The organism is Rickettsiales bacterium (assembly GCA_041396965.1).
GTDB lineage: Bacteria > Pseudomonadota > Alphaproteobacteria > Rickettsiales > SXRF01 > SXRF01.
On the sequence record JAWKXN010000001.1, the window covers coordinates 749,592 to 980,277 of the forward strand.

245 protein-coding genes, 4 tRNA genes, 1 other RNA gene and 1 pseudogene (2 of these 251 only partly in view) are annotated in these 230,686 nt (G+C 38.6%); 129 read left to right on the plus strand and 122 right to left on the minus strand.

Annotated elements, in window-relative coordinates:
* On the minus strand, positions 1-580 hold the 5' portion of the coding sequence (locus R3D71_03765; GenBank protein MEZ5690764.1) for an efflux RND transporter periplasmic adaptor subunit. It extends 575 nt beyond the left edge of the window; only the first 580 of its 1,155 coding nucleotides appear in the window; the start codon lies at positions 578-580; its stop codon lies off the left edge, out of view.
* 151 nt (positions 581-731) lie between these two features.
* Positions 732-806 (minus strand) — tRNA-Met (locus R3D71_03770).
* Between the two features lie 173 nt (positions 807-979).
* Between R3D71_03770 and R3D71_03775 the strand changes: the two genes are divergently transcribed.
* From R3D71_03775 to R3D71_03785, 3 genes are all read left to right on the plus strand, one after another.
* Positions 980-1,864: a carbon-nitrogen hydrolase gene (locus R3D71_03775; protein ID MEZ5690765.1), complete on the plus strand. Its 885-nt coding sequence runs from the start codon at positions 980-982 to the stop codon at positions 1,862-1,864.
* Between the two features lie 159 nt (positions 1,865-2,023).
* Entirely contained in the window at positions 2,024-2,983 is a 960-nt protein-coding gene (ispH, locus tag R3D71_03780) for a 4-hydroxy-3-methylbut-2-enyl diphosphate reductase (GenBank protein MEZ5690766.1), read from the plus strand.
* 411 nt (positions 2,984-3,394) lie between these two features.
* Entirely contained in the window at positions 3,395-3,535 is a 141-nt protein-coding gene (locus tag R3D71_03785) for a hypothetical protein (GenBank protein ID MEZ5690767.1), read from the plus strand.
* A 14-nt stretch (positions 3,536-3,549) separates the two neighbouring features.
* Here the strand turns inward: R3D71_03785 and pnp are convergent, their stop codons facing one another.
* The 11 genes from pnp to scpA form a co-directional block, all read right to left on the minus strand.
* Complete coding sequence (gene pnp, locus R3D71_03790) at positions 3,550-5,691, minus strand: polyribonucleotide nucleotidyltransferase (GenBank protein ID MEZ5690768.1); 2,142 nt, start codon at positions 5,689-5,691, stop codon at positions 3,550-3,552.
* Between the two features lie 62 nt (positions 5,692-5,753).
* Positions 5,754-6,023 carry a 30S ribosomal protein S15 gene (rpsO, locus tag R3D71_03795; protein ID MEZ5690769.1) on the minus strand — a complete coding sequence of 90 codons (270 nt, stop codon included), beginning with the start codon at positions 6,021-6,023 and terminating at the stop codon, positions 5,754-5,756.
* Between the two features lie 23 nt (positions 6,024-6,046).
* Positions 6,047-6,961 carry a tRNA pseudouridine(55) synthase TruB gene (truB, locus tag R3D71_03800; protein ID MEZ5690770.1) on the minus strand — a complete coding sequence of 305 codons (915 nt, stop codon included), beginning with the start codon at positions 6,959-6,961 and terminating at the stop codon, positions 6,047-6,049.
* Positions 6,951-7,382, minus strand: coding sequence for a 30S ribosome-binding factor RbfA (rbfA, locus tag R3D71_03805; protein ID MEZ5690771.1), 432 nt, complete (start codon positions 7,380-7,382; stop codon positions 6,951-6,953). The genes truB and rbfA overlap by 11 nt, the downstream gene beginning before the upstream one ends.
* 64 nt (positions 7,383-7,446) lie before the next feature.
* Complete coding sequence (gene infB, locus R3D71_03810) at positions 7,447-9,987, minus strand: translation initiation factor IF-2 (GenBank protein MEZ5690772.1); 2,541 nt, start codon at positions 9,985-9,987, stop codon at positions 7,447-7,449.
* 138 nt (positions 9,988-10,125) lie between these two features.
* Complete coding sequence (gene nusA / locus R3D71_03815; GenBank protein MEZ5690773.1) at positions 10,126-11,643, minus strand: transcription termination factor NusA; 1,518 nt, start codon at positions 11,641-11,643, stop codon at positions 10,126-10,128.
* A gap of 19 nt (positions 11,644-11,662) precedes the next feature.
* Complete coding sequence (rimP, locus tag R3D71_03820) at positions 11,663-12,247, minus strand: ribosome maturation factor RimP (protein ID MEZ5690774.1); 585 nt, start codon at positions 12,245-12,247, stop codon at positions 11,663-11,665.
* Between the two features lie 111 nt (positions 12,248-12,358).
* On the minus strand, positions 12,359-12,625 hold the full coding sequence (locus tag R3D71_03825; GenBank protein MEZ5690775.1) for a hypothetical protein: 267 nt from the start codon (positions 12,623-12,625) through the stop codon (positions 12,359-12,361).
* Between the two features lie 188 nt (positions 12,626-12,813).
* Complete coding sequence (locus R3D71_03830; GenBank protein MEZ5690776.1) at positions 12,814-13,209, minus strand: hypothetical protein; 396 nt, start codon at positions 13,207-13,209, stop codon at positions 12,814-12,816.
* An 85-nt stretch (positions 13,210-13,294) separates the two neighbouring features.
* Positions 13,295-13,591, minus strand: coding sequence for a DUF1905 domain-containing protein (locus R3D71_03835; GenBank protein MEZ5690777.1), 297 nt, complete (start codon positions 13,589-13,591; stop codon positions 13,295-13,297).
* Positions 13,588-15,744 (minus strand): methylmalonyl-CoA mutase, encoded by a 2,157-nt coding sequence (scpA, locus tag R3D71_03840; GenBank protein MEZ5690778.1) that lies wholly within the window; start codon positions 15,742-15,744, stop codon positions 13,588-13,590. Before scpA ends, R3D71_03835 begins: the two co-directional genes overlap by 4 nt.
* A 142-nt stretch (positions 15,745-15,886) precedes the next feature.
* Between scpA and R3D71_03845 the strand changes: the two genes are divergently transcribed.
* The 3 genes from R3D71_03845 (at position 15,887) to R3D71_03855 (ending at position 18,844) form a co-directional block, all read left to right on the plus strand.
* Entirely contained in the window at positions 15,887-16,732 is an 846-nt protein-coding gene (locus tag R3D71_03845) for a type II secretion system protein (protein ID MEZ5690779.1), read from the plus strand.
* A 102-nt stretch (positions 16,733-16,834) separates the two neighbouring features.
* On the plus strand, positions 16,835-17,902 hold the full coding sequence (locus R3D71_03850) for a glycosyl hydrolase 108 family protein (GenBank protein MEZ5690780.1): 1,068 nt from the start codon (positions 16,835-16,837) through the stop codon (positions 17,900-17,902).
* A 108-nt stretch (positions 17,903-18,010) separates the two neighbouring features.
* Positions 18,011-18,844, plus strand: coding sequence for a hypothetical protein (locus tag R3D71_03855; protein MEZ5690781.1), 834 nt, complete (start codon positions 18,011-18,013; stop codon positions 18,842-18,844).
* A gap of 126 nt (positions 18,845-18,970) precedes the next feature.
* On the opposite strand, the gene R3D71_03860 is transcribed toward R3D71_03855, so the two are convergent.
* The 5 genes from R3D71_03860 to guaB all read right to left on the minus strand — a co-directional run bounded on the left by R3D71_03860 (position 18,971) and on the right by guaB (position 23,800).
* Positions 18,971-19,756: a hypothetical protein gene (locus R3D71_03860; GenBank protein ID MEZ5690782.1), complete on the minus strand. Its 786-nt coding sequence runs from the start codon at positions 19,754-19,756 to the stop codon at positions 18,971-18,973.
* A 1-nt stretch (position 19,757) separates the two neighbouring features.
* The gene (locus R3D71_03865) at positions 19,758-21,077 is read right to left on the minus strand and encodes an RsmB/NOP family class I SAM-dependent RNA methyltransferase (protein ID MEZ5690783.1); all 1,320 of its coding nucleotides are present in this window, start codon (positions 21,075-21,077) and stop codon (positions 19,758-19,760) included.
* A gap of 33 nt (positions 21,078-21,110) precedes the next feature.
* Positions 21,111-21,533, minus strand: coding sequence for a hypothetical protein (locus tag R3D71_03870; protein MEZ5690784.1), 423 nt, complete (start codon positions 21,531-21,533; stop codon positions 21,111-21,113).
* 66 nt (positions 21,534-21,599) lie between these two features.
* Entirely contained in the window at positions 21,600-22,277 is a 678-nt protein-coding gene (locus R3D71_03875) for a TIGR02281 family clan AA aspartic protease (GenBank protein MEZ5690785.1), read from the minus strand.
* A 53-nt stretch (positions 22,278-22,330) separates the two neighbouring features.
* Complete coding sequence (gene guaB, locus R3D71_03880) at positions 22,331-23,800, minus strand: IMP dehydrogenase (GenBank protein MEZ5690786.1); 1,470 nt, start codon at positions 23,798-23,800, stop codon at positions 22,331-22,333.
* Between the two features lie 429 nt (positions 23,801-24,229).
* Here guaB and R3D71_03885 point away from each other — a divergent pair, with 429 nt between their 5' ends.
* A complete protein-coding gene (locus R3D71_03885) occupies positions 24,230-25,558 on the plus strand; it encodes a type III PLP-dependent enzyme (protein ID MEZ5690787.1) in 1,329 nt (442 codons plus the stop codon).
* Positions 25,559-25,575: 17 nt separating this feature from the next.
* Positions 25,576-26,079 carry a hypothetical protein gene (locus R3D71_03890; GenBank protein MEZ5690788.1) on the plus strand — a complete coding sequence of 168 codons (504 nt, stop codon included), beginning with the start codon at positions 25,576-25,578 and terminating at the stop codon, positions 26,077-26,079.
* Between the two features lie 11 nt (positions 26,080-26,090).
* Here R3D71_03890 and kdpC read toward each other — a convergent pair whose 3' ends face one another.
* The 9 genes from kdpC to R3D71_03935 all read right to left on the minus strand — a co-directional run bounded on the left by kdpC (position 26,091) and on the right by R3D71_03935 (position 35,032).
* A complete protein-coding gene (gene kdpC / locus R3D71_03895) occupies positions 26,091-26,672 on the minus strand; it encodes a potassium-transporting ATPase subunit KdpC (protein ID MEZ5690789.1) in 582 nt (193 codons plus the stop codon).
* On the minus strand, positions 26,672-28,735 hold the full coding sequence (gene kdpB, locus R3D71_03900; protein MEZ5690790.1) for a potassium-transporting ATPase subunit KdpB: 2,064 nt from the start codon (positions 28,733-28,735) through the stop codon (positions 26,672-26,674). Before kdpB ends, kdpC begins: the two co-directional genes overlap by 1 nt.
* Positions 28,736-30,475 carry a potassium-transporting ATPase subunit KdpA gene (gene kdpA, locus R3D71_03905; GenBank protein MEZ5690791.1) on the minus strand — a complete coding sequence of 580 codons (1,740 nt, stop codon included), beginning with the start codon at positions 30,473-30,475 and terminating at the stop codon, positions 28,736-28,738.
* A gap of 296 nt (positions 30,476-30,771) precedes the next feature.
* The gene (locus R3D71_03910) at positions 30,772-31,200 is read right to left on the minus strand and encodes a dihydroneopterin aldolase (GenBank protein MEZ5690792.1); all 429 of its coding nucleotides are present in this window, start codon (positions 31,198-31,200) and stop codon (positions 30,772-30,774) included.
* The gene (locus R3D71_03915; GenBank protein ID MEZ5690793.1) at positions 31,187-31,936 is read right to left on the minus strand and encodes an SDR family oxidoreductase; all 750 of its coding nucleotides are present in this window, start codon (positions 31,934-31,936) and stop codon (positions 31,187-31,189) included. Before R3D71_03915 ends, R3D71_03910 begins: the two co-directional genes overlap by 14 nt.
* A complete protein-coding gene (pyrE, locus tag R3D71_03920; protein MEZ5690794.1) occupies positions 31,933-32,556 on the minus strand; it encodes an orotate phosphoribosyltransferase in 624 nt (207 codons plus the stop codon). The genes R3D71_03915 and pyrE overlap by 4 nt, the downstream gene beginning before the upstream one ends.
* A 9-nt stretch (positions 32,557-32,565) precedes the next feature.
* Positions 32,566-32,994: a globin gene (locus tag R3D71_03925; GenBank protein ID MEZ5690795.1), complete on the minus strand. Its 429-nt coding sequence runs from the start codon at positions 32,992-32,994 to the stop codon at positions 32,566-32,568.
* Between the two features lie 49 nt (positions 32,995-33,043).
* Entirely contained in the window at positions 33,044-33,754 is a 711-nt protein-coding gene (gene parA, locus R3D71_03930; GenBank protein MEZ5690796.1) for a ParA family partition ATPase, read from the minus strand.
* Between the two features lie 144 nt (positions 33,755-33,898).
* Positions 33,899-35,032: a hypothetical protein gene (locus tag R3D71_03935; GenBank protein MEZ5690797.1), complete on the minus strand. Its 1,134-nt coding sequence runs from the start codon at positions 35,030-35,032 to the stop codon at positions 33,899-33,901.
* 49 nt (positions 35,033-35,081) lie between these two features.
* Here R3D71_03935 and R3D71_03940 point away from each other — a divergent pair, with 49 nt between their 5' ends.
* Positions 35,082-36,008 (plus strand): L-threonylcarbamoyladenylate synthase, encoded by a 927-nt coding sequence (locus R3D71_03940; GenBank protein MEZ5690798.1) that lies wholly within the window; start codon positions 35,082-35,084, stop codon positions 36,006-36,008.
* Positions 36,009-36,085: 77 nt separating this feature from the next.
* Here R3D71_03940 and R3D71_03945 read toward each other — a convergent pair whose 3' ends face one another.
* The 4 genes from R3D71_03945 to R3D71_03960 all read right to left on the minus strand — a co-directional run bounded on the left by R3D71_03945 (position 36,086) and on the right by R3D71_03960 (position 39,104).
* A complete protein-coding gene (locus tag R3D71_03945) occupies positions 36,086-37,078 on the minus strand; it encodes an integrase core domain-containing protein (protein ID MEZ5690799.1) in 993 nt (330 codons plus the stop codon).
* A gap of 122 nt (positions 37,079-37,200) precedes the next feature.
* Positions 37,201-37,809: a TetR/AcrR family transcriptional regulator gene (locus R3D71_03950; protein MEZ5690800.1), complete on the minus strand. Its 609-nt coding sequence runs from the start codon at positions 37,807-37,809 to the stop codon at positions 37,201-37,203.
* Between the two features lie 156 nt (positions 37,810-37,965).
* Positions 37,966-38,511, minus strand: a complete 546-nt coding sequence (locus R3D71_03955) for a hypothetical protein (protein ID MEZ5690801.1) — start codon at positions 38,509-38,511, stop codon at positions 37,966-37,968.
* Positions 38,511-39,104, minus strand: coding sequence for a TetR-like C-terminal domain-containing protein (locus tag R3D71_03960; GenBank protein ID MEZ5690802.1), 594 nt, complete (start codon positions 39,102-39,104; stop codon positions 38,511-38,513). The genes R3D71_03955 and R3D71_03960 overlap by 1 nt, the downstream gene beginning before the upstream one ends.
* Before the next feature lie 117 nt (positions 39,105-39,221).
* On the opposite strand from R3D71_03960, the gene R3D71_03965 reads away from it, so the two are divergent.
* The 8 genes from R3D71_03965 to R3D71_04000 all read left to right on the plus strand — a co-directional run bounded on the left by R3D71_03965 (position 39,222) and on the right by R3D71_04000 (position 45,140).
* The gene (locus tag R3D71_03965; GenBank protein MEZ5690803.1) at positions 39,222-40,460 is read left to right on the plus strand and encodes a DUF2157 domain-containing protein; all 1,239 of its coding nucleotides are present in this window, start codon (positions 39,222-39,224) and stop codon (positions 40,458-40,460) included.
* Between the two features lie 38 nt (positions 40,461-40,498).
* Entirely contained in the window at positions 40,499-41,068 is a 570-nt protein-coding gene (locus tag R3D71_03970) for a GDYXXLXY domain-containing protein (protein MEZ5690804.1), read from the plus strand.
* 86 nt (positions 41,069-41,154) lie between these two features.
* Positions 41,155-41,700 (plus strand): NAD(P)H-dependent oxidoreductase, encoded by a 546-nt coding sequence (locus R3D71_03975; GenBank protein MEZ5690805.1) that lies wholly within the window; start codon positions 41,155-41,157, stop codon positions 41,698-41,700.
* 26 nt (positions 41,701-41,726) lie between these two features.
* Positions 41,727-42,545, plus strand: coding sequence for a M48 family metallopeptidase (locus R3D71_03980; GenBank protein ID MEZ5690806.1), 819 nt, complete (start codon positions 41,727-41,729; stop codon positions 42,543-42,545).
* 172 nt (positions 42,546-42,717) lie between these two features.
* Complete coding sequence (locus tag R3D71_03985; protein MEZ5690807.1) at positions 42,718-43,518, plus strand: succinate dehydrogenase iron-sulfur subunit; 801 nt, start codon at positions 42,718-42,720, stop codon at positions 43,516-43,518.
* A 9-nt stretch (positions 43,519-43,527) separates the two neighbouring features.
* Positions 43,528-44,508, plus strand: coding sequence for a homoserine kinase (locus R3D71_03990; protein ID MEZ5690808.1), 981 nt, complete (start codon positions 43,528-43,530; stop codon positions 44,506-44,508).
* 27 nt (positions 44,509-44,535) lie between these two features.
* On the plus strand, positions 44,536-44,967 hold the full coding sequence (rnhA, locus tag R3D71_03995) for a ribonuclease HI (protein MEZ5690809.1): 432 nt from the start codon (positions 44,536-44,538) through the stop codon (positions 44,965-44,967).
* 35 nt (positions 44,968-45,002) lie between these two features.
* Entirely contained in the window at positions 45,003-45,140 is a 138-nt protein-coding gene (locus tag R3D71_04000; GenBank protein ID MEZ5690810.1) for a hypothetical protein, read from the plus strand.
* Positions 45,141-45,259: 119 nt separating this feature from the next.
* Here the strand turns inward: R3D71_04000 and R3D71_04005 are convergent, their stop codons facing one another.
* From R3D71_04005 to R3D71_04025, 5 genes are all read right to left on the minus strand, one after another.
* Positions 45,260-45,418, minus strand: a complete 159-nt coding sequence (locus R3D71_04005; GenBank protein MEZ5690811.1) for a hypothetical protein — start codon at positions 45,416-45,418, stop codon at positions 45,260-45,262.
* Between the two features lie 32 nt (positions 45,419-45,450).
* Entirely contained in the window at positions 45,451-45,723 is a 273-nt protein-coding gene (locus tag R3D71_04010) for a hypothetical protein (protein MEZ5690812.1), read from the minus strand.
* Between the two features lie 130 nt (positions 45,724-45,853).
* On the minus strand, positions 45,854-47,242 hold the full coding sequence (gene terL, locus R3D71_04015) for a phage terminase large subunit (protein MEZ5690813.1): 1,389 nt from the start codon (positions 47,240-47,242) through the stop codon (positions 45,854-45,856).
* Between the two features lie 4 nt (positions 47,243-47,246).
* Positions 47,247-47,636: a hypothetical protein gene (locus tag R3D71_04020; GenBank protein ID MEZ5690814.1), complete on the minus strand. Its 390-nt coding sequence runs from the start codon at positions 47,634-47,636 to the stop codon at positions 47,247-47,249.
* Between the two features lie 102 nt (positions 47,637-47,738).
* The gene (locus tag R3D71_04025) at positions 47,739-48,704 is read right to left on the minus strand and encodes a lysylphosphatidylglycerol synthase transmembrane domain-containing protein (GenBank protein ID MEZ5690815.1); all 966 of its coding nucleotides are present in this window, start codon (positions 48,702-48,704) and stop codon (positions 47,739-47,741) included.
* Positions 48,705-49,246: 542 nt separating this feature from the next.
* Here R3D71_04025 and rpsA point away from each other — a divergent pair.
* The 7 genes from rpsA to trpA all read left to right on the plus strand — a co-directional run bounded on the left by rpsA (position 49,247) and on the right by trpA (position 55,490).
* A complete protein-coding gene (rpsA, locus tag R3D71_04030; GenBank protein MEZ5690816.1) occupies positions 49,247-50,977 on the plus strand; it encodes a 30S ribosomal protein S1 in 1,731 nt (576 codons plus the stop codon).
* A gap of 159 nt (positions 50,978-51,136) precedes the next feature.
* Positions 51,137-52,051 (plus strand): signal peptide peptidase SppA, encoded by a 915-nt coding sequence (sppA, locus tag R3D71_04035; GenBank protein ID MEZ5690817.1) that lies wholly within the window; start codon positions 51,137-51,139, stop codon positions 52,049-52,051.
* A 43-nt stretch (positions 52,052-52,094) separates the two neighbouring features.
* Positions 52,095-52,391, plus strand: coding sequence for an integration host factor subunit beta (locus R3D71_04040; GenBank protein MEZ5690818.1), 297 nt, complete (start codon positions 52,095-52,097; stop codon positions 52,389-52,391).
* A gap of 93 nt (positions 52,392-52,484) precedes the next feature.
* Positions 52,485-52,799: a LapA family protein gene (locus R3D71_04045; GenBank protein MEZ5690819.1), complete on the plus strand. Its 315-nt coding sequence runs from the start codon at positions 52,485-52,487 to the stop codon at positions 52,797-52,799.
* Positions 52,800-52,805: 6 nt separating this feature from the next.
* Positions 52,806-53,468 (plus strand): phosphoribosylanthranilate isomerase, encoded by a 663-nt coding sequence (locus R3D71_04050; GenBank protein ID MEZ5690820.1) that lies wholly within the window; start codon positions 52,806-52,808, stop codon positions 53,466-53,468.
* On the plus strand, positions 53,458-54,690 hold the full coding sequence (gene trpB / locus R3D71_04055; protein MEZ5690821.1) for a tryptophan synthase subunit beta: 1,233 nt from the start codon (positions 53,458-53,460) through the stop codon (positions 54,688-54,690). Before R3D71_04050 ends, trpB begins: the two co-directional genes overlap by 11 nt.
* A complete protein-coding gene (gene trpA, locus R3D71_04060; GenBank protein MEZ5690822.1) occupies positions 54,687-55,490 on the plus strand; it encodes a tryptophan synthase subunit alpha in 804 nt (267 codons plus the stop codon). The genes trpB and trpA overlap by 4 nt, the downstream gene beginning before the upstream one ends.
* A gap of 117 nt (positions 55,491-55,607) precedes the next feature.
* Here the strand turns inward: trpA and R3D71_04065 are convergent, their stop codons facing one another.
* Positions 55,608-56,051, minus strand: coding sequence for a hypothetical protein (locus R3D71_04065; protein ID MEZ5690823.1), 444 nt, complete (start codon positions 56,049-56,051; stop codon positions 55,608-55,610).
* A gap of 395 nt (positions 56,052-56,446) precedes the next feature.
* Here R3D71_04065 and R3D71_04070 point away from each other — a divergent pair, with 395 nt between their 5' ends.
* Entirely contained in the window at positions 56,447-57,109 is a 663-nt protein-coding gene (locus R3D71_04070; GenBank protein MEZ5690824.1) for a transglutaminase-like cysteine peptidase, read from the plus strand.
* A 39-nt stretch (positions 57,110-57,148) separates the two neighbouring features.
* Positions 57,149-59,356: an HD domain-containing phosphohydrolase gene (locus R3D71_04075; protein ID MEZ5690825.1), complete on the plus strand. Its 2,208-nt coding sequence runs from the start codon at positions 57,149-57,151 to the stop codon at positions 59,354-59,356.
* Positions 59,357-59,451: 95 nt separating this feature from the next.
* On the opposite strand, the gene R3D71_04080 is transcribed toward R3D71_04075, so the two are convergent.
* Complete coding sequence (locus tag R3D71_04080; protein ID MEZ5690826.1) at positions 59,452-60,069, minus strand: phasin family protein; 618 nt, start codon at positions 60,067-60,069, stop codon at positions 59,452-59,454.
* A 383-nt stretch (positions 60,070-60,452) separates the two neighbouring features.
* Here R3D71_04080 and R3D71_04085 point away from each other — a divergent pair, with 383 nt between their 5' ends.
* Positions 60,453-61,448, plus strand: a complete 996-nt coding sequence (locus tag R3D71_04085) for a D-alanyl-D-alanine carboxypeptidase family protein (GenBank protein ID MEZ5690827.1) — start codon at positions 60,453-60,455, stop codon at positions 61,446-61,448.
* A gap of 638 nt (positions 61,449-62,086) precedes the next feature.
* The gene (locus R3D71_04090) at positions 62,087-62,317 is read left to right on the plus strand and encodes a BrnA antitoxin family protein (GenBank protein MEZ5690828.1); all 231 of its coding nucleotides are present in this window, start codon (positions 62,087-62,089) and stop codon (positions 62,315-62,317) included.
* 103 nt (positions 62,318-62,420) lie between these two features.
* Here the strand turns inward: R3D71_04090 and R3D71_04095 are convergent, their stop codons facing one another.
* The 7 genes from R3D71_04095 to R3D71_04125 all read right to left on the minus strand — a co-directional run bounded on the left by R3D71_04095 (position 62,421) and on the right by R3D71_04125 (position 67,076).
* Positions 62,421-62,663, minus strand: coding sequence for a hypothetical protein (locus R3D71_04095; protein ID MEZ5690829.1), 243 nt, complete (start codon positions 62,661-62,663; stop codon positions 62,421-62,423).
* A 39-nt stretch (positions 62,664-62,702) separates the two neighbouring features.
* Positions 62,703-63,167, minus strand: a complete 465-nt coding sequence (locus R3D71_04100; protein MEZ5690830.1) for a hypothetical protein — start codon at positions 63,165-63,167, stop codon at positions 62,703-62,705.
* A gap of 412 nt (positions 63,168-63,579) precedes the next feature.
* Positions 63,580-63,870: a hypothetical protein gene (locus R3D71_04105; GenBank protein ID MEZ5690831.1), complete on the minus strand. Its 291-nt coding sequence runs from the start codon at positions 63,868-63,870 to the stop codon at positions 63,580-63,582.
* A gap of 42 nt (positions 63,871-63,912) precedes the next feature.
* A complete protein-coding gene (flgH, locus tag R3D71_04110; protein MEZ5690832.1) occupies positions 63,913-64,662 on the minus strand; it encodes a flagellar basal body L-ring protein FlgH in 750 nt (249 codons plus the stop codon).
* An 11-nt stretch (positions 64,663-64,673) separates the two neighbouring features.
* Positions 64,674-65,492: a flagellar basal body P-ring formation chaperone FlgA gene (gene flgA, locus R3D71_04115; protein ID MEZ5690833.1), complete on the minus strand. Its 819-nt coding sequence runs from the start codon at positions 65,490-65,492 to the stop codon at positions 64,674-64,676.
* 14 nt (positions 65,493-65,506) lie between these two features.
* The gene (gene flgG, locus R3D71_04120; protein ID MEZ5690834.1) at positions 65,507-66,292 is read right to left on the minus strand and encodes a flagellar basal-body rod protein FlgG; all 786 of its coding nucleotides are present in this window, start codon (positions 66,290-66,292) and stop codon (positions 65,507-65,509) included.
* A gap of 52 nt (positions 66,293-66,344) precedes the next feature.
* The gene (locus R3D71_04125) at positions 66,345-67,076 is read right to left on the minus strand and encodes a flagellar hook-basal body complex protein (GenBank protein ID MEZ5690835.1); all 732 of its coding nucleotides are present in this window, start codon (positions 67,074-67,076) and stop codon (positions 66,345-66,347) included.
* A gap of 201 nt (positions 67,077-67,277) precedes the next feature.
* Between R3D71_04125 and dapB the strand changes: the two genes are divergently transcribed.
* On the plus strand, positions 67,278-68,045 hold the full coding sequence (gene dapB, locus R3D71_04130; protein MEZ5690836.1) for a 4-hydroxy-tetrahydrodipicolinate reductase: 768 nt from the start codon (positions 67,278-67,280) through the stop codon (positions 68,043-68,045).
* A 356-nt stretch (positions 68,046-68,401) separates the two neighbouring features.
* On the opposite strand, the gene R3D71_04135 is transcribed toward dapB, so the two are convergent.
* Together R3D71_04135 and R3D71_04140 are read right to left on the minus strand one after the other, a co-directional pair.
* Positions 68,402-68,857, minus strand: a complete 456-nt coding sequence (locus R3D71_04135) for a hypothetical protein (protein ID MEZ5690837.1) — start codon at positions 68,855-68,857, stop codon at positions 68,402-68,404.
* A gap of 160 nt (positions 68,858-69,017) precedes the next feature.
* Entirely contained in the window at positions 69,018-69,734 is a 717-nt protein-coding gene (locus R3D71_04140) for a response regulator transcription factor (GenBank protein MEZ5690838.1), read from the minus strand.
* Positions 69,735-70,022: 288 nt separating this feature from the next.
* Here R3D71_04140 and fliI point away from each other — a divergent pair, with 288 nt between their 5' ends.
* Genes fliI through R3D71_04155 form a run of 3 tightly spaced genes read left to right on the plus strand, consistent with a single transcriptional unit; the run spans position 70,023 to position 72,193 of the window.
* Entirely contained in the window at positions 70,023-71,369 is a 1,347-nt protein-coding gene (gene fliI, locus R3D71_04145; protein MEZ5690839.1) for a flagellar protein export ATPase FliI, read from the plus strand.
* Between the two features lie 24 nt (positions 71,370-71,393).
* Positions 71,394-71,822, plus strand: coding sequence for a flagellar FliJ family protein (locus tag R3D71_04150; GenBank protein ID MEZ5690840.1), 429 nt, complete (start codon positions 71,394-71,396; stop codon positions 71,820-71,822).
* The gene (locus R3D71_04155; GenBank protein ID MEZ5690841.1) at positions 71,819-72,193 is read left to right on the plus strand and encodes a hypothetical protein; all 375 of its coding nucleotides are present in this window, start codon (positions 71,819-71,821) and stop codon (positions 72,191-72,193) included. The genes R3D71_04150 and R3D71_04155 overlap by 4 nt, the downstream gene beginning before the upstream one ends.
* Before the next feature lie 5 nt (positions 72,194-72,198).
* Here R3D71_04155 and rodA read toward each other — a convergent pair whose 3' ends face one another.
* The 3 genes from rodA to R3D71_04170 are packed head-to-tail and all read right to left on the minus strand — an operon-like array spanning position 72,199 to position 76,440.
* Positions 72,199-73,332: a rod shape-determining protein RodA gene (gene rodA / locus R3D71_04160; protein MEZ5690842.1), complete on the minus strand. Its 1,134-nt coding sequence runs from the start codon at positions 73,330-73,332 to the stop codon at positions 72,199-72,201.
* Positions 73,333-73,392: 60 nt separating this feature from the next.
* On the minus strand, positions 73,393-74,127 hold the full coding sequence (locus tag R3D71_04165) for a hypothetical protein (protein ID MEZ5690843.1): 735 nt from the start codon (positions 74,125-74,127) through the stop codon (positions 73,393-73,395).
* Between the two features lie 36 nt (positions 74,128-74,163).
* Entirely contained in the window at positions 74,164-76,440 is a 2,277-nt protein-coding gene (locus tag R3D71_04170; protein MEZ5690844.1) for an NADP-dependent malic enzyme, read from the minus strand.
* A 394-nt stretch (positions 76,441-76,834) separates the two neighbouring features.
* On the opposite strand from R3D71_04170, the gene R3D71_04175 reads away from it, so the two are divergent.
* The 6 genes from R3D71_04175 (at position 76,835) to R3D71_04200 (ending at position 87,836) form a co-directional block, all read left to right on the plus strand.
* Positions 76,835-76,909, plus strand: a tRNA-Asn gene (locus R3D71_04175).
* Between the two features lie 241 nt (positions 76,910-77,150).
* Positions 77,151-77,555 carry a hypothetical protein gene (locus R3D71_04180; GenBank protein MEZ5690845.1) on the plus strand — a complete coding sequence of 135 codons (405 nt, stop codon included), beginning with the start codon at positions 77,151-77,153 and terminating at the stop codon, positions 77,553-77,555.
* A 25-nt stretch (positions 77,556-77,580) separates the two neighbouring features.
* Positions 77,581-78,486 carry a hypothetical protein gene (locus R3D71_04185; GenBank protein ID MEZ5690846.1) on the plus strand — a complete coding sequence of 302 codons (906 nt, stop codon included), beginning with the start codon at positions 77,581-77,583 and terminating at the stop codon, positions 78,484-78,486.
* Between the two features lie 82 nt (positions 78,487-78,568).
* The gene (locus R3D71_04190; protein MEZ5690847.1) at positions 78,569-79,462 is read left to right on the plus strand and encodes a hypothetical protein; all 894 of its coding nucleotides are present in this window, start codon (positions 78,569-78,571) and stop codon (positions 79,460-79,462) included.
* On the plus strand, positions 79,459-86,847 hold the full coding sequence (locus R3D71_04195) for a tandem-95 repeat protein (GenBank protein ID MEZ5690848.1): 7,389 nt from the start codon (positions 79,459-79,461) through the stop codon (positions 86,845-86,847). The genes R3D71_04190 and R3D71_04195 overlap by 4 nt, the downstream gene beginning before the upstream one ends.
* A 98-nt stretch (positions 86,848-86,945) precedes the next feature.
* Positions 86,946-87,836, plus strand: coding sequence for a hypothetical protein (locus tag R3D71_04200; GenBank protein MEZ5690849.1), 891 nt, complete (start codon positions 86,946-86,948; stop codon positions 87,834-87,836).
* Between the two features lie 135 nt (positions 87,837-87,971).
* Here R3D71_04200 and R3D71_04205 read toward each other — a convergent pair whose 3' ends face one another.
* The 4 genes from R3D71_04205 to R3D71_04220 form a co-directional block, all read right to left on the minus strand.
* Positions 87,972-88,688, minus strand: coding sequence for a copper resistance protein B (locus R3D71_04205; protein MEZ5690850.1), 717 nt, complete (start codon positions 88,686-88,688; stop codon positions 87,972-87,974).
* Positions 88,678-90,339: a multicopper oxidase domain-containing protein gene (locus tag R3D71_04210; GenBank protein MEZ5690851.1), complete on the minus strand. Its 1,662-nt coding sequence runs from the start codon at positions 90,337-90,339 to the stop codon at positions 88,678-88,680. The genes R3D71_04205 and R3D71_04210 overlap by 11 nt, the downstream gene beginning before the upstream one ends.
* 78 nt (positions 90,340-90,417) lie before the next feature.
* Entirely contained in the window at positions 90,418-90,726 is a 309-nt protein-coding gene (locus R3D71_04215) for a hypothetical protein (GenBank protein MEZ5690852.1), read from the minus strand.
* 83 nt (positions 90,727-90,809) lie between these two features.
* Positions 90,810-91,229: a hypothetical protein gene (locus R3D71_04220; GenBank protein MEZ5690853.1), complete on the minus strand. Its 420-nt coding sequence runs from the start codon at positions 91,227-91,229 to the stop codon at positions 90,810-90,812.
* 304 nt (positions 91,230-91,533) lie between these two features.
* Between R3D71_04220 and R3D71_04225 the strand changes: the two genes are divergently transcribed.
* The 5 genes from R3D71_04225 to R3D71_04245 all read left to right on the plus strand — a co-directional run bounded on the left by R3D71_04225 (position 91,534) and on the right by R3D71_04245 (position 96,341).
* Entirely contained in the window at positions 91,534-93,126 is a 1,593-nt protein-coding gene (locus tag R3D71_04225; protein ID MEZ5690854.1) for a hypothetical protein, read from the plus strand.
* 86 nt (positions 93,127-93,212) lie between these two features.
* On the plus strand, positions 93,213-94,610 hold the full coding sequence (locus R3D71_04230) for an NAD(P)(+) transhydrogenase (Re/Si-specific) subunit beta (protein ID MEZ5690855.1): 1,398 nt from the start codon (positions 93,213-93,215) through the stop codon (positions 94,608-94,610).
* Between the two features lie 31 nt (positions 94,611-94,641).
* Positions 94,642-94,887, plus strand: a complete 246-nt coding sequence (xseB, locus tag R3D71_04235; GenBank protein ID MEZ5690856.1) for an exodeoxyribonuclease VII small subunit — start codon at positions 94,642-94,644, stop codon at positions 94,885-94,887.
* 16 nt (positions 94,888-94,903) lie between these two features.
* Entirely contained in the window at positions 94,904-95,869 is a 966-nt protein-coding gene (locus R3D71_04240; GenBank protein ID MEZ5690857.1) for a polyprenyl synthetase family protein, read from the plus strand.
* Positions 95,870-95,903: 34 nt separating this feature from the next.
* A complete protein-coding gene (locus R3D71_04245; protein MEZ5690858.1) occupies positions 95,904-96,341 on the plus strand; it encodes a hypothetical protein in 438 nt (145 codons plus the stop codon).
* Here the strand turns inward: R3D71_04245 and tyrS are convergent.
* On the minus strand, positions 96,324-97,736 hold the full coding sequence (gene tyrS / locus R3D71_04250) for a tyrosine--tRNA ligase (protein ID MEZ5690859.1): 1,413 nt from the start codon (positions 97,734-97,736) through the stop codon (positions 96,324-96,326). The two genes, R3D71_04245 and tyrS, sit on opposite strands and share 18 nt — an antisense overlap.
* A gap of 145 nt (positions 97,737-97,881) precedes the next feature.
* On the opposite strand from tyrS, the gene R3D71_04255 reads away from it, so the two are divergent.
* A complete protein-coding gene (locus R3D71_04255; protein ID MEZ5690860.1) occupies positions 97,882-98,979 on the plus strand; it encodes an anhydro-N-acetylmuramic acid kinase in 1,098 nt (365 codons plus the stop codon).
* 462 nt (positions 98,980-99,441) lie between these two features.
* Here R3D71_04255 and hemA read toward each other — a convergent pair whose 3' ends face one another.
* Positions 99,442-100,683: a 5-aminolevulinate synthase gene (gene hemA / locus R3D71_04260; GenBank protein ID MEZ5690861.1), complete on the minus strand. Its 1,242-nt coding sequence runs from the start codon at positions 100,681-100,683 to the stop codon at positions 99,442-99,444.
* Positions 100,684-100,703: 20 nt separating this feature from the next.
* The gene (locus R3D71_04265) at positions 100,704-101,759 is read right to left on the minus strand and encodes a COX15/CtaA family protein (GenBank protein MEZ5690862.1); all 1,056 of its coding nucleotides are present in this window, start codon (positions 101,757-101,759) and stop codon (positions 100,704-100,706) included.
* A 158-nt stretch (positions 101,760-101,917) separates the two neighbouring features.
* Here R3D71_04265 and R3D71_04270 point away from each other — a divergent pair, with 158 nt between their 5' ends.
* Entirely contained in the window at positions 101,918-103,282 is a 1,365-nt protein-coding gene (locus tag R3D71_04270; protein MEZ5690863.1) for a hypothetical protein, read from the plus strand.
* A 20-nt stretch (positions 103,283-103,302) separates the two neighbouring features.
* Here the strand turns inward: R3D71_04270 and R3D71_04275 are convergent, their stop codons facing one another.
* From R3D71_04275 to R3D71_04285, 3 genes are all read right to left on the minus strand, one after another.
* Complete coding sequence (locus tag R3D71_04275) at positions 103,303-103,842, minus strand: flagellar basal body-associated FliL family protein (protein ID MEZ5690864.1); 540 nt, start codon at positions 103,840-103,842, stop codon at positions 103,303-103,305.
* Positions 103,843-103,966: 124 nt separating this feature from the next.
* Positions 103,967-104,821 carry an enoyl-ACP reductase FabI gene (gene fabI, locus R3D71_04280; GenBank protein MEZ5690865.1) on the minus strand — a complete coding sequence of 285 codons (855 nt, stop codon included), beginning with the start codon at positions 104,819-104,821 and terminating at the stop codon, positions 103,967-103,969.
* Positions 104,822-104,839: 18 nt separating this feature from the next.
* Positions 104,840-105,358, minus strand: a complete 519-nt coding sequence (locus R3D71_04285) for an RT0821/Lpp0805 family surface protein (GenBank protein MEZ5690866.1) — start codon at positions 105,356-105,358, stop codon at positions 104,840-104,842.
* 307 nt (positions 105,359-105,665) lie between these two features.
* On the opposite strand from R3D71_04285, the gene R3D71_04290 reads away from it, so the two are divergent.
* From R3D71_04290 to R3D71_04315, 6 genes are all read left to right on the plus strand, one after another.
* The gene (locus tag R3D71_04290) at positions 105,666-106,142 is read left to right on the plus strand and encodes a hypothetical protein (GenBank protein MEZ5690867.1); all 477 of its coding nucleotides are present in this window, start codon (positions 105,666-105,668) and stop codon (positions 106,140-106,142) included.
* Between the two features lie 265 nt (positions 106,143-106,407).
* Positions 106,408-107,541, plus strand: coding sequence for a flagellar motor switch protein FliM (fliM, locus tag R3D71_04295; protein MEZ5690868.1), 1,134 nt, complete (start codon positions 106,408-106,410; stop codon positions 107,539-107,541).
* Positions 107,538-108,209, plus strand: a complete 672-nt coding sequence (locus R3D71_04300; GenBank protein ID MEZ5690869.1) for a DUF6468 domain-containing protein — start codon at positions 107,538-107,540, stop codon at positions 108,207-108,209. Before fliM ends, R3D71_04300 begins: the two co-directional genes overlap by 4 nt.
* A gap of 3 nt (positions 108,210-108,212) precedes the next feature.
* Entirely contained in the window at positions 108,213-108,962 is a 750-nt protein-coding gene (locus R3D71_04305) for a hypothetical protein (GenBank protein ID MEZ5690870.1), read from the plus strand.
* 96 nt (positions 108,963-109,058) lie between these two features.
* Positions 109,059-110,462: a phosphomannomutase/phosphoglucomutase gene (locus R3D71_04310; protein ID MEZ5690871.1), complete on the plus strand. Its 1,404-nt coding sequence runs from the start codon at positions 109,059-109,061 to the stop codon at positions 110,460-110,462.
* A gap of 80 nt (positions 110,463-110,542) precedes the next feature.
* Entirely contained in the window at positions 110,543-111,238 is a 696-nt protein-coding gene (locus tag R3D71_04315; protein MEZ5690872.1) for an aspartate/glutamate racemase family protein, read from the plus strand.
* A gap of 158 nt (positions 111,239-111,396) precedes the next feature.
* On the opposite strand, the gene R3D71_04320 is transcribed toward R3D71_04315, so the two are convergent.
* From R3D71_04320 to R3D71_04335, 4 genes are all read right to left on the minus strand, one after another.
* Positions 111,397-111,687 carry a type II toxin-antitoxin system RelE/ParE family toxin gene (locus R3D71_04320; protein MEZ5690873.1) on the minus strand — a complete coding sequence of 97 codons (291 nt, stop codon included), beginning with the start codon at positions 111,685-111,687 and terminating at the stop codon, positions 111,397-111,399.
* On the minus strand, positions 111,680-111,946 hold the full coding sequence (locus R3D71_04325) for a type II toxin-antitoxin system ParD family antitoxin (GenBank protein ID MEZ5690874.1): 267 nt from the start codon (positions 111,944-111,946) through the stop codon (positions 111,680-111,682). The genes R3D71_04320 and R3D71_04325 overlap by 8 nt, the downstream gene beginning before the upstream one ends.
* A 271-nt stretch (positions 111,947-112,217) precedes the next feature.
* Positions 112,218-113,471: a DEAD/DEAH box helicase gene (locus tag R3D71_04330; protein ID MEZ5690875.1), complete on the minus strand. Its 1,254-nt coding sequence runs from the start codon at positions 113,469-113,471 to the stop codon at positions 112,218-112,220.
* A gap of 98 nt (positions 113,472-113,569) precedes the next feature.
* The gene (locus R3D71_04335; GenBank protein ID MEZ5690876.1) at positions 113,570-113,788 is read right to left on the minus strand and encodes a cold-shock protein; all 219 of its coding nucleotides are present in this window, start codon (positions 113,786-113,788) and stop codon (positions 113,570-113,572) included.
* A 338-nt stretch (positions 113,789-114,126) separates the two neighbouring features.
* Between R3D71_04335 and cobB the strand changes: the two genes are divergently transcribed.
* Positions 114,127-114,861, plus strand: coding sequence for a Sir2 family NAD+-dependent deacetylase (gene cobB, locus R3D71_04340; protein MEZ5690877.1), 735 nt, complete (start codon positions 114,127-114,129; stop codon positions 114,859-114,861).
* On the opposite strand, the gene R3D71_04345 is transcribed toward cobB, so the two are convergent.
* Positions 114,858-115,595 carry a Crp/Fnr family transcriptional regulator gene (locus R3D71_04345; GenBank protein MEZ5690878.1) on the minus strand — a complete coding sequence of 246 codons (738 nt, stop codon included), beginning with the start codon at positions 115,593-115,595 and terminating at the stop codon, positions 114,858-114,860. The genes cobB and R3D71_04345 overlap by 4 nt on opposite strands.
* A 105-nt stretch (positions 115,596-115,700) precedes the next feature.
* Between R3D71_04345 and R3D71_04350 the strand changes: the two genes are divergently transcribed.
* The 9 genes from R3D71_04350 to ccoS all read left to right on the plus strand — a co-directional run bounded on the left by R3D71_04350 (position 115,701) and on the right by ccoS (position 123,816).
* Entirely contained in the window at positions 115,701-116,387 is a 687-nt protein-coding gene (locus R3D71_04350; protein MEZ5690879.1) for a sulfite exporter TauE/SafE family protein, read from the plus strand.
* Positions 116,388-116,449: 62 nt separating this feature from the next.
* Positions 116,450-117,898, plus strand: coding sequence for a cytochrome-c oxidase, cbb3-type subunit I (ccoN, locus tag R3D71_04355; GenBank protein MEZ5690880.1), 1,449 nt, complete (start codon positions 116,450-116,452; stop codon positions 117,896-117,898).
* Entirely contained in the window at positions 117,895-118,722 is an 828-nt protein-coding gene (gene ccoO, locus R3D71_04360; protein MEZ5690881.1) for a cytochrome-c oxidase, cbb3-type subunit II, read from the plus strand. The genes ccoN and ccoO overlap by 4 nt, the downstream gene beginning before the upstream one ends.
* Positions 118,722-118,889 (plus strand): cbb3-type cytochrome c oxidase subunit 3, encoded by a 168-nt coding sequence (locus R3D71_04365; GenBank protein ID MEZ5690882.1) that lies wholly within the window; start codon positions 118,722-118,724, stop codon positions 118,887-118,889. The genes ccoO and R3D71_04365 overlap by 1 nt, the downstream gene beginning before the upstream one ends.
* Positions 118,876-119,787: a cytochrome-c oxidase, cbb3-type subunit III gene (gene ccoP / locus R3D71_04370; GenBank protein MEZ5690883.1), complete on the plus strand. Its 912-nt coding sequence runs from the start codon at positions 118,876-118,878 to the stop codon at positions 119,785-119,787. Before R3D71_04365 ends, ccoP begins: the two co-directional genes overlap by 14 nt.
* Positions 119,788-119,876: 89 nt before the next feature.
* Positions 119,877-121,298, plus strand: a complete 1,422-nt coding sequence (ccoG, locus tag R3D71_04375; GenBank protein ID MEZ5690884.1) for a cytochrome c oxidase accessory protein CcoG — start codon at positions 119,877-119,879, stop codon at positions 121,296-121,298.
* Positions 121,288-121,548: a FixH family protein gene (locus R3D71_04380; protein MEZ5690885.1), complete on the plus strand. Its 261-nt coding sequence runs from the start codon at positions 121,288-121,290 to the stop codon at positions 121,546-121,548. The genes ccoG and R3D71_04380 overlap by 11 nt, the downstream gene beginning before the upstream one ends.
* Positions 121,505-123,667, plus strand: coding sequence for a heavy metal translocating P-type ATPase (locus R3D71_04385; GenBank protein MEZ5690886.1), 2,163 nt, complete (start codon positions 121,505-121,507; stop codon positions 123,665-123,667). The genes R3D71_04380 and R3D71_04385 overlap by 44 nt, the downstream gene beginning before the upstream one ends.
* Entirely contained in the window at positions 123,667-123,816 is a 150-nt protein-coding gene (gene ccoS, locus R3D71_04390; GenBank protein MEZ5690887.1) for a cbb3-type cytochrome oxidase assembly protein CcoS, read from the plus strand. Before R3D71_04385 ends, ccoS begins: the two co-directional genes overlap by 1 nt.
* Before the next feature lie 176 nt (positions 123,817-123,992).
* On the opposite strand, the gene R3D71_04395 is transcribed toward ccoS, so the two are convergent.
* The 3 genes from R3D71_04395 to R3D71_04405 form a co-directional block, all read right to left on the minus strand.
* Positions 123,993-124,193, minus strand: coding sequence for a hypothetical protein (locus tag R3D71_04395; protein ID MEZ5690888.1), 201 nt, complete (start codon positions 124,191-124,193; stop codon positions 123,993-123,995).
* A 244-nt stretch (positions 124,194-124,437) separates the two neighbouring features.
* A complete protein-coding gene (locus R3D71_04400) occupies positions 124,438-124,620 on the minus strand; it encodes a hypothetical protein (protein MEZ5690889.1) in 183 nt (60 codons plus the stop codon).
* Positions 124,621-124,788: 168 nt separating this feature from the next.
* The gene (locus R3D71_04405; protein MEZ5690890.1) at positions 124,789-125,490 is read right to left on the minus strand and encodes an alpha/beta hydrolase; all 702 of its coding nucleotides are present in this window, start codon (positions 125,488-125,490) and stop codon (positions 124,789-124,791) included.
* 258 nt (positions 125,491-125,748) lie between these two features.
* Here R3D71_04405 and cysE point away from each other — a divergent pair, with 258 nt between their 5' ends.
* Genes cysE through R3D71_04420 form a run of 3 tightly spaced genes read left to right on the plus strand, consistent with a single transcriptional unit; the run spans position 125,749 to position 128,017 of the window.
* A complete protein-coding gene (cysE, locus tag R3D71_04410; GenBank protein ID MEZ5690891.1) occupies positions 125,749-126,486 on the plus strand; it encodes a serine O-acetyltransferase in 738 nt (245 codons plus the stop codon).
* Positions 126,483-126,905: an Rrf2 family transcriptional regulator gene (locus R3D71_04415; protein ID MEZ5690892.1), complete on the plus strand. Its 423-nt coding sequence runs from the start codon at positions 126,483-126,485 to the stop codon at positions 126,903-126,905. The genes cysE and R3D71_04415 overlap by 4 nt, the downstream gene beginning before the upstream one ends.
* A 20-nt stretch (positions 126,906-126,925) precedes the next feature.
* Positions 126,926-128,017 carry a cysteine desulfurase family protein gene (locus R3D71_04420; protein ID MEZ5690893.1) on the plus strand — a complete coding sequence of 364 codons (1,092 nt, stop codon included), beginning with the start codon at positions 126,926-126,928 and terminating at the stop codon, positions 128,015-128,017.
* 6 nt (positions 128,018-128,023) lie between these two features.
* Here the strand turns inward: R3D71_04420 and R3D71_04425 are convergent, their stop codons facing one another.
* Positions 128,024-128,575 carry a rhodanese family protein gene (locus R3D71_04425; protein MEZ5690894.1) on the minus strand — a complete coding sequence of 184 codons (552 nt, stop codon included), beginning with the start codon at positions 128,573-128,575 and terminating at the stop codon, positions 128,024-128,026.
* 50 nt (positions 128,576-128,625) lie between these two features.
* Positions 128,626-129,765 carry a glycosyltransferase family 4 protein gene (locus tag R3D71_04430; GenBank protein MEZ5690895.1) on the minus strand — a complete coding sequence of 380 codons (1,140 nt, stop codon included), beginning with the start codon at positions 129,763-129,765 and terminating at the stop codon, positions 128,626-128,628.
* Between the two features lie 96 nt (positions 129,766-129,861).
* On the opposite strand from R3D71_04430, the gene R3D71_04435 reads away from it, so the two are divergent.
* From R3D71_04435 to R3D71_04450, 4 genes are all read left to right on the plus strand, one after another.
* Positions 129,862-130,602, plus strand: coding sequence for an alpha/beta hydrolase (locus R3D71_04435; GenBank protein ID MEZ5690896.1), 741 nt, complete (start codon positions 129,862-129,864; stop codon positions 130,600-130,602).
* A gap of 77 nt (positions 130,603-130,679) precedes the next feature.
* Complete coding sequence (locus R3D71_04440; protein MEZ5690897.1) at positions 130,680-130,940, plus strand: hypothetical protein; 261 nt, start codon at positions 130,680-130,682, stop codon at positions 130,938-130,940.
* 108 nt (positions 130,941-131,048) lie between these two features.
* Complete coding sequence (locus R3D71_04445; GenBank protein MEZ5690898.1) at positions 131,049-131,939, plus strand: hypothetical protein; 891 nt, start codon at positions 131,049-131,051, stop codon at positions 131,937-131,939.
* Positions 131,940-131,961: 22 nt separating this feature from the next.
* Positions 131,962-132,192, plus strand: coding sequence for a hypothetical protein (locus R3D71_04450; protein ID MEZ5690899.1), 231 nt, complete (start codon positions 131,962-131,964; stop codon positions 132,190-132,192).
* Between the two features lie 15 nt (positions 132,193-132,207).
* On the opposite strand, the gene fabI (R3D71_04455) is transcribed toward R3D71_04450, so the two are convergent.
* From fabI (R3D71_04455) to R3D71_04520, 14 genes are all read right to left on the minus strand, one after another.
* Positions 132,208-132,984: an enoyl-ACP reductase FabI gene (fabI, locus tag R3D71_04455; GenBank protein ID MEZ5690900.1), complete on the minus strand. Its 777-nt coding sequence runs from the start codon at positions 132,982-132,984 to the stop codon at positions 132,208-132,210.
* Positions 132,985-133,004: 20 nt separating this feature from the next.
* Positions 133,005-133,130: a type B 50S ribosomal protein L36 gene (gene ykgO, locus R3D71_04460; GenBank protein MEZ5690901.1), complete on the minus strand. Its 126-nt coding sequence runs from the start codon at positions 133,128-133,130 to the stop codon at positions 133,005-133,007.
* Positions 133,131-133,199: 69 nt separating this feature from the next.
* Positions 133,200-135,071 carry a glycosyltransferase family 2 protein gene (locus R3D71_04465; GenBank protein ID MEZ5690902.1) on the minus strand — a complete coding sequence of 624 codons (1,872 nt, stop codon included), beginning with the start codon at positions 135,069-135,071 and terminating at the stop codon, positions 133,200-133,202.
* A gap of 75 nt (positions 135,072-135,146) precedes the next feature.
* Positions 135,147-135,950 carry a hypothetical protein gene (locus tag R3D71_04470; protein MEZ5690903.1) on the minus strand — a complete coding sequence of 268 codons (804 nt, stop codon included), beginning with the start codon at positions 135,948-135,950 and terminating at the stop codon, positions 135,147-135,149.
* 39 nt (positions 135,951-135,989) lie between these two features.
* A complete protein-coding gene (locus R3D71_04475) occupies positions 135,990-136,478 on the minus strand; it encodes a hypothetical protein (protein ID MEZ5690904.1) in 489 nt (162 codons plus the stop codon).
* Positions 136,479-136,490: 12 nt separating this feature from the next.
* A complete protein-coding gene (locus tag R3D71_04480) occupies positions 136,491-136,979 on the minus strand; it encodes a hypothetical protein (GenBank protein ID MEZ5690905.1) in 489 nt (162 codons plus the stop codon).
* Between the two features lie 39 nt (positions 136,980-137,018).
* On the minus strand, positions 137,019-137,267 hold the full coding sequence (locus R3D71_04485) for a F0F1 ATP synthase subunit C (GenBank protein ID MEZ5690906.1): 249 nt from the start codon (positions 137,265-137,267) through the stop codon (positions 137,019-137,021).
* 40 nt (positions 137,268-137,307) lie between these two features.
* Positions 137,308-138,054, minus strand: a complete 747-nt coding sequence (locus R3D71_04490) for a F0F1 ATP synthase subunit A (GenBank protein ID MEZ5690907.1) — start codon at positions 138,052-138,054, stop codon at positions 137,308-137,310.
* Positions 138,038-138,397, minus strand: coding sequence for an AtpZ/AtpI family protein (locus tag R3D71_04495; protein ID MEZ5690908.1), 360 nt, complete (start codon positions 138,395-138,397; stop codon positions 138,038-138,040). The genes R3D71_04490 and R3D71_04495 overlap by 17 nt, the downstream gene beginning before the upstream one ends.
* Positions 138,398-138,473: 76 nt before the next feature.
* Positions 138,474-139,190, minus strand: coding sequence for a thioredoxin domain-containing protein (locus R3D71_04500; GenBank protein MEZ5690909.1), 717 nt, complete (start codon positions 139,188-139,190; stop codon positions 138,474-138,476).
* Positions 139,191-139,552: 362 nt separating this feature from the next.
* Positions 139,553-140,080, minus strand: a complete 528-nt coding sequence (locus tag R3D71_04505) for a DUF721 domain-containing protein (GenBank protein MEZ5690910.1) — start codon at positions 140,078-140,080, stop codon at positions 139,553-139,555.
* Positions 140,061-140,693, minus strand: a complete 633-nt coding sequence (locus tag R3D71_04510) for a ribonuclease HII (protein ID MEZ5690911.1) — start codon at positions 140,691-140,693, stop codon at positions 140,061-140,063. The genes R3D71_04505 and R3D71_04510 overlap by 20 nt, the downstream gene beginning before the upstream one ends.
* 76 nt (positions 140,694-140,769) lie before the next feature.
* Positions 140,770-142,443 carry a transglycosylase SLT domain-containing protein gene (locus R3D71_04515; protein ID MEZ5690912.1) on the minus strand — a complete coding sequence of 558 codons (1,674 nt, stop codon included), beginning with the start codon at positions 142,441-142,443 and terminating at the stop codon, positions 140,770-140,772.
* A gap of 98 nt (positions 142,444-142,541) precedes the next feature.
* Positions 142,542-143,369: a uracil-DNA glycosylase gene (locus R3D71_04520; protein MEZ5690913.1), complete on the minus strand. Its 828-nt coding sequence runs from the start codon at positions 143,367-143,369 to the stop codon at positions 142,542-142,544.
* A 215-nt stretch (positions 143,370-143,584) separates the two neighbouring features.
* Between R3D71_04520 and R3D71_04525 the strand changes: the two genes are divergently transcribed.
* On the plus strand, positions 143,585-145,213 hold the full coding sequence (locus R3D71_04525; protein MEZ5690914.1) for an electron transfer flavoprotein-ubiquinone oxidoreductase: 1,629 nt from the start codon (positions 143,585-143,587) through the stop codon (positions 145,211-145,213).
* Between the two features lie 76 nt (positions 145,214-145,289).
* Here R3D71_04525 and R3D71_04530 read toward each other — a convergent pair whose 3' ends face one another.
* The 9 genes from R3D71_04530 to R3D71_04570 form a co-directional block, all read right to left on the minus strand.
* Complete coding sequence (locus tag R3D71_04530; GenBank protein MEZ5690915.1) at positions 145,290-145,598, minus strand: hypothetical protein; 309 nt, start codon at positions 145,596-145,598, stop codon at positions 145,290-145,292.
* Positions 145,599-145,749: 151 nt separating this feature from the next.
* Positions 145,750-146,601: an ATP-binding protein gene (locus tag R3D71_04535; GenBank protein ID MEZ5690916.1), complete on the minus strand. Its 852-nt coding sequence runs from the start codon at positions 146,599-146,601 to the stop codon at positions 145,750-145,752.
* 11 nt (positions 146,602-146,612) lie between these two features.
* The gene (locus R3D71_04540; GenBank protein ID MEZ5690917.1) at positions 146,613-147,161 is read right to left on the minus strand and encodes a universal stress protein; all 549 of its coding nucleotides are present in this window, start codon (positions 147,159-147,161) and stop codon (positions 146,613-146,615) included.
* A gap of 27 nt (positions 147,162-147,188) precedes the next feature.
* A complete protein-coding gene (locus R3D71_04545) occupies positions 147,189-147,965 on the minus strand; it encodes a TIGR02186 family protein (GenBank protein MEZ5690918.1) in 777 nt (258 codons plus the stop codon).
* Positions 147,958-148,866: a sulfite exporter TauE/SafE family protein gene (locus tag R3D71_04550; protein ID MEZ5690919.1), complete on the minus strand. Its 909-nt coding sequence runs from the start codon at positions 148,864-148,866 to the stop codon at positions 147,958-147,960. The genes R3D71_04545 and R3D71_04550 overlap by 8 nt, the downstream gene beginning before the upstream one ends.
* A gap of 9 nt (positions 148,867-148,875) precedes the next feature.
* On the minus strand, positions 148,876-149,382 hold the full coding sequence (locus tag R3D71_04555) for a hypothetical protein (GenBank protein MEZ5690920.1): 507 nt from the start codon (positions 149,380-149,382) through the stop codon (positions 148,876-148,878).
* Between the two features lie 168 nt (positions 149,383-149,550).
* Positions 149,551-150,534 (minus strand): glycosyltransferase family 2 protein, encoded by a 984-nt coding sequence (locus R3D71_04560; protein ID MEZ5690921.1) that lies wholly within the window; start codon positions 150,532-150,534, stop codon positions 149,551-149,553.
* A gap of 35 nt (positions 150,535-150,569) precedes the next feature.
* A complete protein-coding gene (locus R3D71_04565) occupies positions 150,570-151,295 on the minus strand; it encodes a hypothetical protein (protein ID MEZ5690922.1) in 726 nt (241 codons plus the stop codon).
* Complete coding sequence (locus R3D71_04570; GenBank protein MEZ5690923.1) at positions 151,295-151,786, minus strand: DUF192 domain-containing protein; 492 nt, start codon at positions 151,784-151,786, stop codon at positions 151,295-151,297. The genes R3D71_04565 and R3D71_04570 overlap by 1 nt, the downstream gene beginning before the upstream one ends.
* Before the next feature lie 158 nt (positions 151,787-151,944).
* Here R3D71_04570 and R3D71_04575 point away from each other — a divergent pair, with 158 nt between their 5' ends.
* Positions 151,945-152,634, plus strand: coding sequence for a hypothetical protein (locus R3D71_04575; protein ID MEZ5690924.1), 690 nt, complete (start codon positions 151,945-151,947; stop codon positions 152,632-152,634).
* 71 nt (positions 152,635-152,705) lie between these two features.
* On the opposite strand, the gene R3D71_04580 is transcribed toward R3D71_04575, so the two are convergent.
* A complete protein-coding gene (locus tag R3D71_04580) occupies positions 152,706-153,464 on the minus strand; it encodes an SDR family oxidoreductase (GenBank protein ID MEZ5690925.1) in 759 nt (252 codons plus the stop codon).
* Between the two features lie 105 nt (positions 153,465-153,569).
* Here R3D71_04580 and R3D71_04585 point away from each other — a divergent pair, with 105 nt between their 5' ends.
* The 14 genes from R3D71_04585 (at position 153,570) to R3D71_04650 (ending at position 163,886) form a co-directional block, all read left to right on the plus strand.
* Entirely contained in the window at positions 153,570-154,280 is a 711-nt protein-coding gene (locus tag R3D71_04585; GenBank protein ID MEZ5690926.1) for a heme ABC transporter permease, read from the plus strand.
* 128 nt (positions 154,281-154,408) lie between these two features.
* Positions 154,409-154,741: a ferredoxin family protein gene (locus R3D71_04590; protein ID MEZ5690927.1), complete on the plus strand. Its 333-nt coding sequence runs from the start codon at positions 154,409-154,411 to the stop codon at positions 154,739-154,741.
* A 399-nt stretch (positions 154,742-155,140) separates the two neighbouring features.
* On the plus strand, positions 155,141-155,722 hold the full coding sequence (locus R3D71_04595) for a CarD family transcriptional regulator (GenBank protein ID MEZ5690928.1): 582 nt from the start codon (positions 155,141-155,143) through the stop codon (positions 155,720-155,722).
* A 303-nt stretch (positions 155,723-156,025) separates the two neighbouring features.
* On the plus strand, positions 156,026-157,105 hold the full coding sequence (aroC, locus tag R3D71_04600) for a chorismate synthase (protein MEZ5690929.1): 1,080 nt from the start codon (positions 156,026-156,028) through the stop codon (positions 157,103-157,105).
* 161 nt (positions 157,106-157,266) lie between these two features.
* Positions 157,267-157,731, plus strand: coding sequence for a LemA family protein (locus R3D71_04605; GenBank protein MEZ5690930.1), 465 nt, complete (start codon positions 157,267-157,269; stop codon positions 157,729-157,731).
* Positions 157,732-157,745: 14 nt separating this feature from the next.
* Positions 157,746-158,144, plus strand: a complete 399-nt coding sequence (locus tag R3D71_04610) for a hypothetical protein (protein ID MEZ5690931.1) — start codon at positions 157,746-157,748, stop codon at positions 158,142-158,144.
* Between the two features lie 119 nt (positions 158,145-158,263).
* Entirely contained in the window at positions 158,264-158,866 is a 603-nt protein-coding gene (locus R3D71_04615) for a DUF3137 domain-containing protein (protein ID MEZ5690932.1), read from the plus strand.
* Positions 158,867-158,949: 83 nt separating this feature from the next.
* Complete coding sequence (ccmD, locus tag R3D71_04620) at positions 158,950-159,126, plus strand: heme exporter protein CcmD (protein MEZ5690933.1); 177 nt, start codon at positions 158,950-158,952, stop codon at positions 159,124-159,126.
* Positions 159,127-159,138: 12 nt separating this feature from the next.
* Positions 159,139-159,600, plus strand: coding sequence for a cytochrome c maturation protein CcmE (gene ccmE / locus R3D71_04625; protein ID MEZ5690934.1), 462 nt, complete (start codon positions 159,139-159,141; stop codon positions 159,598-159,600).
* A 38-nt stretch (positions 159,601-159,638) separates the two neighbouring features.
* Entirely contained in the window at positions 159,639-161,489 is a 1,851-nt protein-coding gene (locus tag R3D71_04630) for a heme lyase CcmF/NrfE family subunit (GenBank protein ID MEZ5690935.1), read from the plus strand.
* Positions 161,490-161,595: 106 nt separating this feature from the next.
* A complete protein-coding gene (locus R3D71_04635) occupies positions 161,596-162,204 on the plus strand; it encodes a hypothetical protein (GenBank protein MEZ5690936.1) in 609 nt (202 codons plus the stop codon).
* A gap of 20 nt (positions 162,205-162,224) precedes the next feature.
* Positions 162,225-162,755, plus strand: a complete 531-nt coding sequence (locus R3D71_04640; protein ID MEZ5690937.1) for a hypothetical protein — start codon at positions 162,225-162,227, stop codon at positions 162,753-162,755.
* A 5-nt stretch (positions 162,756-162,760) separates the two neighbouring features.
* Positions 162,761-163,186 (plus strand): cytochrome c-type biogenesis protein, encoded by a 426-nt coding sequence (locus R3D71_04645; GenBank protein ID MEZ5690938.1) that lies wholly within the window; start codon positions 162,761-162,763, stop codon positions 163,184-163,186.
* A 115-nt stretch (positions 163,187-163,301) separates the two neighbouring features.
* Entirely contained in the window at positions 163,302-163,886 is a 585-nt protein-coding gene (locus tag R3D71_04650; protein MEZ5690939.1) for a hypothetical protein, read from the plus strand.
* Positions 163,887-163,906: 20 nt separating this feature from the next.
* Here R3D71_04650 and R3D71_04655 read toward each other — a convergent pair whose 3' ends face one another.
* From R3D71_04655 to R3D71_04665, 3 genes are all read right to left on the minus strand, one after another.
* Positions 163,907-165,193: an SPOR domain-containing protein gene (locus tag R3D71_04655; GenBank protein ID MEZ5690940.1), complete on the minus strand. Its 1,287-nt coding sequence runs from the start codon at positions 165,191-165,193 to the stop codon at positions 163,907-163,909.
* Between the two features lie 151 nt (positions 165,194-165,344).
* Positions 165,345-165,419, minus strand: a tRNA-Cys gene (locus R3D71_04660).
* A gap of 100 nt (positions 165,420-165,519) precedes the next feature.
* Entirely contained in the window at positions 165,520-167,136 is a 1,617-nt protein-coding gene (locus tag R3D71_04665; protein MEZ5690941.1) for an ABC-F family ATP-binding cassette domain-containing protein, read from the minus strand.
* Positions 167,137-167,325: 189 nt separating this feature from the next.
* Here R3D71_04665 and R3D71_04670 point away from each other — a divergent pair, with 189 nt between their 5' ends.
* Entirely contained in the window at positions 167,326-167,784 is a 459-nt protein-coding gene (locus R3D71_04670; protein ID MEZ5690942.1) for a MarR family transcriptional regulator, read from the plus strand.
* Positions 167,785-167,809: 25 nt separating this feature from the next.
* Here the strand turns inward: R3D71_04670 and R3D71_04675 are convergent, their stop codons facing one another.
* Both R3D71_04675 and R3D71_04680 read right to left on the minus strand, forming a co-directional pair.
* Positions 167,810-168,421 (minus strand): trimeric intracellular cation channel family protein, encoded by a 612-nt coding sequence (locus R3D71_04675; GenBank protein ID MEZ5690943.1) that lies wholly within the window; start codon positions 168,419-168,421, stop codon positions 167,810-167,812.
* Positions 168,422-168,509: 88 nt separating this feature from the next.
* A tRNA-Leu gene (locus R3D71_04680) sits at positions 168,510-168,594 on the minus strand.
* Between the two features lie 319 nt (positions 168,595-168,913).
* On the opposite strand from R3D71_04680, the gene lon reads away from it, so the two are divergent.
* From lon to R3D71_04695, 3 genes are all read left to right on the plus strand, one after another.
* Positions 168,914-171,328 (plus strand): endopeptidase La, encoded by a 2,415-nt coding sequence (gene lon / locus R3D71_04685; GenBank protein ID MEZ5690944.1) that lies wholly within the window; start codon positions 168,914-168,916, stop codon positions 171,326-171,328.
* Positions 171,329-171,591: 263 nt separating this feature from the next.
* A complete protein-coding gene (locus R3D71_04690; GenBank protein ID MEZ5690945.1) occupies positions 171,592-172,725 on the plus strand; it encodes a hypothetical protein in 1,134 nt (377 codons plus the stop codon).
* 35 nt (positions 172,726-172,760) lie between these two features.
* Positions 172,761-174,251, plus strand: a complete 1,491-nt coding sequence (locus tag R3D71_04695) for an FAD-dependent oxidoreductase (protein ID MEZ5690946.1) — start codon at positions 172,761-172,763, stop codon at positions 174,249-174,251.
* Positions 174,252-174,333: 82 nt separating this feature from the next.
* Here R3D71_04695 and R3D71_04700 read toward each other — a convergent pair whose 3' ends face one another.
* Both R3D71_04700 and sdhA read right to left on the minus strand, forming a co-directional pair.
* On the minus strand, positions 174,334-174,750 hold the full coding sequence (locus tag R3D71_04700; GenBank protein ID MEZ5690947.1) for a hemerythrin domain-containing protein: 417 nt from the start codon (positions 174,748-174,750) through the stop codon (positions 174,334-174,336).
* 136 nt (positions 174,751-174,886) lie between these two features.
* Entirely contained in the window at positions 174,887-176,677 is a 1,791-nt protein-coding gene (gene sdhA / locus R3D71_04705; protein MEZ5690948.1) for a succinate dehydrogenase flavoprotein subunit, read from the minus strand.
* Between the two features lie 218 nt (positions 176,678-176,895).
* Between sdhA and R3D71_04710 the strand changes: the two genes are divergently transcribed.
* The 14 genes from R3D71_04710 to R3D71_04775 all read left to right on the plus strand — a co-directional run bounded on the left by R3D71_04710 (position 176,896) and on the right by R3D71_04775 (position 187,925).
* Positions 176,896-178,107, plus strand: coding sequence for an IscS subfamily cysteine desulfurase (locus R3D71_04710; GenBank protein MEZ5690949.1), 1,212 nt, complete (start codon positions 176,896-176,898; stop codon positions 178,105-178,107).
* A gap of 93 nt (positions 178,108-178,200) precedes the next feature.
* The gene (gene iscU, locus R3D71_04715; protein ID MEZ5690950.1) at positions 178,201-178,602 is read left to right on the plus strand and encodes a Fe-S cluster assembly scaffold IscU; all 402 of its coding nucleotides are present in this window, start codon (positions 178,201-178,203) and stop codon (positions 178,600-178,602) included.
* A complete protein-coding gene (locus R3D71_04720; protein ID MEZ5690951.1) occupies positions 178,586-178,990 on the plus strand; it encodes a hypothetical protein in 405 nt (134 codons plus the stop codon). The genes iscU and R3D71_04720 overlap by 17 nt, the downstream gene beginning before the upstream one ends.
* A 10-nt stretch (positions 178,991-179,000) precedes the next feature.
* Positions 179,001-179,336 carry an iron-sulfur cluster assembly accessory protein gene (locus R3D71_04725; protein MEZ5690952.1) on the plus strand — a complete coding sequence of 112 codons (336 nt, stop codon included), beginning with the start codon at positions 179,001-179,003 and terminating at the stop codon, positions 179,334-179,336.
* A 78-nt stretch (positions 179,337-179,414) separates the two neighbouring features.
* Positions 179,415-179,864, plus strand: a complete 450-nt coding sequence (gene hscB, locus R3D71_04730) for a Fe-S protein assembly co-chaperone HscB (GenBank protein MEZ5690953.1) — start codon at positions 179,415-179,417, stop codon at positions 179,862-179,864.
* Positions 179,861-180,352, plus strand: a complete 492-nt coding sequence (locus tag R3D71_04735; GenBank protein MEZ5690954.1) for a hypothetical protein — start codon at positions 179,861-179,863, stop codon at positions 180,350-180,352. The genes hscB and R3D71_04735 overlap by 4 nt, the downstream gene beginning before the upstream one ends.
* Positions 180,349-182,196: a Fe-S protein assembly chaperone HscA gene (gene hscA, locus R3D71_04740; GenBank protein ID MEZ5690955.1), complete on the plus strand. Its 1,848-nt coding sequence runs from the start codon at positions 180,349-180,351 to the stop codon at positions 182,194-182,196. Before R3D71_04735 ends, hscA begins: the two co-directional genes overlap by 4 nt.
* A 63-nt stretch (positions 182,197-182,259) precedes the next feature.
* Positions 182,260-182,550: a nucleotidyltransferase family protein gene (locus R3D71_04745; GenBank protein MEZ5690956.1), complete on the plus strand. Its 291-nt coding sequence runs from the start codon at positions 182,260-182,262 to the stop codon at positions 182,548-182,550.
* 2 nt (positions 182,551-182,552) lie between these two features.
* A complete protein-coding gene (locus R3D71_04750) occupies positions 182,553-182,906 on the plus strand; it encodes a HepT-like ribonuclease domain-containing protein (GenBank protein ID MEZ5690957.1) in 354 nt (117 codons plus the stop codon).
* Positions 182,907-182,943: 37 nt separating this feature from the next.
* Positions 182,944-183,276, plus strand: coding sequence for a ferredoxin family 2Fe-2S iron-sulfur cluster binding protein (locus tag R3D71_04755; protein ID MEZ5690958.1), 333 nt, complete (start codon positions 182,944-182,946; stop codon positions 183,274-183,276).
* A gap of 104 nt (positions 183,277-183,380) precedes the next feature.
* Positions 183,381-184,793, plus strand: a complete 1,413-nt coding sequence (locus tag R3D71_04760) for a hypothetical protein (protein ID MEZ5690959.1) — start codon at positions 183,381-183,383, stop codon at positions 184,791-184,793.
* Between the two features lie 75 nt (positions 184,794-184,868).
* Positions 184,869-186,641 (plus strand): M3 family oligoendopeptidase, encoded by a 1,773-nt coding sequence (locus R3D71_04765; GenBank protein ID MEZ5690960.1) that lies wholly within the window; start codon positions 184,869-184,871, stop codon positions 186,639-186,641.
* 4 nt (positions 186,642-186,645) lie between these two features.
* Positions 186,646-186,885, plus strand: coding sequence for a CDGSH iron-sulfur domain-containing protein (locus R3D71_04770; protein MEZ5690961.1), 240 nt, complete (start codon positions 186,646-186,648; stop codon positions 186,883-186,885).
* A gap of 134 nt (positions 186,886-187,019) precedes the next feature.
* Complete coding sequence (locus R3D71_04775) at positions 187,020-187,925, plus strand: hypothetical protein (protein MEZ5690962.1); 906 nt, start codon at positions 187,020-187,022, stop codon at positions 187,923-187,925.
* A 45-nt stretch (positions 187,926-187,970) separates the two neighbouring features.
* Here R3D71_04775 and R3D71_04780 read toward each other — a convergent pair whose 3' ends face one another.
* From R3D71_04780 to R3D71_04805, 6 genes are all read right to left on the minus strand, one after another.
* Positions 187,971-188,861, minus strand: a complete 891-nt coding sequence (locus tag R3D71_04780; GenBank protein ID MEZ5690963.1) for a hypothetical protein — start codon at positions 188,859-188,861, stop codon at positions 187,971-187,973.
* Positions 188,862-188,999: 138 nt separating this feature from the next.
* Entirely contained in the window at positions 189,000-190,538 is a 1,539-nt protein-coding gene (locus R3D71_04785; GenBank protein MEZ5690964.1) for a 2-isopropylmalate synthase, read from the minus strand.
* Positions 190,539-190,551: 13 nt separating this feature from the next.
* Positions 190,552-191,034 carry a GNAT family N-acetyltransferase gene (locus R3D71_04790; protein MEZ5690965.1) on the minus strand — a complete coding sequence of 161 codons (483 nt, stop codon included), beginning with the start codon at positions 191,032-191,034 and terminating at the stop codon, positions 190,552-190,554.
* Between the two features lie 30 nt (positions 191,035-191,064).
* On the minus strand, positions 191,065-191,790 hold the full coding sequence (locus R3D71_04795) for a hypothetical protein (protein ID MEZ5690966.1): 726 nt from the start codon (positions 191,788-191,790) through the stop codon (positions 191,065-191,067).
* Between the two features lie 22 nt (positions 191,791-191,812).
* Entirely contained in the window at positions 191,813-192,580 is a 768-nt protein-coding gene (locus tag R3D71_04800; GenBank protein ID MEZ5690967.1) for a M48 family metalloprotease, read from the minus strand.
* Between the two features lie 97 nt (positions 192,581-192,677).
* The gene (locus tag R3D71_04805; GenBank protein MEZ5690968.1) at positions 192,678-193,877 is read right to left on the minus strand and encodes an aminotransferase class I/II-fold pyridoxal phosphate-dependent enzyme; all 1,200 of its coding nucleotides are present in this window, start codon (positions 193,875-193,877) and stop codon (positions 192,678-192,680) included.
* A gap of 218 nt (positions 193,878-194,095) precedes the next feature.
* On the opposite strand from R3D71_04805, the gene R3D71_04810 reads away from it, so the two are divergent.
* From R3D71_04810 to uvrC, 5 genes are all read left to right on the plus strand, one after another.
* The gene (locus R3D71_04810; GenBank protein MEZ5690969.1) at positions 194,096-194,773 is read left to right on the plus strand and encodes a 7-carboxy-7-deazaguanine synthase QueE; all 678 of its coding nucleotides are present in this window, start codon (positions 194,096-194,098) and stop codon (positions 194,771-194,773) included.
* Between the two features lie 39 nt (positions 194,774-194,812).
* Positions 194,813-195,514, plus strand: a complete 702-nt coding sequence (queC, locus tag R3D71_04815; protein ID MEZ5690970.1) for a 7-cyano-7-deazaguanine synthase QueC — start codon at positions 194,813-194,815, stop codon at positions 195,512-195,514.
* Positions 195,515-195,631: 117 nt separating this feature from the next.
* A complete protein-coding gene (locus R3D71_04820; GenBank protein MEZ5690971.1) occupies positions 195,632-195,883 on the plus strand; it encodes a type II toxin-antitoxin system ParD family antitoxin in 252 nt (83 codons plus the stop codon).
* Positions 195,876-196,172: a type II toxin-antitoxin system RelE/ParE family toxin gene (locus R3D71_04825; GenBank protein MEZ5690972.1), complete on the plus strand. Its 297-nt coding sequence runs from the start codon at positions 195,876-195,878 to the stop codon at positions 196,170-196,172. The genes R3D71_04820 and R3D71_04825 overlap by 8 nt, the downstream gene beginning before the upstream one ends.
* A 348-nt stretch (positions 196,173-196,520) precedes the next feature.
* Positions 196,521-198,383, plus strand: coding sequence for an excinuclease ABC subunit UvrC (uvrC, locus tag R3D71_04830; protein MEZ5690973.1), 1,863 nt, complete (start codon positions 196,521-196,523; stop codon positions 198,381-198,383).
* Positions 198,384-198,452: 69 nt separating this feature from the next.
* On the opposite strand, the gene proC is transcribed toward uvrC, so the two are convergent.
* The 3 genes from proC to R3D71_04845 form a co-directional block, all read right to left on the minus strand.
* Positions 198,453-199,280 carry a pyrroline-5-carboxylate reductase gene (gene proC / locus R3D71_04835; protein MEZ5690974.1) on the minus strand — a complete coding sequence of 276 codons (828 nt, stop codon included), beginning with the start codon at positions 199,278-199,280 and terminating at the stop codon, positions 198,453-198,455.
* A 9-nt stretch (positions 199,281-199,289) separates the two neighbouring features.
* Positions 199,290-199,790, minus strand: coding sequence for a YbjN domain-containing protein (locus tag R3D71_04840; GenBank protein ID MEZ5690975.1), 501 nt, complete (start codon positions 199,788-199,790; stop codon positions 199,290-199,292).
* 186 nt (positions 199,791-199,976) lie between these two features.
* The gene (locus R3D71_04845; protein MEZ5690976.1) at positions 199,977-200,252 is read right to left on the minus strand and encodes an accessory factor UbiK family protein; all 276 of its coding nucleotides are present in this window, start codon (positions 200,250-200,252) and stop codon (positions 199,977-199,979) included.
* A gap of 127 nt (positions 200,253-200,379) precedes the next feature.
* Between R3D71_04845 and rfaD the strand changes: the two genes are divergently transcribed.
* From rfaD to ssb, 10 genes are all read left to right on the plus strand, one after another.
* Positions 200,380-201,372: an ADP-glyceromanno-heptose 6-epimerase gene (rfaD, locus tag R3D71_04850; GenBank protein ID MEZ5690977.1), complete on the plus strand. Its 993-nt coding sequence runs from the start codon at positions 200,380-200,382 to the stop codon at positions 201,370-201,372.
* Positions 201,373-201,475: 103 nt separating this feature from the next.
* The gene (gene tatA, locus R3D71_04855) at positions 201,476-201,655 is read left to right on the plus strand and encodes a twin-arginine translocase TatA/TatE family subunit (protein ID MEZ5690978.1); all 180 of its coding nucleotides are present in this window, start codon (positions 201,476-201,478) and stop codon (positions 201,653-201,655) included.
* Positions 201,656-201,702: 47 nt separating this feature from the next.
* Positions 201,703-202,032: a hypothetical protein gene (locus R3D71_04860; GenBank protein MEZ5690979.1), complete on the plus strand. Its 330-nt coding sequence runs from the start codon at positions 201,703-201,705 to the stop codon at positions 202,030-202,032.
* Entirely contained in the window at positions 202,013-202,780 is a 768-nt protein-coding gene (gene tatC, locus R3D71_04865) for a twin-arginine translocase subunit TatC (protein MEZ5690980.1), read from the plus strand. Before R3D71_04860 ends, tatC begins: the two co-directional genes overlap by 20 nt.
* A gap of 52 nt (positions 202,781-202,832) precedes the next feature.
* The gene (locus R3D71_04870; GenBank protein ID MEZ5690981.1) at positions 202,833-203,078 is read left to right on the plus strand and encodes a ParD-like family protein; all 246 of its coding nucleotides are present in this window, start codon (positions 202,833-202,835) and stop codon (positions 203,076-203,078) included.
* Positions 203,053-203,331: a type II toxin-antitoxin system RelE/ParE family toxin gene (locus R3D71_04875; protein MEZ5690982.1), complete on the plus strand. Its 279-nt coding sequence runs from the start codon at positions 203,053-203,055 to the stop codon at positions 203,329-203,331. Before R3D71_04870 ends, R3D71_04875 begins: the two co-directional genes overlap by 26 nt.
* A gap of 62 nt (positions 203,332-203,393) precedes the next feature.
* The gene (serS, locus tag R3D71_04880) at positions 203,394-204,662 is read left to right on the plus strand and encodes a serine--tRNA ligase (protein MEZ5690983.1); all 1,269 of its coding nucleotides are present in this window, start codon (positions 203,394-203,396) and stop codon (positions 204,660-204,662) included.
* A 34-nt stretch (positions 204,663-204,696) separates the two neighbouring features.
* Positions 204,697-205,056, plus strand: a complete 360-nt coding sequence (locus R3D71_04885; GenBank protein MEZ5690984.1) for a four helix bundle protein — start codon at positions 204,697-204,699, stop codon at positions 205,054-205,056.
* Entirely contained in the window at positions 205,056-205,871 is an 816-nt protein-coding gene (surE, locus tag R3D71_04890) for a 5'/3'-nucleotidase SurE (GenBank protein ID MEZ5690985.1), read from the plus strand. The genes R3D71_04885 and surE overlap by 1 nt, the downstream gene beginning before the upstream one ends.
* 234 nt (positions 205,872-206,105) lie before the next feature.
* Entirely contained in the window at positions 206,106-206,579 is a 474-nt protein-coding gene (gene ssb / locus R3D71_04895; protein ID MEZ5690986.1) for a single-stranded DNA-binding protein, read from the plus strand.
* 58 nt (positions 206,580-206,637) lie between these two features.
* Here ssb and R3D71_04900 read toward each other — a convergent pair whose 3' ends face one another.
* From R3D71_04900 to R3D71_04910, 3 genes are all read right to left on the minus strand, one after another.
* Complete coding sequence (locus R3D71_04900) at positions 206,638-207,105, minus strand: RNA pyrophosphohydrolase (GenBank protein MEZ5690987.1); 468 nt, start codon at positions 207,103-207,105, stop codon at positions 206,638-206,640.
* Positions 207,106-207,107: 2 nt separating this feature from the next.
* Positions 207,108-208,337, minus strand: coding sequence for a divergent polysaccharide deacetylase family protein (locus R3D71_04905; protein MEZ5690988.1), 1,230 nt, complete (start codon positions 208,335-208,337; stop codon positions 207,108-207,110).
* Positions 208,338-208,426: 89 nt separating this feature from the next.
* Positions 208,427-209,746 (minus strand): S41 family peptidase, encoded by a 1,320-nt coding sequence (locus tag R3D71_04910; protein ID MEZ5690989.1) that lies wholly within the window; start codon positions 209,744-209,746, stop codon positions 208,427-208,429.
* Positions 209,747-210,007: 261 nt separating this feature from the next.
* Between R3D71_04910 and recG the strand changes: the two genes are divergently transcribed.
* A complete protein-coding gene (gene recG / locus R3D71_04915) occupies positions 210,008-212,137 on the plus strand; it encodes an ATP-dependent DNA helicase RecG (protein MEZ5690990.1) in 2,130 nt (709 codons plus the stop codon).
* A gap of 81 nt (positions 212,138-212,218) precedes the next feature.
* Here recG and purQ read toward each other — a convergent pair whose 3' ends face one another.
* The 3 genes and pseudogenes from purQ to R3D71_04930 all read right to left on the minus strand — a co-directional run bounded on the left by purQ (position 212,219) and on the right by R3D71_04930 (position 214,032).
* Positions 212,219-212,899, minus strand: coding sequence for a phosphoribosylformylglycinamidine synthase subunit PurQ (purQ, locus tag R3D71_04920; protein MEZ5690991.1), 681 nt, complete (start codon positions 212,897-212,899; stop codon positions 212,219-212,221).
* A 27-nt stretch (positions 212,900-212,926) separates the two neighbouring features.
* Positions 212,927-213,169, minus strand: a complete 243-nt coding sequence (purS, locus tag R3D71_04925) for a phosphoribosylformylglycinamidine synthase subunit PurS (protein MEZ5690992.1) — start codon at positions 213,167-213,169, stop codon at positions 212,927-212,929.
* Between the two features lie 140 nt (positions 213,170-213,309).
* Positions 213,310-214,032 (minus strand): annotated as a pseudogene (locus R3D71_04930) (phosphoribosylaminoimidazolesuccinocarboxamide synthase).
* A 214-nt stretch (positions 214,033-214,246) separates the two neighbouring features.
* On the opposite strand from R3D71_04930, the gene R3D71_04935 reads away from it, so the two are divergent.
* The 7 genes from R3D71_04935 to rnpB all read left to right on the plus strand — a co-directional run bounded on the left by R3D71_04935 (position 214,247) and on the right by rnpB (position 217,699).
* Positions 214,247-214,573: a DUF1476 domain-containing protein gene (locus R3D71_04935; protein ID MEZ5690993.1), complete on the plus strand. Its 327-nt coding sequence runs from the start codon at positions 214,247-214,249 to the stop codon at positions 214,571-214,573.
* A 27-nt stretch (positions 214,574-214,600) separates the two neighbouring features.
* Positions 214,601-215,398, plus strand: coding sequence for a molecular chaperone DjiA (locus R3D71_04940; GenBank protein ID MEZ5690994.1), 798 nt, complete (start codon positions 214,601-214,603; stop codon positions 215,396-215,398).
* A 4-nt stretch (positions 215,399-215,402) separates the two neighbouring features.
* Positions 215,403-215,876 (plus strand): hypothetical protein, encoded by a 474-nt coding sequence (locus tag R3D71_04945; protein ID MEZ5690995.1) that lies wholly within the window; start codon positions 215,403-215,405, stop codon positions 215,874-215,876.
* Positions 215,877-215,898: 22 nt separating this feature from the next.
* Positions 215,899-216,228, plus strand: coding sequence for a hypothetical protein (locus tag R3D71_04950; GenBank protein ID MEZ5690996.1), 330 nt, complete (start codon positions 215,899-215,901; stop codon positions 216,226-216,228).
* Positions 216,228-216,896, plus strand: a complete 669-nt coding sequence (locus R3D71_04955) for an N-acetylmuramoyl-L-alanine amidase (GenBank protein MEZ5690997.1) — start codon at positions 216,228-216,230, stop codon at positions 216,894-216,896. Before R3D71_04950 ends, R3D71_04955 begins: the two co-directional genes overlap by 1 nt.
* A 4-nt stretch (positions 216,897-216,900) precedes the next feature.
* Complete coding sequence (locus R3D71_04960; GenBank protein ID MEZ5690998.1) at positions 216,901-217,290, plus strand: hypothetical protein; 390 nt, start codon at positions 216,901-216,903, stop codon at positions 217,288-217,290.
* Between the two features lie 40 nt (positions 217,291-217,330).
* Positions 217,331-217,699: RNase P RNA component class A (gene rnpB / locus R3D71_04965), an RNA gene on the plus strand.
* Between the two features lie 121 nt (positions 217,700-217,820).
* Here the strand turns inward: rnpB and R3D71_04970 are convergent.
* From R3D71_04970 to R3D71_04980, 3 genes are all read right to left on the minus strand, one after another.
* Positions 217,821-218,579, minus strand: a complete 759-nt coding sequence (locus R3D71_04970) for a DsbA family protein (protein MEZ5690999.1) — start codon at positions 218,577-218,579, stop codon at positions 217,821-217,823.
* 70 nt (positions 218,580-218,649) lie between these two features.
* Positions 218,650-220,008 (minus strand): M48 family metalloprotease, encoded by a 1,359-nt coding sequence (locus R3D71_04975; protein ID MEZ5691000.1) that lies wholly within the window; start codon positions 220,006-220,008, stop codon positions 218,650-218,652.
* 22 nt (positions 220,009-220,030) lie between these two features.
* A complete protein-coding gene (locus tag R3D71_04980; GenBank protein ID MEZ5691001.1) occupies positions 220,031-222,646 on the minus strand; it encodes an Rne/Rng family ribonuclease in 2,616 nt (871 codons plus the stop codon).
* A 590-nt stretch (positions 222,647-223,236) separates the two neighbouring features.
* On the opposite strand from R3D71_04980, the gene R3D71_04985 reads away from it, so the two are divergent.
* Both R3D71_04985 and R3D71_04990 read left to right on the plus strand, forming a co-directional pair.
* Positions 223,237-224,283 (plus strand): N-acetylmuramoyl-L-alanine amidase, encoded by a 1,047-nt coding sequence (locus R3D71_04985; protein MEZ5691002.1) that lies wholly within the window; start codon positions 223,237-223,239, stop codon positions 224,281-224,283.
* Positions 224,280-226,934, plus strand: coding sequence for a penicillin-binding protein 1A (locus tag R3D71_04990; GenBank protein MEZ5691003.1), 2,655 nt, complete (start codon positions 224,280-224,282; stop codon positions 226,932-226,934). The genes R3D71_04985 and R3D71_04990 overlap by 4 nt, the downstream gene beginning before the upstream one ends.
* 175 nt (positions 226,935-227,109) lie before the next feature.
* On the opposite strand, the gene R3D71_04995 is transcribed toward R3D71_04990, so the two are convergent.
* From R3D71_04995 to hemB, 3 genes are all read right to left on the minus strand, one after another.
* The gene (locus R3D71_04995) at positions 227,110-227,643 is read right to left on the minus strand and encodes a hypothetical protein (GenBank protein MEZ5691004.1); all 534 of its coding nucleotides are present in this window, start codon (positions 227,641-227,643) and stop codon (positions 227,110-227,112) included.
* Positions 227,644-227,713: 70 nt separating this feature from the next.
* Complete coding sequence (locus R3D71_05000; GenBank protein ID MEZ5691005.1) at positions 227,714-228,289, minus strand: UbiX family flavin prenyltransferase; 576 nt, start codon at positions 228,287-228,289, stop codon at positions 227,714-227,716.
* A complete protein-coding gene (hemB, locus tag R3D71_05005; protein ID MEZ5691006.1) occupies positions 228,286-229,278 on the minus strand; it encodes a porphobilinogen synthase in 993 nt (330 codons plus the stop codon). Before hemB ends, R3D71_05000 begins: the two co-directional genes overlap by 4 nt.
* A 282-nt stretch (positions 229,279-229,560) precedes the next feature.
* Between hemB and trpS the strand changes: the two genes are divergently transcribed.
* Positions 229,561-230,571, plus strand: coding sequence for a tryptophan--tRNA ligase (gene trpS / locus R3D71_05010; protein ID MEZ5691007.1), 1,011 nt, complete (start codon positions 229,561-229,563; stop codon positions 230,569-230,571).
* Positions 230,572-230,644: 73 nt separating this feature from the next.
* A protein-coding gene (locus R3D71_05015; protein MEZ5691008.1) for a hypothetical protein crosses the window boundary here: on the plus strand, positions 230,645-230,686 show its 5' end (the start). Its footprint extends 561 nt past the window's final position; only the first 42 of its 603 coding nucleotides appear in the window; it begins with the start codon at positions 230,645-230,647; the stop codon falls past the right edge of the window.

A 230,686-nucleotide genomic window follows, 5' to 3' on the forward strand; every position in this document is an offset into this window, starting at 1 on the left:
CAAGCAACGAAGGATTAGGAGTTGAGTTTACTATATTGCCTTCGGTAATTTCCGCTCTACTTATCCGACCGGATACGGGAGCGGTTATTTTACTATATTCAAGATCAAGACGGGCACGGATAACAGCTGCTTCAGATGTAAGAAAGCTATTTTTCCGTTGGTCATAATTGCTTTTCGATATATCTTTGCTTTTTAGTAAAGATTGCGCGCGTGCAAGCTCTGCTTTAGCTAAAGAAAACGCTGCCTCAGCGGATTTAAGATTAGCCTCAAAAGGGCGGGGGTCTATGGTAAATAACAGGTCGCCTTCTTTTACATCACTACCATCCTTAAAATGGACGGATTCTATCTCCCCAGACACTTGCGGGCGTATCTCAACATAATCAACTGACGCCAGCTTTCCTGAAAACTCATTCCATGGTCTTAGGTTGCGTTTTATAACACTGGCGACATCAACGGGAGTAGGTCCCATATTCTGTCCAGCCATCATATCGCCACCACTGGCGAAAAAACGACTATAAGCATAGTAGGAAGCTATAATAACAAATACTGCTATAACTATTTTTATTAAGGGACGGGACATGATATTACAGGCAATATATTTTTTATGACATGATGTTTATATAGTATTGAGAGTAACTCGTCATCTATAAAAAACGATTGTTATATATAAAAAACTAGTTGTTTAATAGATTGAAAATAAAGTGAAATAACTATAATTTATTTACAAATTATGGTGGCTCGGGGGTGATTTGAACACCCGACCAAGGGATTATGATTCCCCTGCTCTACCCCTGAGCTACCGAGCCACAATCAAAAACAGACTATTCTAACAATAAAGTAAGAAGATAGCAATTAAGTGCTACCGAGCAAAAAATCAAGCAAAAATTACGATTATGCTTTTATTAATTGTGTATAACCGCTAATTAATATAGTCAATTTTTAACCATATACAAATTATGTATAGTTTTTTGAGGTTTTTATGAATAAATCATTTAAGGTTTCTCTTATTCAGATGCGGTGCTCTTCTGACATTGATAAAAGCATGGATAAGGCGGAGCAAATGCTTAGACAGGCGGCGAGCGATGGAGCAAAGATTGCTTGCCTACCTGAGTTGTTTCTAAGTGATTATTTCTGTCAAAAATTAGATATAAGTAAATTTGACATAGCAGAGCCCATACCAGGTAAGACTAGTGAACGTCTTGGCAAGATCGCCAGAGAAACGAAAATGGTCATTGTTGGCTCTATTTTTGAGAAGGCGGCAGCCGGATTATATTATAATAGCGCTACGATAACAGATATTAATGGCAAACTGGCAGGAAAATACCGTAAATCACATATTCCGCACGATCCGCTGTTTGAAGAAAAATATTATTTTGCTCAGGGTGACACGGGTTTTAAGGCGCATGATACGGCATTATGTAGGGTAGGAACCTTAATCTGCTGGGATCAATGGTATCCAGAAGGGGCTAGGCTTACCGCTATGCAGGGAGCTGAGATATTATTTTACCCAACCGCCATTGGTTGGCATCCGGCGGAGAAAGAGGAATTTGGGAAATCACAGATTGAGGCATGGGAGACCATCCAACGTAGTCACGCTATAGCTAATGGCGTATTTGTCGCTTCGGTAAATCGTGTTGGTCATGAGGTAACTGTTGGTGATGGGCTTGAGTTTTTTGGACATTCCTTTATAGCCGATCCTTTTGGTAGGATTTTGGCTATGGGTAGTAATGATAAGGAAGAGATAGTGAGCGCGGATATAGATCTATCACTTATAGAGCAAACTCGTCGCAATTGGCCATTCTTTCGTGACCGGAGAATAGACCTTTATGGCGGAATTACCTCACGTTGGTTGAAAAATGGTTAAGGGTTTTTGCCGTAGAGTAAGCGATAAGCATGACCAGTAGGTCATGTCAGCCGTGAGCATGCTCCATGTGAAAATCAGTAGGTTTTCACGGGGGCAAAACAATTTTATTTTTATGGATAAAAATAAAATTAAACAGTTATAACTATAGAATTTTATTTTATGAGTAAAAAACTAAAAATAATTCTAGCTCGTCCTCGCGGTTTTTGCGCTGGGGTGGATCGAGCTATTGAGATAGTAGAAAGAGCATTAAAACTATATGGCGCTCCGGTATATGTGCGTCATGAAATAGTGCATAACCGCTGGGTGGTTGAGGATTTAAGAAGTAAAGGCGTGGTATTTGTAGACAAGGTAAGCGAGATACCAGATGGTGGCATTACGGTATTTTCCGCTCACGGTATTTCAGAGAGAGTAGAAAATTCAGCTATTTTAAGAGAGCTTCCGGTGATAGACGCTACCTGCCCGCTGGTTACGAAGGTACATAAAGAAGCTCAACGTTATGAAAATGAGGGTAGACAAATTATACTTATCGGACATGCCGGACATCCAGAAGTGGAGGGGACAAGCGGCAGAGTTCGTGGTGGCGTGCTTTTAGTACAGAATGTTGAGGATGTTAGAACTCTTGACGCGAAGAACCCTGAAAAACTCGCTTATGTTACTCAAACTACTCTTAGCGTTGATGATACTAAGGATATTATAGACGCTCTTAAACAGCGTTTTCCAAATATATCTGGTCCAGAACTGCGCGATATATGTTATGCTACCCAGAACCGTCAAAACGCAGTGAGGGAACTGGCTGGACAAGTAGATATGGTGTTGGTAGTTGGCTCGGCGAATAGTTCAAACTCTAATCGTTTGCGGGATTTAGCTGAGGAGATTGGCAAGAAAGCTTACCTTATTGATGACGCTAAAGATATAAATCCTGATTGGTTTTTACAGATAGATTCAGTTGGTATAACCGCTGGAGCTTCCGCTCCCGAGCATTTAGTAACAGGTGTAGTGGAAGCCATTTCAAAAATAAGACCATCTAAGGTTGGTGATCTATTGGGGATTACTGAAAACACCCGTTTCAAGTTGCCACCTGAAGTTACCGGAGAAGTAATGGTTAGGCGTAAGGCTTAGTGTAGGCATTAGGGAACAAGAAGTGCGACCAGTAGAAAACCACCCTATGCACTATGTCAATCGCATTTGGATACAATGTCACCCCGCACGTGGTTAGCGGGGTCTGGTGGGTTGCAGAGCAATCCAGTAAAAAGCTCTGCTTTTCACAACTGGGTGCCGTCATAAAGACGGCATGACAGTGTCACGTTCAGTGTCTGATACCCCCAAAATGCAATCGCCATGTCGTTAGGCTATGGGGAATAGTGTTTAGGAAACAAGAAACTGCCTCATGAGATTTTCAGCAGAAATCTCGGAGGTGAATATAGAAAATACCCCTCACCCTAACCCTCTCCCAGAGGGAGAGGGGATATTCGTAAAGATGAGGAACAAGAAACTCGGTCAGTAGACCGAGTGAGCCTTCAGCAATGCCTTATGGTATTTCCAGTAGGAAATACCGGAGGCGAATATAAAAAACTGCCAGCAGGTCGTGCCAGCCCTGCCTGTCCGCCTAAGCTCAAAGAGCGTAGGAGGAAGCTATGCTCCATGCGAGGGATAGCAGTCCAGCAGCGGTAGCAAAATATAATAAACTATGCTGGTTTTTTCTCTTTACCAGAGACTTGATCAGAAATATCCTCTCCGGTTTCTTGATCAACGACTCGCATAGACAAGCGTATCTTACCACGATTATCTATGTCTATGACCTTAACTTTAACGCTATCACCTTCTTTTACTATATCAGTAACTTTGCCAACTCTATAGTCAGCTAACTCACTTATATGAACTAGACCGTCTTTACTGCCAAAGAAGTTAACAAACGCGCCAAAATCGACGACCCGTACAACTTTTCCGCTATGAATTTGACCAACTTCCGGTTCAGCGACTATTGAGTAAACCCAGTCATAAGCTTTTTTACCAGATTCCTCGTTGGTAGCGGCTATACGAACTGTACCATCGTCATCAATATCAACTTTAGCGCCGGTTACCTCACATATCTCGCGGATAACCTTGCCGCCACTACCTATAACATCACGAATTTTATCTTTCGGTATGTTCATTGTGGTAATACGAGGAGCGGTACTTCCTACTGAATCTCTTGGAGCGGACAAGGCTTTTGCCATTTCACCAAGAATATGTTTCCTTCCACCGTGAGCCTGATTAAGAGCTACTTCCATAATCTCTTCGGTAATCCCGTCAATTTTTATATCCATCTGTAAAGCGGTGATACCTTTTTCAGTTCCAGCTACTTTGAAATCCATATCACCAAGATGATCCTCATCACCAAGAATATCAGATAGAACTATAAAACCTGATTTTTCTTTGATAAGCCCCATAGCGATACCAGCGACCGGACGTTTCATAGGAACTCCAGCGTCCATAAGCGATAGCGAGCTTCCACAAACGGTCGCCATTGACGAAGAACCGTTAGATTCAGTTATCTCAGACACGCAGCGCAGCGTATAAGGAAAATCTTCTTTTTCTGGAAGAACTGGACGAATCGCCCGCCACGCTAACTTACCATGACCTATCTCCCTGCGCCCCGGACTACCAATACGTCCAGCCTCACCAGTTGAGTAAGGCGGGAAATTATAATGCAGCATAAAACCTTCACGATATTCACCTTCCAGAGCGTCTATTATCTGCTCGTCCTGACTGGTACCTAGTGTCGCTACCACCAAAGCTTGCGTTTCACCACGAGTAAACAGGGCAGAGCCATGAGTAAGTGGCAGAGTACCAACTTCCGCGACTATCTGACGAATCTCATCTGGCGCGCGACCATCAATACGAGTTTTATTGTTAACATAGTCAGTACGAACAATCTCCTGCTCCAACTTTTTGAGTTGGTTCATTACGGTTTTCTCATCGTAAGATTCCTCACCACCTTCAGCGCAAAGAGAATCTTTTACAGATTTTCTTATCACGTCCAGCTTGCCGGCTCTTTCTTGTTTAGCGGTTATCTTATAGGCAGCGCGCAACTCACTCTCAGCTTTACCGCTTACCTTAGCGGCAAGATCCTCATCAGATTTTATTTGGAAATCCCAAGGCTCTTTAGCGGATTCTTCAGCGAGTGATATTATCAAATTTATAACATCCTGCATTTGCTTATGACCATAACTTACAGCGCCAAGCATCACTTCCTCCGAAAGTTCCTCAGCCTCTGATTCTACCATCAGAACAGAGCGACCAGTACCAGCGACAACAAGATCAAGTTCGCTATCAGCCAATTCATCATGAGTTGGGTTTAATACATAATCACCATCAATATAGCCAACACGACAGCCAGCGATAGGCCCCATGAACGGAACACCAGAAATGGTAAGAGCGGCTGAAGCGCCAATCATAGCCACTATATCAGGGTCATTTTGCAAATCATGAGATAGAAGAGTACATATTACCTGTGTCTCATTATAGAATCCATTAGGAAAAAGCGGGCGGATAGGGCGGTCAATCAATCTGGAGGTAAGAACCTCTTTTTCTGTCGGGCGACCTTCACGTTTGAAAAATCCACCTGGTATCTTCCCAGCGGCAAAAGCCTTCTCCTGATAATTAACGGTAAGTGGAAAGAAATCTACATCTGATTTTGGTGATTTGGCGGCGACCACCGTACATAACACAACAGTCTCGCCATATGTCGCCAATACAGCGCCATCAGCCTGACGAGCGATTTTACCGGTTTCAAGAGTTAGTGTACGATCACCCCACTGAATAGATTTCTTTACTACATTAAACATTATTTATATCTTCCTTTTCCTATTTATTCTTTTACCAACATTCTAGAAACACATTACCGAAACTACTTCCTGATACCAAGCTTGCCTATTATTGTACTGTAACTATCAAAATTTTTCTTTTTAAGATAGTCAAGCAGGCGACGACGGCGACCTACGAGAATAAGTAGACCCCTGCGCGAATGGTGATCTTTCTTATGAGTCATGAAATGCTCGGTAAGGTGGTTTATACGCGCGGTAAGTAGAGCGATTTGCACCTCAGCGGAACCTGTATCATTCTCCTTAACGGCGAATTCCTTAATTATATTATCTTTATTTATTGCTTCACTCGACATCGTAGCCACTCCTTATATCAAATTTATAAATTAAACACACGAACCGGTTTCATCACCCCTGCCTCATATTTACAGATAGCCACTGGAACACCATCATTCCTAGCGAATAAAATAGTGTTACCATCCGCCGATACTTCTCTTCCCATAAAAGACGGGACAGAAATACTTTGTCCATTCCGTAAAAATTCTGCCTGAGTAGAATTAACATCCCACGCCAAGATGTCGTCCAGCGCGGATTCCACAGGTCGCAAAAAATCAACAGAGCCTTTATGCACCATATCACCTAACTTTTCCAGTGAAATCGCATTGTTTTTATCAAATTTTCCAACTGAAATACGGCAAAGGTACGATACATAACCGTAACAGCCGATTATACGTCCTATATCCCTTGCTATAGAGCGTATATATGTCCCTTTGCCACATTCACATATAAATCTTGTGCTTTTATTATTATGTTCTTGTATATCAATATGATATATATTAACTATACGCTCCTTTAACTCTATGTCTTGCCCGTTTCGTAACAAATCACAGGCTCTTTTTCCATTAATTTTAATCGCTGAGTAATCAGGAGGGGTTTGCCTGATATTTCCGGTAAATCTTGGTAGTAATTCTGTAATATCACTTTTTTTAGGTCGTATATCCGATGATTTTACTACTTCACCTTCTGCGTCGTCAGTGGTTTTTTCCTCACCCCAATTAACCGTAAACTCATAAATTTTGTCGGCATCCATCATGTAATTTATAGTTTTAGTCGCCTCACCAAGAGCAAGCGGTAAAACGCCACAAGCAAGCGGATCTAAAGTTCCGGCGTGACCAATTTTTTTGGGATTTAGAATTTTTTTTACTTCTGCCACCGCTTTCGCTGAACTTATACCAACAGGTTTATCAATACTTATCCAGCCATTGAGGTTCTTCGTGTTTTTATTATTCCTCAAGCTTACCTAGCCCTTTATCAGAATCATGTTTCAGGTCTTTAGCCACATCAGGGTTTTTTAGCAGGTCATTTATTCTTTGCGCTTCCTCATAAGAGTTATCAAGAGCAAAATGAAGTTTTGGTATATAGCGCAATCTTAGGCGTTTTGATATTAAGTGACGGAATTTTGGTGATGATTCTTTTAACGCTAACAGCAACTCATCCTTACGCTCTCCGGCAAGTGGCATGACATATACAGTAGCGTTTTTTAAGTCAGGACTGACTCTGACTTCTGATACGGTAATAGAAGAATTAAGAAGTGTAGGGGAGTGAACCTCACCACGCATCAACAATTCCGCTATTATATGACGTATCTCTTCACCGACTCTGAGTTTACGTTGCCCACTACCCGATTTTTTTTTATCTGAAAATAAATTATGCATAATAATAGTGGCATTAGGCACTAGGCTATAAGCATTACAGCTAATGCGTAATATCCAGCCTCCTCTATATTGTCCGTGCGGTTTCTTCTATCTCAAAAGCCTCTATCTGATCATCAGCCCTTATGTCATCATAATTCTCAAACGCCATCCCGCACTCTAAGCCGCTTTTAACTTCTTTTACCTCATCCTTAAAGCGTTTGAGGGTTTTAAGGGCTCCTTCATGTATAACTACGTTATCACGTAACAATCTAACTTTAGCGCCACGCTTTATTATACCTTCAGTTACGATACAACCAGCCACCTTACCAATTTTACTAATGTTAAATACTTCACGGATCTGAGCATAGCCAAGAAAATTCTCTTTAAGTATCGGGGATAGCATACCAGAAAGCATGGCTTTTACATCATCCACCACATTATATATAATTGAGTAATAGCGTATGTTGATATTTTCTTTCGCGGCGAGTTCTTTGGCTTTAGGGGCGGCTCTCACGTTAAAAGCGATAATTAAAGCACCAGTGGACTTAGCTAATGTTATGTCGGATTCAGAAATACCCCCAACGGCGCTGTGTAAAACCCGAACCGCAACCTCATTATCAGAATATTTTGTTATTGAGGAGGCGATCGCCTCAACCGAGCCATGCACATCGGCTTTTATTATAACCGGTAATTCTTTAGCGCCAGTACCAGCGGCTTCCCCGAACAAATTATCTAAAGAGCGAGTTGATAGAGCTACATTTTTTTCTCTTATAGTACGTGTTCTATACTCAGAAATATCCCTCGCCACTTTCTCATTCTCAACTACCGAGAAAATATCACCAGCATCAGGAGCGGTGTTAAGCCCAAGTATTACAACTGGTGTTCCTGGTATCGCCTCTGATATAGGATTTCCTTTATCATCAAGCATATTACGGACTTTACCGTTAGCTATACCTGCCACTACCACATCACCCACTTTCAACGTACCTTTTTGGATAAGTATAGTAGCTACCACACCTTTACCTTGATCAAGTTTAGCCTCAACCACTATTCCGCTTGCCATCCGGTCTGGATTCGCCTTAAGCTCCAAAATCTCCGCTTGCAATAACAGAGCTTCTACTAACTTATCAAGATTCTGTCTGGTTTTCGCTGAAATCTCAACCACCATCACGTCACCACCAAACTCTTCAGCGATTAAGTTGTATTGCATCAATTCTTGCTTCACCCTAGCTGGATCCGCGCCAACCTTGTCAATTTTATTAATCGCGACGACAATAGGAACCTCAGCGGCCTTAGCGTGATTTATAGCTTCTTTGGTCTGTTCCATAATACCGTCATCAGCGGCAACAACTAATATTACAATATCCGTTATTTTAGCGCCACGAGCGCGCATAGCGGTAAACGCCTCATGACCTGGTGTATCAAGAAAAGTCACTTTCTGCCCATTTTCAACACTAACCTGATACGCGCCTATATGTTGAGTAATACCGCCAGCCTCTTTTGCCACCACGTCAGTCATACGTAACGCATCTAGCAATGAGGTTTTTCCATGATCAACATGTCCCATTATAGTAACTATTGGCGGACGTGGACGAAGATCTTTCGCGTCATCTCCCTCATCATCTTTTAGTATATTCTCAACATCACCTTCAGTAACACGCTTGAATTTATGACCAAACTCACCAACAACAAGCTCTGCCGTGTCAGCATCTATAGATTGCGAGGCGGTTGCCATTATACCAAGTTTCATCAATGATTTTATTACGTCAACAGTACGTTCAGCCATTCTATTAGCGAGTTCCGAGACATTTATAGTCTCAGGTATTACGACTTCGCGAATGACTTTTTCACTTTCCGTTGGTTTATTCATCGCCTTCTTTAGAGCTTTTTCACGAGCCCTTTTGATTGAGGCAAGCGAACGAACTCTTTGTTCCTCAATATTTGATAGAGCTTGATGGACAGTGATTTTACCCGATGACCTTCTGTCCTCACCGCCACGTAGCCTTAATTTCCCTGATTTTTCTTTTTTATTGCTCTCCTCACCGTCAGAAAAATCATGCGATGATTTACCGGAGAGCTTATGTGCGGAAGATGGCTGTTCCTTAGGCTTTTCATTTTCACTTTGCCTTGCCTTAATAGGAGTGACTATTCCCGAAGGAGCAGGTATTGTTATATCAGATCTACGTTTTGGTTTTTTCTCTACTTCGACCGGTTCATTAATCGTGTCGGTTTTTTCACCAGCTTCTTTATCGTTCTTTAGACCATCATCTTCATCTTTTGTCTTGGTAGGTTGTGGTTTATTTTTTTCATACTCTTGCCGTTCTTCCGCTAGTTTCAAAGCTTTTAAGCGGCTTTCACGCTCTTCAGGAGTAAGCTGTGACATAGGATCGTCAATATCAGCTGACGATAAAATTCCTTTGTTCTTTTTCACCTCAACCATCGGAGCGCCACGCTTACCTTGAGTAAAGGTACGGGTTTTACGAACCTCAACAGTAACCGTTTTGGAGCGCCCATGCGTAAAATTTTGCTTTACCTTGCCGCTTTCAACAGTCTTGGTAAGTTGCAGGCGATTAGGCTTGCCAACTTTGAGCGTATCTTTTTTTGCGTTATTATCACTATCCGACATATATATTTTTTGTTCTTAATATTTTATTTAGTTAATAACATCGCCGATAATACACAAGACAATCATAGAAGCAAAATAAATTTATACTTTAATGATTTAGCTAGTGACTACACAGCGTCGTCGCTACTCGTTTGACTTTTAATTATCCCAAGACTCTCTTGCTTCCATAATGAGTGCTCCAGCATCATCATGGCTAAGAGCGTCTTTTGGCATAATCTCTTGTAATTCATCAGTTGATAAATCAGCGAAATCATCAAGGGTTAAAACCTTGTTGTTTCCAAGATTCTCTAGCCATTCAGGATCAAATGATGACTTGTCATTTAGGAAATTAATCAACGAATCTTCAACTCCTATCTCTTTTAGCCTAGCTTCCCGTTTTTCTTGTTCAGAAGCTAGATAATCACGCGCGCGCTTATGCAATTCTTCTGAGACATTTTCATCAAATCCCTCAATAGCTATCAGATCTTCTATTGGTATGTAAGCCACTTCCTCAATAGAGGTAAATCCTTCAGCTACCAACAGATGAGCGATAACCTCCTCAACGTCTAGCGCTTCTACAAACAGAGCTGATAGTTTATTGAATTCTTCCGTGCTACGCTCTGACTCAGCCGCCTCTGTTAGTATGTCAATATTCCATCCAACCAGTTGTGAGGCAAGGCGGACATTCTGACCACGACTACCAATAGCCTTTGATAGTTGATCGTCTGGCACTACTACCTCAATACGTTCTTTCGCCTCATCAATCACAACTTTACTTACCTCAGCGGAAGAAAGAGCGTTTACCACAAAATTAGCCGGATCCGCTGACCATTCTATAATGTCTATTTTTTCTCCTTGTAGCTCACCAACAACCGCTTGCACGCGACTCCCACGAACACCAACACATGATAATACCGGATTAACACTTACATCACGTGATATAACAGCTAATTTAGCGCGTGAACCAGGGTCACGAGCGACCGCTTTTATAGTTATAATACCATCATATATTTCTGGAACTTCTTGCGCGAACAATTTAGCTAGGAACTCAGGATGAGTACGCGACAAGAATATCTGTGGACCAGATTTCTCACGTCTTACGTCCGCTATGTAAGCGCGGATACGGTCACCAGTTCTAAATATCTCACGTGGGATAAGATCATCACGGCGTATCACCGCTTCGGTGCGACCAAAATCAACCACTACATTGCCATATTCAACACGTTTCACGACACCGCTAGCGATTTCACCAACTCTGTCCTTGAATTCCTCGTATTGTTTTTCACGCTCAGCGTCACGAACCTTTTGTAATACAACTTGTTTAGCGGTTTGTGCCGCTACCCTACCGAAATCAATCGGTGGAAGCAGGTCTTTTATCTCATCACCTATTTCTAGGTCAGAGTTTATCTTTTTCGCTTGCTCAAGTGTAAGTTCGGTAATTTCATTTTCAACTTCCTCAACAACCGTACGCACCCGATACAGCAATATCTCACCACTTTTCTTATCAATTTCCGCGCGTATATTGTGCTCATGGCCATATTTACGGCGACCAGCGACTTGAACCGCTTGCTCCATAGCCTCAATAACCGCTTCTTTGGGCAAGCCTTTCTCGCGGGCGACCGCGTCAGCTATCTGTAGTAACTCACTGCTTCCATAAATAGGTTGATTAGCGCTCATTATATCATCCTTTCACAATTTATATTTGTACGTTATCTTGTTTCTCTTTTAGCTTTTTACTAGCTTTTCTTCCAGATTTTTTATCAATTTTCTTCTCACTATTTTGTTTGCTTAAATATTCCTCAACCAGCGCGTCAGTCATTACTAACTTGGCAAAACGTATATTATCGTGAGCTATCCTAGCGGTAATACCATCATCACACTCTAGCGATATAGCGTAACCATCATCATGTTTTTCTAACTCTTGTAGTATGCCACGAAAACGTTTGCGCCTTTCTATGGGCATAATAGTCTCTAGCTTTATCTCATAACCAGTAAATTTAGAATAATCATCCGGTTTAATCAGAGGTCTGTCAACTCCGGGTGAGCATACTTCCAAATTATAAGCGCCAGATAGCGGATCATCAACATCAAGCAAAGCCGATACCGTGTCGCTTATCTTAGCGCAGTCGTCAAATCCCATTATACTATCGTCCGCCTTTTCCGCCATGATAGTAAGCGTCTTACGGCGGGCGCTTTCAGTAAGCTTTATTTGTACCAAACTATAGCCAAGAGAATTGACTGAAGGCTCAATAATATCGGTTATGCGTGATATAATATCCACTTTATTTTACTCTAAAGATAGGGTAACAAAAAAGGCGGGCAAAAGCCCACCTCTCAAATTTTTTGCCATTATACATATCTATGCTGCTAAGGCAAGAGGTTTATTTATAAGTTAATTATTGTTAAACTTCTGGGCTATTTTATCAGTGATATATTTCTTTTCCGCGTAACTAATATTAAATTGTTCATAAAAAACAATTTCTTCAATCATGCTAATGAGTTTAGTTAAAAGAATATCTCGTTTCATACGTGAAATCATACCCAAATCAATTTGTTCAAGCAGAGTATTATAAATATGTTTTATAACACTGCTTTCTGTAGATATCTCATCGTTTTCCGTTTCCAGATTATTCTCGTTATCACGCACCGCCAATAGCATAAAATTTCTCCCTATATATTAAAATTAATTAACTAATTGGTTATGTAGCTATACATAAATTAACTATTTGTCAATAAATAAATCAATAATTTGGAGGAATCTGCTATTTATACGTTATTTCAACATCTTGACGTTATACGCAAGTGACTAGTATAATGAATAATAATTATATTTTGAGGTATAAAAAATTAACCTTTTTGCATGATATTTTCCTGAGAAAGTCCGCGTTCTTTTATTTTTTCTTGCATAGCTTTAACAACTTCCACAGCTTTTTCAGACGCTAAATTATGCATTTTTTGATGTTGTGACATGTCTTGGTTAATCGGTATTAAGTCATTGAGGTGCTGCTCCGCTTTGCTAATTAGCTCTTCGTCAGGAATTTTCTTAAACCTATCGTCAGTATTAGCTATTACTAAGGTAGCAAGTTCTTTTAATGGGTTATTATTGCTGTCGTTCATAGGAATAAGATTATCATTTTTAATGTTAGCAATAACTTCAGCTCCTGCTTTTAATACATCATCATACACTTGCTGATAATTAGGTTTTGTATCTCTATTTAATAATCTGTCTAATACCGTGTTCATAATTATACCTCAATAACCATGTCTTATTTTCAAGCAGTAGAGAATGATAAATGAAAATTAATAATAGTCAATAATTTTACGTTATCTACTCCATTATCTTTAGGGAAAATGATACAGCGTCTCCTTCAGCAAGTTTTTCTTTTTTGCGGATTAATGATTTTACGGGAAGCAAGTAAGAACCGGCTTTGTTGTCAGGGAATATAGAGGTTTTCCAAGTGGTTTCCCCTATTTTTACCTCAACCGGAAGCGAGCCAAACGGTATATTAATGTGTGAACAGAAAAATTTTATTTCCTCAGAAATCTCTTTCGGTAAAGTTATAAAGTACCAAGCGGCTTTACCTTTATATTTCCATAAGCTAGCGGTTATTTGGTATTTTTTCACTGTTTTCCAAGCAATTCCAGTAATTTCTCTGCCGCTAGTGGTATATTAGTACCAGGACCAAAAATAGCGGAAACTCCCGCCTGTTCCAGCACCGGATAATCCTGCGCCGGTATTACTCCACCACAAACTACTAAAATATCACCACGACCAGCTTCCTTTAGCGCCGCTATTAATTGCGGGACGAGGGTTTTATGACCAGCGGCGTGGCTGGAAACCCCAACGATATGCACGTCATTTTCCACCGCTTGTCTCGCGACTTCCTCTGGCGTGGCAAATAACGATCCAACATCGACATCAAAACCCATATCAGCAAAGGCGGTGGCGATTACTTTCGCGCCTCTGTCATGCCCATCTTGTCCCATCTTGGCGACTAATATACGTGGTCTGCGTCCTTCATTCTCAGCGAATTTGGACACTTTATCACGAATTGGTTTTAAGCTATCATCACTATCATACACCGCGCCATATACTCCTGATATTGTTTTAACGCTAGCGTTGTAACGCCCATAAATTTTCTCTAAAGACTCTGATATTTCACCAACGGTTGCTCTTGCCCTAGCCGCCTCTACCGCTAATTCTAGCAAGTTACCACTATTATCTTTTGCCGCTTTAGTAAGTTCCGCCAACGCTTTTTCGCAAGCCAACTTATCACGGTTTGCCCTTACGTTATTAATTCTCTCTATCTGTGATTTTCTTACCTTGCTATTATCAACATCCAAAATATCTATTGGGTCTTCCTTAGCTAATTGATACTTGTTTACACCAACTATAATATCTTCCGCCCGATCAATTCTTGCTTGCTTGCGTGCCGCTGATTCCTCAATTTTCTGCTTAGGGATTCCCGCTTCAATAGCTTTCGTCATCCCTCCTAGCTCATTTGCTTCCGCTATTAGCTCCTCAGCGTGTTTTACGAGGCTAGCGGTCAGCGACTCAATATAATAGCTACCACCAAGAGGGTCTACGGTTTTGGTAATTCCAGCCTCATGCTGTAATATAAGCTGAGTGTTGCGGGCGATACGCGCGGAAAAATCAGTGGGTAGGGCGATTGCCTCATCCAGAGCGTTAGTATGTAGTGACTGCGTGCCGCCAAGAGCCGCCGCCAATGCCTCAATAGTTGTACGTACAACATTATTATACGGGTCTTTTTCAGTAAGTGATACGCCGGAAGTCTGGCAATGGGTACGCAGTGCCGACGACATTGGTTTTTTCGGGTTATATTTCGCCATAGTTTTCGCCCAGAGTAGGCGAGCGGCACGGAGTTTGGCTATTTCCATAAAGAAATTCATGCCGATAGCAAAAAAGAACGATAGGCGAGGGGCAAAATCATCAACGTTAAGTCCCTTGCTAAGAGCGGCTTTTACGTACTCCTCACCATCAGCTATGGTATAGGCGAGTTCTTGAACCGCTGTCGCTCCCGCCTCATGCATATGATAACCGGAAATTGATATTGAGTTGAACTTTGGCATATTCTTCGCGGTATATTCTATAATATCAGCGACAATCCTCATACTCGGCTCTGGCGGGTAAATATAGGTATTACGCACCATAAATTCTTTTAGAATGTCATTTTGTATCGTACCGGAAAGCTGCTCTAACTTTACGCCCTGTTCTAAACCAGCTACTATGTAACTAGCTAGTATGGGAAGTACTGCTCCATTCATGGTCATTGACACGCTCATCTTATCAAGCGGTATACCATCAAACAATATCTTCATGTCCTCCACTGAGTCAATAGCGACTCCGGCCTTGCCAACATCACCGACTACTCTTGGATGATCCGAGTCATAACCTCTATGAGTTGCCAGATCAAAAGCGACTGAAAGCCCCTTTTGTCCGGCCGCCAAGTTTCGCTTGTAAAAGGCATTAGACTCCTCAGCGGTAGAAAAACCAGCATATTGCCGCACCGTCCATGGACGTACAGTATACATAGTAGCGCGAGGTCCCCGCGCGAAAGGAGCGAATCCCGCTATAGTGTTGGTGTCCTCTAAACCGTCTAAATCTTCCGCTGTATAGATGGGCTTTACTGTAAAACCTTCCGCTGTCTCCCAGTTCAGATTTTCCAGAGGAATGGCATTTCCCTCCTTATCAACTCCTAAATCTTTTTGCGCTAGCTTTTGCCAGTCAGAAATAGTTTTCTTAGGAAAATCCACCATAGTATTCTCTCCATCATTATGATGTTTTTTAGTGTGTAATCTAACTCTGCAATATGCTACATTAAGGGCAAAATAGCAAGGAATAAGCTTGTATGGGCAATATATTAACAATTGTTTAATTTAAGAGTCATACAATTGACACATGTTAGAATTTTCTAAGAAACAACAAAATAGGATAGTAGGCTTTTCACTGCTTGAGCTTTCAATCGTCTTGCTAATATTAGGCTTAATGATTGGTGGGATAATGTCTGTGCTAACGCAAGAAACAAGGCAGAGAAAACAAGATGATTTTACGCGGAAAATGACAGCGATAGAAGACGCTCTTGCCGCTTTCGTAAAGAAGAATAAGGCTCTACCATGTCCGGCGGACGCTACTTATCTCGTAACTAACCAGTATTTTGGTGTGGAAGGTGGAACTACCGGAGCTGGAAGTTGTGTAAACGGTGCTACTTACGATGGAAATGGTAACAGAACCGCTGATACCACACCGCCAACCGCTAATTTTATTAGCGGTAATGTAGTAGGGGGAGTAGTGCCTGTGCGCTCGCTCGGACTTGCTGATGAATATGCTTTTGACCCATGGGGCGGCAGATTTTCCTACCATGTTGACCGCCGTTTTACCGCGACTAACGCTTTTGATACCTACCAGCTAAATAACAGCACAGGTGGTATAACCGTAAATGATACCGCAGGTAATACCCGTTCGGCAAACGCTATAGCGGTAGTTATATCACACGGGGAAAATGGGCATGGAGCGTTCCAGCTAAGTGGTGTTCGTAAAACCGCCGGATCCACCAATAGCAATGAGCAAACAAACTGCCACTGCGACAGCTCAGCGACCGCCGCCGCTTACTCAACCACTTTCATAATGGGCAGAGCGACAACTACCGATAATACCGATTTAAGAGCCTCATTTGATGATATAACTAGATATTATACACGTGGCAGCTTTTTTACCAATAGCGATGTTGTTACGGAAAAATATTGATTTAACAATATGTTAATTGGGTTTTAGCTGAGATTTAACATTAAAAAATCAGTTTCACAAAATTGTAATACTATCAGCAAGTTAGCTGTGTTAGATTAGGGTATGAGTGTGAATAAAGAAAATGATGGTATGGAAAACGGAAATAACTTAGATATTTCCGGTATGTTGGCTCGTGTAAATGATTCTGAAAGAGGAAAAAATGTAAAATTTGCTTTTTCTAATCATGGTGCTGCTGACCCTGCAACATATAATGGTGTCACTATTGATACAATGCGGCAAAGTAATGATCCCGCATTCAGAAAAATAACTGAAGCACAAATGAAGGCAATGGGTGGGGTGGCATATTTTGCGCCTGTTTTTGAAAAAGAGCATGGGAGAGAAATTAACATTAAAAACGAGGAAGATCTCGCCGCGTATAATAGATGGAGTTTACAGAAAGCGGGGAAACATGGAGTTGAACCGTTGAAGATGGAAACGGTGAATACTCTTTCCGAAGAAAATATCAATAAATTCTTTGTAGAAAATTATTTTGATAAAGCAGGAATTAACGCTGTTAAAGACAATAGAGTACAGTATGTTTTATTTGATATGAGTATAAATTTTGGTGCCGGTTCTGAAAAAAGAAATAACGGTATGGCAGGAATATTGAAGAGAACACTGGACAAAGATTTTCCTGAAGCTACTGGAAATAATATTTTTGAAAGAGCAAATAATGTTGATGGAAGAGAGCTAATTAAAAGTCTAGCGGAAGAAAGACTCGCAACTTACGAACGTATTATTGAAAAAAACCCTCTCAAAGCAGAGTTTCGTAATGGTTGGCGTAACAGAACAAAAAATGTTACCGAGCAAGCGTTAAATGAAGAGTTTAATGTTGCGGATCTAGGGAGCGAGAATACTGTTTCAAGATATTCAAAAAGAAATAAAACTTATGGTGTTAGTGGTATTGCTGATGGTTCGTTTTTTGATGCTGATTCAAGTTTCTGGCAATCAATATTAGGTATAGTAAAAGATTTAATCGCAGCCATTACCAACTTGTTTTCTGACGATAAGAAAGTAACTATGGCAAGCGCCGATAGTGGCGGCAGAGAATTTAATACCGCTTCCATTACCCCACCACCATCTACTCCATCTGGTGGTAAGTCGGTAATTTCTAATCCAAGAATAGGGTGATTTGCTATTTTCTGTATTTATATCTTATTGATAGAAAATGATAAATTTCAGATACCATTTCATAAAAATGTAATATTTTCGCCGTTTTTTCTATGTTAGAATATAACAATGAGTATGTCACAATCAGAAATAAAACGCCGGAATATGGCGTTACTTGATGAGGTCGCTAATAAAGAGGGGCTTGATGAGGAGGGTCGTGTTTTTCTTGGTAGAATAATGGTGGTTGAAAGCGATGGAGATACATACGCTAGGCCACCTTTAAGAGCGGACGGTACCAGAGGAAGTAGGGCTGCAGGCATATTCCAGGTGGTTCCTGGAACGTGGAATGATTACGCGAAGCAATATAATGATATACAGTCAGTAACCCCAGAGAACATGGGGACTGCCAACGATCCACGCTACGATGTAAAACAACAGATTCTTTTTGGAGTTCGTTTTACCAGAGATAATGAAAGAGCTTTAACTTCAGCTATTGGTGGACATCCGCCAACCGCTGGACAATTATATCTTGCCCATTTTTTGGGGGCTGGTGGTGCCATAAAAGTTCTAAAAGCTAGTCCTGATACTAAGATAACTAACTTAATTTCCAAAGAGGCGATAGACGCTAACGGTCCATTTGTTGACACTAAAGGAAAGCGTCATAAGGGTGTTAGATTACATTATTCTGATGGAAAAGAAGTGTTATTCAAAGATTTTACTGCTACTGATATACAGGTATGGGCGAATAGAAAAATGGGACAACCGGATGGAAAATTTCAAAAGAGAAACGGGATTATGGACTGGCTTCCTGATGCTTTAGGAGATATGAAAATGTCGGACATAGCTCTCATAGCGGTTGGTATTCTGGCATTGCTCGGAGTGGTTTTTTCAGGTGATAGTAAATCAAATAATCTGCCAAATACGCCAAGAGGAAAAGGCGGTGGCAGAGGGTTGTTCGGTTAGTACAGTAGTTTGTAACTTCTATAATTAGAAACCACCATCAAAACTATCACCGAAAGAGTCGGTTTCGCGCCGAATAACAATTGTTAAAGCTTTTTCCAATGTAACTACTGAAAATAAAGTATTATGTTAAATAGTTCTACTTTTTGTTTTATTTGGGATTAGCGGTGTATTTTGTGCCACTTCTGTTGAATCATCGGATATTTCTATTGCTTTATCTATTATATCAGGGTTGGCGGATTTTTGCTTTTCTTCTAGTTCGTTTTGATAAGTGATTCCAGCTTTTATAGTTTCATCACTAATTTCTAGATTGCTTGTCAAATCTCTTAAATCACCTTCTGAGACTTTCATTCCATGCTTTCTAAGTTGTTCTATAGCGGCTTTTATCTCTGCATTATCTATTTTGCCATCACCTTTACCAACAAAGTTATTGTGAGGATCGCCACGATCAAAGAACTTATTGTTATCACTCACTCTTTTGTTCTCAATATTCCTATATTTTATTACTCCATCTATAATTATATTTTCTGCTTCACCAGTAGTTTCTACATTTGCTATTTCAAGAAGTTCTCTTAAAGATTTTTCTATTGATTTACGGTCTGTTTCATTGCCTTTATGGAGAGATTTCATTATATATGAGTCATCAGCAAGCAACTCAGCATGCTTATTGGAGAGAGTTCCTGTATCTTCTGGGTCAAATAATTTATTATAATAAATATGAGTCAAGGTCCCTATAGCCTTTGTAATGTTTTTTATATCAGCCTGTGAGCCATTATGCGCCACATCTTTTATTTTTTCTAATTCTTCTAATATTATTGACATACTAGCAATTGCGGTTCTAGGAAAAGATTTTATGGTCTTTTCATTCCAACCACCTTGCTCTTTTGTTTTTGGTATTATAATATTACCTACCATATCAGACTCTTTCCAATATCGCGGCGAAAAATCCATCAGTATTGTTTCTGTAAGGAGATACAATAAAATATGGAGTATCGCATAGCTGGTTAACTGCTATGTTATCCTTTAATGCCTCACTTGCGGGTAATAGTCTAAAACTGTTGTTATTATTCAAGAAATTTTCTATCTGATTCTCATTCTCATCCCTAAATAGTGAGCATGTAGCGTAAATCAACCTACCGCCTTCTTTGGTAAGTCTTGCCGAGCTTTGCAATATTGACTGCTGAATAGCTGTAACTTCATTCAAATCATTTTCATTAAATCGCCATTTAAGGTCGGGATTACGTCGCCACGTACCGCTGCCACTACATGGCGCGTCCACTAATACCCTATCCGCTGAGGATTTATGACGTTTTATAAATGAGTCATGCTCGGACGATATAACATGTGTTTGTACGTTATCAACACCCGCCCGTTTCAAGCGTGGTTTTATCTGGTCGAGACGTTTTTCTGATTTATCCCACGCCAGTATTCGCCCTTTATTATTCATCATAGCGGCAATCGCTAGAGTTTTACCGCCGGCACCAGCGCAAAAATCAATTACTTTCATCGCTGGTTTTGCTTCGGTAAGTAAAGCTAATATTTGTGAGCCTTCGTCCTGTACCTCAAAACAACCTTTTTTGAAATATTCTGAGGTGAAAATCGGCATACGTTTTTTAAGGCGGATGCCAAGTGGAGAAATCGGAGTTGCTTCACAGTCAAAACCTTCTTTCTGTAGCTTCGTAAGTAACTCATCACGACTTATTTTCAGGGTGTTCACGCGTAGGTCAGTTGGAGCTTGTTCATTCATGGTGAGCATCGCCGCTTCCAGATTTTCCGCGAATCTTTCTACAAGCTTGTCCTCAAGCCAAATGGGGTAATTAAGACGTATATTTTTAGGAATATCAGGTTCAGTGGGGCGTTTGATTTGGATAAGATTTTCAATAAAATCTTGTTCTTTGCCATTTAGCTTTGCTGGTGAGTATTTCTCCCCATCACACAGAGTGACAATATCCTTTAGGGTTTTATTATCTTTCAATATTAGTGTGACAATTACAAAAGAACGCCCCTCACATATCTGGTTGCCATTTTCCAGATACCATTCTATTTCCGCTTTATGACGGAGTGCCCAATATACAAGCTCGGCGATAAAACCTCTATCTTTTGAGCCAATGTAACGACGGGATTTGAAATATCTCTCTATAAGCTTATCAGCTGGAAAGCGTTTCTCTGTCTGCCAGCTATCAAGTATCTGGTCAAATAGTTCTATGGATGATTGTATTCGTGCGGATGGAGTCATTAGTCAGTATTATTTTCACATTGTGTATAGTGCTTATATATGCTTTCCTATAGTTAGATTCTTGAAATCTCTATTTGCTCTTATAGCATCCTTATGAAATTTATCCATCTCATCTGTGTTGTTTTCTAGCTCATTCATTTGCTTGATAGCGTTATTTATGTTCTGCGCGAAGCTTACCGGAGAACTGGCTGAGTTTATTTCTACCATTACATCTTTTGAGTTACTATTTAGGTTAGGATGAGATACTAAAATTGTTTTTTTCTGTGTAGATGAAATATGTTTTACCATAGCTATAAACTCATTAAGAGTATTTTTATCAGTCAAATCAGGAAAAGCCTGCTCAGTCTTGAAATTGCCGTCATTAATGTGGGCAAATATCTTATTGTTAGCAATATCATGTGACGCTGTATTATCAGTAACTTTTCGTACTGTACCAACTGACTGTGCTACCACCATAACATATATTCTCGCGCGCTAATTATTAATTATATTTAACATACAATAATGTAATGCTATATCAACTTATTTTTTATTCTTATTCTTGCCGATTATCATAATATCGCCATCAACCCGAAACCCACCTAACGCTTGTAGTGCGCTCATTCCAAGTAGAGAGCTATCCAAATCTCCTTTATTAACACTGGCAGGGAAATTATTCAGGGTAAAATCACCTAGCTGTAGACTGTCCAGCTTTACCGGCGCTCCCGTAGTTATACCGTTGGCTGTGCTATATATTTTGCTAAATGACAGAGAGGAGAGGGGTATGCCTACGCGTTCAGCGTCCCTACGGTTTAAGACGACATCACTAGCACCAGTATCAATCATGAAATTAACATACTTTCCATTCACTTTAGCGTTTATGTGGAAATGTCCATTTTGACTTAGTTTTATTACTACATTGCCGTCACCACTCAAAAGGGGTCTGGCGGGGATTAACTCTGTTCCTATCCGACTGTTAAGAAAAACATCACGATAACTATAGCCAATTACCAGCAGCATTATTATCGCAAGCCAAGCAACTGTGTATTTTACTGTCTGACTGAAAGAAAATCTATTCATTGAAACCGCGAAGGCAGATAACAAAACAACTAAATACACCAGATTCATTTGATTGTCTTCGTTAGAAAGCGCACCGGGAAATTGCGTAGCGAGAAATATAACAAATAGAGCTAGTAATATTATGGCTATTAAACGTTTCATTGTTGTCACTTTTTATATCTTTTAGACCATATAATTTATATGATTTATCTATACTAACCACCCACTCGATAATTCGGTGATTCACGGGTAATGGTGATGTCATGGGCGTGTGACTCACGAAGACCAGCGCCGGTAATACGAACAAACTCACAGTTTTTCTGCATTTGTGGTATAGTTTTATTGCCTGTATAACCCATAGCAGCTTTAAGACCACCAATAAGCTGATGTACAACTCCTGCTACAGATCCCTTAAATGGCACTCTTCCCTCAACCCCCTCAGGAACAAGTTTAAGCTTATCATTTATTTCCTGCTGAAAGTATCTGTCCGCTGATCCTCTTTCCATAGCTCCAACACTACCCATGCCACGATAGCTTTTATAAGACCTTCCTTGATAAAGTATCACCTCACCAGGGCTTTCTTGTGTTCCAGCGAGCAGGGAGCCAATCATAGCGCATCCAGCTCCGGCGGCTATCGCTTTGGCTAGGTCGCCTGAGAATTTTATTCCACCATCAGCTATTACTGGTATTTTATGTTTAGATGCTACCTTAACTGTATCAATTATCGCCGATAGTTGTGGCACACCAACACCGGCGACAATCCTAGTGGTACATATTGAACCAGGTCCAATCCCGACTTTTATAGCATCCGCTCCGGCTTTTATAAGTGCTTCCGCGCCTTCTCCGGTCGCTATATTACCGGCTATTATGTTGGTGTCTCTATATATCTCCTTAATAGTTTTTACCGATTCTATCACTCCTTTTGAATGCCCATGAGCGGTATCAACAATTATTATATCAGCGCCAGCCTCTATGAGTGTTTCCGCTCTTTTTATACCGTCCTTCCCAGTACCAGTAGCCGCCACCACCCGAAGCCTTCCATGCTCATCTTTGCAGGAATTAGGATAGGCACGGGCTTTTTCAATGTCTTTAACCGTAATAAGCCCAATGCAGCTATAATTGTTATCAACTACCAACAATTTTTCAATACGGTGTTTGTGCAACAGCAATTTCGCTTCATCATGGCTTATACCCTCATGAACTGTCACCAAATTATCCCGTGTCATTAGCTCATGAACCGGCTGCGTATTATTAACAGCAAAGCGTACGTCACGATTGGTAAGTATTCCAACTAGTTTTCCATTGCCATTTTCTACAACCGGAACACCAGATATATTATGCCGATTCATGAGGTTAAGAGCTTCTTTTAGGGTTGTGTCAGGGCTTATAGTAAGTGGATTTACCACCATTCCAGACTCAAATTTCTTTACGGTTTGGACTTCTGTCGCTTGCTCGGTTATGGACAGGTTTTTGTGTATACAGCCTATTCCACCTTGCTGCGCCATAGCGATTGCCAGCGCTGACTCGGTTACGGTATCCATAGCCGCCGAGATAAGAGGAATAGCTAGCTTTATGTCTCTTGTTATATTGGTGCTGGTATCAGCCTGAGAGGGAATAAAATCAGACGAGCTAGGTTTTAATAGTACATCGTCAAAAGTAAGAGCTTCTTTTATATTTATCGTCATTTACGCAAAACCTTATTTTATAGAGCTGAGTTTAGTTTTGCCACAAAGCAATATCTTGTTTTTTTACTGTTGTCAGTAGAAAAATGCATATTTGAGCGCGAACTTACCATTTTCTAAATTTATCGTATGGGAGACGAATTTACATCACTCCCACCACGTGGCGTAAAACCACCATTTTTGGCGGTGATTTTGATATTGGTTTATAATTATTGAGATTAGAAACTACATATACATAAAAAACTCTTACACTAATAAAGATTTTGCTTTATAATCACTCGGTTTTCAATTATATGGAAGCGTTTCGTTAACAACAAATAGGTGTTTTGTGATAAATTCTGTTAAAAAACAATATATTAAAAGGCGGTTTATCGGAGTTATGAACGGTGAGCCATAAATAGTTTAACCACAAATTATATGGTATTAAGTTAGATGAACAAAACCACTCGTGATTTTTTACTTCAAAGCATTAACATAAAAAATTCTGGTACCAGACTGTCCCGACGCACAAATAGCGTAATCCCTTATAGAAAATCCAGAACAGCAAATTCTCAAAATATATATAATTTACGGCAATCTCAGCCCTCTTACGACAATAATAGGGTGACGGAAAGCTATAGCTCAGCCTATGATATGGTGTGTGGTAAAAGACCATCAGTACCAGTCCATTGTGTTAGGCATGACGTAATAAGCAATATCAGTAGCTGGTTTGTTACGAATTTTCCCGGAGAGGTTATGTTCGCCGTGAAAACCAATCCTGATGTTAGTGTGCTGCGTACTATAAGAAAAGCTGGAATAAAAAATTTTGATGTGGCTTCTCTTGCTGAGATACAGACGGTGGCTGATAATATAGAAAATGCGAAGATGTATTTTATGCATCCGGTGAAGAGTCGTGAGGCGATTTTCGCGGCGTATTTTAATTATGGTATCCGTGATTTCTCACTTGATTGTCACGCTGAACTACAAAAAATACTAGAAGTTACCAATTACGCTGAGGATCTTAGCCTACATGTTCGCCTTTCTATAGCTAATGATAAAGCACTATTTAGTCTTGCCGGTAAATTTGGTGTGAATTTGGAAGAGGCGACCTCATTGATAGTGGCGGCACACAAAGCAAGCAAAAAATTGGGAATATGTTTTCACGTTGGTTCGCAATGTATGAATCCTGACGCGTATGAATACGCTATAAGACTGGTAAATGATTTGCTTATTCAAACGGAAGTTAAACTAGATATGTTGGATGTTGGAGGAGGTTTCCCTTCTATCTATCCTGAGATGACTCCGCCACCGCTTATTGATTATATGGCTATGATTGAAAATACTGTGAAGTCATATAGCAGACTTTCTAGTTGCAAGGTTTTGTGCGAACCGGGTAGAGCGTTAGTCGCTGAAAGTGGTTCGGTGGTAGTGCGTGTTGAGCTTAGAAAAGGCAATATGCTTTATATTAATGACGGCACTTATGGCAGCCTATTTGACGCTGGAACACCGGCTTTTAACTATCCGGTAAAAGCGATCCGTCCTGCTGGTAAGTTGTCTGGTGATCTAGAAGGATTTGGTTTTTATGGTCCGACCTGTGACAGTGTAGATGTTATGAAAGGACCTTTTTATCTGCCATCCGATATTAAAGAAGGTGATTGGATAGAGATAGGTCAGCTTGGCGCGTATTCCGCGACTATGCGTACTAACTTCAATGGTTTTTACAATCACGAGACGGTATGTCTTGAAGATAAGCCAATGCTTAGTATTTTCTCGGTTAATTGATTAAATATGAAGTGCTTATGAGTGATAATTGGGCTGATAAAATTTCTAAAAAATTGTTTATTGATGACGGAAGAGCGAAGAGAGACCTTACCATTCTGGCTGGGATGTTCTCAGTGGGTACAGAGTCACCAAAAAATAATGTTGAAATACAGTTCTCCAATATGAAAAATCTTATTTCAGTTATCAATGATAGGGATATTTTCAGGAGGTTACCTTTAGTTAATCCTGATGATATGAATTATTCACTTATTAACGAACAGTTAGAGGCAGCACCTAGTGCACTAAGAATCATAGCTGAGACAATAAACAAAGATTGGGATAAGCTACTAGATAACATAAAAAATAAAGCGGGTGAAGTAGGAGGAAAAGTCCCAGATTTTTTTCATAAAAGTGAGGATAAATCAAAATTGGTTAGTTTGCTTAACGGTCTAGCTGACGATATTGAAAATAGACCAAATAACTACAAAGTTGAACTTGGACTTATGCATAGTGATTTGAAGGATATTATGAGTCGGAAATAGGCTTGCTGAATTTACTTACCCGTTTCATCAAGTTTAAGATTTAGCTCTAGAACATTCACATAGGGAATTCCAAAGATTTTACTTTGAGTTGAGACGCTATCCATTATTATTTTTTGGATTTCATCTGGCTGTTTTCCTCTGGCTTTGGCTATACGTCCTATTTGATACTCAGCGGCCTGAAGGCTAATATTTGGATCAAGCCCGCTCGCCGAAGCGGTTACTAAGTCAACTGGAATTAAGGCTTTATTCATAGGATCCGCTTCTTTTAAGGTTTTTACCCTCTCGTTTATTTTTCCAATAAGCTTCATGTTGGCTGGACTTAAATTAGAGGCGGCGGAGGAAAGAGTATTATATGGTGGTGTGGTAGCTGAGGGACGTGACCAGAAATACTTATTTTCAGTAAATTCTTGCGCTAGTAGATATGAGCCTATTACCTTTCCGTCTTTTTCTATCAGACTACCATTCGTGCTATCATTAAATAGTATTTTAGCGACCAGAGTTATAAAAGCTGGATACACCACTCCAAGCAATATGGTAAGCACCAACAGCATACTAAGCGAAGAACGTATATTATCTTTTATATTATTTTTCATTATACCAGCCCAATCATGGTAAGAATAATATCAATTATTTTTATACCAGCAAATGGCATAAAAAGGCCACCAAGACCATATATTAGGAGATTATGGCGAAGAAGTTTAGCTGCATCCACCCGCTTATAACGTACACCTCTAAGCGATAGAGGAGTAAGTAGTATTATGATAATAGCGTTAAAAATAATAGCGGATAACACGGCAGATATTGGTGATGTAAGATGCATTATGTTAAGTATTTCTAGTTGTGGGTAAGTGCTTATAAAAGCTGCCGGTATGAGCGCCACATATTTAGCCACATCGTTAGCGATTGATAGCGTGGTAAGCGCTCCGCGTGTCATCAACAGTTGTTTTCCTATTTCAACAATTTCTATGAGTTTCGTTGGATCTGAATCAAGATCTATCATATTGGCCGCTTCTTTAGCGGATTGTGTGCCATTATTCATTACCACCGCCACATCAGATTGAGCGAGAGCCGGTGCGTCATTAGTGCCATCACCAACCATAGCTACCAACTCACCATTTGCTTGCATCCTGCGTATAAGCTGTAATTTTTGCTCAGGTGTTGTTTGCGCCATATAATCATCAACACCAGCTTCAGCGGCGATAGCGGCGGCGGTTAGTTTGTTATCACCGGTTATCATTATACTTTTAATGCCCATTTTTCTTAAATCAGCTAGACGGTTCTTTATATCTGGTTTTATTACGTCTTTAAGATGAACAACCCCTAACGCTTTGTCTTCATTAATAACAACTAAAGGAGTTCCGCCACGTCTTGCGATATTATCAACTTTATATCGTAAATCATCGGTTATTTTTTTATTATGCTTTTCAAGATATTTTTCTATGGAGTCCAAAGCGCCTTTTAATATATGGCGTTCACCTATTTTTATTCCGCTTATGCGAGTCTCTGCGCTAAAATCAATAAATTCACAGTTTTCTGCTAGGTCTTCTACCGTCTCACATTTTTCTCTGGAAAGAAAAAGAATACTCCTTCCTTCTGGCGTTTGGTCAGCGATTGATGATAAGTAAGCCGCTTTTGCCAGTTGTTCTATGGTTACTCCACTAGCCGGTAATAATTCTTCCGCTTGCCTGTTTCCAAAAGTTATAGTTCCAGTCTTATCAAGAAGTAGCCTTGTTACATCACCGGCGGCTTCTACCGCTCTTCCAGACGATGCTATTACGTTAGCTTTAAGTAACCTATTCATTCCTGATATGCCAACCGTAGAGAGCAGTCCGCCGATGGTGGTTGGAGCAAGGCATATAAGCAACGCTATCAAAACGGTAAGGCTTACTATCTGACCACTACCGCTTTGCTCAACACTATAAACTGAAAATGGTAATAATGTGGTTATGGTTATCAGGTAACTTATAGTAATAGCGGACAAGAAAACCGTAAGAGATATTTCATTTGGAGTTTTTTGACGTTTAGCACCTTCTACCAAGGATACCATCCTTTCTATAAAGCTTTCTCCAGAATTGGCGGTGATACGAACAACTATCCAATCAGACAAAACTCTAGTTCCTCCGGTTGCTGAACTGCAATCCCCACCCGCTTCACGAATAACTGGCGCGCTTTCTCCGGTTATGGCACTCTCATCAACTGACGCTATACCAAGAACTATATTACCATCACTTGGTATGGTGTCTCCAGCTTCTACAAATACCAAATCATCTTTTTGTAAACTGGAAGCGGATATTATTTCGTACTTGTTGTATGAATTTATATTTTTTATCTTTTTAGCTCTTACTTCTTTGCGTAGGGATCTTAAAGTCTCCGCCTGTGCTTTGCCTCTATATTCAGCGAGACTTTCCGCGAAATTTGAAAATATAATAGTAAGCCACAGCCAGACAGCGACCAATAATGTAAACCAATGAGGTTCTCCATTTATTTCCTCTCCAGTTATCAGATAGTTTACATATAAACCGGTAATTATTATCGCGCCAATGTAGACAACCAACATCACAGGATTTCTAAGTTGAGCGATTGGCGCTAATTTTATAAAGGCTTGCATAACAGAAGCTGTTATATTTTTCTTCCAATCTGTTTGGTGACTACTCATTTATTTCTGCAAGCTCCATTCATCAACATTATTTACAAGGCTATAATGTTCCGCTACGGGACCAAGAGCCACCGCTGGTACATAGGTAAGTATGCCGATTATTATTAGCACCGAAACCAGTAAAAAAATAAAAAGAGGGGTATGTGTAGGCAGAGTAGCTTCATTTTTTGGAGTTATATTTTTAGCGGAAAGTGAGCCGGCAAGCGCCATTATCGCTATCATAACCCAAAATCTACTGACGAACATTGAGATGCCAAGCATAACATTATAGAACGTGTTATCAGCGTTAATTCCGGCGAAGGCGCTACCGTTATTATTAGATGCTGAGGAAAAAGCGTATAATATTTCGCTAAGACTTTGAGCCGCGTCATTGAGTGTGGCTTGTGTCATATTTTCCATATACACAGCTATCGCTGACCCAAATAAGGTGAGCACTGCTGGTATCAATATAACAAGAGCGGCCATTTTTATGTCAAAAGCGTCTATTTTTTTTCCCATGTATTCAGGGTTTTTACCAATCATAAGACCGCCAATAAAAACCGTGATTATTACATACACGAAAATATTATAAACCCCACTACCAACTCCTCCAAAAATAGTTTCGCTAAACTGTATAAGTAACATGGGTACAAGACCAGAAAGTGGCAAAAACGAGTCATGCGCGGAATTTGCTGAACCGTTGGAGGCAGCGGCAGTAATGGATGCCCACAATACAGAGCTAGTAACACCAAAACGTAATTCTTTTCCCTCCATATTACCTTCTGAATCGTCAATTACGCTTTTGTCAAAAAGAGGATTTGACCCATGTTCATTAATTATTCCTATGGCAAGAAGAGGAATAAAAATAATGAACATCGCCATTATTAAAGACCATCCTTGTCTTCGGTCGTTAATCATGTAGCCAAAAGCGTAAATAAAAGCGCATGGCAGTAAAAATATAGTTATCACCTGTACAAAGTTACTAAGTGGAGTTGGATTCTCAAACGGATGAGCGGCATTTACCCCAAAAAAACCACCACCTCCGCTTCCAATAGTTTTTATAGCTACTTGTGACGCGACCATTCCCTGCGGAATCAAATAATTTGATTTGTCATTTAACTCACTACTATTTTCTAGCGGAGTATATCTGATATACTCACCAACATTCTGCATAGCTCCCTGTGAGGCAAGGAATACCGCTAATATTAAGGAAAATGGCAGTAATATATATATAGTTCCTCTTACTGTGTCTTTATAAAAATTCCCTAGATTATTTGTCTGTTTTCTTGCTATAGAACGGGCAAGAGCGGCAAAAACAGACATCCCCGAAGTAGTCGCCAAAAAATTATGTATGGTAAGCCCGAAGGCTTGTGAGAATATACTAAGAGTATGTTCTCCGCTATATGCTTGCCAATTACCATTAGTGATAAAACCAATAGAAACATTAAACGCGAGATCGTAAGGAACATCAGAGAAATTCTGGTAATTCAATGGCAGTAAGCTTTGATTAGTCAAAATAAAAAATAACGACAAAAAACAGAATAACGAAAATATTAACAAGGAAATTATATAATCAAGCCAGTCCATTTCTTTTTTAGAGTCTATTCTACATATCCTGTAAATTAATCTCTCAAAACCACCAAGAATCCTCTCTGTAAATATATTTCTACCGGTAAATACATTGCCAACATATACGCCCAGCGGCTTTATTGACAGTAGAATGACAGCAAAACATAAGGTTATATATATAATAGAATTCATGTTCTTATGTGGTATTTGCTATGGAAATAGCTCAGGTTTTAACATGGCGATTACCAAGTATGTAAACAATAAGCCAGATATAACACCAATTATTATATATAAAGACATACAGCTAATAATTTCTAAGATAGTGGCAAAGCCAGAGAAAACAACAGGTCATTGCGTATAGAATAATGAAAATAACTAAAAACGACATTACATTATAAAATCCGAGTTAATATTATATTACAATGATATCAAACATAATACCGGTAGCCAGAATATATAACTACAATATTTTTAGTCAAGCTATGTATTTATTGTTGATAATCAACGTGTAACTTCACGAAATCATCACGTGTCAAAACAGTCTCAACCTCTAAGGATTTCACATTTGAGAAAATATCCGGTTTATTGATGCCAATTTTTATATTGATTATTCTCTCATCACAGTTAAACGCGTAATCCATCAATTCAGTTACACAATGCTCCAATAAATATTTTTGTTCTTGGTTATCCCACTTATCATTTATGTATTTAACTATTTTCTCATAATCAAAACATTGGCTTATATCTTTTGGACGGTAAGGATATAAAGCGTCAATTTCTATATTTACTAGGATACGTTGTTTTTTCTTTTCATGCTCGTGTATGCCAATTTTTGTGAAAATTTCTAGGTCTTTTACATGTATTTTCCAGATGTGCTCTTTTTTGCTATCCTGTTTTGTATTATTAGCCGGTGACATGTTTTCCACCATCAATATTAATAATTTGTCCAGTTATGCTTGGTTGCGTAACAAGCCAGAATATGGCTTCAGCTATTTCTTCTTGCTGTGGCTGTATCTTTAGTGGTACTGACTTTCTGACTTTTTCCATATAGCCTTTATATTCTTTGCCAGAGGGCAGGATACTTCCTGGGCATATAGCATTTACCTTAATATCTTTCCCAAGAGATACTGCCGCCATTTTAGTAAACTCAGCGAGAGTTTTCTTGGAAAGCAGGTAAGCGAAGTGACTTACCTTATTGCCGGATATATCACTATCTATCATATTTATAACCGACATACCATCATGGGCGAAACTGGCGGCGAATTGCTGACTTAAAAAAAATGGTGCTTTGAAGTTAATATCAAATTGTCGGTCAAAAAATTTTTCATCAGTTCCTAAAAACTCACAACGCTCAAATACTGAGGCGTTATTCACCAGTATATAGCAATTAGGCATTTTCTTTTTTATATTTTTTACAAGAGATACTATATTTTTGTACTTTGAAAGATCCGCTTTGAATAGTTCGCAATTCACTCCAGTTTTTCTAATTTTATTTTGTAATTTTATAGCCTCACTTTTTGAGCTATTATAGTGGAGCGCTATATCAAAACCTTTATCGGCCATATAAAGAGCGATAGCCGCGCCTATACGCTTCGCTCCACCTGTTATTATAACAGCTTTTCTTTCGCTAATCTCTGGCTTTTTATTAATCATCCGGCTTTTTTCTTCAAGTCTCTGCTACCAGGTTTTACCGCCGGTATTTTTTTCATTTCCTCTGGTAGTTCATTTTCCCTATAGGTTGGAACATCAAGTTTAAGTAGAGATATAAGCGGTAATTTTAGCTCATCACTGTTACCAGAGCGACGGTCTATAAGACTTGCCACAGCTATCGGATTACCACCATATTCTTTTATACATTTAGCGGCTTCCATTGAAGATTTTCCAGTCGTCACCACATCTTCAACTATAAGTATATTCTGACCGTTAGTAAGTTCAAATCCACGCCTCAGCTCAAACTTTCCCTCAACTCGCTCACAGAACATACTATCCACCGCAAGTTGCTTTCCCACCTCATAACCAACTACGACACCGCCCATGGCGGGAGATACTATCGCGTCAATCTTGAGACTATTATCCTTTTCCCAACATCTAATTTTATTTGCTAATGACGAGCATAGCTTTTCGCCGCGCTTAGCGTCCATCATAACTCTAGCGCATTGCAGATAAGTAGGGCTGCGTAGACCTGAGGACAATATAAAATGACCACTAAGCATTGCTTTCGCGGCTTTTAGCTCATCTATAATCTCCGCTTCACCTATTATATTATCGTTCATCTATTCTTATTATTTGTTAATTGATATTTTTTCCAGCTTCTCCATGAAGGCTCTATGTTCTAATATGCCTTCCTTTATATGGTCAATGATTTTTTGTAGATGTCTTTCCCACACCGACCTCATATCTTCAGTGAACATTTCACCTAGCTCATCCTTAAGGGTGGCTATAGCCGCCCGTTTGAACGTTGGCATATATTCTATTTTTACATTTTTACCAGCGGAAAACAATCCAAGATTATTCAATGACTTTTTCATGTCACCTATATTTTCTATATTATTCAAAAAGATAGTAAAAGCCTCTTTGAACTTTGGCACATAACTTTCAAATGAACCTGAGAATATTGGTTTCATTTCTGGTGATATAGCTATCAATCGCCAATAAAAACGCTTTACGAAAGCCTCATCAATATGAAAACTCATCAAACTTTCTTTAATCATTAAAACTTCTGACCTGTTCATAACTATATACTGTCAAAATAAATAGTAATTATGCGTCAGCCAATTTTTTTGTTCTTTTAGATTTTGTAGTTTTCTCGCTTGTCTCTTCTTCGGCTAGTTCTATATCTTCTTCCGGCTCATCTATCAACATACTGATTTCTTTTACCAAAGACTTTATTTCCTTTGCCGCCTGACTTGAGGGATCAACCTCAGTTACACACCTGCCTTCTAGCAAAGCGGCGGCGAACATCACCCTATTGCCTAATCTTGTTTCCATCAATTCTGGCAATTCCTCAGCGATTTTTTGAACTATCTTTGAGTTGGCGGTAACACGATTTAATACCACCCGCATTGGTATTTTTTCATTTTTAGCAAGCTCAATGGTCGCTTTTGTCGCCCACAAATCAGTAGGGCTAGGCTGAACAGGAGTTATTATTAAATCAGCGTTGCGAATGGCGGTTCTGGCTTCAGTCTCGGTATGGGGAGGGCTATCTATTACTATGTAATTATATGAACGACGTAGCCTGTTTACCTCGCCACCAACCCGCCAACCGGATACTGATGAGAAGGTAAGCCCCGTATAGCCTTCGCCAAAACGTTCTTCACGGATTTTATGCCAATAAGAAAGACTTCCTTGTGGGTCAATATCAATAACCGCTACTCTGTTTCCCTTTTGGCTAAGAGCTACAGCGATATGCGCCGCCAGAGTGGTCTTTCCAGCTCCACCTTTTTGTTGAGCTACGGTTATTACTTTTGACATATTACATCTCCCATTACTGTTTATTTTTATTCGTAATCATTATTAACTATAACGGGATTAGAATATAACCTTATTTCGTTAAAATAACAACCATATTTGGTATAACGGTTATAATAAATACACTACATAGTATCGTATTTGTATTTACGCCATATTATGGGACGGGCTATTGTGACCTGTCAGGTTATGAGGCAGTGAGGTCGGTGGAGCGATAGCTATTTCATCAGTGTAGGGGAGTTTTATACTTGGTAAATCCAGATCTTTCTCCATTTGTTGTTTTATCTGGTGAATTTTGAAATCGGATTCACTTATTCCTAAAAATTCAGCCTTTGCCTTATCATTGTTCATTTTTACCATCCGATCCTGATCGGTGTAATAAACGTAATCAGGAAATTGGTTATGGATTTTGCTAAATGGTTTAGTAAGAAAACTTTCTCTAACAACCTCAAGCTTGTCACTTCTGGCTATGGCAATGGAAAGCCCGGGCATTCTTTCATTTAAGTCAAGTTCTTTGCTGAAATGTAATAAACCATAGAGAGTTACCTGAACATGTTTCTTTGGGTCAAAAACTTTATTAATATTTTCAGATATTCTCTCATCCACGACAGAAGTATTGAGTTGTTCATCACCATATACAGTATTGTAATATTTTTTAGAGGCTTGTGAAAATGTTTCGTGTTCTTTTTTTGATAGTGTTTTTGCAAAGTTTGAGTTGATTTCTTCTGCGTTATTAATAATATTCTCAATACTTTCAGTAAGCCCTTTGTTTTTTAATTCTGATTGTAAGAATTTGTTATACCTCTCTAGTAAATTGATTTCTTCAGTAGAGAGCTTAGAGCCTAACTCTTTTTCACGAGAGTCTGGATATAGAACATCCGTAGGGTTATCAGATTGCTCAAAACTATCATATAGTTTGTAATCAGCCATTTTTATCATAGCTACTTTTCTTGGTAAGTTTTTAGCGTATTCTGGTTTTATAGATAGCTCTATAGACTTACCCGTTTCTTTTTGCTTAGTCATAGCGTCTGATATTATTCTATCCTGCACGCTTTTATCAGCCGCTTCTATTACATAAAGTGGACTTCCATATTGTTTTATTAAATCATGCAGTGATTTATCAGCCGCGACTTGTGCGGGGTCAGCAATATGATGGTTCGTATCCCAAAAATGAATCCGCATTGGCTCACCGGCGGCTTTCTGCTTTTCTAGGTAATCCTCAATAACCGGTAAAATCGCTGGAAATTGTGGAGATTCAGTTTGTTTTGTTATCTCACTCATGGTATGACATTATTTTTTATTAAATTGCGTTAATTATATCTAAAATATTATGGAAAATCCAGAATTAATAGAAAAGGCCATAAATTATCTGAAAAGTGGGCAATTAGTGGCGTTTCCGACGGAAACCGTTTATGGTCTGGGTGGGAATGCCCTATCTGATACAGCGGTATCAGCTATTTACGCGGCAAAGGGCAGACCAAATTTTAACCCACTTATTGTCCATGTGGCTTCACCGGATGAGGCAAAAAAATATGTGGTATGGGACGAGCGGGCGGAATTGCTTGCCACTAAATTCTGGCCAGGTTCTATTACCTTTGTTCTACCACGCAAAGCTGATTGCGATTTATCATTATTAGTAAGCGCGGGAATGGACACGGTAGCGGTACGGATGCCAGCGCACCCAATCGCTTTATCATTACTTGAAAAGTCAGGTTTGCCGCTTGCCGCGCCTAGTGCCAATATCTCAGGGCGGATAAGTCCGACAATGGCGGAGCATGTGCGGCAGGAACTTGGAGACAAAATTGCTATGGTGCTCGATGGTGGCGATTGTGAAGTTGGAATTGAATCAACTATTATTGATTTAACCACCACACCGGCGACTATCTTGCGACATGGGAAAATTACCATTGATGAGTTAAGAAAATATATTGATATTGAGGAAGATAAATCAGGTAAAATAAAAGCGGCGGGAATGATGAAAAGTCATTACGCCCCTGATTCCATAGTCCGTCTAAACGCGAAAGAAGTTAGAGAAGGGGAGGCGTTACTCGCTTTTGGTAAACCCCTTTCAGGAGCTACCATAATAGAAAATTTAAGTGAAATAGAAAATCTACAAGAGGCAGCGGCGAACTTGTTTAGGATGCTGCGCTCGCTTGACTCTAAAACCCCAAAAGCTATTGCGGTAATGCCAATTCCTGAAATGGGTATTGGAGTCGCCATAAATGATCGTCTGCGCCGTGCGGCGGCTGTTAGATAGTGTCATCATGAGATATTTATTTTAATTGTCACCCCTGTAAAAGTCAAATAATTCGGTGTCAGATTTTGTAATCTGTTTCATGTTATATTTTTTCCAATAAGATGAGAAGGAGTTTTTCCATTTGCGGCGGAGTGAGGTCTTGCGTAGTTGTAGTAAGTCATATACTCGAACACTTCATTTTTGAGCTGGTCTAGCGAGTCGAATACCATTTCACGCAGCAAATCTTCTTCTATTGTTTTCCAGAATCTCTCTATTTTTCCGTTAGTTTGTGGTCTGTAAGGTTTAGTTCGGCGATGTTTTATTTTAAGTTCAAAAAGCAGACGCATAAAAGGATTTTTCTTAATAGTTGCTGGATCGTTACTACCACTGCCAAACTCTGAACCATTATCCGTTAGTATCTCAACAAAATCAAAACCAAACTCTTTCTTGAATAAATTAAGTAGCTTCATTGTAGAAAACATCACATTTAGCGATGTAACTTCAGGAATAACCTCACACCACGCTAGAGAAGTTTTATGGTCAATCAGCCCCACCAGATAATAACGTTTATTATCACCGGAAATCATGCCTTTGGGTAGGTAATGGCAATCTATATGCCCTAGCTCACCGGCTTTTTCTTTGATAATCTTGCGTTTTTCTTCCATCATTCTTGGCTGCAATCTGTTAAATCCATGTTTTTTGCTTATATTATAAATAGTGCTAGGACAAGGACGAGTTTCATGTTCAGAAATCTGTAAATCAGCATGTATCTCAAAACGATTCAAACCTTTTTGCCGTAAGCCTATAATCTGTTGTTCTATATGAGGTAAAATTCTCCTAGTTTTATATTTAGCACCGCGTTTTTGAGGCAATAATTCTAATTTAGAACCACTACTTTTGTAACGATTATAGTATTTTATGAAATTCTGACGGGTTAGATTATGAAATTTATAAAATTCACTGACAAAACAAAATCTTGTGTGTCGCTTTGCCTTAATTAATTCATATTCCGAACATAAAAACTCCATCCGCTTTATTGTGCTTGACTCAAGAACTCTGTCCTTGCCACTGCGTAATTCTTGTTTGCTCATGCGTTGCCTCATTTATAAAGTTTGACTCAATTAGTGACTTTACAAAATCTGACACCGAATTATTTGACTTTTACAGGGGTGACAGCAGGCATGGTGACATAATTATACCAAGAGCTGCTCGTTTAACCACTCGTTCTCATTCCCACTTTGCCAAGTTGGATTTTTTTATTAGGTAGACTTTCTATCCAATTGATAAGACGGCTTGCCTCATCAGCTAGTATTTGTGGGTTTTTGAAGGCTTTTGCCATTACCGCCGCTCCTTGTATCCCCGCCATTAATGATATAGCGTATTTTTGCGCGTTTTTCTCATGACCTAATTCTTCAAACTGTATCTCTGCCCAAACCACAAAATCAGCGAATACGGAAGCGGCGGCTTTCGCTATTGGTTCTTTTTCAATATCCGCATCATTTACAGCTTTTCCAATTGGACATCCATATTTAGTGTATTCATCACGCACATTATTGTAGTAGTTTACTACTTCTATAAGTCTCTCGCGTGGGTCAATAATATTTTCCGAAAGATATATATATAAACTAGTAAAATGGGTCTTGCGCTTTTCTATCGCGGCAAGAGCCAAGTCATCTTTAGTTTTGAAATAATAATAGACATTGCCTATCGGTATATCGGCGTGCTTCGCTATGTCAGCCAGAGATGTGGACATAAGGCCATTTTGATGAAAAAGTATCGCCGCTGATTCTATTAATCGTTCTTTCTTGCTTGGAGTGTTCATAGTTGATTTTATTTCCCATATTCCCGTTATTTGTTTTTTTACTTTTTATTTATTATTGCTAATCTAATGTTTTTTAATCGCTTTGCAAGTAACATTTACGAAGTAAAAACTGGTGCACGATATATGTACGTAAATTATTCATAATAGTGATATGGGCTAAAAATCCTCATCCTCATAGAAATACTCCGTTTCAGGATTTTTCTTTTTGTAGAGATTAAAAACTAGATCAAATGGTAGTGTGATAACCCACAATAGCAACAGGCTGATTATATTGGCGATAACCACTGACGCAATCACCATTAAAGTTGGGCTAAAATAAAGTGCTGCTGAAATAAATACAGAGATGATAACAACGTATGTATCTATATATAAAAATATCCCAATGCCCCCGTCAACCTTATCTTCAGTTAAATAAAATAAGCCAGCAATTATTTTCAAAAATAATAGAAAAACAAATATTGATCTTTTGCTTAACGATGACCAGAAGAAATCTAAAGACAACATAATAACAGCAAATATAGCTGCTCCAACCAATAACATAATCTGTTGTTCTATGGTTATTTTAGAGGCGTAAAAAAGCGAGCTTGTTAAAAACCCAATCTGTGCCGCATAGACCGAAGCGGCAAACCCTACAGAAATAATAATCTTTAGTAATATTATTATTGAGTTGTTTGTGTGTGTGGCGCTGCCTGTAATTTTCATTATTTCAGCCCATTTATATAGTTTTTTATGAGTGAATCAGTGAGTATCTCAATAGATTCCGCGCCGACAGTATCTAGTTTTCCAGTAAGCCCTAATTGGCAGATTCCATGTATCCCCGCCCATATAACCTTTGCGGCTCGTTCGCTGAGTTTTATATCATTATCTAGTAGTGGCAGTAAGGGAGCTTCAACAATTTCAAAAAGTTCTTTAATTTTATCTTCATACCAGTCTGGTAATGGTACGTCTTGCGGAAGATTAAACTCAAATAAGGCAGACCATAGATTATAATTATCTTCAGCGAATTCTATATATAAACGAGCTAATTTTTTAACAGCTTTTGCTCCTTTATCCTTCTTATTTATATGCTCTGATATAAATTCTCTCATATCATCAAGGGTTACGGCGTTGATGTGCAGTATATAATTATCATGCCCCTCAAATACATTATGTATGGTATTTACAGTATAGCCGATTTCTCTTGCCGCCGCTCGCGCGCTAAAATTAGAAAAACCGTCTTCAGACATTATTTTTTTGCCAGCCTGAATAGCCATTTCTATTATTTCTTCTTTGCTGTGATCACTTCTTCTTGCCATTATTTATTGCTTTTCCTTAATAAATTATACGGTGTTAAATTTTTATTGTACATTGTGTAATTATGTGCTATGTTCGTTAAATAATCAATAAAAATAACCTAACAAATGAGATGTATTATGGCTTCGTTTGAAAAAAAGATTGCTGGATTTCTTGATTCTGCTGTCAGTCGTAAAATAATTGACAGGCAGGTGGCTAATAATTTGCTTTCTTTTGCTAATAGTGAGGATTTTGAACATAAGGGCTGGTTTTCCCTAAGTCACGCTATGGGAATACTCGGGGCTTTGGCTTTGGCATTTGGTGTGATTCTTATAATTGCCACTAACTGGTGGATGTTTAGTGATATTGCTAAAATATCTGGTTTCATAACTCTTATGGGTAGTTGTCACTTTACCGGTTTATATCTGGCAAAAAATGGTTATGAAAAAGTAGCCGTAAGCCTACATTTGTTGGGTGCTGGGTTATTTATTGCTGGTATCGGGCTTATGGCGCAGATATTTAACCTGTCGTCACAAACAGGAGAATCATTCCTGATTTGGGCGGTAATGATTGCACCTCTTGCCGTTTTGTTACGTAGCGGTCTTGTCGCTCTTCTTTCTATTTTTGCTTTTTCATTATGGGGTGACACATATCTTGATTATCTGTTTTCTTATCGGGCGTTTCCGTCAATCATGGCGTTTAATGCCGCTATAGCTTTATCGTCGGCACTTGGTGGCGTGTTGCTTAAGAAAAAAGCTAGTGATATCGCACCGTATTTGCAAGCTGCCGGTATGATCGGTTTGGTTGGTTTTCTATATTTATTCGGGTTTTATCACAATTTTGGCTATAGTGATTTTAAGGTTGGAAGTGGTGCTTTAATAAGTTTTATCGCCATAATACCAGCCATTGTTATATTGGCTTATTTGTTTATTAGTGGTGGCAATAATACAAAAACCGATCGTTATTTCTTGCTTACGATGTTATGTGCATTTTTTACAATAACACTTGCGATTATTCTGCCAGTTATCGGAGTTAATAAGGATAGTTACATAAGATATATTTCTTTTGGCTGGACGCAGGAAAAATATACTCTTCCGCTTATAATAAGCGTATTCGCGTGGGTTTCATATTTTGTGTTTGCTTTCTGGGGTGTTATTCATGGCGCGCTATCCCATGACCGCTGGTTGCTTAATTCAAGCGTATTTTTGGTGGGGCTTGGTATTTTTACCAGATTCATAGATTTAATAGGCAATATGTTTGATACCGGAATTATGTTCATATTATGCGGAATCTTACTATTCGTTGTCGGATATAGATTAGAAAAATGGCGACGTAAACTTATTGAGCAGGCAAAAGAAAATATAGCACTTAGTGTGTAGCTCATTGTCAAAATCTAATATTAAAGAGGAGATAAAAAATGACGAGGACTCTGCGTACAAAATTGGTGATTGGGGTTGTTATTCTGCAAATGGTGTTTTTTGCAGGGTGGTATATGAGCGAAGCAGGAGCGTTTGATAAACCAGTCGCGACTATCATGGTAAAAACCGTTGCTTATGATCCTAGGGATTTGCTAAGCGGGCAATATATCCGTCTTAATTATGAGTTCACTAATGGAGGAGGCAGGTGGAATTCTGAACTTAAAAAAATGGTGAATCCTGATTGGGCAAAAAATGTAAAGGAGATACTAACGTATGACGCAAGAGTTGATACGGATAAGCAAAATATATGGGTGGTATTGCGTGAGGTTGATGGTTTTTATGAACCTAAAACGGCTTCATTTACAAAGCCAGAAAATCTTGCTGATGGTGAAGTAGTTATTATGGGGCATCCCGATAGATGGCGTATTATGTATGGAATAGAAAAATATTTTGTACCGGAAGGAACAAAAGAGCCAGACCGTAATGATACTACAGTGAGGCTTAAAATATATGAAAGCGGGAAAGTGCGTATTGATCAGGTTTTTGTAAAGGGAAAAGAATGGCCGTAGGAATAATTTGCTGACACATCATCACTCGTCTGACATAAATGGTAGCACTTGCATTTTTATAACCAATTTGAGAGTGAGAAATATTTATGACCAATATACTAATGTTCTCGGGAAGCGCGCGCCGTGAGTCATTTAATAAAAAACTTATTTCAGCCGCGGCGAAAATAGCGCGGGAAAAATCTATAAATGTTACGCTTATTGACCTAGCGGATTATCCAATGCCAATTTACGATGGTGATTTGGAGGAAGAGAAGGGGCAACCAGAAAACGCTAAAAAGCTTTATGAACTTATAAAAAATCATGATTATATACTTATCTCATCCCCCGAATATAATGGTTTGCCAACGCCACTACTCAAAAATGTTATAGATTGGGTCTCCAGAGTAGACGTAAAAGTTTATAGTGGAAAAATAGCCGCTATCATTGGCGCTTCACCCGGAGGGTTTGGTGGACTTAGAGCTCTTCCACATTTGCGCGCGTTACTTACAAACATCAATGTTGTAGTTATTCCACAACAATTAGCTGTTCCAAAAGCGCACGAGGCTTTTGATGCGGATGGTAACTTAAAAGACAAAAAACAAAAAGAAGCTTTGGAGAGCGTTATTAATAATCTTATTTCTATAAAAAGATAATTGGAGCATTGGCTTTGTATTACTCTATGAGATACATAAAAATTACCCAAATTATTCTCTCTATGTTTTTTCTCTGGCATCTTTCCGCTTGCCAATCTCCATCTACCTATTCTCCTGAACTTACCTCTGAGGAAATAAGAGCAGAAGAGATAGAACAGCAAAAAATGGTGGATGAAATAAGGGCAAGAGGTGGTTTGCCAAAATCATGGAAGAATCCAAAAAATATGCGTAGACAGTTTGAGCGTGTTGGCACTAAGATAGAAAAGGCCGGTGCGAAAATATGCAAAGAGCTTAATCTACAGCAAAATGGTTGCTACTATTATTTTAGGATGAGTCGTGGTGAGGAGATAAATTCACACGCTGATGGCAAAAATATAGTTATATATTCCGGTATGATGCGTTTTGTTGAAAATGATGATGAACTGGCGGTGGTGATGGCACATGAGTTTGTCCATAACCTGATGGGGCATGTAAGCGCACAGCAAAATAACGCTACTATCGGTCTAGTGCTCGGAACAGTACTTGACGCTGTCGCTAGCTATCAGGGTGTACCAACATTTGGTGAAATCTCAAGAGCCGGAGGTGATATAGGTGAGCTAAGTTATGGCGCTGATTTTGAACGAGAGGCTGATTATATCGGTATGTATGTAATGGCTGCCGCCGGTTATGATATAAACAAAGCGCCTTACTTCTGGCGGCGAATGTCTGTAGAGAATCCTGATGGTATTTATAATTCAACTACCCACCCGTCAAACGCTGAGAGATTTGTCGCTATGAGAAAAATAATAGACGAAATTAATCATAAACGTAGAAAACATTTACCTCTAATACCAGATTTTAGATAAATCAAATAAGGTCATCAATTCTCCAATTCATAATTATATTTATTCATTATTAATAAAAATATTGTACCAATATATATCTAATCAGCTATAAAGCTTGATTGATCTAATTAAAATATTATAGTCAAGATATTAAGTGAATTTATAGTCAGCAACAGATAATACAGGTTCTATTATGGTAGAGTTAAGACTTCCGGCTAATTCTAGAATAACAAAAGGCGAGTATCATAAAGCGGATTCAGGGACAAAAAGGGTCAAGAAATTTAACATATATCGCTGGAATCCTGAGGATACTGACGATAAGGGGAATCCAAAGAATCCACATATTGATACTTACGAGTTGGATATGGATAACTGCGCTCCGATGGTTCTGGACGCTCTGATAAAAATTAAAGATGAGGTTGACTCAACACTTACTTTCCGCCGTTCTTGTCGTGAGGGTATTTGTGGAAGCTGTGCGATGAATATAGATGGTACTAACACTCTTGCCTGTATTAAACCAATTGATGAGGTGAAGGGTGATGTGAATATTTATCCGTTACCACATATGGAAGTGGTTAAAGATCTAGTGCCAGATCTTACACATTTTTATGCTCAATATGAATCAATAAAGCCATGGCTTCAAACCAGCACGACGCAGCCATCTGGCAGTGAGCGTCTGCAATCACCAGATGATAGAGAGAAGCTCGATGGGCTTTATGAGTGCATTTTATGTGCCTGTTGCTCAACTTCTTGTCCGAGCTATTGGTGGAATTCTGACCGCTATCTTGGACCTGCTATTTTGCTGCATGCTTACCGCTGGATTATCGATAGTCGTGATGAGTTTACCGGCGAGCGTTTGGATGAGCTGGAAGATCCATTCAAGCTTTATCGCTGCCATACAATTATGAACTGTGCTAAAACTTGCCCTAAAGGGCTTAATCCAGCGAAGGCTATTGCCGAAATTAAAAAATTGCTGGTTGAACGAGTTGTTTGATCTTTAATTATGGCTGTTTATACTAAACTATCTGATATTGAGGTAAGAAACTTTATATCTTCCTATGAGGTGGGCGAGCTTGTTTCTTTCAAAGGTATAGCCGAAGGTGTTTCTAACACTAATTATTTTGTATCTGTAGATGGAAACGCTGGTAGAACGAATTATATACTTACTATATTTGAGGAAAATTTCCCCGCCGAGGATTTGCCATTTATTATGGAATTTACCGAATATTTGGCGGATAACCAAGTTCTTTGCCCACGACCTATCTATAATAAAAAATCGGAAATAATTACCTTAATAGCGGAAAAACCAGCGATATTAATAGAGTTCATGGTTGGTGGTGGCAGTACAAACATAACTACGCATCATATTGAGTTAGTCGGTAATTTGGTCGCCACACTCCACGTAAAATCTACCGGATTTAATAAAACAAGGAAGAACGCTCTCTCTCTTGCTGGTATGAAAGATATATTTTTTAAGTTCAGTAATCGGGCTGATGAGATATTTAACGGATTATCGGTAGATATTAAAAAAGAAATATCCTATCTGGAAAAAAAGTTACCACAAAATCTTCCCGCCGGAATAGTACATACCGACATTTTCCCAGATAATGTTTTCTTTATTGATGGTAATACAGAAAACCCTGAGCTTTCAGCTATTATTGATTTTTATTTTTCCTGCCATGATTTTTATATTTACGATCTTATGATAGTTATAAACGCATGGTGTTTTGATAACACCCATCGTATTTTGCCTAGCAGACTAAAGCTATTGCTGTCTTCTTATAATCAAGTGCGGAAGCTCACCGATGATGAAGAAAAAGCGATGCCAATAATGGGGCGGCTGGCGGCACTGCGTTTTTTAATTATGCGTTGTTATGATTATCTAAATCCGGTAGACAACGCTCTGGTCAACATAAAAGATCCTATGGATTATATGAAGAGGCTTTATTACTGGCGTGGCTATGATGAGAATATTCTAAAATAAAATAGTGAATTATAGAGCATGGGTTGTATGGCTAAAAAGCATGTGAAGATTTATACAGATGGAGCTTGTTCAGGAAATCCAGGTGCTGGTGGCTGGGGAGCTATATTGGTTTATGGTGATAAAGAAAAGGAAATTTCTGGTGGTGAGGATGATGCTACTAACAACCGTATGGAGCTTATGGCGGTAATTTCCGCTTTGGAGATTCTTAAAGAACCGTGCAAGGTTGATTTGTATAGTGATAGCACTTACGTGTTAAAAGGTATCAGCGAGTGGATGGAAAATTGGAAGGCAAGGGGATGGAAAACCGCCGACAAGAAACCGGTAAAAAATGTGGAATATTGGCAAAGGCTAGAAAAAGCAGTCGTCGCGCACGATATTAAGTGGCATTGGGTGAAGGGACATAATGGTCACGCTATGAACGAGCGGGCGGACACATTAGCGAGAAAAGCTATCTCATAGGAATTGAGGAAATGACGAATTGAGGAGCAAGAAGTATGACCAGCAGGTCGTACGAGCCTTCATCAATGCTCCATCCGTCTTTGCGCTTACGCGCTACGGCGAGACAAGTGCAAGGGACAGTAATCCCGCAGCGGGAGCAAAATAAAATCTCCAATAGGAAATACCGGAGGTGAAATATAAACAACTTTCAGCGGACAAAATGAGTATCATAAAAAAGAAGCCCGCTGGAATCCGGCGGGCTTAAGTTAGTCTCTAGTCACAGAAACTTATTTTTATTCATAATGGGTATAAATTATCTTCCTCTACCTATATTTGTGCCTTTAGCGTTAATTGATGTCGCCATACCAGCTATTCCTTCTTTAAGTGCTTCAGGTGATATTTGTTGAAAAACAGCCGACTCAACATTATTTCTTAAGTGTTTTTCTAAACTTTCTTCGCTTATCTGCTTCATGTTGTTTTCCCGTTGTGATATTTGCTATTTATTTAGTTATTAGACTCTTGTTCTTTTACGATGCCTTGCGCCATATTGAGAGCTATACCACGTATATGAGCCGGCTGTAATAATATCCCGTTCTCATCACGCACACCTTCAAACATTTTAAGTAGGAATGGACGGATTTTCTCCGCGACATTCATGATAATATTACCACGTGATTGAACCTCGCGCTTTATCACTTTTATCTCTGAGTTGGTGGATTGCGGCTGCTGATTGTTTGCCGCTCTGTCAACCCATGAATTTATAGCGTCGTTTGACATAATCTCCTCTTAGTTAAACCGTAAAAAATTAATTAATTAAGAAATTAATTGTGATAATAGGTTAATTTATTTAACAAAAAATTAAAAAGAATATACAATTTTATCTGACCATGTACTGCCATAAAAATGACTATAATTTTCTGATGGTTGGCTTCTCCCATATCCTCATTCTTTTCCAATCAAGATATTGGGTAAGAGCGTCTACTTGGTCATCATGCCTGCCTTTAGGGAAGGATAGCAGCTCGCTTTCAAAATCAGTAAGCCATGTCGCCCGATTTGGTAGAATAAGTTTTCCAGCCTCAATCATCGCTGAAATGGCGGCGAATCTAGTTATTTTATCTGATTTTGGTTTTATACCAATAACTGGCAGATGGCTTTCTCGCCCTATATCCTGCAATAGCTGCTGACCACTAGCTTTGTCTTCTAGCAAAATAGTGTTTGGTTGATGTTTTTCCGCTTGTTGGTAAAATAGACGTTTAAGGTCAGGATATTCAATACGCTTAACTATTGAGTCAGTTAAATAACTTCTGCCGTCTACCTCAATAAAAGTAAGACAAACACTGGCATCATTATGTTCTCCGCTTTTAATCGCCGTATCCCAGCTTTGCACTATGGACTCAATATTTTCTGGAATTTCATCATAGCGTAACAGCCAATCTTTTTTTACCATCTCACCTTCTTCTGGTTTCGGATTTTGTTGATATTGCGCCGCGAATGCTTGCGAGCCAAGCTCTATCCTTGCTCTTTCAATTAGACTAGCGTCCTCGCGTCCGTAATGTAGTAACTCACCTTCAGTAAATAGCTTCGTGACATTACCAAAATCATATTTTTTACTCCGCATACTTACCGCCGGTAGGCATAAATGTTCCCAACCGCCTTTTTCAAGTAAGTAACCGCTTAAATCATCACAGTGTAAACGCTGCATTACCAGAACTATAACCCCATTCTTTTTATCATTTAACCTTGTTGAGAAAGTGTGATCAAACCAATCATTAACTTTGCTCCTCCATATCCCGCTCATTGCTTTTGCTGGACTTATTGGATCATCAATTATCAGGAAGTTACCGCCTTCACCAATTACACTCGCTCCAACCGAACTAGCTAAACGAAAGCCTTTTCTTGTAGTCATAAAACGTTGTTTCTGGTTTTGGTCGCTGGCAAGAATTACTTTAGGAAACACACGTTTATACCAATCGCTAATAATAATGTTACGACAATCAATGGAATGTTTAACGCTTAGTGATGAGGCGTAACTAGCGGTTATAATTCTCTCGCTTGGATTATGACCAAGTATCCATGCTGGCCAAGCGACATTTACGCATATGGATTTTAGCGAGCGTGGCGGCATATTTATAATAAGCCGGCTTATTTGCGAATTTCTAGCGGCTTCTAGATATTCAGCGATTAGGTCAATATGCCAATTAGGTAAGAATCTCGCTGATGGATCGGCAGTAGTAAGGCTCTTGCCAATAAAAGTAGAAAAGCTGTTGGAGAGTAAATCATCATACCATTTTGGCATAGACTTACACTTTTTTTACGCTTTTTAGTTTGCGTACAAAAGCCTCAACTAGAGCTATATCATTTTCTGAAAGCTTATTTGAGATATTGTCCTGTGAGTCTTTAGCGGTCATATTGCCGGTATTGTTTCCAGCCTCGTTGGAGCTTATCTGGTTGAGCTCAACCAACAAATTGGCAAGAGTTACTAGCGTCGCGGCTAGTGACGTTTTACTTCCAAATAGTAAATTATGTTTTTTCTCATGAGATTCTATTTTTTCGCTATTTTCACCTTTGAGATATTCAATAGCTTGTTCAATAACATTTAATAGTTTGAGTGTTATCTTTTTAATGTAATCAATGTCATTAATATCTACAGATTTTACGCTATTTTCTTTTTTGGTATTTCTCTTTGCCATAATGATGACATTAGTGATTAAGGGAAAACACCGGAAGGGGAATATTTTGTATTAGCTTCCGAGATTTTTGTTAGAGAACTGTAGAATTGGAAAAATGAGGAATTAATTAATTTTTGTCTCATGATTGGATTTACGATTTACAATCCATAATATTCCAGCTGGCACACTAATTATTATCGCCATAAGACCAAGCTGTATAGAAAGAGCCAAAGCTGCTTCTTTTGGTACACCAATGAGAGATAGTGTAAATATCATCGCTACTTCCCTAAGTCCCCACCCACCTATGGAAATAGGGATTATCGCAATCAACAATACCCAAGGGATTAAAGTAAAGCAGGCGATAAGAGATATAGGTGTGCCAAAGCTTTCAGCTAGTAGATACGCGGAAAGACAAAATGTTATATGCGCTGATACAGCGTATAATATAGAACATATTGTCGTCTTTGGTTTTTTCATTACTAGGCGCAGGCTTTGCAAAATATGCTCAAGCCAATGCATTGATTTTATCAGAGGTATTTTTTTTACCACTTTTTCTAAATTAAACAAGCTCCATAATCCAATAATAATAAACAATAGAAAAATAGGAACTGGAATCCATGCGTTGATTTTTAGATAACTAGCAAAAATAGGCACAGTTAAAAATACCATAAGTACCAGAGCGAATAATGTTAGTAAGCGGTCAATCACTACCGAGCTGATAGCTGTTGTAAGTGGTATTCCATCAGATTTTACCAGCCATACCCTTACAACATCACCACCAACAGTGCCGGGTAAGCAACAGTTAAAAAATATACTTATATAATATGTTTTTAGTGATTTCAAAAAAGATAATGTATTTTTGCTGCTTTCAGATAGTGAGATTAGAAGTAATCGCCAGCGTAGAGCACCCAGAAATATCTGCATTGACAGTAAGAAAGCGACTTCCATAAGCACGTAGCGATCCTGTGCTTTTAACATTGTTCTTAACTCTTCCATATCAACAGTTTTGACCACAAACCAGAAGGCAAGCAGCATAAAGGCTATTTTAGCTAGCAATGACAGTTGTTTAGAATATTTGGCAAGAGACATAGGCATGGTTTATAGTCTGAGCTGGTACTATAATCAAACATGAATTCGTGTTTATTAAGTGTTTAGAGCTTAGGTGTTAGGGAACAAGAGGCACAGCCAGCAGGCTGTATGAGCCTTCAGCTATGCCTCATGGGATTTCCAGTAGGAAATACCGGAGGCGAATATAGAATATAAAAGAGGAATTAGAGGTTAGGCATTAAGGAACAAGAAGCATGACCAGAAGGTCATGCCAGCCCTGAGCTATGTCCCATGTGAAAATCAGTAGATTTTCACGGAGGCGAAATATAAATAATTTCCAACATACTGAGTTAGCCATAAGCCGTATCAAAAATTTCTTGCTTTTCCTGTATTTTTGCCCGATAATCGCTGGGTTTTTTTAATTGAACCAAAGGGTATTTGGCGCAACCCTTTGTATTTTTTGTTTTTTTATTAACAATGAAACGTGCGCCAACGTTTCGCGAATATTATGATGTATTATAACTGACGGTATCAGCTTAGGCTTTTGCCGCTTTTATAGTCAAAAATGGAAAGAATTAGCTGTTATGTCACAAGCCGCGAAAGCATATGAAAATGTAGAAATAGAAGATTTTGGTAAATTATTTGAAGAGTCACAAAACGAGGATGGTAAGAGCGAAGGCTCGGTAGTTAAAGGTACCGTAATAGGAATAGAAAAAGACCTAGCTATCATTGATGTTGGAATGAAATCAGAGGGTCGTGTGCCTCTTCGTGAATTCTCTGTTGGTGGCAACTCAGCGGAAATAGCGGTTGGTGATGAGGTAGATGTTTATCTGGAGAGAATAGAAAATAAAAATGGTGAGACTGTTCTTTCACGAGAGAAAGCTCTGCGTGAGGAAGCATGGGTCAAACTAGAAAAATGTTGCGCTAATTCTGAAAGAGTTGAGGGAACTATTTTTGGCAGAGTTAAAGGTGGTTTCACTGTTGATATTCAAGGAGCGATCGCGTTCTTACCAGGTAGTCAGGTTGATATTCGCCCGATTAGAGACATTACCCCACTTATGAATATATCGCAGCCTTTCCAAATCCTTAAAATGGATCGCAAACGTGGTAATATAGTAGTTTCAAGACGTGCCATACTTGAGGAATCACGTGTTGAGGCTCGCAATGATCTTCTAGAGAAAATAGAAGAAGGGCAGGTTCTTGACGGTATCGTTAAAAATATAACTGATTACGGAGCGTTCATTGATATGGGCGGAATAGATGGTCTTCTGCACGTCACCGATATATCATGGAAACGCATCAGCCATCCAACTGAAATACTATCTATTGGTCAAAATGTGAAAGTTATGGTTACTAAGTTTGACCAGAATACGAAGCGTGTATCGCTTGGTATGAAACAATTAGAAACTAATCCATGGCAAGATGCAGCTGAGAAATATACCGTTGGTACCAAGCTTACCGGTAAAATTACCAATATAACTGATTATGGTGCCTTTGTTGAGCTAGAGCCTGGTATAGAAGGTTTGGTTCACGTGTCTGAAATTTCATGGATTAAGAAAAACATCCACCCGTCTAAGCTAGTTTCCGTAAGTCAGGAAGTAGAAGTTGTGGTATTGGTGATAGATGTTTCTAAACACCGCATAAGTCTTGGTATGAAGCAATGTGAGGAAAATCCATGGGCTGTTTATGCCGAGAAAGTAAAGGTTGATGATGTTATAGAGGGTGAAATTCGTAACATAACCGATTTCGGTCTGTTTATAGCTTTGGAAGGCGATATTGACGGTCTTATACACCACTCTGACCTCAGCTGGACAGAATCAGGCGACGCTGTTATCAAAAATTATAAAAAAGGTGACGTTATAAAAGCTAAGATTCTTACTATAGATGTTGAAAAAGAACGTATTAGTCTTGGTGTTAAACAGCTTAGCGAAGCGCCTGAGAATATGACTAACTCTTCATCTGGCAAGATAAATAAGGGTGACATAGTTACTTGTACCGTAAGTGAGGTTAGTGATGATGGTATAACGGTCACACTAGGTGATGATAACACTATAGCGTCTTTCATTAAAAGATCAGATATAGCCCGCGAACGTCAAGATCAACGTCCAGAACGTTTCGCTGTTGGCGATAGGGTTGACGCTAAAGTTACTTCTGTTAGTGGTGGGAAAGTTAACATTTCTATCAAGGCTCTTGAGGTTGATGAGCATAAAAAGGCTATCAGTGAGTATGGTTCTGAAAATAGTGGAGCGTCGCTTGGTGATATATTAGGAGCCGCTCTTAACGCCGCTAATGAGGAGAAAAAAGATAGCGATTAGTAGCCAGTTACTCACTTAATTGTTATTTGATTTTATATAGTAGACCACTATAATTTATCCATAATTTATATTTTACTTGTATATGGTCAGCATTGATTTTATGCTGACCATATTGTTTTATAATTTGTAATTAATTTTTATATTTTCTGGAGATTAGTCATGAGTATTAAGGCGGATTCACTGATAGATCGTCTTTATCTTAAAAAGCAGGTAAATAAGTGGAAAGCTCTGGCTATTTTATTCGCGATAGTTACCGCTTTAGTAGCCGCGCGTAATGTTATAGTGCCTGATTCTAATAAAAAAGGTGGTGATTATATCGCTCGTCTTACTATTTCTGGTTTTGTTGGCGATGATCAAAGAGTTTATGACCTTATCTCAGACATCAAAAATGATAGAAAAGCAAAAGCGGTTATTGTTTGGCTTGATACACCGGGTGGCAGCGCTGTTGGAGGGGAGGAGATTTACACCCGCCTGCGTGAGCTCGCTAAGATTAAGCCAGTAGTAAGCGTAATGCGCTCAGTAAGTGCTTCAGCTGGTTATATGATAGCTCTTGGCGGAGATTACATACTGGCAAGACCGGGTACTATAACTGGGTCAATTGGGGTTGTAATAGAAACAGCGGAAATAACAGGGCTTATAGAAAAGCTTGGAATAAATCCTATTACTATCAAGTCATCACCACTTAAGGCCTCTCCATCTCCATTTGAGAAAGCGAATCCAGCGGCAGAAAAAGTGTTAAAAGATATGATTATGGATTTTTATAATCATTTTGTGGACATAACCACCGAAAGGCGTAAATTGCCCCGTAAAAAAGTGGTTTCTTTAGCCGATGGTAGAGTATATAGCGGCACCCAAGCTGTTGAAAATAAGCTGATTGACGCTATTGGTGGTGAAAAAGAAGCAGTGGAATGGTTAGCAAAAAATCGCAATGTTAACCCTAAATTAACTATTTCCGACGTGGAAATTGAGGAGGAGCACCCATTAATAGACCGTATTATCAATGGGGTAGTTGGTGATTTTTGGCAAAAAAGTAGAGTTAAGCTTGACGGATTACTCGCATTATGGCATCCTTAACTGAATTAATTGCTTTTAGTTCAATAGTTTCTTGGAGATGCCAATGACAAAATCAGAACTCATAATTCGTCTTTCTAAACGTTATCCTCATCTGTATCAGAGAGACATAGAGGCTCTTGTTGATACAATATTTGATAATATATCCGCTACTCTGGTAGAGGGAGGTCGTGTTGAGCTGCGTGGCTTTGGCGCTTTTTCAATACGCAAACGTGAATCGCGTAAAGCTCGTAATCCTAAAAACGGTAATGAGGTTAGCATAGGAGAACGCTACGCTATATATTTCCGTACCGGAAAAGAGCTACGTGAGCGTATCAATAAACCACCTGTAATGATAAGCTAGATAAACCAAATTTTTATTTATATTCCCGCTCTTGTCATAGTAAAAAAATAAGTTTAGACTAAATCATACTTTGATAGGTAAGAGAGGTGTGAAGTGGGATTTATAAAAACATTGTTATTTATTATAGTCAGTATTTTTTTGATAGCGTTTTGCGCTGTAAATAAAGAAATCGTCTCAATTAATCTTTTCCCGTTCCCATATTTAATAGAACTGCCGCTTTTTATTTTTTCTCTGTTATGTGTAATATTCGGCATAATTATGGGTAGTCTTGTCAGTAATATGGAGATAATGAAACTCAGAAATTCTCTAAGAAAAATCAAGAAGCGTTGTGTGATTCTGGAAAATGAGAATAAGTCAATGCGTAGTGAAAGTGAATATGCCAGCCTTGCCATTGAAAAGCAAAAATAAAAATAGATGAGCATTAAGGTAAAAATATGTGGTCTTAAAACCACTGATGACATTGAGGCGATAACACAGGAAGGAGCTGACTACGCTGGCTTTGTTTATCATCACAAATCACCACGTCACATAGAGCTACAAGAGGCGGCTAATCTAGTAAGTAAATTGCCTGATTATATAAAGGCAGTCATAGTAACGGTAAACCCAGATGATGATTTGTTGCGGAAAATATTAGCTATGAATCCTCTGCCTGATTTTATCCAACTACATGGTAATGAATCCGCTGATAGAATAACCAAAATAAAGTCCATATTGCCGGATGTAGGAGTAATAAAAGCAATATCAGTACGTGACAGCAACGATGTTAAACGTGCGAACGAATTTTATGAGTTAGTTGATTTTTTATTGTTTGACGCTAAACCAAAAGATAATAACTCTCTTGCTGGCGGCAATGGGATCAGCTTTGATTGGTCAGTAATGGATGACGATAGCGTAAGAGATAGTATAAAAATATCGTGGTTTTTGTCTGGTGGTCTCAATAAAGACAACGTAAGAGAGGCAATTTTACGGACAAAAGCGAAGATGATAGATTTATCCTCTGGTGTTGAGGAGAAAGCGGGTGTAAAAAGCGCTTCTATGATTAAAGAATTTATGGAAATAGTTAGAAATGAGTCTTGATAGCATTAAAGCTGAAAATAGCAAAAATTTGTATGATAAACCATCGGTTGATGGTCATTTCGGTATTTTTGGCGGAAAATATGTTGCTGAAACCTTGATGCCACTAATATTGGAGGTAGGAGAGGAATATAAAAGAGCAAAAAATGATGAGTCTTTTCATAGGGAAATAGAGTATTATTTGACTCACTATGTAGGACGACCTTCTCCTCTATATTTCGCTCCGCGCTTTACCGAACATTGTGGTGGAGCCAAAATATATTTTAAGCGTGATGAGCTTAATCATACCGGAGCCCATAAGATAAATAATTGTGTGGGGCAGATATTGCTCGCAAAACGCATGGGGAAGGGGCGTATAATAGCGGAAACAGGCGCAGGGCAGCATGGGGTAGCAACAGCCACCGTTTGTGCTCTATTCGGTCTTAAATGCGTAATTTACATGGGTGCTAAAGATATTGAGCGTCAGGCTCCGAATGTTTTTAGGATGAAACTGCTTGGCGCGGAGGTAATTCCAGTTAGTTCTGGTAGTAAAACCCTTAAGGACGCGATGAATGAGGCTCTGCGTGATTGGGTAACTAACGTAAGTGATACTTTTTACTTGATTGGAACTGCCGCCGGTCCTGCTCCCTATCCCGAAATGGTACGTGATTTTCAATCAGTTATTGGTAATGAAGCAAAAAAACAGCTATGGGAAGCTGAAGGTAAGCTGCCAGATAGCTTGATAGCCTCAATAGGTGGAGGCAGTAATGCTATCGGTCTGTTTTACCCGTTTATCAATGATGATTCAGTAAAAATGATCGGGGTAGAAGCCGCCGGACTTGGACTTGATTCCGGTAAGCACGCTGCTTCAATCGCTAGAGGCTCCGCCGGTGTGTTGCATGGAAGCCGGACTTACTTATTGCAAGATGACAATGGACAGATTTTAGACGCTCATTCAATTTCAGCCGGACTTGATTATCCCGGAATTGGCCCTGAACACTCATGGCTTTATGAAAGTGGTAGGGTGGAATATGTATCTATAACCGATGATGAGGCTTTAGAAGCTTTTCAGGTGGTGTCCAAGCTTGAAGGCATAATCCCCGCTCTTGAGCCGTCGCATGCTTTGGCGTATACCGCTAAAATAGCCCCTAAATTACCAAAAGAACACGTTATTATAGTCAATTTATGTGGCAGAGGTGACAAGGATATTTTTACCGTTGCCAAAGCTCTGGGAGTTGAGTTGTGAGCACAGAGCGTATTGAAAACACATTCAAAAAATTGAAGGAGCGGAAGCGCGCAGCTATTATCCCGTTTATTATGGGTTATGATCCTGACGCTAAAACATCAGCTCGTATACTCGCTGCCTTGCCAGAGGCGGGAGCTGATATAATAGAAATTGGAATGGCGTTTTCTGATCCGATGGCAGATGGAAAAACTATTGAAGAGGCTGGTATAAGAGCGCTAAAAGCTGGAGCTAGTGTCTCATCTATCATAGATATGGTAAGCGAATTCCGTGCTAATAATAACACAACTCCAATAATACTTATGGGATATTTTAACCCTATCTATAAATATGGAACGGAAAAATTTTGTAAAGACGCGGTTGGTGCCGGTGTTGATGGTGTTATTATAGTTGATCTTCCGCCGGAAGAGGAGGCGGAGATACGCCCTTATTTGGATTCAACAGGGTTACATTTAATTCGTCTTATCGCGCCAACTAGTGGTAATGATAGGATAAAAACGCTTTCTGCGTCCGCTGGTGGATTTATCTATTACATATCAATAACAGGGATCACTGGCACAAGCTCAGCAAATAGCAAAGAGCTTAAAACCAGAATAGAAAATTTGAAAGCTCACATAAAACTTCCGGTAGCAGTCGGATTTGGGATAAAAACAGCGGAACAGGTAAAAGAGGTGGCGGATTTCTCGGATGCTGTGGTAGTTGGCTCAGCACTAGTTGATAAAATAAATAAAGCTAGTGATGAGGATAAGGTAAATGTGGCAGTGAACTTTATTAAGGACCTATCATTTGGGTTAGGTAAATAGTCTAGGAAGAAGAGTGGTAGGTTAGGCCATCTGTCGTGCTTATCTAGGTGAGGATGGAATATAAAAAAGGAGGCCAAATTAAGCCTCCTTTTTTTATAAAGATAAACCTACTGTCTATTAAAGACGTATAGGTGTTACTTTTTTAGCAGCCATAGAACCTGCGGTTAGTCTAAGACTAGCTTTAGGTTTTGATCTTGAAGGCTTTTTAGCCGCTGATTTTTTAACCAATTTCGCAGCTGGCTTTTTAGCTGCTGTTTTCTTCTTAGCGGCTGGCTTTTTAGCGGCTACTTTTTTAACAGCCGGCTTTTTAGCTGCTGTTTTCTTCTTAGCGGCTGGCTTTTTAGCGGCTACTTTTTTAACAGCCGGCTTTTTAGCTGCTGTTTTCTTCTTAGCGGCTGGCTTTTTAGCAGCTACCTTTTTAACAGCCGGCTTTTTAGCTGCTGTTTTCTTCTTAGCGGCTGGCTTTTTAGCAGCTACCTTTTTAACAGCCGGCTTTTTAGCTGCCGTTTTCTTCTTAGCGGCTGGTTTCTTTTTAGCCGCGGTTTTTTTAGCAACGGTCATAACAAACTCCATTTCGTTATTACATGATATTCACTTACACCGCGCAAATGAATATGCCTTTATTAATAATTGTAAAATATAAATATTTTATTAACATGAAAACTAAGCCTGTATTTTTGTTAGTTAATTTTATGGTCGTTAATAATATGGCGTGTATATCTGGAGAACGCAATGTTACGGCTGTGAAACGAAGTGTGTTCTGTTGTAATTGGCTTTGAGGCTTGGTTGTAGAAAATAATTTATATATAAAATTTTATATTTATTTTATTTTTTTTGTATGTTTTTCCCATAAAAAATAGTTCCACTTTTTTGTTTTATCTGTTGTAAAAAAAACACATTTATTTGCGAATAAAATAGTTTGCAGTGATATAATATTAGTTATAAAAGATATTATCATGATTGGTAATCGCGAATTATTTCCATTTTTTTTTATAAAATTATTGATAGTGATGTTGATATATCCATCACTATCATATGGTAGTTATAGATCATATTTCAATATGAGAGAATCGGTGTTTAGTGACATTACCCCGTTTCCTAAATGGACTGGTATGATAGAGCGTTATTCAGCCCAACTTGAGATGCCAGATAGTAAATGTGGAACTGTTATTTATTACCCATGTACAGTAAAGGATTGGAAAAAGCTGATAGATAACCTACAGGGTGAATCACTCCATACCAAGCTAAAAAAAGTCAATGACTGGGCTAACAAATATCCTTATGTAATAGACCAAATAAACTGGGGAATTAATGATTATTGGGAAACTTTATATGAATTTATAGATATAAGTGGTGATTGTGAGGATTACGCGATAACGAAATATTATTCGCTGCGTGCTCTTGGAGTTCCAGCGAGCAGAATGCGTATAATGATTGTTCAGGATCTAAATCTTGGTGGTATTATTCACGCTGTTCTCGGAGTATATGATGACGATAATAAGTTAAATGTTTTGGATAATCAAATTAAGCAAGTTGTATCAGCGTTAAAGATTTATCATTACCGCCCAATATATGGTATAAACGAAAACAACTGGTGGACATATCAACCTAACATGTAAAATATAAAAAACGTTATTGTGTTATTTAAGGAGATAAAAATGAAAAACACCGTTTTGGAATCAGATGAATTTCTGGAAGATACCAAGTTTTATAATTCTCCATGGTTATATGGTATCGTCACCCTAGTCGTTTCCATTATAATTGGCGGGGTTTTCATGATATCATACTTTAATAATAAGGATTACGCCCGTGACCTACAAAGATGGAAAGAAAGATTAAATCTGGTAGCTGAAAGCAGGGCTAGTGAAATAAATAATTTTATAAATAATAACTTTTCTGAAATAAGAAGTTTAGCCGATAACCCATCTCTTGGAATTTACCTCACTGAACTTAGCGTTATAAAACAGGACGGTAAGAATGGGCATAACAACATAGAGCCATCACAGAAATCATATCTAAGAAATCTACTGCTTTTTACCGCGAAACGTACTGGATTTATTGGTGATAAAAATATTGATAATATACCAGCAAATGTTACGGCAGGCGGTAGTAGTGGTATTATGGTGCTTGACAAAAATAATAATATGATAGTTTCCACACCGTTAAAGGAATCCGTAAGGAATAATATCACGGACTATGCTGGTAAATATAATAAGGCTGAGGATGGATTCATTGATTTAGCGAAGAATAGCGATGGTATTCCATATATAGGATTTATATCTCCGGTATATTCTATTCAAGGTGAACGGAATGAGGAGTCTATTATTGGAAAAGTAGTAGCGATAAAGACCATAGACGCAAATCTATTCAACTTGTTAAAACAGCCGGGTTCTATAGAGAATACTCTAGAAATATTACTGGCAAGAGTGAAGCAAGATAAATTAGAATATATCTCTCCGCTGCGTGATGGTAGCGAGCTACTAGGTAATAATATTGATATTACAACAGATACCATAGATAGTTCCGCTGAAGCTTACCTAGTGAAGTCTGTAAACGACTTTTCTTCCGAACAAAAGGATTATAGAAATCAGGATGTTTTAGCGACTTCTAGATTTATAGATATAGCTGGAGCTGACTGGATATTGATAGTAAAAATAGATAAAAGTGAGGCTTTCGCTAAGAGTGGGGCGTATCGCAGCAGCTTGTCAGCTATTTTCTCTCTTGCTATCGCCATAGTTGTTATGCTGATTATTATCGTTTGGTGGTATTCATATTCACGTCATTCTGTGATAGCGTCAAAATATTTCAAAAAAGTAGCTATTAAAGCAAAAAATCAGGAAAAGCTTCTACGTTTGGTTACTGATAACCAACCGGAAACACTTTATATAGTTGATAATAACCAGACATACTGGTTTGCCAATAAGAAGTTGGTTGATAATTGTAGTATGTCACCTGAAAATATAGTCGGCAAAACAGTAACTGATATTCTTGGAAAAGCTCATAATCGGCATATCGCCAAAAATTGTGAGCAAGCTTTATCAGAAAATAAGACAATATATGATGTATATAAAGTGCCTTCTAAGCAATTTTCTACTAATACAAATAAGGACAGTGACAGCAATAATAGGGATATAATAATACGTTCTGGATATATACCGGTTCCTGAGATACCAGTCAGCACGCTTCCCGAAAACACTTCAGGAGTCTTAGTGGTTGAGCAAGATATAAGTGAAATCCACTACGAAAGAGAAAGAAGGGTATCAATACAAAAACAGCTTATTGAGACACTTTTAAGTTTGGTAGATAGTAGAGATCCTTTCTCCGCCAATCACTCATCTATGGTATCAACGCTTGCTGGCCGTATCGCTAAATATATGAATCTTGATAGCTTGATGGTAGAAACGACCGCTACCGCCGCTAGTTTGATGAATGTTGGAAAAATAATAGTTCCCAAAGACTTGCTTACTAAAAATGAAAAACTAAGTGATTCCGAACGGGAAGTAATCCGTAATTCTATGGATAATATATCTGTTATGTTAGAGAAAATATCTTTTGATGGACCAGTAGCGCAAACATTGAAGCAATGGCAAGAAAAATGGGATGGTACAGGTAGATACAAAATTAAAGGAGAGGATATTTTAATATCAGCGAGAATTATAGCGGTGACAAATGCTTTTATAGGTATGGTAAGCCCACGTTCATGGCGAGAGGCTCTTGATGTAGAAAAAGCAAGTGAGATATTGCTTGAACAGGCGAATAAGTCATTTGATAAAAAAGTCGTTATCGCTCTTATTCATTATATTGAAAATATGGATGGGCGTGATTGGTTGGAAAATATACTAAAAGAAAAGAAAGAGGTAGCGTAGAACGATACGATGGTGTGTATACGCACCCAAAAAAAATCGGGAATCATGATTGATTCCCGATTTTTAAGCTTATTACCTTATGAGGATATATATATTTAAGCGACTTCAGAAAAAGTTTTGCTTAATTGCTCACTTGCCTGAGACATACGCTCATTTATTGGCTCAAGAGCTTCAGAACTAAACTCAAAGAACATATTGCTAATTCTTCCAGACTGATTAAGCAGGCTGTCAAAAGAATTTTTGATAACTCTTGTTTGTAAATCAACCATATCATTTATGGTACGGCAAGCGAAAATATCTTTAGAAAGCTCTACATTCTCAGAGAATGATTTGCTCGCGTACTCAACTATCTCACCACTTACGTCTTTCGCTAAAGAAGCGGTAAGGTTTCCGCATTCTATCGCCGCCTCAACATTGTCACGAGAAATTGTCATCATTTCAGACAAAGACTTATTAATCGCGTCAGCTGATTTTGAGATTTGCTGAGCGCTCTCACGTCCCATCTCAAATGCTTTTTCTTGTACTTTCTGAGCTTCTGAAGCGCCATTTGACAGAAGATCTTTAACTGCCGAAGAGCTGATTCTTACGACATTTTCCGCTGAATCACGAGATGATTCCACAGCTTCTAAGGTGTTTTTAGCTGCTTTACTAGCTGTCGAGCCAGCCACTTTGCTAGCGGACTGCCCAGAAGACTTTTTAGCTTGTTGACTCATAATAATTCTCCATTAACCTATTGTAATTTATTAAATATTAAACGCCTGATATAAATCTTCCGACTAAGAACAATAAAACCAAGCATGACATTATGTCACACTATCATCGGAAAATTCTACTTTGATGCAATGCAACATTATCTGTTCAGAATATAGTTATATTATTATAACGTGTCAAGTGTAGTATATTATTTTACTATCAATCACTACATTTTGGGACAAACTTTAACCATATTTTTGTTTTTATATAATTATATCTACTACGAATCATGAGAGTATCCACGAAATATCAATTTCGTAGAGGTTCCTAAATTCTTTATTCACGAAATTAAATTTTGAACTTCACATTTTTATGTAAAAAATGTACCGTAAATATGTAAATCATGATAAGCAAAAGCGTTTTTATGAAGTTAGCTCTGCGTATACTAATTATAGCCACTATTTTTTTTCTACCGGTATCGGTGTCTACTCCGTTTTACGAGAATGATGCTTATGCTAAACGTAGTAGTTATAAGAAAAAAGCAAAGCCAAAATATCACCGTAAATTTTCCGCCTTAGTAGTAAACGCTAAAACTGGTCGTATTCTATACGAGAAAAATGCGGGTGGAACTCGTTACCCAGCCTCTCTTACTAAAATGATGACTTTGTATCTTACTTTTGACGCTCTTAAGAAAAAAAAGATAACAATGAGTACAAAGCTTAAAGTTTCTAAAAAAGCCGCCGCCCAACCACAAACTAATATATCACTTAAAAAAGGTGATACTATAACAGTGAGGGACGCGATAAAAAGCCTGATAGTGCGCTCAGCGAATGACTCATCGGTGGTACTCGCCGAAAAACTAGGTGGGACAACTTGGAAATTTTCGCTTATGATGACTAAGAAGGCGAGGGCTTTAGGTATGAAAAATACGGTATATCGTAATCCTAATGGTCTGCCTAATAATCAACAAATAACCACAGCTTATGACATGGCAAAGCTTGGCATCGCCTTAAAACGTGATTTCCCAGAATATTACCATTTGTTCAAGCTTACTTCTTTTAATTATGCTGGAGTGCATTATCGTGGACATAACGATGTAGTCAAAAAATATAAAGGAGCCGATGGTATTAAAACCGGATATATTAACGCTTCAGGTTTTAATTTGGTTAGTTCCGCAAGGCGTGGCAATCACAAGATTATTGGGGTTATAATGGGAGGGAGAACCGCTAAGTCACGTGATCAGGCGATGATGAAAATGCTTGATAAAGGATTTGATAAATTGCAAAGACAGCAAGCAAAGAGGCTGTCTGATAAGAAATCTAATAAGAAGAAACCTTCACTACGAACAGCCAATGATAATTATCCAAAAAAACCGGTATTGTCGGCTAGAGCGAATTGATTGGGCTATTATATATCTAAGACGTTTCTAATCAAAGAGAGCATGGTATTTCCCTAAACCCAACCATGGATAAGAAGGAATTCTGTATGATCAAAAAACCGCTCTCCCTAATATATAAGAAAGAGCTTGCGGGGTCTGGTGGATTGCGGAGCAATCCAGTGAAAAGCTCTGCTTTTCAAAACCGGATGCCGTCATAAAGACGGCATGACAGTGTCATGTCCAGTGCCTGATACCTAAATGCAATCGACATGGCGTTAGGCTATAGGGAATAGTGTTTAGGAAACAAGAAACTCGGTCAGCAGACCGAGTGAGTCTTCAGCAATGCCTCATGGGATTTCCAGTAGGAAATACCGGAGGCGAATATAGAAAACACCCCTCACCCTAACCCTCTCCCAGAGGGAGAGGGGATATTATATGATCAAAAAACCGCTCCCCCCTTGCGGGTGGAGCACGCGAAATCAAGTGACAGCGCAGATTGAGCGGAGGGGGGTAGAATAGCAGGCAGACATACACACCCCCCACCAAAAATTGAATCATTACTTTCTTCAATTTTTGACTCCCCCGCAAGGTGGGAGTAGAGTAATAGATCAGGAATATCTTAGCTATAGTTCTGGCTAACAGAAGAGAAAAGGATAGATATGAAAAGCAAATATAGAGGAACAAGGGAAGAAGATAATATTGATGAGTTAGGAGATGCTTTTTTTAAGAAAGCACGTCGTGTTGGTCGCCCCGTTAGCGAACACCCTAAGCAGCCGGTCAAAATTCGTCTTGATGAAGATGTCATTGAAGCCCTACGCGCGTCTGGTAAGGGGTGGCAGACCAGACTCAACGCTTTTCTAAGCGACGCGATAAAAGAAGGAAGATTGTAGTAATAAGCGACTCCCGCTTCCATTACTCCATTTGCTAAAATAGTTTCTTCAGAAGTGAATTGTTAATAAATATCAGCATCTACACTGGAGAAACAAGAAAACTCTATCTTGTTGGCTTATCGTTTTCTTGTTCTTGCTGTTGTTTAATATGTTGCGTAGACTGCTCGTTCGCCGGTGGTGACGAATTAGGTAATTCTCTATCACCGCTATACTTGACACCATGCGTATCCAGATGATTAGATATCCTCTCTATCATCAACTGCGCCTGTTCATTGATCTTTTCATTTAATCTTGATGAATCAAGTATACTATCCAAATTACCACTACTACTAACAGGCGCAGCCATATCTATTACCCCAACTTTATTACAGACTAAAAATATTAACTAACTAAACATCCCCATACCTGGACCACCAATATTCTGCTTCATACCAACATGTGGAGGAGCAAGATCGCCCAAGCTAACATGGCTAACACTAATGCCATTATCATGTGAAATACTGGAGGTTTTAACAGAGCTTGTATCTATGCCAGCAAATCTATGTTTCTCAGGACCAACAGATTTCTCTATCTTCTGTGAATGTCCATCATGTGACAGAGGTGTCGATTTGCTTGGACTCATGCCAACTGCGGCTCCAGCTTCACTCAATTTATTCCCACCCCCAAGCGGCAAAGCCTTAGCTTCCATTCCTCGCACAGCGGCGGTTGCTTTGTCAAGCCATCCTCCAATTGTGTTAGTTAAAAAATCACCAGCAGCCTGTGCACCCTGCTGAACCACCTCGCCAATCTTATCAAAAAGAGGTGTGGTAGAATCCATAAATTGTTTAATATTCTGATTTCCCCAATTCATTTGCCTAATTCCACACAATGCTATCTTTCAAAAAGAATAAACCAATACGCCTTCATCATACCCATCCTGTAATATAATTGCAAAATAAAAATGCGTCAGTTATGTGAAGCTTTTGTTACAGCGGTTTTGGGTTGGTGGTTTTTATCATTATTATTCTGGATTTATTTTTATAATATAACAAGTAATAATATGTTGTTTTTCAAGGATATATGAGGAGCAAGAAACTCGGTCAGCAGACTGAGTGAGCCTTCAGCCAGCGAAGCTGTATCCCATGTGAAAGACAGTAGTCTTTCACGGGGATGAAATATACAATAAACCCTCACCCTAACCCTCTCCCAGAGGGAGAGGGGATATTTGTAAAATGAGGAACAAGAAACTCGGTCAGCAGACCGAGTGAGCCTTCAGCAATGCCTCATGGGATTTCCAGTAGGAAATACCTGAGGTTAATATAGAAAATACCCCTCACCCTAACCCTCTCCCAGAGGGAGAGGGGATATTCGTAAAGATAAGGAACAAGAAGCACAGCCAGTAGGCTGTGCCAGCCCTGAGCTATGTCCCATGTGAAAATCAGTAGATTTTCACGAGGACGAAATATACAATAACCCCTCACCCTAACCCTCTCCCAGAGGGAGAGGGGATATTCATAAAGATGAGGAACAAGAAACACGACCAGCAGGTCGTGCCAGCCTTGAGCACGCCTCATGTGAAAGACAGTAGTCTTTCACGGAGGCAAAATAATACTACTCTAAAACGGCGCTAATATCTCAACTGCTTGATTGCCCCAGCGTGGCTGCTGCATATCGGTGATCTGTCCACGACCACCATAAGATATTCTTGACTCGGCGATTTGAGTAGAGTCAATAGTGTTATCTGATCCTATATCCTCTGGGCGCACAACACCCTTGATGGAAACCTCTCTTATCTCAAAATTTACCCTTACTTCCTGCTTGCCATCTATTACAAAATTACCATTAGGCAATACTTGTGTAATTAGCGCGGCGATTTGTGTCTCTATTTTTTCCTTACGTTTAATACTGCCAAGCCCTTTACTGTTGGTCGCACCGTTTATACTTAATAGCTTACTAACATCGGCTTTTCCTGGTATTAGGCTGAACAGTTTATTCTCAACACCAAATACATTAGGAGCGGCTAGACTGTCGCTGGTATCACGATCTCTTTCGGTCTCGTTATCCAACTCGGCTTTATCCTCAATTTTTATATTTACTCGTAATATATCACCAACTCTTGACGCTCTTTGGTCACGGAAAAACGCTCTCGCCCCTGGTTGCCACAGCGAATTAGCGTATTGCTTTTGGGGAGGAGCGACTTCCGGCATCGGCCAGCTCATCGGCTTATAGTCCGGCTTTATAGTAGGGTCTACTACCTCCGCCATCTTAGGAGGGTTTCCTATCCCATCAAGCTTGTCTAACGTGCTAGAGCATGAGGGAAGAATCGCCAACAAAGGAAGAATAAGAATTTTTCTGGAAACTATCATAATGTCATTCCTTAGTAATTGATATTGGCGCTGGTTTTTATAGATCTGCTAACAGCAAGAGGAGCTATTACATCAACGAGATTGGAGCTAACCACCACCGCGCGCATAGTTTTTTTGCTAGATGAGTTACGCACCTCTATAGTGTCGTTCTTCGCGCCTTCTGTTAAAGCTTCACCGGTTGCTATTATCTCCATATTAGCCGTTTTATAGCGTATATTTACCAGAGAGTTTTTGCTTATCAGGGCAGGGCGGGATATTTCATTTTTTCTTATTGGTCTTCCCGCTGATATGGAGCGGATAGGAGTTTTGCCAATAATATCCGCTATATCTGTTATACTATTACTGTTTATTCTTTTTTGTGGGAAAGATTTGAACTCAATATCGTATTTATTTATAAGTTGCCCGCCGCGTACGGATTTCTTCAGTACCGGCATTTTACTCATAATCATATAGCGACCAGCGATCGGCATCGCGCTATCTACGTCTTTATCACTTACTATAAACATATTCGCTTGCCAGCTTTTGTTATTTTGATCGTAACGTAAGCCTCTTATTTCAACATTTATTGGTTTGTTAGATGAATATAATGGAGTGTGTTTACGGTAATTCATAATGGCTTTTACCGACACACCAGAATAATCTCCTTCCTCAGATAGTGATTTGCTAAGGGAATCACCTATGGCTTTCTCCGCGTCTTGCCTAGTAATGTTGAATATATATGACTCTTTGGACGTGGAGGATTCCTCGTTAGCGGCAAAGGATAAATCCGGTAATATTAAGCAGCAAAAGCAAATAAGCGCTAAAATATAAGATGTATGGTTTTTTATCATATAGCTAATATTGATTATACGCTTTGATTAAGGTTTTGCAGCATCTCGTCCGACTTAGAGATTACTTTACTATTCATTTCATAAACACGTTGCGCGCGAATAAGATTGGTAAGTTCGGTTACAGCGTCAACATTAGAATTCTCTAGGTATCCTTGTAACATCGTGCCAAAGTCATCCTGACCTGGTGTTCCCGTAACCGGCGCGCCAGAAGCCGCTGTCTCTTTATACATATTACCACCAATCGCTTGAAGACCTGCCTCATTGATAAAATTAGCGGTCTGGAACTGACCAAGATTTTGCGGAGTTATCTGGTTAGGGATGACAGCGAATACCTCGCCAGATTCATTTATGCTAATCCCAGTGGCGTTATCAGGGATAGTTATAGCAGGCTCTACCTGATTACCATCAGCGGTTACGATAATTCCATTAGGGCTTAATTGCAGAGCACCGGCTCTGGTATAAGCGAGCTCACCATTAGGTAGTGTCACTTGCAGGAAACCTTTTCCTTGAATAGCTATGTCAAAAGTATTACCAGTATTTTGTAGCGTTCCCTGACTGGTATTTCTGTATACAGCTCCGGTTTTAACACCAAGACCAAGCTGAATACCTGTTGGTACGATCGTGCCGGAGTCAGCGGCGTTTACACCAACCCTTTTTTCATTTTGGTAAAGTAGATCCTGAAACTCAGGACGTTGTAATTTATAGGCGGTGGTATTAATATTAGCGAGATTTTGGGAGGTAACATCAACGTAAAGCTGTTGCGCTAGCATTCCGGTTGCTGCTATGTCTAAAGATCTCATTTTGCTCTCCTTTTATATATTTCTTATATGTTTCCTACAGGTAACTAATATTTTATTGTGACATTTGCGCCCAAGTGTTAGAAGTTTTCCTCTCCAAATCGTAAATTACTTCAATGAATTTCGCGGTGTTTGATACTGAGTTAGATACATCCATCATATGAGTAAGTTCTAATACAGGTTTCACATTAGCACCTGACAAAGCACCTTGCACAACACGCTGCTCACCTTCCAGTTCTGGCTCTATCTCGCTTTTGAACATAGCGCCAGCCAGACGCTCAAGAAGCTGTGGATTGTCAAATTTATAAACACCAATAGATACTAAGTCAGCGCCGTCTACCGATATATTCCCAGCCTCTCCAATAATTATCTCTTTAGCGTTTTCCGGCAACAAAATAGGTTGACCATTATCACTTAATACAGGATTACCATCAGGTGTTACTAATGTTCCAAACTCATCAATCTTAAAACTACCAGCTCTAGTATAACGAGTTCCAAGAGGGGTTTGCACAGCGAAAAAACCATCACTAGCTATGGCAACATCCAGTTTATTACCAGTCGCCTTTATCGCGCCATTTTCCATATTATGATAGGTAGCTATATCATTAGCAAATGCCATGTCATTTTGTACACGTTGGTTTATATCCTTAGTGAGATATGAGTTAAACAGCATATGCTCTGATAAATAACCGGTAGTATTAGCGTTAGCTATATTATTAGCGGTTGCCGACATATCACGGAATAAAGCTAATTGACGGGAAAGAGATATATAAATACTATTATCCATATTATTTTATCTATTCATGAATCGGTTGATAATATACGATGGTGATGAGTAAGCATGAATCATGCCAAACCATAAGATTATGTATAGTAAAGTGAACAAGAAGCATGACCAGTAGGTTATGCCAGCCTTGAGCATACTCCACGTGAAAATCAGCAGATTTTCACGGGAGTGAAATAATTATAGATACAGGAGATAGATATAATGAGTAAGCTTCTTACGGTAGCGATAGCCGGATGTAGTGGACGTATGGGACAGATGTTAGTTGCAGCAGCAAGAGAGCATCAGGAAGTGAAGTTAGTAGCTGGTAGTGTTCATACTATTTCTAATCAGCTAAATAATAATCTTTATGTAACATCTAATCCAGTTGTGCTTGCCGAGAAGGCGGACGCTATAATAGATTTTACCACTCCTGAATCAACAATTGCGCACGCACAGGCAGCAGCAAAACTTGGCAAGACCATTATAATCGGGACAACTGGGTTTAGCGACGAGCAACAGAAAAAAATAAATTCTTATGCTCGTGATACCCGTATTGTACAATCAGGTAATTTCAGTATGGGAGTTAATATTTTAGAGTCACTTGTGGAAAAAACCGCTACCATGCTTTCTGACCAGTACGATATTGAAATAAATGAAATGCATCATAAGCACAAAAAAGACGCCCCTTCCGGCACCGCTATTATGATGGGAAAAGCGGCGGCAAGAGGACGAGAGATAAATTTTGATGAGAAGAAAGTAATAGATAGGAATGGCACGCGCAAAAAAGGGGATATAGGGTTTTCCGTTTCTCGTGGCGGCGATGTTGTTGGAATACATAATGTGATGTTCGCTGGAGGAGGTGAACTTATCACTCTATCACATCAAGGTTTTTCTCGTAATATATACGCTACCGGCGCTATTGCCGCTGTGCTTTGGGCGAAAGGCAAAGCAAATGGTTTATATTCAATGCGAGATGTATTAGGGTTGTAAGCTTGAAGGAATTGAAAAACTGAGTAACAAGAAGCACAGCCAGCAGGCTGTGCCAGCCTTGAGCTACGCCTCATGGGATTTCCAGTAGGAAATACCGGAGGCGAATATAAAAAATACCCCTCACCCTAACCCTCTCCCAAAAGGAGAGGGGATATTCATAAAGGTGAGGAACAAGAAATACAGCCAGCAGGCTGTGTGAGCCTTTAGTGATACCCATCAGTCTTTGCGCTTGCGCTCTACGGCGAGACGAGTGTTAAAATCAGTAGATTTTTACGGGGATGAGATAAAAAATCCCTCTACTACGCTCGGGACGACATTGTAACGCATATGAGTGGAGGAATCTCTAGTAATTAGACTCAAGCCCTACTTATGTTTTGATTCGCTTGCTCTCTTTCATTCTTAATACGCTGAGCGTAAGTTCCTGAGTTTTTATCTGTTGGTACTTGCTGGTCTCTCTTAAAATCACTACCGCTAGCTTTAGACGCTACCTCAGTATTTACATTTTTTTCTGAATTTTTATCAGAAGAAGCTGTTTGTTCCGGTGTTTTTGCTTTATCACCACCGCCGAAAGCTGAAGCCAATCCGTCATATACCATCCCACCAAGTCCAAGAGAAACTACAAAACCTAGCCCAGCACCCCCTATAGCTTTAGATTTTACTCCAGCTTTTTTTATTGCCCCATACGCTGCGCCTAATGCACCACCAATAGCGGTTACTAAAGCAGTTCCAGCTACTTCTTTGCCTATCCACGCGCCAATTTTCTCAATAATTGATTTGTCATTTTTTTTGCTGGTTTCTTCTTTGTTTTCCATCAGATAATTCTTCTTAGTTCGTATGATAAAGCAAACAATGGAAGGATTATAACATACCTATCATCATTACGTTATTACAGTTTTATGACGTTTGTTTATCACAAAAAACCCGCTAACTACATGAATTAGCGGGTTTTCAATAATCAATAGAGATTCCTAATTAAGCCATCTCATTAGCCTCTACGGAAGATTCAGGCACTTGCTCTGGATCTTTTAGAACATAACCACGTCCCCATACGGTTTCAATATAGTTGTCACCACCGGCGGCGGTCGCTAACTTCTTACGAAGTTTGCAAACGAATACGTCAATGATTTTAAGTTCTGGTTCGTCAATCCCACCATAAAGATGATTTAGGAACATTTCTTTGGTAAGGGTAGTTCCTTTGCGTAGAGATAGCAACTCAAGTATACTATATTCTTTGCTAGTAAGATGTAACGGCTTACCATCAACCTCAATCGAACGTGTATCTAGGTTAACGGCTAGCTTGCCAGTACGAATAATAGATTCTGAGTGACCTTTAGAACGACGAACAATCGCCTGAATACGCGCAATAAGTTCATCTTTATTGAATGGCTTGGTAAGGTAGTCATCAGCCCCATAACCAAGACCCTTAATTTTCTGATCAGGACCAGAAAGACCGGAAAGTATCAGGATAGGGGTGGTAACACGAGCGGCACGGAAACGGCGCAATACTTCATAACCATCAATATCAGGCAACATAAGATCCAGAATTATAATATCATAATCATACAACTTGCCGATTTCCAGACCTTCCTCGCCAAGTTGAGTGGTGTCGCAAATAATACCTTCAGATGCCAGAGATAATTCAATCGCCTTGGCGGTTGAGGAATCATCTTCTACCAGTAATACACGCATTTGTGAGTCCCCCTAAAATTACATTAAAGAACATATATATTGTTAACTGTTAGTTAAGCATAAAAACTATATTATAACAATCTTTTATTCTATAATTTTTGATAAAAATTCTATAATATACCAGTTTGATTCAGGATTTTCACTGTATAAGACCGTAGCTTACTAAATTTTCCACGGTTGCCTTATTTTTATTAGGGAAATTCCTTTATTAAACGAGTATAGAAAAACGTAACCTTATCCTTGTAGGTGAATATTAATTTTATGTCAATCAGGAAAGATTAATAAATAATGTATCTTGGTGAATTAGAAAATATAAATGAAATTACGATAAAGGGCACTGTAACTGCTGTTTTAGGTATGTTGGTTGAGTGTTCTGGCATAGAAAGATTTTTAAGTATAGGCGCACGCTGTAGTATTATTAACACAGCGTCTATTGAGATAGGAAAAAAAAATATTCCCGCTGAAGTTGTGGGGTTCCGTGAGAATCGCGCCTTGCTTATGCCTTTTGGAACGACTCAAGGAATAGGACCAGGCGCGGAGGTGGTTTTAGAGCAGAACGCCAATGTTTGCCACCCTAGTGAGGCGTGGCTAGGTCGGGTTATAAACGCTATGGGCGAGCCGGTAGATGGCAAAGGCCCTCTGCCTAAAGGAAGTATATCATACCCATTAAAGGCAGAAGCTCCATCAGCTCATGACCGGCAGCGTGTTAGGGGTAAAATGAACATGGGGGTTAGAGCGCTAAATACTTTTCTTTCTTGCTGTCGCGGTCAGCGTATGGGGATTTTCGCCGGATCTGGTGTTGGAAAATCAATAATGATGTCTATGCTCGCGCGTAACTCGCAGGCTGATGTCAACGTGATAGGACTTATCGGTGAACGCTCCCGTGAGTTACAGGAGTTCATAGAAGATGATTTAGGAGAGGAGGGGCTTAAACGCTCGGTGATTATAGTCGCTACTTCCAGTGAGTATCCGTTGTTGCGCCGTCAGTCAGCTTATCTTACGATGTCGGTCGCTGAATATTTTCGTGATAGTGGCAAAGATGTTTTATGTTTGATGGATAGCGTTACCCGTTTCGCTATGGCGCAACGTGAGATAGGGCTTTCCGCTGGTGAACCGCCAACTAGCAAGGGCTATACACCAACCGTATTTTCTGAGCTTCCAAAACTATTGGAGCGGGCAGGTCCGGGTAAAAAAGGGCAGGGTAGCATAACTGGTTTATTTACGGTGTTGGTAGAAGGTGATGACACTAATGAGCCAATATCAGATACAGTACGTGGTATCCTAGACGGACATATAATATTAGATAGAGATATAGCGCAAAGAGGGCGTTTCCCAGCGATAAATATCCTAAAAAGTGTGTCACGTACTATGCCAGACTGTAATAGCCAGCAGGAAAACGCTTTAGTACAAGTCGCTCGCCGTCTGCTCTCGACTTATGATGATATGGCGGAAATGATAAGACTCGGAGCGTACCGGCAGGGAACAGATCAGGAAGTTGATCAGGCTATAAAATATTTTCCGGCTTTGGAGGATTTTCTCCGGCAGGCAAAGGATGAGAAAACTACACTGGAGGAAGGCTACGACCAGCTTGCTCAAATACTTGGAATATCAAATTGGCGTGGTGGTAAGGCGTAAAAGAATAGCGATAGATTTATATAAATGAAAAAATACAATACTCTCATAAGGCTGCATAAAAGAAAGCTAGATGCTTTAAGGCGGCAAGTTGGCGATTTGGAAGGGCAAAAAGCACAACTTCATAAATCTATAGACTCACTACGCGCTGAAATGAAAAAAGAAATGGAGCTTGCTGGCACTCAACCGGAAATGGCTAATTTTTTTGGTCAGTTCGCTGGACGCATAAAAGCCCGTCAGGACGAGATATATCAGGAAATAAAAGAGCTGGATAAAAAAATATTTGAACTGAATAACCAGATAATAGCGATATTTCAGGAAATGAAAAAATATGAGATAGCTAAAGAAAACGCTATAATGAAACAAAAAGAAAAGGAAAAAAGAAAAGAGACAATAGAGCTAGACGAAATAGCCGCCCAGCAATTTACTAGAAAAAATGGAGAGGATTTTTTATGAGAAAATATTTAACACTATCCTGCTTATTCTTAGTTTTGCTATCTGGAGTATCATTTGCTAAAACACCACCACTTGCTACGGAAATAGTAGGTGTCGGCTCTGTGTCGTATAACAAAAGTAATAACACCTTAGAATTAAAGGTTTCGCACAGTGCTGGATGCGGTACTTGGTGGGATTATAGTTATATTATTAAAGAGGTTGATGAACTGAGGAAAGAAGTCACATTAGAGGTTCTGCTTGAAACAGATAATATTTGTGAAGCTGCTGTACTTAAAAAAATAACAATGAAAATGCCTGATTTACCATTTAAACCTGTGAAATTGATTTTTTATAAAAAGAATCAGGAGAATATTACGGTATCAATTCCGTAATAAATTTACTTCCTAAAGCTACTTCTCTCTAAAGTATCATTGCGGTTGATATAAGCGTTTAGCAGTAGTCCTATAGCGCAAACGCTGGACACCATTATACTTCCGCCATAAGACATAAGAGGTAAGGGGAGACCAACAACCGGCAGCATACCCATTACCATAGCGCAATTTATCAGAACATGGATGAATAGCAGAGTTACTACCCCACCAGCGATCATCGCTCCAAATTGATTTTTACTCCGGATGCCAACCATAATCCCAGTGAACAACAAAACCATATATAGCGACAGTAAAACAATTCCTCCCGCGAACCCTAATTCTTCAGTAAGCATGGTAAAAATAAAGTCTGTGTGTTTTTCTGGCAAGAAATCAAGCTGGCTTTGCGTACCACGCATATAGCCTTTACCAAGCAAACCACCGGAGCCAATGGCGATCATTGATTGCAATATATTGTAACCAGCACCAAGCGGATCTTGTTGTGGATCAAGAAAAGTAAGAACCCTTTTTTTCTGATAACCATGCATAAAGTGCCAGATGACCGGCATAGACATTAATATTAAAGCTCCACTGCCGATAAAATATCGCAGCTGCATTCCAGCGAGGAAACACATAGTTATTCCAACAGTGCTAAGAACAATAGTTGTTCCAAGATTTGGTTGGCGTAAAATGAATACTGCTGGAACAGCGATTATAAGTAGTGGTATTATAAGAAATGGTATCCGTTTTATATCGTCATGATATATTTTATGGAAATAGCGTGCCAAAACCAATATAACCGCCAGTTTCATAAATTCTGATGGTTGTAAGTTCACACCACCAAATTTTATCCAGCGTTGCGCGCCCATTCCAATATGCCCAGCTATATCAACCACGATTAAAATAATAAGACAGCCAAAATAGGCAAGATAAGCGTAATCCAAAAATAAACGCATAGGAAGTATCGCTATTATTATCATCATAACAAAAGCGGCGCAGAAACGGGTAAGTTGTTGGGAAAAATAGATCGTGTCCTCACCGCCTCCAGCTGATAACATCATAGCAAGCCCCATGATGGCTATAGCCGTCATGACCAGAACGATAAACCAATTTATCTCTTTAAGTCTTAATAGTGTTGGTATTACTATGTTATTCTGTTCCATAAATTACACATATATAAGTGGTGGTTATTTATTTATGGATTCTAGCGTCACATTTTCTTATTAACAACCATATGATGTATGCTCAGCTACTTTCTTATAGTTTATTTTTCCATTCTTATTCCTAGACAAAAAAAGTGTTATCCTCTCCATATTATAATGATAGCTGGTATCAATCACCAAGTCAGGATAACCGTCATTGTTAATATCTCCAGACCAGATTAATTTAGGATAGTTATCATCAAGTAACATAACCTCAGATAATTTTATTTCCTTGTCATTAATTTTTAGAGTCAATTGGTAGCCATTATTTACGTCACGCCCATCATATGTTTTTGTATTAATATCATTTTTTTCAATTAACTCTATTGATGATTTATCGCCTTTAACAGTTAACCTATCACCGCCTTTAATAGGAGAGTTAACTGTATGATATGTCGGAATTCTGCCATCTTTTAGTTTTATACCTTTTACCATAAACAGAATATTATTGTACTTTGGAGATGAAGAGATATATTTGCCGGTCGGTGAGTCTCCTTCATTATCGGTAACTTCATCAAATATAGTTTTTACGGAGATTCTAACATTTTTAACTAATGTCTTGCCATCTTCTACAGTAAAAGCTGACCATTCCTCTCCGTCTTGTGCATCAATTACCTCAACACCATGATAGCTCTCTGCTTCTATTATAGAGATTTCATTATTTGTCTTAGCGTAAGACGGATTATTTATAGATTGTGCAGCTAGAAAATAAAAAAAGGCTACGCCGAGTAAAATATTACATCTTAACAGCGACATAGCCTTATTCCCTTTTTAATAGTTAGCCAACACTCATCATTTTTCTGTATCTTCAAATGCCTCAAGAGCCGCTATCGCGCACAGATTCAATATCTCTGAAAGACTCGCGTTCATCTGTACTATCTGCACGGGGCGCTCCATACCATTTAGAACCGGACCTATGGTAACACCATCACCAAGCTCCTGTAGCATTTGTGAAGCTATATGCGCCGAGTGTAAAGCAGGCATTACCAGAACATTCGCTGAATCGGACAGGCGGCTAAACGGATACAGCTCACGCATTTCTTTGTTCAAGGCGACGCTTGCTGACATTTCACCATCATACTCAAAATCAACATCCATACCGTCAAGAATTTTTACCGCCTCACGTATGCGCAGTGATTTCTCACGTATCGGATTACCAAAAGTAGAGAATGATAATAAAGCGACACGTGGCTTATGCCCCATTCTTTGCGCCTTGTGAGCTGTTCTAACAGCAATTTGCGCTAGTTGCTCAGGAGTTGGTAGTTCTTGCACTGTGGTATCAGCGAAGAATATAGTCTTGCCTTTGGCAACCACCAAAGAAATACCAAATAAGAACTCATTCTCTTTGCAATTTATCACACGGCTTATGTTTTCCAATGACATTGTGTAATTACGGGTAAGACCAGTGATTAAAGCGTCACCATGACCAAGCGCCAACATACATGAGGCGAAAATATCACGGTCATTTTTTACCATCCGTACAACATCACGATACAAATAACCAATACGTTGCAGTCGTGGATATAGATAATCTATATACTCATCAACATGTGAACTAATAGCGGCGTTAGCTATTTCTATATTTTTATAGTCAGGGATAGACATTTTTTCCATTAGCTCATGTATCTTTTCCACCCGACCAACTAATATAGGCTTGCCAAAACCATTATCACGCCATTGCACGGCCGCGCGAATGATTTTTTCTTCCTCACCTTCAGAAAATATTATCCTTTGCGGATTTTCTTTTACTTTATCAAATATACTTTGCATGGAGTTAGCGGTAGGGTCTCTTCTTGCCGCTAGTTCCTTTCTGTAAGCGACAAAATCCTCAATAGGCTTACGAGCGACACCGGTGCGTATGGCAGCCTGTGCGACCGCGACCGGAACAGTAGTCATGAGTCTTGGATCAAATGGAGCTGGAATTATGTAATCAGAACCGTATTCCATTTTTCGCCCAGAATAAGCGGCACTTACTTCTTCTGGCACTGTCTCGCGCGCCAAAGTGGCAATAGCCTCAGCAGCTGCTATTTTCATCTCTTCATTTATTTGAGAAGCCCGTACATCAAGTGCGCCACGGAAAATATAAGGAAATCCCATAACATTATTTACCTGATTAGGATAATCAGAGCGACCAGTGGCAATTATAGCGTCACTACGCACGCTACGGACATCCTCAGGAGTTATCTCAGGATCAGGATTAGCCATAGCGAATATAATAGGGTTTTTCGCCATGCTCGCTACCATCTCCTTGGATACGGCATTTTTAGAGGCAAGACCAAGAAATAGATCCGCTCCATCCATAGCGTCCGCTAAGGTACGTTTGTCCGTTTTTACCGCATGAGCCGATTTCCACTGGTTCATGCCTTCCTCACGCCCCTCATATATAACACCGGTTTTGTCAACCAATAGGGCGTTATCATGCTGAATACCCATGCTTTTGATAAGCTCAAGACATGCTATACCAGCCGAACCAGCGCCAAGAACCACGACTTTTATATCTTTTAAGTTGCGACCAGTAAGATGGGCGGCGTTTATAAGACCAGCGGCACAGATAATAGCGGTTCCATGCTGATCGTCATGGAATACCGGAATATCCATAGTCTCACGCAGGCGTTGCTCAATTATAAAACAAGCAGGAGCAGCTATATCCTCAAGGTTAATACCACCCCAAGTCGGAGATAAAAGCTTCACGCAGTTTACAAATTCATCAACGTCCTCAGTATTTACCTCAATATCCACACAGTCAATATCAGCGAAACGCTTAAATAATATAGCTTTACCTTCCATTACCGGTTTAGAGGCAAGCGCGCCAAGATTACCAAGACCAAGAACCGCCGTACCGTTAGATACAACAGCGACAAAGTTTCCACGAGCTGTGTAATCATAAGCGGTATTAGGATCTTTTTGGATTTCTAGGCAAGGAATAGCTACACCAGGAGAATATCCTAATGACAGATCACGCTGTGTCATTAATGGTTTTGTCGGTAAAATTGAGATCTTACCAGGCTTTCCCTCTGAGTGATAGGCTAGTGCCTCACTATCGGTTATCGGTTCTTTTTCATGTGCCATGTTTAATTAATCCTGCCTTAACTTTTACTTTGTTTAATCATAATCATATTGTAATTATCATATAACTCATTGAAATGGTAATTTAATATTTGTTTCACCTTTCCTCCTGCCGCAATATTCCGCATCGCAGCATTAAGTTAATGATATTGAAAGCGAACTTTGTAATTTGCATATAGCGATTAACATTGCAAGAACAAAGTGTAAAAAAGTAAGGTTGCTATTATCTGTTTTGTTATTATTATATTTTGAGTATCCACGAGATATTAAGTATATAAACGACAAAAATAAAAATATTTTATTGATAATTTTTTCTGGAATTAGCAAAATACATTTGCTATAAGAACCGCCTCCTAATAACGAAGCATGTTATTTTGAGTGTATGACTTTGGTATATTCCGCGATAGCTCAGCGGTAGAGCAATCGGCTGTTAACCGATCGGTCGCTGGTTCGAATCCAGCTCGCGGAGCCATCCTGTACATGAGGTGTTTTCAATGAACAAATTGAAGGGTCTACGTAAGGTATACTCTAGCTTTTCGCCTCTGAGCCTTAGGTTGGAAAAAACCATTAAAATTAGTTGTCTTTTTAGCGGAATAGGTGTCTTTTTGAATAATTCATGCAAACGGTTAAGCAGGCTAAGAATAATTTCTAAGGTCTTAGCGAATCAATAGTAGCCCAGTTTATATTATTTTGTGATTGCTGAGAGTTTCCGCATGGATCCGTTGGTGATTGACATGAATGGTGATGGGTTGAAGCTAGATTCCTTCCAAACTTCCGCCGCATTGTTTGACCTAAATGAAGATGGTACTTTAGAAAACACCGGTTGGACTAAACCTAACTCCGATGACAGTTTCTTAGTAATAGACAAGAATAACGACGGGCAGATTAATGATATTTCCGAGATGTTCGGTAATCAATCTATTTCTGGTTTCTCAGAATTAAAAACTTATGACTCCAACAACGACAACCTGATTAACTCACAAGACACTCAGTTCAACCTGCTCAAACTATGGAACGACGCTAACGCCAATGGCACGGTAGAGGCAGGAGAACTGACCATGCTAGCTGCAAATGATAATTGTATTGACTTAGAACAATTTCTTGTTAAGGTTGCTTAAAAAATATTAATGTTACGGGGGTGGCATGAGCATATCTATAAAGCAAAATATAAGATTCATTAAGATATGTACGATTCTAAGCATTTTCATAATGTTCGTGCTATCTTCTTTCGCTTATGGGAAAGAGCAGAAGGCAAAAAACTCTGAAGATTTAAGCTTTCATGGTCAATGCCCGAAGCTTCTGGCGATGGCGGATGATTTTGCGAAGGAGTGTTTAGAAAAGGCACGTAGCCGAGAGGGTATGACATATCCATATCCAAAAATGGGGGGAATACCATATAAAGTAACAGGATATGCTCCTTATTTTCGTGCTATTGATAATGGTTCAAATTTTGGATTAGGATGTAGTTTAGATACTAGGCGCAGGATTATGTTCTTAGGTATTTTTTACTCAACTAAGAGCGGTAATTTTGCCGTTGCTAACACACTACCAGTATTCAATTCCCTTGGAGCTGGTGGGGATGTAACATTACAAAAAACTGCTGATAAGAATGGCGAGCTTGTTAATTTTATAGCTGTTCGTCAGTTCCGAACCAACTTTATCAAGCCAGTAATGGGCGGTGGAGAAATGGCTATAAAAAATTGTGAAAACGAGCAATTAGCTGATGGCAGAATTCGTATGAATCATGTAGAAACGCCGCGCAAAATTGTAAAAAACATAGATGATAAGGGGCGCATCATGATTAGAAAATGTGATGGACATGAAGTTTTATGTGTAGCCGAATATCTACGTTTTTTCCCGAGTAACGACCAGCGAATAATTTATCAAGGTGATCATGATAGTTTTTTTATCACCTCTGGTGGCGACTTGCTGGTAAAGAAAAACTGGCTAGCAAGAAACTGCAAACAATATAAATCTAATCCTCGTAGTTTGTACGATCAAGTTTGTAATATTATACATTCACCCATCTCAAAAAAGGACAAAAAATGAGTAGCGCGCAATTTATTCCTGTTGTTCTTCCTAACGAGCCGATCGGCATTGTTAATAACAACTAATAATATAAGGAAATACAATGCAACCGAAAGAAAATAAATTTTTATTTAAGCCCTTTGTAGTACTTGTTATTTGCTGGGCTTTTATAAGCCCATCTTTTGTATATGCAAAAACCCCTGAAGATTTAAGCTTTCATGGTCAATGCCCGAAGCTTCTGGCGATGGCGGATGATTTCGCGAAGGAATGTTTGGAGAAGGCACGTCCGTTGAGTAGGGTTTTCCTTCCAACCCGTCAAAGAGAAAAACACGGAGCTTATTTTCGGGCGATTGACTCTGGTTCACGTTTTGGTCTTGGCTGCACCCTTGATCATGAAGGCAAACTCCGCTTCGTTGGGATTTATTATTCTACAAAAAGCAGTAATTTTAAGGAAGCCAACACATCTCCTTTCGCCTTTATAGATTTTTCTGGAAATGTTGGGCTAAAAATTAACGGTGAATTTGCTGTTTTAACCGCTGTCCGTAGATTCGTTACTGATTTTATTCCATCTCCTTATAAGCCGTTTGATCCGAAATCAGACCCAGATGCTGTGGTAGACCCTAATAGACTACCACCAGTTAAAAATTGTGAAAACGAGCAATCACCCGATGGCAGAATTCGTATGGTTAACGGAGGGGCATATAAAATCACAGAAAGCATAGATGATAAGGGGCGCATCATGATTAAACGATGTGATAGACATGAAGTTTTTTGCGTTGCCGAATATCTAAGTTTTTTCCCGAGCAATGACCGGCGGATAATTTATTCTGATGGATCTTCTGACATTTGGTTCATTAATGCTGGTGGCGACTTGCTGGTAAAGAAAAATTGGTTAGCTAATCATTGTACTCCTCTGCAAAGCATTAGCAGTCAAAGTTTATATCAGGAAGTTTGTAATCTTCCTTCTTTATCCATCTCAAAAAAGGACAAAAAATGAGTAGCGCGCAATTTATTCCTGTTGTTCTTCCTAACGAGCCAATTGGTGGAGGAATTGGTGGTCCATCAGTTCCTTTGCTTGGGCATGGAGGCTTTATTTTAGTGAATAACGCTGGCAAAGCCACATTTTATGAATATGGTCATTGGGATCCAAATGACCCTAACATCGTTGGTGTAATTACCACCAACACTACTGGTAATAACACCAATATGCGACAATTGACTATTACTGGAACCATGCAGTTTGACTCCTCTGGTAATATCATGGAATCTTCCTTAAAATCCGCCCTTGATCAGGTGTTTAATACCAGTGGGCTTTATACTACAGATCCCGGAATGGTAGCCGCCACACCTTTTGCTATTAGTGATACCCAATTTAATATCATAGATTCTACGCTGGTTAATTTCAAAAATGCGGTAAATGCCGGAAACAAGAATTACGATCTATTCGGCATTAACTGCATGAAATTCGTCTATGAGATGGCGGACGCAGGCTTGCTACAAATAAGCGATACCCAATTTTATGACAATCAGTATTTTGATAGCACATTAACTGTCCCATCTGTAGCTGCAAGGGCTATTATGTCATACGCTGGTGAAGGCTACCAGTATTTCAGCGACCTATCATGGTTAAGTGGTAATAGCTCCATTGATAAGGTCAGTAGTTTTAACAACCTTAATGCTAACCTTGATTTTGGCGCGCAGCTTCTAAAAGGATTGGGCGATAGCACTTGGTGGGGAGTTCAAGCTTTAGGTGAGAGTGGAGCTATACAACTTCCTTGGGAATTTATTATTTGGCTAGGCGCACAAACAAGCGAACTATCCAAAGCTATCCATGATACTGGTTTGACTGTCGGGGAGTATCTTAGTGATGTCGCTAGCATTATTGGTGAGCAGGTTGGATCATTAGAAACTTTACTTAAAAATACTGTAAGAGGTGTTCTATGGTACGCTCCTGATTCTATAGCGGATAGTATTTCTCAATCAATGTTAGAGTTCCTCGCCGCCATTGCGCAATCTTTGCTCATGGATCCACTTATTATAGATAAGAACGGGGATGGGGTTGCGCTGGACTCCTTCCAAACTTCCGCCGCCTTGTTTGATCTAAATGAAGATGGTACTTTAGAAAACACCGGTTGGACGCAGGCGAACTCGGACGATTCCTTCCTTGTTATAGATAAAAACTCTAACGGCAATATAGATGACATTTCCGAAATGTTCGGTAATCAATCTATTTCTGGTTTCTCAGAATTAAAAACTTATGACTCCAACAACGACAACCTGATTAACTCACAAGACACCCAGTTTAACCTGCTTAAATTATGGAACGATGCTAACGCCAATGGCATAGTGGATGCTGGTGAACTCACCACCCTTACAGAAAACAACATCACCGAGATCTCACTTAATAAATACTCCAAGCAAAAGATTATTGAAGGCAATCTGCAAACCGCTATCTCCACCGTCACCCTCGCTGATGGCAGCGCGAGAAACATCCACGAGCTGAACTTCGCTTTTGAGGGCAATACCATATTCTCTAACCCTGACGCTGGCCTGCCATCTGGCTTCCAGATTGCCATAGAGACTATCGTCCTGCCTTTCTCACGTGGTTATAATACTCTATATTCATGGCAGGCGGCGATGACGCTGGATACGCAGCTACTCGCTATGGCGCAGGATATAGCGGCGACACCGATTACGGACTTTCATTTGATTCATGATAAGTTTGAGGATTTCCTGTTCCGCTGGGCGGGGGTTGAGAATGTAACGGCGCAGGAAGTATATGCGGAAGTGGTTGGAGAGGTTTTTGATCCACGCAAGGTGGCGTTCTTGGAGAAGCTAACCGGTGGTGATTTTAACAATCCGGTGCCGGCGGCGATGGATATGGCGCGTCAGGCATGGGATATTATGTTTGACGGATTTTTAAGCCGCTTTCTGGTGCAGGCGAATCTGGCGGATATATTCCAAAATGAGCATTATGATTTTGCGACCGATAGTATCGTGTTTGCCGATAGTCTGGATGAGATTATAGCAAACGCTGAGGCGCTGGCTCCGTCTATGGACGCGAGTAGTTTCGCTACCTATATTTATTGGACACAGAATATCCTAAACCTTAACCATGACCAATTCACCGACCCTGATTTTGATAGTAAAGTCACAACGTTGATTGCCGATTTTATCGGAGTGGCAGATATTGAGAGCTTCTCTATTGATGGACGGCTTAATATTGGTGGCAGTGAGGTTGATATATTATATGGAACCGAGAAAAATGATCTGCTGCGTGGAGAGGCGAGCAATGATGAGCTTTACGGATTTGGCGGCGATGATTTCCTAGAGGGCGGCAAGGGTGATGATATTCTCAAAGGTGAGCTGGGTAATGATATATATCGCTTTAGCTTAGGTGACGGGCAGGATACGATTGATGATAGTGGCGGGGTTGATAAAATCCTGATGGGCAGCGGGATAAATGCCGCTGATATTGAATTCGCGCAGGTGGGTAGCGATTTGATTATTAATGTTGGGCAAGGTGGCGACCGGATAAGTATTAAGAGCTTCTATGATAATTCAGCAAATCGGGTGGATAGCATCGTGTTTGAGGATGGCTCTAGTTTTAATTTGCTTAATCTGGGGCTTATCGTTTATGGCGATGATTTAGCGAATCAGTTGGTTGGTAGCAGCAATAATGATGTGATGTATGGTCTGGCTGGCGATGATGATATTCGTGGCGGCGCTGGTGATGATGTTATAGAAGGTGGTTTGGGTAATGATTATCTTGTGAATTATTATCTATATTCATATATTTCTGATAATGATACTTACATATTTAATCTTGGCGATGGTCAGGACATTATCTATGATTATAAAGGTAATGATCAAATAGTATTCGGTGCTGGGATAACACAAAGTGATATTCAGCTAGTCTCGGATTATGCTAATAACCAATCACTTATAGTTAAGGTTGGTAGTGGCGGTGACCAGATAACTCTACCAGACTTTTTTTACAACTATAACAATGACCGGAAAATAGATACTCTAAGATTCGCTGATGGCAGCACCATCGCCTTAAATAACGGTATTACTTTGGATGGGACTAATGTCAGTGGTGAGACTCTTAAAGGCACCAGTTATAATGATGTTATTACGGGTAATATTGGCGATGATAATATAATTTCTGGTACTGGAGACGATATACTCACCGGTGGCTTGGGTAACGATACGTTAGATGGCAGTAATGGAAGTGACACTTACATATTTAATCTCGGTGATGGTCAGGACATTATCTATGATTATAGCGGAACCGATGAGATCGTGTTTGGCGCGGGGATAACGGGGAGCGATGTTCAGCTAGTCTCGGACTTTGCTAATAATTACTCGCTGATAGTTAAGGTTGGCAGTGGTGGTGATCAGATAACTCTACCAGACTTTTTTTACAGCTATAGCAATGACCGGAAAATAGAGACTCTAAGATTCGCTGATGGCAGTAGCATCGCCTTAAATAATGGTATTACTTTGGATGGTACCAACATAAATGGTGAGACACTTAAAGGCACTAGCAGTAATGATGTTATCACCGGCAATATTGGTGATGACGTTATAAGCACTGACTATGGCAACGACATACTCACCGGTGGTCTGGGTAACGATACGTTAGATGGCAGTAATGGAAGTGACACTTACATCTTCAATCTCGGTGATGGTCAGGATACCATAATAGAGAGTTGGTATGAGGCTGACGAGATAGTGTTTGGTGCTGGGATAAACCCAGAAGATGTTTTAATGGAAGCGTCTGGCAGTGATTTAGTGATAAAAATAGGTGCTGGAACTGATCAGATAACGATCCAGAATTTTTTCTATTATTCTGATACTAGAGGTAAGGTGGACTACCTAAAATTTGCTGATGGGACTATATTTAATATCACTCAATCAATTACCGTAAATGGTGGTACTGGTAATGATAAAATTATGGGTACTCCTTTTGTTGATGTTCTAAATGGTAATGGTGGTGATGATTATATATATGGCAGTGGTGATAATGATACGGTAAATGGTGGTAGCGGCAATGATATATTAAAAGGTGGTAACGGAGACGATGTTTATGAATTTTCTCTCGGTGATGGCAGTGATGCCATTTATGAACAAGGCGGTAATGATATATTAAAATTTTCTGCCGGAGTTATCGCTAACTCTATGACGTTATTACGTAACGGTACCGATCTAAAAATTATAGATTCTATTAATAGTGATGTAATTACCATTAACAAATTTTTTGTTTCTGGCGGAAATAGAGTAGAGTCGCTGCTATTCAGTGATGGAACGGAGTTTACGCTATCAGATATTTTATCTTCTGATGTAAGTGATACAGTATATTCAGTAGATGGGCATGCGATTGTAAAAGAAGATGTTATCACTAATATAAAACTTCTTAACCATAATGTTGGTTTATCTGATTATAATAACATTACGCTTTCTACAGCTCCAACTAATGGTAGCGCTTATATAGACGGAGATAATATAGTATATACGGCAAATGCCAACTATAACGGAACGGACTCTCTTGCTATATCATACATTGATACAAATGGAGCCGCTCAGACTAAAATTATAAACATAGATGTCGCGCCAGTTAACGACTCACCTTTGGCTATAGATCATAACGTCCAAACCAATGAGGATACACAGTTAGAGATAATGGCTCTGGGTGGAGCTAGTGATATTGATAATGATATAGTTTTTCTATCAACCGTTGGAAACCCAACTCACGGAAATGCCTCAATATCGGCGAACAAAATAATCTATACCCCGAATATTAATTTCTACGGTAGTGATTCGTTTAATTATACAATAGCTGACGGTAATGGTGGGTATGATACCAAGACAATAAATGTTGATGTCATATCAGTAAACGATTCTCCATTAGCCTATGCGGATATAGCATCTACGGATGAGGATAATCCAATATTAATAGATATACTTTCTAATGATAGCGATGTTGAGGATGGTTTTTTCCCTGCTCAAAATATATCTATATTTACAAATCCAACGCATGGTGTGGTCTCAATTGAAAGTGATGGAAAAATACTCTATACGCCTGATGAGGATTTTTATGGGCAGGATAGCTTTGAGTACAGGATAGTAGATTCTCAGGGAGCGATTTCTAATGCAGCAACAGTGAACATAAGTATAGCTCAGATAAATGACGCTCCGAAGATCATAGCGGGTAGCACCTTGAATTTTACAGAAGATCAGGCATCTGATTTTAATGTAAATGCTTATTTCTATGATCCAGATGGTGACAGTTTTACCATACAATCAATATCAGCGCAGAACGGTAACATAGGATTTAGCGGTGATATTATAAGTTATAATCCTAATAGCGATTATAATGGTAACGAGCAGATTACCATTAACTTAAAAGACTCTAATGGAGCTTCAGGAATCATAAATTTTAGCGCGCTGGTCGCTCCAATTAATGATGCTCCAATCGCTGTTTCTGATAATTTTGATGTGTTGGAGGATACAGTAACTAGGCTTCCGATATTAGATAATGATATAGATATTGATAGTGGGTTGTTCGCTAGCAGTATAATAAACCTCACCACCCCGCTTCATGGCTCAATAACGGTTGATAGTGGCGATGGCTCAATAATTTATACTCCTGACCTTGATTATTTTGGCGCTGATAGTTTTGAGTATACTCTCATAGATTCTGGTGGGTTAAGTTCCGCGTCAGCTTTAGTTAACATTAATGTAATAGATGTTATAGACTCTCTTAATCTAGTGGGCACATCTGGTATTGATAATCTAGTTGGCAACACAGGCAACGACACTTTATCTGGGTTAGGTGGCAATGACACTCTATATGGCGAAGGTGGTGATGACTGGCTTGATGGCGGTGCTGGTGGTGATTACATAGATGGTGGTGCTGGAGTTGACACTGTGTCTTATGCTTCGTCTACGGTTGTGGTTGATATCGATCTTAACCGCACTGGCTTGCAGGGCTGGGGTGCTGCTGGTGATACGATAGTTAATGTAGAGAATATTATCGGCTCAGACTTTAGCGATCGTCTGGCGGCGGCTGATTCTGGCAGTATCATTAATGGCGGTTTGGGTAATGACATTATCAATGGTAGGGACGGTAGTGATACTATTTACGGCGAGGCTGGCAATGATACCATATATGCTGGTGGTGGTGATGACATTATTGATGGCGGCGCTGGCGATGACACCATCTATAGTAATGGTGGCACTAACTTACTTATCGGTGGTGCTGGCGCTGATTACATGAATGGTTTTGGTGGAACCGCCACCGCTAGTTACGCTGATTCAACGACAGCGGTAAATATAAATCTTTACGATAACATTAATACCGGTGGTGACGCACAGGGTGATAGCCTTGTTGGCGTACCGAACATTATCGGCTCAGACTTTGATGACACTATTATCGGTGATGGCTTTGCTAACAGCCTGTATGGTGGCTTGGGAGATGACTTGCTTGCCGGTAGAGGCTTTGGTGGCAATCATATGGATGGTGGTGATGGTGTTGACACTGTATCTTACGCTGAATCATCACAAGTGGTAAGCATCAATCTTGATAGCACTGGCTCGCAAGGCTGGGGAGCCTCTGGTGATACTCTGGTTAGTATAGAAAACCTTATCGGCTCAGCTTATAATGATACTCTCGCCGCAAAAAGCAGCGGCAGTGTTATTCATGCTGGTTTGGGTAACGACACCATTAATGGCAGAGCTGGTAATGACACGATTTACGGTGAGGATGGTAATGATACTATCTACGCGGGAGCTGGCAACGATACTGTCTATGGTGGTGCTGGTGATGACCTTATCTACAGTCAAGCTGGCAATAATCTAATAGTTGGTGGCGCAGGAGCTGATACCATTAACGGCTTTACCGGAATAGCAACCAGCTCTTACGCTGGCTCAGCAGCGGTGAATGTAAATCTTGCCACTAACGTCAACACAGGCGGCGATGCGCAGGGTGACGTTCTGCAAGGTGTAACTAACATCATCGGCTCTGACTTTGCCGATAACCTCACCGGTGATTACAAAGATAATACTATAACCGGTGGCAGCGGTGTTGACACCCTAACCGGCGGCAGTGGCTTTGATATATTCAAGTATCTTACATCCACCGATTCCAGCATAGGCACCGGAAACCGTGATATAATCACCGACTTCAGCCACGCGCAAGGTGATCAGATAGATCTATCCGCCTTCACTGGTGACTTCATATTCATGGGAACAAATAACTTTACTGGCACAAATAACGAAGTTAACTACTCACAAGCTGGCGGCAACACAATAATCGCCATAGACTCCGACGCTAACGGACTCGCCGACTTCGAGATAGGCATAATTAAAAAAGTGTGATGCTAGAATCTGCATAATTGCTTTATAAAACAATGCGATATACTGTATTTTTAAAAAAGGATTATAAAAGTGTCTAAAAACGCTGTGTAAAATGCGGTTTGAGCAGCATAAAAAGCAATGGCAAATTGCGTGGTCGTAAACGGTATCGTTGCAACTTGTGCTTACATCAATGGGTTGATAAGCGCGGCAAAAAAACCGACTATAAGCGTTACTATTTAGACTGGCTGCACAAACGCCGAACACTAGCAGAAATTGCTAGCATTCTTGATATTTCCATCCCCAAGCTCACCAAGGAATTTGATGCTCTTGAGTGGGCAGAAGGATTAATTTTTCCTGCCTCAAAAGAAGCGATTAACCTGCTCATGGATGCGTCTTTCTTCGGCAGAGAATATGGCTATTTCTGTGCGCATGATGGCAGCAGAATCATTTATTACCAAGAGATCAAAACCGAATCAGTGAAGCATTTGCGTGAAGCTTTGCATGAGCTTGTGCAGGCAGGATATTGCTTCAAATCAGTGACCATTGATGGGCGCAAAGGGTTTTATGAAAACATCAGAAAAACACTTGGTGGAGTACCAATTCAAATGTGTATTTTCCATCAAAAAGCGATTGTAAGGCGATATACTGGAAATAATCCAAAGCTCCGTCCTGCAAAGGATTTGAAGGAGTTGATGGAAAAATTATGCAATACCGAACCAGAAGATTTTGTGGCTCAATTTTACGCTCTGGCAGAGCAGCACAAAGGATTCCTGAATGCCAAAAAGGGTGGAAGATTTACGCACGGAAGGACGCGTTCTGCATATAATTCCGTGCAAGAAAATCTGCACAGGCTATTTACATACAAGGAATTTCCAGAACAGAATATTCCGCCAACAACCAACCATCTAGAAGGCTTCTTCTCTCACCTCAAGGAAAGAATAAATATCCACCGTGGGTTGAAACTCCATAGAAAGAAAAAAGCTATAAAAGCTTTCCTCAATTCTTTCTAAAAAGCATCACACTTTTTTAATTATGCCTCGAGATACAACTCACAGGGTTGCATGCGATGGTGGCTGGCGATTTCCTGTTGTAAGGAGAAGATGTTCGTTATGAGTAACTTATAGCTACTAATAGCATAGATAACTCTAAAATAATAGTCTTACACCAATACTTGCGATCATATCAGACTTATTTTCCAGATGTTGCTTAGCTATTGACGCGGTTTTCGTGAATTTTCTCTCATAGCGTAAATCAACATATGGAGCGAATTTTCTACTAATTTCATAGCGTGTTTGTAGGCCTATCTCGGCACTAGAAAATCCTGCTCCAACTTCCTGTTTTGCTACTTCCTGAGCATAGATATTAGCTTCTACATATGGCTGTAAGATAAGACGTTGGGTTACCAGAAAATCGTTTTCTTGTCTTAGCCGGAAGCTAACATTACCATCGTTACTGATAAACATATGTGCTTCAGTCTCAAAGAAATATGGAGCAAGACCGTTAAACCCAGCCACCAGATAGTTAGTGGCTCTTAGTTTAGTATCATGACGGATGCCTATTTGCCCATCCCAGAAGTTAGAAATATTCCGGCTATACATTGCCCAAAATTCTGATTTCTCAGTTTTTCCATCTTTATTCTCACCTTCGGATTTAAGCCATAATTTATTGTAATCACCGCCAATCCAGCCATCAAAATCCCAACTTGCTACCATATCATGACGCGCCGCGCCTACATCTGTTTCCAAGCGAAACATATGAAATATCTGGTCGCCATGTCCTGTGTGTTTATCAGTATCAGCAAGCGCTGGTTTTGTATGAAGTAGCGTTAAAACTATAAATACATACATAATATTAGTGCGCATGGTGTTGTTCCTTATCTTTTCTAATAACATCTGAATTATGATTTATTTTTAGATTATTATCTATTGGAACGTCTTTTCCATCTAGCTTTGCCACCACGACCTTTCGCATCATTCCTGCCATCATATGATAGAGCAGGTGACAGTGAAATGCCCACTCACCAGCTTCGTCAGCGGTAAGCAATACCGAGTATGATTTGCCGGGTGGAACAATAACAGTATGTTTATTCGGTAACTTTCCGGCTGGCTGACCATTTTCAAGCTGAACAAACATGCCATGAAGATGCATAGGGTGCGCCATCATACTTTCATTGACAAATTTTAGCCGTACCCGTTCACCGTAACGTAGCTTTACTATATCCGCATTATTATATTTTTTACCATTCATTGTCCATATGTAACGCTCCATGTTGCCACCAAGACGTACCTCTATAGTTCTCTCTGGCGGTCGGATATCTTTTTGCGTGCCAAGATAGCGTAAGTCCTTATAATCAAGAGCTTTGTCTCCTGCCGGAGTTCCTGCTTTTGCCCAACCACTTTTCATATCCTCACGCATTTGCGTTATTTCGGCGTGACTCATTTTGCTATGATCCATACCAGATATATCATGCTCCATCCCCATATCCGCCATAGTAAGTGCTGAGCGCGGACGTTGCTTCGGTATATCTCCTTTCATACCCATGCTCGGGGCGAGGGTGGCAAGGGCGAAACCAGTGCGGTCAATTGGCTCGGCTACTATAGTATAAGCTTTATCCTCTTTAGGAATTACTATAACGTCATAAGTCTCAGCTACCCCAAAACGAAACTCATCAACAGGAACCGGTTCTACATTCTGCCCATCAGCGGATACTACTCGCATCTTTAACTCGGGGATTCTTACATCATAAAAAGACATGGCAGAGGCGTTGATAAAACGTAGCCTTATGCGCTCACCTTTCTTAAATAACCCAGTCCAGTTTTGCTCTGGGGTTTTGCCATTAATTAGGAAGCTATAACCGGTCACGTCTGATAAATCTGTTGGCAACATTCGCATTTGCCCCCACATTGTGGCATTGCGAAGTGTGCCAGAAAATCCACGTTTTTCAATATCACTAAAAAAATCCCCGATAGTACGGCGGTTATATTGATAATATTCTGAGGACATTTTGAGGTTACTTATTATTTGTTCAGGTGTTTCCGCTGATATGTCAGAAATTACCACTACATAATCACGGTCAGATGCTACAGGATCTTTTCCTTTCGGCTTAATTATAAAAGCTCCATATAATCCGTCCTGCTCTTGACCACCAGAGTGAGAGTGATACCAATAAGTACCATTTTGGCGGAGTCTGAAACTGTAAGTAAATGTCTCATTTGGTTTTATACCGCTAAAACCATTAAAACTTGGAACACCATCCATACTGCCATCCAGCAATAGTCCATGCCAGTGTAGCGATGTATCTTCATCAAGATGATTAGTTACCGTTATTATCGCTTCATCACCTTCGGTAAAATATAGGGTAGGAGCTGGTATAATATCATTTATAGCGATTTTTTTTACGTTCTCACCATTAATTTTTACCGTCTTATAATTTATATCAAGATGGTAGCTTTTCGCCAGCGCCGGTGAAATGGACAGAATTATGACATATAATGCGGTTATAAGTAGTTTCATGATTATTTCCTGATTAATTTTAGACGATTATAGTAACCAAAAAATATTCGGTGACTAATAACATTATAGAATAAATGTTCAGGAAATATGTTTAGGAGGCTGAAATATCGCCTTTGGACTATGCTCTACTATATAGAGAGCTTTGTTTGTACTAACTGTTAAATTCATCTTTCTATCAACAGATTGATTAGGTAACGATATATCCATATTCACACAGTTAATACAATCACAAACGGAGCAATCTGGTAGCTGCTTTTTGCCATGTTTGCTCGTTTTATTATGACACGCTCCACTTGCTTTCATGCCATCAGTTTGTGCTTTAATGGAGATATTATGCTGCTTACAGCAGGACATAGCAGAAACATTAGAAATACTTCCGAATATCATAAAAAAACATATAAAGAATATAGATATAATTCTCATGACGTAATTATACAGGTAAATTTTCAATATTCAACAATCCACATGCCTTATCTATTTCCAGAAAAGCTTTTTCTCTTAGGAGGAGGTACTTTTTGATGTTTTGATGCTATATAATTCTGAATTTGTATAGCTTTTTGTAAAATCTCGTCTGAGGAATTTGCGGAATATAGGGTTGACAGAGTGCCTTCATCTACTTTAATTATTGGGCGCATACTCAAGAAATTACTGTCTTCTAAATACGCGTCAATTTGTGCTTTAAGATTAGCGTTTGATATTCTATTTATTTTGTCAGACGCTTCCAGCGTTAGCTCAAGCCATATCTTTCTGTCCCGTATTATTACCTTGCCAACATCCTCTTTTTTTATGTCAAACCTTACCTTAGTCTTGCTATCACTAGCGTTTGCGACATTAGCAAAGGCTAAAAAAGTTAATATAAATAAAGAGTGTATTGTAAGTTTTTTTAACATAGCGAACCTGCTGTGGCTAAAATTTTTATAAAAACAAGTTTTTTCAGGCTGTTGAGTGCCTGATAATAGCATATTCCGGCGAATAAATACAGGTATTTATAGTAACAATTTATAATTTTAATTGTTTACATTAATGATTTTACTTAAAAAGTTGATTGTCATAGTTTCTTAACTTTAATATTATGTGCGGAATATGTTAATTTCATATATATTTCGCGAATATATTAATCAAACTTATCTGCTGTTTGGATTTGTTTAGATTTTTATAGGCTAGTTAATTTTACAGTACAGGGAAGAAGTTTTTATGCCAACAAATGCAACTAATAATGAAAAACAAAAACACATCGTAGTATTTGCAGCCAACGGAGGAATTGGCGCTGATGTTATTGGTCTGTTGTCTGATCAGGTAGAGCAGGGGAAGAATTATAAAATATCCATAGTAACCAGAAAAGGGGAGGAATATAACCAAGCACGGATACTAGAATTGATGGAAGGAGAAGTCAGTGAAGCGAAAAGAAATTTGTTTGATGCTTTGATGCATGATGGGCATACTAGTTTTGATAATAAAAACGACGGCGCACTAAGAGATATACTCAAAGACGCTGATATGGTTATTAGTCCGGGTGGCAAGCCACGCCCAAATCCACCACCTCCACGTTCCGCTCTTATTTACCCTAATTCTAAGGTGGTGGAGCCGATCGTGGACGCTATGGCGAGGTATGCTCCGAAGGATACCCCTTTACTGCTTGCTACTAATCCACTTGATAATATGGTGCAGCTCGCTAATGATCGTTTCAAGCAGAAATGGAAAGAGTTTGGTAAAGAGCAGCATGAAGGGGAACTTCCGGAGGTAAAAGCTATAGGAATGGCAGGAGCTCTTGATGAACGCAGGCTTAAAATATATACGGCGATCATACTTAGGAAAGTCTTAAAAGAGAATGGAGCTAAACCAGGTAATCTTGTTCTGCCTAGTGAGATAGACGGTAGAGTCTATGGTCAGCATGGTGAGAAAATGGCTGTGGATATAGAGTCAATAAAAATACAGGATAGAAAAACTGAAAAATGGGAATCTCTTGATAATTTTCTAGAAAAAAATGGAATTAAAGATAAAAAAGTTAATGTAAAAATAAAGGGTGAAGAGCAGAGCCTTTCTATTAAAGAAGCTATTGAGGCTGAGACAATTGATGGCGGCGCGAAAGTTATCAGAGGGCAGGGTAGATCTAGTCAGCGTAGCCCAGCTAAAAGAATAGTAGAGATGGTGAATGATTATTTCTCTGACGAAAAGAAAGTTATAACAGCTTCTGTGGTTAAAGATGGGATAGCTAGTGGGAATCCTGTTATCATGGGAGGTGGAAAACTAGAAATTGGTAATATGCCAAAACATATCACAGAGCAAAGTAAAATAGGTGAGAAAATCGTCGATGCCAGACAACAAATTAAAACTGATCATGAAACATATAACAAGGCATTAGCGGCTGAAAAAGTGCTTTTACCCATATTAAAAGATGTCGTGGTCATCACCGCGTCAGAAAGTAAAGAGGGTATGAATGTTACAATAAAAGCAAAAGATGACTCAAATTTGGCTATAGCAGCTAATAATGTGGAAGATGTTAGGAATGCTCTAGCTAGTATCATGGGAGCTGATTCTGATAATATAGATGTGGAAAATGTAACTACTAGCAAACCAAAAATCACTTTTAGTATGGATCCTAAAAATAAATTATCCCTTGATACTTTCGCTGAGGAGCTTGGTACAAGTGTTTCTCGTCCCAAAACTAAGGAAGGTTCTAGTGCTGGTAAAATGGATGAAGTGCCCACTCCATCACCTATAATAGTCAGTACTAATATCGCTGCCGCTCGTGCCAAGAGGGATGGCGCGCAAGGTAGAATAATGTAAGCGATTAAAAACTAAAAGCGCTTGCAACCGCGCGTAAAAATCTGTATCCATGTGGAAGTTTAACTTCTGGAGATTTTACTTGCTTTATGAATGACGCTTCTTATCTGTTTTATCTAGTAGCTTCTATATTATTTATCCTAGCGCTTAAAGGGCTTTCGTCTCCGGCGACAGCTCGCAGGGGTAACATATATGGCATCGCAGGTATGGTGCTTGCCATAGTCACCACCTTGTATATGCCTCAGATAACCAACTACTCTATGATAATAACTGGTATAATTATCGGTGGTGTAATCGGAACTATTATCGCTCGCCGTATCGCGATGACCGCTATGCCGCAGCTTGTAGCAGCTTTTCACTCTCTGGTTGGTCTTGCCGCTGTACTTATCGCTTTTTCAGCTCTTTGGTCACCAGAAAGCTATAATATAGGCAATAGTGGAGAGATTCCGGTTGGGAGTCTTTTTGAAATGAGTTTGGGTGCTGTTATCGGCGCGATAACTTTTACTGGCTCAATAATCGCCTTTGCTAAATTACAAGGATTAGTGTCAGGAAAGCCATTACGTTTTAGTGGTCAGAATATAGTAAATAGCTTGATAGCTATTTCTATAGTAATTCTAATATTCATGTTCTGCGCTAGCGCTAGTAAGTCACTATTTGTGATCATGGTATTGCTTTCTTTGGTAATAGGCGTTTTGTTGATTGTTCCAATCGGTGGCGCTGATATGCCGGTTGTGGTCTCTATGCTTAACTCATATTCGGGTTGGGCGGCCTCAGGAATTGGCTTTACTCTCGGTAATCCATTGCTGATAATTACTGGGGCGTTGGTTGGCGCTAGCGGTGCGATACTTTCCTATATTATGTGTAAAGCGATGAATCGTTCCATCATAAATGTAATATTTGGCGGGTTTGGCTCATCTAGTGAACAGTCGTTAGGTGGCGATGATGGGGAGGATAGAGCGGTAAAAAGCGGTAGCCCAGAGGATGCTTCATTCCTGCTTAAAAACGCTAACTCGGTTATTATAGTTCCGGGATATGGAATGGCGGTTGCTCAAGCGCAACATGTTTTAAGGGAAATGGCTGAAGCTTTAGAAAAAGATGGAATAAACGTAAGATACGCTATTCATCCGGTCGCTGGTCGTATGCCAGGTCATATGAATGTGTTACTAGCTGAGGCTAATGTTCCATATGACAGTGTTTTTGAGTTAGAGGAGATTAATAACGACTTCTCCACTACCGATGTTGTTTTGGTAATCGGCGCTAACGATGTTACCAATCCGGCGGCGAAAACCAATCCAGAGAGTCCGATTTATGGTATGCCGGTTCTTGATGTTGGAGCTGCTAAAACAGTGGTGTTTATCAAGCGCGGAATGGCAGCGGGATATTCCGGTATAGAAAATGAGTTATTCTATCAGGATAATACTATGATGTTATTCGGTGACGCTAAAAAAGTTGTGGAGTCGCTGCTTAAGTCATTAAAAGAGCTGTAGATAAGATAGATAATAAATTAAGAAAGTTAATATGAGCAAGGAAATGGTTAAAGGAAAAGAAGTGTCTTTTGAAGAAGCTCTTGGTGAACTCGAGGAAATAGTGCGTAAGCTGGAAGGTGGAAATAGTGACTTGGAGTCCTCAATAGCTGATTATGTGCGTGGTACTGAACTTAAGGAGTACTGCCAGAAGAAACTTGAGAGCGCTCGCCTTAAAGTTGAGAGCCTTATCCAAGATAAGAGTGGCACGACAATGGTAAAAGATTTTGATGATGTATAATAATTAAAGTGTGTATATGACTATCCAATTACCAAATAACTTGCAGGAAGCCGTTGATTATGTAGAGGAAGCTCTTACCTCACGCATGGAGGAACTGTTAAAGGTTCCAAGTAAAAAAAATAACACTGTTATATCTATTAACGCTAAGTCGCCAACTTCGCATGATTCTCATGATTTAGAAGAAGATACAATATTGGAAGCTATGCGCTACAGCGCTCTTGGTGGTGGTAAGCGCTTGCGTCCATTTCTTACAGTCTGTGCTGGTAATCTGTTTGGCGTAAGTCTTGATTCGGCTATAGAAACCGCTGCCGCTATTGAGTTTATCCATACTTATTCACTTATTCATGATGATTTGCCAGCGATGGATGATGATGATTTGCGTCGTGGAAAGCCAACATGTCATATAGTATTTGGTGAGGCGGCGGCTATTCTCGCTGGCGACGCTTTACTTACTCTTGCTTTTCAGGTTCTCGCTAATGGTAAAACTCATCCTGATCCGGCTGTACGCTGTGAGTTGATTTCCGCTCTCGCTATGGCATCTGGTGCTTGGGGAATGGTTGGTGGACAGATGATAGATCTGGAGTCTGAGAATAAAGATTTATCGATTGATGAGATTATTCGTTTGCAGCGTTTGAAAACTGGAGAGTTATTCGCGGTTTCTTGTGAGGCGGGTGCTATACTTGGCAAAGCTCCTAACAAGATGCGTAAATTAATGCGTGCTTATGCTCATGATATGGGGCTTGCCTTCCAGATTACTGATGATTTACTTGATGTTGAGGGAACCAGAACAGAGACCGGAAAGAATGTTCAAAAAGATAAAATAGCCGGAAAGGCGACTTTGGTTTCCAGTATGGGTATAGAAGAAGCTAGAGAACATGCTAATATATTAGTTAGTCAAGCTATCTCATATCTTGATGGTTTTAGTAAAAAGGCGAATAATCTGCGAGCTCTCGCTGAGTTTGTGGTAACTCGCAAAATGTGATTACTACAATTATTAAGGTTTAGAAAGGCTAGTAATGGAATATTACATAGATATTTTTATAGAGTCACTGCTTGCTTCTAGCATAGTACCGTTCCAGAATGACCCGACATTTGTCGCTATGTACTCATTTGCCGCTAGTTCTTTCGGCAGCTTTAATATGGAGCTTGCGACCACTGCCGCTCTAGTCGGTATTTCCATAGGAATGTTTTTTAATTTCATGGTAGGAAGGCTGTTGTTAAGGCTTTATAAAATTAGAGCTAATAAAAATGAACTACCTAAGGATAGGTATAATAAATACGCTCACCGTTTCACTCGCTATTTTTTAATCTTGTTACCATTTTCTTGGTTGCCGCTTTTGAATTTTTTGGTAGTTGCCGCTGGATTTTTTGGTGTAAAGGCGAGAGTCGCCTTGCCGCTAGTTGTTGGCGGAGAAATGGTGCGTTACGGTTATTATCTATTTAAGCTTTATTAATATATGTTTTTTCTTTCCAGAAGATAATTTAAGGCTCCCTTCATCACCAAAATGAGCCGGTGTGATAAGCTCATTCTCGTCGTCTATTTTCTGGTCATTAATTCTAGCACCACCACCTCTTATCAGCCTTTTTGCCTCGCCACCAGAGCTGGCGATACCTGATTGTCTTAGAAGTTCATAAGCGGCAACACCTTTGCCAAGCTCAGATGAGAGTAGTTTATACACCGGTATGTCATCTCCAACGATGCCTTGCTCAAACATTTTTTTGGCGGTTTCAGCGGCTTTCTTAGCGGATCTATCACCATGACATATTTTGGTAGCTTCGTTCGCTAGAATTTTTTTAGCCTCATTTATTTCCGAGCCTTTAAGCTTTTCTAATTTCTCAATCTCAGCTATTGGTAGCTCGGTAAACAGTCGTAAAAAGCGACCAACATCAGCATCTTCCGTGTTACGCCAATATTGCCAATAATCATAAGGAGTAAGCATATCACTATCCAGCCAGACAGCTCCACTTGCGGTTTTCCCCATCTTATCACCGGAACTATTGGTAAGAAGCGGTGTGGTTAACCCAAATAACTCCTTGTTGCTATCGCTATTCATGAACTCCATAAAAGCTTTATGGGTGTAATCTTTAGGGTCTTCCTTTGATGATTTAATCATTGGTTGAATTTCCAGAACCTTTAATACTCTATCATCAGAAGGCTCTAAGTTCATCGGCTGAAAACGACCAGCCGCCTGAATATGGTGGGCGAGATCTATTCCCATTATTATGTTGCCCCATTGGTCAGATCCGCCAATCTGTAGATTGCAGCCATAACGGTTGTTAAGCTCTATAAAATCATAAGCTTGTAAAATCATATAGTTGAATTCAAGGAAGCTTAAATTCTGCTCACGCTCAAGACGTAGCTTTACGCTATCTTGCGTAAGCATTCTGTTTACAGAAAAGAATTTTCCATAATCACGTAGAAAAGTTATATAGTTTAGCTTTTCCAGCCATTCAGCGTTATTGACAAAAACAGCGTCGGTCGCGCCATTTCCAGCTTTAATAAACTTTTCTAATAGCTTTTTGATTGATTCCAGATTTTTCGTGATACTGTCAGCGGAAAGCATCTTTCTTGCTTCATCTTTACCAGAAGGATCTCCAATTAGTGTAGTTCCGCCTCCAAGCAATATTATCGGTTTATGACCGGTTTTTTGTAGCCAGCGTAATATCATTATTTGTATTAGGCTACCAACATGCAAGCTGCTTGCCGTAGTATCAAAGCCAATATATGCCGATAAACGACCTTTTTTCATAGCGTTATCAAGACCGTCAACAGAGGTGCATTGATGGATAAAACCACGTTCCTTTAATATCTGTAGAAATTCTGAGGTGAATTTATGTTTTTTATTCATAATTTAATATTATTAGTTTATTAATTAACTGATTATTATGATTATATAATATATAGTTATATAGCAGATAAATATTAATAAATATAATAATTTTTTTCTATATTCATGATTTTTCTGAATATATAGGCGCATATCGGAGATTTTTATGGCTGCTGAGCGTAAATGGTCGCTTGGTTTGATGAGCGGAACGTCACTTGATGGGGTGGATGCCGCGCTTATCCGTACCGATGGCGAGCATGTCTTTGAATTTGGTGAAAGTATAACGATTAACTATAATGATCAAGAGCGCAAAGAGTTAAGAGAAGCCGTCTATGGTCGTGGTGATATATTGCTCGCTGAACATAAAATGACTATAAAACACGCTGATGTTGTAGCGAATTTGTTGAAAAAGACAGGGCTTAGCTATCGGGATATAGAAATTATCGGGTTTCATGGACAAACAGTTTCACATAGACCAGATGAGCATCTTACTTGGCAGATAGGTGATGGAGCGTTGCTTGCCGAGAAAACTCGTATAGATGTGGTCTCTGATTTTCGCAGAAGAGACGTAGCCGCCGGAGGGCAGGGCGCACCGTTAGTTCCTTTATACCATGCCGCTCTCGCCAGAAGAATGAATCTGCCGGTAGCTATATTAAATATTGGTGGCATGGCGAATGTGACATGGATAGGTCGCTCAGAAAATGCCGCTGATGAGCTGATGGCACTTGACATACTCGCTTTTGACACTGGGACAGGTAATGTTTTGCTTAATGAGTGGGCTTTTGAGAAAACAAGTCAGAATTGTGACTTAAATGGAGCATTAGCGTTTGCCGGTGAGGTAAGCCATAAAGTAGTAGAGTTAATGCTTAAAGATTGGTTTTTTGCTAAGCATCCTCCTAAATCTTTAGATCGTAATTATTTTACTTTTGAGGAAGTAATAAAACTTTCACCAGAAGACGGGGCGGCAACCTTAACCGAATTTACTACAGCTTCCATAGAGCTTGGCGCGAAATTTTTTCCCGCTCCGGCAAGACAGTGGTTTGTCGCTGGTGGTGGACGATTAAATCCAGCGATTATGGAATCACTACGCGAAAAGTTTAACAATGTTTATCCGGTTGAGTCTTTAGGCTGGAAAGGTGACGCGCTAGAGGCGCAAGCCTTCGCGTTTCTCGCTGTACGCTCGCTTAAAGGTCTGCCACTATCCCTACCTACAACCACAGGAGCTATTAGAGCGGTAACAGGCGGTACCTTGCACAGAGCTTAAGTTAGGCATAGGCGAACAGGCTGTGCGAGCCTTCAGCCATGCCTCATGAGATTTCCAGTAGAAAATACCCCTCACCATAACCCTCTCCCAAAGGGAGAGGGGATATTATATGATTAAAAAAACGCTCCCCCCTTGCGGGGGAGTACGCGAAATCAAGTGGAAACGCAGATTGAGCGGAGGGGGGTAGAATAGTAGACAGTCATATACACCCCCCACCAAAAATTGAATCATTACTTTCTTCAATTTTTGACTCCCCCGCAAGGAGGGAGTAGATTAATAACAATAGTTTAGGTATATCCTAGCTTTAGCTCAGGTTAGGGAACAAGAAGCACAGCCAGCAAGCTGTGCGAGCCTTGAGCCGCACCCCATGAGATTTCCAGTAGGAAATACCGGAGGCGAATATAGAAAATACCCATCACCCTAACCCTCTCCCAAAGGGAGAGGGGATATTCGTCAAGCAAACTACGCGGCTCTATCAAGTATCGTCATATCCGGTTTGATATTTAGACGTTCGAACACCCATGCCAAAGCTCTAGTAATCTCAAACATCATTTCATGGTTATGAGCTGGGGTCGGGGTTATCCTGAGACGCTCAGTACCTTTTGGCACGGTTGGATAATTTATAGGCTGAACATAAATATCGAATTGGTTAAGCAGCATATCAGAAGCCTGCTTACATAAAACCGGATCAGACACTAAAACCGGAAGTATGTGGCTTTGAGTAGGCATAACCGGAACACCAGCTTTTTCCAGCATATTTTTTAAGGTTAATACATTATATTGCTGCATTTTACGCTCATCATCATTCTCCATCAGATGACTAATGCTAGCATTAGCTCCAGCCGCGAGAGCCGGAGGCAAGGCGGTGGTAAATATAAACCCTGAGGCATAGGAACGCACTACGTCAATGGTTGTTCTATCGCTTGCTATATACCCTCCCATAACTCCGTAAGCTTTACCTAACGTTCCTTGAACAATGGAAATCCTGTCCATAAGTCCATCACGCTCAGCTACACCAGCGCCATGTTGACCATACATGCCAACAGCATGTACCTCATCAAGATAAGTAAGAGCATCATATTTATCGGCAAGGTCACATATCTCTTTAATAGGCGATATATCACCATCCATAGAGTATACCGACTCAAAAGCTATTATTTTTGGGCGTTCCGGCGCTACGGATTTAAGCAATTTCTCCAGATGCTCCACATCATTATGACGAAATATCTTTTTTTCCGCTCTGCTTGCCCTTATACCCTGTATCATGGAGGCATGGTTATAAGCGTCAGAAAATATAACACAGTCAGGAAGAATAGAGCATAATGTGGAAAGAGTCGCCTCATTAGTTACATAGCCAGAGGTCATGACAAGACCAGCCTCTTTTTGATGAAGTCGCGCTATGGTATTTTCAAGAGTAACGATAGCGTGATGAGTACCAGAAATATTACGAGTTCCACCAGCTCCCGCGCCATAACGACCTATGGCCTCACTCATCGCGGAAATTACTTTTGGATGTTGTCCCATTCCTAAATAATCATTACTACACCAGACAGTAACGGTTCTGCCTGTTATATGACTTTTTGCTTTCGGAAAAGAACCGGCTTTGCGTTCCAAATCATTAAATACGCGATACCTGCCTTCTTTTTTTACTTTGTTTAGACTGTTTAGTAGCAGTTTGTTATAATCTATCTTTTTATTAGTCATTTAACTAACTTGTATATGTTTCATTTGTAATTCAATAATTTATATATAAATAAGATTGAAACCATCCACAAAATCAGAGCATTTAACTGGTGGGCAAGCGCTATAAAAACAGGAACCCCATACAGCAAGGTAATCACACCAAGAAAAAATTGCGCCGTTATTACAAGTAGAATAAGTCCAAACTCATTATAAATCCCGCAAAGTCTAATATATTTTTTGTATAAATACCACCAAAATAACAGTATGACCACTATTAGGATAGCTAGATTCCGGTGTATAAACTGAACAAACGCCGCGTTTCCTAGTAATCCATTGTTATAAGATGCGCTACTATACAGCTCTGAGGGGAAAAATTCTCCATTCATATCAGGCCAAGTGTTATAAACTAGTCCAGCGTGCAGACCAGCGACAAAAGCGCCAAATATTATTTGGATAAATAATAAAATAAACCATATTTTATAGGATAATATAGCGAAAGGAGGAAAAACTGTTTTGTTGTTTTCAGCTTTTATAAATTTTTTTTCATATATTATGTCCAAAAACAGCCATTCTATTAGCATAAAAATTATAAACGCTACTGACAGATGGAGCGCAAGCCGGAAATGGCTAACATAAACATTATCTTGCAACCCACTTTTTACCATTATCCAACCAATACCACCCTGAAGACCACCAAGTAACAATATACCGAGCATTCTAAATAATAGTTTTTTAGATACTGATTTTCTTATAGTAAATAGTATCATCGGTATAAAAAATACTATCCCAATAGCTCTTCCCAGCAGTCTATGGAAAAACTCCGGCCAAAATATGGTTTTGAATTCCTCAAGCGACATATGCGTATTAATAGCTTTATATTGAGGGATATTTTGGTAGCCGGCAAATTCTTCTTCCCATTCTTGTTGATTCAGTGGTGGGATAACACCATGTATCAGCTTCCACTTGGTAATAGAAAGACCAGAACCTGAAAGGCGAGTATAACCACCAACCACAACCATACCGGCAACTAGCAACATGCACAGTAGTAACCATGCTATAATTTTTTTCTTATCACGACTCACAAGAGAAGAGGACATTACTCTATATATCTTATAATTATTTGAAATAAGGTGATTCAGATTTACGCGTGAACATATAAATTTATTGTAGAAAAAACCAGCATAATATTTTATCAATCACTATTTATCGCACTTGGTTTCGCACCGCTTAACTCATCTACTTTCAAGATATTATAATGACACAAAATACCTTATTCTCCATAGACAGAGCCCACTTGTCAAAATTTCCACGTAATTGGCTAATATTAGGTGTCATAGGAGTAGCCATAGCCGGATTATTTTCTCTGATTTTAGTTACAGCTCGTACACCAGGATTTTGTGGTGTTCCATTTTTTACAAAATTGTTCCGTGAGGCACTAGTAGTCCATGTGGATTTATCGGTGCTTTCATGGTTTCTCGCTATAGCTTGTATGTTTTGGAGCTTATCCATAAATCATATCTATAAAAATACTATATTACTTTCTTATATACAGAAAGCGGCGCAAATATGTTTCGCACTTTCCGTTATATTTATCTCACTTTCTCCTGTAAGTCAGCAGGGTGAAGGAGTGATGAGCAATTATATACCCGTCATCACTAACTATATATTTTTTCTAGGGTTGTCTTTTTTGTTATGCGGAGTGGTTTTTGCTGCTATCTCCATGTTTTTTAGCTATAATAATCAGCATTCGGTATTTTCACCTCCGATAAATTTTGCGGTGTTAAGCAGTGGGATAATAACTTTATTCTCTGTAGCGGCGTTTTTATGGTCATTTTATCTATTACCACCGGAAATTGATGGGCAACAATTTTATGAGATTGGTTTTTGGGGTGGTGGTCACGTTCTACAATTTACCCATACCCAAATTATGATGGTCTGCTGGTTGTGGCTTGCTATCACATTAAAGCCAAGTCTCTCGGTCTCATCAAAGCTTTTATATATAATATTTTCATTTGGATTAATTGCCGCTTTTATAACCCCAATTCCTTATTTGCTATTTGATGTTACCTCAATGGAGTATCGGGATTTCTTCACGGATTTAATGATATTTGTCGGTGGAATCGCCCCTATAATAATGCTTTTTATAATATTTCCAGTGTTTTTTAATATAAAGAAAGAGGATAAAAAGAAAAATCGCGCTATCTATTCATCGCTTATCATGTCGGTAATTCTTTTTGTCTATGGTGGAGTGCTTGGCAGCCTTATTCATGGGCAAAATATAGTTATACCAGCTCACTATCACGGCTCTATTGTTGGTATTACCTTAGCTTTTATGGGTGTTTCTTATCTGCTGCTTCCTTATTTCGGTTATCGTAAAGTTACAGAGTGGAAAATGACTTTCTGGCAACCAATCATTTATGGCGGTGGACAGCTATTGCACATTTCAGGACTAGCTTACTCAGGTGGCTATGGAAAATTACAGCGTAAAACGCCATGTGGAGCCTTGGAACTGACGCCAGACGTGAAAGTGGCCATGGGTATGATGGGCGGCGGTGGATTGCTAGCGATAATCGGTGGTCTATTATTTGTTATAGTAATAGTACGTGCCACTAGAAAATAACTATCTTAAAATATCCTAGTTTATTGGACAATAATTTCCTTAAATAACACATTATTTATTTCAATAGGAGCCAGCGCCTTATTCACTCTAAGTAATATTTCTTCTCTCAGTCTTTGAATACCAGCTGTTCCAGCCAAGTCACTAGCACGGAGTTCGCGCAAATATGTATTTATCACGTCAACTACACGTGGCAAATTTGACTCTATATAATTTATATCTTCTTCCTTCGGAACTTCAAGAATAATAGTGGTTTTCAAAAACTGCGAGGATTTTCTGGAGCTGTTTAGATTTACGATGAATTGTGGAACAGTGTAATAAACAGTCTTAACTACCGGATTTCCGTGCTCATCCAGCTCTACTACTTCATCATCATCACTGTGTCCAGAATCACCCGATAACATCATGAAAGCGCCACCACCGCCGCCAGCTAACAGTAATAAAACAACAAGTAATATTATTAGTTTTTTCTTTTTAGATTTTTTCTGAGGTTTTCCTTCACCATCTTCCTGTGTTTCTCCATCACCGGCGTCCTCAATTTTTTCTTCTTCGTCATCGACCATAATAATATCCTATTTCTCAGGTGCTTGATTATTCACCATGTAAGTTAATTATGTGTAAATTTCAAACGACAAAACAGTGTATATAATTAGTACATATACTCCAGCATTGATTCCATATGAATAACTAAACAGTAGTTATATCAGGAGCGTCCACTCTCTTCATGCCAACTATATGATAGCCGGAATCAACGTGCATAATCTCACCGGTCGTACCTCTCCCTAAGTCAGATAGAAGATAAAGAGCGGCTCCACCAACGTCATTTATGGTAGTGTTACGCCCTAGAGGGGAATTATATTCGTTCCATTTCAAAATATAACGGAAATCACCAATGCCAGAAGCCGCTAATGTTTTAACTGGACCAGCGGAAATGGCGTTTACCCTGATATTTTCGGTGCCAAGATCCATAGCGAGATAGCGTACACTAGCCTCAAGAGCGGCTTTTGCCACTCCCATCACATTATAATGAGGGACAACTTTTTCCGCTCCATAATAAGTGAGGGTAAGCATACTACCGCCATCCTTCATCAGCTTGCTTGCTCTTCTAGCAAGAGCGGTAAAAGAGTAGCAAGAGATATTCATACTCATTTGAAAATTCTCAAAAGAAGTATCAACATACTTTCCTTTAAGTTCATTTTTATCGGAAAAAGCTATAGCGTGAACAAGGAAATCTAGTTTCCCCCATTTACTCTCAATCTTAGAAAAAAGATCATCAATACTGTCGCTATCCGTAACGTCGCAAGGTATTATTACATCAGAACCAACGCTTTGCGCTAACGGACGCACTCTTTTCTCAAGAGCCTCACCTTGATAAGTAAAGCCAATTTCCGCTCCTTGAGCGTACAGATATTTCGTGATCCCCCAAGCTAGCGATTTGTCATTGGCGACCCCCATAACAAGACCACGCTTACCAGCCATCAGCGCGCCTTGCGGCACATCAACATACTCAGATTCTTTTACCATTTCCAATTCAGCTACCATAAAATCAGATTAATTTTATTACTCAACAATTTTCCATGAACCATCAGGCTCTCTACAAGCTGTTCCATAACCAGTTTGTCTTTTACCAGCTACGATAATAACCTGATTATACTCACGACAATATTGACCACTGGAATTTTGGTAGTAGTTAGAAGGTGTTATAGCCCCATGAGTTCCTGTCTCAGAGTTTTTCCAAGGCAGAGCCTGCCCACTTGGAGAGGTCTCAAGAGCTCTTTGTGAAGCCAGATTATAAGCGTGTATATCCGCTCTATCTAGTGATGAACCTACAGAGTTACCAATCGCCGCCCCAAGTAAAGTTCCAGCTATGGTAGCTGCGGTTTGACCAGCGCCACCACCAATATTGTGTCCTATAACACCGCCACCTATAGCACCTGCTAAAGTTCCAATATCCTGTTTATTTACGTTATTACCACCTTGTAGAACACCACGACTTCCGCCATAACCATTATTTTGGCACGCTGCGACAAGTGGAATTATACTTGCCACCACCGCTATTTTCAAGGTTAACCTATTCATAAATATAGCCTTTCTTGATAATTAATATTGTTGTAACCATCTATATTCTAATCAAAAACCATTACATATCAACGAATATCTATTTCACAAAATGACATTATTATCAACTACCAATAGGAATATAAATAATTACAGTTATGTAATATTTATTATAATATATTGTTTTGTGAATAAATTTTTATAATTTATGTAATAAAACAGTAATATTTAACTTATTGAATTAAGGGGAGTTGAGTGTAAAATATAGTCAGGTGTAATGGTAGGCTTAGATGAACTGGGTCTAATTTAGGGTTTTACAAAACGTACAATGGTTTCTTTTGGTATACATAATATTACGGATAAAATGACTCCGAGTGGTAGCTCTGTAAAGTCAGCGCGAGTTGTGGATGATGACATAACCATAGATGATGAGGCGCGCGCGGAAAGAGACAAGGTCTTACGTGGTCATAGAAAGAGCGCGCAGTTTTTTAGTATGGCAGAGCCAGTGTTATTTATGCTTGGTAGCGCCGCGTTACTTACCGCTGCAGCTATAGGATCCGCTTTTATTTCAGCCAAGCATCATCACAGAGCTACTTTTAATTCAGTTGAGGTCAATGCTCAGCATACAGCTAAATATATAGCTAAGGAAATGAAAAAAGAGGGTATAGAAGGGCAAGTGACAAATAAATCAAGCAATACACCAGAAAAAGAATATCAGAACAACCAAAGATCTGATGGTAAGCAATGGACTCAGATTGTGAAAAGCAAAGAGACGAATCCTGAATTATCAATGTCAAGGCATTAAACAAAACTCCAAGTTCTTATCGCTAATTTTTTCCTTTTGTTAATTTCTTCGTAATTAATGTCTTCTATATCTATGGTGATAATCAGGTAGACCATGAATTTTTTGCATGTAATTTGCTTATATAGTTGCTAGTGATTTTTCTAAAAAAGTTTAGTTGTTTAATTTATTATTATTTATGTTATTCATTATTTCATCGCGACTTATCTTGACATAGAATTTTAGTACGAAGATGGAAGCGAGCGTAACTAATTTTTAGAGATGTTTTATGGCTGATGATGAAGAAGACAAGGTAAATGATGAAGATGCCGCCGCTGAATGGGCGTCAATGCTTGAGCTTGAGGAGCAGAAAGCGAAAGATGGAGAGGGCGGAGAAGAGGAAAAAGCAGCCTCCGGAGAAGATTCAGAAGATGATGAGGAGATGGCGCGTGTCCTTAACCAAGATGAAATAGATAGTCTTCTTGGTTTTGAATCACACAAAGAAGGTGGGGTTTCGCGTAGTGATGGAATTTTCGCCATTTTAGACAAATCAATGACGGCGTATGAAAAGCTACCTATGATGGAGGTGGTTTTTGATCGTTTAGTACGCCAATTATCAACGTCATTGCGTAATTTTACATCGGAAAATGTTGATATCAATCTTGAGTCAATGACCAGCATAAAATTTGATGATTATCTCAATTCAATACCGCTACCGGCTCTTCTGGTGGTTTTTAGAGCGGTGGAGTGGGAAAATTTTGGAATAATAACTGTTGATAGCTCACAAATCTATTCAATGGTGGATATATTACTCGGTGGCAGAAAATCCGAAAGACCTGTGCGGATTGAGGGCAGACCTTATACTACTATAGAGCAAGATATTATAAAAAGAATGGTAGATGTTGTTCTCGCTGACATGAGCGCGGCGTTTGAGCCTTTATCTCCTGTTACTTTTCATTTTGATCGGCTGGAAAGTAATCCGCGTTTTGCCACCATCACCAGGCCAGGAAATCCAGCCTTACTAGTGAAATTTCACATTGATATGGCAGATGAACGTGGAGGAATGCTAGAGATATTGTTGCCACACTCTACGTTAGAACCTGTACGTGACTTGTTACTGCAAATGTTCATGGGAGAGAATTTTGGTAAGGATACAGTATGGGAAAAATATCTCGGTAAGGAAATACGTGGGACTAATGTTGAGATTGAGGCTATATTAAAAGAAAAAAATGTACCTATGATAGATGTAATGAGACTAAAAGTAGGTAGTACTATTTTATTAGACTGTAAGGTTGATGATGATGTGATACTTCGTTGTGGTAACATACCTATTACATCTGGAGCGTTGGGTAGAGTTGGTGAAAATATAGCTATTTCTCTAAACGAGCCGATTAAACAGAAAATAAAGGATGTGCAGTTATGACAGCGGGTCTGGTTGGCATAATTCTAAATCTTGCCATTATAGTTTTGTTACTTGCCACGATAAGCTATTGTTGGATACTTAATAAAAGAATAAGGATTCTTCAGGATGGTAAAAGTGAGCTGGCAAAGTTACTTAAACATTTTGATGAATCAACCACCAGAGCTTCCGATACTATAATTACCTTACAGTCAGCCAGCAAAAAGATAGGTGAGAATATGCAAAGCAGGATTGATAGGGCTGGTTATGTAATTGATGATCTTTCATTCATGGTTGAGAAAGGAAATAACATTATTGAGAAGATGGAAGCTAACTTAGCTGTTGATCGTGCTCGCGGCAATATAGTCCCTGAGCGCTTTAACAAAGAATATAACGATGAGGACAGTAAAGAGCGTAGAGATTATAAAAATCAAGATTTTTCTGATGAGTATGATGTTGCTGATGACGGTGATACAATTAGCAAGAAAGCCATTAAGATAATAGACAAAATATCAGCGAGAGATAAAACAGCGGCCTCTTTAGAAGCTGTGTTGGGCAGACGCTCAAACGAAAACAGAAGATCCTCTGATGAATCTGTAAAGAATAAAATTAAACGTAAAGCAAAAACCTCTTCTAGAACAAGAGCTGAGAAAGAGTTGTTAGATATGATAAGATCTGGGATAAAAGGGTAAGAAATGCCAAAGATATTTCGTATTCTGCCACTTACTATAATTGTAGCCGTAATGTTTCTTGGTCTTAAGACAGTTGATTTAATAAATGGAGTAAGACTATTCGCCATTTCTAGTGTGGAAGCGAAAGAAGAGGAAAAAGAGTCGCCTGTTTCCAATACTGATCCGTCAAAGGAATCAGATGGTAAAAATCAAGATGAGAAATCAAAAGAAGGTGACAAGGATAAAGAAGGTGGTGAGGAAAGCGCGGGTGATGAGAAAAAGAATCCAGCGGTTTCAAAGGAGGCTGGGACTACCATTGATAGTCGCTTTAGCAAAGTTGAGATAGAGCTTCTTGAAAGCCTTTCTGAACGTCGTAGAGAATTAGAAATTTGGGAAAAAAATATTCAGATAAAGGAATCAATGCTGGACGCTACCGAAAAACGTATTGAAAATAAAATCGCTCAGATTGAGGCGATGAAGAAGCAGGTAGCTATGTTGCTTGAGGAATATAACGTAAAGGAAGACGCTAAAATTAATAGTCTGATAAAAATTTATGAGAATATGAAACCAGCAGAAGCCGCTAGAATATTTGATGAGGTGGAAATGCCTATTTTGCTTTTGGTAATAGACGGTATGGCGGAAAAAAAGGCAGCTCCTATTTTAGCCGCGATGTCGCCAAAAAAAGCTAAACAACTTACGGTAGAGCTTGCTAATGAACGTAAGATTAATACCAAGATAACGTCTGGCATAGTATCAAAAATTGACAATAGATAGCTATGGCTATAAATATATCCGCCTATCTGGATAGATTTTGATAATCAGCGCGATGATAATAGCTATAAGTAATAATATAATCAGTATGGATGTATAATGAATAAAGTTCTAAAAAATAATGATAATCACATTTTCGCAAGCGGTATATTTCGTGAATATGATATTAGAGGAATTGTCGGCGAGACCTTATCAGCGGACGACGCTTATCATATAGCAAGAGCGTTTGCCGCGAAAGTGGTGAGTGTTTTTGGTAATGGTAAAAATAATATATGTGTCGGGCGTGATGGTAGGGTAAGCTCTAAACAGATGCACGACGCGGTATGTGCCGGTCTTACTGATAGTGGGGTTGATGTTATTGATATAGGACTTGTACCAACTCCTGCCCTATATTACGCCGCCCATACACAGAAATCTTCTGGCGGCATAATGATTACCGGTTCGCACAATCCACCGAGCCATAATGGCTTTAAGTTTGTTTTTAACAATCAAGCATTTTATGGCAAAGATATAGCTGAGCTTAGAACTATAGCTGAGTCAGGAGAATTGGTAGATGGAAGCGGCAGCGTTACCATTAATAACATAATGGATGAGTATATAGATACTCTTATTTCCGCTTATGACGGCTCTGATAATATGAAAGTGGCATGGGACTCTGGAAACGGCGCGACAGGTGAGGCGGTGTTAGAGCTTTGTAAAAAACTTCCAAGTGAGCATTTAACGCTAAACACAGAGATTGACGGAACATTTCCGGTACATCATCCAGACCCAACAGTACCGGAAAATCTTGAGCAGATTATAGCGGAGGTACGCTCTAAAAGCTTAGATGTTGGCATCGCTTTTGATGGCGATGGTGACCGTATCGGTGTCGTTGATGATGAGGGAGAGATAATCTGGGGCGATCAGTTGCTTATGATTTACGCTGAGGATTTGTTAAAAGAAAAACAAGGAGCGACTATAATAGCTGACGTAAAAGCAAGCGGGGCGTTGTTTGATGAGGTGGCAAGGCTTGGTGGTAATCCACTTATGTGGAAAACCGGTCATTCACTAATAAAATCAAAGATGAAGGAAACCGGCGCGCCTCTTGCTGGTGAGATGAGCGGGCATATATTTTTCGCCGACAAATATTATGGGTTTGATGACGCTTTATACGCCGCTGTCCGCCTGCTTGGTATATTATCCAGAAATAAGCGTAAGCTCTCGGATATTCGCAAATCGCTACCAAAAAGAATTAATACACCAGAAATACGTTTCGCTTGTGATGATAGCCGTAAATTTACCGTGATTGAGGAAGTGAAGAAAAGGCTGATACAGGAAGTAGCTGATTTTAGCGATGTTGATGGGGTAAGGGTAAATACTCCCGATGGCTGGTGGCTGCTTAGGGCTTCTAACACGCAAGCCATGCTGGTCGCCCGCTGTGAGGCGGAAGATGAGGATGGTCTTATAAGACTTCAGGATGAGCTAAAAGCCCAACTCGCCAAAAGCGATGTGGTGATGGGATAGTTTTGCCAAATAGGTCGTTTTGCAGTCTATAAGAAGATTCTAAGATAGATATAGAATTATTTAAGTAAAAGAGAGTCGCTGTGAAAACAATTGGTTTAATAGGTGGTATGAGTTGGGAGTCTACAGCGATTTACTACCGGCTTATTAATGAAGAAATCAAACTTAGACTTGGTGGGTTACATTCCGCACAACTTTTGTTGTGGTCATTTGATTTTGATGAAATTGCATCTCTACAAAGCGTTGGTGATTGGGATGGGGCGACGAAACGCATGGTGGAAGCAGCTATTAATCTTAAGAATGGTGGTGCTGAGACATTAGTTATATGTACCAATACCATGCATAAAATGGCTGCTGAAGTTGAAAGAAGTTCTGGATTGCCAGTGCTGCACATCGCTGATGCGACCGCTAGGGCAATAAAACTAAAACAAATTGATAAGGTTGGATTACTTGCAACAAATTTTACTATGGAGCAGGATTTTTATAAAGGACGTTTGAATGAATATCATAATATAAGCACAATAATTCCAGATAAGAATGGACGTGCCATAGTTCATAATGTTATTTACGATGAGCTTTGCAAAGGCATAACTAGGGACGCATCCAAAGAAAAGTTCTTAAATATTATCAAGCAGATCGTCAAAAATGGAGCGCAAGGAATTTTATTAGGTTGCACTGAGATTGGAATGTTAGTCAAACAAGAAGATGTAAGCGTGCCAGTTTTTGATACCACTATATTACATGCTAATTATGCTGTTCAGTTTGCGCTAAACGATTGATATGAGAAAACCATATTTATCATATTGGGAGGTCTTCAAGGAGTAGGTAAAACCACGTTAGCAAGAAAATTATCCATTCACTTTAATCTAGGCTCAATACCCTGTAGCTTGCTACGGGGAATACTTTATTTTTCCAGTTGTCTGCCACTTACAACTGCTTAAAGGATAGCGGCAATATCACGGAAACTGCTTAGCACACGTACAATAGAAATGGGTTTTGTGGTCGCATCATAGATGATAAGATAGGAATAGATGCTCCAGAACTGCACATTGCGTGAGGTTAAATCCTCGCGTGTATGACCTGTCATCGGATTTTCGGCAAGCAGATAGAAGGAGCGAGTAATTTCATTTTCTACTTTATCGGCGGTATCAGGATTATCTTGCGCAATGTAGAACCAGATCGTATCAAGATCGCCCCTGACTTCGTCGGCAACAATAAATTTAGCCATGCTGATCTCTGAATTTTTTGCGACGATTCTCTATATGTTCTTTCATTTCAACATCATTGATGACGTTACCTGCTTTAAGGGATGCTAATCCCTTGTCGATTTCAAGATTGAGCATATCAAGGCGCTTTTTCCTAACAGCGTCCTGCTCTTCCAGCAAGCGCAGCCCTTCGCGAACTACCTCGCTCGCAGAATGATAAAAACCGCTTTTTACTTTAGCATCAATATATTGTTCAAGCTCTGGTGTAAGAGAAACATTCATGACATTACCCCCGATTATGTCAGATTATAGCATTAATAACCAAAAATAACAAGGATGGACATTAAGGAAAACATCCAGTCTACCATGTAAATTATACTGCCTGAGAGATAGGTAACGGAATATACCATTGACAGGTGGTCAGAACGACAGGAATTACTTTGTTTCGGCTGAAGCCTCATAAAGTTACAACCGCTAAACTCAGACCGCGTTATAATTATCTTCGCTAAACTCTAGTCCCTAGCCCCTAGAATCTAGCACCTATAATATTAATCTAAGCGGCTTTTCTTTCCGGTTTTTTGCCAGAAGGACGACCAAATTTTTTACGGTTTCCTTTATACTTACCACCAAAAGAAGGTTTTCCGCCACCACCTGAGCGTCGCCTGTTCCTACTTCCTCTGCTATCTCTACCACCCGCTACTTTTTCCATCGGCGCGTTTGGGTTCATCAAGCGGTTTATCTCATTCCATTTAAGATAGTCATTTGGTGTTACCAGACATATCGCTTCACCTTCCGCGCCAGCGCGAGCGGTTCTGCCGATACGGTGAATATAATCCTCAGCGCATTGCGGCAGGTCATAATTTATCACATGCTCAATATGTGGAATGTCAAGACCACGCGCGGCAATATCAGTGGCAACTAAGATACGGTATTTTTTATTACGGAAATTAGCGATAACACGATCACGCCTGTTTTGCCTTAAATCACCATGAATAGCGTCAGCCTTATATCCTGCTTTAGAGAGTTTAACCGCCATTTTCTCAGCGCCATATTTAGTTTTTACGAATACAATTATGGAGCCATCCCGAGAATCAAGCTCTGATAAAAGTTTGCTGTGCTTATCGGCTTCCGCTACTTTTATCATATCATGCTTGATGTTAGCGGCGGTCGCGACTTCAGGATCTACCGCTATACGCAGTGGATTGTTAAGGTAAGCCTCGGCTATCTTTACAATGTTCTTCGGAAGAGTAGCCGAAAAAAGCATAGTCTGACGGGCTTTTGGCAAGAATTTCAAAATTTTCTCAATCTGAATAGTAAATCCCATATCAAGCATACGGTCAGTCTCATCGAGAACTAGGAACTCAGTATCGTGTAACATCAGACTGCCACGTTCCAGATGATCATTTATCCGTCCCGGTGTGCCAACTAGCAGGCGAGGGCGCATACGAAGCTGTTGAAATTGCTTTGGCATTGGCTCACCACCGATAAGCAAAGCGGTTTTTATTGTGCTACGCTTACCGAGCATAGCTTGTAATTGAGTCATAACTTGCGCCGCTAGCTCACGAGTTGGTGTCATCACTAGAGCGGTTCCGCGTGGGTTGTTAAGAAGCTTCGCGACGAGCGGTATACCAAACGCGCCGGTTTTTCCTGTTCCGGTCTGAGCGGAACCAAGAATGTCACGTCCATCAAGAGCCGCTGGAATAGCCTGCGCTTGTATCGGAGTTGGTTTAGTAAAGCTCATATTCTTTAAGGTATGCCTAAGTGATTCAGGCAATTCCAATGAATCAAAATTTTCTATATTTTCCATGTTTATTTTATCTTTCTACAGCAGGCGCAACTATCCGCTTCATAAAATAAAGAGGGAAAAACGCCTTGATTATAATTCTTTGAGTTCAGGTAACGCTATTAAGCGGCTTCGCTTTCAATAAGCTTAAGATTAGCAGCCGATGTTTTACCCTTATTGGTAGCAAGATCATAGCTAACCTTTTGTCCCTCATTTAGCTGATAAATACCAGCTTTTTCAACGGCGCTAATATGCACGAATATATCGCTTCTACCATCTTCAGGGGTTATGAATCCATATCCTTTGGTTGGATTAAACCATTTTACTGTTCCATTTGCCATGTTTGTATCTCCTTTGGCGTTAATATGTTTAAGAGTCGTCATCCAAGCTGTTACGTACTATGCGTAAAGATGGTCACTCTTAATTCAAACGCCTTTGATCAACATATATATAAAATATAAGGGAGATCGTTAAGTACCCCCGTTCTTGCAGAGGTAAGCCGCCTATCAGCAGCATCAAATGTTAAAGAGTAATAGAAAACTCAGGGGGACTTATATAGTAAATCACAGTCAGCCACAAGTCTTATTATTGGTTATTTGACTAATTATTTTGATTAATTAGTATAAACTTCACTCCTAAATTTTACAGAAAATTATTAATATATATAAAACAGTAAGTTATGAATAATAAAGCTATAGTTATATTAACAGGGGCGGGAATATCGGCGGAATCAGGTATTCCTACATTTCGGGCAAGTGATGGTCTATGGTGTAACCACAAGGTAGAGGATGTGGCTACTCCTGAGGGATTTGCTCGTAATCCAGATCTTGTACAACAATTTTACAATACTCGGCGCGCGCAGCTAAAGGAGGTAGAGCCAAATGCCGCTCATCAGGCTTTGGCGGAGTTGGCTAATAACTGGGAAGGACGGGTTTTTCTGGTTACTCAAAACGTGGATGATTTACACGAACGGGCACAGGGCAATAAAGATACAAAAAACGGCTATAAATTACTGCATATGCATGGAGAATTAAAAAAGGCGAGATGTCTTTTTAGCGACGAGGTATTTGCGTGGGAAGATGATTTAACGAATGATACTATATGTAGCTGTTGTGGTCGGCGTGGCAGTTTGCGCCCACATATTGTATGGTTTGGCGAGATGCCACTAGAAATGGATTTAATTTATCATATGTTAGATTCTTGTGATTTGTTTATAGCGATAGGAACTTCTGGCAATGTATATCCGGCTTCTGGTTTTGTCCACTATGTAAGGAGTATTGGTAATGCCCATACCGTAGAGCTTAACGCTGAACCATCGGCAGTTGAGTCTTTATTCCATGAGAAAATTTATGGGCAAGCTACGTACATTGTTCCTAAGTACGTGAATAAGATTTTAGCTGAAGGGATAATTTAATCATTATAAGAAAATTTGCCGGAGCATTGATTGCAGGTATAATCAATCAATTTTTGTAAATTTTCTATGTTGACAATAGTACCATTTATACTTGTTCCAGTTTTGTTTTCTAGCTTAACTATCGCGCGTGAGAAGGTTTCTGGCTTCATGCCAAGATTAGAAGCTATCAGTGATTTATCATATGGTAAATTAAAGGTTAGTAGAGGTGGCCGATGTTTTTTATGAAGATGTAGCAGAAAACAACCAATACGCTGTGATGCGTTCTGAGCGTTCAAATGCTCAATATGACGGTTTTGTTTACGGTTATATTCCGCCATTTGAGAGAGCATATTAAGGCTTATTTGCCGATCATTCGCCAGAACGTTTTTAAGTAAAATAGATGGTAACATTATAAGGTTTGTCTGTTCTACGGTTTGTGCGCTATAATCAAAACTGTCTTTATTTAGAACCGAATTTTCACCAAAAATACTACCGTCTGAAATTATGTTTACTATTACTTCCGTACCATCAACCGTCTCATGGAAAAGTTTTACCCAGCCGTTAATTATTAAATAAAACCATTCAGATTTATCACCATTTATAAATAATACCCTACCTTTTGGTTCCATTTTCAAGCGAGCGGCATCCGCAAAGTTCTTTATTACTTCTGGCGATACGTTTATGAATAAGGGAGATTTGTATAAATGTTCATAAATATCAATATGTTTTTTTTGATTTTTAGCAGAAAGATTCATAGTATGATATTAAATATATATTTGAAATATAAATTATACTGATGATAGTCGTTACACTTGACCAAAGTCAAGGGCATAAACCACTATTTGCGTAGATTGCGGCATATGGAAATATTTTTTGCGCAATGCTCATCTTTTTTTACTCAAGACTATCCACTCGTGTTGGCTGTGATATTAGCTGGTGTTATTGGTAGTTTTAGCTATTGTGGAGTGGTGTGTTCATCACTAATAGCAACGCAAATATTAAAATTAAAGGAAATGAAGAAATCACAAAATACCATAATATATTACCATGCTGGTAGAATAAGTGCTTATATTATAATAGGAGTGCTGGCGTTTTCTTTATCAAAATGGCTTTTTAATGGAAAATTAAATACATATATAAATATGGCAATAATGCTTGTCGGGGCGGCTTTTATTATGGGTGCTATCCTACCATGTGGAAAAAATAGTTGTTGTCATCAGCGAACAGGTTATTTACTTGATTACGCAATATCTTCAATTCCTGTACCATTCATTTTGTATATGAGCGGTCTGATAATCGGGTTTATACCATGCGCTATGGTTTACTCGCTATTACTACCTGTTTCATTGTTAGATAATGTTTATGAAGTAATTTTTACGATGTTTATATTCGGCATCTCCACTACACCAATTATTCAGATAGTGGCGAATTATATGTCACGTTTTGTTGATATATATCCTTCTATATCCGGACAAGCGAGGCGAGGTCTTATGGTAATAAATGGGGTTGTTTTATTTGGAGTCAGTCTAAATTTTTTGAAATTATGATTTAATTAATAATATGAAGCTATTTGATAGGTCATATATAAGTTTATATACTAGGAGTAACTATGCAGGATTCGTTAAAACCTGATTATAATGATTACGTGGTAAAGCTGTTTACCATAGCGACAATTTTTTGGGGAGTTGTTGGATTTGCTGTTGGTGTTTTTATTGCCTTTCAGATGGCTTTCCCGCAGTTAAATCTTGAGCCGTATTTTACCTTTGGTCGTTTACGTCCTCTGCATACCTCTGCGGTTATTTTTGCTTTTGCCGGTAACGCTCTTATCGGCACATCATATTTTGTATTACAGCGTACCTGCCGAACAGGTCTTTGGGGAGGTGGTCTAGCGTTATTTACCTTTTGGGGGTATCAGCTTTTTATATTAATGGCAGCTTTTGGTTATCTTGACGGAATTACTCAGGCAAAAGAATATGCTGAGCCAGAATGGTACGCTGATTTATGGCTTACCATAGTATGGGTGGTCTATTTGTTAGTATATATGATGACTTTGCGTCAGCGAAAAGAGCCGCATATTTATGTCGCTAACTGGTTCTACTTATCATTTATTATCACTATAGCGGTATTGCATCTTGGAAATAATGTAGCCGTTCCGGTTGAGATTACCGGCAGCAAATCATATATATATTGGTCTGGTGTACAGGACTCTCTGGTGCAGTGGTGGTATGGACACAATGCGGTTGGCTTCCTACTTACTTCTGGTTTTCTTGGTATGATGTATTATTTTGTACCAAAACGTGCTGAAAAACCTGTCTATTCTTACCGTCTTTCTATTGTTCATTTTTGGTCATTAATATTTATATACATATGGGCGGGACCTCACCATCTTCATTACACCGCTCTTCCCGAATGGGCACAGACGCTTGGTATGACCTTCTCGGTTATGTTGCTTGTCCCGAGTTGGGGAGGGATGATTAACGGAATGATGATACTTTCTGGGGCGTGGCATAAGCTGCGTGAGGATCCAGTGTTACGCTTCATGATTATCGCACTTTCATTTTATGGTATGGCGACTTTTGAGGGATCACTCCTATCTATTAAGGAAGTAAATAGCCTTAGTCATTATACTGAATGGACTATAGCCCATGTTCATTCCGGCGCGCTTGGCTGGGTTGCTTTCATCACTTTTGGCGCGTTATATTATTTGGTGCCAAAACTCTGGGGAAACCGTCTATACTCAATGCGTTTAGTCAATATGCATTTGTGGATAGCTACCACCGGTATTGTTCTTTATTTGGCTTCTATGTGGGTTGGCGGAATCATGCAGGGTATAATGTGGCGTGATTATAACGAAATGGGATTCCTCGAATATAGCTTTGTTGAGGCTGTAATGGCGTTGCACCCATTCTATTTAATACGAGCCATTGGCGGAGTGTTATTTTTGGTCGGAGCACTAATCATGAGCTATAATTTCTGGATGACTATTAAAGGAGAGCGCAGGTCTGAACCAGAATATAACAAAGTATTGAACGTTGGATGGAAAGGAGCATCCGCATGATAAAACATGATAAGATAGAAAAAAACTCCATGCTTATGCTGATACTGATAATCATAACAGTATCTATTGGTGGGCTTATTGAGATTGTACCTTTATTTCGTAAAGAGGTTTATATTGAGCCAGTAAGTGGTATGCGCCCATATACCCCTTTAGAGCTAGCCGGACAGGATATATATGTTAGGGAAGGTTGCTATAATTGTCATAGTCAACAAATACGCTCACTGCGTGATGAAGTGGAGCGTTATGGTAATTATTCACTAGCAGCAGAAAGTATGTATGACCATCCCGCGCAGTGGGGTTCAAAGCGCACTGGTCCTGATTTGGCAAGGGTTGGTGGTAAATATTCTGATGAATGGCAAGTTCAGCATTTATTGAGTCCGCGTTCACTTGTACCAGAGTCTATTATGCCTAACTATTCCCATTTGTTAAAAGACGGTGTGGATTTACGTAAAATAGGAAAACATCTGAAGGCTTTACGCGCTGTTGGTGTTCCGTATAGTGATGAGATGATAGAGAATTCTTATAATGACGCTATGGCACAAGTGCGTCCAGATAGCGCAAATGCCGAAGCTCTCCGCAAACGCTATGGAGATAAAGTAAATATTCGGGATTTTGATGGAAATCCACATTTTACCTCTGAAATGGATGCTTTAGTGGCTTACCTGCAAATGCTTGGAACATTGGTTGATTTTAAGGACTTTAAGCCAGAGTTACTGGATAAAGCAGAGAATATAACTGACAAAGCTAATAAGGATAATGTTGGCGAAGCAAATACGGAAGTGATCACAGAGAAAACTTCAAAAAAGATTGAGGAAGTTAAATAATGAAAGAGATGTTTGCTTCCGCTAACGCAGGTATAATAGGGTTGCTGTTCTTCTTTATATTATTTTCAGCGATTCTTGTATGGGCGTATTCGCCTAGCCGTAGGCAGGATATTGAAAAATTGAAAAACATACCATTTGATGATGAGGATGATAATGGCAGAGCATAAAGAAAAGAGCGGACGACAAGAAGTTGAAACTACCGGTCATGAATGGGATGGTATTAGAGAGTATAATAACCCATCACCACGTTGGTGGTTGTGGTGGTTTTATATAAGCATTATATGGTCTATCGGTTATTGGGTAGTGTATCCAGCTTGGCCAACCCTTTCTGGTGAAGGAGAAAAGGGAGGTACTAAAGGTGCTTTTGAATGGACTCAGCATAAGGATCTTAAAGAACAGCAAAAGGAAATTGAGGACCGCAGGGCTGGATATCTTAAGCGTTTCAGCAAAGCTAGCTTTAACGAAATAATAAATGATCCGGAGCTATATAATTTCGCTATTGCCGGAGGGAAAGCAGCATTTAAGGATAATTGCGCGACTTGTCATGGTACTGGTGGTGCTGGCGCTCCTAATTACCCAAATCTTAATGATGATGACTGGATATGGGGTGGCGACATGGCGAGTATATATCAAACTATAAAACATGGTATCCGCATGCATGATGATGGCAGGCAATCAGTGATGCCAGCGTTTGGCGATATGTTAAACGCTAAGGAGATAGACGCGGTAGCTGAGTATGTTGAAGGATTAAATAGTGGTAAAAGTAAGATACCGCCAGATAATATAAGTGCTAAGGAAATAGCCGCGCTCCCACTTGGTGAGCGTGTGTTTAGAGAAAATTGCGCCGCTTGTCATGGCAATAACGCGAGGGGAAGTCGTGAGGTTGGTGCGCCTAATCTGGCGGACGCTATTTGGCTTAAAAGTAAGGATGGTAGTAAAGCGGCGATTGTGAGCCAAATACGTCATCCTAAACACGGGATGATGCCAGCATGGGTAGATCGTCTTAATGAGGATACTATAAGAGAACTCACTATTTATGTGCATAGTCTTGGTGGTGGTGAGTAGGTGTAGTTAGTACCTAGTACCTAGTACTTTGTTTATACAAGCTGTTGATTACTAATTGTGTATGAAAATTATAATTGGGTTAGTTGAAAATGAGCGGTACTACCGAACAGATACAGTATTTCGCCAAAGAACCTAAAATCTATCCGAAGCGGGTTTGGGGACGTTATCGTATTATCAAATGGGTAGTAATGGTAATAACTCTATCTATTTATTACCTTACTCCATTTATCCGTTGGGACAGAGGACCTAACGCTCCGGATCAGGCTGTACTCATTGATATGAATAATCACCGAGCCTATTTTTTCTTTATAGAGATATGGCCACAAGAAGTATATTATCTTGCTGGTATTTTAATACTTGCCGCTGTTGGATTGTTTTTTATAACCTCTCTTGCTGGTCGGGTATGGTGTGGTTATCTGTGTTTCCAAACCGTGTGGACAGACCTTTTCGTCTGGGTTGAAAGGATAGTTCAAGGTGATAGGAACGCTCGCAAAAAATTAGATGAAAGCAAACTAACTTTCAAAAAAATATATCAAAAAGGGCTTACCCATATAATCTGGCTAATAATTAGTCTATTTACCGGCGGAGCTTGGGTACTTTATTTTAACGACGCGCCGACCTTACTTGAGAATATTTTTGAGCTTAGAATATCTTGGTCAGTGGGTGGTTGGATTATAGCCCTTACCTTTACCACTTACCTAATGGCTGGTTTCGCTCGTCAACAAGTATGTAAATATATGTGCCCTTACGCCCGTTTTCAATCAGCCATGTTTGATCGTGATACGTTGATTATTGGTTATGATACGAAACGCGGTGAAAAGCGTGGTAAACTAAAAGACAGAGAAGAAAATAAAGAGCAAGGTGATTGCATAGATTGTTCTCTGTGTGTTCAAGTGTGTCCAATGGGTATAGATATACGTGATGGTTTGCAATATGAATGTATAGCTTGCGGGTTATGTATAGATGCTTGTAATGGAGTTATGGATAAAGTCGGTTTGCCGCAAGGTCTTATCCGCTATGATACCACAACTAATCAAGAAGCTCGTGACGCTGGAGAACCGGTGGCTGGTATTTGGTCACATATTTTAAGACCACGTACCTTTTATTATACAGCGATTATCACAATTGTTGGTGGCATTATGCTTTATAGTTTACTTACCAGACTTCCGCTTGAACTCCATGTTTTGCATGATCGTAACCCGCTATTCGTAAAATTGTCCGATGGCTCAATCCGCAATGGTTATGATGTACGTATACTTAATAAAACTCATGATGATCAGAAATATAAACTTACGGTTTCCGGTATTGATAATCCCATAATACATTTGCAGGGAGCCGGAAAAATAGACCCTAATGATTTACCAGTTTTTGCTGATAGTGTTGGTCATTTCAGACTGTTTATAACAGCGCCAGCACAGGAACAAGAGAGGATAGATATAGAGTTTACCCTTGAGGAATTAGATTCAAAAATAACAGATAATCTGGAGAGTGTCTTTGTCAGTGCGAAATAACAATGAAACTAGCAGGATACCATTTCGTGACCGAATCATCCCATGGTATTTTGTTATGGTGTTCCTGTTGGTATTTGCTATAAATGGGGTGTTCGCTTACGTGGCTATTACCACTAATAAAGGTGTGGTGACAGATAACGCTTACGAGAAAGGTCTTGACTACAACCATATCGTTCAGGAAGTAAGGAAATTGAAGGCGCAAAGACATGAAGAGCCAAAACATTCAAAATCAGGAATCAGTAAGAAATAAAGATAGCGAAAATAACAGTAGCTATTTTCACATAGACGGTTTGCGTTGCGCTCGCTGTATTCACGCTATTGAATCGGCTTTGCAAAGTGAAGATGATGTTACCTACGCACGCGTAAATATGAGTACGAATAGGCTTTCTTTAAGCTGGCTTGGCGATGAAAATAAGCAAAAGCGTTTTATGAAGATAGTAGAGTCGCTTGGCTATAGCATTAAACCATTTGAGGAAACAACAGATAAAGACACAGAAGGTAGTTTTTTATTACGTTGTATGGCAGTTTCTGGTTTTGCTATGGGCAATATCATGCTGCTTTCCGTAGTTCTTTGGAGCAGTACCCAATCGGTTATGGGAATAGCTACTCGTGATTTAATGCACTGGATTTCCGCGCTTATCGCTCTACCTACGGTTATTTACGCTGGTCGTCCATTTTTTCGCTCAGCATTTGCCGTGCTTAGGCATGGTCACACTAATATGGATGTGCCGATTTCTTTAGCCCTTATACTCGCCTGCGCCATGAGTTTATTTGAGACAATAAATCACGGTGAGCATACCTATTTTGATTCAGCGGTGATGTTACTGTTTTTCCTGCTTATCGGGCGTTTCCTTGATGCGCGCGCTCGTGGTAAAGCTCGTGAGAACGCTAGCAGGTTACTTGCTCTTATGAAGGGTTACGCGACAGTAATTAAAGATGGCAAGCAAAACAGCGTTCCAATATCAGAGTTAAAATCTGGTATGGCGATTTTAGTAGCGGCAGGGGAAAAAGTGCCAACCGACGCTGAGGTAACAGAAGGAAATTCTGATATTGATACTAGTCTAGTTACTGGAGAGACTATACCAAGATCTATCAAAAAAGGTGATAAAATATATGGCGGTACAGTAAATCTCTTATCTCCAATAACTTGTATCGTACTTAAAGCGTCTGAGGATAGTGTGCTTGCCGACATTATCCGGCTGATGGAAAAAGCTGAGCAGGGCAGAGCGAAATATGTACGGCTTGCTGATAAAGCGGCAAGCCTTTATACGCCAGTTGTTCATTTTCTGGCATTGGCGGCATTTCTTTTCTGGTATTTTATCGCCGGTATTGCTTGGCAGAAAGCGTTGCTTATCGCTATAACCACTCTGATTATTACTTGTCCATGCGCTTTGGGGCTTGCTGTTCCGGTAGTACAGGTGCTTGCTACCGGTTGGTTAATGAAGCGTGGAGTTATGCTTAAAACAGGTGATGCTTTTGAGCGTATGTCACGCATAGATAGCGCGGTATTTGATAAGACTGGTACAATAACGCAAGGAAAAGCTGAACTTGTTGGTAATTACCCTGATGATGAGCTAGGGCTAGCGGCATCACTGGCTGCCCATAGCAAACATCCATATAGTAAAGCGATTAGTCGGGCTTATAGTGGTGATATTATATCTTTCGCTAAGGTAAAAGAAATTACCGCTATTGGTGTTGAGGCGGAGTATGAAGGCAAAAATATTCGTCTTGGTAAAGCTGATATTACAGATTCCGGTGAGGATAAAGACGCATTGCCAAAAATATATTTAAGTGAGAATGGAAAGATTATTACAACCTTTAACTTTCATGATGCTTTGCGTAGTGGTGCGCATAACGTTATGAGCGATTTCAAGAAAAACGGTATAACCACATATTTATTATCTGGAGATAGAAAACCAATAGTAGAGAAAATAGCTGGTGAGCTTGCTATTGATCACTATTATGGTGGGATTATGCCTGCTGATAAAACGGAGATAATAAAGCGTTTGCAAAAAGATGGACATAATGTACTTATGGTTGGTGACGGTCTTAATGACGCTCCATCCTTAGCGCAGGCGGATGTTTCCATTTCTCCCTCGAGCGCGGTTGATATAACCCAAAACACCGCTGATATAGTATTTCAAGGAGATAGCCTTATCTCGGTGGTTAATTCATGGAATATGGCAAAATACTCAACCATGCTGGTAAAGCAAAATTTCGTTTTGGCGGTTATATATAACTGTATCGCGATACCTATCGCCCTTATGGGATACGCGACTCCACTAATCGCGGCTATCGCTATGTCGCTATCATCACTTATTGTAATCGCTAATTCCTTTCGTATTAACTTAATGAAAGAAGAACAGTAATGTCAGTTCTTCTCTATCTTATTCCGCTCGCTCTTTTGCTTGGTGGCATTGGTCTTGCTGGATTTTTCTGGTCAGTTAAAAATAACCAGTATGAGGATTTAGATGGAGACGCGCATCGTATATTGATTGATGAGGATGAGGTTGATTGATTCATTCATTAATATTTTGAGAACTATAGTAACTCAAGTAAGTCTTACCACAAGTTACTATAACTTAAAAACCTTGTTCTATGCGAAAGTATTTTTATGTGCCTATAAAACACAAAACCGCCCTTCTTGCGGAAGGGCGGCTTTGGAATAGAACGTAATATTATTACGGTTCTATACTACTCGTGAGAACCTTCAGTGGCTTCTTCACCAGCTTCTTCAGAATCATCAGTTGCTTCATCAACATTTTTGATTTCTTCTTTGGCTACTTTAGCGATTTTGCTAGCGGCTTTATCAACTTTAGCTGAAACTTCACTTCCAGCAAGAGCAGGAGAAGAAATTAGACCGAAAATAACAAGAAGAGAAAGAAGTTTATTCATATAATGAATCCTTATGATTGTTATATTGATTGTTTACAATTATCCTCACTTGAGGATGTTATGATTACAGCATTTTTATGGTTACGGATTCATGTATCTATGATTACATTTTTGTAATGATGGTTATTTTTTGTAAATAAATATAGTCTTTTCACCTAATGTAATTATACATAAAAAACCGCCCTAAATTCATAAGGCGATTTGAGATAATAAGCGATATTTTAAGTATACTTTGAGCTAATCCTTAGAAGGCAGCTATGCTGCTAAACCCATCATCATATGAACCAGAGTCAATTATAGAAGAAGTCTCATAAGCCTGAGCGACTAGGCTAGAAGAATCTGAGCCAACAGGTGAACATGCTGGAAGGGAAGAAGCTATAAGTAAAGCGGCAACTATCTTGAGTATGGTATTTTTTTGTATTTTCATATCGCTATTCTCTCTATCATTTTATTATTGTTTCTACATCTTACCGTGATGTCTTGTATTATTTATAACAATAACAAAGCTAGAAAAGAATTGCCGTTTTTAGCTGGTATCTATGCAATAAGCGCATAGCAATATGTATGCTAACCTAGAACATTTTATATATATAACCTATTGATCTCTAGGTAATTGGCGGCGTTTACGGTCAGGACGAACTTTACGTTTCTGCTTAAAATCAGACATACGTCTTACAATATAGTCATTTACTATATTCCCCAGCTCGTCCTCTACGCCCCTATAGTAATGGTCAGCTCCCTCAATTATCTTATACTCAGCCTGATTTACGTGGCTAGAGGTAAGTCTTTCCGCGAACTTACTCACTATTTCCTCACTTACTATATCATCCTTACTTCCTTGTGTAATAATACCAGCGGCGGGACAAGGTGAAAGAAATGAGAAATCATATAGATTAACCGGTGGGGAAACACTTACAAAACCCTCAATTTCAGGGCGGCGCATAAGAAGCTGTAATGAAATCCATGCGCCAAAGGAAAACCCGCCTATCCAGCATGTTGGCGCGTCAGGATTCTGTGCTTGCAACCAGTCAAGAGCAGTAGCGGCATCGGTAAGCTCTCCAATCCCTTCATCATAGGTGCCTTGCGATTTACCTATCCCACGAAAATTAAACCGCAGCACAGAAAATCCGTTTTGCGCGAATATATGATATAGACGGTAAACTATTTTATTGTTCATAGTGCCGCCATATAGAGGGTGTGGATGCATTATAAGAGCCACCGGAGCGGTTTTGAACTCACTATGATGATAACGACCTTCTAGCCTTCCTTCTGAGCCATTAAATATAATTTCAGGCATTCTTTCCCCTTATTTCTGCGTTTTTTTAATTATAATCATTATTCAATTTCATGCTTGCTTCGCAGCACAAAGCCTTATCTTTCGGATGAGGTTCTCATACTCGTTTTGTATAAAAATTACCCAAAACGAGTATAGTTATAATTTTATTTGATTGTCGTTAGCTGATTTTTATATATAATTCAACTATATTGATGAATTTTGGAGTTTATTTTTACCATTCAAACGTTACTCTGAATGTTATATTGAAAGTGGCAACTAATGTTCAAGACAATTATTGACGATATTGACTCTATCAGAACAAGGGATCCAGCCGCGCGCTCACGACTTGAGGTTGTATTATGTTATCCTGGTATACATGCTATTGTTTTTTATAGATTATCCAATTTTTTATGGCAAAATAACCTAAAACTTGTTGGTCGTTTCATCTCGTATCTCGCTCGTTTTATTACTGGAATAGAGATACATCCGGCTGCGAAAATTGGAAAACGCCTATTTCTTGATCACGGTATGGGGATAGTGATAGGTGAAACCGCTACAATTGGCGATGATGTTACCATTTATCATGATGTAACTCTTGGTGGTACTTCTCTTCATACCGGACTTCGTCACCCACAAATAGGAAATGACGTTATTATCGGAGCTGGAGCGCAGATATTAGGACCGGTCAAAATCGGTAACCATGCCCGTGTTGGCTCAAATGCTGTAGTAGTAAAGGACGTAGAGGAGGGGACAACCGTAGTTGGTGTTCCGGCAAGGGTGGTAATGGAGTCTACGGACAAGGTCGTAGCGGAATCAGAGAAAAAAGAATCTAAGGAACAGGTGTTTGACGCTTATGGTGGCACAAAATGTGTTGAGGATAGTGTGGAATCGGATCCATTATTGCTTACACTTAAAAAACTACAGGATGATATGGAAAGCCTTAAGGGGCGTATCGGTGAGTTAGAAAGTGAAAACGCGGAGCTTATAAATAGCGCGAGAAAATGGGAAAATAAATGATACTAGGTACTAAAGCCCGTTATGGTGTTATGGCGATGGTTGACATAGCGACCCAAGATGAGAATACTCCAATATCTGTTAATGAGCTGTCTTCACGTCAGAATATAACAGCTCCCTATTTAGAACAGATATTTAGAAAATTAAAATCTGCTGGACTTGTAAAATCAGTACGTGGTCCGGGTGGCGGATATATGCTTACCAGAAAACCGACGGAGATTTATATTTCAGAGATTGTAGAAGCCGTTGATGAGTCAATAAGAATGACTAGATGTGATCCAAAAACTAAGGATGGATGTATCGCAGGTAAGGCTCGTTGTCAGACCCATAATTTATGGTATGGTCTGTCAGAGGTCATTCATGATTATCTGGCAAAACATTCCTTATCTGATGTTATCAATAAAAGTAATGATTTCCGCTAAGTAAGAAAAATTTTGTAGTTATGCCTGTATATCTTGATTATAACGCTACTTCTCCTATCTTTCCAAAAGCATTAGAAAAAATGCGGGAGATTTTACCACTAGCGACAAATGCCTCCGCTATACATAGTTTTGGTCGTGAAGCTAGAAAAATAATGGAAGACTCAAGGCGAGTATTAGCGGAATATATCAGCGTTTGGCCTAATGAGATTGTTTTTATGGCAAGCGGTACTGAGGCAAACACAACAGCCCTTAGAGCCTTTCCTGACAGAAAATTATTGGTTTCAGCGATAGAGCATAGCTCTATAATCAAAAATAATGATAATTTACGAGGAAGCTATATTCCTGTAACCAGAGAAGGTGTTATAGACATAACCACTCTTGATAATCTGTTATCACAGCAAACACAGCCAGTATTGGTATCAGTGATGCTTGCTAATAATGAAACCGGTATTATTCAACCAGTTAAAGAAATATCTGATATATGCAAAAAATACGATGCTTTGCTGCATTGTGACGCAGTACAAGCTATGGGTAAAATTCCAGTGGATTTTTCTCTACTTGGAGTTGATATGCTTACTATATCCGCTCATAAATGTGGTGGGGCGCTGGGAGCTGCCGCGTTAGTCGTGAAAAATGATTTGGTAATCAAGCCATTAATAATCGGTGGTGGACAGGAACTTTGGCGTAGAGCGGGAACTGAAAATATACCTGCTATAGCGTCTTTTGCTGCCGCCATAGAACAGTTTGATTTTAAGAGAGTTGAAGTTTTAGGTGGTTGGCTAAGAAATATGGAAGATTCTATAAAGAAAAATAATGGTATAATAATAGGAGAAGAGCAGCAAAGACTGTATAACACAAGTTGTATAATAATGCCGAAGGTAGAAAGTGAAGTTCAACTAATGGATTTTGACTTAAACGGTTACGCGGTAAGCGCTGGCTCCGCTTGCTCGTCCGGTCGTATAGGAGAGTCTCACGTGTTAAAAGCTATGTCTGTGCCAAATGAATTAGCGAAATGCGCTATAAGAGTAAGTATAGGCTGGAATAGTAAAGAAGAAGAGCTAAAAGACTTTACCAAAGTATGGATAAATTTAGCAAATAGGTTATCTTCGTAATCTATACTAAGATTTTGTCATACAACAGCTAGCCTTGCTTCCTTTATTCCATGGCATCTTCGTCATAATAATAGCAAGTCCACAAAAGCCTGTTGTTCCGGCAAGTATAAGCCCAGCCCCGAAAAATCCGGTTATTATAAGAAATAATGGGTTTAGCAAATAGCCAAGAATAGTAGTTAGTAACACTACACTCCCAATCGTAATCTGTACCTGCCTATCTAATGGAAGGAAGAATTTTTTTGACTTATTTACTGGAAGACCAGCCTCTTTCCATGATTCTATCCCACCTTCTAAATTATATATCTCAACATTAGGGTCCTCGCTAAGGATTTTCTCACATGCGGACTTTCCTCTTGAACCTCTTAAGCAATGTATAACCAGCTTTTTTTCTGAGCATTCTGGAATACTGCTTTTGCATATTCGCGACAATGGAACTAATACAGATTCACTTATATTCTCAGCTTCATTTTCCGCTGATTCTCTTACATCAACAAGTAAAGCTTCCTTGTTATCAAGCCATTTTTTTAAGGTATTAGCGTCTATGGTTTTTATTGTCATATTATTCTCCAACAAATAACTATAACCAAATTAGGTTTTTCTGAACATTATTATGGCAATCCTAATACTTCTTTGTAAACTCCAATAGTTTTCTCACACATATTATCTAAGGAGAATTGCCTAGCGTTTTCCATGGCGTCACGCTCAACTTGCTTTTGTAGATCTGACGACATATTCAGTACGTTATTTATCGCTTTTGACAGCGATTCAACATCATTTGGCTCAACCAAGAGTCCGGTTTCTTTATCTATCACCGTCTCTTGCGGACCACCATGTCTGGTCGCTATTACAGGTTTCCCCATAGCCTGCGCTTCTAGAACGACTCTTCCAAACGCCTCCGGTTCAATGGAGGTGGCGACCACCAGCTTTGATAGCATATAAGCTTCGGTTATATAATATGTATGATTCGCTATTCGTACATTGCCAGCAAGATCTGAGTCAAATATTAATTGCTCAATCTCCTCACGGTATTTTTCATGCCCTTTGTCATTACCAAGCAAAACAGCGAAGAAGTCACGGTGAGGTATCTGGGCTAGTGCCTTTATAAAAACCTCCTGACCTTTCCAACGAGCGAATCTACCAGGAAATAATATAAGCGGCAGATCCTCAGGTAATCGCCATTGGGTAGCTAGCTCTACCATTCTTTGTGGGGAATGTTGCTCATGATTAAATATTCTAAGGTCAACACCTCTATGGATTACTCTTATTTTATTAGCGTCAACCTCATAATTTTCTAGTATATGACTAGCGATAAAATTAGAAACGGCGATAACTTTCTCACCCCTTACCATTATACTATTATACTTTTTCTTCCACTTATTTTGGATGTTATAAGTGCCATGAAAGGTAGTAAGAAAATGACATCCGGTTTTTTCAGCGGCAAGCCATGCGCTCCATGCTGGCGCGCGTGAACGAGCGTGGATTATATCAACATCGTTTTTCTTTATGATGCTCGCAAGACGAATAGAGTTAAGCCACATTATAAAAGGGTTTTTACTTGCAAGAGGTAGTTCTATATGTTCAGCGCCGATTTTCTGCAATTGTTTTAACATTTTACCACCGGCGGAGGCAACCAACGCCTTTCCTCCAGCTTTTATTATCGCTTCGGCTATCTCAACAGTCCCTCGTTCAACCCCCCCGCTATTAAGTTCGGGCAATACTTGTAAAATAATAGGTTGTTTATAATTCATGTTTATGTAAGTTCTTATTTATAGTAATGGCTATTCAGCCTAGATATATATTATAGAACATATAAATAATACAAAAAATTATTATATAGAATCATTATGTCTCCGTCTTTTATTAAATTAGCGAATAATAGAAAAATAGCTTATCACCTAAGTGCTGGAAAAACACCGTGCGTAATGTTTTTTGGCGGGTTTAACTCTGATATGAATGGAACTAAAGTAACATCGCTAGAAACATTTTGTAAAGAACGTGAGCAAATGTTCATTCGCTTTGATTATAGCGGGCACGGTGAGTCTGATGGAAAATTCATGGATGGTACCATAGGTAGCTGGAAAGAAGACGCACTTAATATTATTGATTCTATAGCTCCTGACAACAATATATTCGTTGGCTCTAGCATGGGAGCTTGGATAGCTATGCTATGCGCTATAGAAAGAAAGGAAAAACTAGCGGCACTTATTGGTATTGCTAGCGCGCCGGATTTTACAGAGAATTTAATTTGGAAAAAATTAAATGAGGAACAGCGGGAAAGAATGGGTATATACGGAGTTTACTACGCTCCATCATGCTATGGTGAGGATCCGTATCCAATTACCATGAAGTTGATAGAGGAGGGAAGAAACCATCTTATCTTGGATAAAAAGATAGATATAGACGTGCCGGTACGCTTACTTCATGGCATGAAAGATAGTGACGTTCCTTTTGATACCTCCGCAAAGATAGCTCATGCCATAAACTCGGATGATATTAATATTACCCTAATAAAAGACGGTGATCACCGGCTTTCTCAACAAAAATATCTGGATATATTATTTGATAAGGTGGGTGAGTTTATATAGCTAAAATATTTGCGTATTTTAATATAGTCCGATATTATTCATTAATAATATTTTAATATTGAGTAAAAGGATACAAAATGTCGTATGCTAATAAATTAAAACCTCAAGCCAAAGCAAATTTTGAAGTAATTCAGAATAATGGCTCCACCACCGATAAACTTACTAGATTACATGATATTCTTTTATCGGGAGCGGTAATAGAGAATCATTCCCACGTAGAAGGTCGTGATCCTAATTTTCCAGAATACACCTTAGTGTTGAACAAGTCTGTTCCTTCTGGAAGTATCCAAGAAGTTTATGATCAAAATTCTACCAGTATTAACGATAGGCATAATTAAAAAAGTGTGATGCTAGAATCTGCATAATTGCTTTATAAAACAATGCGATATACTGTATTTTTAAAAAAGGATTATAAAAGTGTCTAAAAACGCTGTGTAAAATGCGGTTTGAGCAGCATAAAAAGCAATGGCAAATTGCGTGGTCGTAAACGGTATCGTTGCAACTTGTGCTTACATCAATGGGTTGATAAGCGCGGCAAAAAAACCGACTATAAGCGTTACTATTTAGACTGGCTGCACAAACGCCGAACACTAGCAGAAATTGCTAGCATTCTTGATATTTCCATCCCCAAGCTCACCAAGGAATTTGATGCTCTTGAGTGGGCAGAAGGATTAATTTTTCCTGCCTCAAAAGAAGCGATTAACCTGCTCATGGATGCGTCTTTCTTCGGCAGAGAATATGGCTATTTCTGTGCGCATGATGGCAGCAGAATCATTTATTACCAAGAGATCAAAACCGAATCAGTGAAGCATTTGCGTGAAGCTTTGCATGAGCTTGTGCAGGCAGGATATTGCTTCAAATCAGTGACCATTGATGGGCGCAAAGGGTTTTATGAAAACATCAGAAAAACACTTGGTGGAGTACCAATTCAAATGTGTATTTTCCATCAAAAAGCGATTGTAAGGCGATATACTGGAAATAATCCAAAGCTCCGTCCTGCAAAGGATTTGAAGGAGTTGATGGAAAAATTATGCAATACCGAACCAGAAGATTTTGTGGCTCAATTTTACGCTCTGGCAGAGCAGCACAAAGGATTCCTGAATGCCAAAAAGGGTGGAAGATTTACGCACGGAAGGACGCGTTCTGCATATAATTCCGTGCAAGAAAATCTGCACAGGCTATTTACATACAAGGAATTTCCAGAACAGAATATTCCGCCAACAACCAACCATCTAGAAGGCTTCTTCTCTCACCTCAAGGAAAGAATAAATATCCACCGTGGGTTGAAACTCCATAGAAAGAAAAAAGCTATAAAAGCTTTCCTCAATTCTTTCTAAAAAGCATCACACTTTTTTAATTATGCCTAACGATATAAATAGGAATATAGGTGTTGATTTGCAACCAAGCAAGGATAACGAGCCCAGAGATAGAATGGGCAATCGCAATCTTACTTACTCGGTATCAAGGGATAAGATTCAAAATTTGAAAGATTTAGGATTAGCAGAAGTTGTATATAGAAAAGTAGTTTCTTATAATGAAAGACTGAATGACATACAACAGGCTTCCGGCAAAGATCTAAGTGTAGTCTAATATAACCTAAAAAATCTAACCAATTATATTAAATCCACCATCTATATATATAGTTTGCCCGTTTATACTGTTCCCTACATCGTCAGAGGTTAGGTAGGCGACAGCCTTTCCTATTTGTTCTATAGTAACTAGTTGATGAGAGGGAGTTTTGGCAGCGGCAAGAGCTAGTAATTCCTCAAAATGTTTTATTCCGCCAGCGGCTCGTGTTTTTAGAGGGCCGGGTGAAATAGCGTTCACTCTTATGTTCTTTTCCCCAAGCTCCGACGCTAGGTAGCGGACGCTAGATTCAAGAGCCGCTTTTACCGGTCCCATAAGCCCATAATTTTGTACAACTTTCTCTGAGCCGTAATAACTCATGGTAAACAAACTACCACCCTCACTCATCAGCGGTTCAGCCAGTCTAGCCATACGGATGAACGAATGGCAGGAAATATCCATAGCGTTAAGGAATCCATCTTTACTAGAATCAGTGACTTTGCCATGTAAATCGTCCTTTGAAGCGAAGGCAATTGAGTGCAAAGCGGAGTGCAATATTCCCCATTTATTTTTTATTTCAGTGAATAAATATTCAAGACTACCTTCTTCATTTCCTGTTATAGTAACATCACAAGGCAGGAATATTGAGCAATTAAGATTTTTAAGGAGAGGTTCTACATAAGACTTAGCTTTATCACTCTGATAGGTAATGGCAAGTTCCGCTCCCATATCACTTAAAGCCTTAGCGCAGCCATAAGCTATAGAATGCTCATTAGCTATTCCGACAATCAGTATTTTCTTTCCTGAGAGCAGCATAAGCCTACACAATCAGCTTATTAGCCTTGACGAGCCTTAAAACGAGGATTTTTCTTATTTATGATATATACACGACCTTTGCGGCGGATAAGACGGCAATCCTTATCACGTTTTTTCGCCGACTTTAGAGAACTTAAAACTTTCATGACAATATTCCTTAATTTTCAATAGGCTGCCCTTATAGTTATTTTTATTAGTATAGTCAATAATATTTATCAGGTATGATTCATAGTTTTATAATCATTTGCTGGTGTTTTTAGCTGTTTTGACAATCCATGCGGTGTTTTCTCCCAAAAATAAGGTTTTACAATAAGTTGGTAAAGGGCTTTATAGCTAGCTATAGAGTGTAAAATTAGATAGAAAGGATAGAATAACGCCGCTATCTTATATTTAGCGGTTGATTCTTCCTTGAGTGAGACACAATAGCTTACCATAAACCAGTGGATTAGGAAGTTTGCTATAAGGTTTATTATAGATAGATTCACTAGCCATCCGCTATGTAGCAATGGTGATAATTTATGTAAATATTCAGGAAATATAATCCACGATAGAGCTATAACCCATAGCAGAGGAGCGGTAAGAAATATTAAGCTGGAAAGACCTATAAATATCTGGAAACCAATAAATCCAGTTAATCCAAGCTTCTTATATAGGGTAATTGGATTTCTCATATGCACCAACCAAGTCTGCATATAGCCTTTAATCCAGCGTGAGCGTTGTCTTATCCAAGAGGAAAGTTTAATTGGCGCTTCTTCTTCGGTATCTGAGTCAAGTAGCGAGGTTTTTAGTCCATATCCACTCAATCTAATGCCAAGATCCGCATCCTCAGTAACATTATAAGCATCCCAGTTGCCAAGATTTTTAAGAGCTTTCATGGAAATATGATTGCTCGTTCCTCCTAGAGGTATCGGAATTCCAGTTTCTTTTAGTCCATACAAAGTAACATCAAATAATATGCTATATTCCAAATTAAAGAAACAGGTAAGGAAATTATCATTATAATTATAGTAAGTAAGTCTCGCTTGTAGACATATAGTATCTTCAGGCAGTGAGGAAAAATAAGCCACAGACTTTTTAAGCTGTAGCTCATCAGGTTTATCTTCAGCGTCAAATATAGTTACGTAATCACCACGCGCGAAGTTCATTGCGTAATTACAAGCTTTTGGTTTGGTTCTCAGTGTATTTGCCGGAACGGTTATAATCTCAAAATTATATTTTGGTTTTAGAGAGATAGACTTATATATAGTCTCATAATCATCTTCCTCTAAGATAAGTTTTATATCCATTTTCTCAGGTGGATAGTCAATTAGCTCAATATTTTTTATTATCTTATTAACAGACTCCGCTTCTTTATACATAGGTACTAATAGCGTATAAACCGGAAGATTTTTTTCGTTAAGTCGCGCAAGCAGTTCTTGCCAGTTTGTTTTATCTTTTTTTCCAATGCCTTTTATAAAAATATATATACGAAACAGTAAATTAACCGCGAATATAATATTACATATAATCACGAACGTAATAATAGCCTGAACGGGAAAAATGATTACTATTCCCAGAAAAGATGCGGTTAAATATAAAAAAAATCCTCTAGCTTTTGTTGATAAAATTGAAAAAGCGCTTGCTCTTGGCTTTTTTCTCCATAGATCAAGACGGCTGTTTTCCTCTATTACTTTACCAAAAACTCGCTCTATGGTTTTTCTTATATCAACTGGTGAGGTGAAAGCTATCTCGGTGTCATTACCAAATTTGTTATAGATCCATTTTTTTGTCTCATCATTATATTCAGAGGTTACGACGGTTATTTCGCTCTCAGTTTTTCTATAGGGAATCAATCTAAATTTTATATACTCATCTATATCACTCTCAGATAGAAGTTTGTCATCAGGAGGTTCTTTTAATAGATTAATAAAAGCAAGCCCATGATAGTCAGCGAGGGATTTATATAGTTCAAGATAGCTCATTATACCTTCGGCAAGCACTATATCACCAATTCTGCTACCGGTTCTTTTTTGTATATCTATAACTCTTTCAAGCTGATTTTCTTGTATAAGCTTCCGCGCGAGTAAAACCTGTCCGATAAAATCCATTGCAAGTAACCTAAAATATAAAAACTGGCATCTTGTATAGCAATCTATATTTTAGCCCTTAGCCCCTAGTATCTATTAAAACACTTTATGGACAGCAAATATTACTCCGTCACCACCACCAGTATTTCTCCCACTTACATGGCTGAACGCGCCTAATTGCAGCGACATATTGTCTTTTACTTCATACATAGCTGATATCTGTAATTTGGTTAGGTCGTAATCATCACCTGATGAATTAGTAAACTGACTATTCTTGTTATCTGATAAGCGAAAACTATTAAACATTTGGGTAAGTATCATAGTTTTTTTATTTATTGAAAGACCTAGAGTGGAATAGAGATTTATTTGATCATTAGCTTCTCCCAACCTATGACGGTAATTAGCATCAATATTAACAAAGTGATTGAGCCCAGCATAGCCAAAACTATAACCTCCAGAAAGAGTGATGCCAGTATCAAAATCTCTGCTGCCTATAATAGGTTGGTTGGCTCTGTTCTCAGGTGAGTGGATTTTTATCATTGGTTCTACTGAAAATAACAGACCATCCTTTTCCCATATTTTTTTCCTGATAAAGAACTCGCTATCACCAATTCCCCAGTTGCTATTCCAATTACCAGATACAGAATTTTCTTGAGATACACGTTGCAAGAATAGGTTAGCCCCTATCGTCACATCATCATATAACCCATACTCAATATATGGATTAAATTCATATTTCCTGTAATCAGCAAGTGGTTGTATATTACCTGAATTATCAAAACGTCTATCGGTAAAATAATAGGAAAAATTGCTTACCAGTAAAATCTCACCACTTCTTCTTGTCCATGCTCCGGCGTAAACAATAGTAGAAAACGAACACAATACTATCGTAATAACCAAGAAAAATTTAGTTAATCTGGATTTTGTACACACCGTGTATCAGTGTATTTTCTTTTCAATATCAGAGACAATCATGTCAACTAGGCCATCACGTGATAGTTCCGTAGGGTTAGAGGCTATAACTATACGCGCCGAACCAAGAGCGATGTCTACGATACGGTTTTTAACCTCATCAATAGCTTGCTTTTCTTCCTGTTCAATTTTTTCAAGCGCGCTTTTCAGACGAGCGTCCAAATGCTCACGTAATTCCTTTTGAGCTTTATCGGTAGCCACCTCAGCATCTATACGGGCTTTAGCCAAAATCTCTTCCGCTTCTTTAGTAAAATCCTCTTGTTTCTGTTTATAAAGAGCAAGTGTTTCCTCAGCCTCTAGGCGCAGACGCTTCGCGTCTTCTAATTCTTTTTTTATTTTAGCGCTACGATCATCAAGAGCCTTAAATAATAACGAACTCACCTTTTTATATATCAATACAACAAACGCTATAAAAGCTAAACTTATCCAAAATAAAGGATTATGTGGATCAAACATTTCTATCATTCCTTAATTTATTGATGTTGCTTTCTCAAAAGCTGTTTTTAATTGGCTGTCACTAGGTGATTTGTTAGTAAGTTTTTTCACTATCAAAGATGAGAATTCCATAGCGTCAGGCGTAAGATTCTTTAGTAACTCCGTCTTCTTAGCGGAAATACTCGCCGCCGCCTTAGCTGATTGCGCCGCTATCTGTTCATCAAGAGATTTATTAGCTTCCTCAGCCCTTGTTTTACAAGAAAGTTGAGACTCAATAATCAGACTTCTTGCCGCTTGCTTTGATTTTTTTAGAGTTTCTTCATAAGAATCTCTGGCTTGCTGTGCCCGCTCTTTCATTTCCCGTGCCGCGTCTAGATCTGATTTCATAGTACCAATACGCTCATCTATCACCCCAAGCAGGCGAGGCAATATCATCTTTGATAGCAGCTGATAAAGCAGCGTAAAGGACACAAACAGCCAAAAAAGCTGTGATACAAACCATGTAGGATCTAACTGTGGCACGGGATTCTCCTATTATATACGTTAAATATAGTGCTTATACTATACAACGAATATAAGAACCATACCTACCACTAGAGCAAGTAGACCCATGAATTCCGCGAACGCCGCGCCGATAAAGGCAGGAGTCATTAGTTGGCTTTTAGCTGAAGGATTACGAGCTATACCTTCTAAAAGAGCTGCGAATATTTTACCAACCCCAAGAGCCGCGCCAAGAAAACCAAAAGCGGTAAGACCAACGCCTACAAATTTAAGACCTTCGGCAAGATGTTTGTATAATTCAGCTTCCATAATTTAATTCCTTTTTGTTAGTTATGGTTAAAAATTGATATTAATGTAAATGCAACGCGTCATTAAGATAAACGCAGGTTAAAACCGTAAATATATAAGCCTGTATAAAGGCGATCACTATCTCAAAACCTGTAAGAAACATCAGCAATGGGAACATGGTAGGTATGCCAATAGCCACACCGAATATCATTATAAGACCGGCGATAACTTTCATGGTAACGTGACCGGCCATCATATTGGCGGCAAGACGTATTGAAAGGCTTACCGGACGTGATAGGTAAGAGAAAAGTTCAATTATAAACAGTAAAGGAGCCATCCACATAGGAGTTCCCTCAGGCAAAAAGAAGTGCAGGAATTTTCCTATTCCATGCTTAAATATAGCAATCAGCGTAACCCCAACGAATATAAAAATCGCCAGCGCGAAAGTAACTATTATATGGCTGGTTACGGTAAATGAGCCCGGTATCATCCCTAGTAAGTTACAGAACAACACGAAGGTGAATATGGTAAAGACCATTGGAAAATATTTAAGACCCTCATGACCAGATGTTTCCTTTATCATATCCTTTACAAAGGAGATAAGTAATTCCCCGACATTTTGCATACGACCGGGAATCATAGCCGCCTTACGGGAAGCGGGAAGCAACAGCGTAGCAATCGCCGCTACTACTAAAAACATCCATAAAGCTGAATTGGTAAAACTAATATCATAACCTGCTACTTCAATAGGAAATAAAGATTTTATCTCAAACTGCGCTAAAGGGTTATGCTCATGTTGTTGACTCATTATTTTCTGTCGTCTCGTTCTTCTTTTGATTTTCTTCAGTTAACTGTCTATCAATTATCGCCGCGCTTCTTATCATATTCTTTACGCCTGCCGCAACACCAAAAAACAACAAAATAATCATCATTAAAGGCGTAGTGCCAAGCCAAATGTCAATAAAATATCCTAAACCAACCCCGATAATAACCCCAGCCGCTAAATCAGTAACCATCCGCATCGCTTGCGAAATATCTCTGCTTGGCGACGACCCGTTATCACTAGAATCATCAGAATTATCATTTTTGCTGAATTTATTAATTTTCGCTTGCAAATCATCAAGGGAAGGCAGGCGATCATCTTCTTTCATACAAAAACCAATATTAAAGACGGTGGCAATTTATGTACAGAGTATCCTTATGTCAAGAACAGAGTTAATATAAGGATTATTTTTTCTTCAGTGCGCTATCAATAACCGAGGATATGGCACTGATAGTTAAATCACCAGTATATGGCTTCCCAGCAATGAAAAGATACGGTGTATGAGGAACCGCTAACTCATCCATAGCTTTCTTTTTCTCTATTATAACAGCCTCTTCACGTTTTTTATCATTTACACAGTTAGCGAATTCTTCCTTATTAATTCCACCAAGAGCGGCGATTTTCTCAAGCCCAGGAAACCAACTTCCACCATCAAAAGCCCATTTGCTTTGCGAATCAAACAATACCTTATTAAATAAATAATATTTTTCCGAGCCTTGTTTTTCACCAACACACCCAACCAAGATAGCTCCTTTTAATGCCGGAAGATTTAGCGGATATTGGCGCAATATATACAGCATTTTACCAGTTTCTATATAGTTTTTCTTAAGTTCAGGCATTATTTGAGCATAAAAATGCGCGCAATGCGGACAGGAAAGAGAAGCATATTCTATCATAACCACGGGAGCGTCCTTGCTTCCCATCGTATAATCAGTAGGAAGAGGGGCGTTCTTTACCATTGAGTCATCAGTTATGACGTTGTTCTCACCACTCATAGCTGCACTAACATTTTTCGGAACATTGCTTATCTGTTCTTCGGCTTTTGCCATACTGTTTATTGATAACATCCCAGTGACTACGCTTATGGCCACAACTGAAAACGCAATAAATATCCTTTTCATCGCTATCCCTTTCTTATGTTTTAATTCTTAACTGCTTATGTATTAGGCTGCGTCCATATTAACTGCTATAACGTCACTTATGCAATGATTTTATAATCATTTTGGATAATTTTTATGTAAAGCTAGTATAAAATAGGAGCTAGGGACTAGAGATTAAGGGATTAGGGAACAAGAAGCACGACCAACAGGAAATACGGAGACAAAATATAAAAGAGGCATTAGACGTTAGGGAATGGAGTTTAGGAGACAAGAAACTCGGTAAGCCAGACCGAGTGAGCCATCAGCAATTTCCCATGTGAAAACCAGTAGATTTTTGCGGGGATAAAAAAACTATGTAATGTTTTTATTCATAAGTAGCGTGATTAGCCATGTATTAGGCTCTTAGCCATGTTATTCAGCGCATTGCGTAATTCACTATCTTCTATATTATTTATTTGATTTATGCAGGTATCATCAATTTGTGGTTTTCTATAACTTGTTTTTTTCTGAATTAGTTCGTTTTTTTCTGGTGTATAGCTGTAGGTAATTAATATTCTTGTGATAGCTTTATAACCAAAATAGGTAGCAAGCCTTTCTATTATAATCGGTTGAGCATGTTGTAGTTCAGTGGAAAAACCATTCTCCGTCGCTATATATAGAGTTCCATTGCTACGTCCGCTTGCCGGAAAAGATAATCTCTGTGGGATACAATGCTTAGATAGTGATTTCCCAACTATTACCTGCCAGTTCTCAATTATTTTTGAACCAGCAAGACCATGTTTTCTAAATGTTTTTCTAGTAAGAGGCTCAATACATACAGCCAATTTTTTTGGAAGATTATGAATAGTTTTGTAATTTTTATTATTCATCGCTCTATTATCATTATAAGGTTTAGGCAGTCTCTTCCGCATTATTACCTATAAACTTAGCGATAGGCTTATAGCTTTTGCGGTGATAATCAGTTATACCATAACGCTCTATAGCCGCCATATGCTTTTTTGTACCGTATCCAGCGTTGCTTTCCCAGCCATATTCAGGGTGAACTATAGAAAGCTCTTTCATAATCCTGTCTCTTGTTACTTTGGCGATGATACTGGCGGCGGCGATTGAAAGGCTTTTGCTATCACCGTTAATAACAGTTTTGGTAGGGTAGGGTAGGACAGGTGACTTATTACCATCAATAAGCACTAAGTTTATATTATCATTAAATTTGTTGGAAAGTTCTAAAACAGCTCGTGACATGGCTAGTTTAGTCGCTTCTAATATATTAAGAGAATCTATTTCTTTAGCGTCCGCCATGCCAACACCACTATATGAAGTGTTTAATATATGGTCGTATAGCTCTTCTCTTTTTGCTGCTTTCAATTTTTTGGAGTCATTAATTCCCGCTGGAATATTCTTTCTATCAAGTATAACAGCCGCTGCTACCACAACGCCAGCCCAAGAGCCTCTGCCAGCTTCATCAACCCCAGCGACAACACCACCGGATGATTCCATCTCAATAGATAAATCTGGCAAATACATTATATTTAGACTTCTGCTTGGTTGTTAGATAATTTATACTCGCTTTGCATAAAAATTATCTAAAATGATTATAATCCTAGCCATTATTAGCGGTTTGCTCAGATTTAGCAATATATAGTTCGGATGGAAGGTATTTTGGCCACTGATTATTCAGTAAAGCGGTTATGGTGCTATCATTTTGCTCAGAAAGCTCAGAATATATCCAGTAATTTGTCATTACCTTCATAACATAATATCGTGTTTCCCAGTAGGGAATATTTTCTATGAATAATAATGGGTCATCATTATAGTCAGTTTTTTCTTTCCATTTTTTTAGATTGCCAATACCAGCGTTATAGGAAGCGAGCATATATATAAGATTATTATCAACTATTTTGGTCTCAAGTAGTCTTTCTATATAACGCTCACCAAGAGTTATATTAACTATCGGATCCTTAAAATTTTTCTTACCATTTGTTGATGTTGAATTAGAGTAATACATTTTACTCGCTGTTTTTGGCATTAGCTGCATGAGTCCCATAGCGCCCGCCGGACTTTCCGCTGAGACGCGGAAACCAGATTCTTGATGCATTAAAGCGTAAACAAGATATGGGTTAATATTAAAGCCATTTTCTGGTTGCCATTTAGGAATAGGATATTTAAGTAAATCAAGTTTACGGTTGTCACGCTCCATATATTTCGCCATCGCAATTTGCGCTGATGGTAGTTTTAGGTATTTAGCTAGTGATAATAAACCCCATCTTTCTTCATTGCTCACGTTAAAGAATAGCGCGCGTATTTGCTTTTCAGCTCTTTCATTAAGGTCTGATTTAGCAAGAGCTATTATTCTCATTACCTCAGGATTAGCTAGTAGGTCTTTTACGTTAACTTTTACCCCGTAAATTGGCTCTCTATTAAGGTCAAGTTTTCTGCCCAATTTTTTATTGGCGAGTATACCGTAAAAATTACGAGAATTACTAGCGGCTCTTCGCAAGAAAACATCAGCTTCTTGCTTATTTCCCGCTACTATATTACTGCGATATGCCCAAAAATTAACCGCTGAATATTGCCATTTTGAAAGTTTTTTATTCTTTTTATCTTTATTTTTTTCGGTGATATTCGCTATTTTCTTGAAAGTAACGGCTGATTTACTCTTTTTGTTGTTCTTCCACTCATTAATAGCGTTTTTCCACAGTCTAGCTATTTCCTTATTGGCAAAACGTACATTCGTTGAGTTAGCGTCACCATATCCTTTAAGATGTCTGGATTCTTTTATTTTTGGTAAATCTCCAGCCCTATCAGGATATTTCCTTTTAATCAAATTAGCTATACGCTTAGCATAATAATTATCAGGATAGTTTTTTATCCATAAATCAAGTTCTGCTTTTGAACTGTTGTAATCATCGTGCAGGTAGCGTTCAGCGAGAACATCTCCTAATAAAACATCATTTGATAGCTCGGTGATAAGTTCATCAGCCTCATTCCAATTACCCTTATCTTGCTTAGAGAATATTTTCTTATATAATTTACCTTCAGAAGAGGAGACAATAAAAGGTTTTTTACTATCTTCACGAGAAGTGGTGTCATTCTTACCTTCTTGTACAACTATTTCAGCAAACTCTTTTTCAATATCATGAACAAGCGGCTGTCCCTTAAAGGCAGATAGGGAGAGAAACAGCAAAGAAGCGATGATTACAAAATCAAAGTCCCGTCCCCGTTGTGAAATAGCTAAAACTTTAGCTAATATTTTTTTAGTTTTATTTTTTAACATAGGACAACCAATTTTATATAGAAAATTGGAAGCAGGCAAGCAAAATCGTAAATAATAAGTAAATTTTTTATTGAATATTTATATAAAACAAAATGTTATTACCTTAATATGTCGTTAATTAATAACAGGTCATTCCAAACCTGTTTCTTATAAGAAGGGTTGTTATGCAGGTAAGAAGGATGATGTATTACAGAGGATTTTATCTTAATGTCCAAGTTGTTATAGCTATATTCATGTATTTTTCCTCTTAATTTTGCCACAGTCTGCTCAGTTTCTAGTAAAGCGCAAGCGCTGGTACCACCAAGTAGTATGATAAATTCAGGTTTAACTAGCTCTATATGGCGGCGGGTAAAGGGTAGGCATATTTTTATTTGCTCGGGATTTGCTTGTTTGCCACCGGGTGGTCGCCAAAATATGATATTTGTCAGGTAGGTGTTGCCACGGTCAAGACCTATAGACATAAGCATTTTATCAAACATCTTTCCGGACTTTCCAAGAAAAGGGGTGCCGACCATATCATCTTCATCGCCAGCTATATCGCCGATTACCATTATTTTCGCGTTAGGATTACCATCAGCGAATACGGTATTAGTCGCTGTTCTCTTTAGTTGACAACCTTCAAATTTATCAATTGCTTCCTTAAGCTCACTTATTGAATTACAATTCCCAGCTATCGCTACGGCCTCATTTTCCGCGTTAGTTGGTGATAAATGTAGGGTGCTTGAAGTCCCAGAGCTATTATTTACCGGCGCATTATGCTGTTTACCTAGAACTTTGGAATTATCATTACTTTCAGATAATTTTTGCGGTTTTGAAGAATTTACGGATTTACTTTTTGATATATTGAAATAATTATTGGGCAGTTCATCAACCGCCTCATCTATTCCTGCCTCAAATTGCCATTCTAGTAATGCTTTTTTATTCATAATATTCTATAATGAATCACTAATATAATATATTTTATTTTCAATAATATATTGAAAATAACTTCAATACTCGCTTCCGTCTTCACCCTAAAGGGTTATGACGAGACAAGTCACAGTGCAAAACCACCACTTTCGGTAGTGGTTTTTATAGTAGTTTCTAATTATAGAAATTATAAACTGCTATAATAGCTTATCTATACAATACAGAGGCAATTATGACAAATACTGAATCAGACAATGAAACCATGAATTATGATGTGGTTATAGTAGGGGCAGGAATTGCTGGACTTTCCGCCGCTATCCGCCTACGTCAATTATCATCTGATATTAAAGTGTGTATTTTGGAAAAAGCCTCTGAGGTTGGCGCGCATATATTGTCTGGTTGTGTTTTTGAGACAAAGGCTATTGATGAATTGCTGCCGGATTGGAAAGAGCAAGGAGCACCAATAAAAACTGCGGTAAAGAAAGATAATTTTTTGTTACTGAGCAAAGGAGGGGGGATACGCCTGCCCACACTTCCGATAATGAATAATCACGGCAACTACATAATAAGTCTAGGTAAATTATGCCGCTGGTTAAAAGAGCAGGCGGAAGCAATGGGTGTTGAGATTTTCGCTGGTTTTCCCGCCGCTAACTTGCTTATTGAGGAAGGTAGGGTTTGTGGAGTAATTACCGGTGAGTTCGGCATTGATAAGCAGGGAAATAAAAAGCCATCCTATCAGCAAGGAGTTACTATAAGGGGGAAATATACCCTGTTTGCTGAAGGATGTCGTGGTTCGCTTTCTGAAAAGCTAATGAAAGAATTTAATTTAAGAGAAAATTGTGATCCACAAACTTACGCTATTGGCATAAAGGAAATATGGGAGATAAAACCGGAAAAACATAATGAGGGTAATGTAACTCATACAGTTGGCTGGCCGCTTAGCACTGATACTTATGGCGGATCATTTATTTACCATATGGCGGATAATAAGCTGGCGGTCGGGTTTGTTATAGGTCTTGATTATGGCAATCCTTATATTGACCCATTTGGTGAATTCCAACGTTTTAAGACTCACCCGAAAATAAAACCTCTATTTGAAGGAGCAAGGCGCATTAGCTACGGGGCGAGGGCATTGAATGAAGGTGGGTTTCAGTCCATACCAAAACTAACCTTCGCCGGAGGGGCGATTATTGGCTGTGCCGCTGGTTTTATGAATGTACCGAAAATAAAAGGCAGTCATACCGCTATGAAGTCAGGGATGCTGGCAGCAGAAGCGGTATATGAAGCTGTAAAAACAGGTGATGATAAATTGCTTGATAATTATACGGATTCACTAAAGAAAAGCTGGGTGTATAAGGAGTTATATAAATCCCGTAATATCCGTCCCGCTTTCCATCAAGGGTTGCTATTTGGTTTGCTTTACTCGGCTTTTGACATGTTTGTGTTGCGTGGAAAAGCATTTTGGACTTTCAAAAATCACGCTGACAATAACCAGCTTAAAAAAGCCACTGAGTGCAAAAAAATTGATTATCCAAAACCTGATGGCAAAATTACTTTTGACAAAATGTCATCAGTATTTCTTTCCAGCACTAATCATGAGGAAGACCAACCAGCGCACCTAACCTTGAAGGATGATAGTGTGCCAGTAGAAGTAAATTTATCTGTTTATGATGCTCCTGAGCAGAGATATTGTCCAGCAAGCGTCTATGAGATAGTGGAGGAAGAAACAGGAAACCCAAAATTGCGGATTAACGCCCAGAATTGCTTACATTGCAAAACCTGTGATATAAAAGACCCAACCCAGAATATAGTCTGGACTACTCCCGAAGGCGGCGGTGGCCCTAACTATACTGAGATGTAGGAAGTAAAGTATCAGATGTTACTAGATACCTCATCCTGCGCAGCTTAACGACTCACAAGATTACGGTATTTTTTGCTTAACGCTTGTTTGCTTTTCCAGCATTTATATTTGGCAAACTGGTGTTTAGATTTCCTTCGTTCTCATAACCAACTCTATTTATATCATCAACAGCATTTTGCATGTGTCTTTTAGCTGCATCCGATACCTCACCGATACCATTTCTTGCAAAAGCCTCTTTAATTGATTCAACAGCTTTTTCTGGTGACGCATAAGGTACTATGTTCCGTTCACTATTTTTTCCCGTAAGTCTTTCATAGTCATCCATAGCTTGCTGCAAAGAATTCGTCCTTTGCTCAACTAGATTATTTTTAGTTTCTTCGTTCATAATTCTCTCCTAATTATCTTTAATAATCAACTAAATCCACTATCGCCATAAATCTACCATTATCGCTATATTTATAAAAGTTAAGGTTATATGACAATTGATTTATAGATGATTTTTATAAATTATTTATTGTATATCAATATATTATTTATTATATCTTCTTACCGCTTCTACCGGCTAGGTCATATATAAATTGTTGGGCAACCCTGCCGCTACGCGCTCCTCTGGTCATCGCCCATTCAAGCGCCTGTTTTTTTAGGTCATCATGGTCTATTTTTATATCATAATAATCGCTGTAAGCCTCAACCATAGCAAGATAAGCATCCTGCGAGCAGGAGTGAAAACCAAGCCAGATACCAAAGCGGTCAGATAGAGAGATTTTCTCCTCTATAACATCACTACCATGAATCGCGTTCTTTTTTTCATTTTCTATCATCTCCCGTGCCATCAGATGACGACGGTTAGAGGTAGCGTAAAATAAGATATGGGCTGGCTGCCCCTCTATATTTCCCTCAAGAGCTGATTTTAGAGATTTATAGCTATTATCATTAGTGTCAAAAGACAGATCATCACAAAAAATTATAAAGCGTCTTATCACCCAACCACGCAGAATTTTAATAAGCTCATGCAAGCTTCCTATATCCTCACGACCTATTTCTACCAACACAACACTATGAGGATTTTCTTTATTGATATGAGAATGTACAGCTTTTATCAGCGAGCTTTTTCCCATACCTCTTGCCCCCCATAGCAAAACATTGTTAGCGGGAAAACCATTAGCGAATTGTTTGGTATTGGCGAGCAATGTTTCCTTTTGCTCATCAATATTCTTAAGTAACTCTAGCTCTAACGACTCTGGATATTGGACAGGTTCTAACTCTTTTTCCTGTGCGTTCCAGATATAAGCATCAGCATTTTTAATATCAGATAGCGGTTTATTTTTAGGAAGTGCCGCCTCTAGCGCGCTTGCGATGCGCTGTAACATTTTTATCGCGTCCTGCATCTATAAAGTCTTTACACAAGGGTTGAAAGCTGTTGGTCGGTAAGATTACCTGGCACCATAAGTATCGGAATAAGCAGATTATCACCAAGCTGACTAGCTAGCCACGCCGAAAGTTTACCTTTCCCCGATTGCTGACTATGAGTTATTCCAATAACTAATATTATTATGTTAGGATCGTTCATAGCGGTCTCAACTATTTTATCACCGGCTGATCCTTCCAGCAGCAATAACGTTGGGTTAATGCCAAAATTATCCTGTGCTTCCTTACTCATTTTTGAAAGAAGTTCCTGACCTTCCTGTAAACGTTCTGTTCGCATATGGTCTGATACTGAACCAAGTGTCTGAAAATCAACCGGTGGGACAACATGCAACAATGTTATTTGACCAGTCTTACTTATCGCTTTCATACAAGCTAGCCGCAGCGCCACTTTGCATTCCTCCCTACCATCAACACAAACAAGATAACGTCTACTAGCCGCTGTTTTTACCTGCTGTAGCATATGTTTTTCTTCTGGATTTTGTGCTTCATTAACTAGATCATTTTGCTCATCGTTAGTCATTTATTCCTCCTGCTTGTATAATTTATATTAGCTTCTTCTCTCAAAAACCCGTCCTGCCAGCCATCCCGCTCCTAGCGCTATGATAATAGACACAATTCCATACAAAGCGGGTGAGAGGTGAGCGAAGTTATATATAAAGGCGTCCAAACCGCTTTTTTCTACTTTTATCGGTGTTGATTGCATGCCGATTACCTTACCATCCCTGAGTAAATATATTTCAGCCGTATATTTACCAGGTGGTATATTATCAGAAAAATTTATGACGGTTTTGAATAAAGTCTCTCCCATAAAACCAATCTTATCGTCTTGTGCCGTATAGACCTTTCTTTTTTTCTGGTATTCTAAGAATGCTTTTTTGAACTCTTGAAAATACGGGTTTTTTAGTCTGCTCTCCGACGCTGGTATTATGTTATTATCTCCTATACCCAACTGCTCAAATATAACAGATTTATTTATTTCAGATAAAGGTTTACTGCTTGCTATGGAGTAAAAATTTGGCACGTGATAAAATTTCATTTTTTTCCTATTGACCCATACTCCGGCGATCTCTTCTTTTTTGCGTATTATATAATTTCTATTCTCACCACGTATTGCCACAACAATATCACCATTTCCAACTCTAGCTCCAAATAGAAATATACGTGTACCATTAAAACTTGAATCAATAGCTATGTGATAGTTAGATAGGTCAGCTATTAATGGTGTAGCCCGTACAGGATATATGGAAATCCATATAGTAATAAAAAAGAATACCATAAATGTTAGAAACTGACATTTGTATATATATCTTATGGTGCTACTCATTTATAAGACTCACGCTGTAAATGTTGCTTGGCACAGCGAATAAAGTAAAGCCAAGCTTTATGGCAACAGCGAGAACGATAGCCGCAAGCATCGCCCTTAAATACTCACCCGGTATTTTTTCACCGATTCTAATCCCAAATTGCACACCAAAAACTGAACCGGTAAGCAAGAGAATAGCTAGAAGCAAGTCAACCGTATGGGTGGTTATAGCTTGTAGGAACGTCACATTAGCGGTGACCAACGTAATCTGCAACAGTGAGGTGCCAACAATAACACTTGCTGGCATTCCTAGTAAATATATCATTGCCGGTATTAAAAAGAACCCGCCACCAATTCCCATAAGAGATACCATAATTCCAACAAATACACCGATAGATATTGGCATTATAATGCTAATGGTGCGTTTTGAACGTGGAAAATTAACCTTGAAAGGAAGTCTCTCCGCAAGCAATATACGGTCTTTATTTTTAGTTTTTCTAGTTATTTTGAATATAGAGCGAAAGCTCTCCATAGCCATCATTAAACCAATTATGCTAAGGAAAGTAACATATGTAACTGATATTATTAGATCTATATGACCGAGATGTTTAAGCCATCTAAATAACCCAACACCAAGAGTTGAGCCAATCATACCACCTATTAATAAATAACTCCCCATTTTGAAATCAACATTATTTTTTTTCCAATGTGACAGGAAGCCAGACACTGAAGACGCTACCATCTGGTTAGCGACCGTTGATACTGAGACACTAGGAGGAACTCCAATAAAAATAAGTAGCGGTGTCATTAAAAAACCACCGCCAACTCCAAACATACCAGAAAGCAAACCAGTAAGTCCACCAAGACCGAGAAGTAAGAATATATTTGCTGATAGTTCTGCTATGGGAAGGTATATATTCATTTTACGTCACTAATATATAGCAAGATAGTTATTCATATATTTAGATATGTTTTCTTCCATTTTATCATTGACCATGCTCATAGATTTATTAAGAAGACTCATATAGGCGTTGGTTCGTTCTATAACATTATAGCTTGCTGGTATAGTCATAGAATTACTGACATTAGCTATAGCGTTAGCGTCAGAAATCGCGCCCCCACCGTAAACTCTTAGCTCTACCTCTATTTTTATTTCGTATATGCTGTCATTATTCTTAAAGGCGGCGCTAATACCTTTTTCCTTTGGTTTCTTTATTTCAGTAGCGGATGCTTTGTGTATCATTACCTGTAACAAATCATCCTTACCAGCCGCGTTTAGGCGACTATTAGCCCATGTTTTTATCGCCATCGTTGGTGAATATGGCATCTCATACTCTAAGTTAGAGTTCTTATCAGGCGTGTATGAGTCTACTATCTCAATATGTTTTACATTAAAGTTAATCGGTGGATAACCAGAAAAACTATTAATATTGGTCACTTTAGTATCACGTTGAGCACACGCGCTCAGGCAAATAATACCAATTAATACAAACGATAAATTAATGATTCTGCTCATAATAAAAATTTCATATAGAAATTGATAAATACTATAGAGAGTATTCCCAATAGCTGACTACATCAACTATAGCGACTATGCTATGTATATCTATTTTTTAGGTAAAATGGAAGGGTAATCAATACGACCACCTTTAATTTCTTCAGCGAAATATAAAGGTCTTCTTTTACTTTCCCGTAATATCCTGCTTATATACTCTGATATTATGGCAAGAAAGGCGAATAACAAGCAAAATAGAGTGTTTATTAAAACAACTAGCGATGTCCAACCATTAGCTATCTCCGCTGTATTGCCGGCGAGTATCTTATAGAGTATTACATAAATTGTAAGTAAGAAGGCTGATATAGAGATACCAACGCACATAAGAGAAATATAGCGTAGTGGCCTATCAGAAAAAGAGATTATAGCGTCAAGCGCCGCCTCTATAAGTCGTGGGTAATTATATTTTGTCTCACCGGCGAATCGTGGCTCTCTTTCATAAAGAACAGTAGCGTTCCTGAATCCAACATAAGCGTATATCATTTTCATATAACGCACATTATCTTTAACGCTTATAACAGCGTCTACAACCTTTCTTCGCATTACTCTATAGTCGCCAACAGTGTCAGGAATAGCAAGTCCTGTCATTCTTTGCGCTAAACGATAAAACATTTTAGACGTACGTTTTTTAAGCCAACTTTCTTTCTTACGGACGGTATGTTGAGCGGAAACTATGTCATAACCAGAATCTAGTTTTGTAACAAGTTCCGGTATGAGTGATGGTGGATCTTGGAGGTCAGAGTCTAGCATAACCACTATCTCACCGTTTGAATGTTCAAGACCAGCGGTAACCGCTGCTTCTTTTCCAAAATTACGGGAAAATCTAATAAGTCGGATGTTAGTATTGTTTTTTTGATAGGTGGATATTTTTTCTACTGTGCCATCTTTAGAGCCATCATCTATTAGGAGTAACTCATAATTTGGGAAATGCTCATCCAGCACCTTTATTGTTTGCTCAATAAATTCTCCAATGGCTTCTTCCTCGTTATAGCAAGGAGAAATTACCGAAATTAAAATATCTTTATGTATACTCATAAATATTTGTTTATACAAAAAAATTAAATATATAATTAATTTTTTGTAATTTTATCTAGGTAATCGCTATGAGAATTATCATTATTATTTGATTTATCGCTAGGTGAATTCAGTATGACCGGTTTCTTCTTGAAAATAGGATGCACTACCACGTCACCAACATTAACAGAAAACTTACTATATATACCGCCATTTAAGAATAGAAAAGCCAGAGTTTTATCCTTTGGATATATATTTTCCTCAAGATTCGCCAAAACTATATTAGGAACGATTTGTCGTATGATACCTGTCTGGTCAATAAATAATATATCAACGGGAGAGTATCTTCCCGTATTTACCACCGGTTCAATTGAAGGCTCATTAAATACTAACATAATTCCTGATTCCTCAGAAAAATTGCTCAGATTAAACCAGCCGCTATTTTTATAGAAGTCATAAGCATTACGCATTTCCACATCAAACACCAAAGGCTCTATCTTTGGTCGTATGATTTTGTTTGTATCATCTTTTCGCCATGGCATTGCCTCTTTAGGATTTTGAGTAACTGGCATAGATTTTCTTAATATTGTCACTTGGGTACGCTGATAATCAAATGCGGCGTTATTTTTTTTGTATATAATATTCCCAGTATTTATTTTCGCGTTTCTATTTACGGTAGGAGCATTGTTTTTATTTATAATTTCTTCTGCGGCAAAAGAAACACGACCAGTAAATAATATTAAAGATAATGCAGTAATTATAATATATACAGAGAGTTTCATTATTCAAAAACCTTATAAATTACTTTGTCACCGATACTTATACCATTTTTTTTCACGTCTCCAGCGTTTAATTCTAGTACGGCGCGTGCTGGTATATTTCCCGAGCTTATTATATCCAAAGAATTGGGTGTTGTGTTTTCCGCAATATAAACGATTTTTCCAGAATTATCTATAAATAACATATCAAGAGATATGTAAGTATTCTTCATCCACATATATATTTTTTGTTCTTTGTTAAAAAGGAATAGCATACCATTATCTTTTGGCAGATTTTTCCTGTACATGAGCCCAATTTCTAATTGTTTTATCGTAGAGGCTATCTCAACCTTATATTCTTTCTTACCATTTTTGGTTGCGATAAATATTTGTTCTTTATTAAATGATACTTCATCCGAGGTTAATTTTTGCTCGGCATGTGTAATATAGGAAAAACTCGTATATAAACCAGTCAGCAATATAGCCAATATTATTATTAAACCACTATTTTTCATATAATGCCTACTTTATTACAGTTTTGTGAATTTTGTTATATGGTTGTGGATATTATCCTAAAAATTCTCTATAATATATAGTAATTAATTATTTTGTTAAATTTTATATTATATCGGAGATAGTAATGCCCGGCTTTCATAACTACCGAAGTAAGAAGATGACACAGAAAAAAACCTCAAAAGAGGTTATGCGTGAGGCCATTAAAAAAGATGGTAAAATAACTCCTGAAACCTTCAAGAAACTTATGGATATGAAGATTTCTGAAGCAAAAGCCAGAATAGCTAGTGGAGAAGGTCATAAGTTTAGCATGGGAGGTCAACTATCGCAAAACCGTAAAAGGTCAAAATCAGCCGAGAAAACTATGGAATTAATGGCGATGATGGAACTTGAAAAGGAAATGAAGAAGGAAAGGAAGAGGGTAGAGATAGAAGTTAGAGGGTTTATTAATGGTAGAATAAATAAAAAAGGTGATATTTCTGATCAAATGGGAAATGTGGTCGCTAAAGTTAATCTTAAGAATGGAATGATAACCACCATATATGGACAGATGGTTGGTCAGTATAAACCAAAATCATATCCAGTTGTCTCAAAAATAGTGGATATAATAAACAAAAATAGTCCATATCTAGCTAATCAAAGAAAGGCTGAGGAGGCAAGAAAGGCGGGAGGCAATATACATGGTCCAGCGACCCCGCAAGGGGTAAATGTATGGAGTAGTACAGGTACGGATGTGTGGGGGAATTCCTCATCAACCAACGCTTGGGGCGTAAAGACTGACGCTTGGGGTAGAACATTATCTGATTCTTGGGGTAATCAGCAGCTTGACGCTTGGGGTAATCAGATATAAAGACCAATAGACAATAGAAAAGGAAATATTAGTGTTTACACTCAACCTGAAATCCTAGTTCCCAATCTATATTACTTGTTTCTATTTACTGCGAATGGAGAAAACGCCTGATTAGTAGGCATGATTTCTACTCTATTTATGTTTACATGTTGTGGTCTTGATATTGTCCAGAGTATAGTCTGTGCTATATCCTCAGCGCTAAGTGGTTTCATGCCTTTATAGACATTATCCGCTTTCTGTCTGTCACCAGCAAAACGTACCATTGAGAACTCAGTTTCCGCCATACCTGGTTCTATATTTGTCACTCTGATATTTTTTCCAAGAAGATCGGATCTTAAATTAAGAGAAAGCTGAGTTACAAAAGCCTTAGTAGCTCCATAGACATTACCACCCGGATATGGATAAGTTCCTGCTATTGAACTTACATTTATTATATGACCATTATTTTTCTCAATCATTCCTCGTAGTAATAATTTTGTACAATATAGAACTCCCATAATATTGGTTTGGATCATTTGCTCCATATCATCATCATTTTGTTCGTTAAAAGGCGCAAGACCAAGAGCTAGCCCCGCGTTATTTACAAGAGTATTAACATCAGAAAAATCAGCTGGTAGATTTTTTATGACATTATTTACCTCATCTCTATCTCGTACATCCATTACTGCGGTATATAGATTATCACCGAGTTTTTTCCGAAGCTCTTCTAACCTATCTTCCCTACGTCCTGTTGCGATTACTTTCGCACCATTTTTTGTAAACAACTCAGCGCATGCCAACCCAAATCCAGCGGTGGCTCCAGTAATAAATATCGTTTTTCCAGACAGCATGATAAAACACCTCTATAATTATGTGGTTATATAACCAGTTTTAATGTTTGAAAGTTTGATTCACAAGTTATAAATAAACATATAAACACCAATCAGGATTGAAACATGTTTCATAGTTTAGCGAACCCAGCCCGTTTTATAAGGATTACAGATAAATTATTTCCATTATTGTCAGTATTACTTTTTTTCTTACTGATATTTGGACTTGCGGAAGCCCTAATCATATCTCCTTCCGATTGGCAGCAAGGGGAAACTGTGCGGATTATGTATGTACATGTTCCAGCGGCATGGCTTGCGCTTATGGTATATAGTATTATGGCGTTCTCATCAGCCGGATTTCTGATATGGCGGCACCCGCTTGCTGATATAGCCGCCCGTTCTAGCGCTCCTCTTGGCGCGGCTTTTACGTTGATAGCTCTTATAACTGGCTCTATATGGGGAAAACCAATGTGGGGAACATGGTGGGAGTGGGAAGCACGGCTTACTTCGGTTTTGGTGCTATTTTTTATGTATATAGGCTATATCGCTCTTTCTGATAGTTACGCTACTCAAGAAAAAGGTAAAAAAATATGCGCTATCATGGCGTTAGTAGGTTTTGTCAATATACCAATCATCCATTTTTCAGTTGAATGGTGGAATACACTGCATCAGCCAGCTAGTGTGATAAGGCAGGAGGGTAACGCGATAGACCCGTCGATGCGTCTTCCTCTTTACTCAATGGCTTTATCGTTTGTTCTAATATATTTTTTGCTGGTTTCAATGCGGATCAAAACAATGGTAATTAAGCAGAAAATAAGAAGATTAAGATTCAGGTAAATAGCGTTCATAATATATATTCTTTAGGCAATAAAAAGCTGGACAAGCCAGTTTTGTCTATTGTAGTAGTAATTTTTTGTTGCTATTTAGCGAATAGCTTTGCTACCTAACATTATTTGGAGACCATCATGGCTTTTGTTGTAACCGATGCCTGTATTAAGTGTAAATATACTGACTGTGTTGAGGTGTGTCCGGTTGACTGCTTCTACGAGGGAGAGAACATGCTGGTCATTAATCCTGACGAGTGTATTGATTGTGGTGTTTGTGAACCTGAATGCCCAGCGGAGGCTATTTCTCCAGAATCTGACGAGCTACTTAATTGGCTGGAAATAAATCGTGAATATTCAGTCAAATGGCCTAATATAACCGCGAAAAAGGATCCATTACCAGATGCTGATGCCTTAAAAAGTGAAACTGGTAAATATGAAAAATATTTTAGCAAAAATCCAGGTGATAATTAATTGCTTAATATATTGAATATTAGTAATTATTTTATATTTCCTAGTATTTTAGATAAATTAATAATAAATACTTTATTCTTCCTTAATAATATGTTACAATAAACACCGTTTTAAGTTTTCTGTTACGATTTGTAGTAGTAATTAACCTATGGTATACCATATATTGTGTCTGATTAGTTGAGATTTGCCGCAGTTAGGGTTGTATTAGTTAAACTGGTCTTATCATGACCGCATAATTATTGGGAATAAATTTTTATGGCTGAGAAGAATTTGAAAAAGAAAGTTATAAGCATTAACAGCAAAAAAGATAAGAAAGTTAAACCAGTGGCAAAATCTAAAAAGTCTACGGTCATTACCAAAAAAAGTTCTGTTAAGAAAACTTCCGCTAAAGTAACTCCAATTACAGCGGCGGTTAAGAAAAGTACGTCTAAGGATAATTCAGCGAAGAATCTTTATAAAATTGGTAACCACGTGGTCTATCCTACTCATGGTGTCGGTAAAATTATGGCGGAAGAAACCCAGCAAATAGCAGGTACGGAGCTTCGTCTTTTAGTTATCTCATTTGAAAAAGATAAAATGACCCTGAGAGTTCCTATGGCAAGGGCTGCGTCCGCTGGTCTTCGTCCGGTAAGTAGCGCTGAGGAAATTAAGAAGGTTATTGTTACTCTGAAAAGTAAAGCACGTACAAGTCGTGGTATGTGGTCACGCAGGGCACAGGAATATGAGACAAAGATTAATTCTGGAAATCTTAACCTAATAGCTGAAGTCGTAAGAGATCTTCATCAAAATGTTGACCAGTCAGAGCGTTCTTACAGCGAGCGTATGATCTATGAATCAGCTCTTTCTCGTCTTGTTGGTGAAATTGCCGCTTGTGATGGTGTTGATTATAAAGAGGCTAATGACAAAATTATGAAGCTTCTTCGCTCTAAAGCTTCTTCTAATAAAGCTGTCTCTCCTGAGGAAGTTAAAGAAGCGGCTTAATATAGTAATTGTTTATTAAGTTATAATAATTATAAATAACTCTGCATAGCTATTATCTTCCAGTTATTTGTGAAGCTGTTTTGCTGCGCTATAAACTATAGATAGACTATACCTATTTTGGATAATTTTTATCCAAAATAGGTATGAAATAGATAGTAGGGACTAGGAAATTAAGGAATAAGAAGTACGACCAGTAGGTCGTGCGAGCCATCAGCCAGCGAAGCTGTATCCTATGTGAAAATCGGTAGATTTTCACGGGGATGAGGAAAATTAATATAATTACAACATACAGGCATCTTAAAAATGACATTTAACACATTTGGGCATTTGTTTCGTTTTACAAGTTGGGGGGAAAGTCACGGCAAGGCGATAGGCTGTGTCGTGGATGGTGTTCCTTCTTTAATTGATTTATGTGAGACTGATATACAGCATTATCTTGATAAGCGTAAGCCTGCTCAGTCGCGTTATACTACGCAGCGTAAAGAAAGTGATGCAGTCCAGATATTATCTGGTGTGTTTGAGGGAAAAACAACGGGTACACCAATATCTTTATTAATTGAAAATGAAGACCAAAAATCAAAAGATTATTCAGAAATAAAGGATAAATTTCGCCCTGGACACTCTGATTACACTTACTTAAAAAAATATGGAATACGTGATTATAGAGGAGGAGGGCGTTCTTCCGCTAGAGAAACCGCGATGCGAGTTGCTGCCGGTGCTATCGCCAGAAAAATACTTGGAAATGATATATCCATCAAAGCGTATATGGTGCAGATGGGAGATGATAAAATAGATAGTCAGTTAACTAACTATAAAGAAATAGATAATAATCCATTCTGGTGTCCAGATGCTCAAGCCGCATCTCGCTGGGCTGATAGGTTGGATGATATTAGAAAAAATGGCTCTTCAGTTGGCGCTGTTATAGAGGTGATTGCCGAAGGTGTTCCTGTCGGGCTTGGCGCGCCAGTATATAAAAAATTAGACGCTGATATAGCGGCGGCAATGATGAGCATAAACGCTGTAAAAGGTGTTGAGATCGGTGACGGCTTCGCTAGTAGCGCTTTAAGTGGAGAAGGTAACGCTGACTCTATGTATAATCAGGACGGCAATATAGTATTTTCCTCAAATCACGCTGGAGGGATATTAGGTGGTATTTCTAGTGGTCAGCCTATAGTGGTTCGCTTTGTGGTAAAGCCAACCAGCTCAATATTAAATGAGGTTGATACGGTTGATATTGATGGCAATAACACTACCATCCGTACCAAAGGTCGCCATGATCCATGTGTTGGAATACGCGCGGTTCCAGTAGCGGAGGCGATGCTTGCCTGTGTTCTCGCTGACCATTATCTTATGTATAGGAGTATGTATAAGAGCGGTTTATAATAGGTTTATAACAAAATATGTAATTAAAATAATAAAAGCAACTAGAGGAGGAAACAACAAATGACAGGTTTAATCATTATCGGTGTATTAGCGGCTATATTTTATTTCTGGTATCTAGCATCATATCTAAGCGCAATCAGGCGAAAGAAGCTCTTTCTGGTATTGATGTACAATTAAAAAATCGCCTGAATATTATACCTAATATATTAAAAATAGCTCAAAAATTCATGGATCATGAGAAAACTTTGCTAAATGAGATTACCGAGCTGCGCACGAAGGCTGAAAAAGATTATGATAAAAATAATCATTCTGCCGTGAACGAGCGTTTGGCTATAGCCGAGCAGCTATCTGGGAAAATGGGTAAACTCATGGTCGCGGTTGAGGCTTATCCAGATCTAAAATCAGATCAAACTATGTTACAAGCCATGCAAGCTTATAATGAGGTAGAGGCGCAAATAGCCGCCGCTCGCCGTTTTTACAATTCCGCTGTTACCTCTCTTAATAATTCTATCCAGATATTTCCTGGAAATATTATAGCTAATATGGCTGGCGTTAGTGAAATGCCTTTTTATGAAGCTGATGAGGCTGCTAAACAGCCAGTTAGTGTTGATGATTTTTTGAAGTAATGGAATAGTTAGATATGAGCTTAGGATTAAATATCTTAGAGAATATAATAGGGTCTAATAACGCTATCCATAGCCATAGTCCAACATTTAATATGAAGGATTTTTTTGACTATAAGAATTTTCGTGATCTTTTATTAAGAAAAAATATTAATAAAATAAATACAAAATTTTCCTTTGTTGACCCAGAAAATGCGAAGAAGCCTTTTTCTCAACATTATGAACAATATATCCATCCTCATGTTATAGATTTTGAAAAACGAAGAGTGGTTACGTTAAATAAATTTCGTAGCCGATCATTTATAGTCATTTTAGCGGCATTATTACTTATTGTTTGCCTCGGGGTGGTTTTATTGTTTTCTAGCTTTACTGATGATAGTAAGGAATTATCATCTAACGGAGTTTTTTTCTTATAGCGATTCTCGCTATATGGTGTTACGCACCGGTAGCAAAATATAAAAAATCGGTTAAAGGAAAAATTTTCCCTCACATATTCTCCTTTTTTGGTGATGATTATAGATATGACTATAATGGATTGCTTTCTATAGAGATACTTAAAGAATCAGGAATAATCCCCAATTATGCGGAAGAACATACCGAAGATTATGTTAAGGGAAGTTATAAAGGGGTTAGCCTTGAGATTAGTGAGGCTATATTAAAAAACGTCAGAAAAAGTCATAATAGCTCTCATATTGTATTCAGAGGAATATATGTCTTGCTATCAATGAACAAGAATTTCTCTGGTAAAACTGTAGTGAAGCATGATTACGGAGCGGTTGGTAATTGGTTGATAAATAAAACTGCTGATATGGATAGGGTGCGTCTTGAAGATCCGGTATTTGAAAAGAAATTTGAGGTGTATTCAACCGATCAAGTAGAAGCGCGCTATCTGCTTACTACCAGCTTTATGGAAAGATTGCTGGAATTATCCCAAGCGATGAACAGTAAGAATATACAATGTAGTTTTTATAGTAATAAATTACTGCTTTCTATACCAACTAGCAAAAATTATTTTGAGACATCCTCAATATACGAGCCAGCGACTTTTGTTGACGATATAAATGATATATTGCGAGAAATGAATATCTTATTTAAGATTATAGATATATTAAAGCTGGATCAAAGAACTGGACTTTAGACTATATTTTCTAAAATAGTTTTTGCTTATGAAGTTCTTATCTAATATATAGATTAGATACAAATTAGATATAAATACTGTTCATGGAAAATCTGTTAAAAGCGTTAGAAATGGGAGAGTATGGAGGTTATATTTGGTCTTCCTACTTGGTTGCGGCTGTAATTATATTATTTATATTTGTTGTTACCCTGCGTTCTTTGCGTAAATCACAAAAAACTCTTGATGATTTACAAAATAATGAAGCTAAGAAAAACTTTTAATAATGTAGGGTCATGAAACCAAAGCATCAGCGTTTATTATTTATAAGTTTTAGCCTGACATTTCTTTGTGCTGGTGTATTGCTGGTGATGAATGCTTTTCAGGATAATCTGGTGTTTTTCTATAGTCCTTCCGATATTAGGGAAAAATCATCTATCATCTCAACTGATAAAACTATCCGTGTTGGTGGAATAGTAAAAGTTGGAAGCTTAGAAAAAATTGATGATAGAGTTACATTTATCATAACTGATGGTAAAGAAGATGTATCCGTAACCTATAAAGGCGTACTACCTAATTTATTTCGTGAGGGGCAGGGATGTATAGCTGAGGGAAAAATGCTTGATACAGAAAATGGTGAACAGACAATAGATAAAATGTTTGTCGCCAGTAGAATTCTTGCCAAACATGATGAACAGTATATGCCAAAAGAGGTGGTTGACGCTCTTAAAAAATCTGGTCAGTGGAAAGGTGAGTAACAGAAGTGCTAGCTGAACTGGGAGTTATTTGTCTGGTAATGGCGCTTATATTTTCACTTTTACAAAGCTTGTATTTGCTTCCGTCTAAAATCTTAAAGGAAACAACCGCGACTGTTATGCCTATATCTGGTTGGCTACAGGCGTTATTTATATCATCCTCTCTTTTTATTTTGATTATACTGCGACTTAATTCTGATTTTAGTGTGCTTAACGTTGTTGAGCATTCCAACCTGTCACTACCTATTTTATATAAGATAGTCGGTACTTGGGGAAATCACGAGGGGTCAATGTTGCTTTGGGTCTTTGTACTTGCTATGTTTGGAGCATTATTAATTAATGAGCGGACAGAGCTGAAATTATACGCTTCTAGTATTCAGTCACTTTTATGTGCTGGATTCCTTATTTTTATTTTATATACATCCAATCCGTTCGCGCGAGTTTTTCCGCCAACAGCCGATGGTCGGGATCTAAATCCTTTATTGCAGGATATAGGTCTTGCTATGCATCCACCGCTCTTATACGTCGGCTATGTTGGCTTTTCCGTAGTGTTTTCTCTTGCCGCTGCCGCTCTTATTGTCGGCATGGCTGGTAGAAAATGGGCGGAGATAGCACACATATGGATAATGGTGTCATGGTCGTTCTTGACTGCTGGCATTGGGCTTGGTGGCTGGTGGGCATACCGTGAACTTGGTTGGGGTGGTTGGTGGTTCTGGGATCCGGTAGAAAATGCCTCTCTCCTGCCATGGCTCGCTGGGACAGCTCTTTTCCATTCTAACATAGTTCTTAAAAAACGTGATATGCTAGGCAGTTGGGTAATAATATTATCTATTATAACTTTTGCTTTGAGCTTACTTGGTACTTTCTTAGTGCGTTCTGGTGCTATAACTTCCGTACATAGCTTCGCTAGCGATCCGCAAAGGGGGATTTTTATCCTAATATATATGTTCGCGGCAGTGTTTGGCGCGCTGCTTTTATATAGTATTCGTGGTAATAAAATAGCAAGTTCTGGTGTGATGAATCCGCTGTCACGAGAAGGAATGATACTGATAAATAATTTATTTATATTATCAGCTTGCGCTACTGTATTATTCGGTACTTTATACCCTATGTTCGCGGAAGTTGTGGGTGCGAGCAAAGTAAGTGTCGGCGCGCCATTTTTTAATATTACTTTCATTCCGATTATGGGAATTTCCTTATTATTCGCGGCCATTACGCCATTCTTTGCGTGGAAAAAAGCGAACTTAAAACAAGTTGTTTATTCCATGCGCCCAGCGACTGTGAGTGTGTTGATAGCCACTATAATTATTTTATTATTATTTTATCCCCTTTCTATAGTAGCTGTTTGTGGATTCGCTCTTACTTCTTGGCTGGTTGTAGGAAGTATTAGTTGGTTAGCTAAATCACAGGGCAGGAAAGGCAGATACTCTGTATTTACTGGTCACGTAGGAGCTGCTTTTATTCTTTTTGGCATTACTTCTGGAATGGTATGGAAAGAAGAGGGAGAGTATATGGCAAAAACAGGAGATGTCATGAAAATATTTGGATATGATATTTCTTATGTGAGTGATAAAAATATAGAAGGAAGTAACTATTCCGCGAAAAGACTTAAATTAATATTGAAAGAAGCCGCAAATAATAAAGAAGTGGTTTCACTCAATCCTGAATATCGTATATATAAAACCAGAGGTAGCGGCACTAGCGAGGTTGATATCTATTATAGCATTCTGGGTGATTTATACGTAGCCGCCGGAGAAAGCGCGCAAGATGGTAGAACCGCTATTAGAATATATTATCAACCAATGATATATTGCGTATGGCTCGGATTTATCATGATGGCTGTTTCTGGTATATTTTCTATATACTCAATAAAGTTTGGCAAACGCTATTAACATAAAGATATGTCTCATATATAATAGAAATCTTTTATTGATTAATTAGTTATTTATAAATATGAATTAGCATAAAACATATTATAAGCCATGATGGAAATTATAGATGATATATTATAAAGCGCCACTTAGTTGGCCGGAATCAATACCAGTTACTAAACCAGTGAATCAGAGTAGCGATAGTGATTTTTCTACTGATTTAACTGTTAGTGAGACGATTGAATTTCTTAATGAGGAAATAGAAAAATCAGGTATCGCTCAAGTCGTTTTATATTGTGATGTTGAACAGCCTCATGTTGAGCGCTTGCGTAAAAAAGTTGGTAAACGTACCGGAGTATGTCTTCATGTAAAACATTATGAACGAGGATATATAATAACCTGCGATCGCTGGCAGAGGCTGGAACATAATATTTACGCTATTCATTTGTTATTTAGGCAGTGGAATAACATGGTTAAATGGGGAGTAGGTAGTCTTTCTAAGTTAATGGCTGGTTTTGAGGCAGATCGTGCTCCTGAATCAATATATAGTGATAATAATATAGCTATAGATGAATGTTTGAAAGAGTTTGGTCTTGGTGCTAACGCTACTTTGGAGGATGCGACTGCTATCTATCACAGAAGAGCTAAACAGTTAGCGGATGACAATGATAAATTGACTGCTCTTAATTTGCAAATGGATAGAATACGCGAGTATTTTGCCGGACTTAAACATTAATTAATTATATTTATCTAATTATGCTGCGTACCGTTCCTTTATTAATAATGTTTGTTCTTACTATATTCTTAGCGCTAGGATTATTTAACAGCGAGGTAATAGATAGTATTAATAGAGCTAGTACTGGAAAAAAATTTGATAATTTTGAAATATCATCTCTAGCGTCAGATAAAAAATTTACTCCAAAGATATTTGAAAAAAATAGGAGAGTAACAGTAGTAAATGTGTTCGCTTCATGGTGTAAGCCATGTGCTTTAGAACATGATAATATAATGAAGCTAGCAAAGGAAGTTTATGTATATGGCATCGCTTGGAAAGATCGTCCAGAAGATACCTTTAATTACCTAAAAAAAAATGGTAATCCTTTTCAGCTTATAGGAACTGATATTAATGGTAAAACGACTGTACCTATGTTTCTTACCGGAGTACCTGAAACATTCGTGCTTGATGGTAGCGGTAGAATAGTTCTTCATTATAAATCTGTGATAACAGATGAAGTGCTAAACGATGTAATGTTGCCGCTAATTCGTAAATTACAAGATAAGAAATAGATAAGTTGTGTAGTATATTTAGATTATTAACTATATTTTTTGTATGCGTCTTATGTTCACATGCCGCGCTATCTCTTACTATTGACAGTCCTCTAAAAGATGTTGAGAAAGAAAAACAGGCAAGAGAGATATTCAAGCAAATACGCTGTATGGTTTGTCAGGGGGAGACCATAGCGGATTCTAACGCTGATGTAGCGAAGGATATGAGAATATTTATCAGAAGTAAGATTGATTATGGCATGACAGAGGAACAAATAAAGAAAGATTTAGCGGGAAGATACGGTGATGTTATTTTGATGAAACCACCATTTAATACACAAACATTTTTGTTATGGTTAGCTCCTGTCATTGCTTTACTGTTTGGTGGCGTTATGATTTACTTATATTTTCGTAATATGAAACTAACTAATGATAAACATAGTATTTTTTAATTTTGTCATACTAGTTACAGTGAATTCATAAAATACTATAATTTATTTACTTTTTTATCGTTCAGCTATGAATATATATTTAATACTTGTTGCTTTAATAGTTATGTGTCTTTTGATGATAACCATTCCTGTTATCAAAAATAACAATATTACAAAAAATCATAAAACAATTTTTATTTTTATAATTTCACTAATATTCTTTTTTAGCGGCTTCTTATTCTATAATAAATTCGGTTCTCCTGAGGTAATTAATTTACTTGCAAAGCGTAATGAGAATATAAGGCAAATTAAATCCCGCATTGTCACTAATTCATCACTGATAAAAAACAATCCAAAAAATATTAAAGCTTGGCTAGAGCTTGGTGATGATTTTATGGAAACAGGACAATTCGTGGCAGCATCAAATTCCTATAAACAGGCTGTTTTAATATCTAATGGCAATCCTGATATTATAATGTCCTATGTTTATTCGCTTATTATCGGAAATGATGGTAAAGTAAGTGAACACGCTAAAAAAAGCATTGATATAGTTTTAATGTTACAACCAAAAAATGAGCAAGCGAGATATTTTTCAGCGATTTATAAAATACAATCAGGAGAAGCGAAAGAAGCTATGAAAGAGATGAAGGACTTATACAAATCTCTTGATAAAGACTCCCCACTGAGATCTATGATAGATCAGCAGATTGGTAGAAAGTAACTAAACAATCGTACTTTGTATTATCTTTTAGAGACAACTACAAGGCAGTCTATCGCTTTACGTTGTAATTTTCCACATAAACCGCCAGCCTCTCTTTCATCATTCAAAGGACCTACCCTAACGGTGTATTTAGCGTGTAAGGTTGAAGAAGAAATAAGCCTAGCTGAAAGATTTTTCATCATATACGCGTTTTCTTTTTTTATCTCCGCCCAGCGGCGTTTTGCTTCCGCTTTGCTGTCCGCTATAACTAACTGAACCCAAAAACTCGTGGTTCTTCTTATAGCCCTAAAAGGGACATTTTTTCTTTTTTGTAATTTACTTTCAGCTTTTGGTAGCCGTCTATTAATTTCTTTGCGCCTAGATTCATATTCTTTTGAATGTTCGGAAGCAACGTCAAGTGAAGAAAACCCTATATTATAGGAGCATTTCAAACCTGTATTGAATTTCATTATTATGTTATTACAGAATTCAAAAGCGGCTATCCCATTCCTAAATGTCCATATATTGACCTGTATACCACTTTTCCCATGTCTATTAAGCGGAGTTCTTACACTAGCGCGAAGACCAGAAGTTTCCTGACTATATCTGCTTCTAGCGTATCTCCATAAATTCCTACCTTCATTCTTACTAATAAGATTCTGTATGTTAAGGATCCCAGCTTCTTCGGAGGAAAATTTAGCGGGGAATATTTTCCTGACCCTACTAGTATCCCTATTGCCAACAAAAGCGGAGCCATTCCTAAATGATTTCTTTGTTCCAGAATTTATTATTACCACGTCATCAGACTCTATATTCTCAGCGGTTCCACTCAGTGGAACAGGCATCGCCTCAGCTATGTCAACATTTGCCTCAATCTCTATGGTTGAGTTATAACGATCATTCTGCCAAGGGAATAACAATTTGTAACCTTCGGATGTTTCCACTTCAGCGATATTAACCGAGACATTTGGTGGTGTTTCCGTGACTCCTGATATTACAAAGCAGGAGATACCTTTGCTAAACAAAAAATTACATATATCTTGCGCTTGAGTCTTGCTTCCGATAGAGCCAGCCTGAATAACATTCATCCTATCACCGCTACGTGTGACCACCGTTTTTGGATATAGACTAAGGTTTCCTAGCTTTGATTTATATTTAGATGACAAATCATCCCAATTATTTTCTACTTCCTCAATGCTGCCGTATTTGCCTATTTCCAGATAAAAATTATTAAATGCGCTAGCGTTCTTTGATGTCGTAATAGTTGCTAAGAAGATACTAAATATAATAAAAAAACTAGCAAATACAGAAAGTAAATTATTTCTCACTTTAACCTCTTCAAGGATTACGAATTTCAAATTTTCAGTGAGAATATAGCGCTTTTTGTGAAAACACCAATAATATTTTTACATTATCGGTAAAATATTAACAGAAATTCTAATTAATAAATGTAAAGATACGAAAATAAAGAAATAATTATGGAGGCCGAGGGGAGAATCGAACTCCCGAATACAGGATTTGCAGTCCCGTGCATTACCACTTTGCTACTCGGCCATAATAGCTATACAGCTAATTTTTATTCAAAAATTTATAGGAAACGACTATATATATCGTCACATATGCACTGGTCAAGCGTATTTGTTAAGCAAATACGCTACCCAGCTTTCTTTTTCTTATTTTCTTTTTTTGTCTCTTCACGTTCCTTACGTCTTTGATTAACCACCAGTTTACGGTATCCTTCAAGATCGTCATTATATGGTTTACAAGTGCCATCAGCCACCAACCATAGCCTTTCAACCACAGCGTCCACCAAGTGCGGGTCATGGCTAACTAAAATCACCGCTCCCTTGTAATTATTTAACGCCTGAGTTAAAGCCTCGCGTGCGTCAATATCTAGGTGGTTGGTAGGCTCATCAAGTAACATGATATGCGGCGCGTCAAAACTCATCAGGCAAAAAAGTAATCTCGCTTTCTCACCGCCTGATAAGTCACCGACTATCGTATCAGCTTTGTGTTTATCAAAACCAAACTTACTAAGCGCGGCACGTATTTTTGATTCGGCCACTCCTTTCATCGCGTCTCTCATCACCTCAAACGGAGTTAAGGTAACATCTAACTCATCAGTCTGGAATTGAGCGAAATAGCCAACCCGTAATTTGCTAGATTTATGAATTTCTCCGCCAAGAGGCGACAAACGTTCAGCAAGCAGCTTCATTAATGTTGATTTACCATTTCCGTTCGCTCCTAGCAAGGCGATACGATCGTCAGAGTCAATCCGCAAATTTAATTTTTTAAGTATTGGTTTCCCCGCTTCATAACCTGCTTCAACATTTTCTAAAACAATCATTGGTGATTTTTGTTCATCTGGTTCTGGGAATTCAAAAGCGGTTACCCTGTCTGCCATAACCGCGTCGACAATATCCATTTTCGCGATGGCCTTAAGACGACTCTGTGCTTGGCGGGCTTTACTTGCCTTTGCCTTGAATCGGTCAATAAATTTTTGCATATGAGCTTTCTGTGCCATTTGCTTTTCATGCAATGCCTGCTGACCTAGTAATTGTTCCGCTCGTTTGCGTTCAAACTCATCATAAGTTCCTGTATACAGGTTTAACTTCTTGTTTTCTAAATGCGCGATGTGAGTAACCGTTTTGTTCAAAATATCACGATCATGGCTAATAATAACCAGAGTTTCGGTGAATTTCATAAGGTGGTTTTCCAGCCATACCATTGCCTCAAAGTCTAAATGGTTAGTAGGCTCATCAAGAAGCAGCAGATTCGGCTTACGAAATAACACGGAAGCTAAGGCAACACGCATCCTCCAACCTCCAGAAAAATCGGAAATAGGAGAGTTCTGCGCTTCATCATCAAATCCTAAGCCAGCTAGAATGGTTGCCGCTCTTGACGGAGCGTCATAAGCACTTATTTCCTCAAGACGGGTATAGATATAGCCTATCCTATCAGGATCAACGCAATGCTCGGCTTCCGCGAGCAACTCTGCCCTTTCAGTATCAGTAGCAAGCAGTACATCTATAACAGAGGTATCATCTTCCGGCAAATCCTGACGTACCATACCAAGACTTGTGCCTTTTATCATTGTTATATCGCCGGAATCAGCCTGATATTCACCAGATATTAACTTAAACAATGTTGATTTTCCCGTACCATTTGGACCCACAAGACCTACGCGGTGACCGGCGGGAATGCTTATAGAAACATTATCAAGCAACATACGTCCGGCTATACGGAAAGTAAGGTTATTTATAAAAAGCATGTATTTCTTATCTAAAATATTACTTGGTTAAGCCTGTATATGTAGGCATTTGCTATTTCTTGTCTATTAATTATTTAGATATACTTAATAAAATATTAAAAAACAAGTGGATAAGATAAACTAAATATTAACATTTTTAATTTAATATTATTAAAATTAATAAGAATAATTCTTTTATGGAGAAGTTCGTTGAAAGATATATATACAGAATCAATATTGTTAATTGAGCGTTTGCATAGACGGTTTCTTGATGTCGTGAAAGCTGAGTTAGACAGGCTTAAAATAGACGATGTTAATAACGTCCAGACCCTTATCCTATATAACATAAATGGTGAGCAACTTACTATAGGTGAGCTTACTAATCGTGGCTACTATCTTGGCTCTAATGTTTCTTATAATGTAAAGAAATTAGTTGAGAATGGCTATCTTATACAGGAAAGAGCGCCTCATGATAAACGTTCAATACGTGTGAAATTATCAGATAAGGCTATGAGCCTCTGTGAGAAGGTAGATATGCTATACCAACGCAATGTTGATGAATTATCAAAAGAGACCAATCCTGTTGAATTATCGGCTCTTAATAATTCACTTTCACAGCTTGAGACATTTTGGTCTAACTATATAAATAATATCCACAAGATTAAGTAAATATACCAAGCATATTAAAAATATCTTACAATTTAGGAAGTCTCCAACGGTAACGATAGGCTAACACCCTTAATAATAGACCTATTATGGCGATCGCTAGTAAATCAACTGGAGTAATAACTTTAATTTTATCCAAAAAATAAATAGAAGCCGCTACTAATATAGCGATACTCCCGTAAAATCCGCTATGAAGAACTTCTGGGATATTGTTTACCAAGATGTCACGCAGTATAGCCCCTCCTGTCGCCGTAAGAAAAGCTAACATTATATAACCAAAAAATGGAGCGCCTATTACGGAAGCTACCAATGCTCCTGTAATTGCGAATGCGACTAATCCAACAGCGTCACACACAACAAATAACCAGTTATTTTCAACGTGGGAATAACGATTTAACCTAAATATAGTTCCTAAAATTGTTACCGCGAAAACAATCAAAAATGGTTCATCACTAGATAGCGCTAACGGCATACGATTTACAAGCATATCTCTGATAATGCCTCCGCCATTTGCTGTTAAAAATGACAGCATAAATAATCCTATCCAGTCCAGTTTATTTTTTGTGCCTACAAGAAATCCAGAAATAGCAAACGCTATACTGCCTATCATAGACGCTAAATACATTGATTGGGACTGCATTAATTCTTCCATACTCAATCATCTACACGAATAGCTGTTGATAATAATATATGGTTTATGCTCAGGACTAAATACCATGATATATATATGGTGCGGATGGAGGGACTTGAACCCCCACGCCTCTCGGCGCTAGAACCTAAATCTAGTGCGTCTACCAATTTCGCCACATCCGCAATAGTGATTAACTTGCTGTATAACAACATTATTATAGGAAATAACAGCAGGCGCAAGCTGCACGTAACAACCTGCGAGGGTCGGATATTAATTAGAGAAAAGATAATAAACAAGAAAAAAATATAAAAATATTTTATTTGCTTTTCTTTTTTATTTCAATTAGTTGATGTTAACAGCGGATTATTTATTATTTGCCTCTGGTAAATTCCTTGTGCTTACACTATATTTATATCAGTTATTTGCTAGTCATTAGGTGGCTTTATAGGTAAAACACCGCTTTAGTATAGTTGTTCTTTCAATTAATTTATTCGGGTTATCATGCAGGACAAAATCTCTTCTGACACTTTTCCAATTCTTCCCCTTCGCGATATAGTGGTGTTTCCTTCTATGGTAGTTCCTCTTTTCGTTGGACGTGAGAAATCAGTGCGCGCTTTGGAGGAAGTAGTTAAGAATAACGGGAAAATACTGCTAGTAACCCAAAAAAGTGGTACTATAGACGAGCCAAGTAAAAATGATATATATCATGTAGGAACTATAGGTAATATTTTGCAATTATTAAGATTGCCTGATGGAACTGTTAAAGTCTTGGTTGAGGGAGTAAGGCGGGCTAGAATAAAAGAGTTTCTAACGGATAGTGATTATTTTCAGGTTGTCGCGGAAACAATTAATGAAAACCCAGGTAACGTTGAGGAAACAGATGCCATGTTCCGCACCGTAATCGGACAGTTTGAGCAATATGTTAAACTAAATAAAAAAATTCAGCCAGAAACTATAGGTACCGTAAGCAAAATAACAGATCCTAGTTTGCTTGCCGATACGATTGCCGCTCATATGTCGGTTGACATAAACGAGAAACAAAAAATACTTGAGATGCTTACAGTAACTGAGCGTCTTGAGCATATTTTTTCTCTTATGGAGAGTGAAATATCTGTTCTTAATACTGAAAGGCGTATTCGTTCACGGGTTAAGAGGCAGATGGAAAAAACCCAACGAGAGTATTATCTGAATGAGCAAATGAAGGCTATTCAAAAAGAGCTTGGTGAGGGTGAGGATGGGAAAGATGAAATCGGTGAGCTGGAAGAGAAGGTAAAAAAACTTAAAATTTCTAAAGAAGGTAAAGAAAAAGCTCTCGGTGAGTTGAAAAAACTACGCTCTATGAGCGCTATGTCAGCGGAAGCTTCAGTAATTAGGAATTATATTGACTGGATTATCTCTATCCCTTGGAAAAAGCCTACTCGTATAATAAGTGATCTAAAAAACGCGCAAGATGTTCTGGATACCGACCATTATGGTCTTGAGAAGGTAAAAGAACGTACGTTGGAATATCTAGCAGTTCAGCAGCGCATGAAACAGGTAAAAGGTCAGGTATTATGTTTGGTAGGACCTCCTGGTGTCGGTAAAACCTCACTCGCGAAATCTATAGCTCGCGCTACTGGTCGCAATTTTGTGCGTATCTCACTAGGCGGAGTTCGTGATGAGGCTGAGATAAGAGGACACAGACGTACCTATATCGGCTCTATGCCCGGCAAGATAATTCAATCAATGAAAAAAGCGAAATCAAGTAATCCACTCTTCTTGTTGGATGAAATAGATAAGCTTGGCTCCGATTTTCGTGGTGATCCAGCTTCCGCTCTGCTTGAGGTTCTTGATCCTGAACAGAATAAATCTTTCAATGACCATTATCTTGAACTTGATTATGATTTATCTGATGTGATGTTTGTGGCGACTGCCAATTCGTACAATATGCCGCGCCCATTGCTAGACCGTCTTGAGATAATAAAGATTTCTGGCTATACTGAGGATGAGAAGCTCAACATAGCTAAACGATATTTAATCCCTAAAACTATAAAATCGCATGGTATAAAAAGGGGAGAGTGGTCAATTTCTGATGAGGCTTTACGTGAGACTATTAGGTATTATACCAGAGAGTCAGGGGTACGTAATTTAGAAAGAGAAATTTCTAATATGACCAGAAAAGCAGTCAAAAATATCCTATTGGAAGATAAAAAATCTATAAAAGTAACAGCCTCAAACCTTAATAAATTTGCTGGAGTACGCAAATATTCATATGGTGAAGCTGAAAAAGAGGATATGGTTGGGGTAGTAACTGGTCTTGCCTGGACTGAGGTTGGTGGTGATTTGTTGCTCATAGAAGCTGTAACTATGCCGGGTAAAGGAAAGAACTCCACAACAGGAAAACTTGGCGATGTTATGCAAGAATCGGTACAAGCGGCGATTTCTTACGTGCGTTCTCGTTCGCTTAGTTTTGGTATAATTCCACCGGTATTTCAGACTACTGACATCCATGTCCATGTGCCAGAGGGCGCTACCCCTAAAGATGGTCCTTCAGCCGGTATAGCTATGACAACTGCTATTGTATCAGTTCTGACCGGTATTCCTGTAAAGAAAAATGTGGCGATGACCGGAGAGGTTACCTTAAGAGGAAGGGTTCTGGCTATTGGTGGTCTTAAGGAAAAGTTACTAGCGGCTCTTAGGGGAGGTATTACCACTGTTCTTATACCACAGGAGAATGTTAAAGATCTTGAGGAAATCCCAGAAAATGTTAAAAAAGGTCTTGATATTATACCAGTTTCTACCGTTGATGAGGTGTTAAAAGAGGCGCTTACCGCCACTACTGAAGCAGTGGAATGGACAGATCCTAAGCTTAAAGAGTCCAATAATGGAACTGTCATTACCGGAAATGATGATAAATCAGGTGTTATAACCCATTAGGGCTATGCTCTAGGATTCAAGAAACAAGAAGCACATTCATTAGGTCTAGTAAACTACTGGAGTAATCATTTGCTCAATTCCTTGTTTCTCTACGGAAAATATCATGAGACAACATATAATTATTATTGTTATATTTTAGTAATATAATAAACACTACCTTCATAAAAGCTTCATAAAATATCCGTTTATTTTATAGTATACTGGCTGTTATAGTTAACTAACAGGCGAATATTCTACGCCATATTTTAAGAATTTTTTAACAAATGACTGAAAAACAAAGAGAATCTTTATTAAAAGACGATATCCCAAACAGTGGGGATACAAATGCGTCTGCCGTAGACAAAACTCAAAACTCTATAAATAAAGAAATTACAAGGGAAAAATCCCTTGAAAAAGAGGCTAAGAAGCCACACCCTGAAATGAGCAAAGGGGAAAAAGTATTTAATTTTACAGCATACAATTTCCTTAATTATTGGGTGAATCTAGTTTCGTCTATAGCGGTTGCAGACCGTTTTCTTAATGGTAAGGGTCGTGAAACTCTCGATGTTTGGATTAATAAAGCTACTCATGTAGCGAGAAAAATAATGCCACTTAAAGTTGCTCATCATAATAGTAAAACGATGATTGAGACGTTTGTATTTACCAGTGGTGGCTTGTTTTTGCTCGCTCCTCTAAAAATAATGGAGGACAATAAACGTAAAATTGTTCACTGGGTAAATAAAAAATTAGGAGTAAACCAAAAAAAAGCTGATGGAACAGAAAAAACACATGATGAAATTTATATAGAACAAGAGCAGCCGAAACAAAGCTGGGGTAATGTGATTTGGAGAAGAATCCAAGCAACTGCTGTTGTGATAGGTGTCGGATCTGCTCTGGATTATTTTGTTCGTGATAAAAACAATATATTACCACCGGAAAAATATAATATCGGTAATAATGAAATTATAACATACGAGGCAAAAGCAAAGGGTGGAAAGAAGGTGGTTTCTGATTATTCATTTAATAAAATAAATAAGCTTTCAGAAACTATGCGTGGTAAACCACTTAAACCAAAAGGTATAGTAGGGCGTTGGACAGAGCTTGCCATCCTTGATTCTGTATTTACGGTTATAACCGCCGTAATAATGAAAGTTACTAATGGCGCGAAAAAGGCTAAAATGCCAAAAGAGATAGATGAGACGAATCACCCTCCAGCTGATAAGGAATTGTTGAGCGATTCATATATCAATGAGGCAGTTACTGGTAGTACAAAAAATAAATTTACCAACAGGGTAGAGCGGAAAGACAGTATAACATCTATTGCTAAAAAGAATATACGTGATGAATTTACGCCACAAGAAAATTTCGCGGATAAATTAAAGTATGAAGAGCCAGCATTATCACCTGTTGGAATATAATTGAGAATATAAAGTTTGAACAAAGGTTATTTATAATGAGTGACGAAAGTAAAAAAACGGTAGCGGTTATTGGTGGCGGTATCGGCGGTTTAATGTCCGCTATGGAATTGCAAAAACAAGGGTATAAAGTAACTATTTTTGAGGAAACCGTAAGACACGGTGGGAAAATAGAAGGTGGCGCTCTTGCCGGTCATGAAATAAATCTGGGTGCGGAATTTATAGATAGTGATTCTAGGGTAATGGAACTAGCGAAACAGCTTAACGTAAAGCTAGTTAAAGCTGAGGACATGCAAGCAGAAAATTTTCAGCGCTCTGATGGAACTTTAATAAAAGGTGAAGAATTTCATAAAGCGATAGAACCGTTAAAAGAATTAATGATAAGAGATCAGAAAAAGCTAGCGGATAGTAAAGGGCAGCCAACTGATAAGGCCATAGAATTAGATTTGCAATCAATGCCGGAATATTTACACTCACTTAATAAGGAATTAAAAGCTAGTGGTAAAGAAGGGGTGAGTCCAGAGATATTAAAGATGGTTTCTGGTGCGTTCGCCTCTGAATTCGGACAAGACCCTAAAAATGTATCAGCCCTACAAATGTTAAAGGAATCTAGTACAGAATATGATAGTCTTCTTAAAAGTGATGCTGGTTGGCGGGTCGCAGGCGGAACTCATAAATTAATAGAGGCGATGAGGCAGCACTTGGCAGAAAATGGCGCGGAGTTTCACACTGGTACGAAATTAGAAGCTCTCGCTAAAAATGATAATAATAAATTCAATCTTAAACTATCAGGAGAAAATACTGATAATCTGAATACAGAATTTGACAGAGTATCACTTGCTGTGCCCGCTCACGCTTTAGCTAAAATAAGTGGACTTGAGGAAGTTGGTATGAACTCTAAAACTAAGCAATTTCTGAGTGAATTACAAACTACCCATAGTTCTAAGATATTTATAAAAACTAAAGATGGTGCCGATTTGCCTAAAATTAATATATTTGGTGACAAATGGCAGGCATGGGATGGGCAAGAAAATGTTGTTACTTTTCTTGTTGGTGGCAAAGAATTAAATGATATGGGACAAGAAAATCTTACTAAGTTATTGATGACTAAATACGCGGCGGCTCTTGGTAAAAAACCTAACGATATATTTGAGCTTGATGGTAAATCTATGCCTAAAGAAATGGTGTTTGGTGCTCCCGATACCACACGACCATGCTATCCGTCCCCTAGTGTTGGTCAGTCCACAAAAGCTTCAGTAATAAACTCCACAATAGAACATATGGCAAAGAACGGTATAGCCATATCCGGTAACTTTGTTCCTGACAAATATGGTTCAGTTGGGTTTATGGAAAACGCCGTGGAATCCGCGCATAATTCAGCGAAACTAATGAAAGAAAATGAATCACTTATAGACAGAACAATAAATTCCATAGCTAACTTAGCAATTAGTGCTACTAAAAGCACTTCCAATATACTTCCTCATAAAATAAATAACGGAAATGATAGAGGAGGTGGCATAGCCATGTAGGCAGCACCGCCCCTAACTTATTCCTATTAGTTATAGCAAACCACTAAGTCTTGTATTAGCTTATAAAACTTAGTCTATCGGGCTATATCTTGTCAGCTAGCGGATATAGAGTGCTTTCTTCCTTTCCTATCCTTTGTCCCATAGCTTGGAATAGAGCTTTTGTCTCATCACAAAAACCCGAAGGATTATCCTGTATTTCTTTAGGAGACGGCCATTTTTGAGTATACGCCTTAAAAGTAGCGGCTAAAGTTCCCATTTCATCCATAAAACTTTGCGCGGTCTTTTTAGCTTCGTCGTTATTACTTTCCAGCATCACCGGATAAAGGTTCTTATCCTCCATAGTCAAATGTATAAGAAGTTTACCAGCGAGTGCTGATAGTATGCTTCTTACTTCAACAGCATTATCAGCAAGGGTAGAAGGATCTAGCTTCTGAGTTATTTGTTTTACTAGCTCTAACATATCTTTATGTTGTTCCTTAAAAGAATCAGTACGTGCCATATTCTTTCCTTCTTAAGAATTAATTAAATGTAATAGTAATATAGATGGTACTCATTATTAATAAATAAAAAGTAAATAAAATTGCACATTTTTTGAATAAATTAAGTTATAGTATGGTTAGCTATATAGAAATTTACTAGTATTGTCGTTTTTCTGGTGGGAAGTAGTTATCAGGTTCGGTTATGCTTAAAGGATTATTATCACGAATTTTTTTAGTTGAAAAATTACTTTCTCCGTTTTCTCGTACATATATTATGCTGTGAGTAAGCCAGTGCTCATCTTTACGATCTGGGTAATCATCACGGAAATGAGCTCCTCTACTTTCTTTACGATTTAGCGCCGAATTAAGAGTCGCCATAGCTAGATACAAAAGATTATCAGTCTCTATCGCTTCCATAAGTTCGTTATTCCAGATCATGGATTTATCTCTTACCATAAGGTCATTACTAGTTATCCGCCATAGATTATTAATCTTATTAATCCCCTCCATCAACAGCTTATGGCTACGAAAGATGTTACCATGTTCCTGCATCGTTTGTTGTAACTCTTTTTTAATTTTATTTGCTTGTGTATTTCCATTACTATTTCTTAAACTATCAAAACGAGCTATAGATTTTTCTATAATATGACTGGCGATTTTATTGTCTAAGCTGTTCTTATTGATTTTTACGGCTTCCTCACCGGCTATTCTGCCGAATACTACTAATTCTAATAATGCATTACAGCCAAGCCTATTAGCGCCATGTACGGAAGTGCAAGCCGTCTCCCCGATTGCCATAAGTCCATTTACAATATTGCCAAACTCATCCGTTACCCTCCCGTATGAGTCTGTTGGTATCCCTCCCATAGTATAATGCACAGCTGGTACTATGGGCACAGGATCCTTTTTTATATCAAGTCGCGCGAAAGTGCTTACAATTTTTTTTATTGATGGCAGTTTATTATCAATTAATTCATCACTTAAATGCTCTAATCTTAGATGTAGATAGTCTTTTTTATCACCACATCCATTCCCGTTTAGAATTTCCTGTATCATAGCTCTTGATATTACATCTCTTGAGGCTAGCTCTTTATACTCGGGAGCGTATTTTTCCATGAAGCGCTCACCTTTATTGTTTGTTATATAAGCTCCTTCTCCTCTCGCGCCTTCAGTTATAAGTATTCCACTATTATAGAGGCTGGTTGGATGGAATTGTATGAATTCCATGTCTTGTAAAGGAAGTCCAGCCCTAAGTGTCATGGCGCTACCATCACCGGTACATATACTTGATGACGTGGTGGCTGCATAAACTTGTCCAAATCCTCCTGTGGCTAAAATAGTAGTATCGGCTTGGAAAACATGAATATTGCCGTTTTCCATTTCCCAAGCCAGTAAGCCCAAACAGTTTTTCTGTTCATCAAACAGTAAATCAAGTACCATATACTCAATAAAAAACTGTACATTTTGTTTTAATGATTGAGAATATAGCGTGTGTAAAAGAGAATGACCTGTTCTATCCGCTACCGCACACGCCCTATAAGCGAGTTCCCCTTTACCAAATTCGGTTTTTTGACCACCATAAGCTCGTTGATATATTCTACCGTTTTCATCACGAGTAAACGGCATTCCCATATTCTCAAGCTCCATAATAGCATCTGGAGCGTTCTTACACATCACAGCGATAGCGTCCTGATCTCCCAGCCAATCAGAGCCTCTTACCGTATCATACATATGCCATTTCCAGTCGTCCTGCCCCCTATTACCTAAAGCGGCGTTTATGCCGCCTTGAGCGGCAACCGTATGACTTCTACTAGGCGGTACTTTTGATATGCAAGCTACAGATAATTCACTTTTGCTAGCGGCAAGCGCTGCCCTAAGGCCAGCTCCACCGGCTCCAACTACCAATATATTATGTTTATGCCGTATTATATTATAAGCTTTTTTCATAACCGGATGATAGAGCCAGCTAGCCAAGTTGCAAGAAATATTATAAAATACGGCACTTTATAATTTTTGTGCCATATTATAATAGTTGACTAAATTAGTAAGGTATATTAGATTGGTCTTATAGTCCTTGATTGCTTAAGAAAATAGTATATTTTCCGCGTGTATATGCGTATGATAAATATATATTTCTTATAATTTTATAGAAAAATGAGAGAAAAATGAAATTACCGATTTACCTTGACTATCAGGCGACAACGCCGATGGATCCACGTGTGCTGGAAAAAATGATGCCTTATTTTACGGAGAAGTTTGGCAATCCGCATTCACGTAGTCATTCTTATGGTTGGGAAACTGAGTCCGCTTGTGAGTTAGCTCGTGAGCAGATCGCGGAATTAATTGGCGCGGGCGCTAAAGAAATAATATTTACCTCTGGGGCGACTGAGTCAAACAATATCGCTCTTAAGGGTATAGCCCATTTTTATGGGGATAAGAAAAAACATATAATAACAGTGACCACTGAGCATAAATGTGTGCTTGATTCCTGCCGTCATCTTGAACGTGAGGGTTTTGAGGTTACCTATCTGCCAGTTCAGGAAAATGGGCTTATAGATATTGAGAGGTTAAAAGCCGCTATAAAAGAAGATACCGTTTTAGTGTCGGTGATGGCGGTTAATAATGAAATAGGAGTAATCCAACCGATAGCGGAAATCGGGAAGATATGCCGTGAAAAGGGTGTATTTTTTCACACAGATGCCGCGCAAGCGTTTGGCAAGATTCCTCTTGATGTTAATGCCATGAATATAGATCTGATGAGTATATCAGGTCACAAAATATACGGACCTAAAGGCGTTGGCGCGCTCTATATTCGCCGTCGTCCACGTGTGCGGCTTGAGCCGATTTTTTCTGGTGGTGGTCAAGAAAGAGGATTTCGCTCCGGTACACTTCCAACACCTATGGTAGTTGGACTTGGAGAGGCGGCGGCGATCGCTAAAAAAGAGATGGGTAAAGACGCTGAACATGTACGTCGTTTATTTGATAAATTTTCCGGTGAGATATTAGATGGTGTTAAAGATGTTTATCTTAATGGTGATCGTACGCATAGATGGCTAGGAAATCTTAATATAAGTTTTGCTTATGTGGAAGGTGAGTCGATGATTATGGCACTTAAAGACTTAGCGGTTTCTAGTGGATCGGCTTGTACTTCCGCCTCTCTTGAGCCTTCGTATGTTCTTAAGGCTCTGGGAGTTAATGAGGAAATGGCGCATACTTCTATCCGCTTTGGTTTTGGCAGATTTACTACTGATGAGGAAATAGATTATGCCGTTAATCTGATTAAAAATAGTATTGATAAACTGCGTGAGATGAGTCCGCTATGGGAAATGGTACAGGAAGGAATTGATATTAGCAAGATAGAGTGGGCGGGGCACTGATAATTGTAAACGGTATTTTTTAGATAGTACTAGCTATTGCAAAATACAGACTATGTACTAATTACACACTACAAATTACTATTGGAGAATAAAATGGCATATAATGAGAAAGTGATAGATCACTATGAAAATCCACGTAACGTTGGCTCTATGGCTAAGGATGACGAAGACGTAGGGACAGGGCTAGTTGGAGCGCCAGCTTGTGGTGACGTTATGAAGCTACAGATCAAAGTGGACAAGGAAACCGGTACTATTTCCGATGCTAAATTTAAGACTTTTGGCTGTGGTTCAGCTATTGCCTCTAGTTCGCTTGTAACTGAGTGGGTAAAGGGTAAAAACGTGGATGAGGCGTTAGAGATAAAAAACACACAGATAGCTGAACATCTGGCATTGCCACCAGTAAAAATTCACTGTTCGGTACTGGCGGAAGACGCTATTAAAGCTGCTATCACTGACTATAAAAACAAGCATATAAAAAGTGAGAGCGCAGCGTGATATGGGTAGGATAGTAACGCAGGTACGGATAGAAAACGTCAATTATCCAGAAAAATACATTGATTTAAGCGCAATGGTAGATACAGGAGCGGCTTATCTTACATTACCTAGTGCTTGGAAGGAGCGTCTTGGAGATTTTCCTTATATAGAAAAAGTGGAAATGGCTACAGCCACTCAAGAGATTGTAGAGGGAGAATTAAGGGGACCGGTTCGTATACGTGTTGAGGGATTCCGCCCTTTATATACAGAGGCTTTGTTTGTAGACATGGAACCTGAAGAGAGAGAATATGAACCGTTGCTTGGCTATACTCCACTAGAGCTTTGTGGAGCGGCTGTAGATATGTTAGGGCATGGGTTGGTGCCAGCTAAATATATAGATCTGAAGTAAGTATCGCTTTATGGCTGTTCCGGTAATAACAATTTCTGATGAGGCGGTGGTTCGTATTAAGGATCTGCTGTCTAAACGTGGCAAGGTTTCTGAGGGAGTCAGGGTTGGTGTACGCTCACGTGGTTGTTCTGGATTATCCTATACTATTGAGTACGCTGATGAGATAAATAAATTTGAGGATGTGGTGGAGAAGGACGGTATAAAGGTAATAATAGATCCTAAGGCTGTGATGTTTCTCTTAGGTACTGAAATGGATTTTGTTGAGGAGAAACTAAAAAGTGGCTTTACCTTCCGTAACCCGAACGAGAAGGGGAGGTGTGGCTGTGGAGAGAGTTTCCATGTATAGAATAGTATTTCATGTTTCGTGATTTGGGTTTAGCAATTTATTTTCCGAAACACTAAACACTAGACACTAATCACGCTTATGTATTTTTCACTATTTAACTTAAATCCAGCTTTTGACATAGATATTTCTAATCTTGAGTCAGAATATTTCAAGGCGCAACGACTATTTCACCCCGACCGTTTTATCGGTAAGTCAGCAGAAGAGAAAATACAGGCTCTACAAAAATCGGCGGATATAAATAAAGCCTATGATGTTCTTAAGAATCCGCTGAAGCGGGCGCAACATTTGTTAGAACTTCAAGGAATTATTGTTGGCACGGATAAAGATAGTGTAAAGCCAGCAAATGAATTGTTGATGGAGGTTATGGAACTGCGTGAATCTAATATTAGCAAGGATGAGGTTTTAAGGTTAGTGGAAGAATCACAGAATTTGGTTGCTAATCATTATAAAAACTCTAAATTTTCTGATATGGCACAAGAAGTTTTACGTCTTGGATATTTAATGAAGATGCTGGAGGATGCTAAATGAGGTACATATTAAAAATATTGGTGTTAATATTTTGTCTATTCAGTAGTTCTGCTTTTGCAGAGATGGAACAGTATATGAAGTTTGTCCTGAATGATGGAACCATTCTCTACCCTTATAAAGCAAGTGATATTCCCAAAGAAATTAGGCAAGATAAATGTGAAATGTATGTTTTTACTGATAAGAACTTTACTTCATTGAAAAATGGTAGGTATATTTTGAGCTACCATAAAGACATTCCTATTATGATAATAGATTCGTGTTTTTTTTCTTATATTACCGGTATAAAATTAGATAATGGCGATTCTATAGAGTTTTACTCATCAACGCATCAATCTGATGCGGATGGAAATGCGGCTTTTATAATTTCTGGACAAAAATATGAACGTGTTTATGACAAAGACATTAAGTTGAGTAACGGATTAAAGGTTTCTGTTAGAAACGGCACTGTAGACAGAAAATCTCTTATTGAAACTAGGAATGAAAAATGAACTTATTACAAATACATGAACCTGGGCAGACACCTGTTCCTCATACGGACGTGGTAGCGGTTGGGATAGATCTTGGCACGACTAATAGCGTGGTAGCTCTTGCTAGTGATGATAAAGCAGAGGTCTTACATAATATTCATGGGCACGCCTTAGTGCCGTCAGTTGTTTATTATGATAATACAGGTGAAGTGGAGGTTGGTTATAGCGCGAAATTGCGTGCGTCACGTGGTGAGGAAAATGTTGTTTCATCAGTAAAGAGACTTATGGGTAGAGGAACTGATGATATAAAAAAAATACTAAACAACTCGCTGTATAATATAGAGGAGAGTGAAAACGGTGGCATGGTACGCCTGAAAATAGGGGGGCGTGCGCTTACACCTGTTGAAATATCAGCGGATATTTTACGTTACCTTAAAGCTAACGCCGAAAAGGCGGTAGGCAAGGAAGTGGCAAAAGCGGTAATTACTGTACCTGCCTATTTTGATGACGCGGCACGTACAGCTACTAAAGACGCGGCGAAGCTTGCTGGGATTGAGGTGTTACGCTTGATAAACGAGCCAACCGCCGCCGCTCTTGCTTATGGGCTTGATAATGAAGCTGAGGGTATTTACGCCGTTTATGACCTTGGTGGTGGGACTTTTGATATTTCATTGCTTAAAATGGAAAAGGGTGTATTTCAGGTGCTTGCGACCGGTGGAGACACCATGCTTGGTGGTGATGATTTTGATCACGCTATAGTGGCTTGGATGCTTGCTGAGACTGGACAGAAAGGAGCGCAATTAAGTAGCGAGAAAATTAATGAGCTTATAGCGATAGCCCGTGACGCGAAGCAAGAGCTTAGTGAGAAGAGCAATATAGACATTGTGTATGAGGAGAAAAACTTAAGTCTTAGCCGAGATGATTTTGAGATTATCATAAATCCTATGATAGAGAAAACTATCTTGGTCTGTGAGCAGGTACTTGAGGACGCTAAACTTACTATTTCTGATATAAAAGGTGTGGTAATGGTTGGTGGTTCTACCCGTGTGCCGCTTGTTATAAATAAGGTGGAAGAGTTTTTCGCTAAAAAGCCGCTTACTAATGTAAATCCTGATGAGGTGGTGGCAATCGGAGCAGCACTTCAAGCGCAAGGGCTTACACATGGCTCTGATAATTTGCTGCTTGACGTTGTGCCTTTATCACTCGGGCTTGAGACGATGGGTGGGCTTACTGAAAAACTAATTTATCGTAATACTCCAATCCCAGCTTCCGTTGAGCAAGAATTTACTACCTATCAGGATGGGCAGACTGGACTAAAAATCCATGTGGTGCAAGGTGAGAGAGAGATGGTAGCGCATAATAGGTCGCTGGCGAATTTTGAGCTTTCCGGTATTCCACCACTTCCCGCTGGTGTCGCGCGAATCAGCATAATTTTCTCGGTAGACGCTGATGGATTGCTTACCGTGTCCGCTGAGGAAAAAACTACTGGCACTAAGCAAACTGTAGCTGTTAAACCGTCATATGGAATAGAGCCGGAAGAAATGGAAAAAATGCTCATGGATAGTATGGAAAACGCGAAGGAAGATATAACAGAACGTTTGTTGGTAGAGGCAAGAGTTGAGGCTAATCGCTCTATAATAGAGCTTAATAGCGCATTAGAACAAGATTCTAATTTGTTATTAGAAGGAGAATGGAGAAAAATAGAACGACAGGTTATGGTGCTTAGAAACGCTATAGAAGGTGAGGATCGTGATTATATAGACGCTGAGCTTCAACAGCTTGCAAAAATCGCTGAACCTTTCGCGCAAAGAAGAATGGACAAAGCGGTAGGCTCTGCGTTAAAAGGAGTGAAGATAGGTAAATGATTGATATAAAAAATATCCAGATTATAATATGTTAATGTTTTTCTATAAATAAAGGTCTTTTGTATGTTGCTTGAGGAATTGCGTTCTAATTATAAAGATAAGATTTTTGCTATCGCGGCGAAATATCATGCTGAGAATATTAGAATTTTCGGCTCTGTGGTAAGAGGAAGCGCGAAAGAGGACAGTGATATAGATATTTTGGTAAGTTTTTTGCCAAAAGCGTCATTGCTTGATGAGGCAGGACTTGAAAGAGAGTTAAATGAAGTTATAGGGCAGCATGTTGATGTTATTGGAGATGATGTGATTCGTGAAGAGTTCAAGCAATATATATTAAATGAAGCCGTGACGTTATAGGTATGAGTGAAAAGATAAACCCAGATATTATTCGTTTGAATGATATATTAAAAGCAATATCTGATATTGAACAGTTCCTCGAGGATTCTAATTTAGAGGAAAGAAAGACATTAATGGCTATTGCCTATGAGATAGCGATTATTGGTGAGGCGTGCGGTAAGATTTCGTATGAACTAAAGGAAAATAACAAAAATATACCATGGGTTGATATTATTGGTATGCGTCACCGTATAATTCATGGGTATGGTACAGTTAATATTTCTAGGATTAGGGAAGTTATAAATAGCCACTTGCCAGTATTGAAATTGCAAATCCAAAGTATAGTAAATAATATGACGAATATGGATAATTATTAATATATTATAATTGAGAAAAGAATGTAGGAAAATTCAAATGCCAAAAATAAATTTTGTATATGCTGATGGAAGTGAAAAGACCGTAGAAGTACCAAATGGAATATCAATAATGGAGGCGGCTCACCGTAATTCCGTGCCTCTTGAAGGAGCTTGTGAAGGTTCTCTTGCCTGTTCTACCTGTCATGTGATTGTGGATCCTGAGTGGTATGATAAATTAAAGGAAGCGACGGAAGATGAAGAAGATATGCTAGATCTCGCGTTTGGGCTAACTCATACCTCACGTCTTGGTTGCCAAATAATTATGTCTGATGCTCTGGATGGCATTAGAGTAACCTTACCATCAGCTACTAGGAATATAAGCCTTATATAGTACCTGTTTATTTTTATTGTTTTTTTTTTAGAAAACTATATGTTGGATCGTAGTCGCTAAGCTGCTTATAATACTAAATTTTGTACAATAAGGGGATAATGGTTATGGTTTTTAAGTCTTCCTCAAAGAAATCTTCAGGTGATAAAAAGAAACTACCAATGATATGGTTTCTTATAGTTTTGGTTCCTTTTGTCTTATGGATTGTATGGTTTGGTGTTGGTTCTTTAATGCTGAATAAAAGCTCAGTGAAGGCTGGTCTTGAGCAATTATCCACTAAACTTGAGAATATTGGCTGGAAATATGATAAGGAAATAAATTTTGCTCATGGTGATATAGAAATGAAAGGATGGGGATATAATAAAAGAGCGGTAATACATGATGTTTCTATAGATATGCGGACGATTAATCTAAAAAATCCACTTATATGGAAGCTGTCAGTTGATGAGGTTGACATATCGCTTGATCCGGTTAATTCAGGAACTCTGGTGGTAGAGGTAGACAAGCCGCTTACAGTTTTACAAACAAATATACCGGTTGGCTATCTTAAATTGTCAGAGCCTTTATCTTATTATTATACAAATATTTTGGATAATAATGTTATTTTTTCCAGTCATAAGCTGGTTTTTCCAAAGCAAATTTCTTTTTTTGCTCCAAAGGTTAACACTGTTGAGAATGATGGAAAGAAAAATTTGGAAATAGATGTTGGTGATAAACAGTTTGATTTGACCTTTGATGAAGCGCCTGTAATTGAGTTTGTTCCAACAAAAGACGGTAAAGGAACTAACTCTACCAATAAATTTACCGGATTGCGGTTTGTTAAAAACGGAAATACATCTATATCCATAGGCGGGTGGGAGAGTATCTCTAATGAAGTGTTGAATGTGGAAAATAATATTATAATCGGCAATTATAAACTTAATATGTCAGATTTGGAGTTGCATATAGGCGAGACGGCTTCCAGCCCTTACGCTTTTGAAGTGGAAACTAATACAGCTGAGGAAAATATTACTCCTAATAAAGTCGTTAAAACTCCTACGAAAGATGATAGTTCAGATTCTAATATACATGAAGAGGTTGATAGGAGAGCTATGGATATAGAGATCAAGAAATTTGTTTTCTCTAATCCTGAATTTTCTGTAGATGTAAAAGGTAAGCTCGCGAACACAAAGGGAGATTCAATGCCATCTGGAGATATAAAAATAGATATTAAAAATCTTCAAGAATTTTTAGCTAGTGAGATAATAGCTATACAAAATAAGGAATTAATAGAGAATTTCTTGGTGCAAGCTATTGGACAACCTATTTATGATAAAAAAGATATATCTTTTACGATAAAACGGAAGAGAGGAGGTCTTTTCTATATTGGAAAGACTACTCTTGCTGAGATTATGACGTCATTAATGTCAGGTTCAATGATGTCAAAATCTCCACCTAAGAGGTTGCCTGTCTTACCTAGAGCACCAGCTCGCCCACAAAATGATGATTTTGGAGGTGCTGGGCTGCCAAAGATTGAATAAAAATATCTAATATTTTTATCCGTAGTGAGTATAATTTAGTTAGAGAGAGGTTTTAGGTTGACAGTGGTTAGTAATATGACAGAGGAAGCTTATGAAGAGCTCCCACAGTGGGATCTTTCAGATTTTTACTCATCAATTGATGATCCTAAGATAGAGATTGAACTTACGAGTCTTGGTAATATGTGTAGGAAATTCGTTCAAGACTACGAGGGGAAAGTTAACGAACTTAACGTTAGTCAACTGGCTCTGGCTATATCTGAATATGAGATGATTCAGGAATTATTTGGCAAGATAGGCTCTTTCGCTTCTTTGGTTTTCGCTAAAAATATGAGTCTTCCACAAAATGTTCGATTCTATCAGAACATACAGGAAAGATTAACAGAGCTGTCATCGTCCATATTATTTTTTATACTGTCCATTAATAAAATCGCTGATGATAGAATAGATAAAAAGTTAAAAGAATCAGAGTTGAGTAAATATAGCCCATGGCTTCGTGATATTCGTGCGTTAAAGCCTTATCAGCTTTCTGATGAGCTAGAAAAAATATTATTGGAAAAGAGCGTAACAGGTGGTTCAGCATGGGTTAGGCTTTTTGACGAGACGATAAGTGATATGCGTTTTCCATACGATGGGAAGGAACTTACCGAGCCAGAAATATTTAATAAACTATCAGCCAAAGGAGCGGCAACCCGTCAGAAAGCAGCTTTAGTGATAGGTGATGTTTTTGCAGCTAACTCAAAAATCTTCACTATGATCACTAATGTCCTAGCTAAGGATAAAGAGGTTGAGGATAGGTGGCGTAAATTCCCAAGCCCTATTTCAGCTCGTAATATTAGTAATTATATAGAAGATGAAGTGGTAGAGGCACTGATTTCCTCCGTTCGTTCGTCATATGGTAATTTGTCTCACCGTTATTACGCTCTAAAGGCTAAGTGGTTTGGTAAGGAACAGCTTGATTATTGGGACAGGAATGCTCCGCTTCCCAAAGATATTGACCGTAAATATAGCTGGCAGGAAGCGAAAGAGCTAGTTTTGTCTTCTTATAATAAGTTTTCGCCTCATCTTGCGACTATAGGGAAGAATTTTTTTGATAAATCGTGGATTGATGCACCAGTGCTGGAAGGAAAATCACCTGGGGCTTTCGCTCATCCCACGGTTCCTTCTGTGCATCCGTATTTATTGCTTAATTTTCAGGGTAAATCACGAGATGTAATGACTCTTGCCCACGAGCTTGGACATGGTGTGCACCAGATGCTATCTGCGAAGCAAGGCGCTCTTATGTGTGATACGCCGCTTACCCTTGCTGAGACAGCTTCGGTATTTGGCGAACAGCTTACTTTTCGTGAAATAGTAAATAGGGAAGAGGATGCAGAAAGAAGGAAGTATTTAATAGCCGCTAAGGTTGAGGACATGTTAAATACAGTTGTCCGCCAAATAGCATTTTGTGAATTTGAGAGAGTGGTTCACGATGAGCGTAAGAATGGAGAGTTAAGTGCTCAGCGTATTTGTGATATATGGATGGCAACTCAGTCAGAAAGTCTTGGCGAGGCTATTAGCCTTCACGGTAATTATCAGTATTTTTGGACTTATATACCACATTTTATTCATACACCTTTTTATGTGTATGCTTACGCTTTTGGGGATTGTCTGGTAAATTCTCTTTACGCTGTTTATGAAAGTGGTAGCGTTCCTGATTTTGAGAAGAAATATTTATCTATGCTAGAATCTGGTGGGACGTTGCGTCATAAGGAGTTGCTAGCGCCATTTGGACTAGATGCCAGTAATCCAGAATTTTGGAAGCAAGGTCTTAATGTTATAAGTAGTATGATTAATGAGCTAGAGGGATAAAATTATGGAAAAACCTGTGATAGCACAAAAATCGCCATATAAGGTGGAGTTGGTAGCTGGTAAGAGTTACGCTTGGTGTTCTTGTGGAAGAAGTAATAGTCAGCCATTTTGTGATGGTTCTCATTCCGGAACGGGGTTTTCTCCGCTGGTGTGGAAGGCTGAGGAAAGTAAATTAGTTTACCTATGTGGTTGTAAACACACTAAAAAACAACCATTCTGTGATGGGACTCATTCTTCACTGTAACATTTCTATAACCGTGTGAAATATAGTGATTTACGTGTAATAAAAGCTTAATAAAATCATTTTTGCTTATATCCTCAATCTATGATAATCTTATGATTGGTAGTTATGTTCTTGATTAACATAGAAAAGTGAAAATGGATAGCAAGGCTAAAGAAATTTTTGAGACAACATGGAAAAGGCGTAGTTCTGCTTTATGGGGGGTTGGCGCGCTTGGGCTGGCTGCTGGTCTTGCCGTAGGTGCTGTAGCACCCTTCTTTCCGGTAATCGCTGGTGTAGGGGCAGCGGAAGCTTTAAGTGTTCTTCCTTCATCAATGGCTGTTTTTGGAGCTATTGGAATGGCTACAGGCTTTACCGTAGGTGGGGTAACTGGAAGTACTGCTGGATCAGCTGAGGCTATTGTTAAAGCGGTTAGTAAGGATAGTTCTTTCAGTGGCAAAGATAAAGAAAAACAGGCTAGTGTTATAAAAGAGACTGGCGATTCTCCGCTTATAAATATTAAGTCTACCCTTGCGTTTGCTGCGCTTGGTGCGATAGCGGGCGGTATTCTTGCCGCTGCTGTTATAGCTATGCCAACACTTGCTACTTATGGTACATTTGGAGCTGTTGGTACAATTATTCCGCATACTGTAGCTTCAAACGCTGCCGCTGTTACTGCTTACTCAGTTGGTGTTATGGCAAGTTTTGGTTCTTTGTTTGGTCTGAATTTTCCTAAAATAGCGTCTAAATTAACAGCGGAAATGGGAGGGCTTTTAAGCGGCAAATCGTTTGAGAGTGGTATAAAAAAAGAAAAAGCCGCAAGTAAAGCTGTTAATATAAAAAAAGAAGCAGAATCTACTGTTGATAGTGTTATTCATGATCTGCAGGGTGGAATAAAAGAAGTGGCGGCGAAGACCAGCGATATGGTAGAGCCCATAGCAAGACCTGTTACTAAATACGCCGATATATTTAAGGATAAAGCAAAAAGCAAAGAAGGCTCATACAGAAGCATGATAGCTAACACCGCGGATGATGCGGTCGCCTCAATTCAATCATTGCGCTGATTGGAAAACTAAAAAATAGGCATAATTAAAAAAGTGTGATGCTTTTTAGAAAGAATTGAGGAAAGCTTTTATAGCTTTTTTCTTTCTATGGAGTTTCAACCCACGGTGGATATTTATTCTTTCCTTGAGGTGAGAGAAGAAGCCTTCTAGATGGTTGGTTGTTGGCGGAATATTCTGTTCTGGAAATTCCTTGTATGTAAATAGCCTGTGCAGATTTTCTTGCACGGAATTATATGCAGAACGCGTCCTTCCGTGCGTAAATCTTCCACCCTTTTTGGCATTCAGGAATCCTTTGTGCTGCTCTGCCAGAGCGTAAAATTGAGCCACAAAATCTTCTGGTTCGGTATTGCATAATTTTTCCATCAACTCCTTCAAATCCTTTGCAGGACGGAGCTTTGGATTATTTCCAGTATATCGCCTTACAATCGCTTTTTGATGGAAAATACACATTTGAATTGGTACTCCACCAAGTGTTTTTCTGATGTTTTCATAAAACCCTTTGCGCCCATCAATGGTCACTGATTTGAAGCAATATCCTGCCTGCACAAGCTCATGCAAAGCTTCACGCAAATGCTTCACTGATTCGGTTTTGATCTCTTGGTAATAAATGATTCTGCTGCCATCATGCGCACAGAAATAGCCATATTCTCTGCCGAAGAAAGACGCATCCATGAGCAGGTTAATCGCTTCTTTTGAGGCAGGAAAAATTAATCCTTCTGCCCACTCAAGAGCATCAAATTCCTTGGTGAGCTTGGGGATGGAAATATCAAGAATGCTAGCAATTTCTGCTAGTGTTCGGCGTTTGTGCAGCCAGTCTAAATAGTAACGCTTATAGTCGGTTTTTTTGCCGCGCTTATCAACCCATTGATGTAAGCACAAGTTGCAACGATACCGTTTACGACCACGCAATTTGCCATTGCTTTTTATGCTGCTCAAACCGCATTTTACACAGCGTTTTTAGACACTTTTATAATCCTTTTTTAAAAATACAGTATATCGCATTGTTTTATAAAGCAATTATGCAGATTCTAGCATCACACTTTTTTAATTATGCCAAAAAATATTCTGTATTACCTACGTTTTAGGCATTAATCCTTTACGTTCCTCAATTCTTTGTAGCTTGCATAGAGCGTTTATATAGGCGGAGGCGGAGGCGACTACTGTATCAATGCTTGAGCTATTGCCGCCGATTATTTTACCTTCTTTTGTCTCTAGTCTTACAGTCACCTCTGCCTGAGCGTCCGTTCCTTGTGTGATTGCGTTTACTTGATAAAGTTTCAAGGTAGCGTTATGTGGAACAAGCGCGCGTATAGCGTTAAAAGCCGCGTCTACTGGTCCGTTACCTTCTACTGTCGCTCTTCGTATCTCACCATCAACCCTGATACACAACATAGCGGTTTGTGGTCCCACTGTACCACAGGTAATATGTAGTGATTCTAGTTTTATAGCGTCATCTCGCCGTGACTCGCTATCAAGCAAGGCGATTAAATCCTCGTCATAAATATCTTTTTTCTTATCCGCTAAATCCTTAAAGCGGGTGAAGGCATCTTCTAACGCATTATCACCCAGATCAAAACCAAGCGAGGCTATCTTATCCTTAAAGGCATGGCGACCTGAGTGTTTACCCATAACCAGATTGGATTTGCTAAGACCAACTGATTCAGGTGTCATTATTTCATAGGTACTGGCGTTTTTAAGCACTCCATCCTGATGGATGCCAGACTCATGGGCAAAAGCGTTCGCGCCTACTATCGCTTTATTTACCTGTACCAAAGCTCCGGTGATGTTTTGAATAAGGCGAGAAGCGCGCATAATATGGGTGGTGTCAATGTTGGTTGTAAACGGATACATATCAGCACGGGTTTTTATCGCCATTACCACTTCCTCAAGCGCGGTATTGCCCGCTCGTTCGCCGATACCATTTATGGTGCATTCAATTTGCCTAGCGCCATTTCTAACAGCGGCTAACGAATTAGCGGTAGCAAGTCCTAAATCATTCTGGCAGTGAGTGGAGAAAATCACTTTGTCGGCACCGCTGGCTTTTTCTATTAGGGTTTTTATCAGTAGACCATAATCATCAGGTGTCGCGTAACCAACAGTGTCGGGAATGTTGATAGTGGTAGCACCCGCCTTTATCGCCGTTTCCACCGCTTTAATCAAGAATTCAGTTTCGGTACGGGTAGCGTCCATCGCTGACCATTCCACATTGTCAGTGTGCTTGCGGGCAAGCGTTACACTGTCTTTAATCATATCCAGGCAAGAGGCTTGGTCTATGCGATATTGATGGGTAAGGTGAATCTCAGAGGTAGACATAAAAGTATGGATACGTCCGCGCCTTGCTGGTTTTATAGCTTCCGCCGCTCGTTCAATATCAGCTGATTTAGCGCGTGCCAGTGAACAAACCACAGCGTTTTTAACCCTACCAGCGATTTCACGCACCGACTCAAAATCGCCATTGCTCGCCATAGCGAATCCGGCCTCTATGACATCCACGCCCATAGCGTCCAGCACCTCAGCGACCATGATCTTTTCCTCAAGATTCATGGACATTCCCGGTGATTGCTCGCCGTCACGCAAGGTGGTGTCAAATATGGTTATTTTTTCTTTGGTCATAATTTTACTCAATCTATAGCTTTTTTATCATTAAATACTCATCATAATATTTACCATCAACTAATAGTGCGTCAGGATCTGTTCCATAAATAACAAAACCATGTTTTTTGTAAAGCTCTATAGCGGGGTTATTGGTAGTAGTTACAGTTAATTGGAGTTGTTTATGAGATGGTTTTATATCATCAATTATATGATTAATTAGTGCGCTGGCTATCCCTTGCTTATGAAACTCTGGCTTTACATACATGCCAAAGAGAACAGCTCTATGGCGCATATTTTCTGGCTTCATGGAATATATGCCAGCTATAGCGACCATTTTTCCGTTTTGTTCGTAGGTAAATATATCCCCATTTTTCAAAGAATCTGTACACCATTTTCTATCTTGTTTTTGTACACCAGAATAAGATTGACCAAATGATTGTGGATATTGTCTTACAGCCTCAAGCCTTAATTTTTTCCACTGCTCAAAATCATCTATTGTTATTTTACGAATCATGAATATTTACGAAAGCCCCTAGAATATCCTTTATCTTATCCAGTCCGTTCTATTATTTAATACATACAATTCAAAATGTGATTCGTTAATTCTATTTATTGCCTCGTCAAGAGCAGTATGTGCTTCTTTTGGTTTGTTGCTTTTAGATAGGTAATTATGCAAATTTCTTCGTTCTTCATCAGATATTTTAGGATTCTTAAGCAGTAATGGAGGCTTTTTGGGATACGTAAAAAGTTCTTTTTTTTCTGAAGAAGGCAGGGGGGTAGAGCTACCTGTTGAGAGTATTTCACACATATCATAACCGGCACGAATGTTTTTATTGTATAGTTGTGGTATAGAAAGCCTATTAACCCAAGCTCCTTTAGCTTGATGTTTAGCAAATGTGAGCTTGTCACTTGTAGACATAAGTTTTATTGGGTCTGCAAAACTTTCCATAGCAAGAACATCTTCCGGTGCTCCTATATGGCTTATTTCATCGACCATATTACTAGGAACACTTTTTATATTTGTCCTATATTTAGGAACAGAATCAAGCCATTCCTGTAGAGGCGAAGATAAATACTTGCTACTGTGTAATGCTTTAACAATACTTTCACCTTCATTGGGATTTAACGGGTAGTAGCTTGCTATTTTATCAAGTCGTTCTTCAGTTATTGGTGTTCCCATTTTTTTCAGTGAATCCAGTAATTCCTCCTTTATTTTTGGAGATTTCTTTATTATTTCTATAACTTCTCTAAATTTTCTTGAACTGGACATTTTTTCTTATCTTCTTCTTTATTTACAGAGAGGTGCCATATAATTCTTTTTTAAATTCTGCGGCTTTTTGTCTTGATCTGTTTAACCTTTCTACAATGCTGTTAGTTTGTTTGCCAATTGCTTTTTGAAAGTTGGTTACAGCTTTTTCCCTATGAATCTTACCACTTCTTTTAAGCTGTCCAGCAAAACTATCATCTCTCGTTGAGTATCCAGCATTTCTTTCGGCTATCAGCCTGTCAACATGTTGTCTTCCCATGGCATCGGCACCTTCCATTATATTTTTTTCTATCGTTTCTGGAGAACCATATACAAGACGATTGCCTGCCCATAGGTTAATTTTTTTAATGTTTCTCAACCAAAATCCATCTTCTTTCGGTATATTATTATAAGCCTCTTTAGTAACGGCTATCTGGCGGTATTTATTTAATAACTGTTTATCACCAGTAAGGTGAACGGCGATCCTATCTGCCTCCTTCTCATTAATACGCAGTTTTAGTATATTGAGTGGGTCGTTATGCATCCCTACCCAATGCCCTAATTCATGTCCCACCTTAGCGGTAAGTTCATCAGGAGATGCTTTGTTTGCTAAATCATGAGTTACAACAATAGCCTGACTGACTGGATTATACGTAGCCGGAGAGTATTCTTTATAAGCGTCAGAAACCACAAGCTTAGGTGGGGTTTTTATATCATTCCCTCTGGTGAGCTTGTGATATATATTGTTTAATTTAACAAATGTTCTGCCGCTTAATATTTTCCCTTCGGAGATTATAAGTTGCGGTATTTTCATAGCCATCATCTTGCTTTATACAATAATTTACGGAAATGTAGGATATGTTAACACATAAAATGATTAAAATTGTTAAATTTTTGTTACATGTTGATAATCAACCCAAAGCCCCTAGAATATCCTCCAGTAAATCATCAGCATTCTCAATGCCCACTGACAGGCGGAGGAGGGAGTCGGTAATGCCTAGTTCCTTTAATTTCTCCGCACCAAGACTAGCGTGGGTGGTGGACGCCGGATGAGTGATAATACTTTTAGCGTTACCCAGATTATTGGAAATATCAATGATATTCAGATTATTCATAAAGTTAAACGCCGCTTCTTTGCCGCCATTTATCTCAAAGCTAATAATAGCTCCGCCATTTTTCATCTGTTTTTTTGCTATCTCATATTGTGGATGGCTTTTAAGGGATGGGTAAATAATACGCTCTATTTTCGGGTGATTCTCCAGCTTAGCGGCGATTTTCTCGGCGTTATCGCAATGTCTCTCCAGTCTTAAATGCAATGTTTCCAGTGATTTAAGCAACAGCCAAGCGTTGAAATGGCTCATGTGTGGACCAGTATGGCGGACAAATGGTAATAATGTCTCGTCAATAAATTCTTTCTTACCAAGAATAGCTCCGCCCAATGTACGCCCCTGACCATCAATATGCTTGGTGGTTGAGTAGATAACCACATCAGCACCGAGCTTTAATGGTTGCTGGACATATGGCATGGCGAACACATTATCAACAATTAACTGTGTTCCATGCTTTTTGCACAGATCCGCTACCATCTTTATATCAACTATTTCCAGTGTTGGATTTGCCGGAGTTTCTAAAAATACACACTTAGTATTTGCGGTTATCGCTTTTTCCCATCCCTCCGTATCAGCCGCTTCCACTAATGTATAGCTAATGCCAAAACGAGGTAATACATTGGTTATAATATAGCTACATGAAGAGAAAAGCACACTATTCGCCACCACATGATCACCAGTTTTAAGTTGACACATCAGAACCGCGAATAACGCCGCCATACCGGAAGCGGTAACAGCGCAGGCTTCCGCGTCTTCCATCAGGGCAAAACGTTCTTCAAGCATAGCGAGGTTAGGGTGGGAATAGCGACCATATTTATAGCCTTCTTCCTTGCCGCTAAACAGGTCTTCGCCTTCTTGCGCGCTATCATAGCTGTATGATGAGTTAAGGAATAGAGCCTCTGAACTTTCCTTAAAATTACTTTTTAGCTGTCCTCCACGCACTAATTTAGTCTCAAAATGCCAGTTATCAGGGGATTTTTGTGGTTTTTTTTGATTTTTCATGTGGTTTTTATACGATGCTGGGTTATTAAAGAATTTAACAATATAGTTATTTACTATAAATAATGCTACACATTATTTATACATTTACGCCCGCTATGTGGCACAAAACCACGCTTTCGGCTTGCGGTTTTGATACTCATTTGTATTATTGATAATACAAATGGGTATAATGAAACAAATGTAATCACGCAAGCAAGATAAACCATAGGTCTAACTAAATGCACGGTAATAACCCCATAAGAAAGCCTAAATCCGGTGATGGTCAGTATTTGGACATACAAGAAATTTTTGCTACTTTGCAAGGTGAGGGAATATATGTTGGCATGCCGGCGGTTTTTATTCGCCTTGGCGGGTGCAATCTCGCTTGTGATTTTTGTGATACGGAGTTTGAGAGTTTTACAGAGCTTTCTCTAAATGAGGTTTTGACTAAGGTAAAAGAATTATCCTTAAATCAGGATGGTCAGTTTGTAAGGAAATTGGTGGTGATTACTGGTGGAGAGCCTTTTCGGCAAAATATAGCTCCGTTGTGTGAACAGCTAATATCCTCTGGATTTAAGGTGCAGATAGAAACTAATGGTACGCTATGTAGGCAGCTACCGGCGGAGGTTGATATAGTTTGTTCTCCTAAAAACACCGGACAAGGTTATGCTCCGATTCGTGAGGATTTGCTGCGAAATTTATCAGCGCTTAAATTTATTATTTCAGCAAGCGATGGTAAATATAAAGAGGTAGTGGAAATAGGTCAGAGCAAATATAGTATTCCAGTATTTGTGCAGCCAATGGATGAGGAAGATGTGGTTAAGAATAAGGCTAACACAAAATTAGCTCTTGAGCTTGCCATTGAAAATGGTTATCGCCTGTCATTACAGACACACAAAATATTAGGGATAGAATAGGTGCTTTGGACTAAGGATTAAGTTCTAGGAAGGAATAATATGGCGATAAACGAAAAAAAAGCGGTCTTGTTATTAAGTGGTGGTCTGGATTCAACTACTGTTCTAGCAATGGCAAAAGAGCAAGGTTTTAGCGTACACGCCTTGTCATTTTCCTATGGGCAACGCCACAATTATGAACTTTCAGCAGCAAAGAAAATAGCCGCTAAAATGGGAGCGGTGGAACATCGTATTGTAAATATAGATTTAGCTGGATTTGGCGGGTCAGCTCTTACCGAATCCTCACTTGCCGTGCCAAAAGATAGGGATGAAACGGAATTATCTTCTGGTATCCCGATTACATATGTCCCAGCTCGTAATACCATATTCCTTTCATTTGCTCTTGCTTGGGCGGAGGTGCTTAATGCGTATGATATTTTTATTGGGGTGAACGCTGTGGATTATAGTGGTTATCCAGATTGCCGTCCTGAGTTTATAGAATCTTTTGAGCGAACTGCTAATCTCGCTACCGCTTATGGGGTTGAATCCGCGAACAAAATAAAAATTCACACTCCGCTGATCAATCTTAGCAAAGCTAGTATTATTGAGGAAGGAATAAGGCTTGGTGTTGATTATTCTCTTACCACAAGCTGTTATGATCCTGACGTTTATGGAAAATCCTGTGGGCACTGTGACGCTTGTATATTACGCCTTAAAGGGTTTAGAGAAAACTCCATGAGTGATCCAGTGGTGTATAGAGGATAAGATGGTATCGTAATATGTCTCCCACAAGCTATATACTACTATATGAGCAAATATTTTTTTATTGTATAATTTACCAATATATGGTATTTATTGGTAATAAGATAAGGAGGTTAAAGTATGGCGAAAAACACGAGTATTTCACTGGGGGATCATTTTGAGGGATTCATTAACGAGCAAATTATGCAAGGTAGGTATGGTTCTGCTAGTGAAGTGATCAGAGCAAGTTTACGGTTACTTGAAGCACAGGAACAGAAACTGCAGGCATTGCGCTTAGCCCTAATAGAAGGTGAAAAAAGCGGCGATGCTGGAGAGTTGGATATGGAAGTTATAAAACGAAAAGCAAAGAAAAAAGCTGGGTTAGGTGATTAAAATATACAAGCAATCACGCGCTGAGGAAGATTTAGTAAATATCTGGTTATATTCTTTTGAAACTCATGGGGAGCGCCAAGCAGATAAATATTATGATGAACTTGCTAATGGTATTAATTTGCTAGCAAACAGTCCTAATTTGGGTATTGCTTGTGATGAAATCAAGATTGGATATAGGCGATTTAAGATTAAACATCATATCATATATTATAAAATCACACCTTCTATACTTACGATCATAAGGGTGCTTCATGAAAGTATGGAGCCAACTAAGTACTTCAGTGACTAAATACTAAAAAATAGAACCCCAATTTTTTATTGATATAAATTTAGGAATATTTTGCCTAGTTAGCCATAAAAAATAATTATCGGTAGTATTTTTGTACACAATATCTGTATTTTTTATACAATATAGTAAAAGAAATATTAATTTATAAAATGTTACGGTAACGAATTAAAAAATTTCTATATAAAACAATATATTATTATGCTGCCTATTTTATAGGCAAATTATAATAACACTAGATATAGTCTTTATAAAAGGCAAAAGAATATTAGTTGCTCACAGAGTTATCCACAGAAATAGTGGACTATTTTAAGGCTTTGAAAATATGATAATATTAGATAAATATCTATTATGAGCGAAGATAAAACATCATTGAAAAAGGGGCGGGAAGTTATTAAATCCCATTTGCGAACTATGCCACAATCGTCCGGTGTTTATCGGATGATTGATGAGTCTGGCAATAGTTTGTATGTTGGTAAGGCTAAGAATCTAAAAAATAGGGTAATGAATTATGTAAACACGGTGGCTCTTAATACTCGCCTGCAAAATATGATCTCGCAAACCGCCGCTCTTGAGATTGTTACTACTCGTTCAGAGGCTGAGGCTTTGCTGCTAGAGGCTAATTTGATCAAAAAACATTCCCCTAAATATAATATTTTACTCAAAGACGATAAATCTTTTCCTTATATATTTTTCTCCGGTAATCACGATTTTCCGAGAATATCTAAATATCGTGGAGCTAAGGGTAAAAAAGGCAAATATTTTGGTCCATTTGTCTCGGCGGGCGCGGTTGATGAGGTGATTACCTTACTACAAAAGGTATTTTTGTTGCGCTCGTGTAGTGATAATATTTTTAAGAACAGAACACGTCCGTGCCTTAAATATCAGATAAAACGTTGCTGCGCGCCTTGCGTTGATTACGTAAGTAAGGAAGATTATGATGAGTTGCTTAATCAAGCTTATGATTTTCTTTCCGGTAAAAGTAAGCGGATAAAAGATGAGCTTAATGAACAGATGAGGCAAGCCAGCGAGCTGATGGATTATGAGAAGGCCGCCACTTTGCGTGATCGTATTCAATCATTAACTCAAGTACAACAGCAGAATAAATTGAGTAGCGCTAACATAGCGGACGCTGATATGGTGGCGATCGTTCGTAAAGATAATAATTGCTGTGTAACCATATTTAGTTTTCGTGGTGGAGCTAATTATGGCAGTAAAAATTATTTTCCAACCAATACGAAAGAACATAGTGATAGTGAGATTATCACTAGCTTTATTTCTCAATTTTATCAATCACAGTCAGTTCCTAAATTATTATTAGTGAGTGAGGAGTTAGATAATAAAGAGCTTATGGAGGAGGCATTGAGTTTACGTGCTGATTGCCATGTGGAGATTATCAATCCAAAACGTGGCGATAAGCACGAATTGATGAAGCAGGCACATATCAACGCTAAGGATGCTCTTAATCGTCATATAATATCTAATTTATCTCAGAAGGTTGTTTTAGAGGAAGTAAAGAAGCTTTTTGACTTGCCAGATATGCCTAAACGTATAGAGGTTTATGATAATAGCCATATAAGTGGTACTAATCGTGTGGGGGCGATGATTGTGGCGGGTGAGGATGGTTTTATAAAAAACCAATACCGCAAATTTGATATTAAAAACTCAGAAGTAAAAAACGATGAGATAAGAGGAGGTGATGATTACGCTATGTTGCGTGAGGTGTTTATTCGTCGTTTCTCAAGGTTAAAAGAAGAGGCGAAAGATAAACCGGATTTAGTGCTTATAGATGGAGGAGCCGGACAGTTAAGTGTAGCGACGGAGGTGTTTAATGAACTTGCTATTAATGACATAATATATGTGGCGATAGCAAAGGGAGAGGATAGGAATGCGGGACGGGAGCATTTTTTCATGCCAAGTAAAAAGCCGTTTCAACTGCCTTATGAAAGTCCGGTTTTGCATTACCTGCAACGTTTGCGTGATGAGGCACATCGTTTTGCTATCGGAGCGCACCGTAATAAGCGTAGTAAATCAATGAAAGTATCAGAAATAGACTCTATTGACGGGATAGGCGCTGTTCGTAAGAAAGCCTTGCTACATTATTTTGGTTCAACAAGAGCGATTGCCGCCGCCAGCATTGAGGAGATAGCGAAGGTGGAAGGTATTAGCAAAGATAAAGCTGAGGATATTTATCGTTATTTTCATGGTAGGTGATATAGGGCTGAGGTTATGGGAGACAGGCAGAGGCAATACGCTATCGTTACACTCGCCATAGTATAACGTTTAACTCTTTAGTTCCCCAGATCTTTTAGCGGCGGCGGAAATTGCTTTTTCAATAAGTGATTTGAACGAGTCATTATCGGTTAAAACATTAAGAGCCGCTTCGGTAGTGCCACCTTTGCTGGTTACGTTGTCACGCAATTCACTAAGCGTTTTATCACTTTTCTCGGCGAGATGAACAGAGCCATGTACCATCGCCATAGCGAGTGTGGAGGCGGTATCACGGTTAAGCCCATATTTTATTCCGGCATCGGTTAGCGCCTCAATGAACAGAAAAACATAGGCCGGACCACTACCTGAAATAGCAGTTATAATATCCATATCTTTTTCAGCTACCCATATAGTTTTACCGAATGATTCCATTAATATAGAGGCGATTTTTTTTTGCTCATCACTGGTATTGTTATTGGCGGTGAGAGCGGTTATGGCTTTTCCTACCAGCGCTGGAGTATTTGGCATGGCTCGGATTATTTTCGCGTCATCCCCTAAAAGTTCCGCTAGAGAATCTATTGTCCTTCCGGCGGCAATGGAGATATAAAGCGAAGAAGTTCCAAAACGTTCTTTATATCTTGGTAACACGTCAGAAAATTGTTGAGGCTTTATCGCTAGGATTATTATATCCGGTTTTATATCAGAAGATAATTCCGATAAGTCATGAAATAATACGGTATTCTCATTTACCGGTATATCAGAATGACCGTTAGGCTCAATGACATAAAATTCGTTAACTCCGTAAGGTGGTTTTTTATGCCATCCGCTCAATATGGCTTTTCCCATATTGCCGCAGCCTACTAATAACACCGAAATATCAGAAGAGGTATTCGCTAGCATAGAGAATAACTATGCTTCAGCTATTGTTTCAAACAATGCTATCTCAATGGCCTCAGCGGCGGTCTTGCCACCCCATACCACAGATTGGAAAGCAGGGTAAAAACGTTCACATTCGCCGATAGCTAAATCAAGAAGTTCTTGTAGATGCTCGGCTGTTGTACCGGCTCCCTCACGCAGTAATAAAGAATGCCTGAATAATATAGAGTTATCCTCAGCGTAAAGGCTGAAATGCCCAAGCCATAATTTCTCATTTACCAAAGCTAATAGCGAATGGATTCTTGCTATTGACGCTTTTGGAAATTTGCTTTCAAGAGAGCAAGAAAGAGTAAGGCCGCCTGATTCTTCCTGCCATGTGAACCATATACGGTAGTTGCACCATACCCCATTTACCTCCGCGACTAGCTCTCCTTCGGCTGGACGATCAAATATCCAATCACGATCCATAATTACCAGTTCGGCCATATCAAGCGGATTATAAATTTTATCATTTTCAATCAACATTGATTTCATCGCGTGTCCCTCAAAAAATATAGTGATGTTATTCAGGTATACAGCCACTCTTGGAGATTTGGCGTAACCATCTATACTCTAATCCTGACATGGAATGAAGCAAAAATCCATTAATTTAACAAATAATGAACAAAAAATATTTTATATTTATAATTCAATATGTTATGCAGCAAAAACTAATATATTCTATTTGCTGGATTTTTTGGTGTTTATTAAGGAATAAACTTGATTTTCTAGCGATTCAACACGTTTTTTTAGCTCTTCTTGCTCATTACGAGCTTTAACTAGCATGGCTTGCATGGTATCAAACTCGTCTTTACTCACTAATTCCATGTTTTTTAATAATTTTTCTATTTGGAAAGCGACTATGGAGTCTATTTCCTGCTTCATATCCATCGCTCTGCCAACAGCGGAATTAGCTAGATTGGATAAGTCGTTTAATATTTTATTGTTATTTATCATGATGTTAGTCTTTCTGTGGTTTTTGTATTAATTTATAATTGCTTTAATATCAATATTTTACCATTTTTTAGTGATGTTACTATATATTTATTCATAGGTTAAATAAAGTATCTATAGAGTTTGTTCTATGAAAACAATCCTCGTAACTGGTGGTGGTGGTTTTATCGGTTCTAATCTGGTAGCTGAGCTGCTAAATAGTAATTCGTATAAAGTCGTAATATGCGATCGTTTTGGCGCTGATAGTAAATGGCGTAATCTGTCAAAACATCCGGTATATGATGTTATCACCCCTGAAAATCTTTTCTCATGGCTTGATAAGAATGCGGAGAATATAGAAATCATATACCATCTGGGAGCTGTTTCTTCCACGACAGAGGAAAAGGTTGATTTAATTCTCGCTAATAACTTTACTTTTTCTGTGGAGCTATGGGATTGGTGTGTAAAAAATAAAACACGTTTTATCTATACGTCATCTTCGGCTACTTATGGTAATGGAGAGAATGGGTTTGATGATAGCATGGATTTATCTTACTTATCTTCTCTAGTGCCGCTTTCAGCGTATGGCTGGAGTAAGCATTTATTTGATAATCATGTGGCAAGAGTATTAGCGAATGATGAGGTTGTGCCGCCACAATGGGTAAATTTTAAGCTGTTTAATGTTTATGGTCCTAATGAATATCATAAAGGTAATCAATGTAGTGTTATCTCACAGATAGCTACTCATGCCATAGAACATAGTAGTGTAAAGCTTTTCCGTTCATATAATGATGAATATGAGGATGGTGAGCAAAAGAGGGATATGATTTATGTTAAGGATGCGGTCAAAGTACTACTTTGGTGCCTTATCACTCCTAAAGTATCCGGTATGTTTAATCTTGGTAGTGGGAAGGCTAGTAGTTTTAATGAAATGACAGCCGCTATTTTTGAGGCTATAGGTCATGAAGGTCGTATAAGCTATATTGATATGCCAGAAAAATTGGTAAAAAATTACCAATATTTTACGCAGGCAAATATAGATAGGTTAAAAAACTCTGGATTCCATACGAGCTTTACTCCATTAAGCGAGGGGATAAAAGATTATGTTCAAAACTATCTGCTTAAAGAGAATAAGTATCTGTAGCTATAGACTTAAGCTATAATCCTATCCTCAATACTCTCTTGTATACTGTCTGACATTAGACTATAACTTTTGTATGATTACATATCTATAAAAAGGAGCCTTTATGCCCAGTATACCTCAATTATTGATAGTTTTGCTTATTATATTGCTATTGTTTGGCGCGGGAAGGTTGCCGAAAATAATGGGTGATGTTGGTAAATCTATCCGTTCCCTTAGAGAGGGATTAAAAGGTGAAGATGGTGGTAAGATTGATGGCAAAGACGAAACAAAAGATAATAGTTAGATAGTTTTTCGTTTTTATTCAGATTGAGTATAATTGTAATTAGAAGCATGTTTGACCTTTCTATTTCTGAAATATTGCTAGTGGCTATAATTGGTATAGTCTTTATTAAAGCTGAGGATTTACCAGTAGTTATGAAGTCAGTAGTTTCAGCTATTCGTAAGCTACGATCTTTTGCTGATGAGATTAGACGGACATTTAGCGAGATAAGTCGTGAAGCGGGAATTGAAGATATGGAGAAAGAGATAAACGCTGATATAAAAATGATTAAAGGCGATGATGGAAAATATTATGAGTCTTATAGTATTGATAATATAGAGTTGAAGGATGAATCGCTAAACATTAGTCAAGATAATAAAAATGACGATACGAACAGATGAAGATCTTGTAAAGCAACCTTTGCTTGAGCATCTAAAAGAGTTAAAAAGAAGAGTTATATATAGTTTGCTTGCTTTTTTTGCGGCGACCTGTGTCAGTTATTATTTCGCTGAGGACATTTATGCTTTTTTGGTAAAGCCTCTGGCGCAAGCGGTGCCGGAAGAGCAGGGTAGACGGATGATATATACCGGACTTGCTGAGGCGTTTCTGACCTATCTTAAACTCTCGGTGTTCGCTGGGTTTTTATTTTCATTTCCAGTTATAGCTGGGCAATTCTATTTATTTCTCGCTCCCGGTTTATATAAGAATGAGCAAAGGGCGATAATGCCATATTTGGTTGCCGCTCCTTTATTATTCATCGCTGGCGCGGCGTTTGTTTATTATCTGATATTTCCGGCTGCGTGGAGTTTCTTCTTGGGTTTTGAATCGGTAGGAGCGAGTGACAGTCTTCCAATACAGTTAGAGGCGAAAGTAAGTGATTATTTGTCACTTGTTACCCATCTTATCGTGGCTTTTGGTCTTGCCTTTCAGCTTCCGGTAATATTGGTTTTGCTGGTGCGCTCAGGTATCATGAAGCTTGATAGCCTAAAGAAAGGTAGGCGTTACGCTATAGTTATTATCGTAGCGGTCGCCGCTATCATTACTCCACCAGATATTTTCAGTCAGATAGCGCTTTCCATACCGTTATATATGCTTTATGAAATATCCATAATTTTATGTAGGAATGCGGGTAGTGATAGTAGCAATTAGTAGACAAAGGATGCTAATGGTAGTATAATACTATTGTTGGGAGTATATAATTATGTCTATGCCAGTTAAATTATCTGATAATCTTATTAATGAGGCAAAGCGTTATGCCGCCGCTTGTAGCCGTTCGTTACCAAAGCAGATCGAGCATTGGTCACGCATAGGCAAAATAGCTGAGGATAATCCTGATTTGCCTTATAGTTTTATCCATGAGTTGTTGCTGTCTATTGAAGAAGTAAGAGACGGCGAGGTTAGTGATTTTATATTGCCAGAAAATGATAAAAATCAAACAAACCAGTAGATTTAGAAAAATACATAAAAAACTAAAACCGAATCAGCGGGGATTTGTTGATTCGGCTATAGGGGTGATTGTACAAAATCCTGAAGTTGGTACTCGTAAAAAAGGTGACCTGTCAGATATTTATGTATATAAATTCCCTATGCTAGGGCAACAGACTCTACTTGCCTATATTTATATTGAGGATGAACTTACCGTATTATTACTATCTTTGGGTTCTCATGAGAATTTTTATAGAGACATGAGACGTAATTAACTATCTTAAGGTATAGGAAGTATGAATAAGGATAAAAAATATAAAGAAATGAAAGAATAAAAATGCATGATATTAAATTTATAAGACAGAATCCTAATGATTTTGACGCCGCGTTAAAGAGGAGAGGGCTTGCGCCTTTATCGGCTAAGATTATCGCTCTTGATGAGGAAAAGCGCAAAGGTCAAACTACGCTTCAAGAGTTATTGGCAAAACGCAATAATTTCGCCAAGCAAATAGGTATGGTAAAGAAGGAAGGAAAAGACGCTTCATCTATTATGGAGGAGTCCAAAAAAAATAATGAAGCGATAGATAGTTTGCAGGCATCTCTGGATGGTCATGGTGAACTTGAGATAATACTTGAAAGTCTGCCGAATATTTTAGCGGATGACGTGCCTGATGGTGAGGATGAGAGCGGAAATGTTGAGATTAAGGTAGTTGGCAAGAAACCGGAAATGGATTTTACACCAAAGGCGCATGATGATTTGGGTATAGCGCTTGGATTAATGGATTTTGATAACGCCGCTAAGCTTTCCGGCTCCCGTTTTGTGGTGTTGCGTGGCGCGATCGCTCGTATGGAGCGGGCACTTGCTTCTTTCATGCTGGATATACACACTAAGGAATTTGGTTATACTGAGCATACTGTGCCTTTGTTGGTACGTGATAATGCTATGTATGGTACGACGCAGCTTCCGAAATTCGCTGAGGATTCTTTTAAGACTGAAAATGGTTATTGGTTAATCCCAACCTCTGAGGTTTCACTTACTAACTTAGTCGCCGATAGTATAATTGATATGGATAATTTGCCCATACGGATGACTGCATACAGCCAGTGTTTCCGTTCGGAGGCTGGATCTGCTGGAAAAGATACCAAAGGTATGATAAGGCAGCATCAATTTTCTAAAGTAGAGATGGTAAGTGTTACCTCCGCTGGTATGTCAGAGCAGGAACATGAGCGTATGCTATCTTGCGCTGAGGAAGTGTTGAAGCGTCTTGGTTTGCACTATCGGGTGATGTTGCTTTGCTCTGGTGATACTGGTTTTGGAGCTAGAAAGACCTATGATATTGAGGTATGGCTTCCATCACAAAATACTTATAGGGAAATTTCAAGCTGTTCAAATTGTGGTGACTTTCAAGCTAGGCGGATGAAAGCGAGAAGTAAAATTCGTGGAGAGAAGGAAACCAACTTTGTTCATACTCTAAACGGCTCTGGTCTTGCTATTGGTCGTACTATTGTCGCTATACTGGAAAATTACCAACAAGCGGATGGAAGTATTATAGTACCAGAAGCTCTGCGACCGTATATGGGAGGAGTGGAGGTTATAGGAAAATAGGCAGTAGGCATTAGTAGCTAGTGAAAGTCTGTGAATGGGAAATATATCAAGTTATAAAGATTTAGATGTCTGGAAAAGAGCACGTATATTAGTTAAGAATATTTATATTTTGACTAAGCAATATCCAAAAGAAGAGTTGTTTGCTTTAGTTAGCCAGACCAGACGTGCCGCTATTTCTATTCCAGCTAATATAGCAGAAGGTTTTTCACGACACGGCACTAAGGATTATATAGCTTTTATTTCAGTTGCTATAGGTTCTTTGGCTGAGCTTGAAACTTTATTGATTCTTGCAGAAGATATAGGTTATATAGAATGCTCAAAAATGCTTTTTGAAATAAATCAGTTGCAAAAAATGTTACATAGCTTACGAAAGTCTTTGAAAGAAAAAATTTGATGAACGAAACCACTACACCATTGCCTAATGCCGATTGCCTAATGCCAAGAATACTTATAAGCAATGATGATGGTATAAATTCTGATGGCATAAAGGTTTTGGAAAAAATAGCTCGTGCTATATCTGATGATGTGTGGGTAGTCGCTCCTGAGAGTGAGCAAAGCGGAGCGGCACATTCTCTTACTCTGCATCTGCCGGTGCGTGTTCGTAAGTTGGAAGAGAAACGTTATGCTGTGGGTGGTACTCCGACAGATTGCGTATTGCTCGCTATAAAGCAAATTGTAGCGAAGGAGGATGGTAAGCCGGTTGATTTAGTTTTATCCGGTGTAAATCATGGTTCCAATGTTGGTGATGACGTGACTTATTCAGGAACAATCGCGGCGGCAATGGAAGGTACTGTACTCAATATTCCTTCCATCGCTCTTAGCCTTAACCATGATGGTTCTTATGACATGAAGTGGTCGGTGGTGGAAAAATTCGCGGCGGAGATAATAAAAAAGCTTATTTCCACAAAATGGGATAAAAACATACTAATGAATATAAATTTTCCTTATTGTTCTGAGAATAAGGTTAAAGGTGTAAAAATATGCGCGCAGGGAAAGCGGTTGGTAAATATTCAGCTCAGTGAGCGAGCGGATCCCAAAGGTAGACCATATTTCTGGCTGGGTGGAGAACGAGATAATACGCCAGAAAAACCAGATGTTGATATTGATTATTTGCAGAATGATTATATCACCATAACGCCGATATGTATGGATATGACAGATTATAAATCTCTTGGTGAACTAAAAAATCTTTGGGGATGTACCATCTAATTCCCAAATCTGTTATGAACTGGCATGCGTAAGAGCAGGTTGTTCGTTATGCGCCGTAAAATCAACTCTTTCGGAGTCGATTCCTACAGTAACTTGGGTAATTCCTACCGTAAGTTGCTATAGTTGGCTGGTACAACCCCTTTATTTTATGGTTGATTGTATCATAAGTTAAGGCTATTGCTCTTATATCGTATGTTGTATAATAAAAATCATAAATAAAATGGGGTATATGTTATGGCTGGAAGTGTTAACAAAGTAATACTTATTGGTAATCTTGGACGTGATCCAGAGATACGCTCAACGCAAGATGGGCGGGAAATAGCAAACCTTGCCATAGCTACTTCTGAAAGCTGGAAAGATAGGAATACCGGAGAACGTAGAGAAAAAACTGAATGGCACCGTGTCGTTGTTTTTAATGAAGGCTTAGTTGGCGTTATAAAAAATTATATCAAAAAAGGCTCGAAGGTTTATATAGAAGGACAATTGCAAACCCGTAAATGGACTGATAAAGATGGTCAAGAAAAATACTCAACTGAAGTAGTGCTTCAGGGATTTAATGGCTCACTTACCATGCTTGATAGTAAAGGTGGAGATAGCGGAGCGTCTAGCAGTGGCTCTTATAATCAGGATTATTCTAGTGGGCAACAACAATACGGTGGACAGAAAGAGCCAATAGCTGAATTGATGGATGACGAAATTCCGTTTTAATGATATTATAAACCATATCATCATAATTGAGTTTTATAGGGGAAATAAAGACAATTTGCTATATTAAATGCTCTGCAAACTCTGTCAATATATCTTTATAAAGCTGTCTTTTGAATGGCACTATAAGGTTAGGTAGTTCTCGTGCTTCCGCCCATTGCCATTCATCAAACTCTGGATGTTCTGTATTAATATCAATGTCAGAGTCACTACCCGAAAAACGCAAACAAAACCACTTTTGTTGTTGTCCACGAAATTTTCCATTCCATATTTTAGGCACTAACTCATCTGGTAGGTCATAATAATACCAATCCTTGCTAACAGCGATTATATAGGCTTTATCAGTTCCTGTTTCCTCCGCCATCTCTCTTATGACCGCTTTTTCAGGTTCTTCTCCATCATCAATGCCGCCTTGTGGCATTTGCCATGCCTCCGAGCGCATGTCTATGCGTTTACCAACAAACACTTTATTTTCATTATTGAGTAGAATTATACCAACCCCTTTTCTATATGGCAGGTCTTTATACATTATTAATTCCTTTTAGAAATTATAGCGGATACTGGTACTAGGTTAAAATCATGATTTTTAGTTCTATTTATCCATTTTTCTAAATATTTTATACTAATTGGGTATGAATCAATTAGCCCTATAGCGTAGCCTTTTTTCGCTGCCATTTGCTCTAGTAATAAAAGTTTAGCGTTAATTGATGATTCGCTTAACTCTTCATCAATTACGGTATCTATTATAGCATTAGAAGTGCTGTCCACCTCAATAAGTTCCTCTATACTTTGCTTCGCTGGCTTTTTACCAACTATCATCATTAAACCACGCATTGATAATATTTTTATCAGTGATTTCGCTAGGTCAATATTTTCCAAAAAAATCTCATTTTTAGGAGTCACAAATCCTACATAGCTAGAATTCTTCGCCATAATCTTTTTTATTTTAATTTCATTTTCCTGCTGGTCTTTAGAGACCAGAAGCCCAAGAGGACCAGGATCAGAAGCTGGATAATCAATAGATTCCATAGGTAAATCAAGCATTACCTCATGACCGCTTGTCCGTGCCATTGATAGCAAAACATCAATATTAGGAGAATAAGGCGAAAAACTAAGATTAATATTTTCCGGCAATCTAAGAGCATGATCCAAAGAATATTTATACTGACCAAGACCACTAACAATAATAGCTATCATCGGTTTTGAACTATCAATCTTCATGTTCTTCGCGTAATACTGCCATGGTTTTTTACCATCGCTTGATATTTTAGGTATTTTACCGAACTCTGTCTCAGTGAATAACTCTTCATTTATTTTTAACGGCTGATTTTTTGATTTTTCCAGAGGTGGTAAATCTTCATCCTTGTTATATGACGTTTCTATTTTTACAAGCTCTTCTGAATGCGCTTCTGAACCATCATCAATTATTTCTGAGTGACTAGAGACAGTATCTTCAGCTTTATTATCATCCTCTTCCTTTATTTTTGTCGTTTCTTTATTATCTTGTGGATTATTATTAGCGGTTTCAGAGATTTTATCACCTTTATCATCTATGTCTTCTACAGATGATATTATTTTTCCGCTTAACTGATCATTTTCTATATTTATCAATATTCTACGACCTGAGTCAAAAGCGTCCTTTGTCTCTTCCTTGCCTAAAACCCATATGAAAGTAAGTTGTCCCAGAAAAATACATACAAGAATTATCAGAATAGTTTTCCAAAACAATTTTTTCCAAAAATAAGCCGGAAGAGAGTTCATGTTTTTACCTCTACCCATAACCCTGACAATTTCCAAACACAATTTTAGTTTATTACAAAGACAATAGTATACATAGGAAATTACTATATTTATTTTTTAGACAAGACTTGTTCATAAACATTAATACCATGAATAAGATCTATGGCTCTTTGTAATTGAAAATCATCTACATTACTTTCATCATTGTCAGAAGATAGCTTTTCATCATCGGATTTCTTGTCATTTTTGTCCTTTTTCTTATCTTGTAGATTTTCCAACCTCTTCCGCAACTTATCCTCACTGCGTATCTTATCGTTTATTTTTATAGGTTCAATCTTCGCCGGTTTAACTTCTATATCTGGGATAATTCCTTTATTTTGTATTGAATGTCCAGAAGGCGTGTAATAACGAGCGGTGGTAAGCCTAATAGCACCATGATCAGGAATAGGTATAACAGTCTGCACAGAACCTTTACCAAAAGTCTTCGTTCCCATTATAATCGCTCTTTTATGGTCTTGAAGAGCACCAGAGACGATCTCTGAGGCTGAAGCTGAACCGTTATTTATCAAAACCACTACAGGAACATTATCGCCTACTATCTCATTTCCAGATTGCGCGCTGTAACGCTTAGTGTTTTGTGGATCTCTTTCTCTAGTTGAAACTACCTCTCCTTGTTTTAAGAAAGCATCAGCTACAGATACTGATTGTTCCAATAAACCTCCCGGATTATTGCGCAGATCCAGAATAACACCACGTAGCTTAGGCATTTTACTCTTAATTTTTTTGAATTCAGAGCGCATAAGCTTTGTAGTTTGCTCAGTAAATTGTGTAAGTCTTATATATACTATATCGTCTCCTTCAGGGCGAACACGCGCGGATTTTATTTTTATTATGTCTCTGGTTATCTCTATATCAAGCGGTTCTGATAGTTCCTCACGGAAAATAGTAAGTTTAACCTTTGTTCCTACCTTACCACGCATTTTGTCAACTGCTTCTGACAGGGTAAGTCCCATAACCGCAGAATCATCAATATAACTTATATAGTCACCAGCCTTGATTCCAGCCTTAAAAGCCGGAGTATCATCAATCGGCGCTATAACTCTAACCAACCCATTTTCCATAGTTACCTCAATGCCAAGACCACCAAACTCCCCTTTGGTCTGTACTTGCATTTCCTTAAATGATTTCTTGTTCATATAGCCAGAATGAGGGTCAAGCGATACCAACATACCATTTATAGCGGCTTCGATAAGTTCATCATCATTTACTTCCTCAACATGATCGGTTCTGATTCTGTCAAATACATCACCAAATAAACCAAGCAGTTGTAACGTCTCAGTCTTCTCGGCACGACAAGAAGTTGTAAACAGCAATATAGAAAAGCTTGCTATGAGCGTAGTTAAAAAACAGAATCTTACTTTAAGGCGCATGATTATAACCGATCTACGTAGGAAAATTATCAGGAAAATAAATAAGCCGTATTATTGGACGATTAAACAGAAAATTCAAGTATCTTATTGATAGTTTTTACTTAATTATTATTAATGAAAATTTATTACTGTTCTGATTATAAAAATGAGTATCAAAACCACTAACCATAAGTAGATAAGTAGGGTTTTGCGATGTATAGCAGGTGTAAACTAATAAATAATATATGGCATTATTCATACAAATAATTATATTCGTTATCCATGCGTCATGAGATTCTTAATTACCTGTTTTCTCCACTTACCGTAATCAAAGGTATTGGTAGTTCATCGTCGGATTCTATGCGTCGTCTTTTATTGCCAGTATCGGGGAGAATGTCGGCAAAAAGTAATCCGTTCGTTCGTGATTTACTATTCCATCTGCCGGTTGGCATAATAGATAGAAGATTCACCTGTCCGTTATCAGAGGTGGCTGATGGCGTCGTGGCTACATTCATTGTGACCGTGGATAATCACCAACCACCGGCAAGAACAAGAAGCCGCTATAGTAGGAAGCCGTACAAGGTAACGTGCTCAAATGATACTGGTTCCATCATTTTGGTGTTTTTTAACGCTAAAGAGGAATATATAAAGCAAATTCTTCCAGTAGGACAGCAAAGAGTTATCAGCGGTAGAACAGAGAAATTTGATTATCAAGCGCAAATGACTCATCCAGACATAATAACCACTATTGATAAGCTGGAGGAGGTAAAAAAAATTGAGCCGGTATATCCACTTACCGCTGGTCTTACCAATAAAAGAATAAGAGGAATAGTAAAAAAATCTCTTGAACATCTTCCAGAGCTTCCTGAATGGATAAAATCGGAAGAATTATCAGAATATGGGTGGAGTGGATGGAAAAATTCTTTGACTAAAGTTCATAACCCTGAGAATGCTGATGATATAGCGATAAATTCTCCAGCCAGAGCGCGACTTTCTTATGATGAAATGCTCGCTAACCAATTGCATCTAGCGATATTACGCTCCAATAGGAAAAAACAATCAGGAGAGATTATTAAAGATAGTGGTAAGCTTACCAGAGACCTAATTAACAAATTGCCTTTTTCTCTTACCAGAGGTCAAGAACAGGTTATAGATGATATTTCTGAGGATATGGCATCCGGCAACCGTATGGGTAGATTGTTGCAAGGAGATGTTGGCAGCGGAAAAACTATAGTAGCTCTTATCGCTATGTTAAAGGTGGTAGAGCAGGGTGGGCAATGCGCGCTTATGGTACCGACCGAGATAATAGCTAGACAGCATTTTAACACAATTTTAGAGCTTTTGGACAATGTAAATGTTAGAGTATCATTGCTTACTGGCAGCGTAAAAGGCAAAGAACGAGAGAGCACCTTGTCTGGTCTTGCTAGTGGAGGAATAAATATAATAGTTGGAACTCACGCTTTATTTCAAGAGAAGGTGGAATTCAAGAATCTAGTATTCATTGTAATTGATGAGCAGCATCGTTTTGGAGTAGGGCAGCGCACAGCTTTATCGGCGAAGGGGAACTCACCGCATATATTGCATATGACAGCAACACCGATACCACGCTCACTTACCATGACGATGTATGGTGATATGGATTGCTCAATGCTTCGTGAGAAACCGGCGCATCGCAAGAATATAGTAACCAGAGTAATACCACTATCCCGATATGACGAGATTATTGACAGGATACAAGCGGCTCTCGATAAGGATGATAAGATATATTGGATATGTCCTCTGATAGAGGATAATACACAGCAGGATAGCCTTGATATTAGCGGCAGTGATGATATAGCCGCCGCGAAGTTACGTTATACCGAATTTACAGCTCGTTTTGGCGGTGTTGTTGGTTTAGTTCATGGTAAAATGAAAGCAGATGAGCGAAACCAAACCATGAGAGAATTCGCTGAAGGGAAAAAACGGATATTGGTGGCGACCACAGTGGTTGAAGTAGGAGTTGATGTCCGCGACGCTACCATAATAGTAATAGAAAAAGCCGAGAGTTTTGGGCTTTCTCAGCTTCATCAGTTAAGAGGGCGTGTCGGAAGAGGTGATAAGGAAAGCTATTGTATATTATTATGTTCGGATAATCTAGCGCATGATGCTATATCTCGTCTTTCAATATTACGTAATAGTGATGATGGCTTTGCCATAGCGCAAGCGGATTTAGATATAAGGGGAGGTGGCGATTTAACTGGAACAAGACAAAGCGGTTTGCCACGCTTTATTTTTACCAATCTTTTTGAACAACATGAATTTCTGGAAAAAGCCAGAGATGATATAGCGGAATTTCTAGCTGGCAAAGATGCCATGAATAGCAAACGTGGTAAAAACCTTGAGATATTACTGCAACTTTTTGGCTATCGTTGATTATACTCGCTTTGGATAATTTTTACCGCAATCTGGCATAAGTATAAAAATTGTGAATAAATTTTTCTTTTATACAAAGCACTAAGCCGCTAACAGCGACTCAAAAAGTATTTTTCCATCAACACCACCAAGCAAATTTTCCGCGCAGCGTTCAGGGTGCGGCATCATGCCAAGAACATTACGGTTTTTATTGCATATCCCAGCTATGTTAAGTAGCGATCCATTTGGATTGCTTGCCTCGCTGTTAACACCATTTTTATCGCAATAAGTAAATACTATACGTTTTTCATCTTGCAATGATTTAATAGTTTCCTCATTAGCGAAATAATTGCCGTCATGATGCGCCACCGGAACTTTAATAACCTGTCCTTTATTATAGCGAGAAGTAAAAACAGTGCTATTATTTTCAACTTTCAGGTAAACATCTTTGCAAACAAATTTAAGGCTTTTATTTCTAAGCAATACACCATCAAGAAGACCAGATTCAGTAAGAACCTGAAAACCATTGCAAACACCAATAACTAGCCTGCCTTTATTAGCGTGCTTTATCACTTCTTGCATAATTGGAGATTTAGCGGCAACCGCTCCACTCCTTAAATAATCGCCATAGGAAAATCCACCCGGTAGCATAACTAAATCAACATCCGGTAGTTGACTATCTCCATGCCATACCATAACCGGATTAAGACCGGTAGCGTTAAGCACAGTCTGAGCGTCTCTGTCACAATTTGAACCGGGAAATACGATAACCGCTGATTTCATATTAATAACTATCCATAATAACTTAAACTACTCGCTAAGTTCATAGCTATAATTCTCAATAACGGTATTAGCAAGTAGCGAAGAGCATATTTTATCCACTGTTTGCTTTGCTGTTTGCTCATCGCAAGGTTTTAGGTCAACCTCTATATATTTACCCTGCCTAACTTCCTCAATACTGTCATATCCCATATTATGCAAAGCGCCAGCGATAGCCTTGCCTTGTGGGTCAAGAACACCATTTTTTAGGGTAATATGTATTTTTGCCTTCATTTCTTCTTCCTTGTCTTTGCGGTCAAGGTTTTCGTCTTAGTCTTCGTTGAGGATTTTTTGTTCTTTGTAGTCTTTGCTGCTTTCCTTTTCGCGGGAATTTTGGTGTTTACCTCAATCACATAGCTTCCCGCCGACTCATCATTAGGCATAACACCAAGCCTTCTTGCCACCTCTCTGTAAGCGTCCTCAATATCTCCCATATCTTGGCGGAATCTATCTTTATCTAGTTTTTTACCAGATTTTATATCCCATAAACGACAATTATCAGGACTTATCTCATCAGCAAGTATAATCATTTCCCGATCATTCTCGTAAAGACGACCAAATTCTAGTTTGAAATCAACTAACCTTATGCCAATTCCAGCGAATAGACCGGACAAGAAATCATTAATTCTGAAAGTGTACATACGTATCTCATCCATCTCTTGCGGGCTGCACAGACCAAAAGCGAAAATATGCTCCTCACTAATAAACGGATCATCAAGAGCGTCATTTTTGTAGCTATACTCAATTAGAGGATGACCGAGCGCTTTTCCTTCCTCAATATTGAAACGTTTAGCGAAGCTTCCCGCCACATAATTGCGGACTATCACCTCAATAGGAGCTATCTGTACCGCTCGTACCAACTGCTCACGCATATTAAGGCTACGGATAAAATGGGTAGGTATACCAATATCATGAAGTCTGAGCATTAGATACTCAGATATTTTGTTATTAAGCACACCCTTGCCATTAATAGTGCCTTTTTTCTTATTATTAAATGCCGTCGCGTCATCCTTGAAATGTTGGATAATTGTTCCGGGTTCTGGCCCCTCAAACAGTTTTTTTGCTTTTCCCTCGTAAATCGGTTTGCGTGGTGACATATTATAGATCTTTCTTTGTTTGCTAATCATATTCAACAGAGCCTAAATCAATTTTTAAGTATTCGCAATAGAACTGTAGTGACATTAGCTAAGGTTATTACATTGTTCAAAGCAAAAACTCTCTAATGCTTGCGGTAGATAATGGAATAGTCTATATATAGCTTATAATCAGCAGTTACAATAATTATAAAAATAAAATAATTTAGGAGAGTAAATGAGTAATTTTCAGGATAGAGAAAAGGCATTTGAGAATAAATTCGCCCATGATAAAGAGATGAATTTCAAAGCGATAGCGAAGCGTAATAAGCTTTTAGGGCTATGGGCGGCGGAAAAATTAGGGAAAACCGGACAAGACGCTGATGAATACGCTAAGGAAGTAGTTATCGCTGATTTTGAGGAAGTTGGGGATAATGACGTTATTAATAAAATAATCAGGGATTTTACCTCAGCGCGGGTAACAGCAAGTGAGAATGAGATAATATCAAAAATGAGCGAACTTTTGCCCGTTGCTAAAGCAAAAATTATGCAGGAAATAGAATAGGATACAAAAAGATAGGATAGGTGTTAAGTGAAATTATTTCTTAGTCTTCCTAAAACCGTATCTAAGGTTGGTCTTAACAGAGGAATTGATTTTTTCGCTGACATCTATCGTATCCCAAGTCGGGGAATTACCGCTACCCATTATTTTTTTTCTAAAAAATACAATAAGTTAGAAGAAATCCATCATGACCATTATAATGTGGGGATTCACAACAACAATAATAGTCTATCCTTAAAAAACTCTATGGATGATGTGTCTTTTACCTTCGCGGTTATTTCGCTATCCGCTATGGTCGCTAGGGCTGATGGCGGTATTTCTAAGGAGGAATATCTAGCTTTTCGTGACTCTTTTCCTTTAACCGGTGGCATATGTATAAAAATTCGTCAGCTATTTATGCTCGCCTGTAAAAGCAATATCCCTGTATCTAGTCATGTAAGGCAGATTAAATTATCATTCCCTCATAAGAAGGATCTATTTTTCGCTCTAGTTGAAAGATTGTTTCGGATAGCCGCCGCTGATAAACCTCTTAGTAAAGAGGAATCAAAGGTAATCGTAAAAATAGCGCGTATGTTAGACATCAGCCCGTCTGATTACAGCATGCTCTATGATCGTTACAGCAAGCCTTTACCACCACATGTGATTTTAGGAATAGAAAAACGCAGCCCTAAGGATATAATTAAAAAACATTATTATAGAATGATAAAACGCTATCATCCTGATAAATTTATAAATAATACATTGTCACCGGAAATAAAAATGCTGCTTACTCTCAAGACATCTGAAATATCGCAAGCTTATAACACCTTAATCCGCAAAGCGGCATAAAAATATGAGCTCTCCCTATCTAATAATTCGTAGGCATTTATATGAGGAACCATATCATACTCAGTTAGAAATTATTGTTTCCAATGGCATATTTAGTGGAAAAATAATTATTTATGTTGTGGTAGATGATATTAAAACTATAGGTCAGGATTTGCGTAAATTCCCACAAAAAATAGGAGATGAGTGTAAATTTGAGTGTGGTTTAACGAATCATTCAGATGAAGATAAATGGGCGTATTATTTTCTTCTTCGTGCTTACACAACTGATTTTTCTGGGCATTGCGCCATTCAGTTCATTATAGATCTAAACGAGAAAGAACCAGAGGAAGCTATGTGTAAATTCTCTATAGTTGCTGAGTCAGCTGCTATAAACCGTTTGGGGGAATTACTGGAACAATTCAGCGAATTAAACCATATGGAATTGCAATGGAACCTTGAAGGCGGAAAATTATATGAATCTCATCAATTTTCAGTTTAACCGTAGTAATGAGTGTTAATATATGCAAAGATATTCGCTGGTATTATCAATTATTCTTAATATTATTCTTATAACAATTACTATAATCTTGAATCAATCCAATAATTTATCTTACAAAAATACTCTATATATAGATAAGCAAAGGCTTGATGATATAAAAATCCTTGAAAAAATAATTGATGGAAAAGTATCGAAACAAGAAACTATACGAATATTAGAAAGTAATTTTAACAAAGGTGACTTTTTTTATAAAAATGAAGAAAACGGTATCGGTATAGGAAATATATTTTTAATATTTGATGAAAATAATCTTCTTTCAAAAATTGAATCCAATTCATTTGAAGGTTCTTAGTGAAAACTATTCAAAACCCCTCCCCTAATTTTGACAGTCGCGATGGACAAGCAATAGACATGCTGGTTTTGCATTATACGGGCATGAAATCAGCACATGAAGCATTAGAAAGGTTATGTAATCCCACAGCAAAAGTAAGCGCACATTACATGATTGATGAGGATGGAACAATTTATCAACTAGTGGATGAAAAAAATCGGGCATGGCACGCCGGAGTAAGTTCTTGGTGTGGTAATACCAACATAAATCAGCGTTCTATCGGTATAGAGATTGTAAATAAAGGCCATGAATTTGGTTATACGGTCTTTCCTGAAGAACAGATGCAATCAGTAATCGCCTTATGTAAAGATATTATTACAAGACACAATATCGTGCCACGTAACATAGTAGGGCATAGCGATATAGCTCCCACTCGTAAGCAAGATCCGGGTGAGCTATTTAATTGGAAATTACTCGCGGAAAATGGAATTGGGTTATTTCCAGATGATAGCTCTATATCAGAAGCTAAACCGCTACTAGAATCAGAGCTAGCGAAATACGGTTATGATATAGCCGATTTGCCACAAGCGATAACCGCCTTCCAACGTCATTTCCGACCGAATAATCTTTCAGGAATATGGGATGATGAATGCAGTAAAATACTTGCTGGACTACTGGATACAAATTGACTATATGGAATTTTTTTTACAAATAATATTACAAATCATACTTTATCCACTTTTATTAATAAAAGATAAAAATGATCACTATTATAGCTTGGACGATGTAGGTAATCGTAATAGAAAAGATAAATCTATTATTGGATCATTTTTCATATATTTTCTATTTGGCTGTATTGTTGGATGGTTGAGTTTGTTTTTATACCCAGAATTTTTGATTGAAGAACAGCAACTTAGAATTATAGCCTTGTTTTTTATTCCTCTTCTAACAGGGCTTATAATGATGATACTAGGTTTAGTATTTTCTAATAAGAAAAAAAACACGACAGAGTCAGATAAATTTATTTACACTTTTATTTTTGCCTTCGGTATATCCCTAGTAAGATTCTCATTGGCTGATTAGAGTCTTGTCATATTAGTTATTCTAATATAGCATACATCCATCAGATGGTCGGATGATCGCGGTTTTATATTTTTATAAAATCGAGGAAAGTCCGGACTCCACACGGCATGGTGCCGGATAACGTCCGGCGGGGGTGACCTTAGGGAAAGTGCAGCAGAAAATATACCGCCTGGGCGTAAGTCGGGGTAAGGGTGAAATGGTGTGGTAAGAGCGCACCGCGCGATCGGTAACGAAAGCGGCATGGTAAACCCCATCAGGAGCAAGACCAAATAGGAGTAACGCGTCGCCGTGCGCTATGTTATTCGGGTAGGTCGCTTGAGGCGCTGAGTAATCAGCGTCCCAGATGAATGATCATCATTTTCGGTATACACTGGAAATACAGAATCCGGCTTATAGACCATCTGATAATCTATTAAATTTGCCTCCGGTATTTCCTGTTAAAAATCCTATGAGGCTAACTCATGGCTGGAATGAACTTCTGGTCGTGCTTCTTGTTCCTTATTTCTCTAAAAATATTATTATAACAAAAACTATTTATTAGCACGATTACGCTTTATTATTTCCACTAGAGCATCGTAAGGAATCGCTCCAGAATAGAAATCATCACCAATTACCATAGCGGGAGTTCCTTGCGCACCTATTTCTGCCCCCAATTTACGGTTTCTTTCTAGTTCCTTATTAATATCAGGGTTAGAAATTTCAGCTTTCAGCTTAAGAGGATCTATACCAAGTTTTTTCGCTTCATTTAACATAAAGTCCTCACTAATTTGACCAGGTGAATCAAATATGGCCCTATGGAAATCAAAATATTTACTTTTATCTATATTATTTACGGCAAGAGCGGTGCGTGCGGCTTCTATAGAATTATTGCTTAATATAGGATATTCCTTAAACACGATACGGACTTTTTTGTCATTTTCTAGCAATTTTATAATATTACCTAGGGCCTTCTTACAATACCCACAATGATAATCAAAAAACTCTACAATCACAATATCAGCGTCTTTAGGACCTACTTCCGGAGAATTAGAATCATTAAATAAAAGATCTTTGTTTTTCTGAATAGCTTCCTTGCTTTGGTTAATAGACTCCATGCGTTCTTCTTTCTGCATCTTGTCTATCACCTCAGATAATATGCTCGTATCGTCAAGTAGAGCTTTTTTAACAAGAGCGGGAATTTCTTTTCTAGTAACCGGTGCATTCTCATCATCACTGGAGCTAGCGGACACAGTGCCAACTGACAATAAAATTGAGATTACTGAAAGAACGAATACACGAAAAGCTGACATAATAACTCCCTTATTTTTAATCAGAAAACACCTAATATTTTAACATTTTTTATAAAAAAGTATAGCTATATTATAAATTTTTATCATCCTTAAGCTCTTTTGCTTTATTTTTGAGGTCATGAGCTCTTCTATATGATGGGGAAGAGGCGGTTAGTCCAGATAATGCTCTGTTAACCATTTCTATAGCGTTTTCCTTTTCCTCATTAAGCAAAGCTTCCTCCGCCAAAGAAAGATAGGACATTGACATATTTCCTATACGACCATAGGCTGTGGCTAGCAATCTCCAGCTTTGCGGGTTATTATTCTCAATTGAAACGGACTTTTCCAAATGAGTTATGGCTTTTTTTGTAAGGAAATTATCCTCGTGCGCTAGTTCAACTCTTGCTAAATCAGCGAGTATAAGGGCATAATTAGGAAGTAATTCCACCGCCTTCTGATAAGCTGTCAGAGCTTGCTCTTTACGCCTGTTTTCAAATAAAATCTGTCCTTTTAGTTCATAAAGAAACGGATCATTAGGATAATCTTGTATTATACTATTTATCTCTATTATAGATTTTTCTAGGTCTGGAATCTTATAATAAGCTATCGCCCTTGCCATTCTTCCCGCTAAGCTCTTATCACTTTCGGGATATTTTCTAATGGTTTTCGTTGGTGTATTAAGAAAGGCGTATAGTTTCGCGAGCATTCTTTGATGTAAAATTTTATATTTAGCTGGATAACTCCCTTTTTTTATAACCGAATTTTTAATATGATTTTTTATAAATTCTATACGCTCACTAGTTAGAGGGTGAGTTACCATATATGGGTCTATTTGTCCAAATTTTTGCCGTTCATTATCCTTTAGTATATTAAATAATTTAAGCATACCGTTCGCGGATATTCCAAGCTTATCAAGGCTGTTTATCGCTGATTGATCAGCTGATTGCTCATTAGCTCTGCTATAAGAAAGAAAATCACGATAAATAGAACTTTGTCCTCCAGTAATCACCGCCGCCGCTGCTTCTGGTTTTTTAGATATTACCGCCGCTGCCGTTCCTAGAACCAGACTTAATATGTTAGCCATTCTGGTTTCTTTCATTTTTTGCGTGCTTCTTGTCAGGTGACCACCGGCGATATGCCCTACCTCATGCGCGATTACTCCGATTAATACATCAGGAGTATCAGATCTTATTATAAGTCCGGTATTTATAAAAATATTAGCTCCACCGGTGACATAAGCGTTTATAGAGTCATCTTGTACTATAAAAATGTTGGTAGCCTCACTATTGATGCCAGCAGCCTTAAATACTGGCTCTGAGTAACTCTTAAGAGTGCTTTCAATCTCAGCGTCACGAATAAGAACAACCGCCCATGAATTTTTTCCTACTAAGCATATTGGTATGAATAGTAATAGAAAGATATTTCGTAATACTGTTCGTATAACAGGCATTTTAGATAGTTAATTATAAAAGTTAGTCATCAAGGCTGATCATTTTTTGCCACCATCCTCTTCTTGGAGGATTGACCTTAGCATCATTATTCGTGTCTTTTTCCGAATTACTATCAGAATTCTTATTACTTGCCATTTCTACCACATTATCCTTTTTATAATCATGGTAAGGTTTATAGTCAGGAGTTGCTGGAACCGTCTGTTGACTAAGATCTGAGGCGAAAGCCGGAAGATTCATAGCGTCATCCGAGATTTTAGCATTGTCATTATTATTTTCAGAATTATCATTTGTATCGCCTAGCTTTTTATCAGTACCACGATCTCTCCATTTACGCCTACTTCTTCTTCTGTTGTTGCTATCAGTATCTTTATTGTTTTCAACGTCAGTATTAACTGGTTGCGGTTGTTCACCCTCCTTATTTCCATCTTCTTCTACACGAATTTCCTTATTGGAATATTTATCCTTATTTCCTCTATTTCTATTATTACGTCTACGACCACGTCTTTTATTATCGTTATTTTCTTTAATTTCGTTTTCCGATGTTTCATTTTCTAAATTATCATTATCATCTAAATCAGAGTCATCGTTACTTTCCTTAAAGCTATCTTTGCTATATTGTTTATTGCCTTTGCGGCGTTGCCTGCGCTGTTCGTTCCTATCGGATTTGCTGTTATTATCGTAAAGACGCATCTTTTCTATGCTAAATTCAGAATAACCAAGCTCGGGATTTATAGATATATTTATCTCTACATCATAATTATCCTCTATTTCTTGTATGATTTTCCTTTTACTGTTAAGCATATACATAGCGACATTTTGTGATGTATATACTTTAAGAGATGAAACGGCTTTACCTCCGGCTTCTTTTTCTATAGCTCTTACAAGTTGAATACCCATAGACTCGTTAGAGCGTATGATCCCACTACCAAGACAGTGTGGACATTGTGTGGTGTTTATTTCTGAGACACTAGAGCGTAGTCTTTGGCGAGACATCTCAAGCAGACCAAAAGGACTAATTCTTCCTAATTGTATCTTAGCTCTATCTTCACGCATAGCGTTCTTTAGAGCTTTTTCGATAGCCCTTCTGTTACGAGCCTCAACCATATCAATAAAATCTATTACCACAAGACCGGCAAGATCACGCAGACGTAATTGTTTAGCTATTTCTTCCGCTGCCTCAAGATTAGTCTTAAGTGCCGTTTCCTCAATATTTCTTTCACCAGTGGCTTTCCCAGAGTTCACGTCAATAGAGATCATAGCTTCTGTGGGATTAATGACTAGATAAGCGCCTGACCTCATTTTAACTACCGGATCATGCATAGCGATTAATTGCTCTTCTACATTATACTCATAGAAAATGGGAGTTTTTGAGTCATGATTCTTTATCTTAGGTAAATGGCTTGGAAGAAGTAATTTCATGAACTCACGAGCTGTTTTATACGCTTCCTTGCCTTCTATTACTATCTCGTCAATATCACTATTATACTGATCTCTTATCGCCCTTTTTACTACGTCACTCTCTTCATATATGAGAGCTGGAGCGTTTGATTTTAAGGTTTCCTCACGAATTGTATTCCATAGCTTTACCAGATAATCAAAATCACGTTTTATCTCAACACGTTTTCTCCCCATACCAGCGGTGCGGATAATAACACTCATTCCCTCAGCGAAGCGAAACTCATTGGAGATAGCTTTTAAGCGTTTGCGGTCTTCAGAATTAGATATTTTTCTTGATATGCCACCATCTTTAGGAGAGTTAGGCATTAACACACAATAACGACCGGCAAGAGACAAGAAAGTAGTGAGTGAAACACCTTTATTGCCTCTTTCTTCCTTGATTACCTGTACTAATACAACTTGACCACGACGAATTACTTCCTGAATTTTATAACGTCGTAAAAATATACTTTGCTTATGCTTGCTACTTCTTTCATCATCATTACTATCATTGTCTATGGTTTCAATCTCACTATCTTGAGCGTCACCATTATCAGACGTGTTGTCTATATTATCAGGATTATCAATAAGACGCTCCGTAGAATCTACTGATTCTATGTTAACGTTATCCTCACTATCACTACTACCCTCACTGTTGGTTTTATTATCGTAACCATTATCGTCGGAAGTTTTGTTATTTTCATTGTCAGAAGATTCATTACCATCATCATCTTCTGGTATTTCAATATGCTCAGAGCTTTTAATAGATTCTAACGCAATATATGAAGGTATCTTCTCCGCTATAGAATTATCATCATTATTTTCGTCACTATTATCGCTTTTAGAGTCTACTTTATCATCTTCATCATTTGATTTATCTTTTTCAGTCTCACATGTGGCAGCTTCTTGCTCTTCCCGTTCAGCTTCCTCAAGCAATTTTTGTTTATCAGAAAACGGTATTTGATAGTAATCCGTATGAATCTCAGAGAAAGGTAAAAAACCTTGCTTGCCACCACCATACTCCACAAAAGCCGCTTGCAATGATGGCTCAACCCTAGTTATTTTGGCTAGGTATATATTTCCTTTTAATTGTTTCTTTGTAGCGTTCGCTGAATCAAAATCATAAATTTGCTCTTTGTCAGCTATGACGACACGAGTTTCCTCAGAATGAAGGGCATCAATAAGTATACGTTTTGCCATAATGGCGACTCCTTAGTAAGAGCCTCACGGGTAGATCTGCTATAATTAGGTAAATAATTGTTTCTAATATGATTAGCTGCATTTTCTGAATTGCTACGTGTATATCCCAAATATCCCACGATATTCTCTCGTAACATTTTTTGAAGTAATAATTTTATACCAACAAATGACATACCAAACCGTAAGGTTGTGTTTATATAAAAAGACTAAAAAATTTCAAGGTAATGGCTTCTTTTCCTGAGAGCTTTCTTATCTTTGTTGAAGCGGTCAGTTGATTTTCCAATTACCATGTATTCCTTTGAGTTATGTTAGACTTAATATTATTAACTAACAGTAAACACGAGCATTATATAAGCTAAAAAACAATTATACAATGACTTGTTGGATTAATTTGGTTAATAATAATAAAATAAATTTTCTTTATAAAAAACATATAAAAAACTATTCAAAAATAGTATTTTTTATCATACAAAATTACTTTGAGCATTTGTGTGGTTTTTCTATAGAAATAATTTGGATATATCTTTAATATAATGAAAAAATATTTATATATCAACAGATTAGCCATTATTCCTTTTGTTTTCCTATTAATGACATTTAGTTCTTTTGCTTCTAATAGAGTTGAAATAAAGAAAAAAAGTGATATAGAACAAATAGTTATAGATATTAATGTAAAAAAACCCAATAAGATATTTACTTTAGCAAAACCAGAAAGATTGGTGATAGATGTCCCAACAATAAGAGGGTCACATAAAGGCTTTCTTCCGAAAGGTTACAATGGTAATTTAGTAAAAAAAATCCGCTTTGGACAATTTTCCGCTGATACTTCACGCTTTGTGTTTGATTTGACGAGTAAAATAGAAGTGGTTTCTGTTAAAGCGAAGTATGGGAAGTTATTCATAGAAGTAGCTAAAAAAGGTCACTCCTCAAAACCATTATTACCCCTAATAATGATAGATGCTGGTCATGGTGGTCAAGATCCAGGTGCTACTGGAAGAAAAGGAACTAGAGAAAAAGATGTTGTTCTTAGATACGCCAAATCGCTAAGGCGAAGTTTACTGCAGACAAAGAGATATAGGGTGAACCTTACTAGATATAATGATAAGTTCATACCGCTTAGAAAAAGAATAGACATAGCTCGTAAGGCAAAAGCGAGCTTGTTTATATCTCTTCACGCTGATTCGGCTAGTGATCGTTCAGCAAGAGGGCTTTCTGTGTATACGGTTTCTGATAAGGCTTCTGATAAAGAGGCGGAAGCTCTGGCTGAAAAAGAAAATAAATCTGATATTATCGGAGGTATTGATCTTTCCTCAGAAAGAAAAGATGTTACTGATATATTAATTTCACTCGCTCAGAGAGAAACAAAAAACAACTCAGCTTTATTCGCTGACTTTTTAGTTGTAAATCTGGCGAAGAAAGTAAAAATGCGTCCAAACCCTCATCGCTTTGCTGGTTTTGCTGTGCTTAAAGCTCCTGATATTCCATCTGTTCTAGTTGAGATAGGATTTTTATCTAACGATAGTGAAGAAAATAATATAAATTCTCAGTATTATCAAAAAAAGATTGTTGAAGGGATAGTAAAGGGTATAGATGCCTATTTTACTCATAAAAAATCCTTTCAAGAAGGAAGATTATGAATCTAGTCTCCTCCGTATTAAAAAATATCGGAAAGCTCATCAAAAAGCTGTTCTTGTTATTCATCTCATTTTTAAGCGTTTCTTTTTCAATAGGATTTCTTGGTATGATCACCGGTATTTTTATCGGTGGGATTATTTTTGATTATTACGCACAAGATTTACCTGATTATAAGCAGTTGGAAGCTTATGATCCTAAAACAGTAACCAGACTTTACAGTGAAGATGGCAGGCTGCTTGCTGAATATTCAACTGAAAAAAGAATATTTGTTCCTATATCGTCAATTCCCAAAGTTGTCACTCAAGCATTTCTTTCCGCTGAGGACAAAAATTTTTATAAAAATGCCGGTATAGATTTTGTTGGTCTTATAAGAGCCGCTCATGAAAATATAACAAATAATTTTTCTGCTTTTATAAATGGTAACGTGGATATAAAATTCTCCTCAGGTGGTTCTACTATTACTCAACAGGTCGTTAAGAATTTTCTTTTAACTAATGAAAAAACCATAGAGCGTAAAATAAAAGAATCAATTCTCGCTATGCGTATTAGTAGCGTTTATAGTAAGGACAAAATTTTAGAGCTTTATCTTAACGAGATATATCTTGGTCTGGGTTCTTACGGTGTCGCCGCTGCCGCTCAGAATTATTTTAACAAATCGCTTGATGAACTTACGATAGAGGAGGCGGCATTGCTCGCGGCCGAACCAAAATCGCCATCATTTTATGATCCACGCCGTAATTATGACGCTACCATAACTCGTCGTAATTGGGTGATTGGTAGGATGTTAGATGATGGTCATATTAATAAAGAACAGTATGATGAAGCCATAAAAACAGAAATTACTCTCCATGAGAGAGCTAAAAGCGAGATAGTAAAAGCTGATTTTTTCGCTGATGAAGTAAAGAGAGAACTCTCAGATATTTATGGCTCTGACTCAGTTTATGGCGGTGGTTTTGTGGTTAAAACGACTCTTGACTCTAAACTCCAAAAAATAGCTGATAATTCGTTGCGTAAGGCTTTAATGGAATATGATAGAAGGCATGGCTATAGAGGAATACTCGCTAATATAAAATATAAAGAAAGTGACTTTGTTAAGATAAAAGAAAAATATAAAGATAGCTTGCTAGAAAATCAGCATATAGCGGTTGTAAGTAATCTATATAAGGATAAAGCCGAAATTCTTGTTGATAATGAAAAAAAAGCTTTTATCCCAATTAAATTTATAAAATGGGCAAGAAAATCTCTAAAAAATGGTAAAGTTGGACAAGAAGTAAGAAAAATAAGTGATGTTTTAGCGCAAGGAGACGTGATTATAGTGTCTCCTGTTGTTAGTTCCTCAAAAGATAAAAAATCTAAAAACAGAATAGCGAAGAGAACAACATTATGGAGACTTGAGCAAATTCCAGAAATAAATGGAGCTATAGTGGTTATGGAACCAAATAATGGAAGAGTCCTCGCTATGTCAGGTGGCTATCTATATGGAATCAGTAAATTTAATAGAGCTACACAAGCAAAGCGTCAACCGGGTTCTTTGTTCAAACCATTTGTATATATGTCCGCTCTTGAGAGTGGATTTAATCCTTCAACTACAATTTGGGACTCTCCTATAGAAATATCACAAGGAAATGGTAAAGAATCATGGAAGCCGTCAAACTATCATGGCGGTTATCTTGGTCTTATTACTATGAGAGTGGGGCTTGAGAAATCCCGTAATACCATAACGGTACGTTTAGCGCAGATTCTAGGTTTAGATAGGATATTGGAGATAGGAAAACGCTTTGGGATTTATGACAATCCTCCAGCGCATTTTTCTATAGTTCTTGGCGCTGAGGAAACAAATTTATTACGGATAGTAAACGCTTACAGTATGATTGCTAACGGTGGTAAGCGAGTATCTCCATCATTTATTGAGAGAATAGACAACAGGCATGGACAAACAATATATCGTCGCGACTCAAGAAATTGTAATTCATGTTCCATTTCTGGTTTTATGAATTTTTCCGCGCGACCACCAGAATTTGTTGACACACGAGAGCAAATAGCCGATCCAAGAATAATATATCAGATAACCTCTATGCTTGAAGGCGTGGCAAAACGTGGCACGGCGGCAAGGTCTAATGTTATAGGTAAAACAGTGGCGGGGAAAACTGGAACTACCAATAGAAGCTTTGACACATGGTTTGTAGGCTTTTCTCCTGATTTAGTAGTAGGTGTATTCATAGGCTACGATAAGCCACGTACACTTGGTAAAAAAGAAACTGGTTCTTCAGTCGCTCTGCCGACTTTTATAAATTTCATGAAAGAAGCGCTTAAAGATACACCTAATAAAGAATTCATAATACCATCAGGGATAGAGTTGGTTGATGTTGATTTACATACAGGAACTCCCGCTATGCCTCCTTATTATTCTGATACAAAAATAATAAAAGAATCCTTTATTTTTGGACCACCGGTCTTTGTTCCTAAAAATGTTAGCATGATAAATGAGAGTAATCAGATTATTATAAATCCTGATGACGCTGGCGGCAATCCAATTGTAATAGACTCATATGAGAATTATGAAACTATATATGACAGTGAGGAAACTGATATTAATGGAAGACATAACAAAACAGACCATTATCCAGTTAATATAGATAATGGCCTGTATTAATTGAAAAACTATAGTAGCTTGTGATAAAAATTACCCAAGTTACTATCAAAACTGACTCCGAAAGAGTCGATTTTGCGCTGCGACTTGTCTCGTCGTAGCCCTTTAGGGCGAAGACGGAAGCAAGCGAGGTGCCTTTATTTTTATAGGGAAAAATAAAGGCAATTTACTGTATGATTTAGCACCATCCCATTTTTTCACAAATTCCAAGAGCGATAAGACCCAGAGTGGCTTTAGCCGCGGTAAGCATAAGAGAAATAGCGCCAACCTCCACTCCAGTCATAGCGGCAAGAACAGTGGCAAGACCGCTCATTGAATATCCAGAAGCGGCAAGAACAGCCGGAATAGACATTCCAGCACTTAGAATAATAGCTCCGCCAATAATAGCGGCTAGCCCTATATAAAATCCAGCGGTACAGCATCCACAACCAAATTTGGAGGTGAGCAAGCCTTCCTTAGCTCCAAGAGCGCATATTTCGGAACCTTCTTTTTCTAAAACCTCAATGTCATAACCGGTAAGTCGTTTCTTAATATCATCAGATAAATTATCAGCGATTGAAGGCGGTATCCCTTGTACGTTTCCGTCAGAAGCCATCATAAGCTTTTGCTTATCTCTTACCGCTTCCATAGCCTTCATTATTTCTTTTCCAATAAATTCAGCGTCAGCTATTTTTTCTTGTGATATGTTTTCAGCGGTTATTTCATCAGCCATTCTATTCTCCTATAAACCTATAAAGTTATAAATAAAACCAGCTTAAAGAGAACATAAAAGAAATGGCGAATCAAGGTGTTTTGTTCCAGCGTTTAACCAGATTATGCTCAATATCAAATAAATCCAATGTTCTTCCGATAGTATGCATAACCATATCATGAAGTGATATTGGGTTGTTATAAAATGCTGGAACAGGTGGGGCGATAATAGCTCCCATGTCAGATAATGTTAGCATATTGCGTAGATGCACAGAGTTAAGCGGTGTCTCACGTACCATAAGCACCAAGCGTCGCCGCTCCTTAAGCACAACATCAGCGGCGCGAGTCAGCAAATTGCTGCTTACACCGGTTGCGATCTCAGCCAAGCTGCGCATAGAGCAGGGTGCTATTATCATCCCATCAGTTTTGAACGAGCCACTTGATATGCTTGCCGCCAGATCAGTAACTTTATAATTATAACTGGCAAGCTCATGTAGTTGAGACAAGCTGTAAGATGTCTCTTCACTTATAGTTATCTGTGCGGTTTTACTAATTATTAGATGAGTTTCTATCTGTAGCTCTTTCAAGGTCTTAAGCAGTTCAATACCGTATATCGCTCCCGATGCTCCACTGATACCAATTACTATTCTTTTGTTTTGGATCGTCATAACTTTATCGCGACATCAAGGGCGGCATAGGTAAATATCGCCTTCGCTCCCGCGCGCTTTATCGAGGTTAGTTGCTCTAGCATAACAGGCTCACCATCAATCCAGCCATTTGCGGCGGCGGCTTTTATCATGGCATACTCACCACTTACCTGATAGGCGAACACAGGGATATTAAAACTTGATGACGCTCTTTGTATAATATCAAGATACGCTATGGCGGGCTTTACCATCACAATATCAGCGCCTTCAGCTATATCCATCTCAATCTCACGCATTGCTTCATCACTGTTAGCGTAATCCATCTGGTAGGTACGTTTATCAGATTTCCCAAGATTAACTCCCGAACCGACAGCGTCACGAAATGGAGCGTACATAGAAGAAGCGTATTTCGCACTGTATGATAGTATTATAGTATCAATAAAACCTTCCTCCTCCAACACTTCACGGATAGCACCTATGCGCCCATCCATCATATCAGAAGGTGCTAGCACGTCACAACCGGCTCTTGCCATGTTAAGCGCCTGTTTGCATAATGCCTCAATAGTTGCGTCATTATCTATTCTACCATTAACCATTATCCCGTCCTGCCCATGTGTGGTGTAAGGATCAAGAGCGACATCAGCGATAACTCCAATATCAGGAACAGCGTTTTTTAATTCCTTAATCGCTCGGCAAACCAGATTATCATCAAAAAAAGCCTGATCACCATATGGGCTTTTAAGCTCACCGGCTATTTTTGGAAACAGGGCGATAGCTTTAATTCCACAAGCGTAAGCGTCTCTTGCTGCTTTTACTAATAGGTTGGTAGTAACTCTATTCACATCAGGAAGTGATGGGATGGGGGTTGATGTATTTTTTCCGTCTTCAATAAAGACCGGCAGAATTAAGTCAGCGGGTAATAGCTTACTTTCAGCGACTAACTCCCGCGACCATACGTTCATACGAGTACGGCGCAGGCGGGTGTAGGGAAAAGTTGAACTAGAAGTCATAACCTATGCGTATAGCATAAAATCTACCATATCATATAGATTTTATTTTTGTTTTTGTTTTTCATTTACCACTTCTGGAGTTTGTCTTTGTGTGGCTCCAACGACCTCTGGCTTTAGTTTTTTTGTCTCAGTCATAATAATTACTTTTATATGTTATCAGGAACAGTAGTATATACGTTTTTATAAGGCTCTGTTAATGTTTGTCAACCAATGTTTTTCCATTGATTATTTGTATTATTTCCAGCTATTAATAGATCTAAATATTTATTAGAAGGGTTTTTTATGGTTGATTCACAAACACATAACCGTATATTTTCTGGCGTACAGCCAACTGGCAATTTGCATCTGGGCAATTATCTGGGGGCGATTTGCGCTTGGGTTGATATGCAACACCAATATGAAAGCTTGTTTTGTATCGTAGATTTGCATGCTATCACCGTTCCACAAGATCCAGTAAAATTAAGAGCGGCGGTTTGTGAGACAGCGGCGGCTTACATCGCTTGCGGTATAGATCCGGTAAAAAATATAATATTTCCGCAATCATCGGTAATAGAACATAGTGAGCTTGCTTGGATACTTTCCTGTAACACTCCTATCGGTTGGCTTAACCGGATGACTCAATTTAAGGATAAAGCTGGTAAAAATAAGGAAAAAGCACCGCTCGGTCTTTATTCTTATCCGGTACTTATGGCCGCTGATGTGCTGCTGTATAAAACTACCCATGTGCCAGTGGGTGAGGATCAGAAGCAGCATATTGAGCTGGCGCGCGACATCGCCGGAGCTTTTAACCGTAATTACAATACAGAATATTTCCCTTTTCCTGAGCCGATTATTCAGCAACAGGCGGCAAGAATCATGAGCTTGCGTGATGGAACAAAAAAAATGAGTAAATCTGATGAGTCGGAATATTCCCGTATCGCTCTTACCGATGACGCTGATACTATCGCTCTTAAAATTCGTAAAGCGAAGTCAGATATGGTAGAAGGTATGAGCTTTGATGAATCACGTCCTGAAGCAAGTAATCTGCTTGGGATTTACGCCGCCCTTAAAGGAATTAGTAATGAGAAAGCGGCTGATGAGTGCGCTAGCCTCAACTTTGCTGATTTCAAGAAAGAGCTTACTGAAGTCGCGGTTGAACATCTTGCTCCGATAAGCAAAAAAATGCGTGAGATACTTAATTCACCTGACTATATAGACCAAGTTTTAAGCGATGGGATGGCAAGAGCAAAGGTTATCGCCGCTAAAACCATGTCAGAAGTGCGTGACATGGTAGGTTTTTTAGATTTGAAATAAGATAATACTTGTTTTATTAGTGATATTAATTAAAATAACTTAATTAATATAGTTTTAGCACTAAGGGATAATTATGGGATTCGTGGATAGAGTACGCGAAGCGGAAAATAACAAA

Bases quoted from the DNA above. Each gene is read 5' to 3' on its own strand.
- R3D71_03775 (MEZ5690765.1), top strand. From the start codon at position 980: ATGAATAAATCATTTAAGGTTTCTCTTATTCAGATGCGGTGCTCTTCT.
- ispH (MEZ5690766.1), top strand. From the start codon at position 2,024: ATGAGTAAAAAACTAAAAATAATTCTAGCTCGTCCTCGCGGTTTTTGC.
- R3D71_03785 (MEZ5690767.1), top strand. From the start codon at position 3,395: ATGGTATTTCCAGTAGGAAATACCGGAGGCGAATATAAAAAACTGCCA.
- pnp (MEZ5690768.1), bottom strand. From the start codon at position 5,691: ATGTTTAATGTAGTAAAGAAATCTATTCAGTGGGGTGATCGTACACTA.
- rpsO (MEZ5690769.1), bottom strand. From the start codon at position 6,023: ATGTCGAGTGAAGCAATAAATAAAGATAATATAATTAAGGAATTCGCC.
- rbfA (MEZ5690771.1), bottom strand. From the start codon at position 7,382: ATGCATAATTTATTTTCAGATAAAAAAAAATCGGGTAGTGGGCAACGT.
- infB (MEZ5690772.1), bottom strand. From the start codon at position 9,987: ATGTCGGATAGTGATAATAACGCAAAAAAAGATACGCTCAAAGTTGGC.
- nusA (MEZ5690773.1), bottom strand. From the start codon at position 11,643: ATGAGCGCTAATCAACCTATTTATGGAAGCAGTGAGTTACTACAGATA.
- R3D71_03825 (MEZ5690775.1), bottom strand. From the start codon at position 12,625: ATGCTATTGGCGGTGCGTGATAACGAGAATAATCTGGAAACGGAAAAC.
- R3D71_03830 (MEZ5690776.1), bottom strand. From the start codon at position 13,209: ATGAACACGGTATTAGACAGATTATTAAATAGAGATACAAAACCTAAT.
- scpA (MEZ5690778.1), bottom strand. From the start codon at position 15,744: ATGGTGGATTTTCCTAAGAAAACTATTTCTGACTGGCAAAAGCTAGCG.
- R3D71_03845 (MEZ5690779.1), top strand. From the start codon at position 15,887: ATGTTAGAATTTTCTAAGAAACAACAAAATAGGATAGTAGGCTTTTCA.
- R3D71_03850 (MEZ5690780.1), top strand. From the start codon at position 16,835: ATGAGTGTGAATAAAGAAAATGATGGTATGGAAAACGGAAATAACTTA.
- R3D71_03855 (MEZ5690781.1), top strand. From the start codon at position 18,011: ATGAGTATGTCACAATCAGAAATAAAACGCCGGAATATGGCGTTACTT.
- R3D71_03860 (MEZ5690782.1), bottom strand. From the start codon at position 19,756: ATGGTAGGTAATATTATAATACCAAAAACAAAAGAGCAAGGTGGTTGG.
- R3D71_03865 (MEZ5690783.1), bottom strand. From the start codon at position 21,077: ATGACTCCATCCGCACGAATACAATCATCCATAGAACTATTTGACCAG.
- R3D71_03870 (MEZ5690784.1), bottom strand. From the start codon at position 21,533: ATGGTGGTAGCACAGTCAGTTGGTACAGTACGAAAAGTTACTGATAAT.
- R3D71_03875 (MEZ5690785.1), bottom strand. From the start codon at position 22,277: ATGAAACGTTTAATAGCCATAATATTACTAGCTCTATTTGTTATATTT.
- guaB (MEZ5690786.1), bottom strand. From the start codon at position 23,800: ATGACGATAAATATAAAAGAAGCTCTTACTTTTGACGATGTACTATTA.
- R3D71_03885 (MEZ5690787.1), top strand. From the start codon at position 24,230: ATGAACAAAACCACTCGTGATTTTTTACTTCAAAGCATTAACATAAAA.
- R3D71_03890 (MEZ5690788.1), top strand. From the start codon at position 25,576: ATGAGTGATAATTGGGCTGATAAAATTTCTAAAAAATTGTTTATTGAT.
- kdpC (MEZ5690789.1), bottom strand. From the start codon at position 26,672: ATGAAAAATAATATAAAAGATAATATACGTTCTTCGCTTAGTATGCTG.
- kdpB (MEZ5690790.1), bottom strand. From the start codon at position 28,735: ATGAGTAGTCACCAAACAGATTGGAAGAAAAATATAACAGCTTCTGTT.
- kdpA (MEZ5690791.1), bottom strand. From the start codon at position 30,475: ATGAATTCTATTATATATATAACCTTATGTTTTGCTGTCATTCTACTG.
- R3D71_03910 (MEZ5690792.1), bottom strand. From the start codon at position 31,200: ATGTCACCGGCTAATAATACAAAACAGGATAGCAAAAAAGAGCACATC.
- R3D71_03915 (MEZ5690793.1), bottom strand. From the start codon at position 31,936: ATGATTAATAAAAAGCCAGAGATTAGCGAAAGAAAAGCTGTTATAATA.
- pyrE (MEZ5690794.1), bottom strand. From the start codon at position 32,556: ATGAACGATAATATAATAGGTGAAGCGGAGATTATAGATGAGCTAAAA.
- R3D71_03925 (MEZ5690795.1), bottom strand. From the start codon at position 32,994: ATGATTAAAGAAAGTTTGATGAGTTTTCATATTGATGAGGCTTTCGTA.
- parA (MEZ5690796.1), bottom strand. From the start codon at position 33,754: ATGTCAAAAGTAATAACCGTAGCTCAACAAAAAGGTGGAGCTGGAAAG.
- R3D71_03935 (MEZ5690797.1), bottom strand. From the start codon at position 35,032: ATGAGTGAGATAACAAAACAAACTGAATCTCCACAATTTCCAGCGATT.
- R3D71_03940 (MEZ5690798.1), top strand. From the start codon at position 35,082: ATGGAAAATCCAGAATTAATAGAAAAGGCCATAAATTATCTGAAAAGT.
- R3D71_03945 (MEZ5690799.1), bottom strand. From the start codon at position 37,078: ATGAGCAAACAAGAATTACGCAGTGGCAAGGACAGAGTTCTTGAGTCA.
- R3D71_03950 (MEZ5690800.1), bottom strand. From the start codon at position 37,809: ATGAACACTCCAAGCAAGAAAGAACGATTAATAGAATCAGCGGCGATA.
- R3D71_03955 (MEZ5690801.1), bottom strand. From the start codon at position 38,511: ATGAAAATTACAGGCAGCGCCACACACACAAACAACTCAATAATAATA.
- R3D71_03960 (MEZ5690802.1), bottom strand. From the start codon at position 39,104: ATGGCAAGAAGAAGTGATCACAGCAAAGAAGAAATAATAGAAATGGCT.
- R3D71_03965 (MEZ5690803.1), top strand. From the start codon at position 39,222: ATGGCTTCGTTTGAAAAAAAGATTGCTGGATTTCTTGATTCTGCTGTC.
- R3D71_03970 (MEZ5690804.1), top strand. From the start codon at position 40,499: ATGACGAGGACTCTGCGTACAAAATTGGTGATTGGGGTTGTTATTCTG.
- R3D71_03975 (MEZ5690805.1), top strand. From the start codon at position 41,155: ATGACCAATATACTAATGTTCTCGGGAAGCGCGCGCCGTGAGTCATTT.
- R3D71_03980 (MEZ5690806.1), top strand. From the start codon at position 41,727: ATGAGATACATAAAAATTACCCAAATTATTCTCTCTATGTTTTTTCTC.
- R3D71_03985 (MEZ5690807.1), top strand. From the start codon at position 42,718: ATGGTAGAGTTAAGACTTCCGGCTAATTCTAGAATAACAAAAGGCGAG.
- R3D71_03990 (MEZ5690808.1), top strand. From the start codon at position 43,528: ATGGCTGTTTATACTAAACTATCTGATATTGAGGTAAGAAACTTTATA.
- rnhA (MEZ5690809.1), top strand. From the start codon at position 44,536: ATGGCTAAAAAGCATGTGAAGATTTATACAGATGGAGCTTGTTCAGGA.
- R3D71_04000 (MEZ5690810.1), top strand. From the start codon at position 45,003: ATGACCAGCAGGTCGTACGAGCCTTCATCAATGCTCCATCCGTCTTTG.
- R3D71_04005 (MEZ5690811.1), bottom strand. From the start codon at position 45,418: ATGAAGCAGATAAGCGAAGAAAGTTTAGAAAAACACTTAAGAAATAAT.
- R3D71_04010 (MEZ5690812.1), bottom strand. From the start codon at position 45,723: ATGTCAAACGACGCTATAAATTCATGGGTTGACAGAGCGGCAAACAAT.
- terL (MEZ5690813.1), bottom strand. From the start codon at position 47,242: ATGCCAAAATGGTATGATGATTTACTCTCCAACAGCTTTTCTACTTTT.
- R3D71_04020 (MEZ5690814.1), bottom strand. From the start codon at position 47,636: ATGGCAAAGAGAAATACCAAAAAAGAAAATAGCGTAAAATCTGTAGAT.
- R3D71_04025 (MEZ5690815.1), bottom strand. From the start codon at position 48,704: ATGTCTCTTGCCAAATATTCTAAACAACTGTCATTGCTAGCTAAAATA.
- rpsA (MEZ5690816.1), top strand. From the start codon at position 49,247: ATGTCACAAGCCGCGAAAGCATATGAAAATGTAGAAATAGAAGATTTT.
- sppA (MEZ5690817.1), top strand. From the start codon at position 51,137: ATGAGTATTAAGGCGGATTCACTGATAGATCGTCTTTATCTTAAAAAG.
- R3D71_04040 (MEZ5690818.1), top strand. From the start codon at position 52,095: ATGACAAAATCAGAACTCATAATTCGTCTTTCTAAACGTTATCCTCAT.
- R3D71_04050 (MEZ5690820.1), top strand. From the start codon at position 52,806: ATGAGCATTAAGGTAAAAATATGTGGTCTTAAAACCACTGATGACATT.
- trpB (MEZ5690821.1), top strand. From the start codon at position 53,458: ATGAGTCTTGATAGCATTAAAGCTGAAAATAGCAAAAATTTGTATGAT.
- R3D71_04065 (MEZ5690823.1), bottom strand. From the start codon at position 56,051: ATGACCGTTGCTAAAAAAACCGCGGCTAAAAAGAAACCAGCCGCTAAG.
- R3D71_04070 (MEZ5690824.1), top strand. From the start codon at position 56,447: ATGATTGGTAATCGCGAATTATTTCCATTTTTTTTTATAAAATTATTG.
- R3D71_04075 (MEZ5690825.1), top strand. From the start codon at position 57,149: ATGAAAAACACCGTTTTGGAATCAGATGAATTTCTGGAAGATACCAAG.
- R3D71_04080 (MEZ5690826.1), bottom strand. From the start codon at position 60,069: ATGAGTCAACAAGCTAAAAAGTCTTCTGGGCAGTCCGCTAGCAAAGTG.
- R3D71_04085 (MEZ5690827.1), top strand. From the start codon at position 60,453: ATGATAAGCAAAAGCGTTTTTATGAAGTTAGCTCTGCGTATACTAATT.
- R3D71_04090 (MEZ5690828.1), top strand. From the start codon at position 62,087: ATGAAAAGCAAATATAGAGGAACAAGGGAAGAAGATAATATTGATGAG.
- R3D71_04095 (MEZ5690829.1), bottom strand. From the start codon at position 62,663: ATGGCTGCGCCTGTTAGTAGTAGTGGTAATTTGGATAGTATACTTGAT.
- R3D71_04100 (MEZ5690830.1), bottom strand. From the start codon at position 63,167: ATGAATTGGGGAAATCAGAATATTAAACAATTTATGGATTCTACCACA.
- R3D71_04105 (MEZ5690831.1), bottom strand. From the start codon at position 63,870: ATGAGGCGTGCTCAAGGCTGGCACGACCTGCTGGTCGTGTTTCTTGTT.
- flgH (MEZ5690832.1), bottom strand. From the start codon at position 64,662: ATGATAGTTTCCAGAAAAATTCTTATTCTTCCTTTGTTGGCGATTCTT.
- flgA (MEZ5690833.1), bottom strand. From the start codon at position 65,492: ATGATAAAAAACCATACATCTTATATTTTAGCGCTTATTTGCTTTTGC.
- flgG (MEZ5690834.1), bottom strand. From the start codon at position 66,292: ATGAGATCTTTAGACATAGCAGCAACCGGAATGCTAGCGCAACAGCTT.
- R3D71_04125 (MEZ5690835.1), bottom strand. From the start codon at position 67,076: ATGGATAATAGTATTTATATATCTCTTTCCCGTCAATTAGCTTTATTC.
- dapB (MEZ5690836.1), top strand. From the start codon at position 67,278: ATGAGTAAGCTTCTTACGGTAGCGATAGCCGGATGTAGTGGACGTATG.
- R3D71_04135 (MEZ5690837.1), bottom strand. From the start codon at position 68,857: ATGGAAAACAAAGAAGAAACCAGCAAAAAAAATGACAAATCAATTATT.
- R3D71_04140 (MEZ5690838.1), bottom strand. From the start codon at position 69,734: ATGCGTGTATTACTGGTAGAAGATGATTCCTCAACCGCCAAGGCGATT.
- fliI (MEZ5690839.1), top strand. From the start codon at position 70,023: ATGTATCTTGGTGAATTAGAAAATATAAATGAAATTACGATAAAGGGC.
- R3D71_04150 (MEZ5690840.1), top strand. From the start codon at position 71,394: ATGAAAAAATACAATACTCTCATAAGGCTGCATAAAAGAAAGCTAGAT.
- R3D71_04155 (MEZ5690841.1), top strand. From the start codon at position 71,819: ATGAGAAAATATTTAACACTATCCTGCTTATTCTTAGTTTTGCTATCT.
- rodA (MEZ5690842.1), bottom strand. From the start codon at position 73,332: ATGGAACAGAATAACATAGTAATACCAACACTATTAAGACTTAAAGAG.
- R3D71_04165 (MEZ5690843.1), bottom strand. From the start codon at position 74,127: ATGTCGCTGTTAAGATGTAATATTTTACTCGGCGTAGCCTTTTTTTAT.
- R3D71_04170 (MEZ5690844.1), bottom strand. From the start codon at position 76,440: ATGGCACATGAAAAAGAACCGATAACCGATAGTGAGGCACTAGCCTAT.
- R3D71_04180 (MEZ5690845.1), top strand. From the start codon at position 77,151: ATGGATCCGTTGGTGATTGACATGAATGGTGATGGGTTGAAGCTAGAT.
- R3D71_04185 (MEZ5690846.1), top strand. From the start codon at position 77,581: ATGAGCATATCTATAAAGCAAAATATAAGATTCATTAAGATATGTACG.
- R3D71_04190 (MEZ5690847.1), top strand. From the start codon at position 78,569: ATGCAACCGAAAGAAAATAAATTTTTATTTAAGCCCTTTGTAGTACTT.
- R3D71_04195 (MEZ5690848.1), top strand. From the start codon at position 79,459: ATGAGTAGCGCGCAATTTATTCCTGTTGTTCTTCCTAACGAGCCAATT.
- R3D71_04205 (MEZ5690850.1), bottom strand. From the start codon at position 88,688: ATGCGCACTAATATTATGTATGTATTTATAGTTTTAACGCTACTTCAT.
- R3D71_04210 (MEZ5690851.1), bottom strand. From the start codon at position 90,339: ATGAAACTACTTATAACCGCATTATATGTCATAATTCTGTCCATTTCA.
- R3D71_04215 (MEZ5690852.1), bottom strand. From the start codon at position 90,726: ATGATATTCGGAAGTATTTCTAATGTTTCTGCTATGTCCTGCTGTAAG.
- R3D71_04220 (MEZ5690853.1), bottom strand. From the start codon at position 91,229: ATGTTAAAAAAACTTACAATACACTCTTTATTTATATTAACTTTTTTA.
- R3D71_04225 (MEZ5690854.1), top strand. From the start codon at position 91,534: ATGCCAACAAATGCAACTAATAATGAAAAACAAAAACACATCGTAGTA.
- R3D71_04230 (MEZ5690855.1), top strand. From the start codon at position 93,213: ATGAATGACGCTTCTTATCTGTTTTATCTAGTAGCTTCTATATTATTT.
- xseB (MEZ5690856.1), top strand. From the start codon at position 94,642: ATGAGCAAGGAAATGGTTAAAGGAAAAGAAGTGTCTTTTGAAGAAGCT.
- R3D71_04240 (MEZ5690857.1), top strand. From the start codon at position 94,904: ATGACTATCCAATTACCAAATAACTTGCAGGAAGCCGTTGATTATGTA.
- R3D71_04245 (MEZ5690858.1), top strand. From the start codon at position 95,904: ATGGAATATTACATAGATATTTTTATAGAGTCACTGCTTGCTTCTAGC.
- tyrS (MEZ5690859.1), bottom strand. From the start codon at position 97,736: ATGAATAAAAAACATAAATTCACCTCAGAATTTCTACAGATATTAAAG.
- R3D71_04255 (MEZ5690860.1), top strand. From the start codon at position 97,882: ATGGCTGCTGAGCGTAAATGGTCGCTTGGTTTGATGAGCGGAACGTCA.
- hemA (MEZ5690861.1), bottom strand. From the start codon at position 100,683: ATGACTAATAAAAAGATAGATTATAACAAACTGCTACTAAACAGTCTA.
- R3D71_04265 (MEZ5690862.1), bottom strand. From the start codon at position 101,759: ATGTCCTCTTCTCTTGTGAGTCGTGATAAGAAAAAAATTATAGCATGG.
- R3D71_04270 (MEZ5690863.1), top strand. From the start codon at position 101,918: ATGACACAAAATACCTTATTCTCCATAGACAGAGCCCACTTGTCAAAA.
- R3D71_04275 (MEZ5690864.1), bottom strand. From the start codon at position 103,842: ATGGTCGATGACGAAGAAGAAAAAATTGAGGACGCCGGTGATGGAGAA.
- fabI (MEZ5690865.1), bottom strand. From the start codon at position 104,821: ATGGTAGCTGAATTGGAAATGGTAAAAGAATCTGAGTATGTTGATGTG.
- R3D71_04285 (MEZ5690866.1), bottom strand. From the start codon at position 105,358: ATGAATAGGTTAACCTTGAAAATAGCGGTGGTGGCAAGTATAATTCCA.
- R3D71_04290 (MEZ5690867.1), top strand. From the start codon at position 105,666: ATGGTTTCTTTTGGTATACATAATATTACGGATAAAATGACTCCGAGT.
- fliM (MEZ5690868.1), top strand. From the start codon at position 106,408: ATGGCTGATGATGAAGAAGACAAGGTAAATGATGAAGATGCCGCCGCT.
- R3D71_04300 (MEZ5690869.1), top strand. From the start codon at position 107,538: ATGACAGCGGGTCTGGTTGGCATAATTCTAAATCTTGCCATTATAGTT.
- R3D71_04305 (MEZ5690870.1), top strand. From the start codon at position 108,213: ATGCCAAAGATATTTCGTATTCTGCCACTTACTATAATTGTAGCCGTA.
- R3D71_04310 (MEZ5690871.1), top strand. From the start codon at position 109,059: ATGAATAAAGTTCTAAAAAATAATGATAATCACATTTTCGCAAGCGGT.
- R3D71_04320 (MEZ5690873.1), bottom strand. From the start codon at position 111,687: ATGGCTAAATTTATTGTTGCCGACGAAGTCAGGGGCGATCTTGATACG.
- R3D71_04325 (MEZ5690874.1), bottom strand. From the start codon at position 111,946: ATGAATGTTTCTCTTACACCAGAGCTTGAACAATATATTGATGCTAAA.
- R3D71_04330 (MEZ5690875.1), bottom strand. From the start codon at position 113,471: ATGGAAAATATAGAAAATTTTGATTCATTGGAATTGCCTGAATCACTT.
- R3D71_04335 (MEZ5690876.1), bottom strand. From the start codon at position 113,788: ATGGCAAATGGAACAGTAAAATGGTTTAATCCAACCAAAGGATATGGA.
- cobB (MEZ5690877.1), top strand. From the start codon at position 114,127: ATGAATAATAAAGCTATAGTTATATTAACAGGGGCGGGAATATCGGCG.
- R3D71_04345 (MEZ5690878.1), bottom strand. From the start codon at position 115,595: ATGAATCTTTCTGCTAAAAATCAAAAAAAACATATTGATATTTATGAA.
- R3D71_04350 (MEZ5690879.1), top strand. From the start codon at position 115,701: ATGGAAATATTTTTTGCGCAATGCTCATCTTTTTTTACTCAAGACTAT.
- ccoN (MEZ5690880.1), top strand. From the start codon at position 116,450: ATGCAGGATTCGTTAAAACCTGATTATAATGATTACGTGGTAAAGCTG.
- ccoO (MEZ5690881.1), top strand. From the start codon at position 117,895: ATGATAAAACATGATAAGATAGAAAAAAACTCCATGCTTATGCTGATA.
- R3D71_04365 (MEZ5690882.1), top strand. From the start codon at position 118,722: ATGAAAGAGATGTTTGCTTCCGCTAACGCAGGTATAATAGGGTTGCTG.
- ccoP (MEZ5690883.1), top strand. From the start codon at position 118,876: ATGGCAGAGCATAAAGAAAAGAGCGGACGACAAGAAGTTGAAACTACC.
- ccoG (MEZ5690884.1), top strand. From the start codon at position 119,877: ATGAGCGGTACTACCGAACAGATACAGTATTTCGCCAAAGAACCTAAA.
- R3D71_04385 (MEZ5690886.1), top strand. From the start codon at position 121,505: ATGAAGAGCCAAAACATTCAAAATCAGGAATCAGTAAGAAATAAAGAT.
- ccoS (MEZ5690887.1), top strand. From the start codon at position 123,667: ATGTCAGTTCTTCTCTATCTTATTCCGCTCGCTCTTTTGCTTGGTGGC.
- R3D71_04395 (MEZ5690888.1), bottom strand. From the start codon at position 124,193: ATGAATAAACTTCTTTCTCTTCTTGTTATTTTCGGTCTAATTTCTTCT.
- R3D71_04400 (MEZ5690889.1), bottom strand. From the start codon at position 124,620: ATGAAAATACAAAAAAATACCATACTCAAGATAGTTGCCGCTTTACTT.
- R3D71_04405 (MEZ5690890.1), bottom strand. From the start codon at position 125,490: ATGCCTGAAATTATATTTAATGGCTCAGAAGGAAGGCTAGAAGGTCGT.
- cysE (MEZ5690891.1), top strand. From the start codon at position 125,749: ATGTTCAAGACAATTATTGACGATATTGACTCTATCAGAACAAGGGAT.
- R3D71_04415 (MEZ5690892.1), top strand. From the start codon at position 126,483: ATGATACTAGGTACTAAAGCCCGTTATGGTGTTATGGCGATGGTTGAC.
- R3D71_04420 (MEZ5690893.1), top strand. From the start codon at position 126,926: ATGCCTGTATATCTTGATTATAACGCTACTTCTCCTATCTTTCCAAAA.
- R3D71_04425 (MEZ5690894.1), bottom strand. From the start codon at position 128,575: ATGACAATAAAAACCATAGACGCTAATACCTTAAAAAAATGGCTTGAT.
- R3D71_04430 (MEZ5690895.1), bottom strand. From the start codon at position 129,765: ATGAATTATAAACAACCTATTATTTTACAAGTATTGCCCGAACTTAAT.
- R3D71_04435 (MEZ5690896.1), top strand. From the start codon at position 129,862: ATGTCTCCGTCTTTTATTAAATTAGCGAATAATAGAAAAATAGCTTAT.
- R3D71_04440 (MEZ5690897.1), top strand. From the start codon at position 130,680: ATGTCGTATGCTAATAAATTAAAACCTCAAGCCAAAGCAAATTTTGAA.
- R3D71_04450 (MEZ5690899.1), top strand. From the start codon at position 131,962: ATGCCTAACGATATAAATAGGAATATAGGTGTTGATTTGCAACCAAGC.
- fabI (MEZ5690900.1), bottom strand. From the start codon at position 132,984: ATGCTGCTCTCAGGAAAGAAAATACTGATTGTCGGAATAGCTAATGAG.
- ykgO (MEZ5690901.1), bottom strand. From the start codon at position 133,130: ATGAAAGTTTTAAGTTCTCTAAAGTCGGCGAAAAAACGTGATAAGGAT.
- R3D71_04465 (MEZ5690902.1), bottom strand. From the start codon at position 135,071: ATGGATTTTATCGGACAGGTTTTACTCGCGCGGAAGCTTATACAAGAA.
- R3D71_04475 (MEZ5690904.1), bottom strand. From the start codon at position 136,478: ATGTTTGATCCACATAATCCTTTATTTTGGATAAGTTTAGCTTTTATA.
- R3D71_04485 (MEZ5690906.1), bottom strand. From the start codon at position 137,267: ATGGAAGCTGAATTATACAAACATCTTGCCGAAGGTCTTAAATTTGTA.
- R3D71_04490 (MEZ5690907.1), bottom strand. From the start codon at position 138,054: ATGAGTCAACAACATGAGCATAACCCTTTAGCGCAGTTTGAGATAAAA.
- R3D71_04495 (MEZ5690908.1), bottom strand. From the start codon at position 138,397: ATGAAAGAAGATGATCGCCTGCCTTCCCTTGATGATTTGCAAGCGAAA.
- R3D71_04500 (MEZ5690909.1), bottom strand. From the start codon at position 139,190: ATGAAAAGGATATTTATTGCGTTTTCAGTTGTGGCCATAAGCGTAGTC.
- R3D71_04505 (MEZ5690910.1), bottom strand. From the start codon at position 140,080: ATGCGGAAGAGACTGCCTAAACCTTATAATGATAATAGAGCGATGAAT.
- R3D71_04510 (MEZ5690911.1), bottom strand. From the start codon at position 140,693: ATGTATTTGCCAGATTTATCTATTGAGATGGAATCATCCGGTGGTGTT.
- R3D71_04515 (MEZ5690912.1), bottom strand. From the start codon at position 142,443: ATGTTAAAAAATAAAACTAAAAAAATATTAGCTAAAGTTTTAGCTATT.
- R3D71_04520 (MEZ5690913.1), bottom strand. From the start codon at position 143,369: ATGAATAAAAAAGCATTACTAGAATGGCAATTTGAGGCAGGAATAGAT.
- R3D71_04525 (MEZ5690914.1), top strand. From the start codon at position 143,585: ATGACAAATACTGAATCAGACAATGAAACCATGAATTATGATGTGGTT.
- R3D71_04530 (MEZ5690915.1), bottom strand. From the start codon at position 145,598: ATGAACGAAGAAACTAAAAATAATCTAGTTGAGCAAAGGACGAATTCT.
- R3D71_04535 (MEZ5690916.1), bottom strand. From the start codon at position 146,601: ATGCAGGACGCGATAAAAATGTTACAGCGCATCGCAAGCGCGCTAGAG.
- R3D71_04540 (MEZ5690917.1), bottom strand. From the start codon at position 147,161: ATGACTAACGATGAGCAAAATGATCTAGTTAATGAAGCACAAAATCCA.
- R3D71_04545 (MEZ5690918.1), bottom strand. From the start codon at position 147,965: ATGAGTAGCACCATAAGATATATATACAAATGTCAGTTTCTAACATTT.
- R3D71_04550 (MEZ5690919.1), bottom strand. From the start codon at position 148,866: ATGAATATATACCTTCCCATAGCAGAACTATCAGCAAATATATTCTTA.
- R3D71_04560 (MEZ5690921.1), bottom strand. From the start codon at position 150,534: ATGAGTATACATAAAGATATTTTAATTTCGGTAATTTCTCCTTGCTAT.
- R3D71_04565 (MEZ5690922.1), bottom strand. From the start codon at position 151,295: ATGAAACTCTCTGTATATATTATAATTACTGCATTATCTTTAATATTA.
- R3D71_04570 (MEZ5690923.1), bottom strand. From the start codon at position 151,786: ATGAAAAATAGTGGTTTAATAATAATATTGGCTATATTGCTGACTGGT.
- R3D71_04575 (MEZ5690924.1), top strand. From the start codon at position 151,945: ATGACACAGAAAAAAACCTCAAAAGAGGTTATGCGTGAGGCCATTAAA.
- R3D71_04580 (MEZ5690925.1), bottom strand. From the start codon at position 153,464: ATGCTGTCTGGAAAAACGATATTTATTACTGGAGCCACCGCTGGATTT.
- R3D71_04585 (MEZ5690926.1), top strand. From the start codon at position 153,570: ATGTTTCATAGTTTAGCGAACCCAGCCCGTTTTATAAGGATTACAGAT.
- R3D71_04590 (MEZ5690927.1), top strand. From the start codon at position 154,409: ATGGCTTTTGTTGTAACCGATGCCTGTATTAAGTGTAAATATACTGAC.
- aroC (MEZ5690929.1), top strand. From the start codon at position 156,026: ATGACATTTAACACATTTGGGCATTTGTTTCGTTTTACAAGTTGGGGG.
- R3D71_04610 (MEZ5690931.1), top strand. From the start codon at position 157,746: ATGAGCTTAGGATTAAATATCTTAGAGAATATAATAGGGTCTAATAAC.
- ccmD (MEZ5690933.1), top strand. From the start codon at position 158,950: ATGGAAAATCTGTTAAAAGCGTTAGAAATGGGAGAGTATGGAGGTTAT.
- ccmE (MEZ5690934.1), top strand. From the start codon at position 159,139: ATGAAACCAAAGCATCAGCGTTTATTATTTATAAGTTTTAGCCTGACA.
- R3D71_04630 (MEZ5690935.1), top strand. From the start codon at position 159,639: ATGGCGCTTATATTTTCACTTTTACAAAGCTTGTATTTGCTTCCGTCT.
- R3D71_04635 (MEZ5690936.1), top strand. From the start codon at position 161,596: ATGATATATTATAAAGCGCCACTTAGTTGGCCGGAATCAATACCAGTT.
- R3D71_04640 (MEZ5690937.1), top strand. From the start codon at position 162,225: ATGCTGCGTACCGTTCCTTTATTAATAATGTTTGTTCTTACTATATTC.
- R3D71_04650 (MEZ5690939.1), top strand. From the start codon at position 163,302: ATGATAACCATTCCTGTTATCAAAAATAACAATATTACAAAAAATCAT.
- R3D71_04665 (MEZ5690941.1), bottom strand. From the start codon at position 167,136: ATGCTTTTTATAAATAACCTTACTTTCCGTATAGCCGGACGTATGTTG.
- R3D71_04675 (MEZ5690943.1), bottom strand. From the start codon at position 168,421: ATGCAGTCCCAATCAATGTATTTAGCGTCTATGATAGGCAGTATAGCG.
- lon (MEZ5690944.1), top strand. From the start codon at position 168,914: ATGCAGGACAAAATCTCTTCTGACACTTTTCCAATTCTTCCCCTTCGC.
- R3D71_04690 (MEZ5690945.1), top strand. From the start codon at position 171,592: ATGACTGAAAAACAAAGAGAATCTTTATTAAAAGACGATATCCCAAAC.
- R3D71_04695 (MEZ5690946.1), top strand. From the start codon at position 172,761: ATGAGTGACGAAAGTAAAAAAACGGTAGCGGTTATTGGTGGCGGTATC.
- R3D71_04700 (MEZ5690947.1), bottom strand. From the start codon at position 174,750: ATGGCACGTACTGATTCTTTTAAGGAACAACATAAAGATATGTTAGAG.
- sdhA (MEZ5690948.1), bottom strand. From the start codon at position 176,677: ATGAAAAAAGCTTATAATATAATACGGCATAAACATAATATATTGGTA.
- R3D71_04710 (MEZ5690949.1), top strand. From the start codon at position 176,896: ATGAAATTACCGATTTACCTTGACTATCAGGCGACAACGCCGATGGAT.
- iscU (MEZ5690950.1), top strand. From the start codon at position 178,201: ATGGCATATAATGAGAAAGTGATAGATCACTATGAAAATCCACGTAAC.
- R3D71_04725 (MEZ5690952.1), top strand. From the start codon at position 179,001: ATGGCTGTTCCGGTAATAACAATTTCTGATGAGGCGGTGGTTCGTATT.
- hscB (MEZ5690953.1), top strand. From the start codon at position 179,415: ATGTATTTTTCACTATTTAACTTAAATCCAGCTTTTGACATAGATATT.
- R3D71_04735 (MEZ5690954.1), top strand. From the start codon at position 179,861: ATGAGGTACATATTAAAAATATTGGTGTTAATATTTTGTCTATTCAGT.
- hscA (MEZ5690955.1), top strand. From the start codon at position 180,349: ATGAACTTATTACAAATACATGAACCTGGGCAGACACCTGTTCCTCAT.
- R3D71_04745 (MEZ5690956.1), top strand. From the start codon at position 182,260: ATGTTGCTTGAGGAATTGCGTTCTAATTATAAAGATAAGATTTTTGCT.
- R3D71_04750 (MEZ5690957.1), top strand. From the start codon at position 182,553: ATGAGTGAAAAGATAAACCCAGATATTATTCGTTTGAATGATATATTA.
- R3D71_04755 (MEZ5690958.1), top strand. From the start codon at position 182,944: ATGCCAAAAATAAATTTTGTATATGCTGATGGAAGTGAAAAGACCGTA.
- R3D71_04760 (MEZ5690959.1), top strand. From the start codon at position 183,381: ATGGTTTTTAAGTCTTCCTCAAAGAAATCTTCAGGTGATAAAAAGAAA.
- R3D71_04765 (MEZ5690960.1), top strand. From the start codon at position 184,869: ATGACAGAGGAAGCTTATGAAGAGCTCCCACAGTGGGATCTTTCAGAT.
- R3D71_04770 (MEZ5690961.1), top strand. From the start codon at position 186,646: ATGGAAAAACCTGTGATAGCACAAAAATCGCCATATAAGGTGGAGTTG.
- R3D71_04775 (MEZ5690962.1), top strand. From the start codon at position 187,020: ATGGATAGCAAGGCTAAAGAAATTTTTGAGACAACATGGAAAAGGCGT.
- R3D71_04785 (MEZ5690964.1), bottom strand. From the start codon at position 190,538: ATGACCAAAGAAAAAATAACCATATTTGACACCACCTTGCGTGACGGC.
- R3D71_04790 (MEZ5690965.1), bottom strand. From the start codon at position 191,034: ATGATTCGTAAAATAACAATAGATGATTTTGAGCAGTGGAAAAAATTA.
- R3D71_04795 (MEZ5690966.1), bottom strand. From the start codon at position 191,790: ATGTCCAGTTCAAGAAAATTTAGAGAAGTTATAGAAATAATAAAGAAA.
- R3D71_04800 (MEZ5690967.1), bottom strand. From the start codon at position 192,580: ATGAAAATACCGCAACTTATAATCTCCGAAGGGAAAATATTAAGCGGC.
- R3D71_04805 (MEZ5690968.1), bottom strand. From the start codon at position 193,877: ATGAAAAATCAAAAAAAACCACAAAAATCCCCTGATAACTGGCATTTT.
- R3D71_04810 (MEZ5690969.1), top strand. From the start codon at position 194,096: ATGCACGGTAATAACCCCATAAGAAAGCCTAAATCCGGTGATGGTCAG.
- queC (MEZ5690970.1), top strand. From the start codon at position 194,813: ATGGCGATAAACGAAAAAAAAGCGGTCTTGTTATTAAGTGGTGGTCTG.
- R3D71_04820 (MEZ5690971.1), top strand. From the start codon at position 195,632: ATGGCGAAAAACACGAGTATTTCACTGGGGGATCATTTTGAGGGATTC.
- uvrC (MEZ5690973.1), top strand. From the start codon at position 196,521: ATGAGCGAAGATAAAACATCATTGAAAAAGGGGCGGGAAGTTATTAAA.
- proC (MEZ5690974.1), bottom strand. From the start codon at position 199,280: ATGCTAGCGAATACCTCTTCTGATATTTCGGTGTTATTAGTAGGCTGC.
- R3D71_04840 (MEZ5690975.1), bottom strand. From the start codon at position 199,790: ATGAAATCAATGTTGATTGAAAATGATAAAATTTATAATCCGCTTGAT.
- R3D71_04845 (MEZ5690976.1), bottom strand. From the start codon at position 200,252: ATGATAAATAACAATAAAATATTAAACGACTTATCCAATCTAGCTAAT.
- rfaD (MEZ5690977.1), top strand. From the start codon at position 200,380: ATGAAAACAATCCTCGTAACTGGTGGTGGTGGTTTTATCGGTTCTAAT.
- tatA (MEZ5690978.1), top strand. From the start codon at position 201,476: ATGCCCAGTATACCTCAATTATTGATAGTTTTGCTTATTATATTGCTA.
- R3D71_04860 (MEZ5690979.1), top strand. From the start codon at position 201,703: ATGTTTGACCTTTCTATTTCTGAAATATTGCTAGTGGCTATAATTGGT.
- tatC (MEZ5690980.1), top strand. From the start codon at position 202,013: ATGACGATACGAACAGATGAAGATCTTGTAAAGCAACCTTTGCTTGAG.
- R3D71_04870 (MEZ5690981.1), top strand. From the start codon at position 202,833: ATGTCTATGCCAGTTAAATTATCTGATAATCTTATTAATGAGGCAAAG.
- R3D71_04875 (MEZ5690982.1), top strand. From the start codon at position 203,053: ATGATAAAAATCAAACAAACCAGTAGATTTAGAAAAATACATAAAAAA.
- serS (MEZ5690983.1), top strand. From the start codon at position 203,394: ATGCATGATATTAAATTTATAAGACAGAATCCTAATGATTTTGACGCC.
- R3D71_04885 (MEZ5690984.1), top strand. From the start codon at position 204,697: ATGGGAAATATATCAAGTTATAAAGATTTAGATGTCTGGAAAAGAGCA.
- surE (MEZ5690985.1), top strand. From the start codon at position 205,056: ATGAACGAAACCACTACACCATTGCCTAATGCCGATTGCCTAATGCCA.
- ssb (MEZ5690986.1), top strand. From the start codon at position 206,106: ATGGCTGGAAGTGTTAACAAAGTAATACTTATTGGTAATCTTGGACGT.
- R3D71_04900 (MEZ5690987.1), bottom strand. From the start codon at position 207,105: ATGTATAAAGACCTGCCATATAGAAAAGGGGTTGGTATAATTCTACTC.
- R3D71_04905 (MEZ5690988.1), bottom strand. From the start codon at position 208,337: ATGAACTCTCTTCCGGCTTATTTTTGGAAAAAATTGTTTTGGAAAACT.
- R3D71_04910 (MEZ5690989.1), bottom strand. From the start codon at position 209,746: ATGCGCCTTAAAGTAAGATTCTGTTTTTTAACTACGCTCATAGCAAGC.
- recG (MEZ5690990.1), top strand. From the start codon at position 210,008: ATGCGTCATGAGATTCTTAATTACCTGTTTTCTCCACTTACCGTAATC.
- purQ (MEZ5690991.1), bottom strand. From the start codon at position 212,899: ATGAAATCAGCGGTTATCGTATTTCCCGGTTCAAATTGTGACAGAGAC.
- purS (MEZ5690992.1), bottom strand. From the start codon at position 213,169: ATGAAGGCAAAAATACATATTACCCTAAAAAATGGTGTTCTTGACCCA.
- R3D71_04935 (MEZ5690993.1), top strand. From the start codon at position 214,247: ATGAGTAATTTTCAGGATAGAGAAAAGGCATTTGAGAATAAATTCGCC.
- R3D71_04945 (MEZ5690995.1), top strand. From the start codon at position 215,403: ATGAGCTCTCCCTATCTAATAATTCGTAGGCATTTATATGAGGAACCA.
- R3D71_04950 (MEZ5690996.1), top strand. From the start codon at position 215,899: ATGCAAAGATATTCGCTGGTATTATCAATTATTCTTAATATTATTCTT.
- R3D71_04960 (MEZ5690998.1), top strand. From the start codon at position 216,901: ATGGAATTTTTTTTACAAATAATATTACAAATCATACTTTATCCACTT.
- R3D71_04970 (MEZ5690999.1), bottom strand. From the start codon at position 218,579: ATGTCAGCTTTTCGTGTATTCGTTCTTTCAGTAATCTCAATTTTATTG.
- R3D71_04975 (MEZ5691000.1), bottom strand. From the start codon at position 220,008: ATGCCTGTTATACGAACAGTATTACGAAATATCTTTCTATTACTATTC.
- R3D71_04980 (MEZ5691001.1), bottom strand. From the start codon at position 222,646: ATGGCAAAACGTATACTTATTGATGCCCTTCATTCTGAGGAAACTCGT.
- R3D71_04985 (MEZ5691002.1), top strand. From the start codon at position 223,237: ATGACATTTAGTTCTTTTGCTTCTAATAGAGTTGAAATAAAGAAAAAA.
- R3D71_04990 (MEZ5691003.1), top strand. From the start codon at position 224,280: ATGAATCTAGTCTCCTCCGTATTAAAAAATATCGGAAAGCTCATCAAA.
- R3D71_04995 (MEZ5691004.1), bottom strand. From the start codon at position 227,643: ATGGCTGATGAAATAACCGCTGAAAACATATCACAAGAAAAAATAGCT.
- R3D71_05000 (MEZ5691005.1), bottom strand. From the start codon at position 228,289: ATGACGATCCAAAACAAAAGAATAGTAATTGGTATCAGTGGAGCATCG.
- hemB (MEZ5691006.1), bottom strand. From the start codon at position 229,278: ATGACTTCTAGTTCAACTTTTCCCTACACCCGCCTGCGCCGTACTCGT.
- trpS (MEZ5691007.1), top strand. From the start codon at position 229,561: ATGGTTGATTCACAAACACATAACCGTATATTTTCTGGCGTACAGCCA.